General features: G+C 67.3%; 204 protein-coding genes, 2 tRNA genes and 3 pseudogenes (2 of these 209 running past the window's edge). 117 read left to right on the forward strand and 92 right to left on the reverse strand.

Annotation, left to right across the window (positions count from 1 at the left end; genetic code table 11):
* The 4 genes in view from LGY53_RS10555 to LGY53_RS10570 are tightly spaced (at most 48 nt apart) and all read left to right on the forward strand, a layout consistent with a single transcriptional unit that may run on beyond the window.
* Positions 1-5,567: the 3' portion of a type I polyketide synthase gene (locus LGY53_RS10555; protein ID WP_225726472.1), read on the forward strand. It extends 4,432 nt beyond the left edge of the window; the window shows 5,567 of its 9,999 coding nt (coding positions 4,433-9,999); its start codon lies beyond the left edge, outside the window; the stop codon is at positions 5,565-5,567.
* A gap of 35 nt (positions 5,568-5,602) precedes the next feature.
* Positions 5,603-16,027, forward strand: coding sequence for a type I polyketide synthase (locus tag LGY53_RS10560; RefSeq protein ID WP_225726473.1), 10,425 nt, complete (start codon positions 5,603-5,605; stop codon positions 16,025-16,027).
* Complete coding sequence (locus tag LGY53_RS10565) at positions 16,024-19,497, forward strand: type I polyketide synthase (RefSeq protein WP_225726474.1); 3,474 nt, start codon at positions 16,024-16,026, stop codon at positions 19,495-19,497. The genes LGY53_RS10560 and LGY53_RS10565 overlap by 4 nt, the downstream gene beginning before the upstream one ends.
* 48 nt (positions 19,498-19,545) lie before the next feature.
* The gene (locus LGY53_RS10570; RefSeq protein WP_225726475.1) at positions 19,546-22,116 is read left to right on the forward strand and encodes a type I polyketide synthase; all 2,571 of its coding nucleotides are present in this window, start codon (positions 19,546-19,548) and stop codon (positions 22,114-22,116) included.
* Between the two features lie 117 nt (positions 22,117-22,233).
* Here the strand turns inward: LGY53_RS10570 and LGY53_RS10575 are convergent, their stop codons facing one another.
* Together LGY53_RS10575 and LGY53_RS10580 are read right to left on the reverse strand one after the other, a co-directional pair.
* Positions 22,234-23,163 (reverse strand): hypothetical protein, encoded by a 930-nt coding sequence (locus tag LGY53_RS10575; RefSeq protein ID WP_225726476.1) that lies wholly within the window; start codon positions 23,161-23,163, stop codon positions 22,234-22,236.
* Between the two features lie 70 nt (positions 23,164-23,233).
* The gene (locus tag LGY53_RS10580) at positions 23,234-24,304 is read right to left on the reverse strand and encodes a glycosyltransferase family 4 protein (protein WP_225726477.1); all 1,071 of its coding nucleotides are present in this window, start codon (positions 24,302-24,304) and stop codon (positions 23,234-23,236) included.
* 389 nt (positions 24,305-24,693) lie between these two features.
* Between LGY53_RS10580 and hemA the strand changes: the two genes are divergently transcribed.
* From hemA to LGY53_RS10605, 5 genes are all read left to right on the forward strand, one after another.
* Complete coding sequence (gene hemA, locus LGY53_RS10585) at positions 24,694-25,908, forward strand: 5-aminolevulinate synthase (RefSeq protein ID WP_225726478.1); 1,215 nt, start codon at positions 24,694-24,696, stop codon at positions 25,906-25,908.
* A gap of 9 nt (positions 25,909-25,917) precedes the next feature.
* On the forward strand, positions 25,918-27,468 hold the full coding sequence (locus LGY53_RS10590) for a long-chain fatty acid--CoA ligase (RefSeq protein ID WP_225726479.1): 1,551 nt from the start codon (positions 25,918-25,920) through the stop codon (positions 27,466-27,468).
* A gap of 131 nt (positions 27,469-27,599) precedes the next feature.
* Complete coding sequence (locus LGY53_RS44385; protein ID WP_225732613.1) at positions 27,600-27,809, forward strand: DUF5988 family protein; 210 nt, start codon at positions 27,600-27,602, stop codon at positions 27,807-27,809.
* Between the two features lie 21 nt (positions 27,810-27,830).
* Positions 27,831-28,604, forward strand: a complete 774-nt coding sequence (locus LGY53_RS10600) for a thioesterase II family protein (RefSeq protein WP_225726480.1) — start codon at positions 27,831-27,833, stop codon at positions 28,602-28,604.
* A gap of 20 nt (positions 28,605-28,624) precedes the next feature.
* Positions 28,625-30,277: an MDR family MFS transporter gene (locus LGY53_RS10605; protein WP_225726481.1), complete on the forward strand. Its 1,653-nt coding sequence runs from the start codon at positions 28,625-28,627 to the stop codon at positions 30,275-30,277.
* Between the two features lie 19 nt (positions 30,278-30,296).
* Here LGY53_RS10605 and gntA read toward each other — a convergent pair whose 3' ends face one another.
* The 3 genes from gntA to LGY53_RS10620 form a co-directional block, all read right to left on the reverse strand.
* Positions 30,297-30,962, reverse strand: coding sequence for a guanitoxin biosynthesis heme-dependent pre-guanitoxin N-hydroxylase GntA (gene gntA, locus LGY53_RS10610; protein WP_225726482.1), 666 nt, complete (start codon positions 30,960-30,962; stop codon positions 30,297-30,299).
* Positions 30,963-31,134: 172 nt separating this feature from the next.
* The gene (locus LGY53_RS10615; RefSeq protein WP_225726483.1) at positions 31,135-32,334 is read right to left on the reverse strand and encodes a DUF418 domain-containing protein; all 1,200 of its coding nucleotides are present in this window, start codon (positions 32,332-32,334) and stop codon (positions 31,135-31,137) included.
* Positions 32,335-32,586: 252 nt separating this feature from the next.
* Positions 32,587-32,889: a hypothetical protein gene (locus LGY53_RS10620; RefSeq protein WP_225726484.1), complete on the reverse strand. Its 303-nt coding sequence runs from the start codon at positions 32,887-32,889 to the stop codon at positions 32,587-32,589.
* A gap of 10 nt (positions 32,890-32,899) precedes the next feature.
* Between LGY53_RS10620 and LGY53_RS10625 the strand changes: the two genes are divergently transcribed.
* The 4 genes from LGY53_RS10625 (at position 32,900) to LGY53_RS10640 (ending at position 40,834) form a co-directional block, all read left to right on the forward strand.
* The gene (locus LGY53_RS10625) at positions 32,900-36,556 is read left to right on the forward strand and encodes a WD40 repeat domain-containing protein (RefSeq protein ID WP_225726485.1); all 3,657 of its coding nucleotides are present in this window, start codon (positions 32,900-32,902) and stop codon (positions 36,554-36,556) included.
* Between the two features lie 273 nt (positions 36,557-36,829).
* Positions 36,830-39,007: an MMPL family transporter gene (locus tag LGY53_RS10630; RefSeq protein ID WP_225726486.1), complete on the forward strand. Its 2,178-nt coding sequence runs from the start codon at positions 36,830-36,832 to the stop codon at positions 39,005-39,007.
* A 5-nt stretch (positions 39,008-39,012) separates the two neighbouring features.
* The gene (locus LGY53_RS10635) at positions 39,013-40,179 is read left to right on the forward strand and encodes a sensor histidine kinase (RefSeq protein ID WP_225726487.1); all 1,167 of its coding nucleotides are present in this window, start codon (positions 39,013-39,015) and stop codon (positions 40,177-40,179) included.
* Between the two features lies 1 nt (position 40,180).
* Entirely contained in the window at positions 40,181-40,834 is a 654-nt protein-coding gene (locus tag LGY53_RS10640; RefSeq protein ID WP_225726488.1) for a response regulator transcription factor, read from the forward strand.
* Positions 40,835-40,958: 124 nt separating this feature from the next.
* Here the strand turns inward: LGY53_RS10640 and LGY53_RS10645 are convergent, their stop codons facing one another.
* A complete protein-coding gene (locus LGY53_RS10645; RefSeq protein WP_255663818.1) occupies positions 40,959-41,504 on the reverse strand; it encodes a GGDEF domain-containing protein in 546 nt (181 codons plus the stop codon).
* A 386-nt stretch (positions 41,505-41,890) separates the two neighbouring features.
* On the opposite strand from LGY53_RS10645, the gene LGY53_RS10650 reads away from it, so the two are divergent.
* From LGY53_RS10650 to LGY53_RS44120, 5 genes are read left to right on the forward strand one after another with little or no spacing between them, the layout of a single operon-like run.
* Positions 41,891-43,222, forward strand: a complete 1,332-nt coding sequence (locus tag LGY53_RS10650) for a cytosine permease (RefSeq protein ID WP_225726490.1) — start codon at positions 41,891-41,893, stop codon at positions 43,220-43,222.
* Positions 43,223-43,270: 48 nt separating this feature from the next.
* Complete coding sequence (locus LGY53_RS10655) at positions 43,271-44,836, forward strand: hydantoinase/oxoprolinase family protein (protein ID WP_225726491.1); 1,566 nt, start codon at positions 43,271-43,273, stop codon at positions 44,834-44,836.
* Positions 44,826-45,920, forward strand: coding sequence for a DUF917 domain-containing protein (locus tag LGY53_RS10660; RefSeq protein ID WP_225726492.1), 1,095 nt, complete (start codon positions 44,826-44,828; stop codon positions 45,918-45,920). Before LGY53_RS10655 ends, LGY53_RS10660 begins: the two co-directional genes overlap by 11 nt.
* Positions 45,917-47,044 carry a DUF917 domain-containing protein gene (locus LGY53_RS10665; protein ID WP_225726493.1) on the forward strand — a complete coding sequence of 376 codons (1,128 nt, stop codon included), beginning with the start codon at positions 45,917-45,919 and terminating at the stop codon, positions 47,042-47,044. The genes LGY53_RS10660 and LGY53_RS10665 overlap by 4 nt, the downstream gene beginning before the upstream one ends.
* Positions 47,041-48,612 (forward strand): helix-turn-helix domain-containing protein, encoded by a 1,572-nt coding sequence (locus tag LGY53_RS44120; protein ID WP_225726494.1) that lies wholly within the window; start codon positions 47,041-47,043, stop codon positions 48,610-48,612. The genes LGY53_RS10665 and LGY53_RS44120 overlap by 4 nt, the downstream gene beginning before the upstream one ends.
* 181 nt (positions 48,613-48,793) lie before the next feature.
* Here the strand turns inward: LGY53_RS44120 and LGY53_RS10675 are convergent, their stop codons facing one another.
* Positions 48,794-49,657, reverse strand: coding sequence for an ABC transporter permease (locus LGY53_RS10675; RefSeq protein WP_225726495.1), 864 nt, complete (start codon positions 49,655-49,657; stop codon positions 48,794-48,796).
* Positions 49,650-50,648: an ATP-binding cassette domain-containing protein gene (locus LGY53_RS10680; RefSeq protein ID WP_225726496.1), complete on the reverse strand. Its 999-nt coding sequence runs from the start codon at positions 50,646-50,648 to the stop codon at positions 49,650-49,652. The genes LGY53_RS10675 and LGY53_RS10680 overlap by 8 nt, the downstream gene beginning before the upstream one ends.
* 132 nt (positions 50,649-50,780) lie before the next feature.
* Between LGY53_RS10680 and LGY53_RS10685 the strand changes: the two genes are divergently transcribed.
* Positions 50,781-51,527 carry a TetR/AcrR family transcriptional regulator gene (locus tag LGY53_RS10685; RefSeq protein ID WP_225726497.1) on the forward strand — a complete coding sequence of 249 codons (747 nt, stop codon included), beginning with the start codon at positions 50,781-50,783 and terminating at the stop codon, positions 51,525-51,527.
* Between the two features lie 262 nt (positions 51,528-51,789).
* Positions 51,790-53,256 (forward strand): GMC family oxidoreductase, encoded by a 1,467-nt coding sequence (locus LGY53_RS10690; RefSeq protein WP_225726498.1) that lies wholly within the window; start codon positions 51,790-51,792, stop codon positions 53,254-53,256.
* Between the two features lie 53 nt (positions 53,257-53,309).
* On the opposite strand, the gene LGY53_RS10695 is transcribed toward LGY53_RS10690, so the two are convergent.
* From LGY53_RS10695 to LGY53_RS10705, 3 genes are all read right to left on the reverse strand, one after another.
* Positions 53,310-53,383: transfer RNA gene (locus LGY53_RS10695), tRNA-Leu, on the reverse strand.
* A gap of 76 nt (positions 53,384-53,459) precedes the next feature.
* Positions 53,460-53,532 (reverse strand) — tRNA-Trp (locus LGY53_RS10700).
* Between the two features lie 315 nt (positions 53,533-53,847).
* On the reverse strand, positions 53,848-54,672 hold the full coding sequence (locus LGY53_RS10705) for a bifunctional 2-polyprenyl-6-hydroxyphenol methylase/3-demethylubiquinol 3-O-methyltransferase UbiG (RefSeq protein ID WP_225726499.1): 825 nt from the start codon (positions 54,670-54,672) through the stop codon (positions 53,848-53,850).
* A gap of 104 nt (positions 54,673-54,776) precedes the next feature.
* Between LGY53_RS10705 and LGY53_RS10710 the strand changes: the two genes are divergently transcribed.
* Positions 54,777-55,754: a TerC family protein gene (locus tag LGY53_RS10710; protein ID WP_225726500.1), complete on the forward strand. Its 978-nt coding sequence runs from the start codon at positions 54,777-54,779 to the stop codon at positions 55,752-55,754.
* Here the strand turns inward: LGY53_RS10710 and LGY53_RS10715 are convergent.
* The 3 genes from LGY53_RS10715 to LGY53_RS10725 all read right to left on the reverse strand — a co-directional run bounded on the left by LGY53_RS10715 (position 55,748) and on the right by LGY53_RS10725 (position 57,222).
* Entirely contained in the window at positions 55,748-56,287 is a 540-nt protein-coding gene (locus LGY53_RS10715; protein WP_225726501.1) for a hypothetical protein, read from the reverse strand. The two genes, LGY53_RS10710 and LGY53_RS10715, sit on opposite strands and share 7 nt — an antisense overlap.
* A gap of 79 nt (positions 56,288-56,366) precedes the next feature.
* Positions 56,367-56,651, reverse strand: a complete 285-nt coding sequence (locus tag LGY53_RS10720) for a YciI family protein (RefSeq protein WP_167476604.1) — start codon at positions 56,649-56,651, stop codon at positions 56,367-56,369.
* 16 nt (positions 56,652-56,667) lie between these two features.
* A complete protein-coding gene (locus tag LGY53_RS10725; protein WP_225726502.1) occupies positions 56,668-57,222 on the reverse strand; it encodes an amino-acid N-acetyltransferase in 555 nt (184 codons plus the stop codon).
* A 262-nt stretch (positions 57,223-57,484) separates the two neighbouring features.
* Here LGY53_RS10725 and pgsA point away from each other — a divergent pair, with 262 nt between their 5' ends.
* From pgsA to LGY53_RS10750, 5 genes are all read left to right on the forward strand, one after another.
* Complete coding sequence (gene pgsA, locus LGY53_RS10730) at positions 57,485-58,141, forward strand: CDP-diacylglycerol--glycerol-3-phosphate 3-phosphatidyltransferase (protein WP_225726503.1); 657 nt, start codon at positions 57,485-57,487, stop codon at positions 58,139-58,141.
* Positions 58,138-58,632: a CinA family protein gene (locus tag LGY53_RS10735; protein ID WP_225726504.1), complete on the forward strand. Its 495-nt coding sequence runs from the start codon at positions 58,138-58,140 to the stop codon at positions 58,630-58,632. The genes pgsA and LGY53_RS10735 overlap by 4 nt, the downstream gene beginning before the upstream one ends.
* Before the next feature lie 119 nt (positions 58,633-58,751).
* Positions 58,752-59,210, forward strand: a complete 459-nt coding sequence (locus LGY53_RS10740) for a helix-turn-helix domain-containing protein (protein WP_225726505.1) — start codon at positions 58,752-58,754, stop codon at positions 59,208-59,210.
* A gap of 197 nt (positions 59,211-59,407) precedes the next feature.
* The gene (locus LGY53_RS10745; protein ID WP_225726506.1) at positions 59,408-60,232 is read left to right on the forward strand and encodes a PspA/IM30 family protein; all 825 of its coding nucleotides are present in this window, start codon (positions 59,408-59,410) and stop codon (positions 60,230-60,232) included.
* Positions 60,233-60,416: 184 nt separating this feature from the next.
* Entirely contained in the window at positions 60,417-61,247 is an 831-nt protein-coding gene (locus LGY53_RS10750) for a hypothetical protein (RefSeq protein ID WP_225726507.1), read from the forward strand.
* 34 nt (positions 61,248-61,281) lie between these two features.
* On the opposite strand, the gene LGY53_RS10755 is transcribed toward LGY53_RS10750, so the two are convergent.
* Positions 61,282-61,491 (reverse strand): hypothetical protein, encoded by a 210-nt coding sequence (locus LGY53_RS10755; RefSeq protein ID WP_225726508.1) that lies wholly within the window; start codon positions 61,489-61,491, stop codon positions 61,282-61,284.
* Positions 61,492-61,595: 104 nt separating this feature from the next.
* On the opposite strand from LGY53_RS10755, the gene LGY53_RS10760 reads away from it, so the two are divergent.
* Entirely contained in the window at positions 61,596-61,871 is a 276-nt protein-coding gene (locus LGY53_RS10760) for a Clp protease N-terminal domain-containing protein (protein ID WP_225726509.1), read from the forward strand.
* 107 nt (positions 61,872-61,978) lie between these two features.
* Positions 61,979-62,428, forward strand: coding sequence for a putative glycolipid-binding domain-containing protein (locus tag LGY53_RS10765; protein WP_225726510.1), 450 nt, complete (start codon positions 61,979-61,981; stop codon positions 62,426-62,428).
* 74 nt (positions 62,429-62,502) lie between these two features.
* On the opposite strand, the gene LGY53_RS10770 is transcribed toward LGY53_RS10765, so the two are convergent.
* Positions 62,503-62,943 carry a MerR family transcriptional regulator gene (locus LGY53_RS10770; RefSeq protein ID WP_225726511.1) on the reverse strand — a complete coding sequence of 147 codons (441 nt, stop codon included), beginning with the start codon at positions 62,941-62,943 and terminating at the stop codon, positions 62,503-62,505.
* Between the two features lie 28 nt (positions 62,944-62,971).
* Between LGY53_RS10770 and LGY53_RS10775 the strand changes: the two genes are divergently transcribed.
* Entirely contained in the window at positions 62,972-63,661 is a 690-nt protein-coding gene (locus tag LGY53_RS10775; RefSeq protein WP_225726512.1) for a methyltransferase domain-containing protein, read from the forward strand.
* Between the two features lie 74 nt (positions 63,662-63,735).
* On the opposite strand, the gene LGY53_RS10780 is transcribed toward LGY53_RS10775, so the two are convergent.
* Genes LGY53_RS10780 through LGY53_RS10790 form a run of 3 tightly spaced genes read right to left on the reverse strand, consistent with a single transcriptional unit; the run spans position 63,736 to position 66,876 of the window.
* Positions 63,736-65,328, reverse strand: coding sequence for an ABC transporter permease (locus tag LGY53_RS10780; protein WP_225726513.1), 1,593 nt, complete (start codon positions 65,326-65,328; stop codon positions 63,736-63,738).
* Positions 65,328-66,221, reverse strand: a complete 894-nt coding sequence (locus LGY53_RS10785) for an ABC transporter ATP-binding protein (RefSeq protein WP_225726514.1) — start codon at positions 66,219-66,221, stop codon at positions 65,328-65,330. The genes LGY53_RS10780 and LGY53_RS10785 overlap by 1 nt, the downstream gene beginning before the upstream one ends.
* Positions 66,222-66,249: 28 nt before the next feature.
* Positions 66,250-66,876, reverse strand: a complete 627-nt coding sequence (locus LGY53_RS10790) for a TetR/AcrR family transcriptional regulator (protein WP_225726515.1) — start codon at positions 66,874-66,876, stop codon at positions 66,250-66,252.
* Between the two features lie 186 nt (positions 66,877-67,062).
* On the opposite strand from LGY53_RS10790, the gene LGY53_RS10795 reads away from it, so the two are divergent.
* Positions 67,063-68,496, forward strand: a complete 1,434-nt coding sequence (locus tag LGY53_RS10795; protein WP_374111162.1) for a cellulase family glycosylhydrolase — start codon at positions 67,063-67,065, stop codon at positions 68,494-68,496.
* Between the two features lie 286 nt (positions 68,497-68,782).
* On the forward strand, positions 68,783-69,391 hold the full coding sequence (locus tag LGY53_RS10800; RefSeq protein ID WP_225726516.1) for a LamG domain-containing protein: 609 nt from the start codon (positions 68,783-68,785) through the stop codon (positions 69,389-69,391).
* Between the two features lie 11 nt (positions 69,392-69,402).
* Here the strand turns inward: LGY53_RS10800 and LGY53_RS10805 are convergent, their stop codons facing one another.
* The gene (locus tag LGY53_RS10805; protein ID WP_225726517.1) at positions 69,403-69,663 is read right to left on the reverse strand and encodes a hypothetical protein; all 261 of its coding nucleotides are present in this window, start codon (positions 69,661-69,663) and stop codon (positions 69,403-69,405) included.
* A 148-nt stretch (positions 69,664-69,811) separates the two neighbouring features.
* Here LGY53_RS10805 and LGY53_RS10810 point away from each other — a divergent pair, with 148 nt between their 5' ends.
* Together LGY53_RS10810 and LGY53_RS10815 are read left to right on the forward strand one after the other, a co-directional pair.
* On the forward strand, positions 69,812-70,279 hold the full coding sequence (locus LGY53_RS10810; RefSeq protein WP_225726518.1) for a flavodoxin family protein: 468 nt from the start codon (positions 69,812-69,814) through the stop codon (positions 70,277-70,279).
* A 152-nt stretch (positions 70,280-70,431) separates the two neighbouring features.
* Positions 70,432-70,551 (forward strand): annotated as a pseudogene (locus LGY53_RS10815) (RNA polymerase subunit sigma-70); the annotation flags it as partial.
* Positions 70,552-70,614: 63 nt separating this feature from the next.
* Here LGY53_RS10815 and LGY53_RS10820 read toward each other — a convergent pair.
* Positions 70,615-71,310, reverse strand: coding sequence for a class I SAM-dependent methyltransferase (locus LGY53_RS10820; protein WP_225726519.1), 696 nt, complete (start codon positions 71,308-71,310; stop codon positions 70,615-70,617).
* A gap of 222 nt (positions 71,311-71,532) precedes the next feature.
* Here LGY53_RS10820 and LGY53_RS10825 point away from each other — a divergent pair, with 222 nt between their 5' ends.
* Positions 71,533-73,755 (forward strand): TIM-barrel domain-containing protein, encoded by a 2,223-nt coding sequence (locus tag LGY53_RS10825; RefSeq protein ID WP_225726520.1) that lies wholly within the window; start codon positions 71,533-71,535, stop codon positions 73,753-73,755.
* Here LGY53_RS10825 and LGY53_RS10830 read toward each other — a convergent pair.
* The 7 genes from LGY53_RS10830 to LGY53_RS10860 form a co-directional block, all read right to left on the reverse strand.
* Positions 73,730-75,628 (reverse strand): beta-galactosidase, encoded by a 1,899-nt coding sequence (locus tag LGY53_RS10830; protein ID WP_225726521.1) that lies wholly within the window; start codon positions 75,626-75,628, stop codon positions 73,730-73,732. The two genes, LGY53_RS10825 and LGY53_RS10830, sit on opposite strands and share 26 nt — an antisense overlap.
* Positions 75,629-75,721: 93 nt before the next feature.
* Positions 75,722-76,651 carry an ADP-ribosylglycohydrolase family protein gene (locus LGY53_RS10835; RefSeq protein WP_225726522.1) on the reverse strand — a complete coding sequence of 310 codons (930 nt, stop codon included), beginning with the start codon at positions 76,649-76,651 and terminating at the stop codon, positions 75,722-75,724.
* A gap of 97 nt (positions 76,652-76,748) precedes the next feature.
* Positions 76,749-77,624 carry an NAD-dependent epimerase/dehydratase family protein gene (locus LGY53_RS10840; protein WP_225726523.1) on the reverse strand — a complete coding sequence of 292 codons (876 nt, stop codon included), beginning with the start codon at positions 77,622-77,624 and terminating at the stop codon, positions 76,749-76,751.
* Between the two features lie 64 nt (positions 77,625-77,688).
* Positions 77,689-78,882 (reverse strand): MFS transporter, encoded by a 1,194-nt coding sequence (locus tag LGY53_RS10845; protein WP_225726524.1) that lies wholly within the window; start codon positions 78,880-78,882, stop codon positions 77,689-77,691.
* On the reverse strand, positions 78,879-79,958 hold the full coding sequence (locus tag LGY53_RS10850; RefSeq protein ID WP_225726525.1) for an alpha/beta hydrolase: 1,080 nt from the start codon (positions 79,956-79,958) through the stop codon (positions 78,879-78,881). The genes LGY53_RS10845 and LGY53_RS10850 overlap by 4 nt, the downstream gene beginning before the upstream one ends.
* Positions 79,959-80,014: 56 nt before the next feature.
* Positions 80,015-83,212: a BTAD domain-containing putative transcriptional regulator gene (locus tag LGY53_RS10855; protein WP_225726526.1), complete on the reverse strand. Its 3,198-nt coding sequence runs from the start codon at positions 83,210-83,212 to the stop codon at positions 80,015-80,017.
* Between the two features lie 97 nt (positions 83,213-83,309).
* On the reverse strand, positions 83,310-84,836 hold the full coding sequence (locus LGY53_RS10860) for an aldehyde dehydrogenase (RefSeq protein ID WP_225726527.1): 1,527 nt from the start codon (positions 84,834-84,836) through the stop codon (positions 83,310-83,312).
* 83 nt (positions 84,837-84,919) lie between these two features.
* On the opposite strand from LGY53_RS10860, the gene LGY53_RS10865 reads away from it, so the two are divergent.
* From LGY53_RS10865 to LGY53_RS10875, 3 genes are read left to right on the forward strand one after another with little or no spacing between them, the layout of a single operon-like run.
* The gene (locus LGY53_RS10865) at positions 84,920-86,218 is read left to right on the forward strand and encodes an MFS transporter (RefSeq protein ID WP_225726528.1); all 1,299 of its coding nucleotides are present in this window, start codon (positions 84,920-84,922) and stop codon (positions 86,216-86,218) included.
* Positions 86,219-86,249: 31 nt separating this feature from the next.
* On the forward strand, positions 86,250-86,411 hold the full coding sequence (locus LGY53_RS10870; RefSeq protein ID WP_225726529.1) for a hypothetical protein: 162 nt from the start codon (positions 86,250-86,252) through the stop codon (positions 86,409-86,411).
* Between the two features lie 6 nt (positions 86,412-86,417).
* Positions 86,418-89,630 (forward strand): BTAD domain-containing putative transcriptional regulator, encoded by a 3,213-nt coding sequence (locus LGY53_RS10875; RefSeq protein WP_225726530.1) that lies wholly within the window; start codon positions 86,418-86,420, stop codon positions 89,628-89,630.
* Between the two features lie 23 nt (positions 89,631-89,653).
* On the opposite strand, the gene LGY53_RS10880 is transcribed toward LGY53_RS10875, so the two are convergent.
* On the reverse strand, positions 89,654-90,040 hold the full coding sequence (locus LGY53_RS10880; protein WP_225726531.1) for a nuclear transport factor 2 family protein: 387 nt from the start codon (positions 90,038-90,040) through the stop codon (positions 89,654-89,656).
* Positions 90,041-90,121: 81 nt separating this feature from the next.
* Between LGY53_RS10880 and LGY53_RS10885 the strand changes: the two genes are divergently transcribed.
* A complete protein-coding gene (locus tag LGY53_RS10885; RefSeq protein ID WP_225726532.1) occupies positions 90,122-90,487 on the forward strand; it encodes a helix-turn-helix transcriptional regulator in 366 nt (121 codons plus the stop codon).
* Here the strand turns inward: LGY53_RS10885 and LGY53_RS10890 are convergent.
* From LGY53_RS10890 to LGY53_RS10900, 3 genes are all read right to left on the reverse strand, one after another.
* The gene (locus tag LGY53_RS10890) at positions 90,454-91,059 is read right to left on the reverse strand and encodes a DUF4232 domain-containing protein (protein WP_225726533.1); all 606 of its coding nucleotides are present in this window, start codon (positions 91,057-91,059) and stop codon (positions 90,454-90,456) included. The genes LGY53_RS10885 and LGY53_RS10890 overlap by 34 nt on opposite strands.
* Positions 91,060-91,246: 187 nt before the next feature.
* Positions 91,247-91,642 (reverse strand): hypothetical protein, encoded by a 396-nt coding sequence (locus tag LGY53_RS10895; RefSeq protein ID WP_225726534.1) that lies wholly within the window; start codon positions 91,640-91,642, stop codon positions 91,247-91,249.
* 279 nt (positions 91,643-91,921) lie between these two features.
* On the reverse strand, positions 91,922-92,239 hold the full coding sequence (locus LGY53_RS10900) for a hypothetical protein (protein WP_225726535.1): 318 nt from the start codon (positions 92,237-92,239) through the stop codon (positions 91,922-91,924).
* A 138-nt stretch (positions 92,240-92,377) separates the two neighbouring features.
* On the opposite strand from LGY53_RS10900, the gene LGY53_RS10905 reads away from it, so the two are divergent.
* The 4 genes from LGY53_RS10905 to LGY53_RS10920 all read left to right on the forward strand — a co-directional run bounded on the left by LGY53_RS10905 (position 92,378) and on the right by LGY53_RS10920 (position 95,433).
* The gene (locus LGY53_RS10905; RefSeq protein ID WP_225726536.1) at positions 92,378-93,043 is read left to right on the forward strand and encodes a DUF6193 family natural product biosynthesis protein; all 666 of its coding nucleotides are present in this window, start codon (positions 92,378-92,380) and stop codon (positions 93,041-93,043) included.
* Entirely contained in the window at positions 93,034-93,531 is a 498-nt protein-coding gene (locus LGY53_RS10910; protein WP_225726537.1) for an aldo/keto reductase, read from the forward strand. Before LGY53_RS10905 ends, LGY53_RS10910 begins: the two co-directional genes overlap by 10 nt.
* A gap of 290 nt (positions 93,532-93,821) precedes the next feature.
* Complete coding sequence (locus LGY53_RS10915) at positions 93,822-94,943, forward strand: serine hydrolase (RefSeq protein WP_225726538.1); 1,122 nt, start codon at positions 93,822-93,824, stop codon at positions 94,941-94,943.
* Positions 94,944-95,097: 154 nt separating this feature from the next.
* Entirely contained in the window at positions 95,098-95,433 is a 336-nt protein-coding gene (locus tag LGY53_RS10920) for a hypothetical protein (RefSeq protein ID WP_225726539.1), read from the forward strand.
* Between the two features lie 84 nt (positions 95,434-95,517).
* Here the strand turns inward: LGY53_RS10920 and LGY53_RS10925 are convergent, their stop codons facing one another.
* The gene (locus LGY53_RS10925; RefSeq protein ID WP_225726540.1) at positions 95,518-96,678 is read right to left on the reverse strand and encodes a hypothetical protein; all 1,161 of its coding nucleotides are present in this window, start codon (positions 96,676-96,678) and stop codon (positions 95,518-95,520) included.
* Positions 96,679-96,878: 200 nt separating this feature from the next.
* Here LGY53_RS10925 and LGY53_RS10930 point away from each other — a divergent pair, with 200 nt between their 5' ends.
* A complete protein-coding gene (locus tag LGY53_RS10930; RefSeq protein WP_225726541.1) occupies positions 96,879-97,052 on the forward strand; it encodes a hypothetical protein in 174 nt (57 codons plus the stop codon).
* 111 nt (positions 97,053-97,163) lie between these two features.
* Complete coding sequence (locus tag LGY53_RS10935; RefSeq protein WP_225726542.1) at positions 97,164-97,874, forward strand: PIG-L deacetylase family protein; 711 nt, start codon at positions 97,164-97,166, stop codon at positions 97,872-97,874.
* Here the strand turns inward: LGY53_RS10935 and LGY53_RS10940 are convergent.
* Complete coding sequence (locus tag LGY53_RS10940; protein ID WP_225726543.1) at positions 97,859-98,413, reverse strand: HD domain-containing protein; 555 nt, start codon at positions 98,411-98,413, stop codon at positions 97,859-97,861. The two genes, LGY53_RS10935 and LGY53_RS10940, sit on opposite strands and share 16 nt — an antisense overlap.
* Before the next feature lie 117 nt (positions 98,414-98,530).
* Between LGY53_RS10940 and LGY53_RS10945 the strand changes: the two genes are divergently transcribed.
* From LGY53_RS10945 to LGY53_RS10955, 3 genes are all read left to right on the forward strand, one after another.
* Positions 98,531-99,694, forward strand: a complete 1,164-nt coding sequence (locus tag LGY53_RS10945; RefSeq protein ID WP_225726544.1) for a glycosyltransferase — start codon at positions 98,531-98,533, stop codon at positions 99,692-99,694.
* Positions 99,695-99,880: 186 nt separating this feature from the next.
* Positions 99,881-100,075, forward strand: a complete 195-nt coding sequence (locus tag LGY53_RS10950; RefSeq protein ID WP_167476376.1) for a DUF3046 domain-containing protein — start codon at positions 99,881-99,883, stop codon at positions 100,073-100,075.
* 16 nt (positions 100,076-100,091) lie between these two features.
* Positions 100,092-100,808 carry an aminoglycoside 3'-phosphotransferase gene (locus tag LGY53_RS10955; RefSeq protein WP_225726545.1) on the forward strand — a complete coding sequence of 239 codons (717 nt, stop codon included), beginning with the start codon at positions 100,092-100,094 and terminating at the stop codon, positions 100,806-100,808.
* On the opposite strand, the gene LGY53_RS10960 is transcribed toward LGY53_RS10955, so the two are convergent.
* Entirely contained in the window at positions 100,781-101,326 is a 546-nt protein-coding gene (locus tag LGY53_RS10960; RefSeq protein WP_225726546.1) for a CGNR zinc finger domain-containing protein, read from the reverse strand. The two genes, LGY53_RS10955 and LGY53_RS10960, sit on opposite strands and share 28 nt — an antisense overlap.
* A 137-nt stretch (positions 101,327-101,463) precedes the next feature.
* Between LGY53_RS10960 and LGY53_RS10965 the strand changes: the two genes are divergently transcribed.
* Genes LGY53_RS10965 through LGY53_RS10975 form a run of 3 tightly spaced genes read left to right on the forward strand, consistent with a single transcriptional unit; the run spans position 101,464 to position 103,312 of the window.
* Positions 101,464-101,916, forward strand: a complete 453-nt coding sequence (locus LGY53_RS10965; RefSeq protein ID WP_225726547.1) for a VOC family protein — start codon at positions 101,464-101,466, stop codon at positions 101,914-101,916.
* A 58-nt stretch (positions 101,917-101,974) separates the two neighbouring features.
* On the forward strand, positions 101,975-102,859 hold the full coding sequence (locus LGY53_RS10970) for a pyridoxamine 5'-phosphate oxidase family protein (protein WP_225726548.1): 885 nt from the start codon (positions 101,975-101,977) through the stop codon (positions 102,857-102,859).
* Positions 102,860-102,868: 9 nt separating this feature from the next.
* Positions 102,869-103,312 carry a nuclear transport factor 2 family protein gene (locus LGY53_RS10975; RefSeq protein WP_225726549.1) on the forward strand — a complete coding sequence of 148 codons (444 nt, stop codon included), beginning with the start codon at positions 102,869-102,871 and terminating at the stop codon, positions 103,310-103,312.
* Positions 103,313-103,371: 59 nt separating this feature from the next.
* Here LGY53_RS10975 and LGY53_RS10980 read toward each other — a convergent pair whose 3' ends face one another.
* Positions 103,372-104,778, reverse strand: coding sequence for an MFS transporter (locus LGY53_RS10980; RefSeq protein WP_225726550.1), 1,407 nt, complete (start codon positions 104,776-104,778; stop codon positions 103,372-103,374).
* Positions 104,779-104,878: 100 nt separating this feature from the next.
* On the opposite strand from LGY53_RS10980, the gene LGY53_RS10985 reads away from it, so the two are divergent.
* A complete protein-coding gene (locus tag LGY53_RS10985) occupies positions 104,879-105,901 on the forward strand; it encodes an Lrp/AsnC family transcriptional regulator (protein ID WP_225726551.1) in 1,023 nt (340 codons plus the stop codon).
* A gap of 76 nt (positions 105,902-105,977) precedes the next feature.
* Here LGY53_RS10985 and LGY53_RS10990 read toward each other — a convergent pair whose 3' ends face one another.
* The gene (locus LGY53_RS10990) at positions 105,978-106,862 is read right to left on the reverse strand and encodes an SDR family oxidoreductase (protein ID WP_225726552.1); all 885 of its coding nucleotides are present in this window, start codon (positions 106,860-106,862) and stop codon (positions 105,978-105,980) included.
* Between the two features lie 84 nt (positions 106,863-106,946).
* On the opposite strand from LGY53_RS10990, the gene LGY53_RS10995 reads away from it, so the two are divergent.
* From LGY53_RS10995 to recX, 3 genes are all read left to right on the forward strand, one after another.
* Complete coding sequence (locus LGY53_RS10995) at positions 106,947-107,519, forward strand: TetR/AcrR family transcriptional regulator (protein WP_225726553.1); 573 nt, start codon at positions 106,947-106,949, stop codon at positions 107,517-107,519.
* A 208-nt stretch (positions 107,520-107,727) separates the two neighbouring features.
* Positions 107,728-108,771: a recombinase RecA gene (gene recA, locus LGY53_RS11000; RefSeq protein ID WP_167476367.1), complete on the forward strand. Its 1,044-nt coding sequence runs from the start codon at positions 107,728-107,730 to the stop codon at positions 108,769-108,771.
* A gap of 331 nt (positions 108,772-109,102) precedes the next feature.
* Positions 109,103-109,624: a recombination regulator RecX gene (recX, locus tag LGY53_RS11005; protein WP_225726554.1), complete on the forward strand. Its 522-nt coding sequence runs from the start codon at positions 109,103-109,105 to the stop codon at positions 109,622-109,624.
* Between the two features lie 182 nt (positions 109,625-109,806).
* Here the strand turns inward: recX and LGY53_RS11010 are convergent, their stop codons facing one another.
* Entirely contained in the window at positions 109,807-110,067 is a 261-nt protein-coding gene (locus LGY53_RS11010) for a hypothetical protein (RefSeq protein ID WP_225726555.1), read from the reverse strand.
* A gap of 46 nt (positions 110,068-110,113) precedes the next feature.
* Here LGY53_RS11010 and LGY53_RS11015 point away from each other — a divergent pair, with 46 nt between their 5' ends.
* Entirely contained in the window at positions 110,114-110,257 is a 144-nt protein-coding gene (locus LGY53_RS11015) for a hypothetical protein (RefSeq protein ID WP_225726556.1), read from the forward strand.
* Between the two features lie 310 nt (positions 110,258-110,567).
* Here LGY53_RS11015 and LGY53_RS11020 read toward each other — a convergent pair whose 3' ends face one another.
* Complete coding sequence (locus tag LGY53_RS11020) at positions 110,568-111,041, reverse strand: VOC family protein (protein WP_225726557.1); 474 nt, start codon at positions 111,039-111,041, stop codon at positions 110,568-110,570.
* Positions 111,042-111,112: 71 nt separating this feature from the next.
* On the reverse strand, positions 111,113-111,877 hold the full coding sequence (locus tag LGY53_RS11025; protein WP_225726558.1) for a helix-turn-helix domain-containing protein: 765 nt from the start codon (positions 111,875-111,877) through the stop codon (positions 111,113-111,115).
* A gap of 151 nt (positions 111,878-112,028) precedes the next feature.
* On the opposite strand from LGY53_RS11025, the gene LGY53_RS11030 reads away from it, so the two are divergent.
* From LGY53_RS11030 to LGY53_RS11045, 4 genes are read left to right on the forward strand one after another with little or no spacing between them, the layout of a single operon-like run.
* Positions 112,029-112,340 carry a hypothetical protein gene (locus LGY53_RS11030; RefSeq protein WP_225726559.1) on the forward strand — a complete coding sequence of 104 codons (312 nt, stop codon included), beginning with the start codon at positions 112,029-112,031 and terminating at the stop codon, positions 112,338-112,340.
* A complete protein-coding gene (locus tag LGY53_RS11035) occupies positions 112,337-113,635 on the forward strand; it encodes a hypothetical protein (protein WP_225726560.1) in 1,299 nt (432 codons plus the stop codon). The genes LGY53_RS11030 and LGY53_RS11035 overlap by 4 nt, the downstream gene beginning before the upstream one ends.
* A complete protein-coding gene (locus tag LGY53_RS11040) occupies positions 113,632-114,111 on the forward strand; it encodes a hypothetical protein (protein WP_225726561.1) in 480 nt (159 codons plus the stop codon). Before LGY53_RS11035 ends, LGY53_RS11040 begins: the two co-directional genes overlap by 4 nt.
* An 18-nt stretch (positions 114,112-114,129) precedes the next feature.
* Entirely contained in the window at positions 114,130-114,486 is a 357-nt protein-coding gene (locus LGY53_RS11045) for a hypothetical protein (protein ID WP_225726562.1), read from the forward strand.
* Between the two features lie 158 nt (positions 114,487-114,644).
* Here LGY53_RS11045 and LGY53_RS11050 read toward each other — a convergent pair whose 3' ends face one another.
* From LGY53_RS11050 to LGY53_RS11065, 4 genes are all read right to left on the reverse strand, one after another.
* Complete coding sequence (locus LGY53_RS11050; RefSeq protein ID WP_225726563.1) at positions 114,645-115,547, reverse strand: amino acid ABC transporter permease; 903 nt, start codon at positions 115,545-115,547, stop codon at positions 114,645-114,647.
* Complete coding sequence (locus tag LGY53_RS11055) at positions 115,544-116,215, reverse strand: amino acid ABC transporter permease (protein ID WP_167476361.1); 672 nt, start codon at positions 116,213-116,215, stop codon at positions 115,544-115,546. Before LGY53_RS11055 ends, LGY53_RS11050 begins: the two co-directional genes overlap by 4 nt.
* 124 nt (positions 116,216-116,339) lie before the next feature.
* A complete protein-coding gene (locus tag LGY53_RS11060) occupies positions 116,340-117,176 on the reverse strand; it encodes a glutamate ABC transporter substrate-binding protein (protein WP_225726564.1) in 837 nt (278 codons plus the stop codon).
* 62 nt (positions 117,177-117,238) lie between these two features.
* Positions 117,239-117,967: an amino acid ABC transporter ATP-binding protein gene (locus tag LGY53_RS11065; protein WP_225726783.1), complete on the reverse strand. Its 729-nt coding sequence runs from the start codon at positions 117,965-117,967 to the stop codon at positions 117,239-117,241.
* Positions 117,968-118,345: 378 nt separating this feature from the next.
* Between LGY53_RS11065 and miaB the strand changes: the two genes are divergently transcribed.
* Both miaB and LGY53_RS11075 read left to right on the forward strand, forming a co-directional pair.
* Positions 118,346-119,914 (forward strand): tRNA (N6-isopentenyl adenosine(37)-C2)-methylthiotransferase MiaB, encoded by a 1,569-nt coding sequence (miaB, locus tag LGY53_RS11070; RefSeq protein WP_225726565.1) that lies wholly within the window; start codon positions 118,346-118,348, stop codon positions 119,912-119,914.
* A gap of 334 nt (positions 119,915-120,248) precedes the next feature.
* Complete coding sequence (locus LGY53_RS11075) at positions 120,249-120,827, forward strand: hypothetical protein (protein WP_225726566.1); 579 nt, start codon at positions 120,249-120,251, stop codon at positions 120,825-120,827.
* 3 nt (positions 120,828-120,830) lie between these two features.
* On the opposite strand, the gene LGY53_RS11080 is transcribed toward LGY53_RS11075, so the two are convergent.
* From LGY53_RS11080 to LGY53_RS11090, 3 genes are all read right to left on the reverse strand, one after another.
* Positions 120,831-122,165, reverse strand: a complete 1,335-nt coding sequence (locus tag LGY53_RS11080; protein WP_225726567.1) for an NAD(P)/FAD-dependent oxidoreductase — start codon at positions 122,163-122,165, stop codon at positions 120,831-120,833.
* Between the two features lie 81 nt (positions 122,166-122,246).
* On the reverse strand, positions 122,247-122,873 hold the full coding sequence (locus LGY53_RS11085) for a TetR/AcrR family transcriptional regulator (protein ID WP_225726568.1): 627 nt from the start codon (positions 122,871-122,873) through the stop codon (positions 122,247-122,249).
* 10 nt (positions 122,874-122,883) lie between these two features.
* Complete coding sequence (locus LGY53_RS11090; RefSeq protein ID WP_225726569.1) at positions 122,884-124,263, reverse strand: DUF349 domain-containing protein; 1,380 nt, start codon at positions 124,261-124,263, stop codon at positions 122,884-122,886.
* A gap of 295 nt (positions 124,264-124,558) precedes the next feature.
* Between LGY53_RS11090 and LGY53_RS11095 the strand changes: the two genes are divergently transcribed.
* The 6 genes from LGY53_RS11095 to LGY53_RS11120 all read left to right on the forward strand — a co-directional run bounded on the left by LGY53_RS11095 (position 124,559) and on the right by LGY53_RS11120 (position 131,337).
* Positions 124,559-125,332 (forward strand): hypothetical protein, encoded by a 774-nt coding sequence (locus tag LGY53_RS11095; protein ID WP_308102859.1) that lies wholly within the window; start codon positions 124,559-124,561, stop codon positions 125,330-125,332.
* Entirely contained in the window at positions 125,329-126,282 is a 954-nt protein-coding gene (miaA, locus tag LGY53_RS11100; RefSeq protein WP_225726570.1) for a tRNA (adenosine(37)-N6)-dimethylallyltransferase MiaA, read from the forward strand. The genes LGY53_RS11095 and miaA overlap by 4 nt, the downstream gene beginning before the upstream one ends.
* On the forward strand, positions 126,279-127,115 hold the full coding sequence (locus LGY53_RS11105; protein ID WP_225726571.1) for an RNA methyltransferase: 837 nt from the start codon (positions 126,279-126,281) through the stop codon (positions 127,113-127,115). Before miaA ends, LGY53_RS11105 begins: the two co-directional genes overlap by 4 nt.
* A complete protein-coding gene (dapF, locus tag LGY53_RS11110; protein ID WP_225726572.1) occupies positions 127,112-128,050 on the forward strand; it encodes a diaminopimelate epimerase in 939 nt (312 codons plus the stop codon). The genes LGY53_RS11105 and dapF overlap by 4 nt, the downstream gene beginning before the upstream one ends.
* A gap of 381 nt (positions 128,051-128,431) precedes the next feature.
* A complete protein-coding gene (gene hflX / locus LGY53_RS11115) occupies positions 128,432-129,859 on the forward strand; it encodes a GTPase HflX (protein WP_225726785.1) in 1,428 nt (475 codons plus the stop codon).
* Between the two features lie 593 nt (positions 129,860-130,452).
* A complete protein-coding gene (locus LGY53_RS11120; RefSeq protein WP_225726573.1) occupies positions 130,453-131,337 on the forward strand; it encodes a lysophospholipid acyltransferase family protein in 885 nt (294 codons plus the stop codon).
* A gap of 349 nt (positions 131,338-131,686) precedes the next feature.
* On the opposite strand, the gene LGY53_RS11125 is transcribed toward LGY53_RS11120, so the two are convergent.
* Positions 131,687-132,559, reverse strand: coding sequence for an alpha/beta fold hydrolase (locus LGY53_RS11125; protein WP_225726574.1), 873 nt, complete (start codon positions 132,557-132,559; stop codon positions 131,687-131,689).
* Between the two features lie 233 nt (positions 132,560-132,792).
* Here LGY53_RS11125 and LGY53_RS11130 point away from each other — a divergent pair, with 233 nt between their 5' ends.
* Positions 132,793-133,809, forward strand: coding sequence for an alpha/beta hydrolase family protein (locus LGY53_RS11130; RefSeq protein ID WP_225726575.1), 1,017 nt, complete (start codon positions 132,793-132,795; stop codon positions 133,807-133,809).
* A 176-nt stretch (positions 133,810-133,985) separates the two neighbouring features.
* Positions 133,986-135,131: an acyl-CoA dehydrogenase family protein gene (locus tag LGY53_RS11135; RefSeq protein WP_225726576.1), complete on the forward strand. Its 1,146-nt coding sequence runs from the start codon at positions 133,986-133,988 to the stop codon at positions 135,129-135,131.
* Positions 135,132-135,165: 34 nt separating this feature from the next.
* On the opposite strand, the gene LGY53_RS11140 is transcribed toward LGY53_RS11135, so the two are convergent.
* Positions 135,166-135,828: a Crp/Fnr family transcriptional regulator gene (locus LGY53_RS11140; protein WP_225726577.1), complete on the reverse strand. Its 663-nt coding sequence runs from the start codon at positions 135,826-135,828 to the stop codon at positions 135,166-135,168.
* Positions 135,825-137,459 carry an adenylate/guanylate cyclase domain-containing protein gene (locus LGY53_RS44125; RefSeq protein WP_225726578.1) on the reverse strand — a complete coding sequence of 545 codons (1,635 nt, stop codon included), beginning with the start codon at positions 137,457-137,459 and terminating at the stop codon, positions 135,825-135,827. The genes LGY53_RS11140 and LGY53_RS44125 overlap by 4 nt, the downstream gene beginning before the upstream one ends.
* A 132-nt stretch (positions 137,460-137,591) precedes the next feature.
* On the opposite strand from LGY53_RS44125, the gene LGY53_RS11150 reads away from it, so the two are divergent.
* The gene (locus tag LGY53_RS11150; protein WP_225726579.1) at positions 137,592-138,131 is read left to right on the forward strand and encodes a hypothetical protein; all 540 of its coding nucleotides are present in this window, start codon (positions 137,592-137,594) and stop codon (positions 138,129-138,131) included.
* A 65-nt stretch (positions 138,132-138,196) separates the two neighbouring features.
* Here the strand turns inward: LGY53_RS11150 and LGY53_RS11155 are convergent, their stop codons facing one another.
* From LGY53_RS11155 to LGY53_RS11170, 4 genes are all read right to left on the reverse strand, one after another.
* Positions 138,197-138,973, reverse strand: a complete 777-nt coding sequence (locus tag LGY53_RS11155; protein WP_225726580.1) for a helix-turn-helix domain-containing protein — start codon at positions 138,971-138,973, stop codon at positions 138,197-138,199.
* A 10-nt stretch (positions 138,974-138,983) separates the two neighbouring features.
* Positions 138,984-139,847, reverse strand: coding sequence for an SDR family oxidoreductase (locus tag LGY53_RS11160; protein ID WP_225726581.1), 864 nt, complete (start codon positions 139,845-139,847; stop codon positions 138,984-138,986).
* A 235-nt stretch (positions 139,848-140,082) separates the two neighbouring features.
* The gene (locus tag LGY53_RS11165; RefSeq protein WP_225726582.1) at positions 140,083-140,682 is read right to left on the reverse strand and encodes a histidine phosphatase family protein; all 600 of its coding nucleotides are present in this window, start codon (positions 140,680-140,682) and stop codon (positions 140,083-140,085) included.
* A gap of 12 nt (positions 140,683-140,694) precedes the next feature.
* On the reverse strand, positions 140,695-141,342 hold the full coding sequence (locus LGY53_RS11170) for a hypothetical protein (protein ID WP_225726583.1): 648 nt from the start codon (positions 141,340-141,342) through the stop codon (positions 140,695-140,697).
* 80 nt (positions 141,343-141,422) lie between these two features.
* Here LGY53_RS11170 and LGY53_RS11175 point away from each other — a divergent pair, with 80 nt between their 5' ends.
* From LGY53_RS11175 to sph, 10 genes are all read left to right on the forward strand, one after another.
* Entirely contained in the window at positions 141,423-142,640 is a 1,218-nt protein-coding gene (locus tag LGY53_RS11175) for a PEP/pyruvate-binding domain-containing protein (RefSeq protein ID WP_225726584.1), read from the forward strand.
* A 214-nt stretch (positions 142,641-142,854) separates the two neighbouring features.
* Positions 142,855-143,430: a uridine kinase gene (locus LGY53_RS11180; RefSeq protein WP_225726585.1), complete on the forward strand. Its 576-nt coding sequence runs from the start codon at positions 142,855-142,857 to the stop codon at positions 143,428-143,430.
* 365 nt (positions 143,431-143,795) lie between these two features.
* Positions 143,796-145,301, forward strand: coding sequence for an MFS transporter (locus LGY53_RS11185; RefSeq protein ID WP_225726586.1), 1,506 nt, complete (start codon positions 143,796-143,798; stop codon positions 145,299-145,301).
* 141 nt (positions 145,302-145,442) lie between these two features.
* Positions 145,443-146,573 (forward strand): transaldolase family protein, encoded by a 1,131-nt coding sequence (locus LGY53_RS11190; RefSeq protein WP_225726587.1) that lies wholly within the window; start codon positions 145,443-145,445, stop codon positions 146,571-146,573.
* Positions 146,574-146,586: 13 nt separating this feature from the next.
* The gene (locus LGY53_RS11195; RefSeq protein WP_225726588.1) at positions 146,587-147,711 is read left to right on the forward strand and encodes a hypothetical protein; all 1,125 of its coding nucleotides are present in this window, start codon (positions 146,587-146,589) and stop codon (positions 147,709-147,711) included.
* A gap of 31 nt (positions 147,712-147,742) precedes the next feature.
* Positions 147,743-148,666, forward strand: coding sequence for a family 3 encapsulin nanocompartment shell protein (locus tag LGY53_RS11200; RefSeq protein WP_225726589.1), 924 nt, complete (start codon positions 147,743-147,745; stop codon positions 148,664-148,666).
* Positions 148,666-149,544: a sulfotransferase gene (locus LGY53_RS11205; RefSeq protein ID WP_225726590.1), complete on the forward strand. Its 879-nt coding sequence runs from the start codon at positions 148,666-148,668 to the stop codon at positions 149,542-149,544. Before LGY53_RS11200 ends, LGY53_RS11205 begins: the two co-directional genes overlap by 1 nt.
* A complete protein-coding gene (gene cysD, locus LGY53_RS11210) occupies positions 149,541-150,455 on the forward strand; it encodes a sulfate adenylyltransferase subunit CysD (protein ID WP_225726591.1) in 915 nt (304 codons plus the stop codon). Before LGY53_RS11205 ends, cysD begins: the two co-directional genes overlap by 4 nt.
* Complete coding sequence (cysC, locus tag LGY53_RS11215) at positions 150,455-152,305, forward strand: adenylyl-sulfate kinase (protein WP_374111163.1); 1,851 nt, start codon at positions 150,455-150,457, stop codon at positions 152,303-152,305. The genes cysD and cysC overlap by 1 nt, the downstream gene beginning before the upstream one ends.
* Positions 152,306-152,434: 129 nt before the next feature.
* Complete coding sequence (gene sph / locus LGY53_RS11220) at positions 152,435-153,415, forward strand: sphingomyelin phosphodiesterase (protein ID WP_225726593.1); 981 nt, start codon at positions 152,435-152,437, stop codon at positions 153,413-153,415.
* Between the two features lie 53 nt (positions 153,416-153,468).
* Here sph and LGY53_RS11225 read toward each other — a convergent pair whose 3' ends face one another.
* A complete protein-coding gene (locus tag LGY53_RS11225) occupies positions 153,469-153,612 on the reverse strand; it encodes a hypothetical protein (RefSeq protein WP_225726594.1) in 144 nt (47 codons plus the stop codon).
* A gap of 345 nt (positions 153,613-153,957) precedes the next feature.
* Here LGY53_RS11225 and LGY53_RS11230 point away from each other — a divergent pair, with 345 nt between their 5' ends.
* The gene (locus tag LGY53_RS11230; RefSeq protein WP_225726595.1) at positions 153,958-155,094 is read left to right on the forward strand and encodes a lipase family protein; all 1,137 of its coding nucleotides are present in this window, start codon (positions 153,958-153,960) and stop codon (positions 155,092-155,094) included.
* 12 nt (positions 155,095-155,106) lie between these two features.
* Here LGY53_RS11230 and LGY53_RS11235 read toward each other — a convergent pair whose 3' ends face one another.
* Positions 155,107-155,841: a GntR family transcriptional regulator gene (locus tag LGY53_RS11235; protein WP_225726596.1), complete on the reverse strand. Its 735-nt coding sequence runs from the start codon at positions 155,839-155,841 to the stop codon at positions 155,107-155,109.
* Positions 155,810-156,373, reverse strand: a complete 564-nt coding sequence (locus tag LGY53_RS11240) for a cysteine hydrolase family protein (RefSeq protein WP_225726597.1) — start codon at positions 156,371-156,373, stop codon at positions 155,810-155,812. Before LGY53_RS11240 ends, LGY53_RS11235 begins: the two co-directional genes overlap by 32 nt.
* A gap of 316 nt (positions 156,374-156,689) precedes the next feature.
* Here LGY53_RS11240 and LGY53_RS11245 point away from each other — a divergent pair, with 316 nt between their 5' ends.
* On the forward strand, positions 156,690-156,845 hold the full coding sequence (locus LGY53_RS11245; RefSeq protein ID WP_225726598.1) for an alpha/beta fold hydrolase: 156 nt from the start codon (positions 156,690-156,692) through the stop codon (positions 156,843-156,845).
* Positions 156,846-157,021: 176 nt separating this feature from the next.
* On the opposite strand, the gene LGY53_RS11250 is transcribed toward LGY53_RS11245, so the two are convergent.
* Positions 157,022-158,980 (reverse strand): hypothetical protein, encoded by a 1,959-nt coding sequence (locus tag LGY53_RS11250; RefSeq protein WP_225726599.1) that lies wholly within the window; start codon positions 158,978-158,980, stop codon positions 157,022-157,024.
* Between the two features lie 383 nt (positions 158,981-159,363).
* Positions 159,364-160,794: an alpha/beta fold hydrolase gene (locus LGY53_RS11255; RefSeq protein ID WP_225726600.1), complete on the reverse strand. Its 1,431-nt coding sequence runs from the start codon at positions 160,792-160,794 to the stop codon at positions 159,364-159,366.
* Between the two features lie 341 nt (positions 160,795-161,135).
* Here LGY53_RS11255 and LGY53_RS11260 point away from each other — a divergent pair, with 341 nt between their 5' ends.
* The 3 genes from LGY53_RS11260 to LGY53_RS11270 all read left to right on the forward strand — a co-directional run bounded on the left by LGY53_RS11260 (position 161,136) and on the right by LGY53_RS11270 (position 164,110).
* The gene (locus tag LGY53_RS11260; protein WP_225726601.1) at positions 161,136-161,864 is read left to right on the forward strand and encodes an LppP/LprE family lipoprotein; all 729 of its coding nucleotides are present in this window, start codon (positions 161,136-161,138) and stop codon (positions 161,862-161,864) included.
* 216 nt (positions 161,865-162,080) lie between these two features.
* Positions 162,081-163,124 carry a fused (3R)-hydroxyacyl-ACP dehydratase subunits HadA/HadB gene (locus tag LGY53_RS11265; RefSeq protein WP_225726602.1) on the forward strand — a complete coding sequence of 348 codons (1,044 nt, stop codon included), beginning with the start codon at positions 162,081-162,083 and terminating at the stop codon, positions 163,122-163,124.
* Positions 163,125-163,231: 107 nt separating this feature from the next.
* Complete coding sequence (locus tag LGY53_RS11270) at positions 163,232-164,110, forward strand: cyclopropane mycolic acid synthase family methyltransferase (protein ID WP_225726603.1); 879 nt, start codon at positions 163,232-163,234, stop codon at positions 164,108-164,110.
* Positions 164,111-164,126: 16 nt separating this feature from the next.
* Here LGY53_RS11270 and LGY53_RS11275 read toward each other — a convergent pair whose 3' ends face one another.
* Positions 164,127-164,750, reverse strand: a complete 624-nt coding sequence (locus LGY53_RS11275) for a LysE family translocator (RefSeq protein WP_225726604.1) — start codon at positions 164,748-164,750, stop codon at positions 164,127-164,129.
* A 118-nt stretch (positions 164,751-164,868) separates the two neighbouring features.
* Between LGY53_RS11275 and LGY53_RS11280 the strand changes: the two genes are divergently transcribed.
* Entirely contained in the window at positions 164,869-165,780 is a 912-nt protein-coding gene (locus LGY53_RS11280) for an alpha/beta hydrolase (RefSeq protein WP_225726605.1), read from the forward strand.
* Positions 165,781-165,824: 44 nt separating this feature from the next.
* Here LGY53_RS11280 and LGY53_RS11285 read toward each other — a convergent pair whose 3' ends face one another.
* A complete protein-coding gene (locus LGY53_RS11285; RefSeq protein WP_225726606.1) occupies positions 165,825-166,652 on the reverse strand; it encodes an AraC family transcriptional regulator in 828 nt (275 codons plus the stop codon).
* A 120-nt stretch (positions 166,653-166,772) separates the two neighbouring features.
* On the opposite strand from LGY53_RS11285, the gene LGY53_RS11290 reads away from it, so the two are divergent.
* Positions 166,773-167,450 (forward strand): septum formation family protein, encoded by a 678-nt coding sequence (locus LGY53_RS11290; RefSeq protein WP_225726607.1) that lies wholly within the window; start codon positions 166,773-166,775, stop codon positions 167,448-167,450.
* A gap of 29 nt (positions 167,451-167,479) precedes the next feature.
* On the opposite strand, the gene LGY53_RS11295 is transcribed toward LGY53_RS11290, so the two are convergent.
* Entirely contained in the window at positions 167,480-167,899 is a 420-nt protein-coding gene (locus tag LGY53_RS11295; RefSeq protein WP_225726608.1) for a pyridoxamine 5'-phosphate oxidase family protein, read from the reverse strand.
* 167 nt (positions 167,900-168,066) lie between these two features.
* Here LGY53_RS11295 and LGY53_RS11300 point away from each other — a divergent pair, with 167 nt between their 5' ends.
* Entirely contained in the window at positions 168,067-169,116 is a 1,050-nt protein-coding gene (locus LGY53_RS11300; protein WP_225726609.1) for an esterase family protein, read from the forward strand.
* A 66-nt stretch (positions 169,117-169,182) separates the two neighbouring features.
* On the opposite strand, the gene LGY53_RS11305 is transcribed toward LGY53_RS11300, so the two are convergent.
* Entirely contained in the window at positions 169,183-171,240 is a 2,058-nt protein-coding gene (locus LGY53_RS11305) for an ArnT family glycosyltransferase (protein WP_374111164.1), read from the reverse strand.
* Positions 171,241-171,372: 132 nt separating this feature from the next.
* Positions 171,373-172,104: a transcriptional repressor LexA gene (gene lexA, locus LGY53_RS11310; RefSeq protein ID WP_167476319.1), complete on the reverse strand. Its 732-nt coding sequence runs from the start codon at positions 172,102-172,104 to the stop codon at positions 171,373-171,375.
* A gap of 261 nt (positions 172,105-172,365) precedes the next feature.
* On the opposite strand from lexA, the gene LGY53_RS11315 reads away from it, so the two are divergent.
* The 3 genes from LGY53_RS11315 (at position 172,366) to nrdR (ending at position 174,858) form a co-directional block, all read left to right on the forward strand.
* Positions 172,366-172,791, forward strand: a complete 426-nt coding sequence (locus tag LGY53_RS11315; RefSeq protein WP_225726610.1) for a hypothetical protein — start codon at positions 172,366-172,368, stop codon at positions 172,789-172,791.
* Positions 172,792-172,977: 186 nt separating this feature from the next.
* A complete protein-coding gene (locus LGY53_RS11320; protein ID WP_225726611.1) occupies positions 172,978-174,243 on the forward strand; it encodes a hypothetical protein in 1,266 nt (421 codons plus the stop codon).
* A 144-nt stretch (positions 174,244-174,387) separates the two neighbouring features.
* Positions 174,388-174,858, forward strand: a complete 471-nt coding sequence (nrdR, locus tag LGY53_RS11325; RefSeq protein WP_225726612.1) for a transcriptional regulator NrdR — start codon at positions 174,388-174,390, stop codon at positions 174,856-174,858.
* Positions 174,859-174,863: 5 nt separating this feature from the next.
* On the opposite strand, the gene hrpA is transcribed toward nrdR, so the two are convergent.
* Positions 174,864-178,976 carry an ATP-dependent RNA helicase HrpA gene (gene hrpA, locus LGY53_RS11330; RefSeq protein ID WP_225726613.1) on the reverse strand — a complete coding sequence of 1,371 codons (4,113 nt, stop codon included), beginning with the start codon at positions 178,974-178,976 and terminating at the stop codon, positions 174,864-174,866.
* A gap of 87 nt (positions 178,977-179,063) precedes the next feature.
* Complete coding sequence (locus LGY53_RS11335) at positions 179,064-179,678, reverse strand: PadR family transcriptional regulator (RefSeq protein ID WP_225726614.1); 615 nt, start codon at positions 179,676-179,678, stop codon at positions 179,064-179,066.
* A gap of 65 nt (positions 179,679-179,743) precedes the next feature.
* Here LGY53_RS11335 and LGY53_RS11340 point away from each other — a divergent pair, with 65 nt between their 5' ends.
* From LGY53_RS11340 to LGY53_RS11350, 3 genes are read left to right on the forward strand one after another with little or no spacing between them, the layout of a single operon-like run.
* The gene (locus LGY53_RS11340; protein ID WP_225726615.1) at positions 179,744-180,943 is read left to right on the forward strand and encodes an NAD(P)/FAD-dependent oxidoreductase; all 1,200 of its coding nucleotides are present in this window, start codon (positions 179,744-179,746) and stop codon (positions 180,941-180,943) included.
* Positions 180,944-180,999: 56 nt separating this feature from the next.
* A complete protein-coding gene (locus tag LGY53_RS11345) occupies positions 181,000-181,644 on the forward strand; it encodes a Pr6Pr family membrane protein (protein ID WP_225726616.1) in 645 nt (214 codons plus the stop codon).
* A gap of 10 nt (positions 181,645-181,654) precedes the next feature.
* The gene (locus LGY53_RS11350; RefSeq protein ID WP_225726617.1) at positions 181,655-182,878 is read left to right on the forward strand and encodes an aspartate aminotransferase family protein; all 1,224 of its coding nucleotides are present in this window, start codon (positions 181,655-181,657) and stop codon (positions 182,876-182,878) included.
* A 30-nt stretch (positions 182,879-182,908) separates the two neighbouring features.
* Here LGY53_RS11350 and LGY53_RS11355 read toward each other — a convergent pair whose 3' ends face one another.
* Positions 182,909-183,391 carry a GNAT family N-acetyltransferase gene (locus LGY53_RS11355; protein ID WP_225726618.1) on the reverse strand — a complete coding sequence of 161 codons (483 nt, stop codon included), beginning with the start codon at positions 183,389-183,391 and terminating at the stop codon, positions 182,909-182,911.
* Between the two features lie 176 nt (positions 183,392-183,567).
* Here LGY53_RS11355 and LGY53_RS11360 point away from each other — a divergent pair, with 176 nt between their 5' ends.
* Positions 183,568-185,199: an acyl-CoA synthetase gene (locus tag LGY53_RS11360; protein WP_225726619.1), complete on the forward strand. Its 1,632-nt coding sequence runs from the start codon at positions 183,568-183,570 to the stop codon at positions 185,197-185,199.
* Positions 185,200-185,305: 106 nt separating this feature from the next.
* Here LGY53_RS11360 and LGY53_RS11365 read toward each other — a convergent pair whose 3' ends face one another.
* The gene (locus tag LGY53_RS11365) at positions 185,306-186,040 is read right to left on the reverse strand and encodes an SDR family NAD(P)-dependent oxidoreductase (RefSeq protein WP_225726620.1); all 735 of its coding nucleotides are present in this window, start codon (positions 186,038-186,040) and stop codon (positions 185,306-185,308) included.
* Positions 186,041-186,237: 197 nt separating this feature from the next.
* On the opposite strand from LGY53_RS11365, the gene LGY53_RS11370 reads away from it, so the two are divergent.
* Entirely contained in the window at positions 186,238-187,263 is a 1,026-nt protein-coding gene (locus LGY53_RS11370; protein ID WP_225726621.1) for an AraC family transcriptional regulator, read from the forward strand.
* A gap of 80 nt (positions 187,264-187,343) precedes the next feature.
* Positions 187,344-187,940, forward strand: coding sequence for a DUF5134 domain-containing protein (locus LGY53_RS11375; RefSeq protein ID WP_225726622.1), 597 nt, complete (start codon positions 187,344-187,346; stop codon positions 187,938-187,940).
* Position 187,941: 1 nt separating this feature from the next.
* On the opposite strand, the gene LGY53_RS11380 is transcribed toward LGY53_RS11375, so the two are convergent.
* Entirely contained in the window at positions 187,942-188,589 is a 648-nt protein-coding gene (locus tag LGY53_RS11380; protein WP_225726623.1) for a hypothetical protein, read from the reverse strand.
* 403 nt (positions 188,590-188,992) lie between these two features.
* Between LGY53_RS11380 and LGY53_RS11385 the strand changes: the two genes are divergently transcribed.
* Together LGY53_RS11385 and LGY53_RS11390 are read left to right on the forward strand one after the other, a co-directional pair.
* The gene (locus tag LGY53_RS11385; protein WP_225726624.1) at positions 188,993-189,283 is read left to right on the forward strand and encodes a sigma factor; all 291 of its coding nucleotides are present in this window, start codon (positions 188,993-188,995) and stop codon (positions 189,281-189,283) included.
* On the forward strand, positions 189,276-189,992 hold the full coding sequence (locus LGY53_RS11390) for an anti-sigma factor domain-containing protein (RefSeq protein WP_225726625.1): 717 nt from the start codon (positions 189,276-189,278) through the stop codon (positions 189,990-189,992). The genes LGY53_RS11385 and LGY53_RS11390 overlap by 8 nt, the downstream gene beginning before the upstream one ends.
* On the opposite strand, the gene LGY53_RS11395 is transcribed toward LGY53_RS11390, so the two are convergent.
* The 3 genes from LGY53_RS11395 to LGY53_RS11405 form a co-directional block, all read right to left on the reverse strand.
* A complete protein-coding gene (locus LGY53_RS11395; protein WP_225726626.1) occupies positions 189,993-190,667 on the reverse strand; it encodes a PhzF family phenazine biosynthesis protein in 675 nt (224 codons plus the stop codon).
* A 75-nt stretch (positions 190,668-190,742) separates the two neighbouring features.
* Positions 190,743-191,636 (reverse strand): NADP-dependent oxidoreductase, encoded by an 894-nt coding sequence (locus LGY53_RS11400; RefSeq protein ID WP_225726627.1) that lies wholly within the window; start codon positions 191,634-191,636, stop codon positions 190,743-190,745.
* A gap of 19 nt (positions 191,637-191,655) precedes the next feature.
* Entirely contained in the window at positions 191,656-192,765 is a 1,110-nt protein-coding gene (locus tag LGY53_RS11405; RefSeq protein WP_225726628.1) for an NAD(P)/FAD-dependent oxidoreductase, read from the reverse strand.
* Between the two features lie 70 nt (positions 192,766-192,835).
* Here LGY53_RS11405 and LGY53_RS11410 point away from each other — a divergent pair, with 70 nt between their 5' ends.
* Positions 192,836-193,423 (forward strand): TetR/AcrR family transcriptional regulator, encoded by a 588-nt coding sequence (locus tag LGY53_RS11410; RefSeq protein WP_225726629.1) that lies wholly within the window; start codon positions 192,836-192,838, stop codon positions 193,421-193,423.
* 112 nt (positions 193,424-193,535) lie between these two features.
* Here LGY53_RS11410 and LGY53_RS11415 read toward each other — a convergent pair whose 3' ends face one another.
* From LGY53_RS11415 to LGY53_RS11430, 4 genes are read right to left on the reverse strand one after another with little or no spacing between them, the layout of a single operon-like run.
* The gene (locus tag LGY53_RS11415) at positions 193,536-193,907 is read right to left on the reverse strand and encodes a hypothetical protein (protein WP_225726630.1); all 372 of its coding nucleotides are present in this window, start codon (positions 193,905-193,907) and stop codon (positions 193,536-193,538) included.
* 2 nt (positions 193,908-193,909) lie between these two features.
* Complete coding sequence (locus LGY53_RS11420) at positions 193,910-194,362, reverse strand: roadblock/LC7 domain-containing protein (protein ID WP_203217376.1); 453 nt, start codon at positions 194,360-194,362, stop codon at positions 193,910-193,912.
* A 26-nt stretch (positions 194,363-194,388) separates the two neighbouring features.
* Positions 194,389-195,171, reverse strand: coding sequence for a hypothetical protein (locus LGY53_RS11425; RefSeq protein WP_225726631.1), 783 nt, complete (start codon positions 195,169-195,171; stop codon positions 194,389-194,391).
* On the reverse strand, positions 195,168-195,554 hold the full coding sequence (locus LGY53_RS11430; RefSeq protein WP_225726632.1) for a hypothetical protein: 387 nt from the start codon (positions 195,552-195,554) through the stop codon (positions 195,168-195,170). The genes LGY53_RS11425 and LGY53_RS11430 overlap by 4 nt, the downstream gene beginning before the upstream one ends.
* A gap of 203 nt (positions 195,555-195,757) precedes the next feature.
* Between LGY53_RS11430 and LGY53_RS11435 the strand changes: the two genes are divergently transcribed.
* Complete coding sequence (locus tag LGY53_RS11435) at positions 195,758-196,036, forward strand: hypothetical protein (RefSeq protein WP_225726633.1); 279 nt, start codon at positions 195,758-195,760, stop codon at positions 196,034-196,036.
* Between the two features lie 3 nt (positions 196,037-196,039).
* Here LGY53_RS11435 and LGY53_RS11440 read toward each other — a convergent pair whose 3' ends face one another.
* The 4 genes from LGY53_RS11440 to LGY53_RS11455 are packed head-to-tail and all read right to left on the reverse strand — an operon-like array spanning position 196,040 to position 199,638.
* Positions 196,040-197,026: a glycine betaine ABC transporter substrate-binding protein gene (locus tag LGY53_RS11440; protein ID WP_225726634.1), complete on the reverse strand. Its 987-nt coding sequence runs from the start codon at positions 197,024-197,026 to the stop codon at positions 196,040-196,042.
* A complete protein-coding gene (locus tag LGY53_RS11445; RefSeq protein ID WP_225726787.1) occupies positions 197,023-197,787 on the reverse strand; it encodes an ABC transporter permease in 765 nt (254 codons plus the stop codon). Before LGY53_RS11445 ends, LGY53_RS11440 begins: the two co-directional genes overlap by 4 nt.
* Entirely contained in the window at positions 197,787-198,995 is a 1,209-nt protein-coding gene (locus LGY53_RS11450) for an ABC transporter ATP-binding protein (protein ID WP_225726635.1), read from the reverse strand. Before LGY53_RS11450 ends, LGY53_RS11445 begins: the two co-directional genes overlap by 1 nt.
* Positions 198,988-199,638 carry an ABC transporter permease gene (locus LGY53_RS11455; RefSeq protein WP_225726788.1) on the reverse strand — a complete coding sequence of 217 codons (651 nt, stop codon included), beginning with the start codon at positions 199,636-199,638 and terminating at the stop codon, positions 198,988-198,990. The genes LGY53_RS11450 and LGY53_RS11455 overlap by 8 nt, the downstream gene beginning before the upstream one ends.
* Before the next feature lie 142 nt (positions 199,639-199,780).
* Between LGY53_RS11455 and LGY53_RS11460 the strand changes: the two genes are divergently transcribed.
* A complete protein-coding gene (locus LGY53_RS11460; RefSeq protein WP_225726636.1) occupies positions 199,781-200,386 on the forward strand; it encodes a TetR/AcrR family transcriptional regulator in 606 nt (201 codons plus the stop codon).
* Positions 200,383-200,871, forward strand: a complete 489-nt coding sequence (locus LGY53_RS11465; protein WP_225726637.1) for an FBP domain-containing protein — start codon at positions 200,383-200,385, stop codon at positions 200,869-200,871. The genes LGY53_RS11460 and LGY53_RS11465 overlap by 4 nt, the downstream gene beginning before the upstream one ends.
* On the opposite strand, the gene LGY53_RS11470 is transcribed toward LGY53_RS11465, so the two are convergent.
* From LGY53_RS11470 to LGY53_RS11480, 3 genes are all read right to left on the reverse strand, one after another.
* Entirely contained in the window at positions 200,862-202,001 is a 1,140-nt protein-coding gene (locus LGY53_RS11470) for a hypothetical protein (RefSeq protein WP_225726638.1), read from the reverse strand. The two genes, LGY53_RS11465 and LGY53_RS11470, sit on opposite strands and share 10 nt — an antisense overlap.
* 137 nt (positions 202,002-202,138) lie before the next feature.
* Entirely contained in the window at positions 202,139-202,678 is a 540-nt protein-coding gene (locus LGY53_RS11475) for a carboxymuconolactone decarboxylase family protein (RefSeq protein ID WP_167476293.1), read from the reverse strand.
* 48 nt (positions 202,679-202,726) lie between these two features.
* Complete coding sequence (locus LGY53_RS11480; RefSeq protein WP_225726639.1) at positions 202,727-203,314, reverse strand: peroxiredoxin; 588 nt, start codon at positions 203,312-203,314, stop codon at positions 202,727-202,729.
* Positions 203,315-203,426: 112 nt separating this feature from the next.
* Between LGY53_RS11480 and LGY53_RS11485 the strand changes: the two are divergent.
* From LGY53_RS11485 to LGY53_RS11500, 4 genes and pseudogenes are all read left to right on the forward strand, one after another.
* Positions 203,427-204,344, forward strand: a pseudogene (locus LGY53_RS11485) (hydrogen peroxide-inducible genes activator).
* The gene (locus LGY53_RS11490; protein WP_225726640.1) at positions 204,341-204,760 is read left to right on the forward strand and encodes a gamma-glutamylcyclotransferase family protein; all 420 of its coding nucleotides are present in this window, start codon (positions 204,341-204,343) and stop codon (positions 204,758-204,760) included. Before LGY53_RS11485 ends, LGY53_RS11490 begins: the two are co-directional and overlap by 4 nt.
* A gap of 32 nt (positions 204,761-204,792) precedes the next feature.
* Complete coding sequence (locus LGY53_RS11495; protein WP_225726641.1) at positions 204,793-205,128, forward strand: HEAT repeat domain-containing protein; 336 nt, start codon at positions 204,793-204,795, stop codon at positions 205,126-205,128.
* 103 nt (positions 205,129-205,231) lie between these two features.
* Complete coding sequence (locus LGY53_RS11500; RefSeq protein ID WP_225726642.1) at positions 205,232-205,522, forward strand: hypothetical protein; 291 nt, start codon at positions 205,232-205,234, stop codon at positions 205,520-205,522.
* A gap of 14 nt (positions 205,523-205,536) precedes the next feature.
* Here the strand turns inward: LGY53_RS11500 and LGY53_RS11505 are convergent.
* Together LGY53_RS11505 and LGY53_RS43565 are read right to left on the reverse strand one after the other, a co-directional pair.
* A pseudogene (locus LGY53_RS11505) lies at positions 205,537-205,697 on the reverse strand (DoxX family protein); the annotation flags it as partial.
* A gap of 242 nt (positions 205,698-205,939) precedes the next feature.
* Positions 205,940-209,788, reverse strand: a complete 3,849-nt coding sequence (locus LGY53_RS43565; RefSeq protein ID WP_255663814.1) for a BTAD domain-containing putative transcriptional regulator — start codon at positions 209,786-209,788, stop codon at positions 205,940-205,942.
* Positions 209,789-210,075: 287 nt separating this feature from the next.
* On the opposite strand from LGY53_RS43565, the gene LGY53_RS11520 reads away from it, so the two are divergent.
* Positions 210,076-210,954, forward strand: coding sequence for an alpha/beta fold hydrolase (locus LGY53_RS11520; protein WP_225726643.1), 879 nt, complete (start codon positions 210,076-210,078; stop codon positions 210,952-210,954).
* Between the two features lie 16 nt (positions 210,955-210,970).
* Here LGY53_RS11520 and LGY53_RS11525 read toward each other — a convergent pair whose 3' ends face one another.
* Complete coding sequence (locus LGY53_RS11525) at positions 210,971-212,230, reverse strand: MFS transporter (RefSeq protein WP_225726644.1); 1,260 nt, start codon at positions 212,228-212,230, stop codon at positions 210,971-210,973.
* Between the two features lie 104 nt (positions 212,231-212,334).
* On the opposite strand from LGY53_RS11525, the gene LGY53_RS11530 reads away from it, so the two are divergent.
* From LGY53_RS11530 to LGY53_RS11540, 3 genes are all read left to right on the forward strand, one after another.
* The gene (locus tag LGY53_RS11530) at positions 212,335-212,925 is read left to right on the forward strand and encodes a TetR family transcriptional regulator C-terminal domain-containing protein (protein ID WP_225726645.1); all 591 of its coding nucleotides are present in this window, start codon (positions 212,335-212,337) and stop codon (positions 212,923-212,925) included.
* Between the two features lie 84 nt (positions 212,926-213,009).
* Complete coding sequence (locus LGY53_RS11535; RefSeq protein WP_225726646.1) at positions 213,010-213,747, forward strand: SDR family NAD(P)-dependent oxidoreductase; 738 nt, start codon at positions 213,010-213,012, stop codon at positions 213,745-213,747.
* 243 nt (positions 213,748-213,990) lie between these two features.
* Positions 213,991-215,343: a cation:proton antiporter gene (locus LGY53_RS11540; RefSeq protein ID WP_225726647.1), complete on the forward strand. Its 1,353-nt coding sequence runs from the start codon at positions 213,991-213,993 to the stop codon at positions 215,341-215,343.
* A gap of 66 nt (positions 215,344-215,409) precedes the next feature.
* On the opposite strand, the gene speD is transcribed toward LGY53_RS11540, so the two are convergent.
* The 4 genes from speD to LGY53_RS11560 form a co-directional block, all read right to left on the reverse strand.
* On the reverse strand, positions 215,410-216,612 hold the full coding sequence (speD, locus tag LGY53_RS11545; protein WP_225726648.1) for an adenosylmethionine decarboxylase: 1,203 nt from the start codon (positions 216,610-216,612) through the stop codon (positions 215,410-215,412).
* Positions 216,613-216,620: 8 nt separating this feature from the next.
* Positions 216,621-217,721, reverse strand: coding sequence for a type III PLP-dependent enzyme (locus tag LGY53_RS11550; RefSeq protein WP_225726649.1), 1,101 nt, complete (start codon positions 217,719-217,721; stop codon positions 216,621-216,623).
* A gap of 163 nt (positions 217,722-217,884) precedes the next feature.
* Entirely contained in the window at positions 217,885-220,383 is a 2,499-nt protein-coding gene (locus LGY53_RS11555) for an RNA helicase (protein WP_225726650.1), read from the reverse strand.
* A 65-nt stretch (positions 220,384-220,448) separates the two neighbouring features.
* Entirely contained in the window at positions 220,449-221,393 is a 945-nt protein-coding gene (locus LGY53_RS11560) for a proteasome assembly chaperone family protein (protein ID WP_167476278.1), read from the reverse strand.
* Between the two features lie 271 nt (positions 221,394-221,664).
* On the opposite strand from LGY53_RS11560, the gene LGY53_RS11565 reads away from it, so the two are divergent.
* Together LGY53_RS11565 and LGY53_RS11570 are read left to right on the forward strand one after the other, a co-directional pair.
* The gene (locus LGY53_RS11565) at positions 221,665-222,381 is read left to right on the forward strand and encodes a sensor domain-containing protein (protein WP_225726651.1); all 717 of its coding nucleotides are present in this window, start codon (positions 221,665-221,667) and stop codon (positions 222,379-222,381) included.
* Between the two features lie 156 nt (positions 222,382-222,537).
* The gene (locus LGY53_RS11570) at positions 222,538-224,067 is read left to right on the forward strand and encodes a DUF4192 domain-containing protein (protein WP_225726652.1); all 1,530 of its coding nucleotides are present in this window, start codon (positions 222,538-222,540) and stop codon (positions 224,065-224,067) included.
* Between the two features lie 23 nt (positions 224,068-224,090).
* Here the strand turns inward: LGY53_RS11570 and galE are convergent, their stop codons facing one another.
* Positions 224,091-225,074 (reverse strand): UDP-glucose 4-epimerase GalE, encoded by a 984-nt coding sequence (gene galE, locus LGY53_RS11575; protein ID WP_225726653.1) that lies wholly within the window; start codon positions 225,072-225,074, stop codon positions 224,091-224,093.
* Positions 225,075-225,077: 3 nt separating this feature from the next.
* On the reverse strand, positions 225,078-225,764 hold the full coding sequence (locus tag LGY53_RS11580; RefSeq protein ID WP_225726654.1) for a metal-dependent transcriptional regulator: 687 nt from the start codon (positions 225,762-225,764) through the stop codon (positions 225,078-225,080).
* Positions 225,765-226,017: 253 nt separating this feature from the next.
* Between LGY53_RS11580 and LGY53_RS11585 the strand changes: the two genes are divergently transcribed.
* The 4 genes from LGY53_RS11585 to LGY53_RS11600 all read left to right on the forward strand — a co-directional run.
* Positions 226,018-227,250, forward strand: a complete 1,233-nt coding sequence (locus LGY53_RS11585) for an acetoin utilization protein AcuC (RefSeq protein WP_225726655.1) — start codon at positions 226,018-226,020, stop codon at positions 227,248-227,250.
* On the forward strand, positions 227,243-229,927 hold the full coding sequence (locus LGY53_RS11590; protein WP_225726656.1) for a bifunctional GNAT family N-acetyltransferase/acetate--CoA ligase family protein: 2,685 nt from the start codon (positions 227,243-227,245) through the stop codon (positions 229,925-229,927). The genes LGY53_RS11585 and LGY53_RS11590 overlap by 8 nt, the downstream gene beginning before the upstream one ends.
* A 104-nt stretch (positions 229,928-230,031) precedes the next feature.
* Positions 230,032-230,400: a VOC family protein gene (locus LGY53_RS11595; protein WP_225726657.1), complete on the forward strand. Its 369-nt coding sequence runs from the start codon at positions 230,032-230,034 to the stop codon at positions 230,398-230,400.
* Positions 230,397-230,686 carry the 5' end (the start) of an ABC transporter ATP-binding protein gene (locus tag LGY53_RS11600; protein ID WP_225726658.1) on the forward strand. Its footprint extends 670 nt past the window's final position, so 290 of the gene's 960 nt are visible here — the first part of the coding sequence; the start codon lies at positions 230,397-230,399; the stop codon falls past the right edge of the window. The genes LGY53_RS11595 and LGY53_RS11600 overlap by 4 nt, the downstream gene beginning before the upstream one ends.

The following is a 230,686-nucleotide window of genomic DNA, read 5'->3' on the forward strand; positions in this document are numbered from 1 at the left end:
GCCACGAGGGCGCGGCGACGATCGCGCCGGACCGTGCGTTCCGGGACGTCGGCTTCGATTCGCTGATGGCGGTGGATATGCGCAACCGGCTCGGTGCCGAGACCGGGCTCGCGCTGCCCGCCACCGTCGTCTTCGACTACCCGACCCCGCAGGCGCTGGCCGACCATCTGCTGGCCGAGACGCGGCTCACCGAGCCGGACGGGCAGCAGACACCGGTCGAGGCGGCGGTGGGCACCGACGAACCGATCGCGATCGTCGCGATGAGCTGCCGGTTCCCGGGCGGCGTCGGCGGGCCGGAACAGTTATGGGATCTCATCGCGTCCGGGACCGACGCGATCGGCGAATTCCCCGACGACCGCGGCTGGGACGTCGAGTCGTTGTACGACCCGCAGCCGGGCAAGCCGGGCAAGACGTACACCCGCGCCGGCGGCTTCCTGCGCGGCGCGGCGGATTTCGACGCCGAACTCTTCGGTATCTCACCCCGGGAGGCACTGGCCATGGACCCGCAGCAGCGGCAGCTGCTCGAGGTCGCGTGGGAGCTGTTCGAGCGCGCCGGGATCAATCCGGAATCGTTGCGGGGCAGCAGAACCGGCGTTTTCATCGGTGCGTCGGCGCAGAACTACGGCGGCGATCCGCAGCAGGCCCCCGAGGGTGCGGAGGGCTACTTCCTCACCGGCAACGCCACCGCGGTGATCTCCGGGCGCATCTCCTACACCTTCGGTCTGGAAGGGCCCGCGGTAACCGTGGACACCGCGTGCTCGTCCGCGCTGGTGGCGCTGCATCAGGCCGCGCAGACGCTGCGCGGCGGCGAATGCGATCTCGCCGTGGCCGGCGGCGTCGCGGTGCTGGCCACACCGGAAACCTTCCTGGAATTCAGCCGTCAGCGCGGGCTGGCCGCGGACGGGCGGTGCAAGCCGTTCGCCGACGCGGCCGACGGCACCGGTTGGGGTGAAGGCGTCGGCCTCGTGCTGGTCGAGCGGCTCTCGGACGCGCGCCGCAACGGTCACGAAATCCTTGCGGTGCTGCGTGGTTCGGCGATCAACCAGGATGGCGCCTCCAACGGGTTGACCGCGCCGAACGGACCCTCGCAGCAGCGGGTCATCCGGGCCGCGCTGGCCAATGCCGGACTCGGCCCGGCCGAGGTGGATGCCGTCGAGGCGCACGGCACCGGCACGGTGCTCGGCGATCCGATCGAGGCACAGGCCTTGCTCGCGACATACGGTCGGGACCGGCCCGCGGATCGCCCGCTGTGGCTCGGCGCGATCAAGTCGAATATCGGGCATACGCAGTCCGCGGCGGGTATCGCCGGGGTGATCAAGATGGTGCTGGCGTTGCGGCACGCGGAGCTCCCGCAGACTCTGCATCTGGATCGCCCTACCTCGCAAGTGGATTGGTCGGCCGGGCAGGTCCGCCTGCTGGCCGAGCGCATGCCGTGGCCCGCGCTGGATCGTCCGCGCCGGGCCGGGGTTTCGGCATTCGGGATCAGCGGCACGAACGCGCATGTGATCTTGGAGCAGGCGCCCGATCCGGAACCGCGGGACCAGCCGGCCGTTCCCGCCGATCGCCCGCCGGTCTGGGTGCTGTCCGCGCACAATTCCGCCGCACTGGCCGAGTCGGCCGGGCGGCTGGCGGAGCGGGTGACCGACGACGACGCGGACCCGTGGCGGGTGGCCCGGTCCCTGGTGTCCGGTCGCGCTTCGCTGCCGGAGCGCGCCGTCGTATTCGGTGACACCCGTGACGAATTGGTCGCCGGACTCCGCACGTTGGCGGGCAACGGCTCCTCCGACGATCTGGTGCGCGGTACCGCGCGACAGGGCGGTACCGCCGTGGTGTTCGGCGGCCAGGGCGGTCAGCGTCTCGGTATGGGCCGCGAAATGTACGGAGCCTTCCCGGTTTTCGCCCGCGCCTTCGACGAGGTATGTGCCGAGCTGGACCGGTGGACCGAGCGGCCGGTGGCCGATGTGATGTGGGGCGAGGACGCGGAACTGTTGAACCGCACCGGTTTTGCCCAACCCGCGCTATTCGCGGTGGAGGTGGCCCTGTTCCGGTTGTGGGAGTCCTGGGGCGTGGTGCCCGATGTCATGATCGGGCATTCGGTGGGGGAGATCGCCGCGGCTCACGTGGCGGGGGTGCTGTCGCTATCCGATGCCGCGGTGTTGGTGGCCGCGCGGGCGCGGTTGATGCAGCGAATGCCCGAGGGCGGGGCGATGGCGGCGTTGCAGGCCACCGAGGACGAGGTGGCCGCGCTGCTCGCGACGGACGGCGACGATCCGGTGGTCGTCTCGGTGGTGAACGCGCCCGACCAGCTGGTGGTCTCCGGTTCGGTCGATGCGGTGCGGCGGATGGCGGCCGAACTCGCCGAGCGCGGTCGGCGAACCCGGCTGCTCCAGGTCAGCCACGCCTTCCACTCTCCGAGAATGGATCCGGTCGCGGCCGAATTCGCTTCGGCCATCGCAGGATTGACCTACGCCGCACCCGAGATACCGGTGCTGCCCACCGTGGCCGGCGCCACCGCGGCGGATTGGGCGACGCCCGACTACTGGGTGAACCAGGTGCGCGAGCCGGTGCGGTTCGCCGATGCGGTGGCGGCCGCGGCCGAGTCGGGCGCCACCCGCTTCCTGGAGCTCTCGGGTGACGGCGCACTTGTCGGCGCGATGGCGGGCACCCTCGCGGAGCGATCGGATACGACGACCATCGTCACCGCCTTGCGCGCCGGTCACGGTGAGTCCCGCACGGCACTCGCCGCCGCCGCGCGGCTGTATTCCGTTGGGGGACCGATTGATTGGACGCGGATCCTGCCTCCCGTGCCGGAATTGCCACTGCCGACCTATCCCTTCCAACACCGGCGGTACTGGTTGGCCGGTGCGTCGGCCTCGGATGGCGCGGGGCCAGGACAGGAGCCGGTGGACCATCCGCTGCTGCGCACCGCGTTGCGCTCGCCCGCATCCGGCGAGACGGTGCTCACCGGGCGGATCTCGCTGACCAGCCACCCGTGGCTGGCGCAGCACGCGGTGCACGGCACGGTGCTGCTGCCGGGCACCGCATTCGTCGACGCCGTCCTGTACGCGGGAGCCCGGGTCGGCTGCCCCGCGGTGGCGGAGCTGACTATCGAAGCGCCACTGGTGATTTCCGAATCCCCGGTCACGATGCTGGTCACGGTCGGTGCGCCGGACGAGTCGGGGCAGTGCCCCTGCACCGTCCACAGCGGAACCGGGGACGACGACCAGCCGTGGCGACGGCACGCCACCGGCCTGCTCGCCGCGTTACCCGCCGAAGCAGTGCGACCGGCGCAAGGATGGCCGCCCGCCGCCGCGGAACCCTTGCCGCTCAACGGCTTCTACGATCGGCTGCACGAGCTCGGCTTCGACTACGGTCCGCTGTTCACGGGATTGGTGTCCGCCTGGCGGTCCGGTCCGGACGTGCTGGCCGAGGTCGAACTGGCCGAAATCACCGACGAGCGAAGGTCTTTCGGCTTGCACCCGGCGCTACTGGATGCCGCGTTGCACGCGGCGTCCCTGCTCGACGAGACCGACGAGGTGACCAGGCTGCCGTTCAGCTGGCGGGGCGTCTCGCTGTTCGCGACCGGCGCGACCGCGCTGCGGGTGCGGATTTCGGCGGCGGGCGAGGACACCATCCGGCTCTCGCTCACCGACCGGCAAGGCGTTCCGGTGGCCGAAGTGGACGGTATCCAGTTCAAGCAGATGCGGGCCGATCACTTCGGCGCGGTCACCGCGAATTCGCTGTTCCAGGTGCAGTGGCGGGAGATTCCCGTCGGCGCGGCCGCATCGCGTCGGCCGGCCGTGCTCGGCGCCGCGGATCTCGCCATCGACTGCGATCGGTACGCCGACCTCGCGCAACTGCGGGCCGCGCTGGACGGTGGCGCGCCCGCACCGGAGGTGGTGCTCGCGCCCGCGCCCGCGACCGGCGCGGACCCGGCGGATGTACACGCGGCGGCGCACCGGCTGCTCGGGTTGTTACAGGACTGGATCGCCGAATCCCGGCTCGCCGAAACCGAATTGGTTGTGCTGACCCGCTCGGCGGTGGCCGTCCGGGACGCCGCCGAACTCACCGATCTCGGCCAGGCCGCGCTGCGCGGCATGGTGCGCTCCGCGCAGGCGGAACATCCGGGCCGGTTCCGGCTGGTGGATCTCGACGCCGAGTCCCAGCTCTCGGCCGCGCTGGCTACCGCCGAGCCGGAAGTTGCGCTGCGACAATGGAATTCGTACGTGCCGCGGCTCGTCGCCGCACCGGCCGTCGAGCGACCGGCCGAATTCGACCCGTCCGGCGTCGCACTCATCACCGGCGGCACCGGGGCGCTGGGCGCACACCTGGCCCGGCACCTGGTCACCGAACACTGCGTGCGTCACCTGGTGCTCACCAGCCGCCGCGGCGCCGACGCACCCGGGGCCGAAGACCTGGCCGCGGAGCTCACCGAGTTGGGCGCGGCCGTCACCGTGGCGGCCTGCGATGTCGCCGATCCAGCGGCGCTGGCCGAACTGCTATCCGGCATTCCGGAGCCGCTCACCACCGTGATACACGCCGCGGGCGTCCTGGACGACGGCGTGCTGGAATCTCTCACGCCGGACCGGCTGGACGCGGTGCTGCGCCCCAAGGTGGACGCCGCGGCCAATCTGCACCGGCTCACCGAGTCTCTCCCGATGTGTCGCCTCGTGCTGTTCTCTTCGGCGGCAGCACTTTTCGGCACACCCGGGCAGGCCAACTACGCGGCGGCCAACGCCTACCTGGACGCGTTGGCCGAATATCGCACGGCGCTCGGCCTGCCGACGACCGCGCTGGCCTGGGGCATGTGGTCCGGCACCGGTATGGCGGGCGAACTCGGCGGACGCGACCGGGGCCGGCTCGGTACCGGACTGTCCACACCGGAGGGCATGGCCCTGTTCGATGCCGCGCTCGGCACCGGCAGGCCGCTGCTCGCGCCGCTGCGCCTGGACCGAACGGCGCTGCGCGCCATAGGTTCTGCGGAACTTCCCGCCATGCTGCGCGACCTCGTACCTGTCGCGCTGGGTGGGTCCACGGCGGATGACGGCACCATGCTGCCCGCCCTGCTGGCCGGGCTGGACGGCGCCGAACGCGACAAAGCGCTGCTGAACTTCGTGCGGGAGCAAGTGGCCGTCGTACTCGGCTACCCGTCGGCGGAGTCGATCGTCGCCGACCGCGGGTTCCTCGAACTCGGGCTGGACTCGCTGACCGCGGTGGAATTGCGCAACCGGCTCGGCCGCCGCAGCGGACTGCGATTGCCCTCGACGGTGGTGTTCGACTACCCGAATACGGCCGAGCTGGCCGGATTCATCGGCGCCGAGCTGCCGCGGGACGGGGTGGCCGATGTCGACTCGGTGCACGCGGAACTGGACCGGTTGGAGTCCCTGCTGCGCACCGCGGAACCGGATCCCGGCGACCGGGAAAGCGTGACCGGACGGCTGCGCGCCCTGCTCGCGACCTGGACGGCCGCGGGTGAGCAGGAGCCCGCCGCCCGATCGGACGACTTGGCCGACGCCAGCGCGGACGAATTGTTCGCCCTGCTGGACGACGAGCTCGGCACGGCATGACCCATATTTTCATCGGGCGAGGAGAGTGACTTTCGGTGGCGGACGAGGCGAAGACGCTCGATTACCTGAAGCGGGCGACCGCGGATTTGCGGGAAACCCGGCGTCGGCTGCGCGAAATGGAGGAGCGCGCGGGCGAGCCCATTGCGATTGTGGGGATGGCTTGTCGCTTTCCGGGCGAGGTGTCGTCGCCGGAGGGTTTGTGGGAGTTGGTGGTCGAGGGTCGGGAAGGTATTTCGGAATTTCCGGTTGATCGTGGCTGGGACGTCGAGTCGATTTACGACCCGGTGCCGGGTAAGCCGGGGCACAGTTACACGCGACGCGGCGGGTTCCTGCACGAGGCGGCCGGTTTCGATGCGGAGTTCTTCCGGATTTCGCCGCGGGAGGCGTTGGCGATGGATCCGCAGCAGCGGCTGTTGCTGGAGACGTCGTGGGAGGTGTTCGAGCGGGCGGGGATCGCTCCGGAGTCGTTGCGCGGCAGTCGAACCGGTGTCTTCGCCGGTGTGATGTATCACGACTACGCTTCGCGGTTGACCGTGGTTCCCGAAGGCGTCGAAGGTTATCTGGGTGTCGGCAATTCGGGCAGTGTGATTTCCGGCCGGTTGGCATACACGTTCGGTTTGGTCGGGCCTGCCGTCACGGTGGATACCGCGTGTTCGTCCTCGTTGGTGGCGTTGCACTTGGCCGCGCAATCGCTGCGTGACGGCGAATGCGATTTGGCGTTGGCCGGCGGGGTGACGGTGATGAGCACCCCGGATACGTTCGTCGATTTTTCGCGGCAGCGTGGATTGGCGGCGGATGGTCGGTGTAAGTCGTTCTCCGATGATGCGGATGGCACGGCGTGGTCGGAGGGCGCCGGATTGCTGTTGGTGGAGCGATTGTCGGATGCGCGGCGGCTCGGCCATCCGATTGTCGCCGTGGTGCGGGGTTCGGCCATCAATCAAGACGGTGCCAGCAGTGGCCTCAGCGCGCCCAATGGTCCTGCCCAGCAGCGCGTGATCCGGCAGGCACTGGCCAACGCGCGGCTCTCGTCCGGCGAAATCGACGCCGTGGAGGGGCACGGGACCGGGACGACGTTGGGTGATCCGATCGAGGCGCAGGCCTTGCTGGCGACTTATGGACGGGAACGAAGCGCCGATCGACCGTTGTGGTTGGGGTCGTTGAAATCCAATATCGGCCATGCTCAGGCTGCGGCCGGTGTTGGCGGCGTTATCAAGATGGTTCAGGCGATGCGGTTTGGGGTGTTGCCGAAGACGTTGCATGTGGATTCGCCGTCCTCGCATGTGGATTGGTCGTCGGGTGCGGTGTCGTTGTTGACCGAGGCGCGGGCGTGGCCGGAGACGAATCGTCCACGGCGAGCGGCTGTTTCGTCATTCGGCGTCAGCGGCACGAACGCACACGTGATCTTGGAGCAGGCCCCCGAACCGGAATCTGTCGAGCCGGTGCCGCTGGAGCGCCCGGTGCCGGTGGTGCTGTCCGCGGGTTCGGACGCCGCGCTCACCGCGCTGGCTGTTCGGCTCCGGGACCGCCTCATCGCCGACCCCGAGGTGTCGGTGGCGGATACGGCGCATTCATTGCTGACCACCCGGACATCACTGTCCCACCGCGGCACCGTGGTCGCACTGGAGCGCGACGAATTGCTGTCCGGGCTGGACACTTTGGTCTCGGGCGGTCGTGACGCGCGCGTGGTACGCGGGATCAGCCGTTCCGTCGGCAAGACAGCCTTCTTGTTCACCGGTCAGGGTAGTCAGCGTGTGGGGATGGGCCGTGAACTGTCCGAGGCGTTTCCGGTTTTCGCCCAGGCCTTCGATGAGGTATGCGCCGAATTCGACAAGCACTTGGATCGCCCATTGCGGGAGGTGATCGATTCCGATCCAGAAGCTTTGGGGCGTACGGAGTTTGCGCAGTGTGCGATTTTCGCGGTCGAGGTGGCGTTGTTCGAGTTGTTGGGGTCGTGGGGGATTGCGGCGGATGTGGTGGTCGGGCATTCGATCGGGGAGTTCGCTGCGGCGTACGCGGCCCGGGTGTTGTCGTTGTCGGATGCGGTGGCTTTGGTTGCTGCGCGGGGTCGGTTGATGCAGCGGCTTGCTGAGGGCGGGGCGATGGTGGCGATCCAGGCTGCCGAGTCGGAGGTGTCGCCGCTGTTGGAGGCGGGTGTGTCTCTTGCGGCGGTGAATTCTCCTGCGGGAGTGGTGGTTTCCGGTGATGAGGAGCCGGTGAATCGGATCGCGGCTGTGTTCGCTGAGCAAGGTTGCCGGACCAAGGCCCTCGCGGTGAGTCATGCGTTTCATTCGGCGCGGATGGAGCCGATGTTGGAGTCGTTCGCTGAGGTGGCCGAGTCGCTGGTGTTCGCTGAGCCGCGGATTCGGTTCGTGTCCACGGTGACTGGTGATGATTCGGCTGAGGTGGCTGATCCTGGTTATTGGGTGGGGCAGGTTCGGGAGCCGGTGCGTTTCGCTGATGCGGTACGCGAGGCCGAAAAGCTCGGTGTGACAAGGTTTGTCGAGCTGGGGCCGGATGCGGTGTTGAGTGCCCTTGCGGCCGACTGTGTTTCGAGTCAGAACGCGGTGATGGTGCCGGTGCTGCGGGCCGATCGCGACGAAACTGTGACGGCGATATCGGCGGCCACGGCCTTGTGGGCCGATGGCACCGAACTCGATATGCAGGCATTGGTGCCCACCGCGCGGCGGATCGACCTGCCGACATATCCGTTCCAGCACACCCGTTTCTGGCTCGAGGGTGTTTCCGGCGGCGGCGATCCCGCTTGGCTGGGCCAGTGCCCGGCCGAGCATCCATTGCTGGGTGCGCAGCTGGTGCTGCCGGGCAGCGGCGAGACGGTGTTCACCGGCCGGTTGTCACCGAGCACGCAGCCGTGGCTGGCCCAGCATGCCGTGCACGGCACCGCAGTGCTGCCGGGCACCGCATTCGTCGAACTCGCACTCCATGCCGGAGGGCGGCTCGGCTGCCCGGCGGTGGGCGAGCTGACGGTGGAGGCGCCGGTGGTATTGCCGGAGCAGGGCGGTCGGCAACTGCAGATCGTGGTGGGAGTGCCGGAAGCGGACGGCGCCCGGCCCATCGCCTTCTATTCCCGCGCGGAATCCGAAGATGACGAGTGGTTCCGGCACGCCACCGGTCGACTCGATCCGGCGATCCAGCGGCCCGCCATCGGGCCCACGACTTGGCCCCCGCAGGATGCCACCCAACTCCCCACGGACGACCTGTACGCCGAACTCGCGGCTTCCGGCCTGGATTACGGTCCGGTTTTCCGCGGCGTGACGGCTGTATGGCGCAGTGACGCAGAGCTTTTCGCGGAGGTCGAACTCGACGAAGGTACGGATGCCGGTGCATTCGGCGTGCATCCGGCCCTGCTGGACGCCGCACTGCACCCGATGTCGCTGCTCGTCGCCGACGAGCAGATCCGGTTGCCGTTCTCCTGGACGGCGGTGGCCGTGCACACGGCCGGCGTGCGCGCCGCCCGGGTACGGCTGCGCCCGCACGGCGAAAATGCCTTGGCGGTGGACCTTTTCGATGCGGACGGTGCGCCCGTGGCATCGGTTGGCGCGCTGGCGGTGCGGCCCGTGGCGGCCGACCAGTTCACCCGCGCCCAGGACGCGCTCTACCGGGTGGAGTGGATCCGGTTGCCGAGTACCGATGGGGCGCCGTCGGATGCCGTGGAGTGCACCGGGCTGGATCGGCTGACCGGTGCGGTACCGGCCGCGGTGGGTGTTCGGTGCCCGTCGGGTCCGGTGCAGGTGGTCACCGGACAAGTCCTGGCTTGGGTTCGAGAGTGGTTGGCGCGCAAGGAGTTCGCCGATTCCCGGCTGGTGGTGCTGACCGAAGGCGCGGTATCGGTCGACGGTGCGGACGTCGATCCGGCGCAGGCCGCGGTGTGGGGTCTGGTGCGGTCGGCGGAGTCGGAGCATCCCGGCCGATTCGTGCTGGTCGACGGTGCCGGGGCGGGCGAGTGGCAGCATTTGATCGGGCTCGGCGAAACGGAACTCGCCGCGCGTGACGGCATGGTGTGGGTGCCGCGGTTGGCCAGGGTGCGCGCCGTCGCGACCGCCGAGACGGCACCGCTCGACGGCACGGTCGTGATCACCGGTGGCACCGGTGCGCTGGGCGCGCACGTGGCCGAACATCTGGTCACCGCGCACGGCGCCCGGCGATTGCTGCTACTGTCCCGCCGCGGTGACCGAGCGCCGGGGGCAAAGGAATTGGCCGCTCGATTGACCGCCCTCGGTGCGGAGGTGCGCCTGGTCGCCTGCGATGTGGCCGACCGGGACGCTTTGGACCGAGCGATCGCTGGGGAGTCCGTGACCACCGTGGTGCATGCGGCCGGTGTGCTGGACGACGGTGTGGTCGAGTCGATGTCGCCGGAGCGGCTGGACTCGGTGCTGCGGGCAAAAGCGGTGGCGGCGTGGCACCTGCACGAGTTGTGCCCGCAGGCCGGATTTGTGCTGTTCTCCTCGGCGGCAGGCACTTTGGGTAGTCCAGGACAGGCGAACTATGCGGCGGCCAACGCGTTTCTGGACGGTTTGGCACAGCATCGCCGCGCCCATGAACTGCCCGCGGTGTCGCTGGCATGGGGATTGTGGGAAACCGAAACCGGTATGGGCGCGGACGGCCACCAGTCCGGTGTGGCCGCGCTGTCCGTCGACGAGGGGCTGCGCCTGCTGGACACGGTGTTGAATTCCGGTATGGCCGTGGCACTTCCGGTGAAGTTGGAGCTGCCGGTGCTGCGGTCGAGGTTCGGCGATCTGGTGCCGCCGCTGTTTCGTGGCCTGATTCCGGCGTCGTCGCGCCGGACCGCCGCCGGATCCGGTGGTGCGGGTCGGCTGCGCGGACGGATCGCCGCGGCCGACGAGACCGAGGCACTGCGGATCGTGCTGGACCTGGTGTGCGGGCAGGTCGCCGGAGTGCTGGGGCATGCGGCGGCGGTGGCCGCGGATCGCAGCTTCCAGGAACTCGGATTCGATTCGCTGGCCGCGCTGGAACTGCGCACCGCGCTGCAGACCGGAACCGGGCTGCGGCTGCCCTCGACCCTGGTATTCGACTATCCGACCCCGGCGGACCTGGCTCGCCATTTATTGGCGGAATTGCGGGAGACCGCTCGACCCACGGCGGTGACCACTACGACCGCGGTATCGGACGAGCCTATTGCGATTGTGGGTATGGGTTGTCGATTTCCGGGCGGTGTGTGGTCGCCGGAGGGTCTGTGGAATTTGGTGTCGGAGGAGCGGGAAGGTATCTCGGAATTTCCGGTTGATCGCGGATGGGATGTGGCGGGGCTGTTCGATCCGGTGCCGGGCAGGCCGGGGCGGAGTTATACGCGGCATGGCGGATTCTTGGACCAGGCCGCCGGTTTCGACGCGGAGTTCTTTCGGGTCTCGCCGCGGGAGGCGTTGGCGATGGATCCGCAGCAGCGGTTGCTGCTGGAGGTTTCGTGGGAGACGTTCGAGCGAGCCGGGTTGGATCCAACCTCGTTGCGGGGCAGCCGAACCGGCGTATTCGCCGGGGTGATGTATCACGATTACGCGTCGCGGTTGGGTGCGGTTCCGGAGGATGTGGAGGGTTATTTGGGGGTGGGCAATTCGGGGAGTGTTGTATCGGGCCGGTTGGCGTATGTGTTCGGGTTGGAGGGGCCGGCGGTGACGGTGGATACGGCGTGTTCGTCGTCATTGGTGGGGTTGCATTTGGCGGTGCAGTCATTGCGTAGCGGTGAGTGTGATTTGGCGTTGGCGGGTGGGGTTACCGTGATGGCGACGCCGGATACGTTCGTCGATTTTTCGCGGCAGCGTGGGTTGGCGGCGGATGGTCGGTGCAAGTCGTTTTCCGACGATGCGGACGGGACTTCATGGGCCGAGGGCGTTGGCATGCTTTTGGTCGAGCGGCTATCGGACGCGCGCGCGAATGGTCACCCGATATTGGCGGTGGTGCGTGGTTCGGCGGTGAATCAGGATGGTGCGTCGAATGGTTTGACTGCGCCGAATGGTCCGTCGCAGCAGCGGGTGATCCGGGCGGCGTTGGCTGCGGCTGGTTTGGCGGCGTCGGATGTGGATGCGGTTGAAGGGCATGGCACCGGAACGTCTTTGGGCGATCCGATCGAGGCACAGGCTCTACTGGCCACCTATGGAAAGGACCGGAATCCCGATCGTCCATTGTGGTTGGGGTCGTTGAAGTCGAATATCGGCCATGCTCAGGCTGCGGCGGGTGTCGGCGGCATCATCAAGATGGTGCAGGCGATGCGGCACGGGGTGTTGCCGAAGACGTTGCACGTGGATTCGCCGTCCTCGCATGTGGATTGGTCGGCCGGTGCGGTGTCGTTGTTGACCGAGGCGCAACCGTGGCCGGAGACGAATCGTCCACGGCGAGCGGGTGTTTCGTCATTCGGGATCAGTGGGACGAACGCACATGTGATCTTGGAGCAGGCTCCCGAACCGGAACCGGCTCCCGAATCGGTACAACCAACCGGCGGCGCCGATCGGGTGTTGCCGTGGCTGGTGTCGGGTCGGTCGGCCGCGGCGGTGGCGGCGCAGGCAGCTCGGTTGCGAGATTGGTTGATGGCCGAGCCGGAGATATCGGCGGCGCAGGTGGCATGGTCGTTGGCGACCACGCGCACGGCATTCGGCTGGCGTGCGGCGGTAGTCGGCACCGAAACGCAACTGCGCGAGGGTATTTCGGCAGTCGCCGACGGCACGATTCCGGCACGTTCGACCGGTTCGGACGGCAAGCTGGCGTTTCTCTTCACCGGTCAGGGTAGTCAGCGTGTGGGGATGGGCCGTGAACTGTCCGAGGCGTTTCCGGTTTTCGCCCAGGCCTTCGATGAGGTATGCGCCGAATTCGACAAGCACTTGGATCGCCCATTGCGGGAGGTGATCGATTCCGATCCAGAAGCTTTGGGGCGTACGGAGTTTGCGCAGTGTGCGATTTTCGCGGTCGAGGTGGCGTTGTTCGAGTTGTTGGGGTCGTGGGGGATTGCGGCGGATGTGGTGGTCGGGCATTCGATCGGGGAGTTCGCTGCGGCGTACGCGGCCCGGGTGTTGTCGTTGTCGGATGCGGTGGCTTTGGTTGCTGCGCGGGGTCGGTTGATGCAGCGGCTTGCTGAGGGCGGGGCGATGGTGGCGATCCAGGCTGCCGAGTCGGAGGTGTCGCCGCTGTTGGAGGCGGGTGTATCGCTTGCGGCAGTTAATTCTCCTGCGGGAGTGGTGGTCTCCGGTGATGAGGAGCCGGTGAATCGGATCGCGGCAGTGTTCGCCGAGCAAGGTCGCCGGACCAAGGCCCTCGCAGTTAGTCATGCGTTCCACTCGGCGCGGATGGAGCCGATGCTGGAGTCGTTCGCTGAGGTGGCCGAGTCGCTGGTGTTCGCTGAGCCGCGGATTCGGTTCGTGTCCACGGTGACTGGTGATGATTCGGCTGAGGTGGCTGATCCTCGCTATTGGGTGGGGCAGGTTCGGGAGCCGGTGCGTTTCGCCGATGCGGTACGCGAGGCCGAAAACCTCGGTGTGACAAGGTTTGTCGAACTCGGTCCGGACGCCGTGCTGACCGCCCTTGCCGCAGAAAGTGTTTCGGATGCGAACGCGGTATCGGTACCGGTGCTGCGGGCCGACCGCGACGAGGTGGTAACAGCGATTACGGCGGCCACGGCACTCTGGACAGATGGCGTCGACGTCGATATGTCGGCGATTATCGGCGGCGACCGGACACAAACCGTGGAACTCCCGACATACGCCTTCCAACACACCCGCTATTGGCTCGAAAGTGTCTCCGCCGGCGGCGATCCCGCCGGATTCGGTCAGCGCGCGGCCGGGCATCCACTGCTGGGTGCGCAGCTGGTGCTGCCGGACAGCGGCGAGACGGTATTCACCGGCCGACTGTCGTTGCGCACCCATTCGTGGCTGGCCGAGCATGCCGTGCACGGCACCGTACTGCTCCCCGGCACCGCATTCATCGAGCTCGCCCGCCATGCCGGAGCGCAGGTTGGTTGCCCGGTGATTGCCGGACTCACTCTGGAACTGCCGCTGGTGCTCGGTGACGACCCGGTCGACGTGCACGTCACCGTGGCGACGCCGGATGCGGACGGGCGGCGGCAGGTGCTGGTGCACAGCAGATCCGACGGCGCGGATGCGGACGAGCCGCAATCGTGGCTACAGCACGCGAGCGGAGTGCTCGCCCCGGAATCGATCGAACCTGCTCCGGCGCCGTCGTGGCACACCGATACCGCCGAACCGCTCGATCTCGCGGATCTCTACACCGCGCTCGCGGCGACCGGCCTGGAGTACGGGCCGCTGTTCCAGTGCCTGCGCGCGGCATGGCGCGCCGGTTCGGATGTGCTGGCCGAGCTCGCGCTGCCCGAAAATTCTGAGGGCGCAACGGGATTCGGTATGCATCCCGCGCTGGTCGATTCGGCGCTGCACGCCGTCGCGCTCGGGGGATTCATGGAGGCCGCGACGGATGCGGTGCGGCTGCCGTTCGCCTGGTCGGGTGTTCGCCTACACGCCGCCGGCGCCACCCGGGCCCGGCTGCGGATCACACCGGCCGGGCCGGACGCGGTATCCATGAACCTGTTCGACGACAACGGAAGCCCGCTACTCGAAATCGGCATGCTCGAATTCCGCGCGGTCAGCGCCGACCAACTCGCCCGCGCCGACGGCGGCCACAGGTCGATGTTCGCACTGGAATGGGTGCCCGTGCCGACCGGACCGGCGGGTCCGACACCCACGTGGGCCGTGGTCGGACCGGATGAATCGGCACTGCTCCCCGCTGCGGGCGAGCGCCATGCCACGCTGTCGGAGCTCGCGGAGTCCGGCGTGGTCCCGGAGGTTGTACTCGTCTCGTGTCGACCCGAATCCAATGTGCCGCACGCCGATTGCGTACACCGGGCACTCGAGCTGGTGCGCACCTGGCTGGCCGACGATCGGTTCGCCGACAGCAGGATGGTGCTGGTCACCCAGGGTGCGGTGGCCGTCGAATCGCCCGATCCGGCGCAGGCCGCGGTATGGGGTCTGGTCCGCTCCGCCCAATCGGAGCATCCCGGCCGCTTCGTCCTGGCCGATATCACCGACATGTCCATGCTGCCAACGGCATTGGCGAGCGACGAACCCGAACTCGCGCTCCGCGACGGTATCGTGTCGGCGCCACGGTTGACGCGGGCGCGAGTCCGCGCGACCGGGTCCGGTCTGCGAGCCGAGGGCACGGTACTGGTGACGGGCGCCACCGGCACCTTGGGTGCCGCGGTGGCGCGGCATCTGATCACGGCGCACGGTGCCCGATCGCTGGTGCTGGCGAGCCGCCGAGGTCCGGACGCGCCGGGCGCCGAACAATTGCGGACGGAGCTCGCCGAACTGGGCGCCGAGGTGACGATGGCCGCCTGTGACGTGGCCGATCGGGACGCGCTCGCCGGTCTGCTGGCCGACCACGAGATCACCGCCGTCGTACACACCGCGGGCGTACTCGACGACTGCACCGTCATACAGCTGACCGCGCAACGGCTCGACCGCGTGCTCCGGCCCAAGGTCGATGCGGTGCTGAACCTCGACGAGCTCGTCGACGAAGGCACGCAGCTCGTGCTGTTCTCTTCCGCCGCAGGCACATTCGGCAATCCCGGCCAGGCGAACTACGCCGCGGCCAACGCCTTCCTGGACGCCTTCGCGCAGCGCAGGCACGCCGCGGGCCGACCGACCCTTTCGCTGGCCTGGGGCCTGTGGGAGGCGGGTCTCGGCGCAGAGCTCGACGAGCGGGCACAGGCCAGGATGAGTGCGTCCGGCGTCCGCGCACTGTCCGATGCGGACGGTTTGGAGCTGCTCGACCTGGCGCTGTCCGGTGCTGAACCGCTGCTGCTCCCGGTCGGCCTGAATATCGGCGCCGTACTCGCCGCGGCCGGGCCGGGCGGAATCCCGCCGCTGCTGCGCGGGCTGGTTCGCGCGCCGATCTCGCATGCGCGAGCCGGGCAGGCGGAGTTGCGGCAGCGACTGGCCGAGGCCGGCGACGAGGAACGCGCGACGATCATGCTCGAATTCGTCCGGGCGCGGGTCGCCGCCGTGCTCGGGCATGCGGCCGCCGCGAATATCGGACCGGAGCAGGCGTTCACCGAGCTCGGCTTCGACTCGCTCGCCGCGGTCGAACTGCGCAACCAGCTCGTCGCCGCCGCCGGAGTGCCGTTGCCGACCACTTTGGTCTTCGACTATCCGAATTCGGCCGCCGTCGCGGACTTCCTGATCGGGGAGTTGGCCACGGAACCGGACGAGGTCGGCGGCGTGCTCGCCGACATGGAGCGGCTGATCGCGCAGCTGTCCGCGAATCGACCGGACGCCGAAACCGCCGGACAACTCCGCAAGCAGCTGCAGCACGCGCTGTCGATATTGGTATCCGACGCGGATGACGCGGAAAACCTCGGGCAACGCCTGGATTCCGCCTCCGACGAGGAGATGTTCGAGTTCATTGGCAAGGAGCTGGGAATCTCATGACCGAACAGAAAACCGAGCGGGGCGCGGGCAACGAAGAAAAGCTCAGATATTTCCTGAAGCAGGTGACCGCCGATCTGCACCGGACCCGGCAGCAGTTGCGCGATGTGGAGGCGAAGAGCACCGAGCCGATCGCCATCGTGGCCATGGGCTGTCGCTACCCGGGCGGCGTGCGCTCGCCAGAAGACCTGTGGCAGTTGGTATCCGAGGGCCGCGACGCCATTTCCAGATTCCCCGACGATCGTGACGCCGATCTGTCCGGACTTTTCGAAGGCGATCTACCGGAGGGCGCCGAATCGCCGCTCGGCGGATTCCTCGACGGCGTAGCCGATTTCGACGCGGGCGCGTTCGGAATCTCGCCGCGTGAAGCGTTGGCGATGGATCCGCAGCAGCGGTTGCTGCTGGAGACGGCGTGGGAGGTGTTCGAGCGGGCCGGGTTGGATCCAACTTCCTTGCGGGGCAGTCGAACCGGTGTGTTCGCCGGGCTGATGTATCACGACTATGTCTCCGGAGCGGACAAGATCCCCGCCGAGATCAGCGGTTACTTGAGCACCGGGACGTCGGGGAGCGTGGCCTCGGGCCGGATTTCCTATGTGTTCGGGTTGGAGGGTCCGGCGGTCACGGTCGATACCGCGTGTTCGTCGTCGCTGGTGACATTGCATATGGCCGTGCAGGCATTGCGCAACGGGGAATGCGATCTGGCCCTGGCCGGGGGCGTGGCGGTCATGTTCAGCCCGGTCGCATTCGTCGAATTCGCAAGGCAGGGTGGCACTGCGCCCGACGGCCGATGCAAGGCGTTCGCGGATGCGGCGGACGGTACGACGTGGGCCGAGGGCGTCGGGTTGCTCTTGGTGGAGCGGTTGTCGGATGCGCAGCGGCTCGGTCATCCGGTGTTGGCGGTGGTGCGTGGTTCGGCGGTGAATCAGGATGGTGCGTCGAATGGTTTGACCGCGCCGAATGGTCCGTCGCAGCAGCGGGTGATCCGGGCGGCGTTGGCTGCGGCCGGTCTTGGTCCGTCGGAAGTGGATGCGGTCGAAGGGCACGGCACCGGAACGTCTTTGGGTGATCCGATCGAGGCGCAAGCGTTGCTGGCCACCTATGGCAGGGAACGGGATCCGAGTCGCCCGTTGTGGTTGGGATCGTTGAAATCCAATATCGGCCACACCCAGGCTGCGGCGGGCGCGGGCGGCATCATCAAAATGGTGCAGGCCATGCGGTTTGGGGTGCTGCCGCAGACGTTGCATGTGGATTCGCCGTCCTCGCATGTGGATTGGTCGTCGGGTGCGGTGTCGCTGTTGACCGAGGCGCGACCGTGGCCGGAGACGGATCATCCACGGCGAGTGGGTATTTCGTCGTTCGGGATCAGTGGTACCAATGCGCACGTGATCTTGGAGCAGGCACCTGACCCGGAGCCCGGGTCGGAGCTTGTTCCGGAGCCGGTCTGCGACAGCGGGCTGGTGGTGCGGTCGTCGGTGGTGCCGTGGCCGGTGTCGGCTCGTGGTGCGGTGGCGTTGCGGGGTCAGTTGGCTGTGCTGGCGCGGTGGAGTGCCGAGCAGGGCGGATTGGATGCGGCGGCGGTGGCGTGGGCTTTGTTGCGTCGTGCCGGGTTGGATTCGCGTGCGGTGGCTTTGGTTCCCGTTGATGGTGATGTCGTTGTCGATGGGGTGAATTCGGTGTTGGCTGAGCCTGTTTCGGGTTCGGTGGTGTCGGGTCGTGTGGTGTGGGTGTTTGCGGGGCAGGGGAGTCAGTGGGTCGGGATGGGTCGTGAGCTGCTGGAGACCTGCCCGGTGTTCGCCGACACCATCGCCGAATGTGACGGGTTGTTGCGGGAGTGGCGCGGTGTCACTGTGTCCGAGGCGCTGACCGATGACGCGTTGTTGGATCGGGTCGATGTGGTGCAGCCGGTGTTGTTCGCGGTGATGGTGGGTTTGGCGCGGACCTGGCAAGCCGTTGGTGTGAATCCTGATGTGGTGGTGGGGCATTCGCAGGGTGAGATCGCGGCTGCGCATGTGGCGGGGATGTTGAGTTTGCGGGATGGGTTCTGGTTGGTGGTTGCCCGGAGCCGGGTGATCGCTGAGGAGTTGTCGAACCGTGGTGGGATGGTGTCGATCGCGGCCGGGGCGCAGCGTGTGCAGGATCTGACCGCACGGTGGTCGGATCGGGTGTCGGTGGCGGTGGTCAACGGCCCCGGTGCGACGGTGGTTTCGGGTGATCGGGATGCGTTGGCGGAGTTGGTGGTTGCGGCTGAGACCGATGGTCTGCGGACTCGCTGGCTGCCAGTGGATTACGCCTCGCATTCTCCGCAGGTGGATACGATCCGGGACCGACTACTCACAGATCTCGCCGGGATTACCGCTAGCGAGGGCGAAATCCCGATGTGGTCTACGGTCACCGATGATTGGGTGACCGGTGCGAAGCTGGATGCCGCCTACTGGGTGGACAATCTCCGATCCACCGTGCGGTTCCACGACGCTGTTCACTCTCTGGTGAGCCAGGGTTTCACCCGTTTCGTGGAGATCACCCCGCACCCGGTGCTCACCACCGCGATCATCGACACTCTCGAGGCCGAGCAAATCGCCGGTGTGGCGATCGAAACCCTCCGTCGCGACCAACACAGCGCCGCCAGCTTCGTGCGATCGGCAGCACAGGCATGGACACACGGCCTCCCGGTCCAATGGGACACGCTGATCCCCGAGGCCGAACCGATCCCAGCGCACATCCTGCCCACCTACGCCTTCGACCGCCGCCGCTACTGGGTGCAGCGCGGCAATACCGGCGGCGATGTGCGCCAGGTCGGACAGCAGACGCTGACCCATCCGGTATTGGGTGCCGTAGTGGAAGTGCCCGGCACACTTCCGATCACGGTATTGACCGGACAGCTGCACCTGGCTAGACAGCCGTGGTGGTCGGACCACATCGTGGCTGGCTCGGCAGTGATCCCCGGCACCGGACTGCTCGAATGGGTAATGACCGCGTCCCGGCAGCTGGGCTGGAATGTGTTGTCGGAGTTGACGTTACAGCTTCCCGTGATTGTGCCCGCCGATGCGCCGTTGGACGTCCGGGTCGTCATCGGCCAGGACCCGGACGAATCCGCCACGGCCGAGGCCGAATTGATCGAAGCCGACTCGGCTGTGGTGGCGATACACACCCGCCCTGCCGGTGACGACGGTGATTGGACCACCCACGCCACCGGTACGTTGACAACCGGCACAGGCATGTCCGATGGTGTCGACACCGCATGGGAACAGTGGCCGCCATCTGGAGCCGAGGCGGTGGATGTCGTTGATCTGTATGACAGTTTCGCTGCTGCGGGTCTGGAATACGGTCCTGTCTTCCAGGGCGTGCGCGCCGCCTGGCGGCACGACGACCAGGTCTGGGTCGAAGTCGGCCTACCCGACGGCATCGAGACCGGCGGGTTCACCGCTCATCCGGCTCTGCTGGATGCGATCTTGCACGGCATAGCCTTCGGCTAATTCACCGCCACCTCCGCACAACCGCATCTGCCATTCGCCTGGAATGGTGTGCGGCTGAACGCAACTCAGGCGGCCAGCCTACGTTGCCGGATCAGCCCGGCGGGCGAAAACGCCGTATCCATCACCGCGACAGACGAATACAACCACCCCGTACTCTCCGTCGAACGGCTTGCGCTACGCGCGGTGGACACCGGGGCGATCACCCGCGGCCAGCTGTTCCGGATCGACTGGGCCCCGGTCCGCATCGGACCGCCCGTCGATGACTTCGTTGTGCTAGGCGCAGATCTGTTCGGTCTCGGCGGCCGATCCGTTGACACCATGGAAGACATTGGCGCGCAAGATATTCCGGCCAATGTGCTGGTGGCCTGCGATACCGTCGGCACCGTGCGTGCCGTGCTCGGCTCGCTGCTCGACCGCCTCCGCGCCTGGCTGGCCGACGACCGGCTCGCCAATTCTCGCCTGGTGCTGGTCTTCCGCGACGAAAACGGCGACGACCCGGTGACCGCCGCCGCCTGCGCCCTACTGCGTTCGGTGCAGGCCGAACATCCGGGCCGATTCCTGGTGCTGACGCTCGGCGAGAGCGTGCCCGACAACCTGTCCGCGGCGCTCACCACCGACGAGGAGCAGCTCTGGTTCCGCGACAGTGCCCCGCACGCCGCTCGATTGGCCAGGGTATCCGGCCGGTCCGCCGAGCCGGTCTCCCTGCGCGGTGCCGCGGCGGCCGGTTGGCTGCTGGTCACGGGTGCGTTCGGCGTGGTCGGCGCCGCGACCGCACGACATCTGGCAGCCGAGTACGGCGCCCGCCGAGTGCTGCTCGTTTCGCGCCGGGGTGCGCAGGCCGAGGGAGCCGACGCTCTGGTGGCCGAGCTCACCGAACTCGGCGCGACGGTGCACGCGGTCGCCTGCGACGTCGCCGATCGTGCGGCACTGTCGGAACTGTTGTCCGAATACCCCGTCGCGGCGGTGGTGCACGCGGCCGCCGCGCTGCGCGACGGCACGGTGGAAACCGTCACCGCGGAGCATTTGGACACCACGCTCGCCGCCAAGGTGGATGGCCTGGTGCACCTGGACGAGCTGCTGCCGGGCACGGTGCCGCTGATCGCATACTCTTCGGCGGCAGGGATTTTCGGTAATCCGGGCCAGTCCGCGTATGCCGCCGCGAACGGATTCGTCGACGGCCTGATCCGCACTCGCCGCGCCCGGGGCGGGCAGGGTGTGTCCATCGCATGGGGCCTATGGGCCCAGACCAGCGAGATGACCCGGAACGCGGATGTCGGTGCGCTCGCGGCCTCGGGCATGACCGCGCTGTCCGGCGCGGAGGCCATGGCACTGTTCGACGCCGCACTGGACAGCGGTGTGGACATCCCGGTGGCGATGCGGCTCGACCTCGCCCGCCTGCGCAAGGTGCTCGGCGCCGACCCGGACGCGCCGATTCCACCGCTGTTGCGCGGGCTGATCCGGCGGCAGGCCTCCGCACCCGCGAGCGATTCGGCGGGCGTGCGTGCCCGGCTCGCCGCACTGCCCGCACCGGACCGTGGCAAGGCACTGCTCGACCTGGTCACCACCCAACTCGCCGCGGTGCTCGGGCACGCCGACAACGGTGCGATCGGCCGCGACACAGTGATATTCGAGCTCGGTGTCGATTCGCTTGCCGCATTGGACCTGCGCAACCGGCTGCACCGGGCCACCGGCATCCGGCTGGGCAGCACGGCGGTATTCGATAATCCGACCGTCGCCGCGCTGGCCGCACACCTGGGCGCGGAGCTGGACCGCGCCATCGGCGGCCCGGCGGACGCGCCCGCCGAGCGCGGCTCCTCAGGTACATTCGCCCCGCTGTTCGCCAAGGCCGCCGAGCTCGGCGCGGTGGCCGAACTGGTCGCTTCGATCACCGCCGCCGCGCGCTTCCGGCCGTCGTTCGATATCGCGGCCGCGGCGCGGCAGCGTCCGGAGATCGTCCGAATGACGCGCGGCGACCAAGGGCCGAGCGTGGTCTGTGTGCCATCCATGCTCGCGATGTCCGGTCCGCGGGATTACACCCGATTCGCCGCCGCATTCCGCGACCACCAGAACGTATCGTCGCTGACGCTTCCCGGATTCGCGGCCGACGATGCCCTGCCGGAAAGCGTTGCCGCGCTGGTCGAAGCCCTCGTCGGCCCGTTGCTGGAACTGGCCGCCGAAGCACCGCCGGTGCTGTTGGCGCACTCCTCGGGCGGGCCGGTGGCACACGAACTCGCCGCACGCATGGAGCGCGATGGCAACCCGGTGTTCGCGCTGGTCCTGCTGGACACCTATCCGATGAACGCCGCCTCGTTCTCCGGTATCGAGGGCAGGCTGGGCGACGCGATGTCCGACGGGGACGGCCGCTTCGGCCTGATCACCGACGAGCGATTGATGGCGATGACCACCTACTTCCGGCTCTTCGACGATTGGCGGCCGACCGCGATACAGGCACCGACCCTGCTGGTGCGGGCGAGCGAATCACTGCCGGGCATGGCGGAGCGGGCGAGCTGGCCGCTGCCGCACAGCGTGCTGGACACGCCCGGCGACCACTTCAGCATGCTCGGCAGGCATGCGCACAGCACCGCGGAACTCGTCAGGGACTGGCTCGCCCGCGGCTGATACGGTGACAGTGCCGGGCACCGAAAATGGCTGCCCGGCACCGCATCTGGCATTGCGCAGCCGAATCACCCCGCAGTACACCGCGATTCGATGAGACGTGGTCGGGTGCGGGACGCCCTAGGCCCGCGGTCGCAGCGGCGTCGTGACGTCGATATGCGTGACGTCGAACGCCTTGCGCACACAGTCGACCCGGTGGAAAAGCTTGTCCGGCCCCAGAAAGTACAGGCTGCGCACGTCCTGCTCGGCCAACGCGCCGACCACCTTCGGCCAATTGATGGGTTGGTCGAAACCGTCCAGCAGCATGGTGTGCGCGGCCGCCGTGGTCTGCACCGTTGCGCCGTCCTGATCGGCGAGCACCGGCAGTCGCGGGGCGGACAGCTCGAAATCGGCCAGCACGGCGCTCACGCGGTGCCGCAGCTCGGTAAAGGATCTGGCGTGCACGGCCGGGCGCATCGTGCCCATCGAATACCCGCCCGCGGCGCGCACCCGGTCCACCAACCAGGGCAGGTCCGGCTCACGCACCGATATGAAGTAGAACCCCTCGTCCACGATGGCCGAGAGCTCGGACCACTTCCCGGCCGCCGTCAGCTCGGCGAGCGCCTGCCGCCAGCCGTCCTCGGGAACGCGGACGAAACAATGGGTGACCGCGTCGGTATACGACTTCGCGAAATAATCCTGCTCGGCCCGGGCCAATTCGGCCGTGAGCCGCACCGCTTCCGGAAACGGCAGAATTTCGGCATATGCGGTCAATGCCCGCTGTCCGAAACTCGGCCCCACACACGTCACCGGATCGATACCGGACGTTTCCGAAATCCAGTCGGCGAGCGCGACGCAGGCGACCATGAATGCCAATTGCGCGGCCTCGGAATGGTCGTCGTCCTCGCTGTACCGGTTCAATATCCGATAGCCGACCACCTCGTCGGCGACGGCGAGTCTGCGCCGAGCCATCGGATCGAGCAGCAGGAATTTCCGGATATCCCGGTAAGGGACAATTCCCTTGCCCGGAAAAATGAATGCGGATTTGCCCGTCATTGTCTTGCCCATCATCGGCGTGGACCCAGCGGTTCACCCCCGACGCTACTTACCGTATCGGTGCCGTGGACACCCCTACCGTCCCTTACGGTGTCGTGCGATTCCGGCGCAGCGTGGCGCGATACAGCCCGGCCGCGCGTTCGGCGACCGCGCGCCAGCTGAATTCGGCTTCCAGCCTGGCTCTGGCCGCCTTGGCGTGTTCCTCCGCCAGCGCCGGATCGTCGAGTTCCGCACACACCGCATCGGACAGCTCGGTGACACTGCCCGGCCCGAACAGCCGCCCGGTGCGTCCGTCGACGACCACCTCGGCCAGCGCGCCGGAGCGGGCCGCGACCAGCGGCGTGCCGACCGCGGCCGCCCACAGCGCCGCCGATCCGGCCGGGTCGGGCGATCCGGGCAGCACGATGACGTCCGCGGCGCCGATGGCGGCCCGCAGGTCGGGCAGATTGAGGTCGCCGACGAAGGTTGTCACCGCCGCGAGACCGCTCCGCCGCACCTGCTCGGATAATATTTCCCGGTAGCTGCCGTCGCCCGCGACCACCAGCCGGGTGCCCGGATGCGCGTTGCGGATCAGCGGCAGTGCGGATAGGAGATCCCGGACGCCGGTCGTCTGCTCCAGCGTGTCGAAGGTGAGCAGCAGTGGGGAGTTGTCCGGGTTGTACAGCTGCCGGGCCCATTCGGACGCCACCGGCATCTTGTGCCAGACCCGCACGTCCACACCGTCGGGGAGGACCTCGATCGCGGCCGGATCCAGCCGATAGGCTGCGGCGATTTGCTGCCGCTCGGCATATGAGCACGCGATCAGCAGGTCGGCGCGGTGCGCGAGCGCGCGCCGCATCGGGTCGACGGCGCCGGACGATCCGGTGTGCTCGTCTGCCGCGGGCACGCTGACCACCAGCGGGACACCGGCCGCGTCCGCGAGCCGCACGGCTGTCGGGCCGATCCGCATATCCAGCGCGTGCACCAGATCGGGTGGCCACCGGCCCGTGAAAAGGGCACCCGTCGGCTGCGCGTACGGGTCGGCGGCGGTCACATCGCCCGGCAGCACGGCGACTTCGTGCCCCAGCCTGCGCAACTCCGTCGCCAGTGCGTGTACGGGCGTGCCGAGTCCTTCATCGTCGAGGGTGCATTCCCGGGACAACGTGAGGATACGCATTGCGTTCTCTGCTCCTCGGAATGGAACACATCGTCGGTGATCGAACGGTCCATCGACGGTACTTCGGGATGGCGCGGTGGAACATCGGTCGATGGACTCATCCATGGATGATTATCACGACTCGAGCAGAAAATGAATTTCCCCTACCCGCTACAACCACGGGTTGACAAAGATTTCCGTCCTGATTACAACCACGGGTTGATGACCGGCGGTTGGATGTCACCCAACCGCGTGCGATGCGGCACATTTGCGCTCGTTAGGGGCGGCTAGGGGTTGTCGGTCCACTTCGTGGCTTCATACGTTTATTCAACGATTTGGGTGTGATCAAATCCCCGGCGGATTGTCGGTCGCGTAAGGCCGCCGCCAACGCAGAGAGCGAGTTTATTCGAATGACCGAGAACACGGAATTGTTGACACGCAATCCCCTGGATTCCGAAATCCGGGAGCGGGAGTTCTTGGAGATCGGTCGTCGCGCCGGTCGTTTTCCGGCGGCCAATACCTACGGTCGGTACGGCCATCTCGGCGAAGTAAGTGTGTGGTGTAGCAATGACTATCTCGCAATGGGACAGAACCCGGCCGTACTCGCGGCGATGAAGCATGCGGTCGACGAATTCGGCGCCGGTGCGGGCGGCTCGCGCAATATCGCCGGAACCAACCGCAATCACGTGCTGCTGGAACAGGAACTCGCCGAACTGCACGGCAAGGAAGAGGCGCTGCTGTTCACCTCCGGATACACCGCCAACGACGGTGCGCTCACCGTGCTTGCCGGGCGGCTGGACAACGGCATCGTCTTCTCCGACGAGAAGAACCACGCGTCCATCATCGACGGCCTCCGGCACAGCGGCGCCGAGAAGCGCGTCTTCCGGCACAACGACGCGCGGCACCTGGCCGAGCTGCTCGCCGCGGCGCCGGCCGATCGGCCCAAGCTGATCGTCTTCGAATCGGTCTACTCGATGAACGGCGATGTCGCGCCGCTCGCCGAGCTGGCCGACCTCGCCGATCGGTACAACGCCATCACCTACATCGACGAGGTGCACGCGGTCGGGATGTACGGCCCCGAGGGCGCCGGAATCGCTGCGCGGGAAGGCATCGCCGATCGGTTCACCATGGTGATGGGCACTCTGGCCAAGGGTTTCGGTACGGTGGGCGGCTATGTCGCGGGTCCGGCCGATCTGATCGGTTCGATCCGCACGCACTCGCGGCCGTTCATCTTCACGACGGCACTGCCTCCGGCGGTCGCCGCGGCGGGTCTGGCCGCCGTGCGGCACCTGCGGTCGTCGGATACCGAGCGCACCGCGCTGGCCGCCAACGCGCGGCTGCTGCACGGCCTGCTCACCGAATGCGGTATCCCGTATCTGTCCGATCAGTCGCATATCGTATCGGTGCTGGTCGGCGACGACGAGAAGTGCCGCAAGCTGTCGCAGATCCTGCTCGAGCAGCACGGCATCTACATCCAGGCGATCAACGCGCCCAGCGTGCGGGTCGGCGAGGAGATACTGCGCATCGCACCGTCGGCGGTGCATATGTCGAACGATGTGCGGAAGATGGTCGAGGCGCTCGACCAGGCGTGGCGGGATCTGAACCTGACCCGGCTGCACGACTAGGCCGTCACCATGTTCATTTCGGTCGCTGCCATACTCGCCGATTCGGCCGCCCGGCGCCCGGATCACCCCGCGGTGATCTTCGAGGGCGCCCGGGTCACCTACGGTGAGCTCTGGGACGAGGCGCGCCGGTATGCTGCGGCGTTGCGGGACCGCGGCATCCAACCGGGTGATCGGGTCGCGCTGCTGCTGCCGAATTCGCCGCGGTTCCCGATGATCTACTTCGGGGCCTTGGCCGCCGGGGCGGTGCTGGTGCCGGTGCACGGGCTGTCCAGCGGCGACGATATCGAGTACGTGCTCCGCGACGCGGCGGTCCGACTCCTGATTTGCGACGCGGCGATGCTCGACGCCGGGTCGACAGGCGCGCGGCTCGCCGGGGTCGAGCTGTTGATCACGGGCGAATCCGCGGACACCGGTCATCCGCGGCTGGACGTGCTCGCCCGCGGCGCGCGACCCATACCGGATTACCTACCGCGCCGCCCGGACGATCTGGCGCTCGTGCTGTACACCTCGGGCACCACCGGGCGGCCGAAGGGCGCGATGATCACCCAGCTCAATGTGGTGATGAACGTCAGCACCACCATGCTCGCGCCATTCGATTTCGATGCCGACGACGTGTTGCTCGGCTGCCTGCCGCTGTTCCACACGTTCGGCCAGATCTGCGGTATGAACACCTGTTTCCGGGCCGGCGCGACCATGGTGCTGATGCCGAAATTCGAGGCCGGGGCCGCGCTGGAGCTCATGGTCACCGAGCGGTGCACGGTCTTCATGGGGGTGCCGACGATGTACTACACCCTGCTCGAGGCGGTGACGACCGGTGTGCCGGTGCCCCGGCTCGACCGCGCCTTCTCCGGCGGCGCCGCACTTCCGGTGGCCGTATTGGACGCATTCCAGCAAACCTTCGGCTGTCCCGTCTATGAGGGTTACGGCCTCACCGAGGCATCGCCCGTGGTCGCGTACAACCAGCGGTCCTGGCCGGTGAAACCCGGTACCGTCGGTCGGCCGATCTGGGGTGTGCAGGTGGAGATCGCCGAGGCCGAGGTGGCCGACCGGATCGAGCTGGTGCCGGCCGGGGTGGTGGGGGAGATCGTGATCCGCGGTCACAACATCATGGCCGGTTACCTGAATCGTCCGTCCGCCACCGCCGAGGTGCTGGTCGACGGTTGGTTCCGCTCGGGTGATCTCGGCGTCAAGGATGCCGACGGTTATCTGTCGATCGTCGATCGCAAGAAGGACATGCTGGTGCGCGGCGGATACAACGTCTATCCGCGCGAGGTCGAAGAGGTCCTGGTCCGCCATCCCGCGGTGGGGCAGGTCGCGGTGATCGGCATCCCCGACGACCGGCTCGGCGAGGAGGTCTGCGCCGTGGTGTGCTGCGCGCGCGGCCGGCAGCCGGACGAGGAACTGGCCGAGCAGATCGTGTCGTGGAGCCGGGCCCGGCTGGCCGGTCACAAATATCCGCGTCTGGTGAAATTCGTCGACGCTTTTCCGATGGGTCCGAGTGGGAAGGTGCTCAAACGTGAACTCGTCAACCTTTTCGCTCGACCCGTCCACGCGAGGTGAGCATAATGTCTCGTGCGCGATGTAATTCTATCCGGAATTTTCATCGTTTACCGTCGCGTAAATCGAGAATTATGGGACAATACTGTGAGAGCGCGGAATATGGCGCGATATCACAGAAGGGGTGGGAGACTATGCAACCCACAAAAGTCATGTTGGTAGGCGGACCTGCGAAATTTCCCGACCGGGAGCGAATCCGAGAGGTCGATGATCCGACCGACAAGATCAAAGTTCAGTTCGGCGGTGGGTACGAGCATTTCGTGAACAGCGGCGAATTCGCCACGCACGAAATCGGTTCGTTGCCCGTGTTCAAATGGTGTGGCCGCACCAAGTTCGCGGAGTAGGTGGTGTGATGGAGCCGGATAATGCGGGATGAGCCGACCGTTGATTCGTGGGTCCGCCGGTACCATCCGGCGCCCGCCGCCGAGGTGCGGCTCGCCTGTCTGCCGCATGCCGGTGGTTCGGCGAGTTTCTATTTCCCGATGTCCAAGGCATTGGGACCGGCGGTCGAGGTGTTGGCGGTGCAATATCCGGGTCGCCAGGATCGGCGGAAAGAAGCCTGCATCGAAGACATAGCCGAATTGGCCGATCTCGTCGCCGAACGGTTACGGCCGTGGGCGGCGGACCGGCCGCTGGCGATATTCGGGCACAGCATGGGGGCGACGCTGGGCTTCGAGGTCGCACAGCGATTCCAGCACGACGGCGCGCCGCCGCCGGTGCTGTTCGTTTCCGGGCGGCGGGCGCCGTCGCGGCACCGGGCGGAGACCGTCCACCTGCGCGACGACGACGGCCTGCTGGCCGAGATCCGCGCGCTCAGCGGCACCGACCGGCAACTGCTCGACGACGACGAACTGCTGCGCGGCATGCTGCCCGCCATCCGCGCCGACTACCGGGCCATCGAGCTCTATCGCTACCAACCGCGGCCGCCGCTGTCCGTCTCGATTCATGCGCTGGTCGGTACCAGCGATCCCCGGGTCGATATCGAGGATGCCCGCGCCTGGCGGGAACACACCACGGGCCAATTCGACCTGCACACCTTTCCGGGTGGCCACTTCTATCTGAACGCACAGGCGGCGCAGGTCATCGACCTGGTGGCCGCCGAGCTGTCCACACTTTCCCGCACCGCGCGACCCTGCTGATCATCCAGAAAAGGCTGTCCATGAGCATCTCGGAACCGCGGGCGGATGACGCGCGCAACCACCGACTCGTACTCGCGGTGCTGCCGGGACTCATGGCCGGGATATTCCTGTCCGCGCTGGACGTGACCGTGATGAGCACCTCGCTCAAAACGATCGCCGACGGCCTGGGCGGACTCGACCTGCTGGCCTGGGCGACCACCGCCTTCCTGGTCACCGAAACCGTATCGGGGCCGATCTACGGCAGGCTCGCCGATATCTACGGCCGCAAATCGCTCTACCTGATCGCGATCGTCCTATTTCTGATCGGCTCGTTGACCTGCGCTTTCGCCCAGTCGATGTATCAGCTCGCGGCCTTCAGGGCGATCCAGGGTCTCGGCGCGGGCGGACTGGTCACCCTGCCGTACACGATCAGCGCGGACATCATGGCGCCGCGGGATCGCGCCCGGTACCAGGGCTATTTCCTGGCGGTGTGGGTGTCGGCGAGCGTGCTCGGCCCGGCCGTCGGCGGTCTGTTCGCCGGGGCCTCCAGCTTTCTGGGCATCGCGGGCTGGCGCTGGATCTTCCTGGTCAACCTACCGATCGGGCTCGTCGCGCTGGCCGTGATCGTCAAGGCGCTCAACGTAAAGCACTATCGTCAGACCACCAAGGTCGATTACTGGGGTGGTGTGACGATCCTGGTCGCCGTCGCGCCGATACTGATGTTGTTCGAGAGCGGACGCGATTGGGGTTGGGGCTCACCGCTTTTCGTGGCCTGCCTGGTGATCGGTCTGCTCGGATTGTCGATATTCCTCGTGGTGCAGCGGCGGGCCGGCGATGCGGCGCTGATCCCGCTGCGCCTGTTCCGGGTGCAGACCTATCGGATCTCGGTCCTGATCGCCGCGACGGTCGGCGTCGGCATGTTCGGCGCGATATCCCTTGTGCCGCTTTATCTTCAGCTGGTGCGCGGGGCCAAGCCGATCCTGTCCGGCCTGATCATGCTGCCGATGATGCTCGGCGTCATCATCGCCACGATCGCCTCCGGGGCGATCATCTCGCGCCGCGGGCGCTACAAGATGCTGCCGGTGGTCGGCGCCGCGGTCACCACGGTCGGCATGGTCGGCTTCGGATTCGTCGGCGTCGACACGCCGATGTGGGTGCCGGTTCTGCTCGTCGTGCTGTTCGGCATCGGCGTCGGCAGCTGTACCCAGGCGATCACCATGGCCGCGCAGAATGCGGTGCCCGCCCGGGACACCAGTGCGGCCACCGCCTCACTGACCTTCATCAGGCAGATGGCCAGCGCCCTCGGTGTCGCGCTGTTCCTGTCGCTGATGTTCGGGACATTGCACGGCAGTATCGCGTCCGCATTGCGGCGGGCCACCACCGATCAGGACTTCGCCGCCGCGATACACGATCCGGCGGTGGCCGAGACGCCGTCCAACGCACCGCTTTTCGACTTCCTGAACGGCGCGCGGCGGATCCCGTCGGATTCGTCGTTCCTCGACGCCATGGATCAGGCGCTGGCCAGGCCGTTCCGCGAGGGCTTCGCCTCGTCCATCAACCTGGTCTTCCTGCTCGGCGCGGGCATCATGGTGCTGACCTGTGCGCTGGCATTGCGCATGAAAGAGGTCCCGCTGCGGGACCGGAGCGTGTCGCAGCTGCTCGCCGAGGAGGCCGGGGACGCGGAGCGGGCCTGAACCCGCCGGCCCGGCCGGATCAGCCGCGCGGCTCGAACGGGCATTTCCAGTCCTGTTCGGTGAACCGACCCGAGAAATGCCGTGCGGGTTGCGTGTACTCGTAGGTGGTGAAGCTCGGGTTGACCGAACCGTTGTTGGTCACTTCCCGGCCCCGGATCTTCTCCTGCATACGGTCGAATGTTTCGCCCATCAGGACGAACTGAACATTCGAATTGAACGCGGCCGCGATTCTGGTGAAACGCCTGCTGGCCCGCGACGAACCCGGATGCAGGCCGACGACGAAAAATGCGTGCCCGGCCGTCGGGAATCCGAAGGTCGCCTCGGCGGGATCGCTGGAGAATCGCGTATCCGGGGTGTGTTCCTGGATATCGATATCGTGGACCAGCTGCAGATGCTGCCAGAGCAGTCGCTCGAACTCCGGTTCGCTCAGCAGACCGGGTGCGTCGAAGGTCGCCACGAATGTCTTGAAGCTCTTGTCGGACAGCGTGCCCGGCAGACCGCGCGCGTATTCGGCGAGATCGCGGTGGTGTTCCCGCGCCGATTCCGCGTCGCCGAGTTCCCGATAATGCCCGTGCGTTATCGTGTCGCGCTTGAGCGCCGCACGTGCGCCGAGACAGCTGAACGGCTTACTTTGAATGAACTCGTCCAGTTCGGCACGGGCCTGGGCTTTGGTCGCAGATTCCATGCTGCTGCCTTCCGGTATTTCGCGAATTGCGGACGAGTCGATTTCGATTTTTCGGTGGTGCGGGGAGTGCTTCAACCCCTACCGGCCCCAAGGAATGGAAATGGCCGGGGCGCGATATGACAAACCCGGCGACCATGAGGCCGCCGGGTTGTCGTTGTCTACCGGGTCGGTGCTACTGCTCGCGAGCCAGGGCGCGATAGCTGCGGTTCCACAACCATTCGACCGGACCGCGCTCGAACCGGCGCAGCCAGAAGTGCGCGGAGGTGGCGATGATCAGCGCGACCAGCAGGAAGATGCCGACCGTGAACGGCACGCGGGCATCGTCCGATACGTCCTTGGCGAGTCCGAGTCCCCAGCCGTAGCACAGGAACGATGCGATCAGGTTCTGCAGGATGTAGCAGCTCAACGCGGTCCGCCCGATCTCGGTGAGCCTGCGGCCGGCGAACCCGAGCCGGGTACGCCGCACATAGAACTCCGCCACCAGCGCGAGGATGCCGAACGAGACGAATGCTGCGGTGCCGTAGCGGCAGAAGACGAACATATCGCCGCTGCCGAGTATGCCGATGAGCAGGTCGATCGGTGCGGCGATGCCGAAACCGACGATCATCAGCCGCTTACGCAGCCGCGCGCCCTCGGGCAGGAAGACCCCCGCACGGTACAGCAGTGCACCGGTCAGGAACAGCGCGAGCGACATCGCGGAGATGAATATCGGTTCGAACCGGAACGAATCGATGTGCTGCACCCGGAATACGACGAGATCCCAGAACGAACCGGTCGCATAGGGATTCGGATTCAGCGGCTTGTGGCCCCCGGAGTCCAGGTTGAGCGCGAAGATCATCCCGAGCGCCATCACGGTCAGCAGCGCGAAGTGGACGGCCGCCGCGGTGATCAGCCAACGCCGTTGTGCGCGTTCACTTGTCGCGAGGATGAAGGAGACGATCAGGCCGGTCACCGCATAGCCCATCAGCACGTCGTATTCGGCGACGAACAGGAAGTTGAGCAGGCCGTCGAGGAGCAGCAGGCCGGCGCGCCACGGGTAGCTCCCGGGCCAGCGCCGTCCGGCACGCTGTGCGGAGCGCTGTTGGATGGCCAGCCCGATGCCGAACATTATGGTGAGCAGGCCGAGGTATTTGCCCTGCACGAATTGCTGCAGCACCCGCTCGAGCCACAGCCAGCCGTGTGCGGGCTGCTGCAGCTCGTGGATGTATCCCAGCATCCCTTCTCGATGGGTGACGATCCAGATGTTGGTGCCGAGGGTGCCGAGAATCGCGATGCCGCGCAGCACGTCGAGCGCCACCACCCGTCGCGCGGTCGGCCGGGTCGGTTGGTTGTCGGTGGTGTTCGGTCCCGCAGTGGCGATCGAATCGGTCATGCACCCGACTATTCCGACGTCGGTCGCCGGACCGTATCCTTCGGAAGTACTACTCCTGGTTTGACATTCCATCCGCTGCTGTCCATCCACCCGAACCGGACGTGCACGGGTCACCGAACCCAAATGCCAAGGGGCCCTGGACAATCCGAGACGTTTCGGCCCGCGCGGATCGGAGGTGGCTGCTACTATCGGTACCGACCGACCAGTTCGGCCGAATGCCGAGGCCAGTGTTGTTCTCGCGCTGACGTAGTTTCACGGTTCGGCGAGCCGGGGGCAAATCGGCTCGATATGGGGGCTTTCTGCATTGGACGGGTTAAGGGAGGCATCGCCGAGAAAGCTTTTCGCACAGAAATTCACGGAGCTGTTCTCGGCGGCGGGCGATCCTTCGATGAGGCGCGTGGCCATAATGGCCAATGCGCTGGTAGAGCAAACCAGCGGTAAACAGAAGAACAACAAGGGTCGGGCGATCACGCTGTCGTCGCAGCGGATCAGCGACTGGGCGGCAGGCCGGAACGTCCCCGCTCGATTCGAATCGCTCGCACCGGTGCTGGCCACATTGATAAATATGGCCAGAAGGCAGGGGTACACGGCGGAAGATTCGCTGCTCGATATGCGGCAGTGGCGCGATCTGTGGCTCGATTCGAATACCGTGGCCCCCAAGCCGGTCAAGAACAGTGTGGCCACACCGTATCTGGGCCTGCAATCGTATCGGCGCGAGGATTCCGAATTGTATTTCGGCCGCAACCGCGCGACGGAGGCGTTGCTGGGGCTGGTGGCGGAAATCGCCCTCGGTGCGGACCGCTCCGGGCTCATCGTGCTGGTGGGTGCGTCGGGTGCGGGAAAATCATCGCTGTTGGCGGCGGGTCTGATTCCGGCCCTCGCCGAATCCGCGAACGAATGGGCGATAGCGACCATGCGGCCGGGCGGAAAACCGTTGGCCGCGTTGCGAACGGCGCTCGGCCGCGACGACGAATCGGCCCCGCCGGTGTGCGAGGATTCGGCCTCGGCGGAATTGGACGAATGGGCGCCCGATCGGCGGCGACTGCTGATCGTGGATCAGTTCGAAGAGCTGTTCACCGCCTGCGACGACGACGATGAGCGCGACGCATTTCTCGCTGCCCTCGAACGCGCCGTGATCGGCCGGCCGGACCACGCATCCATCGCGATCATCGCGGTCCGGGCCGACTTCTATGCGCGCTGCCTCGACTATCCGATGCTGGCGGGTGCGCTGAATCGGCACAGCTATGTGCTCGATTCGATGCGACTGGACGAACTGCGCGATGCGATCGCCGGCCCGGCGGAATTGGCCGGGCTGGTACTCGAACCCGGTCTGCAGGAATTGGTGATCAGCGAGCTCTGCGGAATCGGCGCCCATCGGTCCGGAACGGTCGCCGGCGCGGGCACATTACCGCTGTTATCGCATGTCATGGAGGCGGTTTGGCAGAAGCGCGAGGGCAAGCGGCTGACCGTGGACGGATATCGCCGCTCCGGCGGTGTGATGGGCTCGGTGGCGACGACGGCCGAAAATGCCTGGGATATCTTGACCGAATCGCAGCAGGGAATCGCCAAACAAATCCTGCTGAGTCTGGTGACGGTCGGGCGCAATTCCCGCGATACCCGGCGGATCGTCGCCCGCGCGGAATTGTTGAACTCCGTCGAAAATGTCGCCGTGGCGGAGGCTGTCCTGGAAACGCTGACCGGGGCGCGGTTGATCACCATCGACGGCGATTCGGTATGCCTGGCCCATGAGATCGTATTGGACGCCTGGCCGCGACTGCGGCAGTGGATCGACGAGGACCGGGCCGGATACCTGGTCCGGCGGCAGCTGGAAACCGATGCGGCGCAATGGGTCGCGACAAATCACGACGAGTCGTTGCTCTACCGTGGCGTCCGGCTCGAATCGGCGCAGGAGCATTCCGACTGCCTGGTATCCGACATCGGCAAGCAGTTCCTGCGGGCATCCCGCGCGGAGCGGCTCAAAGCGGAGCACCGGGCGCGGGTCACCAAATCGCTGATGGCGATACTCGGGGTTTTCCTGCTGGTGGTGACCGTAGGTTTCTTCGACAGGAGCCGGACCGCGGAAATTCAGCGCACCGAGGCCATTTTCCAGGAGGTGCTGGCCAAGGCGGACAGTCTGCAGGATGTCGATCCGTCGCTGTCGGCTCAGCTGAATCTGGTCGCGTACCGGCTCCGGCCCGGCGATCCGGACGTCACGGCGCGGCTGCTGAGCACGCAAACCGTGGCCCTCGCGACCCCGCTGCTCGGCCCCGACAGTCCGGTGCTGAATGCCGCGTTCTCCTCGCGCGGGCTGCTGGCGGCGGCCTATGCGAATGGCACCGTCCATCTGTGGAATACCCGAGATCCACGAAATCCCGCACCGACTTGCGGCCCCATCACCGGAATTCGAGGTTTCGCATCCGCGGCGCAATTCAGCCCGGACGGCAGAATACTCGCCATCGGCGGGGAGGACCACCTGGTCCGGTTGTGGAATGTGGACGATCCGGCGCGGCCTCAATTATTGGCCGACCCGATGTCCGGCGGAAACGGCGCGATATACAACGTGGTTTTCAGCCCGGACGGTCGTACGCTCGCGGCCGCCAACGACGACCACACGGTGGCGCTGTGGAATATCGCCGATCCGGACCATCCGGTCCTGGTGCACCGGATATCCAAACAAGACGGCTCGATCCGATCGGCGGCCTTCAGCCCGGACGGCCGGGTGTTGGCGACCGCCAGCGACGATCGGACGGTGCGATTATGGAATGTCATCGACCCGGCCGATCCGGTGCCGATGGGTCCGCCACTCGGTGGCTTCACCGCGATACCGCACTCCGTCGCATTCAGCCCGGACGGCCGAAAACTGGCGGCCGGTAGCGATGACGGGGTCGTGGCGATATGGGATACGACCGATCCCGCGTCGCCCCGCCCGAGCCTGGCGCCATTGGTGGCGCACAACGGGAAAATATGGTCACTGGTCTTCGGTCCGGGCGGGAAAACTCTGATTACCGGTGGCACCGACGGCACTGCGAAATTGTGGAATGTCGCGGATGCGCGTGTCCAAATAATAGGCAGCCCCTTGGCGGGCCGGCGGGGCGGCGTCTTCGCCGTCGCGATCAGTCCGGATCAGCGGACGGTCGCCACCGGAAGTCAGGACGGGGTCGTCCGTTTGTGGTCATTGCCCGGAGCTCCGTTCAGTCCGGCCGGTGCGGTCGACACCTCGACATTCGATCCGCAGACCAAGGTTCTGGTCACCACATCGAGTAAGGGAAAGGTGCAGACCTGGGATATCCACGACCCACACGCGACGCGCCGGCTGGGCGAATTCCACACCGGCACGCGAATAATAGACAGCGCAGTCGATCCGCGCGGTCGGATGTTCGTCGTCCTCAACCAGAACCCGTTCGAATTCCGGTTGTACGATATATCCGATCCGACGAAGCTACAGTTGATCAGCACGATACCGCTGTTCAGTCATTTCGATTCCAAGGCGGTATTCAGTCCGAAAATGCCGCTGCTGGTCACCAGCCACGACGAGCATTCGATCCAGGTCTGGAATATCGCCGATCCCAAGGCTCCGGTACCGGTGGGAGCTCCCCGCCAGGTGTCGTCGGGCTGGATCACCAGTATGCGATTCTGTCCCGACGGCAGGATGCTCTATACCGCGGACAGCATCGGTGCGGTGAAGATGTGGGATATGTCGGAGCCCGGCCGACCCCGCCAAGTAGGCGACACTCTGCAGGCAGGCACCGGTTCGATCGAAAGTCTCGCGCTGAGTCCCGACGGGCTGACATTGGTCTCCGCGGGCGCGGACAAAACCGCCCGGATATGGGATGTCAGCAAACCTGACGAGCCGGTCGCCGTCGGCGACCAGCTCACCGGTTACAACTCGGCAATCGACTCACTCGATTTCAGCCCCGACGGGAACCGGCTGGCATCGGGCTCCTTCGACGGGGAAGTCCGATTGTGGGACTTTTCCGATCGCACCCATCCATCGGTGATAGTGCTGTCGAGTGTCCGATCGATCGGACCGAGAAGGCAGGTGGCATTCGACTCGACGGGCAACTATTTGGCGGTCAGCGGGTACGACGAGGGATTACTCGTCTGGGACCTGGATGTCGACCACGAGATCCAACGGATCTGCTCCGTCACTCGGATGGTGCTCGACCGCAACACATGGGAACAGGCCCTGCCCGGATTGCCCTACAAACCGCCGTGCCACTGAGTCGCACGGCTACGCATCGCAAGTTTCTGCGCCGGTGACGATCGGCGCAGGCGCGTTGAGCCACCGCCGTCGCTGCAGTGGATCGGCGTGGGCTATTTCTCTCGCGACGCCTGCCATCTGGTGATCTCCCACAGCACCTCGGCTCGGCGTCGCGCGAGCATTTCACCATCAGCGCCTTGTCGGCCATGCAGTGATGGTCCACCGAACGGTGGACTCGGCATTCCATCGGTCGAGGCTGTCGGCGGCACCGGCGCGACAACGAACATTCATGGCATGCGTGATCGCCCGGTAGGTTTGGCTCGCTGGAGCATTCGTCACCCGTGGCTGGCAATCGCGGGCTGGCTGCTGTTCGTGGTGCTGTGTATCGGTATCGGTACCGCAGTGGGCGGAAAGGCCGCGGGCACCGAGGATTTCCGGATCGGCGAGGCAGGCCGTGGCGAGGCGATGGCGGCCCGGGGTGGACTGCAGCAGCGGCCGGTGGAGCGGGTACTCATCACCGCGGGGCCCCGCGGTGACCGGCTGGATCCGGCCGCTGCCGCTGCCGCGGCGCGCGAGATCGGCGACCGGATGCGGAGGCTGCCCGAGGTCGAATTCGTTGCCGCACCGGTGTATTCGGCCGACGGTGCGGCGGTCCGGGTCGACATCACCATGACCGGCGCCGAGCTCGATGGCAAGAAGCAGGTCCTGCCGCTGCGCGCGGAAACCGCGCAAGAGCAAGCCGCCCATCCGGATCTGCGGATCGAGCAGACCGGCGGTCCCTCGATCAGCCGCGAGGTCGACGAACTACGCGACCGAGACCTGTCGCGTACCGAACTGATCGCGCTGCCGATCACCCTGATCACCTTGCTGGTGGTCTTCCGCTCCGTCGCGATGGCGCTGGTGCCGCTGCTGCTGGCGATTTCCGCGATCGTGGCAGCCATCGGACTGTCGATGCCGGCCTCACACCTGGTCCCCGACAATGGCGTCGGCGTCAACATCATCTTGTTGATCGGCATGGCGGTCGGCGTCGACTACACCCTGTTCTATCTGAAGCGGGAGCGCGAAGAGCGGGCACGCGCGTGCGGCGCACTCGATGCGCAGGCCATGGTGAGCCTGGCCGCCGCCACCTCCGGCCGGGCCGTCGTGGTCTCCGGGCTCGCGGTCGCCATCTCCAGCGCGACAATGTATCTCGCCGACGATGTCATCTTCTCCTCGATCGCCACCGCCGCAATCCTGGTCACCATGGTTGCCGTACTCGGCTCGCTGACCGCCCTGCCCGCGCTGCTCACCGTGCTCGGCAGACGGGCCGACCGCCGCGACGCGATCGTCGCGCGGCACAACGCAATCGATCGGCGCAAAGCCGGGCCGGGCCGGATTACCGCGGCGCTGCTGCGGCTGGCCGCGAAACACCCCGCGGTCACTCTCGCCGCCGCGATCCTCGCCATGCTTGCCGCCGCGACCCCGCTGCTCGGACTCGACTTGACCGATATGGGCAAGGAGACCCACCCGCGCATCATCGCGGCCATGCGGACCTTCGACCGACTGAATCAGGCCTTCCCGGAACTGAAGTCGATGCATCAAGTGGTCGTGGTCGCCGAACCCGGTCGCGCGGACGAAGTAGCCGCCGCCCTGGGCGAACTCGCCCGGCGCGCACACACGGATCCGGCGCTGGCGGGCACGGCAACGCTGCGCACCTCACCCGACCGCCAGGTCAGCCTGCTGGAACTGGCGGTGCCCCACTATGTGAGCGACACAGCGGCTCGCGCGTCCCTCGGCCGGCTTCGCGGCGAATATCTGCCTGCCACCGTCGGCGTGCTACCCGGCGTCGAATTCGCGGTAACCGGTGACGTAGCCCGGTACGCCGACTATCCCGAACATCAGAAACATGAGCTGCCATTGATCATCGGTGCGCTATTGCTGGTTACGTTTCTATTGACAGTGCTGGCCTTCCGGTCCGTCGTCCTCGGCCTCGTCGGCGTGCTACTCAACCTGCTCTCGGCGAGTTCCGCGCTCGGCTTGCTGACGCTGACCTTCCAACACTCCTGGGCGGAGCGTCTGCTCGACTTTCATTCGACCGGCACAATCGGTTCCCGGGTACCGCTGCTGCTGTTGGTGATCCTGTTCGGGCTATCGATGGATTACCAGGTATTCGTGATCAGCCGGATCAGGGAAGCCGCGCGGCGCGGCGTGCCCACCCGGCGGGCCGTGCTCGACGGCATCGGCGGTTCGGCGAGCGTGGTCAGCAGCGCCGCCTTCGTGATGATGACGGTCTTCGCCGCCTTCATTCCGCTGCACATCTTGGAGATGAAGCAGATGGGCTTCGCCCTCGCGGTTGCCGTTCTGCTCGACGCGTTCGTCATCCGGGTCCTGATCCTGCCCGCACTCCTGCTGGTGCTCGGCGACCGCACCTGGTGGCCGTCGCGCACACCACGTCTCGCCGCCGTCGACCGCACGCTGGAAACCGTAGGCTGAGCGGAATGAATCGACGGCCGCAGCCCAACGACCGATTCCGGCTACAGGTACTCCATCGGTGGTACACCGCTCTGTGGGTGCTGTTCGGTCTGATCCCACCGGTGCTCGCCGTGCTGCATCGAGGCCCCGCAACCAAATACGTGACGATGGCGCTGGTGATCGTGCTCGTGGTCGGCTGGGCGATGGCGAGCTCGCGTGATCCGGTGCTGCGTCCTGCCGTCTTCCTCGGTCTGCTCGTTCTGGTGCTCGGCGCGATGTCCTATCTGCTGAAAGGCGGCGCCGCGTTATTCATTGTGTCGTTGCCTCAGTTCTGGATCTACGCATCGAATACGCGGCGTGCGGTCACTTTCACCAGTGCCGCTGCTGCGGCCAGTCTCACCGGTGCCCTCATCCGGCAGGAGTTCTTCACCGGCAATGTCGTTTTCACCGTGCTCGGCTACGCGGGCGGCACCCTGATCGGGCTGTGGCTGCACCGAGTTCTCCAGCACGGTGACGAGCAGGCCCGCCGACTGGGGGCAGAGTTGGCACACACCCAAGCCCAGCTGGCCGAGGCGAACCAGCGTCAGGGCGCCGCGGACGAACGCGAGCGGATCGCCCGCGAAATCCACGACACCCTGGCGCAGGGTTTCGCCTCCATCATCGTGCTGGCACAAGCGGCACGAACTGGTCTCGGCGCCGACCAGGACACGGCCGCCAAACATCTGCTCTCGATCGAGCGCACGGCGCGCGAGAACCTCACCGAGGCGCGCATTCTCGTCAGTGCCGACTCGCACAGCGGCGTTGCTTCGATAGCACTCGCGGATATCCTGCGCCGCACCCTTGACCGATTCAGCGAAGACACCGGGCTCCGCGTCACTGCCGAACTACCGGACCTGAACTGCGATCAGCCGATACGGATTGCCCTGCTGCGTTGCACCCAGGAGTCATTGGCCAACATCCGCAAACACGCCACTGCCAAGACGGTCGGCGTAGTCCTCGCCCGGCACCCGAACGGTATCGAACTCGAAATCACCGATGACGGCCGCGGTTTCGCGCCCGCAGATGCCCGAGGGTTCGGCCTCGACGGCATGCGCAAGCGCCTCGCCGAACTCGGTGGCGAACTCACCGTGACCAGTTCTCTCGGCGACGGCACTCGTGTGCTGGCCACCGTTCCCTCGAATTGCCCGGTGTGACATGACCGAAAATCCACTCCGTATCGTCATCGCCGACGATCACGCGATGCTGCGTGCGGGCGTCGTCGCACTACTCGCCGCAGCGCCGACCATCGAGATCGTCGGTGAGGCGGACAACGGCCGCGCCGCAATCGAACTCGTCGAGCACCTCACCCCCGACGTGGCACTGCTCGATCTGCGGATGCCCGTCCTCGACGGCGTGGCCGCCACCACCGAGATCGTCGCTCGGACCACGACCCGGGTACTGATCCTCACCACCTTCGACACCGATTCCGAGATCGAGCGCGCGGTCGAAGCCGGAGCCATCGGCTACCTGCTCAAAGACACCTCACGCGATCACCTCGTCCAAGCTGTCCACGCTGCCGCCCGCGGCGAGACCGTGCTTGCGCCACGGGTCGCCGAAAAACTGGTTGCTCGCATGCGCAGGCCAACCCCGATTGCGCTGACCGTACGCGAGAAAGAAGTGCTCACGGCGGTAGCCGACGGCCTGTCCAACGCCGAGATCGGCAAACGGCTCGTCATCGCGGAAGCCACGGTGAAGACCCACCTCCTACGAGTGTTCGCCAAGCTGGACGTCAGCGACCGAACCCACGCCGTAGTCGTCGCCCTCGACCGCGGCCTGTTGACACGCGAGGCGCTACGGACCGATTCCTGAGCGGCACTCACCCCGTGATCTCAATGAGTCGGCGCCACACTGGGTTTGCCCTGGCGAGAAGATCAACTAGAAAACCCGCGGCATGCATGTCGTTATGTGCGCGCTCAGCTGTCGGCGAGCAGGATCAGCCGGCGCGCAGGGCGAAAGGGCGGACCGCCCTGTCGAAGGTCCAGTCGCGGCCGCCTCGGATACAGCTCTGGGCGCGGCCGTTGCGTTTCGCCGCCAGCAGCGCCGCGTCCGCGGCCAGCAGCAGGTCCTCGAGTCCGGTGCCGGTGCGGTAGGTGGCCAGCCCGACGGATGCCGAGAGGCCGGTCAGGATGATCTCGCCCTGGCGGGCGCTGAGCGTGGGTAGTCGCGCGGCGTTGAGCTCGAGGTTGAGGCGGCGGGCCACCGCGCGCGCGTCGTCGGCGTCGGTGTCCGGCATCAGCACCAGGAATTCGTCGCCGCCGTAGCGGGCGACCAGGTCGGTGTGCCGGGTGACCGCACGCAGGATGCCCGCGACCTGGCGCAGGGCGTCGTCCCCGGCAAGATGGCCGTGTTCGTCGTTGATGATCTTGAAACGGTCGAGGTCGGCGATGAGCAGGGTGACGGGTTCGCGGCGGGCGACGCCTTCGGTCAGCACCATATCGGCGTGGTGGTGCCAGGCGCCGCGGTCGAGCAGACCGGTCAACCAGTCCCGGCCCAGGTGATCCAGCGGACGACCACAGGTCGGACAGAGTGGAGGGTCGGTGTGGGCACACCGTTCGCGATAATCGGCCTTTGCGTGACGTGCGCGACGACTGCGGAGCAGACCAGTGAACACGTTGTCCCCCTTCCCGATACGTGAAATGCGACCCACCGTTGACTGACCGTAGGTATCTCCAGGGCAACCGTCCATGTGCGGACTGCATAGACGACCGGTATGGATCGAGCGGCTGGCACATTCGGCCACTCGATCCGGGCGTGCTGCATATTTCGGTCAGGCCGGATGTGCAGATCGCACATGGGGTGTTTGTCCGGCTCTCGGTACTATGCGAATCCCATTACGCTACAGCGGAATTCAGAGGGGGAACGTCGATGGCCGCCCGGCTTGGGCACGACGACTACGCGCTGACCCGTGTCCCGCGACGGGCACGCTATCCCTGGCTGTCGGTGGCTACGCAGCGATTCGGCCAGATCTCCGGGCTCAGTCAGTTCTTGCTGGGCGCGACGCTGGGTTTCGGCCTGCCGTTCTGGCAGGCATTTCTGGCGTTCACCCTGGGCGCCGTGCTGCTCGAGCTGGTGGTCATCGGGGTCGGCATTATCGGTCAGCGCGAAGGACTTTCGACATCGGTGCTCAGCCGCTGGACCGGATTCGGCCAGGGCGGCGCGGCGGTGGTCGGGCTGGTCATCGGGCTGAGCGCGGTCGGCTGGTTCGGTGTGCAATCGCAGCTGGCGGGCAGCAGTCTGGAGAAGATTCTCGGGCTGCTGCCGGTGTGGGGCTGGTCGCTGCTGTTCGGCCTGCTGGTCACCGTGATCGTGACCTACGGATTCCGGTGGATGGCCTGGACGGCCTACCTCACCGTGCCCGCCTTCTTCATCCTGGCGACCGTGTCGGTGGTGGTCGAACTGCGCCGCCACGACCTGGGGCACCTGCTGACCGACCCCGCGCCCGGCCCGCATCTGAGCCTGGTGCAGGCCGTCACGCTGGTCGCGGGCCAGTTCATGGTCGGCGCGGTGATCTCCCCGGATATGACCCGCTTCAACCGCACGCCCGCCGACGTGGTCAAGCAGACGATCGTCGGAATCACGCTGGGCGAGTGGGTGATCGGATCGGTGGGTGTGCTGCTCGCCCATGCGCTGCAGAGCAAGAACGTCGTCGTGATCGTCACCTCGTCGGTCGGCTGGGTCGGCGTGCTGGTGATCGTCGCCGCCGCCATCAAGGTCAACGACTGGAACCTCTATGTGTCCTCGCTCGGCGTGACCAATCTCGTCGAGGCGGTATCGGGTCGCCGCGTCGACCGGGCGTGGGTGTCGATCACGCTCGGAATAGCAGGCAGTGTGCTCGGTGCGGCCGGAATCCTTTCGCACTACACCGATTTCCTCAATCTGCTCGCGGTGGCCTTCCCGCCGATACCGGCGATCATGATCGCCGAATACTTCGTTGTGCGCCGCTGGCGATCGCAACTCGCCTCGTCGGACACCACTTTGCCGATGAGCTCGCCCATGTGGGTGCCCGCAACGCTCGTGATCTGGCTGCTGGCTTCACTTTTCGGCAAGTACGTGAAATTCGGCCTGCCCAGCCTCAACGCTCTGGTTGCTGCCTTCGCGCTCTACCTCGTCGCGGACCGGATCGGGCTGCTGCGCGGGTTCGGATCCCGCGATACGGACCCTGCTGCGGTCAAACCGGCTCTGCGGCAGTCGATTTGACTTGGCTATTAACCAGAACGAAGCGCCCGGTTACCGTAGGGTGATCGCATGCGCATTGGCATCGATGTCGGTGGCACGAACACCGATGCGGTCCTCATGGACGGCGCGCGGGTAGTTTCCGCAATCAAGACGCCGACCACCGAGGACGTCACGTCCGGAATCGTCACGGCGCTCGCCGATCTCGCCGCGAGCTCCGGCGTGCACCCCGCGGACGTGCGGGCGGTCATGATCGGCACCACGCATTTCATCAACGCGCTCGTCGAGGCGAACCGGCTCGCGCCCACGGCGGCGCTGCGCCTGGGTCTGCCCGCGACGGCCGCACTGCCGCCCATGGTCGACTGGCCGGAGTCGCTGGTGCGGGCCGTCGCGGGTCGGCCGTACCTGTGCCACGGCGGTTTCGAGTACGACGGTCAGCTGATCTCGGACCTGGACGAGGACGAGATCCGGGCGGCCGCGCACGACATGCTCGACCACGGTGTGCGCAGCGTCGCGATCTCCTCGGTGTTCTCGCCGGTCAGCGCGGAGCACGAAATGCGGGCGGCGCAGATCGTCGCGGCCGAGGCGCCCGAGATGTCGATCAGCCTGTCCCACGAGATCGGCAGGCTCGGCCTGCTGCAGCGGGAGAACGCCACGATCATCAATGCCGCGCTCGGCGAGATGGCCGCGCAGATCGTGGATGGGCTGATCAACGCGGTGCGCGGCGCGGGCATCGGCGCGCCGCTGTACCTCAGCCAGAACGACGGCACGCTGATGGAAATCCATTACGCCAGACAGTATCCCGTCGCGACCTTCGCCTCCGGTCCGACCAATTCGATGCGCGGCGCGGCGTTCCTCTCGGGGCTCGGTGACTGCGTCGTCGTCGATGTCGGCGGCACTACGACCGATGTCGGCGTGCTGCGCCGGGGTTTCCCGCGGGAGGCGGCGACGGAGGTGATCGTCGCCGGTGTCCGCACGAATTTCCGTATGCCGGACGTGATTTCGATCGGGCTCGGCGGCGGCTCGCTGGTGCGCGAATCCGCCTCGGACGGAATCGATGTCGGGCCGGACAGCGTCGGCTATCGGCTCACCGGCCGGGCGATGGTGTTCGGCGGTGATGTCCTCACCGCGACCGATATCGGCGTTGCCGCGGGAATTCTCGATATCGGCGATCGGGGCCGGGTCCGGCAGTTGTCCGACGACTTCGTCAAGCGGGCGCTGGACACGGTCGAGGCGAAGATCAGCCAGGTGATCGACCGGATGCGCACCTCGCGTGAACTGCTGCCGGTGGTTGTCGTGGGCGGCGGTGAATTCCTGGTGCCGGACCAGCTCGGCGGCGTCGGAAGTGTGCACCGCACAGAGCATTTCGCGGTCGCCAACGCGATCGGCGCGGCGATCGCGCAGATCGGCGGTGAAGTGGATCGCATCTACTCGGTGGAGCCCGGACGGCGCGATGCCGTGCTGGACGCCGCCAAACAGGAGGCCGTCGATCGCGCGATCGCCGGTGGCGCCGATCCGGATCACGTCGATATCGTCGACGTGGACGAAGTCCCGATCGCCTACTTGCCCGGAAACGCCACGCGCGTAAGGGTCAAGGCGGTCGGCGACCTGCTGTTGGCGAGCCGCCATGGGGCATGAGCTGCGTGCGGAGGATCTGCCGGACCTCGCCCGGGGCGCCGCGCTACTCGGCACCGGCGGCGGAGGCGATCCCTACCTGGGCTGGATGATGGTGCGGGAGGAGTACCGGCGCGGGCGCACCGTCGAATTGGTCGACCCGGCGGAGATCGCGGGTGACACGCTGGTGATTCCGACCGCGGGCATGGGCGCGCCGACCGTGCGGATCGAGAAGCTGCCGCGCGGCACCGAGGCGGCCGCGGCCCTGCGCGCACTGGAGCGCCACCTCGGCCGACGCGCCGACGCCACCATGCCGATCGAGTCCGGCGGTTCCAATTCGATGGTTCCGCTGCTGGTCGGCGCGCAACTCGGGCTGCCGGTGGTGGACGCGGACGGTATGGGCCGGGCCTTTCCGGAATTGCAGATGGTGACGTTCGCCGTGTACGGAATTCCCGGTTCCCCCATGGCATTCAGCGGTGCGCACGACGAACACGGCATCATCGACACCGGCGTCGATAACCGCAGGCTCGAGCGGCTCGCACGGGCCGTCACGGTGCGGATGGGCGGTACGGCCAATATCGCGCACTATTCGATGAGCGGTGCGCAGGTGCGGCGCACCGCGATCCGCAACACCCTCACCCTGGCCCTGCGGGTCGGCCGCTGCCTGCGCGAGAGCCGCGACCGGCATCGAGATCCGTTGCAGGAGTTGACGGCACTGTTCAAGGAGACCGACTATGGTTATGCCGCACCGATTTTCACCGGTCGCATCATTGATGTGGAGCGCGCGACCGTCGGGGGATTCGCCCGCGGTAAGGCGCTGATCAAGTCGTTCGGCGGTGATTCGGTGCTGGAGTTGACTTTTCAGAACGAGCACCTTCTTGCCCGCATCGATGGCCGGGTGAGAGTTGTTGTGCCGGATCTCATTACGGTGCTCAACGCAGAGACAGCGGAGCCGATCACTACCGAGTCGCTGCGCTTCGGCCAGCGGGTGACGATCTACGCGATCTCCGCACCGCCGATCATGCGTACACCCGCCGCGCTGGCCGTATTCGGCCCGCGCGCATTCGGATTCGAGCTCGACTTCCGATCGGTCGAGGAACTGACGTGATCACCGGCAAGCTCGGTCTCGACGATGTGGACGCATTGCAGCGCGGGGCGAGCCTGCTCGGCTCCGGTGGTGGAGGCGATTCCCACCTGAGCGCGCTGTGGTTGAGCACCGAGCTCGCTTCCGGGGCCGAGGCCAGGTTGATCGGCATCGACGAACTCGAACAGGGCTGGGTCCTCGTGCTGTGCGCATTCGGGTCGACCGCGTCGGTGGCCATCGAAAAGCTGCCCGCCGGAGACGAATTGCGCCGCTGCGTCAGCACCGCTGAGCGGCAACTCGGCGTCGAGGTGGACGCCATCGGCGTGGTCGAGATCGGCGGTAGCAACGCGCTGGTTCCGTTCATCGCCGCCGCGCAAACCGGTAAGCCGGTGGTCGACGGCGATCTGATGGGCCGGGCGTTTTCCCGGCTCGACCAAACCGTATTCACCGCAGCCGAACTCACCGGTGCGTGGGTGAGTGCCGAGGCGCACGGCGCGGCCGTCATCGTCGACGGAGTGGACGCCCGGACCGCTGAGCGGGTTATGCGCGGTGCGCTCACCGGGTTGGGCGGGTGGGCGGTGCTGGCCTATCCGCCGATACCCGCGCAGATATACCGGGATGTCGCGCTGCCGGGCACAGTGGCCGAGGTCATCGGGCTCGGTCGTCGGCACCGGGAAGGCGAGGCCGTGGGCGACGACGGAAATGCGTTGGCGGAGCGGCTCGGCGGCAATTTCCTGGGCCAGGGCACTGTGCTCGAGGTCTACCGTTACGAGGGGCGCGCCTTCGCCAGCGGCAGCGTCGCGGTGCAGACCGTTGACGAGCATGTGCTCACCCGCCCTCTCGGCTCCGCCTCCGATCATCCCCCGGTACTGCGCGTCGAAATGCAGAACGAATACTCGATGGTCCTGCGGGACGGCGAGGTGGTCGTGACCACTCCGGACGTGATCTGCGTGCTCGACGCGCACACGCTGCGCCCGATCCAGACCGGGCAGGTGCGGCGCGGGCACGAGGTGGCGGTGCTGACCCTGCCGGTGCCCGATCGGCTTTGGCAACAAGACATTTTGGCTCGCATCGGACCACGCGCCCACGGCGTCGACGTGGATCCGGTTCGGGCGCAGGTGAGCCCACCCAGGAGGCCTACACGGTGAAGACAACGCCCGGCCCAGTATCGCTGGCGCAACTCGTGGCCCATCCGGAACTCGCAGCCGCGCGCGTTGTCGGCGGCCCCGTCACCGATACCGTGGTGCGCCGGGTGAACGTGCGCGCGGGCGTCGATGCCGCCGGGCTCGGCGTCGGCGACCTGATCGTGGTCACCGGGCTCGGCGATTCGACAGGGTGGCAGGTCGAGGCGGGTATCCGCCGGTGCGCGCTGGCCGGTGTCGCCGGTCTGGTGCTGCCGGGCGGGCCGCACGGTCCGCTCGCCACCAGCGTGCTGCTCGCGGAGCGGCTCGGCCTGCCACTCATCCTGCTGCCCGAGCCGGCCCGTGCGCACGACGTGGCTTTGCGTCTGGCGCAACTGGTTTCGACGCCCGAGGTGGTGCGGGCCGAGCACATACTGCGCTTCCTGCGCCGGATCCACGGGCGGGCCGACGACCTGAGCTCGGTGATCAAGGCCGCATCGGAGGTGCTGCGCGCCCCGGTCAGCGCGCTGAGCCCGGATGGTGAACTCGTGCACGGCGACCATGCGCCCGCGCAGTTCCGGCGCGATCTCACGCTGCCACAGGTCGTCGTGGAGGATGCGATCACCTATGTGCTGCACCCTGTCAGCACCGGTTCGGCGCCGCTGTGGACGACCGCGGCGCTGTCGCGGCCCGCGCAGGCGATGGTCGAGATCGCGCAGGCGGTGCTGGCCACCGCGGAACCGTGGGTGCTGGCGTGGCTGGCCACCCAGCGCCTCGACGCCGAGCGCGATGCCCGCGCCCGCACCACACTGCTGGCCGACCTGCTGCGATTGCGCGAGGACGCGGGCCCGGTACCCAGACACCGTGCCGCGATCCTGGGTTGGCGACTCGACGGCTGGCACACCGGTATCTACCTGCGCCGCCTCAACGAATCCGCGCACGACAACCTCGCCGACCGCGACGAGATGCTGCGCGCGCTCGACGACAACGAAATCAGCGGCCCCCTCGTCGAACAGTCCGACGGCTGGGTCGCCTGGCATACCGCCAAGGACGAACCGTCGCCCCAGACCGTCAACGGACTGCTCACCGCGGTGCGCCGGGCCCTGCTCCGCCTCGGCTCCCGCATCGAGATCGCCGCCGGTATCGGCCGCAGCCACCCCGGCATCGGCGGCCTCGGCCGCACCGTCGACGAGGCCCGCGAGGCCGCCCTCTCCATCGATCCCACCACCCCGGATCTCGTCCAGGACACCGGAACCCGCGTCGCCCACATCGACACCCTCGGCGTCGGCCGCCTGGTCCGCGCCTGGACCCGCTCCCGCCCCGCCCGCGCCCTGGCCAACACCCTGCTCGCCCCCCTCGTCGACCAGGAACTCCTCCTCACCACCCTCGACGTCTACCTGGAACACGAGTCCTCGGTAGTAGCCACCGCCAGCGCCCTCGGCCTGCACCGCAACACCGTCGCCGACCGCATCACCCGCACCCAGCGCCTCCTCGGCGTCAACCTCCGCGACCCCGACGACCGCCTGGCCGTCGAGCTGGCCTGCCGCACTTTGCGTCCCAACGTCCGCAAAACCCAACAACCATCGACCGTTTGAACCTGCCGCGTTTCAGCCGGTCGAACCACAGCGCGTGAGTGCCGCCGACTGCCAGCGCGTGCCGCACAGCCGCCCGGTGTCGGTGCCGGTCCGTCACTCGCCGCTGCCCGGCTATCTGACGCTGTTCGATCGATTCTGCCCGAGACCGCTCCCTTCCACAGTCGTTGGGGCCGTTGCGGATTCAGTGGCTCGTCGCGTTGCGGTAGCGCCAGACGGTGAGTGGGACGAACACCACGAGAAGCACGATCGACCACCCCACGAACGCCGCCACCGGATGGTGTAACGGCCAGGCGGCGTCCGGCGGGATCGGGTCGGGATTTCCGAAGAGTTGGCGGCACGCCGCGGCCGCCGCGCTGATCGGACTCCAGCACGTTGCGGTGCGCAGCCAGCCGGGCAGGCCGCCGATGGGGATGAACGTGTTGGCGACGAACGTCAGCGGAATCAGGATCGCCATGGTGACGCCGGTCGCCGCCTCCGGGGTTCGCACCATCAGCCCGATGAAGGTCGTCATCCAGCTCGAGCCGAAGGAGAACAGCAGGAGTAGTCCGAATGCCGCTGCCGCAGAAGCGAATCCGTTGTGCACCCGCCAACCGACGAGGAAACCGCAGACCGTCATGACGGCCAGGCTCAGCGTCGTGTCGAACAGATCGGCGACCGTGCGGCCGACGACCACCGCCGAGCGGGCGACGGGCAGCGACCGGAACCGGTCGATGATTCCCCGCGCCATATCGACCGCGACGTCGACCGCACTGCCCGCCGCCGCGAAGAAAATGCTCTGCACGAAAATGCCCGGGATGAGGTATTCGCGGTAGTTGCCACTGCCTTCGAGGTGGATGGCACTGCCGAGGACATAGGCGAACAACAGCACCAGCACGATCGGCTGCATCGTGACATCGAGCAGCTTCTCCGGCACGCGGCGGATATGCGATAAATTGCGCCACGTCATGGTGACGGCGTCCGCGATGGTCCATCGGATACGCGCGACGACATCCGCCGGCGGCGCCGCCATATGCGGCATGGTGAATCCGTTCATGGGGTCACTCATCGTGCGACCCCTGTCCGACCGGCTCGCGCTCGTCGACGGTGCGGCCGGTGAGTTGCAGAAAGACCTCGTCCATGGTGGGGCGGCGAAGTCCGATGTCTTCGAGTTCGATATCGGCCGCGTCGAGTTCACGGACCGCCTCCACCAGGGAGGTGGCCCCGTTCGCGACCGGGACGGTGACGCGGCGGGCGTGGCGGTCGACCGCCGGTGCTCCGGAGCCGATCGACACCAGTGCCTGCCGGACCCGTTCCAACCGCGATTCGTCGCGCACCACGACATCGACCCGCACCCCACCGACCTCGGCCTTCAGCTCGGACGGGGTGCCCGCGGCGATCAACCGGCCGGAGTCGATCACCACGATCCGGTCCGCGAGCCGGTCGGCCTCCTCCAGGTACTGCGTGGTGAGTAGCAGGGTCGTTCCGGATTCGACGAGATCGGCGATCACCTCCCACATGCCGTTGCGGCTGCGGGGGTCCAGGCCCGTGGTGGGTTCGTCGAGGAAGAGCACCGCGGGTGCGACGACGAGGCTGGCGGCCAGATCCAGCCGGCGGCGCATCCCGCCCGAGTACGTGCGCACGGGTCGATCGGCCGCATCGGTGAGCCCGAAGCATTCCAATAGTTCCGTGCCGCGCTGCTTGGCCGCCTTCCACGTGAGGTGGTAGAGGCGGCCCACCATCTCCAGGTTGTTGCGGCCGGTCAACAGCTCGTCGACGGCCGCGTGCTGTCCGGCGAGGCCGATCCGGTAGCGCAGTCGTTCGGCCTCGTGGATCACGTCGAATCCGGCGACTCGCGCGGTCCCCGAATCGGGACGCAACAGCGTGGTCAGTATTCGTACCAGCGTGGTCTTGCCGGCTCCGTTCGGTCCGAGCAGTCCGCACACCGTGCCCTGTTCGATCGCGAGGTCGACATCCTTCAGTGCCACGGTCTTTCCGAACCGCTTGGTCAGCCCCTCGGCGAGGATTGCGAGCTCGCTGTCGCGGCTTGTCGGTTGCATAAACGCCCCCTTCTGTTGTCCACCGTCGTTGAGCGCTGTATACGTTGTATACAACAGCGTACGGCTATCAATAACAGATTACGGTGTATACATCGATTACACTGTACGCAGGCCAGTGGGAATGGAGATTCGATGGAAGCGAAGTCCGGGAAGACGGCGGAAGCTCGCCCGCCCGAGCTGATCTGGGACCGGATGATCCAGCAGAACCGGGAGCCGCGGCAGGCGCTCAGCCGCGAGCAGATCGTCCGGGTGGCCCTCGACATCGCCGACAGTGAGGGTCTCCAGGCGGTATCGATGCGCCGGATCGCCGCCAAGCTCGGCACCACCGCGATGTCCCTCTACCGGCACGTGTCGGACAAGGAGGACCTGCTCGATCTGCTGGTGGACGAGGTATACGGCGAAACCGAACTGCCCGAGCGGCCCTCGTCCGACTGGCGGGCCGACCTGCGGCTGTTCGCCCGCCGGACCAGGACGGTGCTGCTGCGCCACACCTGGTTCGCATCCGTGGCCGCGACGCGTCCGCCGTTGGGCCCCAACGCATTACGGCACCTGGAGTTCTCGCTCTCGGTCATCGACGGTCTGGGTCCGGACATCGGCAGACTGGCGGGGGTGCTCGCCGCGATCAACAGTTACGTCATGGGGTTCGTACTCGGTGAGCTGGCCGAGGAGGAGACCCGGCGCCGGGGCGGGTTGAGCGAGGAGCAGTGGCGGGCCACGGTCGGCCCATACGTCGAACGCGTCGTCGCCAGCGGTCGCTACCCGACCTTCAACCGTTTCGTCACCGAAGCCGGCGACCTCAACGGCACGGAAAATTTCGAGTTCGGACTCGACTGCCTGCTGGACGGGATAGCGGCCCGCCTGCACACACCGGGTGCCTGAGGGGTGCGGCGTGCGCGGGATCCGGATCGGCGCGCTGGGTGCGGGCCTACGTCGCGCGGCATCCCGGCCGCCCGGAGTCGGATGTGCATAGACGTTGCGCCGCAATTGATCTCACCTGGAAAGCGCCCCGCCCAACGGAAGTGGGCTCGACCGCTCGATGGGGGGCGCGCCGACCGGATCTGGAGTGAGGGATTCCTTGACGTCAGGTCCGGGTACCCCACTCGACTGATGTACCAACACATCCTCGAGAAAGGAGGCCGTAATGACGCCGGGGTACGACGTGATCATCATCGGCGCCGGTTCGGCGGGCGGAGTGCTGGCCGATCGCCTCTCCGAGAATCTGGACCGCTCGGTGCTGCTGTTGGAGGCGGGCCCGGATTTCGGCTCGACAGCGAGCGAGTTGCCCATCGAGCTCACCGACATCACCGATCTCACCGAAACTCCTTACGACTGGGGGTATCTCAGCGAACCCGACTTATCCGACAGGCGCATCCCGCTCGCCGCGGGGCGGGTGGTGGGCGGTAGTTCGGCGACGAACAACGCGATGGCGTTGCGCGGAAGCCCCTCCGACTACGACTCGTGGGCCGAATTCGGCAATCCCGGTTTCGGTTTCGCCGACGTGCTGCCGTATTTCCGTGCGGTGGAACGCGATCTGGACTTCGCCGACGAGTGGCACGGCGGCAGGGGCGCGGTGACGATCACCCGCCCCGGCCGGGACGAGTGGACGCCGATCCAGCGCGCCTTCGCCGACGCCTGCGTGGCCGCCGGATACCCCGCGATCGACGACCACAACGCCCCGCACGCGCAGGGCGTCGGGCCGATTCCGTTCAACCAGCTCGACGGCGTCCGTCAATCCACCGCGCTGACCTATCTCGCGGCCGCGCGCACGCGATCCAATCTCACCGTCCGCAGCGGTGTCCGAGTGGAGCGAATCCTGCTGGACGGCACCCGCGCCACCGGCGTGCGGTTGGCCGAAGCCGAAGAGTCCCTGTACGCGGACCTGATCGTGCTGGCCGCTGGTGCGTACGGATCGCCGCTGCTGTTGTTGCGCTCGGGCATCGGTCCCGTCGCCGAGCTCGGCGAGTCCGGAATCGAGACGGTCGTCGACCTGCCCGGGGTCGGGCGCAATCTGCAGGATCATCCGCTGCTGCGGTTGCCCTTCACGACCACCCTGGCCGATGCGACGCCGCCCCTGCAGAACCTGCTCACCTGCGCGGTGCACGATCGGGATCCGGAACTGCAGGTCTTTCCCGCTGGACCGGCGACCCTGGACGGAAAGTCGTTGTGTCACATGGTGATCGGGTTGATCGCCCCGCGTTCCCGCGGCACGGTGCGGGTGCGGGCGGGCGGGCCCGCCATCACGCCCTGCCTACTCGATCATCCCGACGACCTGGACCGCATGATGACCGGTGTGCGGCTCGCGCGCGAGATCGCGGCAACCGAGCCGCTGGCGCGGATGCTGACCCCCTGCGCGACGGACGGCGACCTCGAGACCACGGTGCGTGCCGAGACCGCCTCCTACCAGCACCCGGTCGGCACCTGCCGGATGGGCCCGGACGACGACCCGTTCGCCGTGACCGACGCTCGCGGCGCGGTGCGCGGGATCGACGGACTACACGTGGTGGACGCGTCGACCATGCCGGCCATTCCGCGGGCCAACACCAATCTCACGACGCTCATGCTGGCCGAAAAGTTCGCCGCCACATTGGCATACGCAACATCCGGCTGACTACCACAACCAAAACACGCCGCCTGATCGGCGCGTATACCTGACCGGCTCAGTTCCCTCGGCGAGATTCGAACTCGCAACAACCGCATCCTGAGTACGGCGCCTCTGCCAATTGGGCTACGAGGGATGGTGTTTCGATACTTTTGTGTCGAAACATCGGTGGCAGCAATGTATTGCCATTTGATCGCTATTCGGTTTTTTCGCGCGGACGGAGGGACTCGAACCCCCAACTCGCAACTTTGGAGATTGCCGCTCTACCGGTTGAACTACGTCCGCAGGGTATGAAAAAGGGGCCACTCCTTGGCATTTCGCCGCCGGAGTGACCCCATCAGGTCTGCTCGTGATCGAGAACCTAAGGGCCGCTCCGGATGCGGGCGGATTGCCCGACTAGCAGCGCGGAAGCCGACTGGACGCGCGGGTACCAGGCACCATCTAGCGACCGGAGTCGCTGCTGGATCGTGCTGGTCATGATGCTCGCCTTTCGGGGTTTGTCGGACCGGTTGGTTGCCTGGATATAGACGGTAACATCCGGATCTCGCTGTGCGAAACAGATTTACCGGTGTTGTCTGGATATGTCCGCGTTCAGCGCCGTCAAAGTTTGCTGGCCTGCAATGTATAGCTCAGCGGAAGACGTTCCGGCCGGTCGGTGAGATACCATTCTCCGTCGGCCGTTCGCGCCATTTGTCCGGGTATTGCGTCATGCGGGACGCTGCGGTGTTCGGTGAGCCCGGTGACGGTCATTCCGGCGGACAGTACCGCGCCGACGATTTCGCCGAGCCCGTGATTCCACTGGTGCGTGGTGCTCGGGGCGAGTTCGGTATCGGTCTCGACATAGGTGCCGCCCTCGGTGAACACCATCGGTTCCGGAGTTTCGAAGTACGGATAGCCGAGTACCAGCCCGTCGGTACGGGTTTCGTCGATCGCCCAAAGGACCGGATGTCCTTCTCTGATGAACAGCCTGCCGCCCGGGCGCAGCAGTCCCGCCACGGTTCGGGCCCAGCGTTCGATGCTCGGCAGCCAGCACAGCGCGCCGATGCCGGTGTAGACCAGGTCGAATTGTGCCGAGCCGAGCACGGATTCGGCATCGTAGACATTCGCCTCGACGAAATCGACTGCGCTGCCGGTCTTTTCGGCGAGCAGCCGGGCCTGCTGCAGCGAGGCCGGCGAGAAGTCCAGTCCGGTCATGGTGGCGCCGAGGCGGGCCAGTGAGATCGTGTCGGTGCCGATGTGGCACTGCAGGTGTACACCGCGCAGGCCGCGAATATCGCCGAGCAGCGGTTCGTCGAATCGGACGACTCCGCTGCGGAATTCCGGGTCGTCGAGGAAGCGGTCGACGTCGTAATCGCGCGACGCCGCGTGCACCGGGGCGCGCCCATCCCAGTTGGACTTGTTGAGTAGGAGATAGTCGTCCGTCACGCCGGCCACTCTGGCACGGGGTGCGGGCGTCGCGCATGTGAAATTATGGTCGGCAACCATCCCGCAAGCGGCCAGGAACGGACAAATCGGGCATGATTGCCGATATGCAGGTGACCGCACTCGAATGGACGATCACCGTCGTGGTGATCCTCGGACTGTTCGTCTTCGACTTCTTCGCCCACGTCCGCACCCCGCACGAGCCGACATTCCGGGAATCGGCGATGTGGTCGGCGGTGTACATCGGGCTCGCGCTCTGCTTCGGCGGCGTCGTCGCGTGGAAATGGGGCGCCACCTTCGCGGGGGAGTACTACGCGGGCTTCGTCACCGAGAAGGCGCTCTCGGTGGACAACCTGTTCGTCTTCCTGATCATCATGTCCACCTTCGCCGTTCCGCGGATCTACCAGCAGAAGGCGCTGCTGATCGGCATCGTGGTCGCCCTGGTGATGCGCGGGATATTCATCGCCGTCGGCGCGGCCGCGATCAGTGCGTTCAGTTGGGTGTTCTACCTTTTCGGGCTGTTCCTGATCTACACGGCGGTGAAACTGCTCCGGGAGAGCGGGCACGAGGTCGAGCAGGAGGAGAAGCGGGACAGCCGCGTCGTCGCGTTGGCCAAGCGGATATTGCCCACCAGCGACAGCTACGACGGCGACCGGCTGATCACCCGCGTCGACGGCCGCCGCGCGGTGACGCCGCTACTGCTCGCCCTCCTGGCGATCGGCTTCGCCGACCTGTTGTTCGCGCTCGACTCGATCCCGGCGATCTACGGCCTCACCGAACAGCCGTACCTGGTGTTCACCGCGAACGCGTTCGCGCTCATGGGATTGCGGCAGCTGTACTTCCTGATCGGCGGGCTGCTGGAGCGGTTGGTGTACCTGTCCTACGGGCTGGCGGCGATCCTGGCCTTCATCGGTGTGAAGCTGGTACTGCATGCGCTGCACGAGAATTCGCTGCCGTTCGTGAACGGCGGTGCGCCGGTTCGGGTTCCGGAGATCGGTACGCCGGTCTCGCTCGGCGTCATCCTCGGCGTGCTCGTCGTCGCGACGGTGGCCAGTTTGTTGAAGACCCGCGAGCGGGCTCAGTAGACCCGGTTGAAGCCGGGCGCCATATCGAAGCCGCGGCCGTTGGCGTCGTTGCGGCAGCTGACGCCGATGGGTTCGGCGCGGCAGGTGAATCCGTGCACGCTCAGGCTGGATCCGGCGGGCAATACCGGCCCACCGCCTCGATCCGCGGCGTCCTCGGCCGGCGGCCCGACGAACAGCCCTCGGTTAACGCAGAGATAGCTGGCGGATTCGCCGACCGCTAGCGCCGCCGCGACCGGATCGCTGGCCCAGCAGGCGGTCATCTCCGGTGGCGCCGGCGTCGCACCCTGGCAGCCCGCCGAATGCCGGGACTGGTCGACCGCCTCGTCGAGGATGGCGCAGAAGATCTCACCGCTGTGGAAGAAGTAGCCGCCGGAGTTCCTGTAGTGCGCGGGATCGACCGGACCCGGGCCGGTCGGCGCGGTCGCCGCAGGGTAGCCCGCCGCGGCGGGGTGATCCGCCGAACGGCCGGAGCATCCGGTCAACAGCAGGCCCACGGCCGCCGCCGACGCGAGAATCGCTGCGGATCTGCGCACAGCGCCGAGTCTGCTCGCTGACGCGCGCGGGCGGCGGCAACCGAGTCCGGTGTGTCGCTAAATGTTTGCTGACTACTCGTCAGGCGCCGGTCCAGCCGATCGTGGGAACCCACTCGACCACCTGAACATCATCGATCACGTTCGCCTTGGCGAACGGATCCTCGGCGAGCAGCGCGCGCAGCGCCGCCTCGTCCTCGGCCCGGAAGATCAGCAGGGCGCCCGAACCATCCGGGTACGGGCCGCTGGTCAGCAGGCTGCCGGGCTCGACCAGACCGGCGAGCCAGGCCCGATGCTCGGGGCGATGGGCGTCCCGGCCCGGAATCGTCGCGTCGGAGTAGACATAGTGCACGGCGAAAATCGGCATGGCGGATCGCTTTCGGTCAGAGGTTCAGCAGCATTCGAGTATTGCCGAGGGTGTTCGGCTTCACGTAGCTCAGGTCGAGAAATTCCGCGACACCGGTGTCGTAGGACCGGCACATCTCCGCATACACCTCGGCGGTCACCGGGGTGCCCTCGATCTCCACGAAGCCGTGCCCGCCGAAGAAATCCACCTCGAAGGTCAGCACGAAAACCCGCTTCAGCTCCAATTCCCTGGCCACCGCGACGAGTTGGCGCACGATCAACTTGCCGACGCCCTTGCCCTTGACGTCCGGATGCACGGCCACCGTGCGCACCTCGCCGAGATCGGCCCACAGCACGTGCAGCGCGCCGCAGCCGACCACCCGGCCGTCCAATTCGGCCACCCAGAACTCCTGCACCGCCTCGTACAGCGTGACCAGGTTCTTCTCCAGCAGGATCCGGCCGGCGTACACGTCGATGAGTCGCTTGATCTCGGGGACGTCCGAGGTTCGCGCGCGTCGTACCACCGGAGCCGAACTGGGTTGCGCCGGATGGGTGTCGCGTGTCGAACCGCCTAACGGTCCCCTATTGGTCATGCGAGCACATTAGTCGGCGCGGCGGCCGCGCTCACCAGGCGGACCTGCGGCCGCGCGCGGGTCCGTCGGCGACTGCCATCCGGTGAGTGCCCCACACCTGAGCTCGGCCCGGCGCGGGCTGCGAACAGGTCCGCCTATTACGCTGATCGTGTGCCGCACATCCAGTCGTTCCGCTCACCGCATCGCGCCGGGCAGCGCGACTGGATTCAGGGGCGGACATGAATCCGATCGTTACCGGACTGCATGCCAGCGAGGGGGAGGGATGAGCGTGCAGCCGGAGGAGATCGATCGGCCGTGGACCGAAACCGCTTCCGCGCATTCGGCATTCGTGCCGACCGCACAGCCGGAGCCGACGGTCCCGCTGCTGAATATCGCCAACGTCCTGACGATGCTGCGCATCGCGATCGTGCCGCTGTTCGTGCTCGCGCTGTTCGCGGGCGGCGGACATCAGACCGGTTGGCGGATCGCCGCGGCCGCGCTGTTCGGGCTGGCCGCCATCACCGACCGCTTCGACGGGCAATTGGCGCGCAAGTACGGTCTGGTCACCGATTTCGGCAAACTCGCCGATCCGATCGCGGACAAGGCGCTGATCGGCGCCGCGCTGATCGGGCTCTCGATGCTCGGCGATGTCGCCTGGTGGATCACCCTGGTGATCTGCGGTAGGGAGATCGGCATCACCCTGCTGCGCCTGGCCGTCGTGCGGCGCGGGGTGATTCCGGCCGGGCGCGGCGGCAAACTCAAAACGTTGGTGCAGTCGCTGGCCATCGCGGTGCTCCTGTTGCCGTTGACGGGCGGATTCGCAACGGCCGGAATGGTTTTGATGTACGTTGCGGTGGTGCTCACCGTGCTCACCGGCCTCGACTACATCGGTCAGGCGGTGCGGGTCTGGCTGGCCGGACCACGGCGGCGCCGGATATGACCGATCCGCTCACCGCCGCCGCGCCCGCCGCCGAACTGGTGCGCGCGCTGGCCGCGGCCCGGCAGACGGTGGCCACCGCCGAATCGCTGACCGCGGGGCTGGTTTCGGCGACCATCGCGGGCGTGCCCGGCGCCAGCGCGGTGCTGCGCGGCGGACTTGTGGTGTACGCCACGGATCTCAAACACAGTCTGGCCGGTGTCGGCGACGACGTGCTCCGGACGGAGGGTCCGGTGGCGGCGAGCACCGCCGAACAGCTCGCGGTCGGCGCGCGCACCCGGTGCGCCGCGGACTGGGGTGTCGCGCTGACCGGTGTCGCCGGGCCGGATCCACAGGACGGTCATCCGCCGGGCACGGTCTACCTCGGTCTCGCCGGTCCCGGCCACAGCGAGGTCATGCGGTTGAAACTGGCGGGGGACCGGTGGACGATCAGAATCGGCGCGACGAATTCCGCGGTACGGGAATTGCTGCGTTGCGTGCGGGATATGCGATAGGTGCGTCGGCTCGTCCGGGAACCATCCGGCCCGCGCCCGACGTTGTGCCAGAAAGGACGGCGTGCACGGTGTTGGCAGACACCGCGCGGGCCCGGTGAGTGGGAGCGAAGGAGAACGAGATGACGCTGCTGCGAGAGGCGATCGGGGACAGTCTGCGGCGTGCTCGTCTCGCCCAGAGCCGGACGCTGCGCGAGGTCTCGACCTCGGCGCGGGTCAGCCTCGGTTATCTGTCGGAGGTGGAGCGGGGTCGCAAGGAGGCATCCAGCGAACTGCTCGCCGCGATCTGCGAGGCGTTGGACGTGCCGCTGTCGCGGGTGCTCTGGGATGTGAGCACCATCATGGCGGGCGCCGACGGACTGCCGGTCCAGGACGAGCGCGCGGCCGCCGCACTGCCGGAATCCGCCGAGGCGAACGAGTCCGAGGCGGCCGCGGCGGAGTCGGCCGATGCCGCTGCGGCCCCGGCCACGGCGACCATGTCGGCGGCGGACGCGGCCCCGCTGCCGCGCATCGCCGGTGACACCAGGATCGTCATCCCGGCGCCGAAGAGCGACATGCTGGTTCTGGTCCGGAACAACTGAGGTCGCCGGAGCGGTGGCGGCCCGGGCCAACGCTGCGGACCGCCACCGAAAACGGCTAGATTCTCACTAGGCGTCTGTTGGGCCGGGTTCGCCCGGACCGGGTGCCACATGGTGGAGGATAGGCACATACGCGGGTGCGTGACGGTCGCGCACCCCGGCCGCGAACGCGGCACAGCAGATGGAGGCGGGATCAATCGATGGCTAATCCGTTCGTCAAGGCCTGGAAATACCTGATGGCCCTCTTCGATGCGAAGATCGAGGAGCACGCGGATCCGAAGGTTCAGATTCAGCAGGCTATCGAAGAAGCCCAGCGCCAGCATCAGGCCCTGTCGCAGCAGGCCGCTTCGGTCATCGGTAACCAGCGTCAGCTGGAGATGAAGCTGAACCGGCAGCTCGACGAGGTCGAGAAGCTGAATGCCAATGCGCGCCAGGCGGTCATGCTCGCCGATCAGGCCGCCGCGGCCAACGACACCGAGAAGGCGATCCAGTACACCAATGCCGCCGAGGCCTTCGCGGCGCAGCTGGTCACCGCCGAGCAGGCGGTCGAGGATCTAAAGGTGCTGCACGACCAGTCGCTGCAGGCGGCGGCGCAGGCGAAGAAGGCGGTCGAGCAGAACGCCATGCTGCTGCAGCAGAAGGTGGCCGAGCGCACCAAGCTGCTCAGCCAGCTGGAGCAGGCCAAGATGCAGGAGCAGGTTTCCGCGTCGCTGCAGCAGATGGATTCGACGCTGTCGGCGCCCGGTACCACGCCGAGCCTGGACGCGGTGCGGGAGAAGATCGAGCGCCGCTATGCGAATGCCCTCGGCTCCGCCGAACTCGCGCAGAACTCGGTGCAGGGTCGCATGCTCGAGGTGCAGCAGGCCAGCATTCAAATGGCCGGGCACAACAAGCTGGAGCAGATCCGCGCCTCCATGCGCGGCGACGCGCTGCCCGCGGGCGGTGGGCAGCCTTCGATCAACCCGGCGCAGGCGAACCCGGCCGGCGCGCCGCAACTGAACAAGGGTCAGGCCGCTCAGCAGTAGCGTTTCGCGTTCGGCGTGAATTTGTCGGTGGTGGCTGGTTCACTGGACGGCATTACTTCGCGGACCCCGGCGGGCCGGCCGTCGGCCACGCCGGGGTCCGGGACGCCCGAGCCACGCGCTACCGGTGGGAGATGAAGGCATGACCGACAGGCAGTCGCGGGGTCGTCGCAAAGGATCGGCGCTCGTGCGTGCACAGGCCGCGCTCGCCCAGCAGCCGGGCACCCTGCCCGAAAGTCTGTTGGAGATGGGCGAACACGCCCTCGTCGCGGTGCGCAAGTGGGCCGATCCGCGGGAGCGCGAACTGCGCAGGCGGCGGCGGGCCCGCCGCCGCAGCTTCCAACTCGGCACCGCCTCCGGCATCACCACCGTGGGAACCGTTGGGCTGATGATCGTTTCGGCCCCGGCCTGGGCGGTGGTCGTGGTCGGCGGCGGCGCGGTCGCGCTGGTCACCGGCACCGCGCTGAGCGCCCGCCGCTATCTGCAGTTACGCAGTTCGCCGCTGCCGCAGGCCGCGTTCATACCGCGCAAACGACCGCCGCTGCGTTCGAGGGCGCGCGGTTCGATCGATCGGCTGTTGCGCGCGGAGCGGGCGCTGTATGGGTTGAGCACCCAGATCGCCCGGTCGCGTCGCCTGCCCGTCGAGGAACTCACCGAGATGGTGGAGACCGCCGCCTCCGGCGCCAACGCTTTGCACGCGCTGGCCGCCGATATCGCCGCGATGGAACAGGCGCTCGGCATGGTCGGCCGCACCAACGCCGACGCGGCCGCCGCCCTCACCGGCAACGTCCGGCTCACGGTCACCCGCCTGGACGCGGGCGTCACCGAATACGAGCAGGTGGTCGCCGCCGCAAGCCGGATCCTCGCCGTCCCCGAAAGTGCCGTGCTGGCACATCAATTCGACGGAATCGTAGCCGAACTCCGGCACGCCGCGGACCGCCTGGACGGTTGGGCCCAAGCCCTCACCGAGATCGCAGACCGCCCGGCACACGCCCAGATCCCGTTGCGGGAGCATTAGTTCCGGGCTCCGAGGCGTACTGCTTCGGCGAAAACTAGACCAACTCGACCTCGTCGAATCCGACCGTCAGCCGGTGCCTCCGTTCGCGCAGGGCGTTTCCCTCGCGGTGGACGGTGCCCTCGGCGAAGTCGATGCGCAGCTCGGCATTACGGGTATCGACCTCCCGTACCACCGCGCAGATACCGTTGAACGGCCCGTCCGGGAAATAGACGACATCGCCTGGTCCGTACTCCGTAAACTCCACGCCGCCACAGTAATTCATCTACAGCTGGGTCGGCGGGCACCACCTGCTTGCGCGGCCATGGATGATCGATTACGTCACGATCTAACCAAAGGGGAGTTGGCGTAATGACCGAAGACCAGGAACCTCTGTTCAAGCCGAACGTTCGGTACACCCCACGCCTACGGGCGATTCTGCGGGCAGCCGAAACCGAGGCCGCGAACCGCGGCTACGACTTCGTCGGTGTAGAACACGTGCAGCTGGCAATCCTCGCCGACCCGTGGGCCATCCCGACCCAGGTGATCGCCCGAGAAGAGGGCCGGGTCGACAGGATCGCCGCGGATCTGCGCGGAGTCCTGGATTCCGATTCATACAAGGGCATCAAGCCCACCCCGGAGAGTTGACCCGGCCACTCGGCCACAGGCCGCGGTAACACTCGCCGTTCGGGACGGATGAACGTTCGCAATCCGATTGCGGCGGCGATCGATTGGGCTGGGCGTTAGTCTCGGGCGTGCGAACATTCGTGTGGCAGGGGATCGACGAGCCGCGGATGGAGATCGTTCAGGTGGAAAGCCTGGATCGTGCCCACGGAACACAGATCGGGTTGGTGTATGAATTGCGGTGGGAGCTCTCCGGTTCGGAACTGACCGTCGACATCGGTGCCGGGCCGGTGCAGCATCGGCTCGATGGGGCCGACTTCTTCGATCTGCAGCATTCGGCGTTCTTCAACTCGCTGCCCGTGATACGCGACGGACTGCTGTCGAACGTCGTGGCACGGGACTACACCATGCGTTACGTCTCCGTCCCGGATCTGACGTCCTGCCTGAACCCGCAGCGCTACGATCCGCGCGGCAACGGCGTAGTCGGCTACGTTTCGGGTGATTACCGTGCCGAGATCGAATTCGACCGGGACGGTTTCGTCACCACTTATCGGGACTATTTGCGGCGGCTGCATCCGTGATCCAAGACTGATCCCTGGTGAATGGTGGAACCTGCGCGGGCACGGAAACCGTGCCCCGGCCAACCGGTTCACCGCTATATCCAGTTGGTCCGGGGTCCTTCGACATTCGCGTCGGTGCGACCCGAACCCGTTGCGGCGGGCGGCTGTAGCCGGGCGGCCAGGAGGCTCTGGAAATGCGGGCACGTCATGATGTCCTCGTGCGGGCACGGGCCGCCTGCGATCATGTCGAGTGCGGCTTGGGCGCGGGCGATTCGAGCCAGCAGCTTCTCGCGGTGGCGGGTTATGAGCTCATGGCGGGCCCGCGAAGAATCGGCGGCCAGCATCGTGCGGATATCCGCGAGTCCGAAGCCCGCCTCCTTCGAGATCAGGATCGCCGCTATCCGGTGCAGGTCCGCATCGGTATAGCGGCGGCGCTCACCTGCGCGGGCGGGCGACAGCAGTCCTTGCGACTCCCAATGGCGCAGCACGTGTGTCGGCAACCCGAACCGAGCCGCCACCTCGCCGATTGACTTCATGTCGCCATTAAGTCGCAGAATTGCGGCCATGTCCACGTTGCTCACCCTTCTCGACGCGCTCGACGATCTACCGCAGGCTCGTAAGCTGCGCGAACGCACCTATGATGCCCTCGGCGAAATCGTTGTCGACGTCGGCTGCGGCAGCGGGCGCGCCGTCGGCGAGCTGGCCGCCCGAGGGGCGCGCGCCATCGGCGTCGACCTGGATCCGACAATGCTCGAGATCGCCGTAGCACGTTGGCCCGCAAGTGAATTCCACCTCGCCGACGCCACCGCGCTGCCGCTCGCCGACGGCTCGGTCACCGGCTATCGCGCCGACAAGGTGCTGCACGCCGTCGCCGAGCCCGAACGGGCCGTCGCCGAGGCGCACCGGGTGCTGGCCGGAAATGGCCGCGCGGTGCTCGTCGGCCAGGACTGGGACACCTTCGTGATCGACTCCGACGATCCCGAACTCACCCGCGCGCTCGTCCACGCCCGCGTGGACCGTATGCCGAACCCGCGTGTCGCCCGCCGATACCGAAACCTCCTGCTGGACAACGGATTCACCGATGTCACCGTCGAGGTGCACACGATCGTGTGGACCGACGCCACCGGCTTGCCGACGCTTGCGAATATCGGCGGCGAAGGTCCCTGGCTGGACGACCAAGCCGTCAGGGCGCGTAATGACCGACTGTTCCTCGCCATCCCGACGTTCGTCGCCTCCGGCACCCGCGCCGACTGAATATCGGCCACGTCGAGTCGAATTCCATCTTGGGGCAATCGAAGTCATAGCCGGTCCGTGAATCACGCCGGCGTTCAGCCGAAGTCGCGGCGGCGCAATCCGATCAGACCCGCGCCCACCAGCAGTGCGGTGCAGGCCAGCGGCACCAGCAACGGCAGTGGCTGCCACGCCGCACCCGAGGAGATGTCGGGAATGTAGTGGAACGGCTCGAAAACCGTTCCGTGCCAGAGGCCATACAGCGGTCCGACGATGCGGCCGAGCGCGACGACGGCGATCCAGGTGATCCAGCCGATGGGCACGCACGACCGCGGCGCGAGACCGTAGGCGCAGGCGCAGATCGCGCCGACCAGGAGTGCGGCGGGGATGGCGGCCAGCGATTCACCGGCGATATCCGGCAGTTCGGTGCGCGGCTCGCCCACCACGGCGGCGAAGATCGCGCCGAACACCAATCCGGAGACCGTGAGCAGCACCGCGGTTCCCGCCGCGGTGACGGCGAGATGGCCTGCGGCCCAACGGAGGCGGGTCATCGGAGTGCCCTGGAGCAGTTCCGCGGTGCCCGCGGTCTCGGCGCGCCGCATGCGCTGCACCATCAGCACCGGGTAGAGCGCGACGACGTAGCCGAAGATGAGCACGATGGGCGTCGGTGCGGTTCGCAACACAGAAGTCGACGAGGCGCCGAATGCGTCCAGCAGCCGGGTGATCGAGGGAGACGGTGCATTCGCCAACTGGTTCGCGAGGGTGCTCGCCGCGCCCGCGCCCACCGCGAAGATCGTCATGCCGACCGCCCACCGCACAAGCGAGCCGCGATGCAGCCGCCACGACAGGCTGATGGGGCCGCGTAGTGCGGGAGCGCGTGCGGGGCCACGGCTTTCGGGGACGAGACCCGCGCCGAGATCTCGTTGTCCGGCGAGACGATAGGCGAGCGCCGTCAGCGCGGCGGCGGCAGCCAGTGACAGTGTGAGCGCCCACCACCGGTCGGCGCGATACGGGTCGACCAGATGACTCCAGCCGATGGGGGATACGTATTTCAGCCACAGCTGACCCGTGGCGTCACCGGCGTAGCGCAGGCCATAAGCGAGTCCGAGTGCCGAAAGCGCGATAGTCCTTGCGGTATGGGCGGTTTGCGCCAGCTGGGCGGTGACGGCTCCGAGCGCGCCGAAGACCAACCCGGCCGCCGCGATCGCCGCGCCATATGCGAGCGAACCGATGGCCGGCATGCTGCGGGCGACCAGAACGAGGGTGGTCGCCGTACCGCCGAGCAGCGCGACACCATCCGAAACCAGCAGTGCTGCGGTCAAATTCGCGAAGCGCCCGATCGGACCGGAGCGCAGCAGCTCGGTCTGGCCGGAATCCTCGGCGGCTCGGGTGTGCCGGATGACGGTCGTCGCCGCGGCCAAACCGCTTGCCAAATAGAGGAATCCACCGCTGCGCCAGGCGGCGAGCATGGGCAGATCCGGTTCGACGGTGCCGCCGCCGAGCGCGCGGAAGAATGCGTTGTGGTTGATCATCGTGGTGTAGGTGAGTTTCAGCTCCGCCGTGCCCATATTCCGGTTGATATAACCGATCATCACCAGAGCGCTGCCCGCGATGAGCAGGATCCACCAGGGCGCGATCCGGCCTTCTCGGCGCAGCGCCACCCGCAACAGGATCGATGTTCCGGCGTTCATCAGCGCACCGCCCGCGACGAGTAGTACCGCAGGAACAGCTCTTCCAACGTCGGCGGCCTGCTCACCAGGCTACGGACGCCGATCGCGGCGAGCGTGCGCAATACGGGATCGAGCAGTTCGGTGTCGACCTCGAAGCAGACCCGATCGCCGACGGCGCGCAGTTCGTGCACGCCCGGTAGCTCAGCGAGTTCGCTTGCGGGGCCGGTCAATTCGGCCTCGATGGCGGTACGCGAGAGGTGTCGCAGCTCGGCGAGTGTTCCGCTATCGACGGTGCGGCCGTCGCGGATGAGCGTCAACCGATCGCACAGCGCCTCCACCTCGGCGAGGATGTGGCTGGACAACAGCACGGTGCGGCCGCGTGCCCGCTCCTCGTCGACGGTTTCGCGGAATGCGGACTCCATCAAGGGATCCAGGCCGGAGGTCGGTTCGTCGAGGATCAGCAGTTCGACATCGGCGGCCAGCGCCGCGATCAACGCGACCTTCTGTCGGTTGCCCTTCGAATAGGCGCGGGTCCTGGTGCGCGGATCGAGGTCGAAACGTTCGATGAGTTCTTGTCGCCGAACGAGATTCGCACCGCCGCGCAGTCGCAGCAGCAGATCTGTCATCTCGCCGCCGGACAGCGATGGCGGCAGCGCGACATCGCCCGGGACGTACGCGAGCCTGCGGTGCAGGGCGGTGGCGTCACGCCACGGGTCGCCGCCGAGCAGCCGCGCCTCGCCCCCGTCCGCACGGAGCAGTCCGAGCAGGATCCGCAGGGTGGTGCTCTTACCCGCGCCGTTCGGGCCGAGGAAGCCGTGCACCTCGCCGGTGCGGACTCGCAGGTCCAGTCCGTCGAGGGCGCGGGTGTGGCCGAATGACTTGACCAAACCGCTGACCGTAATCGCGTCAGTCATGGTGACCTTCTCGAATTATGTTGTGAATTCAGGCCTTTGGTAAACGGTCGCGAATGGCGGCCGCCTCGTCGACGCTGAGGTACGGGTGCGAGTAGAGATCGAGCAGTACCCGCGCGAGCAGATCGCTGCCCTCGCGGCTGGTGAGGTCGACGCCGAGTGCGCGCTGCACGTGCTCGCGCAGCACGGTGACCGACAGCGCCATGGCCGCGCCCACCGCCGCGCGTGCGGTGGCCGACACTTCGGGTGCGTCCGTGCGTTTCTTGTCGAGTTCGACGAGCCAGCGCTCGGCGAGTTCGACGAGTTTGTCGTAGAGCGGTGCGGCACGCCCTTCGACGAGTGCCCGCGCCAGGTAGCGCTGGTAGGGCCCGAAGGTCGCCGTGCCGACCGCGACGTAGTTGACCTCGCCCGGTGCCGGGTCGGCGCCGACCCGATCGTTGATCTGCTCCAGTGACCTGGCCAGGTGCGCGTCGCACGCGTCGCGTAACGCCTCCTTGGAGCCGAAGTGGTGCCGAATCAAACCCGATGAGACGCCCGCGGTTTCGGCGATGCCCCGGATGGTCGCCGCGTCGAAGCCGTACTCGCCGAAGTGATGGAATGCGGCGTCCCGGATGCGGGCGCGCGCGGTGAGGTCCTCGGGAGCCGTGGGTGGTGCCATTTTGTCGCCTATCCGTGTGTATACCTTGCTACACACACGGATACTTTACTACACAGACGTGTAGTGCGCCATGGTCTTTGCGGTTGCGCGGCCGTCCGTTCCCCAGTTGTCTTTCGGCCCAGAATATTTCGATTCCACTGCCGGTTCGGGAGACACTCTTTGTCTCGGACGACCAAAGGGAATCTCGTGAAGATATTGCGGCGAATGTTCATCGTGCCGGTATTGGTGGTGTTGTCGCTCTGCTCGAGCTTCATCGCCGGTGTCGAGGCCGCACCCGCGTCGATCGGTGCGCTGCATGTCGAGGGCAATGCGCTGATCGATGAATTCGGGCGAACGGTGCTGTTGCACGGTGTGAACAACGTGCACAAGGAGGCGCCGTTCGTGCGGCTCGGCGACGGATTCACCGTCGGCGAAAAGGATGCGGAGTTGTTGGCGCGGCACGGTTTCAACACCGTGCGGCTCGGCGTCGGCTTCGAGGCGTTGATGCCGACGCGCGGCGTTGTCGACGGCGAATTCCTGGACCGGGTCGCGGCGGTGGTCGATATGCTGGCCGCGCACGGCATCTACACCCTGCTCGACAACCATCAGGACGGTTTGTCGAAGATATGGGGCGGCAACGGATTTCCGGAATGGGCGATCGAGGCGCGTCCGGATCCGTGGGAGCCGAATCCCGGATTCCCGCTGTATTACCTGATGCCGAGCATGAACAGCGGCTGGGACGAGGTCTGGAACAACACGCACGGGGTATTGGATTATCTCGGCACCGCGTTGGGCGCGCTGGCCGCGAAGATGAACGGCCATCCAGGGGTGCTCGGCATCGAGCTGATGAACGAGCCGTGGCCCGGTTCGGCATTCACGGCGTGCTTTCCCGACGGCTGCCCGGATTTCGACGCGAAATATCAGGCGGCTATGCAGCGGCTCACCGATGCGGCGCGCACATCCAACGCGACGATCCCGCTGTTCTGGGAGCCGAATGTGACCTGGAACGAGACGATGCCGACCAACCTTGGCAAGAATCCGCCCATCACCGCACCGAATATCGTCTTCGCACCGCACGACTATTGCATCCCGAGCCAGCTCGCCATCTATCTCGGCCTGCCCGAGGAGTTGCGCGGGCTGTGCCCGGTCCAGCAAGACAAGACCTGGTCGAATATCGACTCCTTCACCCAGCGCACCGGAATCCCAACGCTGGTCACCGAATTCGGCGACGGTGATGTCACCGTCCTGCACAACACGCTCACCCACGCCGACGAACACTTCATCGGCTGGCAGTACTGGCACTATCAGTCGATCTTCGGGGATGGCGATAAACCAGACCCGTTCTCCGGCGATCTCGGCGCCCAGCTGGTTCGCACATATCCCCAGGCGACCGCAGGCACCCCACAGCGAATGTCCTACGACCCGTCCAACGGAAACTTCACGTACACCTACACCCCGCGACCATCCACCAAACCAACCGAAATCTACATCTCCGACCTGGCCTATCCGAACGGATACGAAATAAGTGCCGACCACGGAACCGTCACATCGCCGCCGGATGCACGCACAGCCACAATCGAGGCGAGCGGCACCGCCCCCGTCACCGTGCACATCAACCGCCCCGGTTCATCCACTCCGTAACCGCCTGGCAGACAGTCGTGATCACGCCCTACGCTGGTGATCAGTCTGCTTATGACGATCGAAAACCGGTGCGGTACAAGCAGGTAGGACCTCACGGATGGAAGTCAGCACGAATTGGCCGATGCCCCCGGTAGCGTTCTGGGACTTCCGCCAGGATGGCCCGGAGTTCCCGCCGACTATCGGACGCGGCGATATCGGACCGTTACGGGTGCACGGCGGCGCACCGACCAGAGTCGTCGGCGGACCGTTCGGCCACGCCATCAGGTTCGACGGACGCGCCGACGCATTGGGCATCGACGCCGATCGGGTCGGTGCGCTCAATGTCGGAGCGGGCGGCGACAGCGTTTCGGTGTTCGCCTGGATCAGGCGTGCGCCGAGTCCGGAATGTCATTTCGTCGCGGGCATTTGGGTGGAGGACGACCATGCGCCTAAACGTCAGTACGGTCTGTTCGTAGACCTACCGCTGTATGGTGGGGCCGATCGCGTGTGCGGCCATGTCTCACGCACCGGTGGACGGTCGCCGGGCCTGCCCTTTTCGCGTGACTATTCCGCATCGGATCGTGTTGTGCCGTTTCAGCAATGGCAGTTCATCGGATTCACCTACGACGGTGATGCGATCACCTCTTACCTCGATGGGATTGCCGATTCTTACCGGGGGTTCACCGAACCGGCTCCACCAGACGGTCTGGGACTCACCTATGCGAAGAATCCGTACCGGATACCGGATGGTCAGGGTTCGGCCGGAATGAATGATGCGCCTGCCGAATTCACCGTTGGGGCGGTCCGCTTGACCCGGGGGCCGGGTAATCACTTCGCCGGGGAGATCGGTGGCATCGCGGTTTTCGATGCAGCGTTGACGGGGGAGCAGGTGCGTAGTCTTGCCCGCGCGGGGTGAGGGCCGTTGGGTCAGCGGCGGGTGCGGAAGGCGCGGGTGAGTTGGTCGCGCTCGGTGGTGATTTGGGCGCGGCGGTTGGACATGGTTGCGGCGGGGTCGCGGTTGGTGCGGATGGCGTGGGTGAGGGCGGCGGCGTCTTCGATGGCCTCGCGGGCGCCTCTCGCCGCGGCGGGGGTTATCGCGTGATCGGCGTCGCCGCAGAGGATTACGGGAAGTTGCGGGGACGGGCGTCGGCGAAGGGGACGTTGACACCGCGACCCGGAATCCGGCACCGATGTGATCGTAACCACATTCCACTGGTGTCACGGTCCGTGCTCGGGTGGTGTCTTGGAGATATGCGGCCGATCCGGCCGGGGGTGGAGGAAGCTCTCGGACGGATCGGGCCGACGCAATACCGGAACCGATGAATGGAGCATCGTCATGAAGGCATTGATCGTGTGCGTCTCCGTGTCGCACGGCAACACACGGAAGGTCGCCGACGTTATGGGGCAGGTGCTGCAGGCCCGCGTCGTCGAACCCGAGCAGGTCGATATCGCCGAACTCGCCGACTACGACCTCATCGGATTCGGTTCCGGCATCTTCTTCCAGGCATTCCATCCGCGGCTGCGCCAGTTCGTCCGTTCACTTCCCGAGGCCGAGCGCGGCCGGGCGTTCGTCTTCACCACCAGCGGGTTCCCGCCGGTGTTCCGTCCATTCGTGCGGCTGGTCGAGCGGAAGGGCTTCGAGGTCGCCGACACGTTCTCCTGCCGCGCACTCGACACCATGCCGCCGTTCAAACTCGTCGGCGGCGTCAACAAGGACCGGCCGAACGCCGACGATCTGGCGGCGGCGCGCGCATTCGCCGAGGGGTTGCGCGCCCGAACCGAAACCGCAGCCCGGTCGAGCTGAAACCGCGGATTCCGGAAAATGGGCGCACGGCGGCCGCCCAGTTCTTTCGTCGGCTGGTAGCCATATAGGGAGAACTATGGAAAGAAGGTGACGGTGGATTCGACGATGCGAGCCGAAGACGCATTCCGAGAGTCGACCGAGCCATACCTCTGCTGACACCCGACGCGCGCTACGAGCGGATCGAGGCCATCTCCTTGGCGTTCGTGACCGCCCCGCAGGTGCTGCCGCCGCGCCAGGTCGCCGTGCTCATCCTGCGCGATGTACTCGAATTTCCGGCGGCACATCCGAGGACTGTGTGGAAATACCTCGGCCCCCGGCGTGAGACCTACACACCGCTATTCGGTTCGCTGGAATCGGCACAGCCAGCTGGGGATATCGGCGGCTTCCTTCGAGAAGGGCAGTATTACGCGCATTGCCGAGCGGTGGATGTTCTGCTCGGTCCAGCCGTCGGCGAAACCGGCCCGCAGGGTGTCGAGTCGCAGTGCTGGCACGGCGGGGAGGTCGGGGGGTTTGCCGGTTGTTTTCGCGATCGCTGCACCGACTTGTTTTTCCGCCAACTGAACTCCGTCCTCGCTCAGGCCGAGTATGTGGACGATTGCGGTCTTTCGGCACATTCGATGTAATGTCGCCGCGTATCGGCGCAGCTCGTCGAGCTCGAACAGGTGGGCCAGTCCGATATCGATGACGGTGTCGAAGTGGTCTTCGTATCCCTTCGCGTCCAGTAGGTCGGCCACTTCGAAGACGGCGCGCACGCCGCGTTCCTCCGCTTTGCGCCGAGCGTGGGAAATCGCCGTCGCGGACAGGTCGAGCCCCGTGACGGAGTATCCCCTCTCGGCCAGGTACAGGGCGTTCTCACCGGTGCCGCAACCACTGTCGAGGACAACGCCGTTGACGAGCCCGGCCCGTTCGATCTCGGCGCAGCTGGGCTGTGCCGTTCCGATATCCCATGGCGCATACTCGCCGAATTCGCTTTCGCCGCGGTACACGGCGTCGAAGTCGGCTGCGGCGGCCCGATTCTCGGATTCTGTCATCCTTCCATGGTCTTCGCGCCGCCGCGGCCGCACAAGGTGCTTCGGAGTTCGGCGACCGGACCGTCGAGTCGTTGCGGGAATCCCTGGCGCCCAGTCGATTTCCCCAGTGCAGGGGTGGGTGTTCGGGTGATACATGTAGGCGCGTCGTGCTTGATCGGGTGAAAGTCCTGTGAGGTTCCTGTGTGGAGAGTCGCGCGTCTTGTTCTTGGTTTGTTGTTGGCGATGGCGGGCACTTTGGTCGCCGTGCCTACGGCCGACGCCGATTCGGCGGGCCAACTCGGCGATCTCACCGATGTCGCCGTGGATGGGTCGATGACGACGCTGTCCGCGGGTTCGGCCGCCGTGCGGGTGAGTTTTCCGAATTCCGGTGCGGTGCGGGTGCATTTGGCTCCGGACGGGCAGTTCACGGATCCGGCGGGCGACAAGATCGTGCTGCCGACCGGGGCCGCGCCCGCGGTTCCGAATAGGGTTGACAGGGGCGACTATTGGGCATTGTCGACGGACAAGTTGACCTTGCGCGCCTACAAACATCCGCTGCGTTTCGCGCTGTACGACGCCGCCGACACCCGGCAGATCTGGGCCGAGACGGCCCCGCTGTCCTGGACCCAGGACAGCGCCACGCAGAGTCTCGGTCGCGGCGAGCAGGAACAGTTCTTCGGCGGCGGCGAACAGAACGGCCGATTCAGCCATCGCGATCAGACCATCAAGATCTTCGCCGACGACAACTGGAACGACGGCGGCGCACCGAATTCGCAGCCGTTCTACCTGTCCAGCAACGGATATGGCGTGCTGCGCAACACCTTCGCGCCCGGCGAATACACCTTCGCGGATCCGGTGCGCACCACACACAAGGAGCGCCGCTTCGACGCGATATACGTCGTCGGCGACCGCCCCGAGCAGGTGATCTCCGCTTACACCGCGCTGGTGGGCCGCCCCTTCCTGCCGCCGATCTACGGATTGGAGATGGGCGATTCCGACTGCTATCTGCACAATGCGAACCGCGGTGAACGCCACACGATGGATGCGGTGAAAGTCGCGGATGGTTATGTGCAGAACCAGATTCCGAACGGCTGGATGCTCGTCAACGACGGATACGGTTGCGGCTACGAGAATTTGCGGCAGGTCGGCGAGGGTCTGCGCAACGACGGCATGCAGCTGGGCCTGTGGACCGAGAACGGACTGCCGCATCAGGACGAGGAGGTCAAGGCCGGGGTGCGGGTGCGCAAACTGGATGTGGCCTGGGTCGGTCCCGGCTATCAGTTCGCCCTCGACGGCTGCGATACCGCCCATCGCGGTATCGAAGACAACAGCGATGCACGCGGATTCGTCTGGACACCGGTGAGTTGGGCCGGGGCGCAACGGTGTGCGGTGCTGTGGAGCGGTGATCAGTCCGGCTCCTATGACTACATCCGCTGGCAGATCCCGACCTACGCCGGTTCGGCGATGTCCGGAATCGCCTACAACACCGGCGATGTCGACGGGATCTTCGGCGGCAGCCCGCAGACCTACACCAGGGATCTGCAGTGGAAGGCCTTCCTGCCGACCATCATGTCGATGGACGGTTGGGCGCCCGCCGACAAACAACCGTGGCGCTACGGCGAACCGTACACCTCGATCAACCGAAAATATTTGCAGCTCAAGGAAAGACTGCTGCCGTACAGCTACAGTTACGCCGTCGAGGCGAACCGGACCGGCGTCGGCCAGATCCGGCCGCTCGCGCTGGAGTATCCGGACGATCCCGCGACCTGGGGTGATCAGGCGCGTTACGAATTCCTCTGCGGCAAGGACTTTCTCGTCGCGCCGGTGTACAGCGATACCGAGGTGCGGGACGGGATCTACCTACCCGAGGGCACCTGGATCGACTACTGGACGGGTCGCACCTGGACCGGCCCGACCACGGTCGACGGCTACAACGCTCCGCTGGACACCCTGCCGCTGTTCGTCCGCGCCGGGGCGGTGGTGCCGATGTGGCCCGACGGCACCCGATCGTGGCGGACCCGGGACACCGGCGTACTCGACCTGGACATCTATCCGCAGGCCGAAGGCGCCTTCACGCTCACCGAGGACGACGGGGTGACCCGCGCCTATCAGCAGGGACAGCAGGCCACCCAGGACTTCACCGTGCGAACGCCCGATTCCGGGGTGGAGGTGACGATCGGGGCGAATGTCGGTTCGTATCAGGGGAAACCGGCCGCACGGCGTTATGAGCTCGCGGTGCACACCGGTGTCGCCCCGGATGCGGTGCGCACCGATGCGGGCGCGTTGACCCAGCGGGCCGGCAAGGCCGATCTCGACAGCGCGCCCAACGGCTGGTGGTATGACGAAAACGACCGTGGCGGAATCGTTTACGTCAAAACCGACCCGGTGGATGCGGCCGCGAGCGGGACGGTGTGGCTGACCGGCGGATCGGACAGCGGTTTCAGGACAGGGTCGGCGCGAAGGTGATCGGCTTCGCCTCGGTTCGATGCAGGTCGAAGACGATGATCCGGTTCTCGCCCTCGCGCAGCCATGGTCCGGGGCAGAACAGCCGCCGCTGCGGGCCGACGGTCCAGTAACGACCCAGATTCCGGTCGTTGACGTAGACGAAACCCTTTGTCCAGCCGGACATGTCGAGGTAGGTGTCGGCGACGGTGGTGAGCGGGACGGTGGCCGAGAAGAACATTCCGGGCCTGCCCGGATCGGACACCGTCGGCGTGAGGCCCGCGATGTAGGGCTCGTCCATCGGCAGCAGGAAGACCTGCCAGCCGGTGAGCGGCCCGCCGTTGCGCAGCGAAACGGTTTCCAGGATGCCCTTCCTGTCGACCATCGCGTGCCCGAAGTTGGTGCGCCCCATGCCTTCTACCAGAATGTCGAGCACCGGTTCGGAACCGGTCGATCCGGGGTCGGGCAGCGTGAGCGGGTCGTTGTTGTTGGTGACGTTCAGGCCGACGGAGAGTTCGTCGGGGATCCGGGCGCGGGAGAAGCCGCCTGCGTATGTGTCGTTCAGGAATACCGTCGCGTAGTCGTGCACCCACCTGATATCGAGCGCCGCACCGGTATAGCCGGTCAACGGTTTGCGGTAGAGCGCGAAACCGAAGTTCTGGCCGTACATTTCGAACGGCCGCGGATCGTCGGTCTGGTCGGCGGGGAGGGCGGCGGGCAGGTTGTCCCAGACCGAGGCGTACGGCTCCGGGGTGAATGTGTCGGCCGGGAGCGTCGGAATCGGTTCGGGAATATCGGGTAGCGGGGTGGTGAGATGGCTGCCGATGAGGTTCCGATAGGTGCGATAGCGGTCGGTCGCCACCCCTTGTTCGGTGATCGGCGCGCAGTAGTCGTAGCTGGTGATATCGGGCTGGTAGTTGCCGGATGAATTGTCGGCGTTGGCGCCGGCGAAGAAGCCGAAGCTGGTGCCGCCGTGAATCACATAGATATTGAAGGACAGGCCCTGTTCCATGAAGGCCTTCAGATCTGCCGAGATATCGCTGTCGGCGCCCTGGAATGTGGGATCGCCCCAGTGGGTGAGCCAGCCGGGATACACCTCACCGGCCATTGCGGGTACCGCCGGAAAAGCCTTGCGCGCCTCGGCGATAGCCGATGCGCTCCCGCCGCTCAGCGCGATCGCGCCGCCGGGGACATTGCTGTGGTTGGACCGCACCTGATCGAGGCCGTCCTCGGTGTAGAACGGCCCGTCGATGCCGCCGTCCACCCAGAGTTGCCTTATTTCCGCCGGATATTCCGGATCGTTCCCGTACGACCCGTACTCGTTCTCGATCTGGATCATCAGGATCGGGCCGCCATTGCCGATCATCAGCGGCCGCACCCGGGGGATGAGTTGATCGAAATAACGGCGTACCGCGGCCAGGTAATGCGGATCGTCCGCCGATTTCACCCGCAGCTTGATATCCGCATTGCGCAGCAGATAGGAGGGAATGCCGCCCAGATCCCACTCACCGCAGACATACGGCCCCGGCCGGAGCAGCACCCACATGTCCTCTTGTTGGCACAACCTGATGAAACTCTCGAAATCCCTTCTGTCCGTGGTGAAGTCGAAGACGCCCTCTTGCTCCTCCAGGTAGTTCCACATGATATAGAGCGCGATCGTATTCATTCCCATGGCCTTGGCCATCCGAATTCGATGCCGCCAGTATTCCACTGGAATGCGGGCCGGATGCATTTCGCCGCTGCGTATCTGAAAGGGTTTGCCGTCCAGCAGGAATGCGCTCCCATCCGCCGCGAACCCGAACGAGTGTTCCGCCGCTCGCGCCGGGATGGTCCCGGTGACGGCCATGGCGGCGAGCGGGCTCAGCGCGCTGATCGCAAGAAAACGGCGTCTGTTCACCCATCGGATGATGACACCGATGCACCGCTCCCGTATTCCCCAGTGGGTTGGGGAATCGCTGAAAAGAATTCGGTTACAAGGAAATTGGTGACGTCAGGGCAGCCATCTCCGAATGAATCCGGAGTTCTTCCGCCGTCGGGCGCGGACCGGATCGAGCCAGCCGGGCAACGGTTCTCGCGCGGCGAGCCATGCCGGTGGTGCGCCGGTGTGTGCGGCGACGATGCCGCCGACGATGGCGCTGGTGGTGTCGATATCACCGTCCGCGGCAATGCAGGTGGCGACGGCCGTCGGGTAGTCGTTCAGATGCGTTGCCGCTACCCACAGCGTGAAGGGCACCGTGTTCTGCGCGGTTACCTGGGATCCGTTGCCGAGTTCGGCCGCGGCCTCCTCGAATGACGAGCCGAGCAGGGCGCGGGCGCGACGAATCAGTCGGCTCGTCTCGCCGTCGTCGAGCCGGTCGAGGATGGCGGTGATGAATTCCGCTGGGGCGGGCCGAATCCCGCTCAGGCGAGCATGGGCGGCCTGACCGGCCGCGAGTGCGACCGCGACCGCGCCGGCGACGCCTTCCGGATGCATATGCGTCACCTGCGCCGAGCGAATCGCCTCGGCGGCAATCTTTTTCGGGTCACCCGCGAAGTAGGCGCCCAGCGGCGCCACTCGCATGGCCGCACCGTTACCGCAGGAACCCTGATGATCGAATGCGGCTCCGGCCGCCGTCCGCCAGTGCACACCATCACGGATGCGCCGCAAGGTGTCCGCCGCCAGGAAACCGTAGTCGCGGCTGCGGTCGAACCGCCTCGCGAAGGCGCCGGCCAGCCGGTCCTGATCGATCCCGCCATGCCCGAGGAGTTCTGCGACCACGCTGCAGGCCATTTCGGTGTCGTCCGTCCACCGCCACGGCCCGCCCGGCAGGTCACCGGCCCGAAGATCCGGAATCGACCGCCGCATGATCGGAAACTCCGCGCCGAGCGCGTCCCCCACGGACAGTCCATCCAGTGAATCGAACATCAAATCGACATGCATCACGACCGATGGTATCCGGAGCGCCGGATCATGGTGTTTCGGGCGACGAATCCGAAAAAGCAGACCCCGAGCGGGCACGGCGGCGGGATCGGCCGCGTCAGCGGTAGGAGCCCTCCTGGATATCGGAGACCGCGCTGGGGCCCTTGGGTTCCCAGGACAGCAGGTCGCGGGTGGACTCGGCGCTGACGGACTGGTCGAGGGCCAGGGCATCGGCGAAGAGCGCGCCCAATTCGGCGCGGGCCTGGTCGATGGGCCAGGTCTGTGGGGCGGCCGTCACACCCGCCGCTCGGCCCGCGGCGGACGCCAATTCGCGGACGGGGACGGCGGATTCGGTCACGCCGTGCCAGATCTTCCCGGCGGGCGCCCGTTCGACGACCTTGGCGAACAGGTCGGCGAGATCGTCGATGTGCACCATCGGCCAGCGCACCGAATCGTCGGCGACGATCAGCGGCGCCTCGTGTTTGCGGGCCAAATCGACGAGCAGCGCGGGGATTCCACCGCCGCGACCGTGAATGATTCCGGGTCGGACGACGGCCGTCCGGACACCTGCCTGGGCGAGGGCGAGCACCTGGTCCTCGATCAGGGGCCGATAGCCGACGATCGGGATCGGGTTGGTCGCGGAACGCTCGTCGGCGGTGCCGCCCGCGGTGGCGCCGAGCACCCAGACACCACTGGTGTAGACGAAGACCCGGTCGGTGCCGCGCAGCGGCCGGGTCAGCGCGTCGATGGCCGCGGCATCGGTGTCGGCATCACCGCTCGGTGTCGCCGCGTCGATGACGGCGTCGATATCCGGAGTCACCGCGGCCGCAAGGGAATCCGGATCGGTCAGGTCGCCGATTCGGCGTTCGTAGCCGTCGGGCAGCCTCGTTTCGCCGGAACGGACCAGGGCGACGATCTCGTGGCCGAGCTCCGATAGTTGTTGTGCGACAACCGTTCCCAGGTAACCGGTGGCGCCGGCGATGAGAATTCGCATGATATTTCGCTCCTCCAGAACAGATGATTCAGTGGTTGATGTGACAAGTACGGCGATGCCGCGTTTATCGCCGCCGACCGCCGAGCGCGACGGCGACGATGGCCACGGCGCCGAAAACCGCCCCGGTGATCAGCACCCCGCCAACGGATGTCGCGTCGACGATGATGCCGCCGAGCAGCGCACCGAGCGCGACGGCGAGGTTGTATAGCGAGGTGTTGAGCGCCGTTGCCGCCTCGGCGTTATCGGGTGCGGCCCGCAGAATCCAGGACTGCACGCCGACCGGGATCGCGCCGAAGGCAACACCCCATACGAGTAGGACCGCGATACCGCCCACGGGCGTGCTGCCGACAATGCCGAACAGCGCCAATGCGGCGGTCAGAAGGGCTGCTGCCCAGATGAGAGCGCGGCGGGGGTCGCGGGCCGCGGCCGATCCGCCCGCGAAGGTGCCGAGCACACCGGCGACGCCGAATCCCAGCTGGGCCGGTCCGATGGCGGCGGCACTCAGGCCCGAAAGATCTTGCAGCGCCGGGCGGATGAAGGTGTAGGCCGCCCAATGCCCACCGACGAGCAGGAATGTCGCGATCACGCCCGCACGGACGGCCGGAATACGCAACTGCCGCAACAGCTCTCGCAGGGACACCGCGGTTTCGGCGGATAGTCGCGGCAGCAGCGCACCGAGTGTGACCGCCACCACGACACCGAATCCGGCGACGACGAGGAAGGCCACCCGCCAGCCGCTCAGATTGCCGATGAGCGTCGCGGCCGGAACGCCGAGCACATTCGCCACCGTCGCCCCGCCGAAGGCCAGCGAGGTTGCCCTCGGAATGTGGTGCGGCGGAACCAGTCTGATCGCGCAGGAGGCCGCGAGCGCCCAGAATCCGCCGATGGCGACGCCCACAACCGCGCGCGCCGCGAGCAGGACGGCGAAGCCGGGGGCCGCGGCCGAGACCAGAGTGGCGGCCAGCATCAGTCCCAGCAGGCCGAGCAGCACCAGCCGCCGGTCGAGCCGTCCGATCGCGACGGGCAGCACCGGCGCGGCGACCGAGGCCACCAGCCCGGGCAGGGTGACGGTCAGCGCCACCGCGCCCGCCGAGACGTCGAAGGTGCGGCCGATGGGCGTCAACAGCCCCACCGGCATCGCCTCGACGGTGACCATCGCGAAGGTAGCCGTCGCCACCGCGGCCACCGCCAGCCAGTTCCGGAAGGTGGCGGGCGAATGACGCAGAACCTGGTCCGGCACAGCGGAATCGGCGGTCATCGCCGCGAATCCTGTTCCGCAACAGCGGATTCGCCCCCGAGATACCGGTCCAGCCAGCGCAGTGCATGGCCCGCGGCGACGCTGACGTACGGATCCTGGTCGTATAGCTCGATGTGATTGTGGGTGTCGAGCCAGACGAGTTCTTTCGCGCCCTGTGCGGCGTCGTACACCTGCTGTGCGTATTCGGGCAGCAGCGCGGTGTCGGTGGTGCCGTGGATGATCTGCAGCGGGGTCGGTGCGACGAGCGGGGCGTGTACCACCGAGTTGTAGCCGAAGTACGGCTCGAGCGAATCGGCGGTCAGCTTGGGTGACCAGTTCGGCGCGTCGTCGTGGTCATAGTAGCTGTACGCTTCCGGATTCGGCATGGCCGCCACCGGAATTCGGTCCGTGAGACCCTCGGCGATGGTGGGAATATAGGCGATCTCACCGGTTTCGTACTGCCGCCGAACCAGATCGTTGACCTGTCGGACATAGGCGGCGAAGCCCTCGACGCCGAAGAACTGCTGGAAAGTGCCGCCGATGTCGTAACCGCCCGCGATGGAAACCACGGCGGCGAGCCGCTTGTCGCGCGCGCCGAGCGACACCGCGTACCCGCCGCCCATGCATACGCCGACGGCCGCGACGCGCTCCGGATCGATATCCGGCCGCGTGCGCAGATAGCGCACCGCGTCGGCGTAATCGGCGATGACCTGGTTCGGGTCGTAGCGGAAGCGCGGTTCCCCTTCGCTTTCACCGAAATTGCGTGGATCGAAGGTCAGCACCGTGTACCCCGCCGCACTGAATCGCTCGGCGTAATGCGGCAGCGTCTGCTCCTTGACGCTGCTGATCGGACCGCACATCACCACACCGGGTGTCGGCTCACCCGCGGCGGTGGGCGGGCGGTACAGGTGGCCCGCGAGGGTGACTGCGCCGCCGCGGAAGGTCACCGGCTCGCGCCGCGCCGGATCGGCGCGCAGCAGATTCGCGGGGTTCGCGGGCAGGTAGTACCGGCTCGGGTCGGCGATCTCGCCTATGGCGACGGTCGTCGGCCGGATGCGGATCGACGGCGTCGCGGACGTGGGCTGCTCGGATCTCATGGCTTCCTTTCAGACGGACGCGGCCAAGGATGGCCGCGTCCGCTGATACCGCCCTGTCAGCGACTGCCAGCGGGCTGCCCGAGATCGTCGAGCAGCGTATGCAGCCGGTCGGCGGGCACGCTTCGGCCCGCGGCCAGCGCGGCTTCGAACCGGCCGCGCCCGAGCACGGTGCGCGCCACCGTATATGCGCGGTACGCATCCGGATTGCGTTGGGCGTCGGCGGCTTCGAGACCGCCGAGTAGCCGTGCGGCCCGCTCCGGCTCCCCGCTGGCGAGCAGCGCCAGCGCGTAGCCGACCAGCACCGTCGGCAGGAGCATCGGTGCGCCGGCGGCGGCCAGCTCACGGGCGCGCCGGAGTTGCCTTCTCGCGGTATCGATCCGATCGATGTCGAGCAACGCGATCGCGTAGTTCGTTCGCCCGCAGATCTCCTCGACGACGAGGTTGGCCGCCGGTTCGTCCGCACCCTCGTCGAGGGATTGCCGATACAGCTCGACGGCGGTGTTCGGATCACCTTGCCGCAGTGCCGAATCGGCCTCCGCCACGCGCAGCCACCGCAGTGTGTGCTCCGGCACCCGAGCGTTCACCCGTTCCCGCGCGCGTGCGAGATAGGTTGTGCCGCGGTCGATGTCGTTCTGCTGCAGATGTAACTGGGCGGCCCGGCGCAGCACGCCGATCACCTCGTCGGCGCCGAGTTGCTCGGTCAATAATCCGGTCGCGCGCGTGATCAGCGGTGTCGCCGCGGCGAGACCGTCGGTCCGGATACGAAAGAACGCCAGCAGCAACAGCGCTCGGCTCAATCCGCGCGGCTCACCGAGCCGATCGAGACCTGCCACCGCGGCCTCGAGATCGGCGACCGCGTGCGCGACGGAGCAGGCGTCGCCACGCATCCGCTCGAGCGCCGACATGACGAGGGCATTGCCCCGCAGCCAGTCATCGTCGGCGGCGATGCAGCCGGACATGGGTTCGGCATTGCCGCGTTGGTATTCGCGCAGGGCCGCGAGCAGCACGAATACCGGGTGCGGCCGATGCGTCTCGGTCAGGGCGGTGGCGACCAGGCGATCGAATTCGCCTGACGGATCCGGGATCTGGTCACACCGCAGCAGGTCGTGATACGGGGGCAGGAAATGCGCGTAGGCGAGCGCGAGATAGTCAGCGGTGGCGCCCGGCGGCACCCGGCCGCCGACGAGCGCGTGGATGCGGGACCGCCAGGCCTCGGCCTCGTTGCGCAGCCCGCACAGCAGCCAGTGCCAGACCAGGCTGCCGTACAGGCGAATCGCGCGTGCGCCGTCGCCTGCGTGCACCGCCCAGCGCAGTGCGGCAACGCAATTGGCGTATTCGCCCGCCAGTTGCCCTGCCGCCGCGTTCTGGTCCGCGCCCAGCAGCCGCCCCGCGAAGGTTCTGGCGAATCCGATGAAGTAGTCCGCGTGCGCGGCCGCCAGCGCGTCGGCCTCCCCGGCGGCCACGAGTTCCGTTGTGGCATAGGCGCGGATCGTCTCGGCCATCCGGTATCGGACACCGTCGAACTCCACCAGTGATTTGGCGACCAGTGCGGCCAGATTGTCGGTGGTGTCCATATCGCCGCCGCAGACCCCGATTACGGCGTCGAGGGTGGCGCCGCCCGCGAATACGGCCAGCCTGCGCGCCACCGCGAGTTCGCCGTCGTCGAGCAGATCCCAGCTCCACGACACCGCCGCACGCAGGTTGCGGTGCCGGTGCCGTTCATCGCGAGTGGTCGAGCCCAGAAACCAGAATCTGTCGTCCAGCCGGTACGCCACCTGGCTGATGGGCAGTGTGTGCATGCGTGCGGCGGCGAGTTCGAGCGCCAGGGGCATGCCGTCGAGCCGCCGGACGATGGTGGCGACATGGGCCCGATTGGCTTCGGTCAGCACGAATTCGGGTCGCACGGCGCGAGCGCGATCCATGAACAGCCGCACCGCTGGTGCGTCGGCGGTGCGGGCGAGCGACGCGTCCGGCTCCGGAACCGCCAGGCTGCGAACCGGATACAGCGTTTCACCCTCGATGCCGAGTGGTTCCCGGCTGGTGGCCAGCACGGTGAGGTCCGGGGCCCGCCGCAGCAGCTCGGCGGTGAGCTCGGCGGCCGCGGTGACGACATGTTCGCAGTTGTCGAGAACCAGCAACATACGGCGCGGCGCCAGCACCCGGTCCAGCACCGCATCCAAGTCGGTGCCCGGCTCGACGGCGCCGAGTGCCGAGATCAGCGCCGCCGCGACGGCCGTCGACGGCGAGCCGCCGGTGTGTTCCGGCGCGACGCCCGCGAGCTCGACGAACAGGCATCCGTCCGGCCATTCCGTTGCGGTGGCGGCGATTTCGGAGGCGAGCCGGGTTTTGCCGACGCCACCGGCGCCGGTGAGGGTGACCAGCGGGGTGCCGATGAGCAGTCGCGTCACCCGCATCATGTCGGCCTCGCGGTCGATGAAACTCGTCCGGTGTCGCGGGGCTACGGCGGGACGGTCCGGGATACGCACCGCAGGTGCCGGATCGGCTCGGCGGGGCTGCCGCATCGGTGTCCGGGTGTGCGCGGCGGTCAGCGCGTCGCGCAACTCCCGGGATGGTGCGGCGCCCAGTTCGGCGTGCAGCAGGGTTCGCGTCGACCGGTAGACGCGGTGGGCTTCGGCCTGATGCCCGGCCGCCCGCAGCGCCGCGATGCGGCGGGCGGCCAGTGTTTCCCGGAGCGGGTGTGCCGCGCATTCGGCGGCCAGGTCGGCGACGATCTCATCGCCCTTGCCGAGCGCGAGGTACAGATCGGCGCGACGTTCGATGGCGAGCAGTCGCTGTTCGGCCGATCGTGTTGCCAGCGTCCGTATTTCGGTCGTATCGCAAACGTCGGCGAAGGCCTGCGCGCGCCACAGTCCCAGCGCCAGATCCAGACTGCGCGCCGCCCGGTCCCGGCGCCCGGACTTTTCCCAGTCGCGGCTTTCGTCCAGGAGCAGACCGAAGCGGTGGATGTCCACCGCATCGGGTTCGATAGCCAGCTGATATCCCTGTTCCCGCCGCACGAGCAGCTGCGGTCCTATCGCGGCGCGCAGGCGGCTGACCAGTGCTTGCAGCGCATTATCGGCCTTCGCCGGCGGCCGCTCGTCCCAGATACCGTCGATCAGCCGGGGTGCCGGGACCACCTCGCCCGCGCGAATCGCCAACAGCACCAACAGGGTTCGCAATCGAGATCCCTCGATCGCGATCTCGTGGCCGTCCTCGACGAAAGCCGACACCGGGCCCAGCATCCTCACCTGCACGAATCCTCCTCGACCCGAACATGATTACCGGATTCGCCGTCCGGTGTCGATCGGGGTCGCTTCGCGCGGGCAGGCCGCCGGGTCCGGATGCTTCGGCTCAGCCTCGGGTTTCCAGCATCACGGTCTTGAGTTCCGTGTACGCCTCGAGCGCCGTGCGGCCGCCCTCCCGGCCGAGTCCGGAGGTCTTGTAACCGCCGATGGGGGAGTTGGGCATGAAGGTGTAGCCGTTGACGCCGATCGCGCCCGCGCGGATCCGGCGGGCCAGGCGGAAGGCGCGGCCGAGGTCGGCGGTGTAAATCCCGGCGGCCAAACCGTATTCGGTGTCGTTGGCGATGCGAACGGCCTCGTCCTCATCGGTGAAGGGGATCACCGCGAGCACCGGACCGAAGATCTCCTCCTGCGCCAGGCGGATGCGATTGTCGACCTGGGTGAAGATGGTCGGGTTCACGAAATTGCCCGCGCTGAGCGCACCGCCGGGACGATCGCCGCCCAACAGCAGATGTGCCCCGTCGCGGGTGCCGCTTTCGATGTAGTCCAGTACGGTGACGAGCTGACGCTTGTTGACCAGCGGTGCCGCATTCGTCTCCGGGTCGAAGGGGTTGCCGAAGCGCACCGAGGCCGCGACTTCCTTTGCGCCGTCGAGAAATTCCTCATAGCAGTCGGCATGCACCAGCGCGCGCGTCTGCGCGGTGCACTGCTGGCCGGACATGCCGAGCGCGATCATGCTCATCACCGTCTTGCCGACCGCACGGACGTCGGGTGCGTCGGGGAAGACCAGGCTGGGGCTCTTGCCGCCGAGTTCCAGGGTGACCCGCTTGATATTGCCCGCGCTGGCCGTGAGGATGCGCCCGCCGACGCCGCGGCTGCCGGTGAAGCTGACCTTGTCGACGCCGGGGTGGGTGATCAGCGCCTCACCGGACTGTGCGCCCACGCCGGTGACGAGATTGAAAACCCCTGGCGGCAAATCCAATTCGTCGATCAGCTCGGCTATCGCGAGACTGCTCAAGCTGGCGTACTCGGAGGGTTTGAGCACCACCGTGCAGCCCGCGGCCAACGCCGGTGCGACCTTGTTGGCCAGCTGCAGCACCGGCGCGTTCCACGGCACGATCGCCGCGACGACGCCGACCGGCTCGCGGAAACTCAAGTACTGCAGGTCGCTTCGGTCGGTGTACTGCGGATACGTCTCGCCGGACAGCTTATCGATCCAGCCCGCGTGGTAATCGAAGATGTCGGCGGCGAATTCGGCCGAGAGCCGATACTGAGTGGTGAAACCGACCGGCATACCGTTCTCCAGCGACTGGATGCGGCTCAGCCGAGGCGTCGCCTCGCGCAGCAGTCGCACCAGCGGCTCGATCATCCGCTTGCGCTCCCGTGCCCGCAGCCGAGGCCACGGCCCCTCGTCGAATGCCCTGCGGGCGGCCGCGACCGCGCGGTCCACATCCGTCGCCGAGGCGTCGGCGATCGTGGTCACCTCCTCGTTCGTCGCCGGGTTCAGGTGATGCCAGCGCCCGTCGGAGACCGAGTCGACCCATTGGCCGTCGATATAGAGGCGGCCGGGCGTGATCCCCAACTCGTCGCGATAGGGCAGGACGGACAGCTCGGTCGAATTGTCGAAAGTCGTCATGGCGCAACCCTGTCCGGCCGTGCGGACGCGGGGCTGACAGCTTTTGTCAGCGCGGTATCAGCATGCGCGTTCAGGCTTCCGGCATGGTGAACAACACGATCCGGCACGTGCCCGTTGCCGCACGGCTGCGCATGCCGCCGACCGCGGCGTTCTGGTTGCTGGTGGTGGCATTGGCCCTGATGCTGTTCGCGTCGTCGGCGCCGTCGCCGCTGTATCCGGTTTATCAACGGCTGTGGCACTATTCGGCGCTCACCTCGACCGCGGTCTACGCGATCAATGTGCTGGCGCTGCTGGCGACCCTGCTGGTCACCGGATCCCTGTCCGACCACGTCGGCAGGCGACCGGTGCTGCTCACCGCCGCCTCGGCGGCCTTGGCGGGCACCGTGGTGTTCGCCGAAGCGCATTCGGTCACATGGCTTTTCGCCGGACGCGCCATTCAGGGTGTTGCGGCGGGTCTGTCGACGGGCGCGATCAGCGCGGCGCTCATCGATCTGCAGCCGCCGGGCACCCGCCTGGGCGTGCTGATGTCCAGCGTCGCGGCCGGCGCCGGGTCGGCGGCCGGAGCATTGTGCTCCGGCCTGCTCGTCGCCTTCGCGCCCGCACCGACCAGCCTGGTGTTCTGGCTGCTCGCCGCGGGATTCGCGGTGATCGTCATCGGCGTGTTCGCGATGCCGGAGACCGTGGTCGCCGACGGCCGCCACCTCGACTCGCTGATCCCGAAAGTATCTGTGCCGCCGCAGGTTCGGTCGGCCTTCCGCACGCTGCTGCCCTCGATCGTCGCCACCTGGTCGATCGGGGGACTGTATCTCTCGCTGGGAAGTTCGCTCATGCGCGCGCAATTTCACCTGAACAGCCCGCTGGCCGGTGGTTTGGTGGTGGTCGCGGCCCAGGCGCCCTCCGTGATCGCCGCCGTGGCGACCAGGGATTGGACCATCGAGCGAGCGCTGCGACGCGGTCCGGTCTTCTTGCTCACCGGGGTAGCGGTCGCTTTGCTCGGCGTCGGGACGCACACTGTATGGGTGTTTCTGGCGGGATGCGGTATCGGCGGACTCGGTTCCGGACCGACCTTCAACGGCGTGTTGCGCATGCTCGTCGGAATGACGGACGCCGATCGGCGCGCGGAGGTGGTCACCGCCGCCTATGTCGCGGCGTACCTGGCGCTGAGCCTGCCGGCGGTACTGGCCGGACTGTGCCTGAGCCGATTCGACCTGTCCGTCACCGCCTTCGGCTACGGCGTGGTGGTGATCATGCTGGAACTCCTGGCCCTGTTCAGCAGCCGCCGTCATCGCGCGGCACTGGCCGAGCTCGCGGCGCCGCCCTGTCCGACACCGTGCCCCGGCACCGTCGCGCCGAACCCTCGGGTGGTCGCGGCCCATGCATGAATCATTTACCGCAGCAGGAGAATACGTCACTATGTCAGCGACCCTGGATCGACTGAACATCATCGAGACCTGCACCCGCATGGCCTGGTACGCCGATCACCGGGAATGGGAGCGGCTCGGCGAGATATGGCGGATCCGGGCCGTCGTCATGACCGCGACCTGGGGCGACGGCAACCAGGATCTCGTCGGTTAGCCGCTGATGCAGGTACAGCTACTCGGGCCGGTCGCGATCATCGGCGATGACGGGAATACGGTGGCCATCGGCGGGCCGCGGCTCCGAACGCTGTTGGCGCTGCTGGCACTTCGAGTCGGCGAGGTCGTCCCCACCGAGCGGCTGATCGACGGCATCTGGGGCGAACGACCGCCCGCGGATGCCGGAAATGCCTTGCAGACGTTGATCAAACGGCTGCGCGCCGCCATCGGCGCGGACCGGGTGGTGCGGCGTATGCCCGGGTACCTGCTCGCGCTCGAGCCCGACGCGGTCGACACCTTTCGTTTCACCCGAATGCTCGCGGAAGGAGCCCGGCTGCGGACCGCGGGCGATGCGTGGGCGGCCGCCGCCGCCTTCGACGACGCGCTCGCGCCGTGGCGTGGCCGGGCCGCCATCGCCGGTGTGGTCGAGTCCGCTGAAATCGCCGCGGCCACAGCGATTCTGGCGGATCAACGGTTGACCGCCATCGAGTCGAGGGCCGATGCGTATCTCGCGCTGGGGCGGGGCAGCGAAGTACTGCGTGAGTTGTTCGAAGAAGCCGCGGCACATCCTGTCCGGGAGCCGCTGGCCGCGCGGCTGATCGGCGTTCTGACCGCCGCCGGACGGAAAACCGAAGCGCTACAAGCATTTCAGCGCATCGAGGATGCGTTGCGTGCGGAACTCGGCGTCGAGCCGTCCGCACTGCTGCGGCAATCGATCGTCGGCCTGGTCGAACTCCCATCGGCTTCCGCTCGGCGCGAAACCACCGCGCCGCCGCGCCGGCTCACCAGTTTCGTCGGCCGCGGCGCCGACGTCGACGAGGTCGCATCGATGCTGCGCCGCGGGCGGCTGGTGACGCTCATCGGCGCGGGCGGTGTCGGCAAGACCCGGCTGGCGACCGAATTACTGCGAGCACACGGATCCGAGTGGCCGGACGGCTACCTGTTCGTCGAGGCCGCGGCGGTGGCGCCGGAACGCCCGGGATCCAGTAGATACACCGCGCTGGGGGCCGCACTACTCGCGGCGGCCGGAGTGGTGGAGGGCGACCAACCCGGCGAGGATTGGATACCGGGCCTGGTGCGTGCGCTCTGGGCGCGCAGGATGCTCTTGATCATCGACAACTGTGAACACGTCCTGCGGGCGGCGGCGGAGACCATAGAGCAACTGCTGCAACGACTTCCGCTGCTCACGCTGCTTACCACCAGCCGGGAGCCGCTGGGCGCCGCCGAGGAACGCCGTTATGTGGTGCGGCCCTTGGGATTACCCGGCGATACCGATACGGCCGAACATGCGGTGGACAGTGCTGCGGTGCGGCTGTTCATCGATCGAGCCACTTCGGTACGGCCGGATTTCGCGGTCACCGAGGAGAATTACCCCGACGTGCGCGCGATCGTGCGCCGGCTCGACGGTCTGCCGCTGGCCATCGAACTGGCGGCCGCCCGGTTACAGGGCCTCCCGCTGTGCGAGGTGGCGACTCGACTCGACGATCGGTTCCGCTTGCTGACCAACGGAACCCGGCTCGCGGCCGCCCGGCATCGAAGCCTGCACGCGGCGGTCGCGTGGAGCTGGGACCTGCTCAGCGAGCCGGAGGGCGAATTGGCCCGCAGGATGGCGATTTTCGCGGGCGGGGCGACCCCGGAACACCTGATGCGGGTGTGCGGCGACGGGTTCGAGGTACCACGTTCCGATATCGCCGAGGCGGCGAAATCGCTTGCGGCGAAGTCGTTGATCGAGTTCGACGGCGAGCGCTACCGGATGGTGGAGACGATCCGCGCCTACGCGGCGGCGGAAGCGCAGCGGACAGGCGAGGCCGAACGGTCGGCTCGCGCCCACGCAGACTGCTTCGTCGAATTCGCGGAAACGGGCGCACCCGGTCTGCGCGGCACAACCCAGCGCGAATGGTTGCGCCGGTTCGCGGCCGAGCAGGGCAACTGCCGAGCCGCACTGCAATGGGCGGTCGACAACGCCGACCGCGAGCGATCGGTGTGCCTGTTCGGAAACCTGTTCTGGTACTGGCATTCCAGTGGGCAGTGGGGTGAAATCCGAACCTGGCAGCCGGCGGTGCTCGCGGTGGTCGGCGACAGCGCGCCACCGGGTTGCACGGGACCGTACCTGGTATGCCGCTACGGCCGGTACGTGCCCCCGTACGTTTCTCTCTTTTGGGTGGTCGAGATCCCCCACGACACAGGCGAATTCGAGCGATCGGTCCGCGCGGCGACGACGGAGGGCCGGGCGCCGCATCCGATGTTCGTATTGATCCTCGCGCGACGGGAGTACGAGCGCGGTCGCCCGCGATTACTGACCGACTGCGCCACCGCCGACGACGCCTGGCTGCGTGGTCATGCGCTGCAGATGAGGGCCGTGGAGGAAATCGACTTCGATTCGCTGCCAAGGGCTCTGGCGGATCTGGAGGCGGCCGTCGGCTGTCTCGGCGAATCCGCCGACCCGGGAGCGCTGGTTCGGGCGCTGTTGATTCTCGCCCACGTCCGCGTCAGGTACTTCGGGATCGGCTCGGCCGCCCCATTGCTGGCGCGGGCCACCGGAGAGCTCATCGCCGATTTCAGTCCGAACGATCGGGTGGTCGCGATGTGCGTCGCGGCGTGGCTGCATCTGGTCGGCAGCGATATCGGTGGTGCTGCAACCTATCTCGCATGCGCCGAGGAACACGATGACGGGCGGCTGATCGAGAAAGCGCTGCGGCCGCTGCGTGCGAACCAGGCGCGCCTGGCGTCGCGACAGGGACGGCACCAACGGGCGATCGAGCTGTTCGGCCGTTTGTTCGGTGGTCCCGATGCGCCGCGGGCGCCGCTGCCCGGCCGCCGTGGGCTGGGTCCGCTGGTCGAAGAGATCTACTGTCGTGTCGACTTCGCGATCGCCCTGAGCGATGCCGGTCGACTGAATTCCGCACGGTGGCAACTGGAGATCGCTCGCGAACTCGGTGCGGCGGCATCCCCGATCATCGTGCCCGACATCGCCGTCGGCTACGCGCACGCGGCCATTGCCACCGGCGATGTCGAGCGCGCCGCACGCATTCTCGGCGCCGTCGTCCGGCAATACCGTCGCATGGGTCGGCGCGTACTCGGCCCCGACGTAGAACGAGTCATGGCGCGGGTTCGCGCGAACCTGCCCGAGGCCCGCTGCACCGAACTCGCCGACGAAGGTGCGGCAATGGACCTCGGCGAACTGCTCGCCGACACCGGAGCCGAGGCGTCTGTCGCCTGAACGACGCTGTCCCACACCGGCGTTCAGACGGCGAAGAAGCGCTCCATCATCGGCACATCGGAAATGTGGGTATCGATCGTCGTGATGCGGCCGTCCCGGCAGGTGAAGACGATGGCCAGCCACTCGTCGAGTTCGGCGTCGGCGCGGCGGGCCGTGTTGTGCACCGTGACCGCGATGCTGCGGTAGCCCAGGTGCAGATGTTGCGGTTCGATCGTCACGTTTGCCGAGGTGATGGTCCGCGCCCGGTCGAGCACCGCGGACGGGCCGTGCGCCTCGCCGGAGATCGGGCCGGTGCCGGGCAGCGTCCACACCACGTCCTCGTTCAGCGTTGCCCGCGCGGCGGGCCAATCCTGCGCGCTGACCGCGCGGAGGAATTCCTGTACTACGGCGGCATCGGGCGAAACGGTCACCGGTCGACTCTCCAGTTCGATAGTTCGAATTTATGGAACTATCGAACTGTAACTGTTCGTGGGTTCGAATACAATCGAACAGTGCCATCACTCCCACACCCCGACCGCGCGCAGTTGCAATTGGCGGATGTCCTTGCGGCTCTGGGGCATCCGCTGCGATTGCGGATCGTTCGAGCGCTGGCCACGGGCGAGGAACGCAGCTGCGGAACAGTGCTGCCGGACGGTGCGAGCGTGCCGAAATCCAGCGCCAGCCACCATTGGCGAATACTGCGCGAGGGCGGTGTCGTGCGCCAGCGCCGAGACGGCCGCTACCTGATGGTGTCGCTGCGTCGCGACGATCTGGCGGCGCGGTTCCCCGGGTTGTTGGATGTCGTTGTCGCGGTTGATACCTCGGAGGCCAGCGCGGCGGGTGATCAGTTGCCGCCGACGCCGACCGGGAATACGTAGGGACGTGCGTGCGTCGAGCCGAAGAGATCGACGACCTTACGGCCGGGCCAAGGCCAGGGGAAGCTGACGGTTGTCGAGGTGTTCGGCGGCGTCACGAGCAGACGGGCCGGGTCGATGGTCAACGATGTGGCGTTCGCGTCGGGATGCTCGGGGTCGAAGACGCCGAGTCCACCGGAGGTCTTCGCCGAGACGGTCTGGCCCGCCGAGACCGTCACGGGTACAGGCGGTTTGAACTGTTCGCGGTCGAAATCGTTCGTCTGCCCCGCTGTGTCGACCAAGGCCACGCCCGGAAATCCGTTGAGCGTGCATGCGCGACCGGAAACGTTGGTGAAGTCGATTTCGGCGACGACCGCGCTCGGTACGGGCTGCTTCGCATCCCAACCGGGAATGCCGACCTTCAAATCCGAAGCCGCGCATGGGATATCGCCGTTCGACTGCTGCCGCGAGTCGACGCCGGAGGGTAGCGCGACGGATGCGGTGGTGGTCGGGGCCGCTTTGTCGGTCGATCCCGAACATCCCGCCAGAGCCAGCACGGCGGATCCGATCACCGCTGCCCACATGGGATGTCGCATGTCCGTCTCCCGCATCGTCATGAGATGGCTGCTGGCCCACCTCCGTCTGCCGGGGGACAGTAGGGTCGAGGTGCTGGCGCGTCAATCCGGCGCGCCGGACTCGGACCGAGTCACACGGTCGCCCGCGGATCCGAGCGTTCCCAGGAACGGATCGCCACATCGAGTGTTGCCGACGGCGGCGAACGATCTATCCGTCCTCGATATCGGAGATGAGTTTGGTGGACAGATCGCTCTGTACCGCCAGCCGCGTGTGCCCGGCATCCGGTCCGGTGCCCCAGGTCAAGGTGACGGTTGTGAACAGATGCCCCGCACCGGAGTCGTGATAGTTGGCCTCCCAACGGGTCGGGACGTCCTGCGCCCGCAGCACACCGTCGGCATGATTGGCCTCCTCCCATGCGGCGAGGCGTTGGCGCAGATCTTCGGTCAGGTAGTGAGCGCGCAGCTCATCTCCCAGGTCGTCGGTGCCGTCGCTGACCGCATCGATATAGGCCGCATAGAAATCGGCGACCCGATCCACCGCGAAATCGGGGCTGCCCGCACGAATAACACTGCCCTGCGCCGTATTCGACTGAATTTCTGACATCAAAGCCCCCTTCGATCACAAAGTAACCGACGGATACCCGTGTCGACACTGGTCACGAGCTTGCCGATGCGCCGCGCGGATGGCGGCACATCAATGGTCGCACGCGTAACGCGGTGTCCGAAGGGAATCGGCCGCGCGCCAGAAACATTCACTCCGGATGTGCGGACGGTGTGTTCCCCGAGGCCGAGATGATCTCGGCGCGTTGATCTTCCAGTGCTTGCCGAAGGTCATTCGGTGAAGGCGGCTGGCGACGATCACCAGCCGCCTTCCGCTGACCACCTACCGGGCCGCCGATGCCGACCAACCGTAATAAGTGGCTGAAGTGCCCGGAGCCACAACCGAAGTGGGTTCACCCGTGCAGTTGTTGGACGCGTACACGAAGAAGCTACGCGTGCTGCGGTTGTCGAAGCGGATATCGCGCGGGAAGCCGCTGGCCCAGCACGAGTCCAGGTTGCTCAGCTCGAGCGTGTTGTCGACGATGACCACTTCTCGGCGGTCTCCGCCCCCGAAAGAGCCGGTCGGGATGGCCGATGCGGCCGGAGCCGCCACCGAAATCGCAGCGACAGCACCCACAAAAGAGAGAATTCCGAGTTTCACACAGCGATGGTACGTGGACCGATCCGCGAAGCTTCCTAATAGTGGGAGCATGATCCGCGACGCGATAGTGCTCGCGCACCGGTGGTTTCGCCAAGACGCAGTCCGCTTGTGACCGGCGCGACGGGTACCTTGGGCGGCATGGGGGAATCGCTATATCAGGACCTGGTCGACGCGGGTGGCCTCGAGGCCGTACTTCGAACCGCATGTCTCGACTGCGATATCGATATGCGCGACGCTCCGGGCGCCTTCGGTGGCTTCCTGGCCACGGTCAGTAAGCACGACCGCGCCGTGTACATCCTGCCGTTCGTGGACAAACGGCTGTTCCGCGTGCGGCACAAGGTGCGGGCGACGTATCTGAGCTGGCTCGCCACGACCGAGCTGGCGGAGGTCACCGGATCTGCCGCGGCCTGGCTCGGTGGTGCAACCGCGCGGGAGCTGGCGGCCGCGTGGCCGTTCGCCGACTTCGTCGATATTGCCGACGCATACGACAGTGGCGACCGGATCGAGTTCCAGTGGCAGATATACCGCGCATACGAGCGGGACGGCCTGGGCGAGTTCATCGAGGCAGCGCTGCGGGAGCCGCGGCTGCGGCGGATGTATCCATTCAGGTCGATGTTCTGGATGTCGTTTCGACCGACCGCGGACGAGTACCGGGCGCCCGGACCGTGGGTGCGGTCGGCCGGCGACGGACGGTACACGGTCGTCGCGAATCGGCGGGTGGAACCCGACATCACCTACGATGCCGCTGAGGCGGTCCGGGTGTGCCTGGCCGAGATGAACCGCCTCGGCGTCGAATGTCCTTGATCTGGAGCGTACTCCACGGCAACGGCACCTCCGAAGAGATTGTCGGACGTGCCCTGCGCGAATACGCCCGTCGCGACGACATCGTGCTGGCGACCAAACTGGGCCTGCCGATGCACTCGGGACCGGGCGGGTCCGGCCTGAGCCCGCTCGCCGGTGGCCGCGCCACCAAGCCGTGGGGCGACCGTTCGACCCGGCGCGCCGAAACCAATCGCGATGTCGACTTCGACGGCCGCCCACTGATTTTCGATACCGACAAGGCGATCGTCGACGCGATCGAGCGAATTGCCCAGCAGCGCGGGATGTCCATGGCTCAGGTCGCCCTGGCGTGGGTACTGAAGAACCCGGTCGTCGATGCCCCGGTCGTCGGCGCCACCACGCCGCACCACCTCGCCGAGGCAGTCGCCGCGCTCGACATCCGCCTCACCGACACCGAGATCCGCTCCCTCGAAGAACCCTATGTCACCCGCACACCGACATATTTCGGATAGTTCGATTATCTTGTGCGGCAACGACACTGGGCTGCGGTACCAGACTGCCGGTGCGAGGGGATCAACACCACCGAGGCGCAAGCAGGCGACGTCGTCCCGGGTCTAGGCGAGAACTGCGTGTCCTGACATACCACGTAGGATGGCCGCAGCGTCAGGGATCGTGGTCTGTGCCGGATGATAATTCGTCCGCACCAGCTGCTGCCGTGTCCAAGCGACTGATACTCGAGTTCGAGGTGCGGCAGTACCACAGTCCAATGTGGTTGCGGGCCTTGGGTTCCTACCGTCGGATCATGCGTTTACAAGCCTTTACCGTCCCGGTCTGCGCGGCAGCGGTGCTGATGTCCGCCTGCACCGCGAGCCCGGTCGAGCCCTCCGCGATACCGTCAGCGGCCGTCGACAGGGTGCGCGGCGATCTCGACGCGTTGATCCGCTCCGGCGCGGTCGGGGCGGTGGCCACGCTCTCCGAAAACGGCGTGAACATCGTCGTCGCTTCCGGTGTCGCCGATATCGCCGCAGGGTCGCCGATCCCTACCGATATTCCCGAACATGTCAGGGCCGGCAGCATTACCAAGACGTTCACCGCCGCCATCGCGCTGCAACTGGTGGCCGAACGCCGGGTCGACCTCGACCGGTCGATCGACACCTATCTGCCCGGCCTGCTCATCGGCGACGGTGTCGATGGGCGCGCGATCACCGTCCGTCAGATCCTGGGGCATCGAAGTGGGCTGCCTGCAGCGACCGAATCCCCGGAGACCGACGAGTACGACGCGGCACGGGACGGCCGCACCTTCAATCCCGGCCAGGAGATCGCCCTGGCGTTGCGGCGTCCCGCACAGTTCGTCCCCGGCACCCGATTCCAATACACCAATACCAACTACATCGTCGCCGGCATGTTGATCGAGGCGGTGACCGGACGCCGCTACACCGATGAACTGCGCGACCGCATTCTCACTCCGCTGGGCCTGTCCGACACCTACTTACCTGCCACCGGCGAAACCGGTCTGCGCGACCCGCATCCGACCGGCTACGCCACCATCAACGGCACCGTCACCGATGTGACGCGCATCGAGCCGTCACAGCCGTGGACGTCGGGTGCGTTGGTCAGCACCGGCGCCGACCTGAACCGCTTCTACACCGCACTGCTGGCCGGGCAGGTGGTACCGCAGGCCCAGCTACAGCAGATGCTCAACGGGGTCGATATGGGCAACGGTGACGGCATGTCCTACGGTCTCGGCCTCGCATACACCCAACTACCTTGCGGCACAAAGGTTTTCGGCCATGTAGGTGGCGTCCGAGGGTTCTCCGCCGTCTCCTTCGCCACCACGGCCGGGCGCGCGGTCACCTTCTCCTACACCGGCACACCCACCACCCGGGACGTCCCCGGTTTGCTCACCCACGCATTGTGCGGGTGATCCGCTTGACGAATTCGACCATCGGACAACGTATTCGAGCGCCGTTGCTTGTTCGGGCCGCCCGAACAGGCGCTCCACCACTAGCATCACCAATGTGGACGACCGGGACCAGCCGAGCGAGCGGGTTGTCGAGCAGCGGCTGCGAAACCGAGCGATGGAGGCGCTGGAAATCCTCGCCGAAGGAGACGAAGGTGTTCGTACCTGGGGGAACGCGGAGTACGTCAACGAGTTCTTCGACACGATCGACGACGACGCGCCATGGCGATGGCGCGAATCGTCAACGTTCACACCGGCAGAGGTGACTGTGCTCGACAGGGTTCAGCGAGTACTCCTCGATGCCTGCGCCGCGACGCCGCGGATCTGCTCCGATGCGGAGTTCATCGCTTCGGGCTGGCCCGGCCGGATCAAACCGGTCGCGGTCGCGGCGCTGGAACTGATGCGGGCGAGAGGCCGTTTCCGCGAGGAAGACGAGCCTTCGAGTACAAGCTGATACTCGCGAGATCAACTGCGGCCCAACGGTTGTGCTCACTCGTACGCCCGCGTTATGTGCGAGGTGAGTGCCGACTTGGGTCGATCAGGTGATGCTCCAGCTGATCGGCTTGTTCAGATCCCGCAAGGCCCTGTCGTATTGCTTGCGTTTGAACCGGAACGGGCCGAACGCGGTGTAGTCACGTGCCGGACGATAGGGCTGTTCTATACGATCCCAGATGACGAAGTCGTCGGTCACGGTGATCTCGGCCAGCAGCGGCCAGCAGCCCCATTCGCCGCATTCGCACACGAGCACGGGTATCTTCGATCCCATTGCCATGGTGGACATTCCGTGGAAGTGGGCATCCATCCGCAGCGACCGCGCGTACGCGGGGACGAGGCCACCGTATGCTCCGCCTGCGGGCCGCATGCCCGCGTCGAGCTCGAACCTGTCGATCAGATCGGTGAGCGGCACACCGTCGACCCGTGGGATGACCCGGTCACGTCGCATGATCGGAAGGCTGCCCGCGCGGGCCCAGTGGCGTGGGCGGGGGAATTGGAATTGCCTGTCGAACTGGATCTTGTTGATGGGGATGGTGCGGTCGGTTCTCGCCGGTGTGCCGTGGCGAAATTCGGTATCGCCGGTGTATCCATAGGCGGCTGCGGCTTCTCCCAGCTCGCCGATGACGATGCGGCCGGGGTAGTAGCGGCGCGGGTAGCGGTTTCGGTAGTAGCGGTTCCAGTAGCTGGTTACGCGTTGGCTGGTCAGGTGGAGGAATTCGGGATTGGCGGCCGCGAACCGTCCGTAAGCCTCGTGCTGGGCGGTCTCGACTGTAACGACATCGGTGAGCCCGTCTTTGATGTCGAGGACAATGTCGAGCACATATTCGCCGACAAGTTCGACGACGTAGGGGACGATCCACGGGTCGGTGGCGTTGATGATCTGTCTGAGATGGCGTTGGCGCACATAGCCGTCGCTGTGGCGGCTGTAGAGGCAATGCAGAATCTTGGTCTGCGTCGCCGACAGCCGACGTGAAATGTGCTCGGCTGGTTCAGGATTGCAAACGCGGTACGGAATGTTCAGGTGCTCACCACCGACCCAGACACTGCAACCATTCTCAATCAACGGCAAGTGGCCGACCGGCAACATCTGCGCGACGACGCACACGTCATCGGCAAGGGCCGCAGGAAATGCGGCGAGCAGCGTGGTGAGAAGAGTGGCCTGGTCATCGGTTCCGTCGGAAACCGGCCACTTTCCGGGCCTCACCGGTACGGGTGCACAGCACCCTTTCCATAGGAGAAGATCACGACCCAATCGTATACGGCCTCACCCGAATCTCAGGGACAACCCTGATTTCCACCCGGATATCGGCTCTCACCTGGTGATTTCTCGGCCGATGCCTGCCAGCATGGAGTTGTCGGATCGCCACGGCGGCGGTTGTCGGAGCAAGCCTTCGGAGGCACGAAATGTTGTGGAAGATCATCGGTATCGTCGCGGTCGTCTGGATCGCGCTGGCCATTCTGGGTGCGCTGATCAAGGGACTGTTCCCGATTCTGGTGATCAGCGCCATCGTCTTCGGGCTGTACCTGCTGTACAAGGCGGTGTCGGGCTCGAACAACAACACGGTCAGCAAGCTTTAGCGCCGGGTGGCGGATGCCGGGAATCATCCGCTGTCGGTGTGCGTATGAGGCCGCGCGCTCGCTCTGCCCGCGAGCGCGCGGCCTTCCTCGTATCGGGTTGAATATCGTTTCGTGGAACAGATTCCGGAGGACTGGGAGCGCGCGCTGGTCATCGTCGCGCATCCCGATGACATCGAATACGGTCCGGCGGCCGCGGTGGCGCGCTGGACCGGGCAGGGCAAGGATGTCCGCTATGTGCTGGTGACCAGCGGTGAGGCGGGTATCGCCGGACTGCCGCCCGCCGAATCGGGTCCGTTGCGTGAGGCGGAGGAGATCGCGTCGGCCAAGGCGGTCGGCGTGGACGAGGTGGAATTCCTCGGCTATCCGGATGGCCGGGTGCAGGAAAGTTTGGAGCTGCGGCGCGATCTGGCGCGGGCGATCCGGCGGCATCGACCGGAACTGGTGGTGCTGGCCAACTTCGGTGATACCTGGCGGCAGGGTTATGCGAACAGCGCCGATCATCGGGCTGTCGGCCGGGCCGGGCTCGACGCCATTTCGGATGCGGGCAACGAGTGGATCTTCCCGGAGCTCGCGGAGCTCGCGCCGTGGTCGGTGCGCTGGGCGGCGGTGGCGAGTCCGACGGTGACGCATGCGGTGGATGTCACCGAAACTGTCGGCAAGGCAATCGAATCGCTGTCCGAGCATCGCCGCTACCTCGAGGTGTTGAGCCCGGAACCGGTCGCGGATCAGGTGCGCGCCATCGTCGATCGATCGACCGCTCCGATCGATGGTTTCCCGGCCGAGCGCGCCGTCGGCTTCGAGCTGTATTACTTCGCGGGCTGAATCGCCTGCGCCGCAACGCGTTCGACGACCGCGCGCCACGATTTCAGCGGCGTGACGGCCAGTCCGACCACCTTGCCCGCGTCGTCGGCGCGGCGCAGGGTGACGGCGGCCGCGAAATCCGGGTCGGCGCGGAACTTTTCGGCCTCGGCCGGATCCATCGGACCGCCCTGCGCGATCAGTGTGCGCCGGCTGGACGGGGAGAGGGTGTGCGCGATGTCGGTGGCGGCGAGGTATCGCTTTGCGACGACGTGCAATTCGACGAGCCGCGCCACCCGCGCGCCGAGCAGCGCGTGTACGGCTGCGGCGCCGTTGCGGCCGTGTCCCGCATCGTCGCCCGGCGCCAGTTTGTGCCCGATATCGTGGACCAACCCGGCGACCTGAAGTTCCTCATCGTCGGGTTGCCATTGCCGCAGCAGTTCGGCGCATTGCAGATCGTGGTCGAGGATGTCGACGGGGTCGCCGCCGCGGTCGGGCATATCCCAGGTGTCGGCGCAGTCGGCCAGCAGGGCGAACAATTCGTCGACGGTGGATATCCGCATCGGTACTCCCAGCTCGGAACGTATTGGTCTAGACCGTAGGCGGCGTAGGTGAAATGCGGGTGAAGTCTCGGCGTAGCGGTGCGATCATGCCGACGACGGGTGTGGCACGCTAGGCGGATGCGAGTAGCCGTCGTCGCGGGGCCCGATCCCGGGCATGCCTTCCCCGCGATCGCGCTGTGCCTGCGCTTCCTGGCCGCGGGCGACGAACCGGTGCTGTTCACCGGCCCGCGCTGGTTCGAGCAGGCCAAGGCGGCGGGCATCGCGGTGCGCAGGCTGAAGGGTTTGGCACCGCGCCCGAACGAGGACGACGCCGATGCGGGCAGGCGCATTCACGAACGGGCGGCGCATATTTCGACCGAGATCCTGCCCGACCTCGGCGCCATGCTGCCGGAACTCGTGGTCTCCGATGTGCTGACCGCGGGCGGTGGTATGGCCGCCGAACGGCTCGGCGTGCCGTGGGTCGAGCTGTCCCCGCATCCGCTGTACCTGCCGTCGAAGGCGTTGCCGCCCATCGGAAGTGGGCTCGCGGCGGGTGTCGGCGTGCGCGGCCGGATGCGCGACCGGCTGCTGCGCGCGCTCAGCGCCCGTGCGGTGCGCCGCGGCGAACTGCAGCGCGCGCAGGCGCGTCGCGGAATCGGCCTGCCGGCAACGGATCCCGGCCCGGCCGCCCGACTGGTGGCCACCCTGCCCGCGTTGGAGGTCCCGCGCCCGGATTGGCCGGAGCGCGCACACGTGATCGGCCCGCTGTTCTGGGAGCCGACCGAGGCCGTCCTGCCCGCGCCGCCGGGCGACGGTCCGCTGGTGATGGTGGCCCCGTCCACGGCGCACACGGGTGTCACGGGCATGGTCGAGACGGTGCTGCGGGCACTGGCCGGAACCGGTGTGCGAGCGGCCGTTTCCACGCTCGACACGCCACCCACCGACCTACCGTCCTGGGCCACAGCGGGTTTGGGGCGGCAGGACGAACTGCTCCGGCAGGCAGCCGTGGTGGTCGGCGGCGGTGGGCACGGTCTGCTCGCCAAATCGCTGTCGGCCGGTGTGCCGATCGTCACCGTTCCGGGTGGCGGCGATCAGTGGGAGTTGGCCAACCGCGCTGTGCGACAAGGTAGTTCGCTACTCGTTCGGCCGTTGACCGCCGAAGCGCTCCGCGCCGCCGTCGAGCGCGTGCTCGCGGAGCCCGGCTTCACGACCGCCGCGCGCCGGGCCGCGGCGGGCGCTACGGACGTCGCCGACCCGATCCGGATCTGTCACGAAGTGCTCGACACCGTGCGCATGCCGTAGCAAGCCTCCCAGGGCCCCTCGCTGTCTGGCCGCATTGTCGTCGTCGCCGATACAACCCCGGTATCGGCTCCTTCTCCACCTGATGAGAGGGGTCCATCGGGGCACGCTCATAACCTTGCCAGGCGACGAGCTGGACCGCGAAGGTGTCCGGCCGGACTCCGAGGACAGGCCTGTATCTTGGGCACGGTGCGGTTGACGGAGTTCCAGGAGCTGTTGCATACCGAATTCGGTGTGGCCCGCGGCGACGCGCTGCTGGCCGATCACGTGATCCCCGCGCTCGGCGGGCGGACCGGATCGGCCGCCATCGAGGCCGGGGTCGATCCGCGCGAGGTCTGGCGGGCGTTGTGCTCGGAATTCGACGTACCGCGAAATCGCTGGTAATCGAGGGATTTCACGGATGGATACCACCGGGCTGCCGCGGGCGGTGGCCGAGGTGCTCGGCGCGGCGCCGACCGTTTCCACCGCGCATGAGGGTATGAGCGGCGGGGTCGTCCTCGTCGACGGGCGGTACTGGGTCAAGCGCGGTCCGCATGCGATCGACGAGCATGCCCGGCTGCGCTGGCTGGCCGAGCACGGGATCGCGGTGCCCGAGGTGGTGGTCTTCGACCGGGATGTGTTGGTGCTCGCCGATGCCGGGGCGCCGAGCCTGGCCCGGCATCCGGCTCCCGGCGCGCTGCTGGGGGAGGCGTTGCGCGGGCTGCACCGGTTGCCGATCGAGACCTGCCCGTTCGACGGGCGGTTGGACGCCGTGCTGGCGCGGGCCGCCGAACGAGTGGCGGCCGGATCGGTGGATCCCGCGGACTACGACTTCGACCACCACGGCCTCGCACCCGAGCAGATTCTGGCGCGGTTGCGCGACGAGCGCCCGGCGGAGCTGGAACTTGTTGTCGCGCACGGTGATTACACGCCATCGAATGTGCTCCTCGGCGGTATTGTGATCGACGTCGGCGCGCTCGGCGTCGCCGATCGCTACCGTGATCTGGCGCTGGCCGTGCGAGACCTGCGCGACGATTTCGGTGCGGGCGAGGTCGAAAGATTCTTCGCGGCATACGGTTTGGCCGAGCCGGACGAGCGGCGGCTGGAGTACTACCGGTTGCTCGACGAATTGTTCTGAGCCTCCGGCTTTTTGGCGTAGTGCCTGGCCGCCTTGGTGCGGTTGCCGCAGGTCGCCATCGAATGCCAGCGCCGGGTGCCGTTCTTGGAGGTGTCGTAGAAGAACAGGACGCACTCCGGGTGGGCGCACTGGCGGATGCGGCCCGGTGCGGTGGCGAGCAGCTGTAGCAGGCTGTCGGCGGCGAGCCAGGCCGGTACCCAAGCGGGATCCGGGATATCGGGGATATCGACGGGGCCCGAGTCGGTGAGGGTGCGCCTGATCCGGCCGCGTTCGAGGATGTCGTTGAGCGCGGTGTGGTTCGCATGCCGCACCGTGTCGTAGATGGCGGTGCGCGCGGCCAGCACCGCGTCCAGGGTGCGCGCGTCCGCGGTGGCCTGGCCGTCGAGTCCGGTGGAGCGCAGCCAGATGGTGAGGCCGTCGACGCCGGTGAGCAGGTCCTGCGGGCCGTCACCGATCCACCGCGTATTCAGCAGGTCCAGTGCCAGCGGTTCGCCGAGATGTGGGCGTGGATCGCGCATGACTGAGGGTATCGACCTCCTCCGATAGGCCGGATGACTAACCATCTATTACTAAATCACCGGTTGACGCGGCTGTGGCCGCCGGTTAGCGTACTAACCACTAAAGCAATATTAACGGTTAGTTTCTGGGAGGGTTCATGACCACCGCGCAGCTCACCACCGGACATATCGGGCTCAATGTGTCCGATCTCGAGCGATCGGTCGAGTTCTACCGGCGGGCATTGGGTTTCGAGCAATTGCGGGCGGGCGGTGCGGCCGGACGCCGCTTCGCGTTCCTCGGCTTCGGCGGTGCGCCGATGTTGACGCTGTGGCAGCAGAGCACCGGCGATTTCGCTACGGAAACACCCGGCCTGCACCATCTTTCGTTCCAGGTCGAGTCCATGGACCAAGTGCGCGAGATCGAGTCGGCGCTGCGCGAGCTGTCGGTGCGGTTCGCCTACGACGGTGTGGTCGCGCACAGCGAGGGTGCGGCGTCGGGCGGCATCTTCTTCGCCGACCCGGACGGCATCCGGCTGGAGGTGTACGCGCCCGCCGGCGCCGAGACCGCACCCGCGCCGAGCGGCGACGCGCCGACGTGCGGATTTTTCTGAGCCGCAGCGTTGTTGCTCCGAGAGCATGCCGAATGCCCGGCCCGACAAGAGGTTTGCCATGACACCCTTTCACTCCGGTGAACTCGCGGTCCAACGGCGCATGGGTCAGGCGGATACGGCGACGCGGGTCGGCCGGATCATCTCGGCCGAAATCCCGCCCGTCGCCGCGCTTTTCCTGGCGGAGCAGCGGTTGGTCGTGCTCGCCGCCGCCGATGCGGACGGCCGGATGTGGGCGAGTCAGCTCACCGGCGCGCCAGGTTTCGTGCGAGCCGTCGACACCGGGACGATCGGTATCGCGGCCCGGCCCGTGCCGGGAGATCCGTTGCGGGCGGCCCTCGCTCGGCCGACCCACGTCGGCATGATCGCGCTGCAACCGCAGCGGCGCAGGCGAATGCGGGCCAACGGCACCGCCGAACCCGCGGACTACGGGCTGCGCATCGTCACCGATCAGGTGTACTCGAACTGCCCGAAATACATATCGATCCGGGATATCGAATCCCGGCTGCCCGCCGCCCAGCCGCCGAGTTCGGTGCGCGGCACCGAACTCGACGCCCGCCAGCGGGAGGCGATCGGCGCCGCCGACACCTTCTTCGTCGCCACCGCCGACGCGGAAGGCAATGCCGACGCCTCGCACCGCGGCGGGAATCCCGGCTTCCTGCAGGTGCTTTCGCCCACCCGGCTGCGCTGGCCGGACTACCGGGGTAACTCGATGTTCATGACGTTGGGCAATATCGCCGACGATCCGCGCTGCGGACTGCTGATCCCGGACTGGTCCGGCGGCGCACTACAGCTCACCGGAACCGCCGAACTAATCTGGGATCCGGACACTTTCGCGGCGGGAGCGCAGTGCTCGATCGACTTCACGATCAGCGAGGTGGTGGAGTTGCGCGACGCCTACCCATTGCGCTGGACTCGGCCGGAATTGTCACCCGTCAATCCTTGAAGGGAAATCATGCGACCCCCATTCGACCTCGAATCGGCCAAGGCGAAGGTCCGTGCCGCCGAAAATGCCTGGAACACCCGCGATCCCGAGCGGGTCGCGGACGCGTACACCGCGGATTCGGTGTGGCGCAACCGCGACGAATTCTTCACCGGCCGCGCCGCGATCGTCGAATTCCTGACCAGGAAGTGGGCCAAGGAGAACGGTTACGCGCTGCGGAAGGATCTGTGGGCGTTCGAGGGCAACCGGATCGCGGTGCGATTCCAATACGAATGGCACGACGAGTCCGGGCGGTGGTGGCGCAGCTACGGCAACGAACAGTGGGAATTCGCACCGGACGGCCTGATGTCGCGCCGCGAGGCCAGCATCAACGATGTGCCGATCGCCGAGGCCGATCGGCGGATCTTCGGATCGCGCGGCCCGGACGAGGCGGATGCCGTACTGCCGCAGTGGTAATCGCCTCGCGCGCAACGGCGATGGCACCGTTGCGGGGTGGTGCCATCGCCGGATCCGGCTCAGCCGACGAGGACTTCGTCCGGCGCGGTATCCATCTCCGGTGCGGGTTTCCTCGAGAACAGCCCGAATGCGATGAGCCCCAGCACAATACCCACCGCCGCGGCCACCGCGACCGCCCAGTCGAGTCCGGCCGCGAAGTCCGAGCGCACCGTCGGGTGCTCCGCACCGGCGACCTCACGGAACACCGTCCCGAGCACCGCGACACCGAGCGCGAGCCCGAGCTGGCGTGCGGTGTTCACCGCGCCCGCCGCCATACCGCTCTGCTGCGGCGCCACCGCGGCCATGCCGACCGCCACCAGCGACGGCGCGATGACGCCGATCCCGATCCCGGTGACCACATAACCGAGAATCAGTGCGGTCCAGGATGATTCGCCGTCGATAACGGTCAACAGCCCGGTTCCGGCGCCCGTCACGACCAACCCGCCGCCGATCGTCCACTTAGGGCCGACATCGTGCAGCAACCTGCCGAACACGCCGGACACCAGGAATGACGTCGCGGCCATCGGAAGCATCGACAGCCCGGCATGCAGCGCACTGAGCCGCAGCGGCTGCTGCAACCAGAGCGATACCAGCGGACTGCACGCGAACGCGGCGAAGTTCATGCCCGCCGCGGCGAGCAGGGTGGCCGTGAACTCCCGATTGCGCAGCAGTGAGAGTGGGAACATCGGTGTGGTGGAACGGGATTCGACGATAACAAACAGTACGATCGCGGCCATGCCGACGCCCAGCCCGGCGAGTGCGATGCCGTCGGCCCAGCCGTATTCACCGCCGCGGATGATGCCGAAGGTCAGCGCGGTGGCGAATACCGCGAAGGTGAGCATGCCCGCCAGGTCGACCCGCCGGTCCCGTCGTCGGGTGGACGGCCGGAAAACGATGGCGGACAAGGCGATCGCCACGGCCGCGATCGGCAGGTTCACGAAGAAGATCCAGCGCCACGAGAGCGCGTCGATGAGTACGCCGCCGAGTACGACGCCGACACCGGCGGCCGCACCCGACACCGCACCCCACGCGCCGAACGCGACGCCGCGGTCGCGCCCGGTGTACGTCGCATGCAGCAGCGACAGCGTCGTCGCGAACATCGCCGCACCGCCGATGCCCTGAAGTGCCCGCGCCGCAACGAGAATCGCCGCGGATTCGGCGATGCCACAGACGAGTGAGGCGACCGCGAATACGACGAGCCCCGCCAGATAGACGTGTTTGGCGCCGAATCTATCGGCGAGCGAACCGAATACGAGCAGCAGCGCCGCGAGGGCCAGTGCGTATCCGTCGACCACCCAGGCCAGTCCGGATAGGCCCGTGCCGAGATCGGCGGCGATATCGGGCAGCGCGACGTTCACGATCGTGACGTCGATGAGCAGCATCAGCGTGCCGAGACACGCGGCGAACAGCGGCAGCCATTTCCGCACGGTGGCCTCCAAGATCGAGTGAGGAATATCGACGCCAAGCGTGCGGCATGCTTGAATATCCACCTAGCCGTCCGTCGATTCGTATTGGATTCCGCCTAATATGACCGAGACTCAGTTCGAATCCTCCGTATTGGATCTACTCGATCGACAGATCGTGCACGCCCTGGTGACCGACCCGCGCATCGCCTTCGCACGGCTCGGATCGATCCTGGGCGTCTCCGAACAGACCGTCGCCCGGCGCTATCGGTCGTTGCGGCAGCGCGGCATGCTGCACATCTGCGGCATGGTCAACGCGGTGCCGCTCGGCAGCACCCGGTGGTTGCTGCGCCTGCAGTCCACCCCGGACAAGGCGCTGCGGCTGGCCGAGGCGCTGGCGCGGCTGCCCGATGTGAGCTGGGTGGCGTTGCTGTCCACCGGTTCCGAGGTGACGTGTGTGATCCGGCCACGCACCACCGAACAGCGAGACCGGTTGCTGCTCAACACACTTCCCAAGGCCAGCCAGGTGACCGGACTGCGGGCGTACGAGATGATGCACCGGTTCGAGATGGACGAGGAATGGCCGCGCTTCGGGCATCTACTCACCCCGGATCAGTTGCGGGCGTTGGGACCTCGGCGCGCGCCCCGCGACGACACCGGCCCCGACGCGCCGGTCGAACTGTCGGCGAGCGACGAGGTGATGCTCGCCGCGCTGGCCCGCGACGGCCGTGCCTCCTACGCCCAGCTTGCGGCCGAAACCGGTTGGAGCCCAACCAGAGTCGCGCGCCGCATGGCCGAATTGCAGAAGGCCGGGGTGCTGTACTTCGATATCGATTTCGCCGCCGAGCGCATGGGATACACGGTGCGGGCGACGATCTGGCTGCACGTGCGCCCCGCCCTGCTCGACGCGGTGGGCCGGGCCGTCACGACCCATCCGGAGGTGGCGTTCGTCGCGGCGACCACCGGTCCGTCCAATCTGACGGCGTCGATCGTCTGCCGGGACACCGCGCACCTCTACCGGTACGTCACCGAGCGGCTCGGCCCGCTCGACGGCATCGCCGACGTGGAGGTCACCCCCACTTTGCGGCTGCTGAAACAGCAGCAGGCACTCATGCGCACCGACCGCATCGCGCTCGTTCCGCAGTGAGCGCGGATTCGCCGAATACGGACAGCGCTCGCGAGCCGCATACCGCGGGCGAGGACTGTCCGTCGGCAGATGCGCGTCAGGGCTGGATGTTCTCCAAGTCGTCGAGCAGGCTCGGATGCTCGGGACGCCAGCCGAAGGTCTCCCGGGTAAGGGCGCTCGAGGAGGGCTGGTCGGTGGCGAAGATCGTGCCGAGCGGGCCGAACATCTCTTGCGGCACGGATTCCACGGGGAGCCCGAGCCTGCGACCGATGACCGCGGCGATATCCCGTACGGCGTCACCCTCGTCGGCCACAGCGTGCCACGCGGTCCCGGCCTGCGCCTTTTCCAGGACCAGCCGGAAGAGCACGGCCGCGTCGAGTGCGTGCACGGCCGGCCAACGCTGGGTGCCGTCGCCCGGATAACCGGCCACGCCGTTGCGGCGCGCGGCGTCGGTCAGCACGCCGGCGAATCCGCCTTTGCCCTCGTTGTGCACGGTGCGCGGCATGCGGACCGTCGCGCTCCGGACGCCCTGCGTGGCCAGCTCGAGCACCGCCGTGACAGAGCGGCTGCGGCCCCCGACAAGTCCGTCGGTCGACAGTGGATCGGCCTCGGTGGAGACGCGACCCGGCACCGGCGGCGTACCCGAGACCGTGACGAACGGGCGGTCGCTGCCGACGAGTTCCGCGCCGATGGCCGCCAGCGCGGCGCTCTCCTCGGCGATCGCCGCCGCGACGGCGTCCTGGGAGCTGAAGCCTTCGTGACGGAAGGCCAGGTGGATCACCCCGTCGGCCTTGGCGGCGGCCGCGCGGAGGGTGGGCAGATCGGCGAGGTCGCCGCGGACGGGTTCGGCGCCCGCGGTCCGCAGTGCCGCCGCGGACGAGTCGGTGCGGGCGAGCGCGAGGACGGTGTGGCCGTTGCCGAGCAGTTCGGCGATGACGGCCGAGCCGATCAGGCCGGAGCCGCCGGTGATGAAGACGTGCATATCGCTCCTAGGAAGTGATGGGACTCTTGTCTCATCACACTAGCAGAGTGATAGGACAAGAGTCCCATCATTTACGATGATCGCATGGCGCGGTGGGAACCTGGAGCACGTGAGCGGCTCGTATTGGCTGCGGTGGACCTGTTCACCGAACAGGGATACGACGCGACGACTGTCACGCAGATCGCCGAGCGCGCCGGGGTCACCAAGAGCACCTTCTTCCGATACTTCCCCGACAAGCGCGACCTGTTGATGGCCGGGCAGCAGACGCTGAGTCGGTTGCTGACCGAGGGAATCGCCGCGGCGCCCGACGGCGCCACCCCCCTGGAAGCGGTTGCGGCCGGTCTGGAGCGCGCGGCGGGCGCGATGGGGCCGATGAACCGCGAACTCGCTCCCCGTCTGCGGGCCGCGATCGCCGCCAATGTCGAACTCCAGGAGCGCGACGCACTCAAGAGCGTCGGTCTCGCGGCGGCGACAGCCGACGCACTCACCGCCCGAGGCGTGCCGGAACCCACCGCGCAGCTCGTGGGTGAGCTGGGCATCCTCGCGTTCAAACGGGGTTACGCCCAGTGGATGGAAGCCCATGACGATGCCGCGCTGGCGCCCTATGTCCTCGCGGCATTGGCTGAGCTGCGAGCGGCCGGCCAGTCCCTCGACTGAGCGAGTCGATCTTGTTGAACCCGAGCGGTTTCGTGGCGGGTAGCGCGTCGATTGCCGGGTGTCGCGAACTCGTTTGCGTGTCGCCGGGCGCGTCGCTTGACTCGAACACCTGTTCGTCTAGGCTGGTCGCCGGAACTTGTCGGTGCCGCCCTCTAGTGTGAGCGCCAACCACAACGAGAGACTTACCCGTCGAAAAGGGGATCAGCACATGGCACCACAGGCGTACGACCGCGACAAGGCGCTCGAACTCGCACTGGCGCAGGTGGAGAAGAGCTTCGGCAAGGGCGCCGTGATGCGACTCGGCGAGGAGGCCCGCCAGCCCATCTCGGTCATCCCGACCGGTTCCATCGCGCTGGACGTCGCGCTCGGCATCGGCGGCCTGCCGCGCGGCCGCATCGTGGAGATCTACGGCCCGGAATCCTCGGGTAAGACCACCGTCGCGCTGCACGCGGTGGCCAATGCGCAGGCCGCGGGCGGTGTCGCCGCCTTCATCGACGCCGAGCACGCGCTCGATCCCGATTACGCCCGCAAGCTCGGCGTCGATACCGACGCCCTGCTCGTCTCCCAGCCCGACACCGGTGAGCAGGCCCTGGAAATCGCCGATATGCTGGTCCGCTCCGGCGCGATCGACATCATCGTCATCGACTCGGTGGCCGCGCTGGTACCGCGCGCCGAAATCGAGGGCGAGATGGGCGACAGCCACGTCGGTCTGCAGGCCCGCCTGATGAGCCAGGCGCTGCGCAAGATGACCAGCGCGCTCAACAACTCCGGCACCACCGCCATCTTCATCAACCAGCTGCGCGAGAAGATCGGCGTGATGTTCGGTTCGCCGGAGACCACCACCGGTGGTAAGGCACTGAAGTTCTACGCCTCGGTGCGCCTCGACGTGCGCCGCATCGAAACCCTCAAGGACGGCAGCGACGCGGTCGGCAACCGCACCCGGGTCAAGGTCGTCAAGAACAAGGTGTCGCCGCCGTTCAAGCAGGCCGAGTTCGACATCCTGTACGGGCAGGGCATCTCCAAGGAGGGCTCGATCATCGATATGGGTGTCGAGCAGGGCTTCATCCGCAAGTCCGGCTCCTGGTACACCTACGAGGGCGACCAGCTGGGTCAGGGCAAGGAGAACGCCCGAAAGTTCCTGCTGGAGAACACCGACGTCCGCGACGAGATCGAGAAGAAGATCAAGGAGAAGCTCGGCATCGGCGCCGATGTGACCGCATCCGACGCCGCCGAGGTTCCCGCCGATTTCTGACCCGATGCACAGTCGGCGTTCCCCCGATCCGCGTCCCGCCGCCGAGCGGTCCGACGAGATCGGGCGGATGCAACGTCGGCTAGATGAAATCCTTTCCACCGCGGGCCGTCTCGATAACCTCGGGAAACGGCCGGGTGGGCGGGATCCGGAACGAGTCCGGTCGGCCGAAGGTGGTTCGGCCGAACCGGGCATCATGGGAATTCGGTCGAGCGCATCCGATCCGCAGCGGGCGCGCTCGACCGGTTCCCGGCGAGGTCGCCGAAACGAGGCGCGCAACCCTGACTCCCAGTCGGCCGACTCCGAACCTTCCGACGGTCGATGGGCGGATCCGGTGGCGGCCGGATCCGGAGGCGGGACGGTCGAGCAGGCAAAGGAGGCGTGCCTGCGCCTGCTCGCCGTCCGCGCCCGCAGCCGCGCCGAACTCGCACAACGCTTGAGCGCCAAGGGATTCCAACCCGAGGTGATCGAGGCGGCACTCGACCGGATGACCGAGGTCGGACTCGTCGACGACGCCGCCTTCGCCGAACAGTGGGTGCATTCCCGACACACCTTCTCCGGCAAGGGTAAACAGGCGCTGGCCCGCGAACTCCGCATCAAGGGCGTCACCCCCGCCGACGCCGCCGCGGCCCTCGCCGCCATCACCACCGACGACGAATCCGCCCGCGCCACCGAACTGGTCCGCCGCAAACTGCGCACCCTGCCCCGCGACCTCGACCGCGACAAAACCATCCGCCGCCTCGTCGGCATGCTCGCCCGCCGCGGCTTCAACCAGTCGTTGGCATACACGATCGTGAAGGCCGAACTCGCCCAGATCGATTGCGATATGCCCGAACCCGAATCCGACCTGGACTGAATCTGCTGGGCCGATTCGTGTCATCGGCCCGGCGCCGACTCGTAATTGCCCGTGCGCAAAGTTGCGTGCGTCCAATGGGGCCGATGGGTACGTACGGCGGCAATCCGCACTCCAGCGCCGGCCGCGCATCGGCGTCTGTAATCGACGACCAATCCTGTTGCGGTCCAACAGGAATCAGTCGACTACTTCGCCAAGAGCAGATCGAGGCGGCGGGGATAGAGACAGAAGGCGCCGCGGTGCGGGATGCGGATGGTGCCGCGGCGGCCGGTGCAGGTCCAATCCAGTTCGAGGCGCCAGTCGGTCTCGTATTCGGTGGCGTGCGGCTCGAATACGAGGATTTCCGGATCGTCCGGGCGGATCTCGAAGGGGAAATCGATATCCCGCGCGGTGATCCGGGGAACCGCCGGATCCAGGTCGACGATGAACGGGCGCATCGGCAACATCGAAAGGATGCTGGCGGTCGCCAATGGTGGCCGAGCATCACGGCGTGTGAGTACCACAGCGCGCCCGCGCCGCAGTACGACGGCTTCTCCGCTCAATGTCTCCAGCAGCACCCTGATGGCGTGGCTGCCGCTCACCGGAATCGAGACGCCCCTGCCGAAGGGCTCGCAGCGCACCTCGAAGGTGCTGTGAAACTCGACGGTCGTCCCGACCGGTTCGTCGACGAGCGCGGACGAGCGGCGCATACCGATATCGCCGCGGATCTGCGACGTTCGAGCCGCCGCACGGTCGGATTCGCTGCGCACGGATGTGTCGGGTTGCCGATCGACGGTCCGGCGTCGCCACCAAGGCCATCGACCAGGCCGACTCGTGGCCACCGACCCTCCCACCGCTCGCTGAACCATCAAGTATCCACAGCGAACTCGGTCACCGCACAGGTTCTCCGGCATGTCACGGCCGTGTCGTCGACGAACTCCGTGCTCGGCCGCCGGGTCGTGCCCCCTCAGTTGGCGCGAAACCCACCTGAGATCGCCGCGCGGAAGCGGTCCTCGATTTCGGTGACGGTGAGATCCTCGGTTCGGGTGGTGAGCAGCCAGCGGTGTCCGAAGGGGCAGACCACCAGGCCGTGGCGGCCGCCGCTGAAATCGGCGCGGACCGGGAATCGGGAAGCGGCTCCTGCGGCAACGGCTTTGGCGTAGGCGGCATCGGCGTCGGGGCAGGACAGGGTGATGGAGAACGGTGCGCCGCCGTAGTGGCCGGGTGAGAGGAGCGCCACCTCGGGCATTTCATCGACCACCACGATGGGGGCGCCGTACACGCGGATCGCCGAATGCATGATCCGGCCGTCGGGACCGTCCAGTCGGATCAGGAGTTCGGCATCGAAGGCGGCGCGGTAGAACTCCAGCGCGGCGGCGGCATTGTCGACGGCGATGAGCGGGGTGCCGCTGGGGTAGTGCGGCCGGATCTCGGTTGGCATGTGCCGCAACGTATCCGGCCGCGGCATCGGATGGCTTGAACGAATGCGACATACGGCCGGTCCGGCATCGGTTACCGGTCGACGTAACCGGTTTCGATGTCGGCGATCCGGGCGCGGTCGGCGGCGAGCAGGCTCGGCGGGCAGTCGGCGAAGGCGCGGACCTCACGGGCGAAATGGGATTGGTCGCTGTAGCCCGCCGCCGCGGCGACCGTGGCCATATCGGCGCGGGCGGTGAGCAGGCGGACGGCGCGGTCGAAGCGGAGCACCCGGGCCGCGGTCTTCGGCGGTAGGCCGATCTGGTGGTTGAACTTTCTTTCGAGTGTTCTCGTGCTCCATCCGAGTTCGGCGGCCAGTAGCGAAATACGGGTGCCGGGAACGGATTTCAGCCGTCGCCAGGCCCAGGCGATCGCGGGATCCGGCACCGGCCCCGCGGCGGCGAGCCTCGCCAGCGCCGCATCGAGCAGGGTGAAACGCGTTGCCCAATCGGGTGTTTCGGCCAACTGTTCGGTGAGCCGGGGACCCGCTGGACCGAGTACCGCGGTGGAATCGACGAGGCGATTGCTGAGCAGATGCATCGGCATGCCGAATACCGCATGCGCGCGCAGGGGGTCGAGGCAGACCGCGATACCGTGCTGTGTTCCGTGATGGCCGGTCCAGGCGGTCCGTTCCCGCAATGCCGCGACCACACCGGTGCTGTATCGGGCGTGCTCGATGCGGACCGGATCGCCGAATCCGAAGAGCAGCACCACTTTTCCAGACGGCAGTTCACGGTGCCGCACCGGGTTGTCCAGTTGCTCATGGAATCCGGTGTATTCGCCGAGCGGAGCGTCGCCCACACGCATACCCCAGCCTATCGACGGCAGGTATCCAGCGCGAAGCCGCTTCGAAAGGATTGCTCCCCAATGTATTCGGGGGTTACCCCGGCAAACCGGACATTGATATGTTGACGAGCTGGTGGAGGACCTCTTTCGGAGAAAGCGGGGGATTGTGGGTGAGATCCTGCAGGTCGATGCGGCGGCGCTGCGCGACCTGGGCGGCACGCTGACCGGGCATGCGAGCGATATCGCGGATATCAAGGTGGATGCGACGGTGACGATGCCGAATTCGCCGATCGGCGATGCGACGGCGGCGGTCGGCCCCGCCGCGTTGGCCGCATTCGGCGCGCTGGGCAACAACATTCAGCAGATGGCCGGGGTGGCGACGTCGGGCGCCACCTCGTACCAGGATGTCGAGCACGCGTTCGCCGACGAGTTCCAGCGGCTGGCCGCGCAACGACCGGTCGGACGGCGCGCCGAATGACGGCAACGATCGGCCATGTCCGCGGCTGCACCCCGTCGACGATGGTCACCTACGGAACGCAATTGGCCGCATCCAACGAAAGTTTCGTCGGATCGGTGGACAAGATGCGCCGCGACGTCGAGGGGATGGCCAAGGGCTGGCGCGGTGACGGTGCCGCGGCGGCCTCGGCTCGCGCTGTGGGAGAACGGCTTTCGGCCACCTACATCGACGACGTCGCGAGCCGGATCGCGGCGTACTACAAGGCGTACGGCACCCAACTGGATCTGACCAGAACCGCGATCATGACCATCGTGGACAACGAGGCGCCCGCCGCGGGCATGCGGGTGGCCGACGACGGCACAGTCACCGCACCGAAATACCCTGGCGGCAACGGTCTTTCCGGGCTGCTGCTGCAGGCGCGACTCGATGCGCAGGCCCAGGATCTGCAGTCCAGGATCCAGGATCTGCTGAAAAGCTTCGACGACGACGAACACGCGGCCGCGGGAGCCATCAAGCAGGGCACGGAAGGTTTGCAGGCGCTGGCCAAGGCGCCGGTCGGGCCGATGCCGAAGCTGGCGGCGGTGGAGGTGCTGAAATCGGCCGACGGCCGCTACCACATCGGTGATCCGGCGGAGCCGAGCATCCCGCACGACGACACGTTCATCTACAACTCCAAGGAGTCCGATATCGGCGACCTCGCGTCCGCTGCCGAGTGGAAGACGAAATTGCTCGGCGCCGAGGCGATTCGGCCGGACCTCGACGACGCGACCCGGCTCTACCGGCACTACTGGGACAACAACGGTGAGCCGATGGAATTCGACTACAGCAAGGCGTACAAGGACGATCCGAACATCCATCACGCGGTCGACTACGAGGTTTCAAAGGCCGCGGCCGCCGCGGATCAGATGGTGCGAGCCGGGCAGACGAATTTCAAGATGACCGGTAAGCCGCTCACCGTCGGCGGCGCCGACCCGAACCTGCCGTACCCGGCGACCGAGGACTGGCAGAAGGCGGTCGGCGGATATCAGCAGTGGAGCCATTCGAATGTCCGGGTGGAAGGCAACCGGGTCGTCATGGACGTCACGGTCGAGGCCAAGGACTACTACAACTTCGACAAGGGCAAGGCGGATGTCGCGACCGGGACGAACGATTCGGAGAACGGGCGCTTCACCGAGATCGGCTGGGCCAAACCGTTCGATACCCACGGCCGCATGACCCAGACCGTGTCGTGGGAGGTGGGCAAACCGCCGTCGACGGCAACGGTGGACAGCACCTCCGAACCCGGGCGGGGCAGGCGCACCGGAGGCGGCCGTTGACCGCGCGCGCCGGTCTGCTGGCCCTCGCGGTCGCCGCATTGGTCGCGGGCGGCTGCGGGGCACCGTCGAATCCAACTCCGCACGAAAGGACCGGCCAGGTGTCAGAGGATATCCGGCACGACATCGACCCGCTGACAAAGTATTTCCCGCTCATCGGGAATCCGGTCGCGGCGTCCTGGCTCGGCTGGAGCAACGCGTCCGGCGCGGCACCGGGGCCGTCGATGTATTGGATCGATGCGGTCGTCGAGCTCCGGCCGGAGACCGCCGCCGCGTTGCGCGCCCGGTACGCGCCCGCCGAACCGGCCGCGCCCGCGGTGAAAGATGCGTTGCGCCAAGCGGTTCCGGACGGGCCGTATCTCACAGGACGCGAGTTCGATATCGCGCTCGGCGGGTCGAAGCAGTGGGGCGGTAACGCGCGCGGCTACCTGCATCACGACCGGCCACTGCTGGTCTTCCAGGCGATCTCCGGTGGCTGACGGAACAGAGGGGTGAAAATGCCGGAATACCAAGCCGATCGCGAAGAGCTGGGGCTGAAAGTACAACGCGCCCAACACGAGTTGGCGCAGATCCGGGGGATAGGCGTGGTGGACGGCGTCACCGTGGAGGTCGACGCCGAGAACCGGTTGCTCGCGGTCAGCGTCCCCAACTGCGCCGCCGTGCTTGCGGCGTACGCGGCGGCGATACAGGACAAGGAGCCGAAGGTGGCGCACGCGATGCGCGACCTGACCACCGACCCCCGAGTCCAATCGGTGCGAATATTCGTCGACGCCAACGCATCCCAGCCACCCGCCGAGGACGACCTGGACACCTCGGTATGGGCCGGAAGCGCGGCCGTCGAGCGGGTCTGGTGAGTCGGCGCTGACCTGAAGCGTCTCGCGACACACACAGATCGACCCCGGTTCGAACGACGGCGTGCTCCGGATATCTGCGAATCCGTAGGTCACGCAACCGGTTCCGTAGCTGGTACGGAACCGGGTCGTTCGAACCGGGGTCGAATCGTGTTCGGCGGCTAGGCCTTTGCCCCTGCGAGGTCGACGCCGGGGGCGGCGTCGGTGAGGACGGAGTCGGCCGCGATGACCGTGCCGCCGCGGGTTCTGCGGCGGGCCCGCAACCACTTCTCCAGTTTGGTCGCCACCAGGGTCAGCGCGCTGTTCAAGGCGATCATGATGATGGCGATGACGATCAGCGACGGAATCGTATTCTGCTGGGCCGCACCGAGTTGCTGACCGGAGCGGACGACCTCGGTGTAGGTGATCTGGTAGCCGAGGGCCGAATCCTTCAGCGCGACAACCATTTGCGAGACCAGCGCGGGCAGCATCGAGGTAATGGCCTGCGGCAGCAGGATAAGTCGCATCAGCTGGCCCTTGCGCAGGCCGAGCGCGACCGCCGCCTCGGTCTGGCCCTTCGGCAGCGACCGGATGCCCGCCCGCACGATCTCGGCCATGACCGACCCGTTGTAGATGGTCAGCGCGATGACGACCGCGGCGAGCGCCAGATCCTCCGGCTGGAAGGTGGCGTTCTTCGAGAAGGAGGCGAACAGGAAGATCATCAGGATCAGCACCGGAATCGCCCGTGCCACTTCGACGATCGCGCCCGCGATCCAGCGCACCGCCCGATGGTCGGACAACCGCAGCACACCGAAGATCATGCCGAGCACCAGCGCGAACACGATGGCCAGCAGCGCGGCGACGATCGTGCCCTTCAGGCCGGGCAGCAGGTATGTGGTCCAGATGTCGGCCTCGAGGAACGGCTTCCACTTCTCCGCGTCGAACTGGCCCTTCGCCGCGAAGCCGCGGTAGAACACCCAGCCGACGCCGAGGAGGACGAGCACGACGAGTACGGAGTAGAGCTGGTTGCGGACGCGCGCGCGGGGGCCCGGCGCATCGAACAGAACTGATGCGCCGCCGCTCATCGCGCCACCTCGAATCGTTTGGCGAGCCAGCCGAACAGGATTCCGGTCGGCAGGGTCAGGATGATGAAGCCGAGCGCGAAGATGGCGCCGATGGCCAGCAGCGCCGCCTCGTTCTCGTTCATCTTCGCCATCAGGAAGGCGGCCTCGGCGACGCCGATGGCGGAGGCGATGGTGGTGTTCTTGGTGAGTGCGATCAACACGCTGCCCAGCGGTGCGATGACCGCGCGAAATGCCTGGGGCAGCACGATGAGCCGGAGATTCTGCGAGAACGAGAGTCCGAGCGAGCGGCCCGCCTCGGACTGGCCCATCGGCACCGTGTTGATGCCCGCGCGCAGCGACTCACAGACGAATGCGCCCGTGTAGATGCTGAAGCCGACGACGGCGTAACGGAAGTTGTTGGTGGCCAACGAATCTCCGCCGAGCTTCCAACCCATCGTCGCATAGAGACCCAGCGACATGAACACGATGATCAGCGTCAGCGGGGTGTTGCGGAAGATGGTCACGTAGGCCGTGCCCAGCCAGCGGGCAACAGGTACGGGCGACACACGCAGCGCGGCGACAATGGTGCCGAGTATCAGCGCACCGACCGCGGATAGCACGGTCAGTTGAATGGTCACCCAGAAGGCATCCAGGATTTGCTTGTGGTACCTGGAGATCAGGTCGAACACGGCGGACGCGTCCCTCCGATCGCGAGTCGAGCTGCCGGGAAAGCAATGAAGGCTGTGGCGGGTGATCCGACCCGGCAGACCCGGATCACCCGCTCGGCGCACCGCCGCGGCGGCATGCCGTCGATCAGTAGCGGTCCACCTTCGGCGGCGTCGGCGCCTGGTAGCCGGAGGCGCCGACGGTGTCGTCGAACGCCTTCTTCCACGAACCGTCCGCGATGATCGCCTCGATGGCGTCGTTGACCTTGTTCCGGAGCTCCTTATCGCCCTTCTTCAGGCCGATGCCGTAGTTCTCCGTGGTGAACGGCTTGCCGACGACCTTGTAAGAACCGGCGCTCTGCGCGGCGTAGCCGGCCAGGATGATGTCATCGGTGGTGATCGCGTCGTACGAACCCGCCTTCAGACCCTCGAGGCACAGCGAGTACGTGTCCGGCGCCTGCAACTGGGTGTCGGGGAAGTTCTTCTCGATGTTCTGGGCCGGGGTGGAGCCCTTCACCGAGCAGACCTTCTTGCCCTTCAGATCCTCCGGGCCGTTGATCGAGGTGTTGTCCTTGCGGACCAGCAGCGACTGACCCGCGACGTAGTACGGGCCCGCGAAGTCGACCTTCTGCTTGCGGCTGTCGCTGATCGAGTAGGTGGCCACGATGTAGTCGACCTGGCCGTTCTCGATGAGCGTCTCGCGCTGCGGGGACGGCGCCTCCTTGAAGGTGATGCCCTCCGGCTTCACGCCGAGCTTGCCCGCCACCAATTTGGCGATCTCGACGTCGAAGCCGCTATAGGAGCCGTCCTTGTTGCGCAGGCCGAGGCCCGGCTGGTCGAACTTGATGCCGATGGTGAGTTTGCCGTCCTTGGCGTGGTCGAGCGCGGATTTGTTCGAGCTCCCGCCGCAGCCCGCGGTGGTGGCGGCTGCGACAGCCAGGGCGGTGACCCCGATACCCAGCCGAATCGCACGGTTGATCCTCATCGAGTTTTCTCTCCCTCTCGTGGATTATTAAGGCGAGCTACAGCTCGGTAACACAGCTGAGCTCAGTGGCTCAATATCTTGCCGAGGAAGTCCTTGGCACGATCGGATTTCGGGGCGGTGAAGAAGGTTTCCGGGTGGGTGTCCTCGACGATCTGGCCGTCGGCCATGAAGAGCACCCGGTTGCCCGCGCGGCGCGCGAAGCCCATCTCGTGGGTGACCACGAGCATGGTCATACCCTCCTTGGCCAGCGAGACCATGACCTCGAGCACCTCGTTGACCATCTCCGGGTCCAGCGCCGAGGTGGGCTCGTCGAACAGCATCACCTTCGGGTTCATCGCCAGCGCGCGGGCGATGGCGACACGCTGCTGCTGACCACCGGACAGCTGGGCCGGATACTTCTCCGCCTGGTTGGCGATGCCGACGCGGTCGAGCAGTTCCATCGCCCGCTTGCGCGCGTCCTCCTTCTTCGTCTTGCGCACCTTCATCGGCGCCAGCATGACGTTCTCGACGATGGTCTTGTGCGCGAAGAGGTTGAACGACTGGAACACCATGCCGACGTCGGCGCGCAGCGCGGCGAGGGCGCGGCCCTCCTCCGGCAGCGGAACGCCGTCGACGGTGATCTCACCGGAATTGATCGGCTCGAGTCGGTTGATGGTGCGGCACAGCGTCGACTTCCCGGAACCCGATGGGCCGAGGACGATCACCACCTGTCCCTTGGGGACCTCGAGGTTGATGTCACGCAGTACATGCAGGTCGCCGAAGTGTTTGTCCACGTTGCGCATCGAAATCATCGGCGCGCTCGTGGCGGCGCTTGCGTCCCCGGTGGTGGCGATCCCGGTCTTGGCGGGCGCGGCGGCGTCGTCGGTCATGGTCCAAGACCTTAAGGGGTAAAACCGGTTTTGCCCGAGTTTCGACGACACACCTGGATCACGGAGGACGTCACCAGTCGATCACATCCGTCATTGATTCGTCACCGAACGCGGTGAACGTCACACGCCCGTAACCTGCCGTACTAGTTTGTATGCGGGCCGGACCTGGGCTTATGTACGTTCCCGGCGGGCCGTGGCCGACGCGCGGGAGCGATCGATCACATCGGAGGGCCGTCCCGTAGCCCAAAGTTTTGGCGGCACGCCGCGATCTTCCCACTCTCGGGCGGCCGATGCGGCGCAATGGCGCGCGACGCTCCCCCGTACCCTGTACGGGTGGTGGATTCGAGCGGAACCGCGGTGGCGGAGGTACGCAGTTACGAGGTCCGCACCTTCGGTTGCCAGATGAACGTGCACGATTCCGAGCGCTTGTCCGGCCTGCTCGAGGATGCGGGCTATGTGAAGGCCGCGCCGGGCGCGACGGCCGACCTGGTCGTCTTCAACACCTGTGCGGTGCGCGAGAACGCCGACAACAAGTTGTACGGCACTCTCGGTCACCTCGCGCCGGTGAAGGCCGGGCGCCCCGGTATGCAGATCGCGGTCGGCGGCTGTCTGGCGCAGAAGGATCGCGACACCGTGGTGCGCAAGGCGCCGTGGGTGGATGTGGTGTTCGGCACACACAACATCGGCTCGCTGCCGGTGCTGCTGGAACGTGCGCGGCACAATGCCGAGGCGCAGGTGGAGATCCTGGAATCGCTGGAGGCGTTCCCGTCGACGCTGCCCGCCAAGCGGGAGTCCGCGTACGCGGGCTGGGTGTCGATTTCGGTGGGCTGCAACAACACCTGCACGTTCTGCATCGTGCCGTCGCTGCGCGGCAAGGAGGTAGACCGCAGGCCCGGTGACATCCTCGCCGAGGTGCAGGCGCTGGTCGACCAGGGCGTCGTCGAGGTGACGCTGCTCGGGCAGAACGTGAACTCCTACGGGGTGTCCTTCGCCGATCCCACCGAGGAACGCGACCGCGGCGCCTTCGCGAAACTGTTGCGCGCCTGCGGGAATATCGACGGGCTGGAGCGGGTCCGGTTCACCTCGCCGCATCCGGCCGAATTCACCGACGACGTCATCGAGGCGATGGCGCAGACGCCGAACATCTGCCCGCAGCTACATATGCCGCTGCAGTCCGGATCCGATCGGGTGCTCAAGGCGATGCGCCGCTCGTACCGTAAGTCGCGGTATCTGGGCATCATCGAAAAGGTAAGGGCCGCAATGCCGCACGCGGCCATCACCACCGACATCATCGTCGGGTTCCCGGGCGAGACCGAGGCCGATTTCCAGGAGACCCTGGATGTGGTCCGGCAGGCGCGGTTCACCAGCGCGTACACCTTCCAGTACTCCAAGCGGCCCGGCACCCCGGCCGCCGAAATGCCCGACCAGCTGCCCAAAGAGGTGGTGCAGGAACGGTACGACCGGCTGATCGCGCTGCAGGAGGAGATCTCGCTCGACGCCAATCGCGCGCTGATCGGCAGCGAGGTGGAGCTTCTGGTCGCCGAGGGCGCGGGCAAGAAGAACGCGGCCACCGCGCGGATGAGCGGCCGGGCGCGCGACGGCAGGCTGGTGCACTTCCGGCCCGGCGGCACCGCCGAGCCGATCCGGCCCGGCGATGTGATCACCGTCGACATCACCGATGCCGCACCGCATCACCTGATCGCGGATTCGGTCGTCAAAACGCATCGGCGCACCAGGGCCGGTGACGCGCACGAGGCCGGTGTCACGCCGAAGACCGCGCCGATCGGTGTCGGACTCGGGCTGCCGCGCATCGGCGCGCCCGCCCCGGAACCGGCCGCCGCGGGCTGCTCGACGGGGTGCGACATCTGATCGGGTTCCGTTGTGTGCCACCGACTTCGGGTCGGCCGATCGGATCGGTGACCGAGCGGACTACGCTGGCCGGGAGATCCGCCCGGTAGGCGGAAATGGTCGAGCCGCCGTGCGGGAATCGCACGACACAGGAGGTGACGCGATGGCCGACGGTACGAATCCGACACCCGACGATCGCGCGGCAGATCCGGAATCCGATCCGGCGGCCGGTGCTACTACTGGTCGTAGTGGGTCGGATGCGGCGGCGGATAGTGCGGATGGCACAGTGGCTGATGCCCCCGCGGACGGGGGTCAGTCCGCCAATGACGATCCAGCCGAACGAAACGAGGGCTCCGTGAACTCGGTCGAGCACAGCAACGACTTCGAGCGCTTCCGCCAGGAGATCGACGATGTCGAGCGCCGCATCGCCGGTGAGATCGATCCCGGCGCGCGCGCCATGGTGGTGGCGGGCGCGGTGTTCGTGCTGCTGGTCTCGCTGGTGTTGCCGCACGCGGGTGCGGCCCGCGGCTTCGATGTGCTGCTCAATACCGATGCGGCGCACGCCGAGCACATCGGACTGCCGTCGAAGGTCTTCGTCTGGTTCACCACGATTTTCGCGATCGGCTTCTCGCTGCTGGCGCTGATGACCCGGCGCTGGGTGCTGGCCTGGATCGCGGTCGCGGGGTCGTCGATCGCGAGCGTATTCGGCGTGCTGTCCATTTGGCATCGGCAGACGCCGGGTATCAACAACTATCACGGCGCCGGGCCGGGGATCGGTCTGATCCTGGGCGCCATCGCCGTCATCGTGCTGACCTTCCACTGGGTCCGCGTGGTGTGGAGCCGCACGATGCTGCAGCTGGAGGCGGAGGAGCAGCGCAGAATCGCGGCGGCGCAGGCCGAGGAGCGGGACCGCCGCCGACTCTCCGGCGAGTGAACTTCAGCGCGGTCGGGGCTGGACCCGGCGCAATCGGTGCCGCAACTTTGCGGCCGCGTCGAAGACCGCCGAGCCGATCCGAGCCGGAATATACGGGCTGAAAGGGACGTAGGGGACCGCCTCGAATCGCGGGTTCTCGTGTTGCGCAACCCAATTGCGGGCCGCCGCGACGCGCGCCCGACCCATGAGGTGGTTCCACACCGGCCTGCGCTGCTTGGCCCAGGGCTCGAAGACGGTGGCGGCGAGATGACCGGGCATGGGGTGGGCGCGGCGCAGGTACGCACCGAGTCGTGAGCCGAGTCGCTCGGCATCCTCGATCGCCAGGCTGGCGCCCATCCCGATGGTCGGCAGGAAGGCGTGGCACGAGTCGCCGAGCAGCACGAGATTGCGGTCCTCGACGTACGGGTGCGGCAGCGGGTTGCTGTCGCGCATCGGCCACAGGTAGACCCGTGGGTCGTCCCAGTCGTCGATCAGTTCCAGCGACTGTGTCAGCAGCCCGCCGTGGATCGGCGTGTTCTCGGCGAGCGTCCGGGCGAGCGCGTACTTGGTCGCCGCGGGGATCGCGGTCCACGGTGTGTCCGGTGCTAGTTCGTGCTCATCGAACAGCCGGGCCCTGGTCGAATGGTCGAAGCCGAGCGCGATGGCCAGCCGATGTCTGCCGAGCGGAAAGTACGCGTTGGTGGCGAATCCGCCCTTGGTGAATTGGACGGTGCCGCCGTTGGCTATCGCCGGAAAGGTCACGGGTGTGCGCGGATCGGCTGGATAGCCCTCGGCGAGCAGATAGATGATCGAGAAGCCGCGGTCCATCGGTTCGGCCTCCGGAAAGAAGGTGGTGCGGGCGACCGAGTGGATGCCGTCGCACGCGATGACGATGTCGAATTCGCGTGGCCGCGGCGCGGTGCCGTTCCTGGATCCGAAGCGGAGCAGGACGCGGCCGTGCTCATGCGAATCGATTCCGCTCACCTCGTGTTCGCGGAGAATCTCGGTGCGGCGCAACAGTTTCGAGAGATTTTCCAGGAACTCGGGCCGGTACACGCTGTAGGTCTTGTTCGGGTTGACCCGGATTCGCCGTTGGTCCGCCGGGGCTCCCGCCACATCCAGTACGAGGCGGCTGCCCGGATGTCCGACGGTCAGCGCGGATTCCTTCCAGCCCAACCGATTCAGCGCGTGGCAGGCCCTGGGCTGAATGCCGTATTCGACACCGGGATAGTCCGTCATGCTGCGGTTGCGGTCGAGAATCGTGAGCTGGGTATCGGTCGATTCGGTGGTCTTCTCCAGGGCGAGCGCGACTGTCAGGCCGGCCGGGCCTGCGCCGATTATTCCTATCCGTACGGTCATAGGGGCTCCCAATCGGTTCGTATGCGGGCGCCAAATAGTAAACCGATGGGTGCAATAATTGGAAGACCCCGTCGCCAGGGGTCAGTGCGGGTCGTACATGCGCAGAAATCCGGTCAACCCGTGCCGCACCCGATCGCGGATCTCCTGCTCGGACGGGCTCTGGCACAGGCCGAGCGCGATCTCCTCGCGCCACGTCCCGCCCAGCCAGAGCGCCAACAGATCGTCGGCGGCTCGCTCGACGTCATCGGTTCGGATGATTCCGAGCTCGGCGGTCCGTCCGACGAGGCGAATCACCATGGTTCGGCCACGTTGCGGCCCCGCGGCGAAGAACCGGCGGACCAGGTCGCTGCCCCGGTACGGCTCGAACGCGAAAATCCGGTCGAAGGCCAGAATGTCGGGACTCACCAGCAGCGCGATCAGCGCCTCGCCGCACCGCGTGAGCTGGGCGACCGGATCGGGCAGGTCGTCGGCGCCGAGCACGGCATGTTCGAGCCTGCCCGCCTCAGCGTCGACGATGGCCTCCAGCAAGGACACCTTGTCGCCGAAATGGCCGAACACCGTCCGCTTGGAAACTCCGGCACCCGCGGCGACGGCGTCCATGGTCGCGCGCTCGAAACCCTTGTCGAGGAATTCGACTCGCGCCGCGGCCAGGATCGCGTCGCGCTTGGCGAGATCGACCGGCCGGCCCGGACCTCGATGCGTCGACATGCGCGGTGGGTCAGCGGTTGCTGACGGCCCCCTCCGCCGCCTCCGCCCATTCACGCCACTGCTTGGCCTGCTCGAGCGCCTTCTCCGCATCCCGCTTATTGCCCGCCGCTTGGGCTTTCGCGGCCTGCTCCTCGAATTGCGCCACCCGCTCGCGGAATTGGGCCGCGCGGGCCACCGCCTCCGGATCGGTGCGCCGCCACTGCGCGTCGACCGCGTCGCGGACCCGCTTCTCGATTGCGCGCAGCTTGCTCTCGAGTTCCTGCATGCGCTCGCGCGGCACCTTGCCGATCGCATCCCACCGGTCCTGCAGCTCGCGCAGCTGGGCGCGGGCGGTGTCCAGATCGGCGGACGGGTCGATGTTCTCGTACGCGCGCAGCAGTTCTTCCTTGGCCGTCGCGTTGTGCTCGAATTCGGCGTCGCGTTCGGATACCGCGGCGTTGCGCGCCGCGAAGAACACGTCCTGCGCGCTCTTGAACCGCCGCCACAGCGCCTCGTCGGCCTCGCGCGGGGCCCGGCCCGCCGCCTTCCACTCCGCGAGCAGATCGCGGAAGACGCCCGCGGTGCCGACCCAGTCGGTGGAACCGGACAGCTCCTCCGCGCGGGCGCACAGCTCCTCCTTGCGCGTCTTCGCGGCCGCGCGCTCCCGGTCCAGCTCGGCGAAATGCGCGCCGCGCCTGCGGTTGAACGCCTCACGGGCCTTGGAGTACCGCTTCCACAGCGCGTCGTCCACCTTGCGGTCGACGCCGCGAATGGATTTCCACTCGTCCAGGATTTCGCGCAGCCGATCGCCCGCGGCCTTCCACTGGGTGGATTCTGCGGCGATCTTCTCCGCCTCGGCGGCCAGCGCCTCCTTGCGCTCGGTGTGCTCGTGGCGGGTCCGCTCCTTCTCCTCCTTGGCGTGCGCGGCCGCCTCCTCGGAGTGTTCGGCGATCGCGGCCAGCCGCTGGGCCAGCCCGTCGATATCGCCGATGACGGCGGCGGTCGGCAGGGATTCGGCGAGTTGGGTGGCGGCGGCCCTGGTCTTGCGGGCATCGGCGCCCGCGGCCAGCCGCGCCTCCAGCAGGGCGACCTCGGTGGCCAGATCGTCGAAGCGGCGGCCGAAATGCGCGAGACCCTCGGCGGCGTCACCGGCCTGCCAGGATCCGACAACACGTTCGCCATCGGCCGTTTTCACCCACGCGGTACCGTCCTCGTCGACCCGGCCCCACAGGCTCGGATCGCTGACCGTCGGGACGACCACCGGATGTGGATGCGGCTGCGCCGGGCCCGGCGTCGGTTTCGCCGCATGCGGTTTGGGCGGGCGGGGTGTCGAGCCACCGGGCTTCGGCGCGCCGGACGGTCGCGGTGCCGTGCCGGGGGTGGCCTTCGCGGTTCCGTTGCTGTCGGTCATAGCTCCTCGTCCCTGCCGCGCGTCACGGCTGCCTGGTTACGCCCTAGCTCATCCCATTGAACCCGGTTTGAGCCCTACAAACCATCGATCGACGCCCTCCCAGAGCGGATACTTACACAACTCGACCCGCGATGACCTGGGATGTAGCACTTCGAACACTATCAATGTCGGCCGAGTTTGCGGCATAGACACTCGAACCCCGCAGGTCCGGGCGGTATGCGCGGCGGGCCGGGTGCGCGGCGTGCGACCGCGGCGGGCCGGATGCGGCCGGGTACCAGTGGCGCGTATCACCGTCGTGGCAAACGACTACGGTTACGGCGTGTTCTCCGTTGCCGCCCTGGTCCCGTCGCCGCCGATACTGGTACCCGAGCTCTGCGGCGCGGCCTGCGAGACGGACGGTCCGGCCCGGCTGCGCGCCGCGGCGCTCACCGCGGTGGGGGCGCTCGCCGGGCTGCGGGAGTGGACGGCCATCGGCGTCGGCGCGGCCGATCAGGTGCTCGGACCGGATGCGCTCGGCACGTTTCGCGGCTTCGGCGCGGATGTGCGGGCCGGACTGTCGGCTCGGGCCCTCGGCGCGACGCCGGATCCGGAGCTACCGCTGCCCGCGTTGATAACGGGGTGGTTGCGCGGTGTTGTCGCGCCGGATGCGACCGTGACGGTGCGGATCATCGCCGCCGATACCGAGGCCGCGCGCTGCGCGTCGATCGGTAGCGCGCTGCGTGCCGAACTCGATCGCGCGCCCGAGCCATCGGGGGTGCTCGTACTCGGCGACGGCGCGGCGACCCTGTCGTTGAAGGCGCCCGGCTATCTGGACGAACGAGCGGCCGCGGCGCAGGCGGCGCTCGACCGGGCCTTGGCCATCGGCGATCTCGATGCGCTCGCGACGCTCGATCCCGTGCTCTGCGACGAATTGATGCTGTCCGGCCGGGCCGCGTACCAGGTGCTCGCCGGACTGTTCGCCGCCGACGTGCGGCCGCCCGCGATCGAAACCCTCTACCAGGATGCGCCTTTCGGCGTCGGCTACGACGTCGCGGTCTGGCGTCCCGATGCGGAAGGCGGGGCGGTATGACGAATCCTGTTCCCGCGCAACGATCATCCGCGATCCGGCCGGTCGCCGTCGTCGGGCCCACCGCGACCGGCAAATCGGAGCTAGGGCTCGCGCTGGCCGAACGGCTCGACGGCGAAATCGTGAATATCGATGCGATGCAGCTGTATCGCGGGATGGACGTCGGCACCGCGAAACTCACGGTGGCCGAACGTCGCGGCATTCCGCACCACCAGCTCGACGTGCTCGAGGTGACCGAAACCGCCAGCGTCGCCGCCTATCAGGCGGCCGCCGCCGCGGACGTCACCGACATCATGGCCCGCGGGCGCACGCCGGTCATCGTCGGTGGTTCGATGATGTATGTGCAAGCGCTGCTGGATGATTGGGAGTTCCCGGCGACCGATCCGCGGGTGCGGGCGCGCTGGGAGGCGGTGCTCGCCGACGGCGGCGTCGCCGCGGTGCACGAGGCGCTGCGCGCCGCGGATCCCGTTGCCGCGGCCACGATTCTGCCCACCGACGGCCGCCGGATGGTGCGCGCGCTGGAGGTGGTCGAGATCACCGGTGAGCCGTTCGCCGCGTCGGCGCCGACGATCGGCGAACCACGGTGGGGGACAAGGATTATCGGCGTAGACCGGGATACCTCGGAGCTGGACGCCAGGATCGGGCTGCGCACCGCGGCGATGTTCGACGGCGGACTGGTCGAGGAGGTGCGCGGGCTGCTGGCGCACGGCCTGCGCGACGGGCAGACCGCACGGCGCGCCATCGGCTACGCACAAGTCCTTGCCTACCTGGACAACGAATACGACCTGAGTCATGCGCAGGAACGCACCCTGATCGGCACCCGGCGCTATGTCCGGCGGCAGCGCTCGTGGTTCCGCCGGGATCCGCGGGTGCGCTGGGTGGACGGCGCCGACCCTCGGCTGGTGGACGCGGCGCTGCAAATGCTCGACGAGATGGAACGGACCCCACAGTGACCAGACGTGTCAGCACTCGTAACGCATCGGTCCAGGTGTGGCAGGCCTATCTGAACAATCGCGGCAAACGCCACCGCGACGGCCGCTTCCTGGTGCAGGGCGTGCGTCCGATCAACCAGGCGGTCGCCAACGGCTGGCCGCTGGAGACGCTGCTGTATCGGCTCGGTGCGCCCGATCTATCCGGCTGGGCCCGCGAACTGCTCGACAGCAGCGGTGTTCCCGCCGTCGGCCTGGTGCCCGAGCTGATGGCCGAACTCGGCGAAAAGGCAACGGGCGCACCGGAATTGGTGGCCGTCGCGATGACGCGGGATCCGGCGCTGGAGACCTTCGAACCGGGGGAGCCGGGCGAGGACGCGCCGGTGATCGTCGTATTCGACCGGCCCAACTCGCCGGGCAACCTCGGCACCCTGATCCGGTCCGCCGACGCGTTCGGGGCCTGCGGGGTGATCGTCACCGGGCACGGCGCCGACCAGTACGACCCGCAGGCGGTGCGCGCCTCGACCGGATCGCTGTTCGCGGTGCCGGTGCTGCGGGCCGCGGGTCCGGCGCAGGTGCTCGAATTCCGGGATCGCCAGGTCGCGCGCGGCATCCCGACGCGCATCGTAGGCACCGATGAAAAGGGTGCGCGGGCGATCTACGACCACGACCTCACCGAGGCGACCATCCTGGTCATCGGCAACGAGACCAGCGGAATGAGCGCGGCCTGGCTGCAGGCCTGCGACGATACGGTGCACATTCCGATGGGCGGCACCGCGAGCTCACTGGGCGCGCCGTCCGCTGCCGCCGCCGCGCTCTACGAAATTTCCCGGCAGCGCCGGACGTTTGCCAGATGAACCCGGGCGCGGCGCGGGCGCGAATCGACTGGGAGGATGCAGGCGTGCTGGATATCGAGTTCACCAAAGGCCATGGCACCCAGAACGACTTCGTGGTGCTGCCCGACGAGGACCTGCGGCTGGAGCTGACGCCGGAGCGGGTCGCCGCGCTGTGCGACCGGCAGCGCGGCCTCGGCGCCGACGGTGTGCTGCGGGTGGCGCGCGCCGGTGCGTTGCTGGAAGCCGGTGTGCTGGACGCGATCCCGGCCGGTATCGGCGCGGACGACTGGTTCATGGATTACCGTAACGCCGACGGTTCGATCGCGGAGATGTGCGGTAACGGGGTCCGGGTGTTCGCGCACTATTTGGCCGCCACCGGGCGCGAAACCCGGAACGAATACGTGGTAGGCAGCCGCGGGGGCGCGCGTCCGGTCACCGTGCACGCGGCCGACGCGGTGAACGGTGAGGTCACCGTCGGGATGGGGCGGGTCGGCGAACTCGGGAAATCCACCGCCACCATCGGGGGCTGGGGATACCCGGGCATCGGGATCGATGTCGGCAATCCACATCTGGCCTGCGTGGATCCGGGAATGTCCGCCGAAGGGCTGGCCAAACTGGATCTGACCGTCGCGCCCGGATTCGATCCGGATCTGTTCCCCAACGGGGTGAACGTCGAAATTCTCACCGCGCTCGACGCGGACGGGGGCGTCGATATGCGGGTGTACGAGCGGGGCGTCGGTGAAACGCGTTCCTGTGGGACGGGGACGGTCGCCGCGGCCGCGGCGGCGCTGGCACACGAGGGATTCCGGATCGGCGAGGGCACCGGGGAGGTCACCGTTCGCGTGCCAGGTGGTCGGCTGCGGGTGCGGCTCGCGAACGGGGAGGCGTGGATGCGCGGCCCGTCGGTGCTGGTCGCCAGCGGTCGCCTCGCTGCGGGCTGGTGGTCCGCGCAGTAGGTACGCGCGGTTTCGCGTGTTTCGGGGTTGTCGAGCTGTCACTCGGGCGGCCCACGCACCGGTCGCTGGCGGCGACGGCCTGTTCTCCACGTCCGACTTCGAGGACAGGCCCTGGCTGGAAGCAGGAACCGGCGGCCGCCGGTCGTTCGTTGTTCTGATGCGAGCAGGTCGTCGCCAGATGACGGTCGCCGCGCCGGGGCGGATATCCGGATGCGACGAATGGCTGCCGCGTGGCAGCATTGAGGACGTATGAGGAAATCAGAGACGTATGACATTACTTCGGCGGACGCGAGCGAAATCGACGTGACCGCCGATGACGCCGTATTCGACGGCGACACCGTGCTCGACGACACCGATGTGGTGGCGGCGCACAAGGCGCGGATGGCCCGCAACGGCTGGAGCGCCGAGCCCACCGCGGGCGAGCTGCAGCTCGAGGAGCGCACATCGCTGCGCCGAGTGGCGGGGCTGTCCACCGAACTCGCCGACGTCACCGAGGTCGAGTACCGGCAGCTGCGTCTGGAACGCGTTGTGCTGGTTGGTGTTTGGACCACGGGCACGGCCACCCAGGCGGATGCGAGCATGACCGAGCTGGCGCTGCTCGCCGAGACCGCGGGTTCGCAGGTGCTGGAGGGTCTGATCCAGCGCCGGGATAAGCCGGACCCGGCCACCTACATCGGTTCCGGCAAGGCCGAGGAACTGCGGGCGGTGGTGCTGGAAACCGGTGCGGACACCGTCATCTGCGACGGTGAGCTGACCCCGGCGCAGTTGACCGCGCTGGAAAAGGTGGTCAAGGTCAAGGTGATCGACCGGACCGCGCTGATCCTGGACATCTTCGCCCAGCACGCCACCTCCCGTGAGGGCAAGGCGCAGGTCGCGCTGGCACAGATGGAGTACATGCTGCCGCGGCTGCGCGGTTGGGGTGAGTCCATGTCCCGGCAGGCCGGTGGCCGTGCGGGCAGCAACGGCGGCGTCGGTCTGCGTGGTCCCGGTGAGACCAAGATCGAAACCGATCGTCGGCGCATTCGGGAGCGAATGGCCAAGCTGCGCCGCGAGATCCGGGAGATGAAAACCGCGCGCGACACGATGCGTTCGCGCCGCAACTCCAGCGGCATCCCGTCGGTGGCCATCGTCGGCTACACCAATGCGGGCAAATCGAGCCTGATGAACGCGCTCACCGGATCCGGTGTGCTGGTGCAGGACGCGCTGTTCGCCACCCTGGACCCGACCACCCGCCGGGCCGCCCTGGACGACGGCCGCGAGGTGGTGTTCACCGACACCGTCGGATTCGTGCGACACCTGCCGACCCAGCTCGTCGAGGCGTTCCGCTCCACCCTGGAGGAGGTGACCGGCGCCGACCTGCTGCTGCACGTGGTCGACGGATCCGATCCGCTGCCCGCCGAACAGATCAAGGCGGTCCGCGAGGTCATCACCGACGTCATCAAGCAGTCGAAGCTGCCGGCACCGCCGGAACTGTTGGTGGTCAACAAGATCGACGCGATCGCCCCGATGGAGCTGACCAGGCTGCGGGCCCAGCTCCCGGACGCCGCCTTCGTTTCCGCGCACACCGGCGCGGGCATCGATGCACTGCGCGCCCGGCTCGGCGACCTACTCGGCGGACTCGACGTGGAGATCAGCGTGCTGCTCCCGTACAGCCGCGGCGACCTGCTCGCCCGTATCCACGCCGACGGGCGCATCGTGAGCTCGACGCATGAGGAAGGCGGTGCCCGGGTGCACGCGCGGGTGCCGCATTCGCTGGCGGCGGCGCTGGCGGAGTACGCGCACGCGGGTGGCGCTGCGGCGCAAGCGTGAATCTGTTGGTGTGATCGGTGCGTTCGGCGGTGGGTTGCGCCGCTACGACGACGGAATCGCCCGAGGTGGGCGCGGGGTTGCGTTGGCGAGCGGTGCGGCGGTTACGCAGCACGGATGGCGTTGTGGCGCAGGCGTGAATCTGCCGGTGTGATCGGTGCGTTCGGCGTGATCGGTACGTTCGGTGGTGGGTTGCGCCGTTACGACGGCTGAATCGCCCCAGGTAGGCGCGGGGTGCGCTGGCAAGCGGTGGTGCGGTTTCGCATCCGGAGTGAGGCCGAGCATCCGGCCTGAACGGACAAAACCAGACGACTTCCGCGGGATTTCCGCATATCCCAGCTGATTTTGTCCGCCTAGGCCGACTGACTCGGCACCCGCCCTGCTTTTACCTTTGATCCAGTAGGGATAGGACACACCGATCGCCCGGCGGACCCGGAAACGCTCAATGTGATTCGAACCACCTCGCCGGGCGCGAAGTCCGTGCTCGGTCCCCCGCACACTGGAATGTCACCGGCATTTAACGTGTTCCAGCTCACATGCGATGCGGCGCAGTCGATTTCGTTACGCTATCGTCGGATCGACAGCAGGAGGGTGTCATGTCGCACGATCACTCCGTGGCCGATCCGCGGCCCGGCCATGCCGAACCATCGCTGAGTGATGGTGCGCCGCTTTCGGTTTCGCTCACCGAGGGCGATATCCGTTTCATCGAAACCCTGCTGGCGCCGCTGCGCGCGTGGACCAGTCCGCGGTTCTACGGGATCGAGAACATTCCGGTCGACGGTCCGGTGCTGCTGGTCGGAAATCACAATCTGATGGGCGGCATCGACGCACCCTTGCTCTGGCCGGAGGTATTGCGCAGGCGCGGCAGGCTGATTCGCGGACTCGCGGAGAACGTGCTGATCGCGACGCCCGGTGTGCGGCACCTGCTGCACCGCTTCGGTTCGGTGCGCGGTAACCGCCGCAACTGCATGGCGCTGCTGCGGCAGGGCGAGGCGGTGCTGGTCTTCCCCGGCGGCGGCCGGGAGGCGGTGCGGCGCAAGAACGAGAAGTACGCGCTCAAATGGGAGGGGCGAACGGGCTTCGCGCACATGGCGATCGAGGCGGGTGCGCCGATCGTGCCGGTCGCCATGATCGGCGTCGACGACGCGTACGACATCGTGGTCGACGGCGACCACCCGGTGCTGCGGCCGCTGCGCTGGACCGTCGAGGCGATGGGTCTGCGGCGTGAACTCACCCCGCCGCTCATTCGCGGGCTCGGCCCGACCCTCATCCCGCGCCCGGAGCGCTTCTACTTCTCCTTCGGCGCGCCGATCGATCCGGCGCCGTGGCGCGACGCCGACGATATGCACAAGGCCGCAACGGAATTGCGCGATGTGGTGCGCAAGGAGTTGGAGGAGGAACTGCGTTTCCTCTTCGCCGAGCGCGAGCGGGATGCTGGGCGCACGCTGGCGGGCCGTCTGCGCGAGTTGCTGCCGCGCTGAGCGGATCCGCCGGATCCGGCGGCTCTACTCACTGAGCACCGCAGTCCGTGCGACCCGGGCAAGGAGCACTCCACGCCGAGCGCGCTGCAACTGTCAATCGCTGGCGCGCAACGGATCCGGTGCCCGGTATCAACAAGTGGAAGGCGTCCTTCACCGCGGAATTGCCGCCGCTGATCGATGTCGCGGCCCGGCAGCGATAAGCGCAATCCTATCGCGGGTAGTCCGTGCAACCGAGACGCCGATGATGTCGTCCAACTCTGAGTGACATCCTTCGGGTCGAAACAGCTTGTCGCTCAGAGTCGGACATCACGCACTACTCCAGATCGGTTGCCGCTGCGGCGATGGGAGCTCAGTGCTCCGCGTCGAGCACCTCACGCAGCCGGTGCGCGAAAGCTTCGGGCTGGCCTGGGTATCCCTGGTCGCCGCCGAGGAAGCCGCCGTGATGACTCGGGAAAACCGTCACCTGTTGGCCGAGCAGTTCGGCGGTCGCGGCCGCGGTGCGGCCGGTGATCACGTTCGCGGACTCCTCACCGACCGCTATCACCACCCGGGTGGGCGCGGCGGCCAACGCGGCGGGGTCGGGCAGGTACGCGGTTACCGCGGCGGACGTGCCGGACAGCAACGGGTCGTTGCGCGATCCGTCGTCCTCGGTCGGCATGCCGAACTGGGCGGGATCGGGCAGCGGCTGTTCGAAATATGCCTCGGTGAATTCGCCCTGCCACATGGTCATCGCGATGAACGCGGCCATACCCGCGCCGAAACCCTTTGCCGCGTAAGCCTCGCCGACGGCGTTCGAGGCGCGTTCGGCCGCGGCGGCGTCGGGCAGCACGCCGAAGATCGGCGGTTCGTGCGCGACAAGCGTTGTCACATCGCCGGGATGGGCCGTGACGAGTGCGAGCGCGGTGACCGCGCCACCGCTGCTCGCGAACATCTCGACCGGTCCGGCGCCGAGCGCCTCGATGATGGCGTGCACATCCTCGGCCTGCACGGTGGGCGTGTTGTCCGTCCGGCCGTCGCTGCGGGTACTGCGGCCGAGGCCGCGCGGGTCGTAGGTGATCACGGTGCGATCGGGAAGGTACGAGATGAGGGCGGCGAAACCGTCCGCGCACATGGGTTGGCCGATCATGAACAGCGGCGGGCGGCCGTCGGCGGTGGGGAGCGGGCCGTGGATGTCGTAGGCGAGTTCGGCCTCTGCGGTCCGGAGGGTGTGCGTTGTAGTCATATTCGTGTCGACGATCTCCGATTCGAAAATTCATCGGTCATCGGCGGTTTGCCCGGTTCGGTGCGGAAGCAGAGACGATGCGAGCCGCCCGGCCGTGGCGATCCCGCTTGCGTCCGAACGGCTTTCGGGCAACCTGAGCGGCCACTGAATATTAGCTGGCAAATTCTCAGTTACATCTGGCTACCGTGGTTTGCGTGCGAGTGCGGCGAAAGATAGCGGCAGTATCCGGTGCGATGGCGGTCCTCGTGACCGGTGCGGCGGCGACGGGCGGCGCGGCGAGCGCGGCCGCACCGGACGACCCGGTCATCGCCTCCGGCGCGCCGCTCGCCGATCCGCGATCCGCCGACGGGTCACGCATCGCCGACTTCACCGTCGTCAACGATCGCACCGTCCGACTACAGGTGTATTCGGCGGCGATGAATAAGAACGTGCGGGTCGACGTGCAGCGCCCCGCAGATGCCTCGGTGCCGCGGCCGGCGCTGTACCTGCTGTCCGGCGCCGGCGGCGGAGAGGATTCGGCGACCTGGCAGAAGCAGACCTCCGTACTGCAATTCCTGGCGGGCAAGGACGTCAATGTCGTGCAGCCGGTGGGCGGGGCGTGGAGTTACTACACCGACTGGCGCGCAACGGATCCGGTGCTCGGCGTCAACAAATGGAAGACGTTCTTCACCGAGGAATTGCCGCCGCTGATCGATGGCGCATTCGGCACCGATGGGCGCAATGCCATCGCGGGGCTGTCCATGGCGGGCACCTCGGTGCTGCAACTGCCCATCGCCAAACCCGGACTGTTCAAGGCGGCCGCGGCCTACAGCGGCTGCGCGCAGATCAGCGATCCGGTCGGCTACAACTTCGTCAATGCCGTGGTGGCCACCGGCGGCGGCAACTCCGTGAATATGTATGGGCCGCAAGGGGATCCGATGTGGGCGGCGAACGATCCCTATGTGCACGCCGATCAGCTGCGCGGCGTCGACCTGTTCATCTCCAACGGCACCGGGCTGCCGGGCCAATACGACACGCTGAACGGGAAATACGCGCTGCCCGGCCCCGGCGGACTGGTCAATCAGCTGGCCGTGGGCGGCGTCCTCGAATACGCGGCCGACTACTGCGCGCACAACCTGCAGACCAAGCTGAACCAGCTCGGCATTGCGGCCACCTACGATTTCCAGCCCACCGGCACCCACTCGTGGGGTTACTGGCAGGACGCTCTGGTGGCCTCGTGGCCGGTGCTGGCCCGCGGGCTGGGACTGTAGGTTACCGAACGGTCACCTGAGCCGGGAATCTCGATCGGGTCACGCACCCCACGCCGCCGATCCAGGTGAGACAATGAATCGCCGACCAGAAGTGAACTGTCATTCTCATTCCGGGTACCGTATGTGGCAACGACGGGTCGGTGGGTACCGGCCACGGTTGGCACTAGGAGGTAGGCGTGGAGCGCACCCTGTTCGAACCCGAGCATCTGCTGTTCCGGGAATCGTTCCGCAAGTTTCTCGATCAGCATGTCGCGCCCAATCACGCGCAGTGGGAGGAGCAGGGCATCGTCGACCGCGACGTCTGGCTGGAGGCAGGTAAACAAGGGTTCCTCGGCATGGCCGTTCCGGAGGAGTTCGGCGGCGGCGGTGTCGAGGACTTCCGCTACAACGCGATCGTCGCCGAGGAGTCGGTGCGCGGCCAATACTCCGGGCTCGGTTTCGCGCTGCACAACGATGTCATCGCGCCGTATCTGCTCGGACTGTGCAATGAGGAACAGAAGCAGCGTTGGCTGCCCGGTTTCTGCTCCGGTGAGATCATCACCGCGATCGCGATGACCGAACCCGGCACCGGCTCGGATCTGCAGGGCATCAAGACCCGCGCGGTCAAGGACGGCGACGACTGGATCCTCAACGGCGCCAAGACCTTCATCACCAACGGCATCAACTCCGACATCGTTATCGTTGTCGCGCAAACCGATCCGGAAAAGGGTGCGATGGGCTTCAGCCTGCTCGTCGTCGAGCGCGGGATGCCCGGCTTCGAACGCGGCCGCAACCTCGACAAACTCGGGCTGAAGGCGCAGGACACCGCCGAACTCAGCTTCACCGACGTCCGGGTGCCCGGTAAGAACCTGCTCGGCACCGAGGGTATGGGCTTCGTCCACCTGATGAACAACCTTCCGCAGGAACGGCTTTCGATCGCCGTCATGGCCGCAGCCGCCATGGAGGCCTGCCTCGACATGACCGTCCGATACGTGCGCGACCGCAAAGCCTTCGGCAAACCCATTGGCGCACTGCAGAACACACGTTTCGTGCTGGCCGAGCTCGCCACCAAGACCACCGCGGTGCGCGTGCTCGTCGACCGCTTCATCGAGGACCTCAACGCGGGCAAACTGTCCGTCGAGGACGCCGCCATGGCCAAATGGTGGAGCACCGAGGAACAACTCGACCTCATCGACCGCTGCCTGCAACTGCACGGCGGCTACGGATACATGAAGGAATACCCGATCGCCAAGGCCTACATGGACGCCCGCGTCCAAACCATCTACGGCGGCACCACCGAAATCATGAAGGAGATCATCGGCCGCTCCCTGAAACTCTCCTGACAGAAGGCTTTCGGGTTGGGTGGCGAGTTCTGGTTCACGGGGTAGCGGCGGCGGTTGCCAGGCGGGGGCGGTCGGTGATGATGATACGGCCGCGGCGCAGGGTGAGGATGCCGCGTTGTTCGAGGTCGCGCAGGACTCGGTTGGCGGTGGCTCGGGTGGTGCCCGCCATCGACGCGAGATCGTCTTGGTTTAGGCGGATTTCGGTGATGGGGTCGGGGCCGGCGTAGACGCGGGCGAGGTTGGCCAGCCGGCGGATCACGCGAGCTTCCACCGGAAGATAGAGCGCCTCCAGCACGGTTGCCGACAGGCGGCGGATCTGCTCGACCAGTGTCGCGGTGAGCATTTGGTCGATGCCGGGATTGGCGGCGCGCAGGGATGAGAGCTGAGATCGGCTCAGCGTCAAGGTTTCCGCGTTCTCGGCCGCTTCGACGGTCGCGGTGCGGCGGGCGTCGGGGCTGAGCACGGCCAGTTCGCCGAACGAGTCGCCGGGGCCGATCACGGTCAGGGTGGCGGTGAACCCGAGCGGCGTCGTCACCCGGATCAGGAGCAGACCGGATTTGACCAGATGCAGGGTGTCGCCGAGATCGCCTTCGTGGCAGACGATTTCGCGGCGCTTGAACCTGCGCGGAATACAGGAGGCGAGTACGCGGCGGCGCTCCTCCGGATCGAGACTGTGCAGCAGTGCGTATTCGGTCATCGCACATCCCGTAATACGAAGCAGTTCACCGGTTCTTGACGCCCTTTCACCACGATCGCGTCGAGCGGCCGCGCCACGGCGTGTTGGCCCAGCTGCGCGCGGGTGAGCGGTCCGATCACCACCTCGCCCGGCCGTGCCACACCCTGGAGCCGGGCGGCGAGGTTGGTGGTGTCGCCGATCGCGGTGTAGTTGCGCATCTGCGCGGCGCCGATATTGCCGACCAGGGCAGGACCGGTGTTGACCCCGACCCGGAACCGCGGCCAATCCGGTTGTGCGGCAGCGATTCCGGCGACCGCCCGCTGCAGCATCAGCCCGGCCCGGGCGGCACGCAGCGCGTGATCGGGTTGCGCGATGGGTGCGTTGAACACGGCCATCACCGCGTCGCCGACGAACTGCACGACGACACCGCCCTCGTCGAGGATCACCGGGACGATCGCGCCGTAATAGGTGTTGAGCATGGTGACCACCGCGGCCGGGTCGGTGTGCTCGGCGAACGGGGTGAACCCGCTCAGGTCGGCCATGAGCACGCTGACCTCGGCAATGCGTCCGCCCAGATCGGCCTGCGCGGGATTGGCCAGCAGCGCCGTCGCCACCTGCGGTGACATATACGAGCGGAACAGCTGATCCAACTGCCGGTAGAGCCGGGCGTTCTGCTCGAGCACGGCGAGCTGACGTTCGGTGAGCCCGAACCGCTTCGACAGTTCCACCCCGGCCGCACCGAGCGGTTCGTCCACCGCGACACCGACATCCTCGCGCCGGCGCAGCACCTCCACCATCTCGTTCAACGCGCGGGTGTAGTCGCGTTCGAGTGTGGCCATGGTCTGATTCAGCGTCACGCTGTCGAACAAGCCCAGTGCGGAGCCTTCCCGGCGGAATTGCACGTGGCTGCTCACCGCGATCAGCGCGAACGCGGCCACCATCAGCACATGCCATTCCCACCAGGACGCCTGCCAACTGCGCCCGTATCCGACGGCCAGGAGCGCCTCGATCAGCAGCACGAACGCGGAAAGCACACTGAGCAACAGCAATCCGCGCCGTCGAGCGAACTGCCTGGCGTAGACCACGGCCGCGATCAAATAGCACAACGACCCCGCGTAGGCGAGCAATATCAGCGAATGCGAGGTCTCCGTCGCGCTCGGCATGCCATCGAACGGCGGAGATCCGGTGAGCGAGAACATCGCCCAGGCCACCGCCGCGATAGCGGGCAGCGACGACAGCAGCCACATCAGCCGATTCATCCGCGCCGCGGCGACCGGACCGTAGTCGAAAGCCGAAGCCAGGGCGGCGAATCCACCGAGTGTCAGGCCCACCGGCACCGCGTAGACGAATCCCGCATTCGGCATCGCGACGATGACACCGGGCGTCGCGATCGCGTGCAATCCGAGAAAGCCCGCCGCGAACTGGAACATCAACGACACCAGGACGAGCCGGAGATCATGACGGGCGCGAGCGGCCCGGAACAGGACGACTCCCAGCCCCAGCGCCAGGGCCGCCGCGGCCAGCACCAGCCAGAAGTGCTGTGGGTGATGCTCATAGTGGGCATCCAGTTCCGGATGCGAGATCAGCAACCACAGCCCCGCCACCGGGAGACCTACGGCGGCCGCCCAGGTGAGGACGCCAACTTTCGACACCGGTGAACCCTACCGGCGAATGCTTCGCTATGTCGGCGCGAACACACAACAGCCGTGTCGGCGCCGACAGACCGGACTGCCGTTCTTCCGCAGAATTGTGTTCGAGGACAACACAATCCACCGGAGGAATCCATGCCGAAGTTCACCACCCTGCTCGCCGCCGTCGCCGCCGCGGCGGCCATCGCCCTGCCCGCGGCGCCCGCCGCCTTCGCCCAGCCCGCCGCGCCGTCGGTCTCGGCTGCCGCGCCTGCGAAAACCCAAGGCTGGCTGAGCATTTACCGTGGCGTCGCCCCGCAGGGCGTCAACGCGGTGCAGTTGCGGGTCGTGACCGATCCGCCGGTCGGGCCGCGCGTCGTGGACCGCGACGGCCGCTCGCTCTATCGCTTCGACAAGGACACAGCCAATCCGTCCCGGTCGAACTGCAACGACGCCTGCACAACCACTTGGCCGCCGTTGCTGGTGAGCCGCGGCCAGGCGCTCTACGTCGACGGCGTGGATCCGGCCCTGACCGGATTCGTCGAACGCGCCGACGGCTCCTGCCAGATCACCGTCGCCGGCTGGCCGGTCTACTACTTCTCCAAGGACAACAAGCCCGGCGACCTCAACGGCCAGGGCGTCGGCGGCACCTGGTTCGCGGTCGCCCCGACCGGCGGCAAGGCACTCGCGAAGTAGCTCGTATGCGCCACCCTCAGTGCGGCTGACTGCTCAGGACATCCGCGCCGAGGGTGGTCTCGACATCAACTCTGGTGGGTCAGCGGCAACCACAAGTAGTCCCACCGGCGAGGCGGGTATTTCGGTGTTACCGCAACTACTTTGCGTTCCTCGAACTGCATCGTGTCCGGGTTGCGCAGAATCAGTGTCTGGTCGTTGATTTCGGCGTCGGTGGCTCGGACCTTACTCCACCGCTGATAGTTCTTCGAACCTTGCAGCACCGAGTCGATCTCCTTGATCCGTTCCCACGAAATGCGGCCGGGCGCAACGGTTCTGAAAGCATCGACCATGACACCACCCCGGTGGTCGTGATTTCGGCACACTTCTTCGGCCATCGGATGGGTCGCGATGTATTCGAGCAGGTTCGGGCGTCTGTGCTGATCAGGAGTGGGACGGCGCAGTCCCGGCCACACCCGCCACCACGCCTCGTTCGCGTAATACAGGTCGAATGCGGCGTCGTGCAGCGCCATTGGGTCGAGTACCCGATCCACCTGTAGTTTCTCGTCGGGAGTAACCTCGGTCGGCAAGGCCCAACGCAGATCCGACAGTATCGGGTTGACCAAATCAACGGCCTTCGGCCAACGCCACATCTCGCCCAAAGTCCCTTTGAGCCAGGCGAGCAATGTCTGGTCCGACGGCTTATGCGTTTTGCCTTTCTGCTCCCACAGGTACAGCAGGTGTTTGGACACCTTGGCTCGAGCGGCCAACGTCTCCCGCGAAAGTCCCTCGGCCTCACGCTGATAGCGCATCCAGAACGCCAGATCGGGTACCCGGCTCGATTCGTCATCGGGTTTCTGTATCACCGTGGCCCACTTATGCGTCGACGAAGAGGTGCAGCGACAACTCGGTGCCGGGGGTGACGCTGTACCGGTCGAAATCGGTGACACCGTGCGCGGCGAGCACCGGCTCGTCGAGTAAACATTGACCGGTCAATTCGGGGCTGGTCAGGATCATCATCGCGGCGTCGGTACATATATCGGTGGTCCGTGCGGTCGCCGCCATTTCCGGGCCGCCGCCGACGTTGCGTACCAACGCCGTATCGATGCTCGTCCGCGGCCACAACGAATTGACCGCGATTCCGTAGTCGCGGAGGTCGGCGGCCATCCCTATTGTCGCCAACGAGGCGGCGTATTTGCTGATCGCATACCCCAAGGACGCGGCGATCCGATCCGGGTTCATATTGATCGGCGGCGAAAAGTTCAAGATGTGCGGATTGCGCCCCGCCTGCGCCGACACCGTCAGAGCGGGCAGGCACAGCGTCGACATCAACACCACGCCACGGGAATTGATGTCGGCCATGTAGTCGTATTCGAGCATCCGCGTCCGACGGGCCGGGGTCTGGTAGATGACGGCGGCGGCGTTCACCAGGATGTCGATACCGCCGAACCGGTCGACGGCTTGTTCCACCACCTCGGTCATCTCTTTGTCGTCGCGCACATCGCCGATCAGCGGTAGGACGCCCTGGACATAACTCGCGAACGCGGCCTGCACCTGCGCGGCCACCGTATGGATTGTGCCGGGAACCTTCGGATCCGGCTGATCGGTCCGCGCCACCAGCACCACATTCGCACCCTCCGCGCCACACCGCACCGCGATCGCCCTACCGATTCCGCGGCTCGCGCCGGTCACGAGCACGGTTTTACCTGCCAGCAGCTGACTCGGTCCATTCAGACGCATAACATGCCCCCATCACATCCGGTGCCGACGATCTCTGATCGCAGACTATCGGCTGCGTCGGCGCCCGACCCCCGCCTCGGGTCTTAAAGATATTAAGACCCAACGCAATTGACTTCCCGACAAGCGAAAAACAATGCTGGGCAGCGGGTCGGGCCGATGGTTCGTCGGCCGGACAGGAGGAGGGGACCGACGAACCGCGCCCACCAAGGTGGTCGGCGTTGGGGCGCAGCGGCTTTCATGGGTGTAGGGCGTTGCGGAAACCGGTCCAGCGCAGGGGTGGGGGGAGGTGGGTCATATCGTTGTACATGACCAGGGTCGGGGGGAGGTGGGGGCGGTATTCGATGACGGTGAGTGCGGTGTTGGCGCTTTCGAGGCCGAGCCAGCGGGATGGGGGTGCGTCGAGGGCGTGGCGGATCAGCCAGGCGATCGGGTAGGCGTGGGTGATGAGGATTTCGTGGATATCGTTGGGGGAGTTGGGGACTGATGCGAAGCGAGCGATGAGGGCCTCGGCGAGCCGTCGGCCGGAAGCGGCTTCGGCCTCGTCGTAGCCGTCGAAGAATCCTCGCCAGGAGGGCGGTGTTTCGGCGGCGGTGGGGACGTAGGGGATGTGGTCGATCAGTTCGGCCGCTTCGGCGACGGGCACATTCGGTAGGTGGCGGGCCAGCTCGTGTGCGGTGGCGGCGGCGCGGGGTAGTGGGGAGTGCCACACGGCGTCGGCGGGGATTTCGGCGAGGCGGCGGCCGAGCAGTCCCGCCTGTCGGCGGCCCGGTTCGGTGAGCTGACCGAAGGCGTCGGCCGCGCCGTGGCGTGCGAGATAGAGATGTCGAATTGCCATGGGGGAGTTGACCTATCGCGGTTCCGTCGCCGCGCCGCGGGAGATCCCGAGCGTGGAGAGCAGGTCTTCGTGCAACTGCATCCAGACGACGTGGCAGGAATCGATGCCGATACCGGCGACCCACCGTCCGTCACCGGCGCGGGCTCGTTCCAGGGCCGCACCGAAACGCCGGTCGTAGCCGGCGAATCGGGCCAATTCACCGGAAAGCTCGGCGATGAGTTGTTTCGAATAGTCGGCGACTGCTGACAATTCGTCCAGGACATGGGCATCCCAATCCGGATCCGAATGGTCGTTGGCCGCGAGCCTGCCGCCCGCGCCCGGCCGGAGCTGCCAGTCGGTGCAGGCCCGCAGCAGCCGGGCGTTGGGTGCGTCGAATTCCCGGTGCGCCGCCTCCAGCGCGGGACGGGCTCCCGCCTTGTCCAGTTCTTCGACGAGCCGCCGGGTGTCCTCGGCGCGGCCGCGGTCGGTGAGGGTCCAGCCGCCTGCGCCCGCGAATTGGGCACGCGTCACCCAGCCGTACGCCTCATAGTCGCCCAGCAGTTCGGATACCTCGTCCAGGCCGACGCCCGTGTGCTCGGCGATGGTGGCTTCATCGGCCATGCCGATCAGCCGCACGGTGTGCAGGACCAATAGCTCCGGCGATGAGTTGGCGCGCGTCATGGGACCGACAATTCAGGCGAATTCCCCTCGCGTCAACGCGGTTTCGCGCCAAGCGTACGAAATCGCGGATGCTGGTGGGCATGGTGCTCAGCAACGATGCCGCGATATTGATCGACCTGGCGGACGCCGCCGATGCCGCCGTCTCCGGTGGCAAGGCCGCCCCGCTGGCCCGACTGCTGCGGGCTGGGTGGTCGGTGCCGCCCGGGTTCGTAGTACCGGTCCGCGCGTATACCGACGCGGTCGCCGGGCTCGATCCACGCCGGGATCCCGATGCGGCCCGTGCGTTGCTCGAGCGGGCCGAACTCCCGTCCACGCTGGTCGGCGCGATCGCCCGCGAGCTGGTCCGGATCGGCGGCCCGTCCGGTTACGTCGCGGTGCGATCCTCGGCGACCAGCGAGGACGGGGCCGACGCCGCGGCGGGGCAGCACGACACCTTCCTCGGCGTCCGCGGTGCGGACGCGGTCGCCGACGCGGTGCGCCGCTGCTGGGCTTCACTGTGGTCCGAGCGGGCCGTTCGATACCGGCGCGCACGTGCCGCCGACCTCGAACCGCCCGCGACCGCGGTGCTGGTGCAGCGGCTGATCGATGCCGAGGTCGCCGGTGTCATGTTCACCGGGACCGACATCCGGATCGAGGCGTCGTTCGGGCTGGGCGCGGGTGTGGTCGGGGGCGAGGTCACCCCGGACTCATGGCTGGTGTCCGGCGGAGCCGTTGTCGACCGGCGGCTCGGAGCCAAGGACCGGCGGACCGACCGACTGCATGGGCAGGTCGTCACCCGCGCGATACCCGATTCCGGCCGCTTCTGCCTCACCGACGAGATGGTGTCGCGCCTCGCGCGATTGGGCCGCGAGGTCGAGGAATTATTCGGCGGCACAAGGGATATCGAGTGGGCGATCGCGGACGACCGGATATGGCTGCTGCAGGCCCGGCCCGTCACCGCAGCCCCTCCACCCGCGCGCTCAGGCGGAGCCGGATCGCTGACCGGTACACCCGGAAGCGTCGGACAGGCCGCCGGACCGGTGCGCGTAGTGCGGGGTCCGAGCGATTTCGTCGAGGTGCGCCCCGGTGACGTACTCGTCTGCCGCACCACCGAACCGGCGTGGACGCCGCTGTTCGGCGTCGTCGCCGCGGTGGTCACCGAGATCGGCGGTTTGCTCTCGCACGCCGCGATCGTCGCGCGTGAACAAGGCATACCCGCCGTGCTCGCCGTGCCGGACGCGACAACGGTTCTGCCCGAGGGTGCGATGGTGCACGTGGACGGCGATACCGGCCGCGTCACACTGACGGACGAGCGGTGATCGGGCAAACAACGGTGCCGAGCAGCGCAAGGTTCGAGGTCGCACCGATCTGTAGGTCGAGTATCCGTGCGCCGCAACGGAACCGGCGATTTCACGAACTGGGAAGGCGCACAACGACATGGCTGACGCGGCTCGGCGGCGACGAATGTGGGTCCGGATGAGGCACCGACACGGCCCGCGCAGTCTATGGGCTCCGACCTGGCAGGATGGGCGAGTGCCGATCGTCGACCTATCCGCGCTGGCCGGAAAGCTGGCCGAATTGCCGCCCTCGTGTGGGCCGGTGCGGGTGGTGGCGGTGGATGGGCCGAGTGGGGCGGGGAAGTCCACGTTCGCGCGGCGGCTGGGGGCCGTGCTGGAGGCGCCGGTGGTCGGGTCGGATCAGTTCCGGGTGCCGTGGGAGAGCGAGAGCCCGCTGGTGTGGTGGGAACCGTTCGCTGAACAGGTGCTGGCGCCGTTGGCGGCGGGGCGGGCCGGTGGGTTCCGGCCGTTCAGTTGGCGGCGCGGCGGTTACCGGGATTGGTTGGAGATTCCGGTGACGCCGGTGCTGATCGTCGAGGGAGTCGGCGCGGCGTGGCGGGAATCGCCTGCGGCATACCGAATTTGGTTGGACGCGCCACGAAAGTTACGGCGCGCGAGGGTGATCGGGCGCGACGGTGGCGAGCTCGGGCCGCAGTGGGATCGCTGGAGTGACCGGGAGACAGCGCATTTCGCGGCCGACCGTACCGCGGAACGAGCCGACCTGCGGATCGACGGAGTATCCGGCGCGGTGATCGGCGAACGTCTTCCCTGAGCCTGCCGAATTATGTGGGAAGCATTGAACTCTCGGTACGCGTGGCTGCCGGGATCTCGATTTCATGAGGTCGCGCAATGAGTTCCGGATTCAACCCCACTGAACGCATCGCGATCGCGCAGGAATCGACTTCGCGCGGGGCCGCCGCGAAATCCAGGTTTTCGCTGGGTGCCGCGTCTTCGCGAAAATAAACCCATTTCGGCGATGTCGGATGATCCGTTCATTTCCTTGACACTCGACTGTGGAGGGGCCGATAGTGGAGCCGTACGCCAGACCGGACGACCAGGATCGCGCAGCTCATCGCCTCCGTCGGCCGACTACCCGGTGCGCTGTCGCCCCACTCCCGGGGCGCGTACAGCCGCCGGATGGATGCGTCAGTTGACCGAGGCGGCCAGAGCAGCCGGCGCCGACCCCGCCCGTCGTTGAAAACAAGTGGCCGACAAGGGTTTCGCACCTCAGGATCCGGTTCATCCGGTTACCGGGGAGGAGTACGTCCTAACCGGAAATCAGACCGCCGAGAACAACCGATCTCACGGGAGGCGCGAGTGTTCACGTTTTCTTCGTCGGGCCGCGATCGAGGCCGTCCCACGGGCGGAGGTGACCGCGCAGGCGCACTCGCTCGACCAGCGGAGGCGCCGCGGGAATCGCCGTCCGAGGCACGGGCCGTCGCCGCCCCCAGAGGCGCATGGATCGCGGCCGCCATGGCGGTGGCCGGGGTCGGTTGGGGCGCAAACCAATTCGCGCCGCTACTGCTGATGTACCGCTCGGACCTGCCCGCCTCGTCGGCGACGGTACAGGCCACCTACGGTCTGTACGCGATCGGGCTGATCCCGGGTCTACTGGTCGCGGGGCCGCTGTCCGACCGATTCGGCCGTAGGCGAATCCTGTTGCCCTGCTTGATTATTTCCTTCATCGGATCGTCGGTGCTGATGGCCGCCGCCGCCGGCACGGCCTGGCTGTTCATCGGGCGCCTGATCGCGGGCGTCGCCAGCGGAACGGCGTTCAGCGCGGGCACCGCGTGGATCAAGGAGCTCTCGCGCGACGAGCCGGCCGCCGGTGCGCGCCGCGCGACGATAGCGATGACCGTCGGTTTCGCCGTCGGGCCGCTCGTCGCCGGGTTGATCGCCCGCTGGGTGCCCTCGCCGATGCTCACCTCGTACATACCGCACCTGGTGATCACCTTGATCGCCATCGTGCTGGTGGTGCTGACGCCGACGGATCCACCGAGCGATCCGTCGGCGCGGGTCGTCGCGCCGCTCGAGCTGAGCGGAGCGCGCCGGTCGCGCTTCCTCGCGATCGTTGTGCCATTGGCGCCGTGGGTATTCGGCTCATCCTCGATCGCACTGGCATACCTGCCCGAACAGGTGCGCACCGGCCTCGGCGACAACGCGCTGACCTTCGGCGCGATATCGACCTGCCTGACGATGATGGCGGGTATCGCGATCCAGCCATTGGCCAAGCGGGTCGACGTGTCCCGGCTGGCGGCGGTGTCGCTCGGCATCGTCACGGCGGGTCTTGTCGTCGCGGCGGTGGCGACCGCGCTCGGCGACAGCGCGGTGCTCATCTTCCTGAGCACCTTAGTGCTCGGTGCGGGCTACGGCTGCTGCCTGGTCTGCGGGCTGGGCGAGGTGCACCGCATCGCGGCGCCGACGAATCTGGGGCGGGTCACCGCCGTCTTCCAGGCCGTCGCGTACACGGGCTTCGCCGCGCCGTATCTGCTCGCCCTGCTGGAACGGGCGGTCGGCGTGCCGGTCCTCATGGCGGTCACCGCGGTGCTCTGTGTCGGCACCCTGATCTGGATCGTCAACGTCGGCAACCGAATGGAGGTGATTGCGGCTCCGGATCGAGCCGATGCGCGAACCGACAATTGATCGACCGAACAGAATTACGGCTCAACGGGATTGATAATTTTGTCTGTCATTGTTAGCGAACGAAAGAGAACCGACCGAACAACGATATTGGATAGAATTCAGGGCACCCACCCGGAACTGGAGTTGTGGTGGGATTCCCCATTGACCGAATACGAACTGTGGCGCCGCGACTACCTGGGCGCGGCACCCGGTGCGAGTGAGCGGGCCGACCGCAGGAATGCGCTGGACCGATTCTTCGATCCGAAGACCGGCAACGGCCTATTGCGCGGCGTGACGACCAATCCATCGCTGGTCGCCAACAGTGTGCTGGCGCATCCGGCGCACTGGCGGGACCGTATCTGCCGATTCGTGCACGAGACCGGCGCCACCGACCCCGAAGAGGTGCTGCGGCTGGTGCAGCGCGCGGTGGTCGCGGAGACCGCGGAAATCCTGCACCCGCTGTGGCGGCGCAGCGGCGGGAAATACGGTTGGGTCAGCGCCCAGACCGACCCCCGGCACACGCTCGACGCAGACGCGATGATCGAGCACGCGAGATATCTCGCGGATATCTCCCCGAACGTCATGGTGAAGATTCCGGGGAGTAAGGCCGGCTACGAGGCGATGAGCCATCTTGTCGCACAAGGTATTTCGATCAACAACACGCTCGCGTATACCGTGCCGCAATTCACCAGGCTCGCCGAAATCGTCCGGCGGACCAGGGGCGGCGGCGCCGACGATCAGCCGTGGCGCGCCGTCATCACACATATGATCGGCCGCTACGGTGCACCCGGCGCGCTCGGCGAACAGGCGAAGCGGCGCGGACTCCCGCTCGATCTCGCCGATATCCGCTGGGCCGAGGTGGCGATCGTCAAGAATATCCAGAACACCATCAGGCCGCTCGGGCCCGAGATGAAGATGCTGCTGTCGAGCCTGCAGGTGGATATCGATCCGGAAACCGGGCGCGCCCTGTGTCCGCACATCACCGAGACATGCGGTTGCGGCATCGTGTACACGCTGAAGCCGGACGTGCTGAAGAGCCTGGTGAATACCGAATACCAGCGCATGGACTTCCCCGAGAACGCCATGTCCGAGCCGATTCCGACCGATGTGTTCAACCGGCTGATGAAACTACCGTACTTCCGGACCGCGGTGGATCCGGACGGATTGGACGAAAAGGAGTTCGAAACCCATCCGTCGTTCGTCGACACCTATGCCGAGATCCTGCAGAACCATTCCCGGCTGAAGGATTTCGTCGAACACATCGTCGAGAACTCGCACTGCGGCGCGATCTGAAGGGTGGGCAACAATGGATTCGAATATCCTGGTCGTCGGCACCGGCGACCTCTCGTTCAAGGTCGTCTGCCAACTGGCACAGCGGTATCCGGATATCCGGTTGACGCTGGCGGGTCGCGATGACGACCGCACCATACGGTTGGCGAACCTGATCCGCTTCACCGCCGACAATCTCGGGCAGCCGGTCGATATCGCGACCCGGATACTGGATCTCGGCGATATCGATCGCACGGCCGAAACGATCGACGCCATCGAGCCGGACATCGTTTTCATGGGCGCCTCGCTGCAATCGTGGCGGCGGCTCACCGAGCTGCCCAAGCATCTGTACGAAGAACTCGATCAGGCCCAGTTCGGGCCGTGGCTGCCCATGCATTTGAGTTTGAACGTCAAGCTCATGCAGGCCGTCCGGGCGAGCGGCCGATCGCCGGTGACCGTCAATGCCGCGTTCCCGGACGCCGTCGGCCCGGTGCTGCGCACCCAGGGGCTCGCGCCGTCCATCGGAATCGGCAATGTCGCGAATATCATTCCCGCACTTACCAGGGCGGTGGCCGCGGAACTCGGCGAAAGCCCGGAGCGCATCGAATTGCGCCTGGTGGCTCAACACTATTTCAGCCACTATGTGCCACGTTTCGGCACTGCCGGGGACAGCGCATACGCGCTGTCGGTCGAATACGCCGACGCCCCGGCGCCGGAACAGCCGGACGATTCGCGAGTATTCGCGCATCTCACCGATGACCTGCGCCGAAAAGGCGGTCTCGACGGTCAGATGCTCACCGCGTCGTCTGCCGTCGCGGTGCTGTCCGAATTGCTGACCCGATCGGGACGTCTGGTGCACGCGCCCGCGCCGTTCGGGCTGCCCGGCGGCTACCCGGTCCGGATAACCGATGCCGGAGTCGAGCTCGACCTGCCGACGGATCTGACCCTCGACCAGGCCGTTGCCATCAACGAGAAATGCCAGCAGGCCGACGGAATCGACGGCATCGATGCCGACGGCACGGTGACGTTCACCGCGGAAACCATGCGGTTCATGCACGCGATGCTCGGCTACGAATGCAAATCAATGGCGCTGCCCGAGGTCGACGCGGTCGCCGACGAATTGGGACGTAGTTACCAGGCATTCGCCGCAAGCAATTCCTAGATTTTCACAGAAAGGGTTCCAGGGGATACCCATGCCCGTTTACACCTCGAACGAGCCGTATCCGATCGGCAGCGACAGCCGTATCGTCGGCGACGATACGCGCGGCTCGGACATATCGCCCGCCAAGGATTTCGCCACGCATGCGACCGCGGGCGCCGCCGGTAATTCCGGATATCGAAGATCATATTCGACCTATCTGCCCGACTATTTCCCATTGCTCGGCACCCGCCGCCGGTTCATGGTGCGGCACCTGATCAAGATGGTCCGGGTCGATTCCGGCCACGACGGCTACTACCTGCGGGAACCGCTGTCCCGCGAGGAGCGCGAGCCGATCGGGATCGGTCGTTCCGGAACCTCGTATCAGAGCACGCCCGAGGCGGCGTTCGGCGCGGTCGCCGAGCGCACCGGATTCTCCCGCGTCGCGGTATCGCTTCCGGTTCCGGCCGATATAACCCGTCATGTCGCGGAATTGGAGCAATTCATCTCCTATCGCATGTTCGTCCGTATGTGGACGCGGGAGAACGAATTGCTGCTCTACGGTGACACCGACGCGGGACTGCCGGGGCTGCTCACCACCGAGGGGCTGCGCGAGGCCCGCACCGCCGATCTCGTCAGCGGATTGTTCGCCACCGCCGCGGTGGTGGAGGAGACCGGCGGATCCTGCGACGGAATCGTGTTGCATACCGAAACCTATTGGCAGGCAAGTGAATCCAATTATCTCGACCGGCTGAGGGACGCCGGGGTCACCGTGTCGCGCACCAGGATGATTCCCCGCGATCAGGCGCTGCTCGGCGATTTCCGTGCCGGGGCGACCATTTACGATCCGGGGGATTCGGCGATAGCCCTTTCCGCGGCCGATCCGGCGGGGCGGACCCGGGACCTGACCGTGGTGAGTCGAGTCGGCCTGGCCGTCCACGTGCCGCAGCATTTCGTGCTGCTGAAGCAAGAGGGCTGATGATGGCCGCGGTTCTCTATATCACCGGAATGATGCGCTGCGGCAGCACTTTCCTTGGCAATATTCTGCACGAGTTGCCCGGGGTGACCCACCTCGGGGAACGATATTTCCTCTACAAGAACGCGCTCGCCGGCGACGGCACCAACAACCTGTGCGGCTGCGGTGCGCCGCTGACCGAATGCGATATCTGGAAATCACTGCTGGCGCGCCGGGGTGCCGACGCGGAGGCCATCTGGCGATACCAGCGATCCCACCATCGGACGCGGCATACGCCGCAACGGTTGCTGCGGCCGCGGCCAGGGAATATCGCCACCGATGCGGCCGTCGAGGTATACGAGCACGCCGGTGCCGGTCGACGGCTGCTGATCGACAGTTCGAAGGCGCCCGGCGAAGTACCCGACCTGGCCCGCCGCGACGACATCGACCTGTATCTGCTGCACCTGGTGCGTGATCCGCGTGCCGCGGTGGCGTCCTATTCGAATCCGAAATCCTATTTGGAGCCGATGCCGTGGTGGCGCACCGTGGGCTATTGGACGGCGTTCAACTCGGCGTCCGAATTGCTGCGTGCGGCCGTTCCGCGCGATCGGTTCCTGCAGTTCAAATACGAATGGTTCACGGCACAACCGAGGGAGGCGCTGCGGACCGTGCTCGACTTCGTCGGCGTCGACGCCGACGTCACGGGCCTGGTTTCGGAATCCGGGATGGTCCGGATGGGCGGGAATCACACGGTGACCGGTAATCCGGACCGCCTGCGCACCGGCGAGGTGCCGATCCGCGACGGCGAACGCTGGCGAACCATGGACCGCGGCACCCGGCTGGCCACGGAGCTGTCCGCGCAACCGGTCATGACACGATACGGATATTGGGCAAAAATATGATTTCGGACGCAACCGTATACGACGTTTCGCACCTTTCGGCACTCGAATCGGAATCGGTGCATATCCTCCGCGAGGTCGCCGCCACCTTCGAGCGGCCCGCGCTGATGTTCTCCGGCGGTAAGGATTCCGCTGTCGTGCTGCATCTGGCGCGGAAGGCGTTCTGGCCGGCGTCGCCGCCTTTCCCGCTGCTGCACGTGGATACCGGACACAATTTCGACGAGGTGCTCGAATTCCGGGACCGGGCGTGTGCCGACGTGCGCTTGGTCGTCGCGCGAGTGCAGGACGACATCGATGTGGGCCGCGTCGTCGAGGACACCGGAATCGGCGCGTCGCGCAACAGATTACAGAGCACCACACTGCTGCGCGCCATTCAGGAGAACCGCTTCGACGCGGTATTCGGTGGCGCCCGCCGCGACGAGGAGAAGGCGCGCGCGAAGGAGCGCGTATTCAGCCTGCGCGACGAATTCGGCGCCTGGAATCCGCGAAACCAGCGGCCCGAGGTGTGGAGTCTGTACAACGGGAGGCATACGAGGGGTGAGCATGTCCGGGTCTTCCCGCTGAGCAATTGGACCGAGCTGGACATCTGGCAGTACATCGAATCCGAGGGCATCGAACTGCCGAGTATCTATTTCGCCCATCGGCGCGAGGTGGTCGAGCGGGACGGCATGCTGCTGGCCCGCACCCGCTTCCTGCCGATGCGGCCGGGGGAACGCGGATACCCGGAGACGGTGCGTTTCCGGACCGTCGGCGACGCCACCTGCACGGGTTGCGTGCCGAGCGAGGCGGCGTCGGTGGCCGAGGTCATCGCGGAGGTCGCCGCGACCCGATTGACCGAGCGCGGGGCGACCCGTGCCGACGATCGAATCTCCGAATCGGGGATGGAGGACCGGAAAAAGGAAGGTTATTTCTGATGCTTGGCCCCGTGAAACCACGTAAGGAGCTGTTGCGGCTGGCCACTGCGGGCAGTGTCGACGACGGAAAATCGACGCTGATCGGTCGATTGCTGTACGACTCCAAATCGATCTTCGAGGATCAGCTCGAATCGGTCGAACGGGCGAGCCGTGAACTCGGCGCGGCCGAGCCGAATCTGGCGTTGCTCACCGACGGGTTGCGGGCCGAGCGCGAACAGGGCATCACGATCGATGTCGCGTACCGGTATTTCGCGACGCCGCGCCGCAAATTCATCATCGCCGACACCCCCGGGCACGTGCAGTACACCAGGAATATGGTGACCGGCGCCTCGCGGGCGGATCTCGCGCTGATTCTGCTCGATGCCCGCAAGGGCGTGCTCGAACAAACCCGCAGGCATGCGTTCCTGGCCACGCTGCTCGGCGTTCCGCACCTGGTGCTGTGCGTCAACAAAATGGATCTGGTGGACTGGTCGCGGGAACGCTTCGCCGAAATCCGGGACGAATTCGGTTCTTTCGCGAGCAAACTCGACGTGCACGATCTGACCTTCGTGCCGGTTTCGGCGCTCTCCGGTGACAATATCGTCGAGCGGTCCGAGAATATGCCCTGGTATCGGGGCGCCTCGCTGCTGCGCCACTTGGAGGACGTGCACATAGCCTCGGACCGGAACCTGGTCGACGCGCGGCTGCCGGTGCAGTACGTGATCCGGCCGCGGCACGGCGAGGGAACCGATCACCGCGGCTATGCGGGAACCGTCGCGGGCGGTACCTTCCGGCCCGGTGACGAGGTGGTCGCGTTGCCGGGCGGGCGCACCACCCGGATCGAGCAGATCTGGGGGCCCGGCGGCGCGAAGGCGACCGAGGCGTTCGCGCCGATGGCGGTGTCGGTATCGCTGGCCGACGATATCGATCTGGCCCGCGGCGACATGCTGGCCCGTCCGAACAACCGCCCCGTCGTCGGACGCGAATTCGACGCCACCGTCTGCTGGTTCGACGATGCGACGGAGCTGCGCCGCGACAGCGCATACGTCATCCTGCACGGCAGCCGCGAAGCACGGGTGGCGGTGACCGGGGTGAACTACCGCATCAATGTCGAGACGCTGCACCGGGACGAGGATGCGGAATCGTTGCGGCTCAACGATATCGGCAGATTGACGCTGCGCGCCCAGAGCCCGCTGGCCTTCGACCCGTACCGCCGCAACCGGGATACCGGCAGCTTCATCCTGATCGATCCCGCGACGAACCGGACGGTGGCCGCGGGCACCATCAACGGCGCGGTCACCGAATCGAAAAACGTTGTCTGGCATGAGCATGCCGACACCGAGCGAGTACACGAGGGTGCGACGATCTGGCTGACGGGGCTGTCCGGATCCGGAAAGTCGTGTCTCGGTGTGGAATTGGAGCGGCTGCTCACCGAGCGCGGCCGCCCCGCCTACCTGCTGGACGGTGACAATCTGCGGCACGGGTTGAATTCCGATCTCGGGTTCTCCGAGCAAGACCGGCGGGAGAACATCCGCAGGGTCGCCGAGGTCGCCGCGCTGCTCGCCGATTCGGGCAGCGTCGCGATCGCCACGCTGATCAGCCCATTCGCCGAAGAACGCAAGCGGGCCAGGGAAATTCACCGAGCTCGCGGGCTGAAGTTCTACGAGGTGTTCGTCGACACGCCCCTCGAGGAGTGCGAACTGCGCGACCCCAAGGGACTGTACCGCCGGGCCAGGTCGGGTGAGATCCCGGATTTCACCGGCATCGGTTCGCCGTACGAGCGGCCCACTGCACCGGATGTCACGGTATCGCCCTCGGACGGTATGCCGCCCGAGGTCGCCGAATCCATTCGTCGCGATCTGGGACTCTAGGATCGGCATTCGCCACCGTATCGGCATCGATACGTCACTCGGTGGTCGTATCGGTGTAAACACGGCGCACTTTCATCGACGGGCCCGTCCGCGATCCGGACCGGGCTCGTCGAATCGAAGGAGAAGTAGATGCCGCTCGCCGGATACAAATCCGCGAGAGTTCTGGCCGCCTGCGCCGCCGCCACGCTGGCTGGATTGCTGCCGCAGGTGCCCGCACAGGCCGTTCCGGCGACCCCGGGGCTGAAGGTGTTGACCTACAACGTCTTTCTGATGAGCAAATCTCTGTACCCGAATTGGGGACAGGACCATCGGGCGAAGGCGATCGTGGCCGCCGATTTCTTCCGCGGCAACGACGTCGTGGTCTTACAGGAGGCATTCGACAACGGCGTCTCCGCCGCGATGAAAGCCGATGCGGCACAGCACTATCCACATCAGACGCCGGTGGTCGGCCGCAGTCGGGACGGCTGGGATGCGACGGGCGGCAAGTACTCCGATTTCACCGCCGAGGACGGCGGAGTGACGGTATTGAGCAAGTGGCCGATCATCCGGAAGGAACAGGTGCTGTTCCAGAACGGCTGCGGTGCGGACTGGACGGCGAACAAGGGTTTCGCCTATGTGGTGCTGGACGTGAACGGGACCAAAGCGCATGTGGTCGCGACGCATACCCAGTCGACGGACAGCATGTGCCGTGCGGGGGAGGCCGTCTCGGATCGTGCGAAACAGTTCCGGCAGATCGGAGAGTTCTTGGATGCCAAGAAGATTCCGGTCACCGAGCAGGTTCTGGTAGCGGGCGACCTGAACGTCGACTCGCACGGCGACGAGTACGCGACGATGCTGGAGAATGCCGGATTGGCGCCCGCCGACGCGCGCACCGGCCATCCGTACTCCTTCGATACGAGGGAGAATTCGATTGCCGCGTACCGTTATCCGAGCGACGGCCGCGAGGATCTGGACTATGTACTGCACCGAAAGGGGCACGCCCGGCCGGCGAGGTGGCGCAACACCGTGATCAAGGAGCAGACCGCGCCATGGACCGTCACCAGTTGGGGTAAGGATTACACGTACACGAACCTGTCGGATCATTATCCCGTTGTCGCGGAACCCAACTGACGGTCGGCGCTGATCGTGCGCGCACCCCGGAGCTTCGGCCGGGTGCGCGGCGATCACGGCTGAGCCCTGCGCCAGGGTTGCAGGGATCGGTAGAAGCGCTCGTAGGCGTCGGTGATCGGATCGGTCCAGGCGATCAGGCGTTGCCAGAGCGCGGTGAGCCGGGACGGGAAACGGTATCGATCGATTTCCGGGTTCATGTGATTCCTCTTGTTCGGCGGTGGGTTTCGCCGGGGGACCGACGTGGTGCCGCGAATATCGTCGGCGGGCTCTTTCAGGGTGATACCCGGCGTGCGACCGATAACACTGCCAAGATCGGGGGCGCTGATCATCGCGTAGCCGCTGACCGGTCCCGAGCCCCAAAGCATTTCGGGGCTTGTCGAATTCGGATCCTCGTGCCCATTTGATAAGTTCCCTTATCAGGCGAGTATTCCGGTGTCGCAACGCATTCTAGTCGAATTGTAGTTGTCATCACATACCGATGTGATGACACCGGACAGCCGGTTAGATTTCGATCGGGCCGGGTTTCGTTGAGTTGAGGTTTGATGAGGCGTAAGAGAGTGCGGGTCGTACATTTCGCCGGGTCGGCGGCGTTGCTCGCCGCGATGGTCATGGGGACCGTCGCGGTCCCGGTGGCGACCGCGCAGCCCGATGGGGTAGGTGCGTTCGCCGGGGTCGTATCCGACGGTTGGGGCGGCGTCGCCGGCGCCCGCTCCATTCGGTACACCACCGAAAGTCCCACCGGCGCAACGACCATCGCCACCGGAATCGTGGCGGTGCCGAGTGGGCAGCCTCCCGCGGGCGGTTGGCCGATCGTGTCGTGGGAGCACGGCAGCCGCGGCCTCGCCAATCAGTGTGGGCTCACCAGCCTTCCCGGTCCGGACGCCGATATCGTGCGGCGATTCGTCGACACCGGCTACGCGGTGGTGGCTCCCGACTTCCTCGGTTTGGGTCCGGGCACCCAAGCGCCGCATCCGTATCAGCATTCCCGCACCGAGGCGACCGCGACGGTGGATCTCGTGCGCGCCGCCCGCAACGCCGATCCGCGGCTGTCGAAAGCTTGGGCGGTCACCGGTGTTTCGCAGGGTGGTCACGCCGCGCTCAACACCGGGAATATCGCCTCGAGTTACGCGCCGGAGCTGGATTTCCGCGGCACTGTCGCGATGGCGCCCGGCTCGAATATCGAGACCATTCTGCCGCTGATCGGCCCGCAGATGCCCGCGCTGCCCGGCACCGGCGAGGCGGTCGGTGTGCTCGCCGCCGTGCTGGCCGGAATGCGCTCCGGCGCACCGGATTTCGATCTCGGCCCGTACCTGACCCCGGCGGGCTCCGACCTGCTCGACCGGCTGAGCACCTCGTGTGTGCTCGACTTCGGTAAGCAGGTGGGTTCGGCATCCTTCGGATCCCTACTGGCACAACCGCTCTCGTCCGGACCGTTCCCGGATCGGCTGCGGCGCTACACCGCCGTACCCACTACGGGGTACCGGCAGCCGATCCTGCTGGCGCACGGCATCGCCGACGTCTCGGTCCCGCTGCCCGCGACCCTCGCGCTGGCGGCCGGATTCCGGGCCGGCGGTGTCGATTTCGAGCTGCGGACCTACGATGCCGACCATCAAACCATCGTCGATGTCGCCTGGCCGGATACTCGGGCCTTCCTCGGCCGTATCCTGCCGCCGCGCTGAACCTTTCGAGCGCTACGGCACCGGGATCGCGGTTGTGGTCACGGCCGGGCTTATCAGCAGGGTTCGCAGGATTTCGTCACGGGCGGAAACGGTGCGCACGCGCATGGCGGCCCTGGCTTCGATCGGATTGCCTTGGCGGACAGCCTCGGTCACGGCGATCCGCTGTCGTGTTCGTTCGGGCGGCAGGGTCGGCGTCAGCCGGGCGACCAGCCGCGCGACCCGTTCGATCTCGTCGAGCACGGTGACCACAGCCATCGCCAGCCGGTCGTTTCCGGAACCGTTCGCGATGATCGCCTCGTACTCGTAGTTGGCGCGCAGCCGGTCCTCGAAACCGGTTTCGCCCGTGTACTTTTCATCGTCATCGATGGACAGCTCGTCGAGTCGGCGGGTCGATTCGGCGTCGAGCCGGCGTGTCGCGCACAGTCCGGCGGCTTCGGTCTGGAGCAGGGTGCGCATATCGCACAGGTTCGCGACATCCGCGAGGGTGATGGCGGAAACGACGTATCCGGAGCGGGGCAGCGGTGCGACGAGGCCGTCGCGGTGCAGTCTGGCGAGCGCCTCGCGGACAGGTGTTTTACTCAGCCCGAGTGTCCGGGCGATTTCCTGCTCGGTGAATCGCGCGCCCGGCGGCCGGTCCAGTTCGATGATCGCGCGTTTCACCGTGCGGTACGCCCGTTCCATCATGGTGACCGGCTCCGGGTGCCGGAGCAGCAGATCAGGCTGGTGTCGCACCGGAACCCCAGGCATCGGCGGTGACGATATCCACGCCGCGGGCGGGAAATACCTTGTCGACGAAGAATTCGTGCACCTGCGGGTCGGGATCCGCGCAGGCATCGCGCACCACCGTGACGCGATAGTCGCGGTCGAGCGCGTCGTAGACGGTGGCGGCGACCATCGCGCTGGTGGCCACCCCGGCCACCACCACCGACGTCACCGCCTGCGCGCGCAGGATCAGGTCCAGATCTGTTCCGGCGAACGCGCTCGCTCGATGTTTGACGACCACCGCGTCGTCCTCGGTGGCGCCGAGGCCGGGATCGAGTTCGGTGCCGGGCGAACCCTGGCGGTATTCGGGCAGGGCATGCAGCGCGGCGATCAGCGAGTTGGCGGGTGCGACATCGAAGCCGTTGTCGCGCAGTTCAATTCGGACGAAGATGATGATCGTGCCGGTTTCGCGCGCCCGGGATACCAGCGCGGCGACCGTCGGAACCAGATCGCGCGCGAACGCATGGGCGCCGGTGATACCCGCTTGGAGATCGCCGACGATGAGCGCGGTCGTCATCTCGTACCTCACTTCTTCGAACCTGTTTCCGCCAACGCTGAGATACTAACAAGCCGATCTGATATCTTAGAATTGCCGAGTTCGCCTAACGCTCGTCGCCGACCACGTCCGCGAATATCTGGCCCTGTTCTACCCCCAGGTCTCCTTCGGCGGCACCTCCATCCGCTCCCCGTTCACCGCCCCCGAAATCGACGAGTACGCAAGGACTTACCGCCGCCCCGAGATCCTCTCCGGCGGCTTCGACCTCTATCGCACCCTCGACAAAGACGTCCGAGACACGTCGGCGGCAACACCGACCCAGGTCCCGACCCTGCTCATGACCGCCCAGGGCCAACTCGACCCGATCCGCGCCACCGTGGCCCCGCGCATCACCAATATCGTGCGCGCGGTGGACGTCCCACACGCAGGCCACTGGCTCACCGAGGAAAACCCCCAGTTCGTCACCGCAGAGCTGTTGCGCTTTCTCGAGTGACTGCGGTCGTGTCTCCGGCCTGGCCGGACAATCTCGGACTCCGCGAAGGCTTTTCGCCCGGATTCGCCCCGAAATTGTCCGCTCAGGCCGACTCGATGCACCGCCCGCAGCAAGCAGTGTCACTCATCCTCGCCCTGTTCCGACATGGCCCGTGCCCCGAAGGATGACCGAATTGGTCACCGGCCCGTGTTCTGGATGATCCAGTCGACCATGGCCTGGCTGCCGATTTCGGGTTTGCCGTCGTTTTGTTTTTCGGCGGCGGCCACTACGTCGAAGTGGTGGCGGCCGGGGGCGTAGACGGTGTTTTGCGGGATCAGGGGGCCGGGGACGGGGAACAGGGCGGTGAGTGGGTTGAGGGCGTGTATGCCGTCGTTGATCTCACCGATCGAGCCGAGGGTGGTCAGCATCGGCCGGTGGTAGACGTCGTCGCGGTGCGGTGCGTCGGCGTATTCCCACCATTTCATGTTGGCCATGAACAGGTTTCCGGGGCCGTCGACGTACGGCAGGTAGATCTCGATGTAGTTGCTCGGCCCCTCGAACCAGGTGCGGGCGAAATCGTGGAGGTCCACCACCTGAGCGGATTTCGCGACGTATGGCGCGCCGTCGGCCACCGGCGCCGGATCCTCGTCGTAATTGCGCCAGGTGCAAAGGATATTCGGATCGACGGGTGCGACTCGCCGTGCGCCGGGCGCGATTTCGTGCGAGATCAGGTCGCCGATATCGGGGAACTGCGCGAACAGCGGGATCTTTCGCAACTCATCGAGGAACGGCAGATGCAGGTCGGCGAGTTGGTTGGGCACCGGGAAGTCTTTGTCGGCGACCGGGCAGTCGCCATAGGAGCCCATGCTGTTGCTGAGGATCGAAACCGGCGAGCCCTGGCTGCCGAGCACCGCGCCGAACAGCGCCGCGTTGGTGTAGCGGAAGCTCCAGACGTCCGGTGTGTCGGTGATGGCCTGCTGGTAGGTGCGGGACAGGAAGAGCCGTAGCGTGGCCTCGGTATTGAGGGTGTGCGGCAGGATCCGCAGCAGGTCGGTTTCTTGGTTCGGCTCGAAATACGCTGCCATGGCGATGATTTCGATGAGGTAATAGGTTTCGGGCGTCAGTACGAGGCTCGTGTCGAGATAGGGATACAGCGAGGAAAAGCCGCCGACGACGCCGGGAATGCCGCGGTTGTAGGTGTAGAGGAGCCCGGCGGCCATATCGACCAGACTGCCCAGGACGGGCATGTTGCCTGCTCCGGCTGGGTCGGGGGTGACCAGGGTATCGTCGGCGAAGAATCCCGCGCATTGCGCGTAGCCTGGTCCGTCGTGCGGCACACTGGCCTGGTCGAGGTCGAAATCCCATGCGCTGTACAGGCCCGCGATCAAGCCACCGTAGGAATGCCCGCCGCAGAACACCTTTCGGCCGCGCGCCGCCGCGTCCGGAATCGCCTCTGCCATGATCTGGTGCCAGTCGCGATTGTCCTGCTCTTGGCGCATATCACGCAGCCAGGACGCACTGCCGTGCGGCGAACCCGGAACATTCCACCAATCGAGGGTGCCCCCGTATCGGCGGCCGTCGACGGTAGCTCCGTGGAAGTAGTAGTCCACCGCGACGTGGTAATCGTGCGCCGCCGTCGCCGCATCGATTCCGGTGCGGTCGACCAGGCAGGTCGGGCGGCGCTCGACGGCCCAGAATTCGACGTGCTTGCCTTGTGCCGCAGCCTTTTTCACGACCTGACGGGCCTTGATGTCATAGCTGCTCGCACCGCCCTGGAATCCGGCCTGCGCGCTCACGACGGCATCGGCGTCGGTCGAATCCCGCGGGCCGTTCTTGTCCCGGTAACGCATATAGTGGATCCAGTCGCACTCGGGCGGATGCGCGTCGAATCCGGTGGTGAGTGGCGAATACAAACTCACCCAAGAGATTTCGACCGCCGGATCCGGATTCAGCGAATTCACCACCTGCTCGGTGCGAGTGTTGTACGCGGGGTCGCCGTGTGCGAGCGGTGCGGTTGCCAGCGTGGCGAAGGTCGCGGTGATCAGCACGCCGCCGATGCTGCCGGTCGTGCGTGCCGCGCGCCGCAACCGCCGGGACACCGCGGTCGGCGGCCGGGTCGAGCGGGCGACAATGCGACGCTGTACCTGGTTTGACATGATCCGGCCCCTTTGCCGACGACCGCGACGAACAGCGCTTCGATCCACTCTCGGCCCTGACCGCCCGATAATTGAAAATTTGGATTACCGAAAAATAGGCTCGTGCTCACAGTCTGTCAACGGTTTGCCTCGTAATAGCCGTTCAGCAGGTTCTCGGCGAGTCGCGGCACGGCATCATTCCGGCCTGGCGGCGAGTAGCGGTTCCGGTACCGGCTCGACAGCCTGCCGTATCGGCGTTCGCGTCGGATCGCGCTGATTGCCCGTACCTCATCGATGAGGTGAACCGCCCCCAGCATTTCGACCTCGACCCGGCCGAACCCGGCTTCGTCAACGTGCCGACCGGGCTGGTAGGGCGACCCAGTAGCCCAGGCCCGCGAATGCCCTTACGCCGGTGCGTAATTCGGGTCAGGCTGACAGGTGATATCGGTGTCCGGCAACACCCCGTCGGCGAAGTAACGGTTGACCGCGGCGATGAGGCAGGGGCTCAGTGCGGGGCGGAAGGTACCGTGAATCCGGGTGTCGGACAGCGTGATCAGGCGGGAGGCGGTCAGATCGCGGTGCAGCGCAAGGCCTTCGGCGTAGGCGGTGCGGGTGTCGCGCTCGGCCTGCAGCATGAGGACGGGGACCGCGTTGTGGACCTCGGTGGGCGGTTCGACGGGGTCGGGCCAGTATGCGCAGGCGGTGATGTTGTTGGCGAACGCGCCGAAAACCGGTTCGGTGGCCCTGGTGCGTTCGATATTCGCGTAGTACCAGGCGGGATCGCGTGGCGCGGCCCGGTCGCCGCACAGCACCGCGGCCATACCCGCGGTCTCCAGCGGGACGGCGGCGGTGATCTTGGCCTTCAACCGGTCCATATCGATGGGCAGGCCGGAGACGCCGTCGGAGATCAACCGCACCACGGCGGCGAGGTCGGGATTCGCCCTCGGGTTCGTCAGCAGCGCGAGCAGCATCAGCGGGACGGTGTGTTCGTCGATGAGGTACCCGCTGCCGATCACCGGATGTGCCGCGGCCCGGTGGATCATCTCCTCGACGAAGGCGCGTACCGCGGATGCGGTTGTGCCGAAATGATATTCGTCGTCGTGGCGGGCGGCCCAGCCCGCCCAGTCGTCCAGGCCCGCCTCGTTGATCGGACCCATGTCCTGGAACATTCCGATCCAGTACCGATCCGGATCGACGTTGCTGTCGAGCACGATCCGCCCCGCGTGGTCCGGGAAGAGTTGGGTGTACACCGAGCCGAGATAGGTTCCGTACGAGGCGCCGAAGTAGTTGAGTTTCGCGTCGCCGAACGCGCTGCGGACGATATCCATATCGCGGGCGGTATTGCGGGTGGTGATGTATCGCGCCTTCTCCGGATCCGGTGCGACGCAGGCGGCGGCCAGCGCGGCGGCGAGCGCGGTGTCGCGCGCGTAACCGAAGATGTCGAATCCGGCCGAGAACATCATGGTCGGCAGCGGCAGCGCGCAGTTCATCTTGTCGGAGCGGCCGATTCCGCGCGGGTCCATGCCGATCAGATCGTATTGCGCGCGCACATCGGGTGACAGCGTCTGCCCGACGTTGAGCATCATCTTCAGCCCGGGACCGCCGGGGCCGCCCGGATTCGACAGCAGGAAACCGCGTCGCCGCGCCGGATCGGTGGCCGGTATCCGCGACAGCGCGACGGATATGGTGCGGTCCTGCGGGCGGCCGTAGTCGAGCGGCACCGTGACGCTCGCGCAGTCGGCGTGTGCGGCGTCGAGATCCGGGTCGCCACAAGGTTTCCAGTCCAGGGTCTGGTGGTAGAACCGGGCCGGGCTCGCGTCCTCGGGTGCAGCCATGGCGGGGCATGCGCTCGCGAGGCCCACGAGCACCGCGACTCCCACTGTCAGCCGTCGAGCCCACCGTGCAGGCATCGTCTCTCCCGTCCGAACCCGTCCAGTCGCCGCACAGGCTACCGTCTCGCGAATCCGGGCCGCGGCCGGGGTTCGCGGCGATAGCCAAAGAATTTGGGGCACAGAGAGTTTGGTCCCATCCCCCGGTAACATCCGGCAAACCGGACCGATATTTCATATGTCTTCCGACTCCATGGGTCGATAGTCCGGCAGATCCACTGGGGCGGAAGGCAATCCACATTCATCGCAGGTGTAACTCCGACGGGGGAACCATGAGAAGCAAGTCAATGGCGGCAGTCGTACTGGCCGCGGTCACCGCGATCGGCCTCGCCGGATGCGGTTCCGCGACCAGCTCGCAGAGCGCGCCGACGACCAAGCCGGGCAATGTCACCACTCAGCCGAATCCAGCTGTGTCGCAACCTAATACGGTCGAGCCGACGAACGGCCGACCGGCGCCGGATGCGACGGTGGTCGACGACAACGGGCCGACCCCGGGTGCGACGACGGTCCGCGACGATCAGCCCGCGCCGCCGGTGACGACGGTCAAGAACGATAATCCCGCGCCGCCCGTGACCACGGCCAAGAACGATCCGGCCGGACCGTACGGCAGCGGACACGGCCTGTGTTTCGATCTGAACTCCCAGCTCGCGGCCGATGCGACGGCCCGCCTGGCCGTGCCCGCGGTCGGCAGCTGGCAGAACCCCTACGCGAGCGACGACCCGATCTCCGCGGGTTGTGACGGCGTACTGTCCTGGATGACGGTGGAATCGGGCAATATTCACCCGTACGTGCACGTGCTGTTCTTCACCGGCGGCACCTATCTCGGCACCGCGACCCTGAAGCCGCACGGCTACACCCAGGTGATCGGCAAAACCCGGAATACCGTTACGGTGCAATACAAGTGGGCGAAAGACAAGGACGCGCTGTGCTGCCCCACCGGCGGTCCGACCGAGGTGACGTTCACCCTGAAGGGCCGGTCGGTCAGCGCGAAGGGTGAATTCCCGCCGGACAACTGAACGGCGCTCAGGAAGGTATCCCGCGGCGCGGAACGCACATAGCCGTGGAATTGCCGGTAGTCGCGGCCCGCGGCGCGACATATCTTGCCGGACAAGGGATGCCGTACCGCGGGGCCTGGCCGGCTGCTGTCCGGTTGCCGTCGGGTGGTCGACGATTGTTGCCGACATGCCGGTCCGCTGGCCGCCTCCGCATCGATGCGGTGATAGCTTTCCGGCATGTCTGCTGGTGACACCCTGGTTGATACTGGTCGGTATGCGGCTGCGGAGCCGTTGCTGGGACGAGGCGTTCGACTACACGACACCTACATCGTCGGCCGCGAGAAGATCCGCGAATACGCGCGCGCCGTGCAGGACTTCCATCCGGTGCACTGGGATGAGACGGCCGCGCGACATGCCGGCTACGCCGATGTGGTGGCCCCGCTGACCTTCCTGTCCCTGATCGGGATCCAGACCTTCGAAATGCTGCTCGCCGAGGTCCTGGTCGACTACGACCCGAGCGGCATCATCCAGACCGATCAGATCCTGACCTACCACCGGCCGGTCACCGTCGGCGACCGGCTGATGTCGGACAGTCACGTGCATTCGCTGCGCCACGCGGCGGGCGGCGACCTGATCACCACCAAGAACACCGTCTTCGATCATCTCGGACGGCCCGTGCTCACCGGCTTCACCGGTGTGATGGCTCGCTCGCCGCAGGCATCGGCGCCCGCCGACTCCGGTTTCGTGGACGCGCTGAAAACCGTGCTGCGCTACGACATTCGCAACCGTGTCACCCCGCCGCGCGGCCCGGCCGACGACCTGGCCGCCCCGGAGATGTCCGGCTATGCCCAGCGCACCGGTCTGCCCGCGTACGCGGTGTCCGCCGGTATGGAGCTGCCGCCACGCACCATCGAACTCACCCTCGGCGATCTGGTGAATTACGCTGGAGTTTCCGGTGATTCGAATCCGATCCACTGGAGCGTGGAAACCGCGCGGCTCGCCGGGCTGGAAAAGGGCGTCGTCGCGCACGGCATGCTGCTGATGGGCGCGGGCGCCGGATTCGTCACCTCGTGGCTCGGCGATCCCGGCGCCGTCCGCGATTACAGCGTGCGCATGACGAGTCCGGTATATGTGCGACACGACCGGCCCGGCGTCGTCGAATTCGCCGGTAGGGTCAAATCCGTCGATATCGTCGACCGCACCGCGGTCATCGCCATTACCGCCACCCACGACGGTAAGAAGATATTCGGCCGCGCGATCGCGACAGTGCAACTCTCCTGAGCCACTGCGTATTCCTTGTGTCCGCTGCTGAACGACCGTTGGTCCAACTGTGTACCGAGATCGATCGCTGCCCTGATCGTCCGATCCAGCCGATGGGAGATGTTCCGATGAGCCGATACGCGCCCTTCTACGCGGACGTGCAGTCCCACTACGACCTGTCGGACGATTTTTTCGCGCTATTCCTGGATCCGAGCCGGACATACAGCTGCGCGTATTTCGAAAAAGACGACTACACACTGGAACAGGCGCAGCTGGCGAAGGTGGATCTGTCCCTCGGCAAGCTCGGCCTGCGTCCCGGCATGACGCTGCTCGACATCGGCTGCGGCTGGGGTTCGACCATGCTGCGGGCCCTCGACCATTACGGAGTCGACGTCATCGGGTTGACGCTGAGTGAGCATCAGCATGCCTATATCCGGTCGCTGCTGGCGGCGCATCCGAAGCGTGCGCACGCCGAGGTGCGGCTGCAGGGCTGGGAGGAATTCGACGGCAAGGTCGACCGGATCGTGAGTATCGGCGCGTTCGAGCATTTCCGGCACGAGCGGCACGCCGACTTCTTCGATTTCGCCTATCGGGCACTGCCGGAGGATGGTCGAATGCTGTTGCACACCATCGTCATCCACGGCCTGGACTATATGCGCGAACGTGGCCTCAGGTACGAGCGCGACGATATCGCCTTCATGCGTTTCGTTCGCGGTGTCATCTTCCCGGGCGGTCAGCTGCCGTTCGCGACCGGCAGCGAAAAACTGCCCGGCGTCAAGGAATTCGCGGAGCGCGCCGGGTTCACGGTCGAGCACATGCAGCCGCTGCAATCGCACTACGCCAGGACGCTCGATTGCTGGGCGGCTTCCCTGGAAGCGCACCGCGACGAGGCGATCACGCTGTGCGGGCGGGAAACCTATGACACCTATATGCACTATCTGACCGGATGTGCGCACCACTTCCGTGCCGGACATCTGGATGTGGTGCAGTTCACCTGTGTCAAGTAGCGAACCGTGGTTCGGCTCAATTGGATTCGGCGGCCAGTCGCAGGCCGAACGCGATGAGCACGGTCGCGCTCAGCCGGTCCAGCCAGCGCCGAACCCGGTCCCGCAGCAGATAGGTGCGCAGCTTCGCGGCCATGGACAGCAGCGTGCTCATCCAGATCAGCCCGATGCCGACGTGGATCGCGACGAGCGCCGCACCCCACGCGATGGCGCCCGCGGGCAGGAACTGCGGCAGCAGGCTCATATAGAACACGCCGACCTTGGGATTCAGCAGGTTGGTGGTGAGCCCGGCACGCAGCGCGGCCGACGGACGCGCCACGCGCACCTCCGGTGCGTCCTCGGGGGATCGGTTGCGGCGCATGCTCTTCCACAGCGCGGACGCACCGAGCCAGCACAGGTAGCAGGCGCCGGCCACTCGCACCGCGTCGTAGGCGAGCTGCGAGGCCCGCAAGACCGCGGTCAATCCGGCGACGCTCGCGGTGCCCCACACCGCGCAGCCGAGGCTGATGCCGATCAGCGAAAGGAATCCGGCCCGCCAACCACCCATGACGGCGTAGCGCAGCATCAGCATGGTGTCGAGTCCGGGTGTCAACACCGCCAACAGGGCGACTACCACGAAACCGAGCAGCATTCCACTGGACATCGCCGCATTCCAGCACATTCGGGCGGCGCGTGCCACCGCTGATTCCTGGGTCTGGGCGGAATACTGTGTGGCGGCGCACTGTTGGCCAGCGTGTATCGACGTTGAGGAGTGTTCGACGATGCCGAGTCCGGAAATGCAAGCGGTGATCGAGGCCTTTCGAGAGCGCAGGAAGGTCCGAGCCGGACAGGCGCCGCCGCCGCTGCCGCAGGTGCGGGCGGCATTCGCGCCCGCGATGCGGCGCCATCCGATTCCGGACGACGTGCGGGTCACTGAGGTGACCGCCGGAGGCGTTGCCGCACACTGGCTTTCGGCACCTGGTGTGGATTCCGATCGGGTGCTGATGTTCGTGCACGGCGGCGGCTACTCGATCGGATCGCTCGGCAGCCACGGCGAATTGGCGGCGCGGCTGGGCCGCGCGGCCGGTATGCGGGTGCTGTTCCCGGAATACCGGCTGGCGCCGGAACATCCGTTCCCGGCCGCACCCGAGGATATTTTCGCCGTCTGGCGCTGGCTGCGCACCGACGCGGGTGTGGCGGCGAAAAACATCGTGCTGGCCGGTGATTCGGCCGGTGGCGGGTTGATCGCCGGACTGCTGTTGCGGCTGCGCGACGCGGGTGCGGAGCTACCCGCCGCCGCGGCGCTGATCTCGCCCGTGCTCGATCTCACCGTCTCGGGCGCATCGGTCGTGGAACGCGTCGACGACGACCCCGTTTTCACCCCGAATATGCTGCGCGGTATCGCCACGGTTTATCTGGCCGGAGCCAATCCGCATGTGCCGCTTGCCTCGCCGCTGTTCGCCGACCTGTCGGGGCTGCCGCCGCTGCTGATTCAGGTGGGCGGCGCCGAACTGCTGCTCAGCGATGCGGAACGGTTCGCCGCGGCGGCCGCCGCCGCGGGCGTGGCCGTCACACTGGAGGTCGGCGCCGGGCTACCGCACGTCTACCAGGCGGCGCTCGGCACACCGGAGGCCGCCGCGGCGACCGAACAGGTCGCTGAATTCATCACCGCGCGTATTCCCGTGTCGCATTAGCGATTTCGGTCGGTGCTAGCGAACAGCCTTGTGCCGCAGCGGGATCATTCCGCGCCCATGCAGCCGCAGCGCTCCGCCCGCGCCCGATAGCGCGCCGGGGTGACGCCCGCGAGTTCGTGGAAGTCACGATGCAGATGCGCCTGGTCGCTGTAACCGGATTCGGCCGCGACCTCACCCCAGTGCACCCGCTGCGGGCCGTTGATCCGCCGCAGCAACGACTGGAACCGGATGAGCCGCGCCATCGTTTTCGGTGTCGTGCCGAGGTGCTGTTTGAACCGGCGGATCAGATGGTTGTGGCTCCAGCCGATCGCGGCGGCTATATCGGCGATCGGCATCCGGCCCGCGGTGTCCAGGATGAGCCGCCACGCCTGAACGATCTGCGGTGTCGGCAGCACCGCGTGACTCAGCCGCGTCACCAGGAAGTCGTTGAGCACCGCGCCGCGTTCGGCATTGTTCGCGGCCGCGCCGATCCGCTCGCCGAGCCTGCGGCCGAAGCCGCCGAACAGATCGGTGAGCGAAACCGTCTCGGTCTCGAATTCGCCTGCGGCCGGGCCGAACAGCCGATAGGCCGCGAGCGGTGTCAGGCAGACGGCGGTGGAAACCGGCGGCGCGGTGACGAGATACGGGCGCGTCTCCCGTTTGACGAAACCGGTGAGCCTGCCGTCGACGGGTTCGTGCAGCACCGTGAGCAGCACCGTCGGATGGGCGGGCACCCGCCAGGAGGCGAAACAATTGTGCTGGCGGCCGTGCCGGTAATCCCCGACCACCAGGCCGCGCAGCGCGGCGTGCGGCGCGGTGTGTTCGGTGTAGCCGCGGCAGGAGAAGTCGGCGGGCGCCAGTCCGAGCGCATCCGGCTCGAGAGCCGACAGCATGGCACCACCTCGCTCGTCGATCACGGTTCGGCCACGTATTTTAGCTGGACGAAGTGGCGGCGCCGTTGCGGCGGGCGCGGCTACTGTGGTCGATAGCCGTTCGCCGTGGGGGAGGGCACCATGGCCGAGCCGCACCGGCCCACCGAGTATTCGCGCAGACCAGCCGCGCCTCGGTCGTGCGCGTACGGCGGAGTCGACGGGTTCGCCGTCGCCGCGCTGATCTTTGGGTTGCTCGGCGGCTGCCTGCTCGCGGTTCCGTTCGCGGTCGTCGCGCTGGCCCGACTCGGCGCCAGGGGTGGGCGCGGGCGTCGGCTCGCGATCGGCGGGCTGGTCGCCTCGGCGGTTTGGGCGGTGATCGTCGCCGTCGCGATCGCCGCGGGCTGGCTGCGCGGGCCCATCGCGGGTCGGCCCGTCGCCGCCCCGCTGCCGAGTTCGGTGCACGGAAATGCGATCGCCAGCAACGATCTTCGCGTCGGTGACTGCGTCGACGGTGTGCATATCGGGCATATCGACACGGTGACGGTGCTGTCCTGCACCGACCCGCACGACGCCGAGGTGATCGGTGACCCGGAACTGCCCGACGCGCCGTGGCCCGGCGCCGACGTGGTGGCGGAGCAGGCCCATCAGGTCTGCCGCGCCGAACTCGACGACATCCTGCGCACCAGCCCGCGCGTCGCCGGATATTCGCTGATCACACTGTCACCCGACAGCGAAATCGGCTGGTTGCAGAGCAGGCGCACCGTCTGCGCGGTACACGACCCGGCCGGTGGCAAGCTCACCGGCCCACTGCCGCGCTGAACGCACCGACGGCGGTCGCGGGGAGCTGGTCACTCCTTCGAGTAGTCCGTGCTCAGCCACCGCTCCGGGCGCATCCGGATGATGATCGAATTGGCGCCGAGATTCTTCTCGACGAAATCCGCGCCCTCCTGCTCGCCGAAGTAGCGGACCGCGATCGGCCGCACCGCATCGGCGGTGGCCGGTTCGGTGCCGGTGACGGAACCCTCCGCGGTGACGTAGCGGTACGGCGGCTGTTCCACCTGGGCGGTGATCGAGAAGCGGCCCGCCGCGCTGATCAGCTTCTCCTTCACCGACCCGATTTCGGTCCAGATGACGACCTCGCCACCCGGTTCGTACGCGTACCAGATCGGCACCGAAAGCGGCGCCCGGTCCGGTCGCTCGACGGCGATCACACCTACATGGAGGTCGGCCAGGAACGCCTCGCGCTCCGCCTCGGTCATCTTGGCCATCGAACGGTCCTTTCGGCTCGGCGATAGGTCACACGTTTACCAACCATACGGTTCGCCGGACTATTTCCGGTGGACCGGCGCCGCGCGAACGTTCGTGCGCGATGGAAAGCACTGTCCAGCAGTCGATTTCGCATAATCCTGGGATGTTTATCCGTATTGTCGGGGGAATGACGGATTTCGAACTCTCCGGACGACTGGAGCAGCACACCTTCTCCAGCGCGCTGCTGCGCGGCAACCCGCTCGGTGATCCGCACGAGCGCCCGCTGTGGGTGTATCTGCCGCCCGGTTACGACGCCCGGGAAACCGAGCGCTACCCGGTGGTCTATGTCATTCAGGGCTATACCGGCCGACTGCCGATGTGGGGATATCGGCATCCCTTCAAGGCCCCGTTCGTGGAACTGGTCGACCGGATGTTCGCCGCCGAGGAGGCGCCGCGGGCGATCGTCGTCTACGTCGACGCGTGGACGAAATACGGCGGCAGCCAATTCGTGGATTCACCGGGCACCGGACGCTACCACTCCTATCTGTGCGAGGAGATCGTGCCGTGGGTCGACCGCAACTATCGAACGATCGCGGATCGCGAATTCCGTGCGATCCAGGGCAAATCCAGCGGCGGATTCGGCGCGATGATCACCCCGATGCTGCGCCCCGACCTGTTCGCGAATTTTGCCACGCACGCCGGCGACGCTCTCTACGAGTACTCGTACATCATGGAATTCGGGAAGGGTGTCCGGCGGCTACGCGAATACGACGGCGATATCTGGGCATTCTGGCGTGATTTCAGCGAGCGCATGGCCCGCGGCGGTCCACTGAAGGACACCGACACCCTGCTCGCCATGTTGCTCGGTCTCTCCGCGTGTTATTCCGCGGGCGAGGACGGCGTCCCGGAACTTCCGTTCGATCCGGTCACCGGCGTTCTGCGGGAGATCCCCTGGCAGCGTTGGCTCGACTGGGATCCCGTGCGCATGGTGCCGAAATACGCCGAGGCGATGCGCTCCATGCGCTCGATCTGGATCGACGGCGGCACCCGCGACGAGTGGTTCCTCGATATCGGCGCCCAGGCCTTCCGAGATGCCCTGCGCGCCAACGATGTCGCCGACGACATCATCCACTTCGAACATTTCGACGACGGCCACATGGGCATCGACTACCGCTACGCTCCCGCCCTCGGCTGGTTGACCCGGCGCATGCCGACGAAACCCCCTGCCGCTGGCTGATTCTCGCGCGGTTATTCCCGAAAGTCAGGTCGGTGCGGATGTTTCCGCACCGACCTCTGGAACGACTCAGTTGGGCGCCACCGTCAGGTCGTATACGGCGATATTGCCGATGCGGGTCGGCGTGTAGTGCGCGCTCACCCAGTCCGCGATGTCCTTGTGCCCCACCGGACGCCACCAACCCTGGTCGGCGGGCGGTTGTGCGTTCGGGCTCGGCCGGCCCGCGGTCGGCACCCGCCAGGAATCCGGGAGCTTGACCTCCTGCGCGAGGTAGTAGGTGACCTGGTGGTCGCGGACCATGCGCTGGAATTCGTCCAGTGTCGGCACCGGGTCGTCGGAGGTGAAGCCGCCGATTGCGATGACCGGTGTGCGGCTGGCCAGCTCGAGACCGGCCGCGGTGGACGAACGATCCACCGCCGCAGACCATTTCGTCGACGTGTCGCGCAACAGGTCCACCAGCTTCGGGTCGTAGCCGCCGTCGCCCATGAATATGCTCATCTGCTTGCGCATTTCGGCGGCCGGACCGGAATCGTCCCGATGCCGGGCCGGGCCGACCGACGGGCCGCCGCCGGTGTGCGGCTGCGGCAGGGTCGCCACCGCGTACGCCGTCGAACCGGCCAGTGCCGCAAGGATTCCCGCCACCGCGAGCACCGTCACCGCCCTGGCCCGCAACCGCGCGGCCGCGGGCAGCGAGACGAGCACCAGCCCGGCGGCGGCGAGCGCCGCGACGACAAGGATGGTCCAGCGCAGCCACGGAAGCCAATCCGCATTGCGTTGCAGCACAACGAATCCCCAAATGCCGCCGGTGAGAATCAGTGCCGCCGAACCGATCCGGCCGAAGTTATCGGCGCGCCGCCGCCACAGCTCGTGCACCCCGATCGCGAACATGCCCGCGATGGCCGGTGCGACGGCGAGTGTGTAGTAGGCGTGCATTCCGCCCTTCATCTCGGTGAAGGCGACCCCGTCGATAAGCAGCCACAACCCGAAAACCAGTGCGGCGCCGCGCAATACATCGGTGCGCGGGGCCCGCCGGCGCAGCGCGAGCACCAGCGCGAAGGCCAGCAGCGCCGCGGGCAGCAGCCACGAGATCTCGAAGCCGATCTCACCGGTGAAGAGTTTGTCCGGTCCGGTACCGCCGCCGAAGGCGCCGAACCCGCCACGGCCGCCCGGAAAATGCGGTATCTCGTAGCCCTCGGGCAGCGCCATCCGGTTGCCGCCGCCGCGGTGGTTCTGGCCGAGATAGCGGGCGAAACCGTTGTAGCCCAATACCAGATCCATGAAGGTGTTGTCGGTGGACCCGGCCAGATACGGGCGCGACGAGGCGGGCCACAGCATCGTCAGCAGCACATACCAACCCGACGACACCACCAGCGCGGCAGCGGCGGCGAGCAAGTGCCCCAACCGGTTACGCAACGACGTCGGCGCCACGATCAGGTACGCCAGCGCCAGCGCGGGCAGCACCATCAGGCCCTCCAGCATCTTGGCCAGGAAGGCGAAGCCGAGCGCGACACCGGCCAGCAGCAGCCAACGCAGGCTCGCCCGCGGCAGCGCCCGGATGGTGCAGTAGGCGCCCGCGGTCATCAGCAGCACCATCACCGCATCCGGATTGTTGAACCGGAACATCATGGCCACCACCGGCGTGAGCGCCAGTACGGCGCCGGCCAGCAGTCCGGCGCCGCGGCTCAGGGTGACCCGGGCGACCGCGCCGTACATCAGCGCCACCGCCGCCACCGCCATCAACGCCTGCGGCGCGAGCATGCTGGCACTGCCGAACCCGAACAACTGCCCGGACAGCCCCATCACCCACTGCGATACCGGCGGCTTGTCGACGGTGATGAAATTGCCCGGATCCAGCGAACCGAACAGCAGCGCCTTCCAGTTCAGCGAACCCGACCAGGCGGAGGCGGCGTAGAAGCCGTTCCCCATTCCGTTGACGGTGATATTCCACAGGTAGGCCGCCGCGGTGCCGAGCAGCAGCGCGGCCAGACCCAGACGTTCCCAGCGGCGTGCGGGCGGCAGGGTGGCCGCGGCGGCCCCGGCCGCGTCGGGCGTGGGCGGACCGGGGGTCTCCGTTTCGTCGTTCGAGGCAGCATCGGTCGCATCGGGCACGGCGCTGGTTGCAGTCACTCGCGACAGTTTGGCAACCCGAGGGGTGAAGTCGCTGGATGTTTCCTGTCAATCCGCTGTGAGCAGGGCGGATCGGGAGCCCGAAAACGGACGGCCGCACGGAACTCCGTGCGGCCGTTCATCCTTCGTCGGTCAGATCTTGCGGATGACCGTGACGACCTTGCCGAGAATCCGGGCGTCGTTACCCGGGATGGGTTCGAACAGCGGGTTGTGCGGCATCAGCCAGACGTCCTTGCCGGTGCGCTTGAACGTCTTGACCGTCGCTTCGCCATCGATCATGGCCGCGACGATCTCACCGTTGTCGGCCACGTTCTGCTGACGCACCACCACCCAGTCGCCGTCGCAGATCGCCGCGTCGACCATCGACTGGCCGACGACCTTGAGCAGGAACAGCGAACCGTCGCCGACCAGCTCCCGCGGCAGCGGGAACACATCCTCCACCGCCTGCTCGGCCAGGATCGGGCCACCGGCGGCGATGCGGCCGAGCACCGGGACGAAGGTCGGCACCGGGCGGTTCGGATCGGCGGCGTCGGCCTCCTCGATGCTCGCGCCGACCGTCTGCAGGCTGGTGACCGCGCGGACCGCCTCATCGAGCCCGCGGACATCCACCGCGCGCGGCCGGTTCGGGTCGCGGCGCAGATAGCCCTTGCGCTCGAGTGCCCGTAGCTGATGCGCCACCGAGGAGGTGGAGGTCAACCCGACGGCATCGCCGATCTCCCGGATGCTCGGCGGGTACCCACGCTCGCTGACCGAGGTGCGGATGACCTCCAGCACCTTGCGCTGACGCACGGTGAGCTCCGCTCCGGTCCCCGACGGGTCGGCGCCGACGTCGCTCTCATCACCCGTGTCGTCTGTGTGGCTCACCGCAACCGCCCTTCCTATGTTCGATTCGCGGCATGCGCGGGCCCCGCGTGCGCCCGCCGGAGCTCATGCCGCAGTCGTGTTTTTCGTCTCTCGAATCTAGTCCGGTCACGGCGATGTTTCAAACATCTGTTCGAGGTATGTCGGGCGTTTCTGCTGACTTTGTCGGTGACGCGTGGTAGAAATCGAACACAGTTTTCTTCGAACACGTGATCGAACGACATCTCCACTCATATCCCACGGCCGCAACCGGAGGTCTGTCCGATGAGCACTGCGATCAGCGAAATCACCACCACTCCCGGCGTCGAGGACGACCTGGGCTTCGACACCGTCCCGCGGGTTCGCACCGTCCATCCGCCGGTGCTGCGGACCCGCACCGCCACCGCGCTATACCGTCCCGCGGCGGACCGTCGTCCGCGTGGCGCGCGCCCGCGCGCCGCGGTCGTCGCCTACGACGCTCGCCCGCTGACTCCGCGGCAGTCGCGCAGCGTGTATCCGATGCAGCGGGTCGAGGAGGCGAAGGTCGGCTTCGCGGCGCTGGCGGTGTCGGCGCTGCTCAGCGCGCTGGTGGTGACGGCGCTGATCGGGTTGGGGCATTGGCGTGCGGGCACTTTCGACCACGGCACCCCCGCGCCGACGCCGATGATCGTCGACGGTTCGACGCCCCAGGACGGGGTCGCGCCGCGCTAGAACTCGGCGCGGCGAGGGTGGGCCCGGTTGGGGTCCAAGGGGATTCGGGGCCGAACAAGGTGACCGAATTTGTTGATCGGCGACAAGAACGTGTTGCTAATGTGCGGAAAACCTGTGATCAGGGCAACACGTTGGCTTCGGCTTCCGGCGTCCACCGGAATTCGCGAACGGGGTTGCCGCGCAACGATGTCGGGACCGAACCCCATGATCAACCTCGCCACCGCCGCACGCTCGATCATCCGAGTAGTCGGCGTGCTCACCTGCCTGCTACTGGGATTCGGCGCCGCACCCGTCGTCGCCGCGGCGCCCGGCTATGCGGAATACCTGGATCTGCCATCGCTCAACGGCGCGGGCGAACGTGGCGGCGGACTGAATCCGGCGCTGCCCCTCGACGAATCGGCCCTGCGCGCGGCACTGGACGCGGCGCGGGCCGACGGCATCGATCCGAAACGCTATGCCACCCTGCTGCATCAGTACTGGATGGTGGTCGCCACCGATAGCGCGGGTATCGACATCACCGGATGGGATCCCACCCGCGGGGTTCGCGCGAACGAGGCCACCTTCAACCAGGTCTACGTCAACTACCTGCGGCTGGCCACCCAGCACCCGGACTTCTGGTGGGCGGGCCTGGCCGGACTTGCCGGCGGCTCGTTCGCCTCGGGTTTCTTCGATATGCGCGATGTCGGCGTGCTGATCGACCTGACCGGCATCCACCAGCTCGGTGACGCGGTGGCCGATCTGTTGCGCGGCACCCCGCCGGAACTGACGGCGCTGCTGCCCGACGACGTCCGCTTGCTCGCCACCGAAGGCTCCCGCCTGACCGGTGCCGACCTCAGCTGGTACCAGACCAGGCTGATGATCATGCAGCGGCACATCTTCACCGACCTGGTGCCGATGCACGAGGCGTACGCGGCCGATGGCATGCGGGCCATCGACGAACTGTTCGCCGCCGGTGTGATCGACGAAAGTCTGCACACCGCATGGCAATCCATCGCATCCGGCACCCAGGCCGGTTACGTGGACGCGCTGATCAGGATGACCGACCGGGAGCAGAACCACGTGATCGCCGACCAGTGGGACGCCACCTCGGCGGGTCGCGCGCCGATCAGCCGTGCGCTCACCTACGTGAGCACGCTGGCCGGTAAGGCCGCGGTGCCGGGAGTTCGCGCGCCGGGTGTGTTCGCGCCGATCACCGTGCGCGCCGAGGTCGGCGGTCGCACCGTGACGCTGCGGGCGCCGCTACCCGACTTCAACTGGGCCGATCGCGACACGCGGTGGACATACATCATGGGTGACCTGGTGCCGCGTCACATTGATATGGAATCGAACACGCCGTTCGCGGCGACCGTGCTCGGGGAGCCGTTCTGGAACAAATTGGCCAACGGACGCCTCGTCGCGCGGCTGCCCGACCTGATCGGTGATCTCACCAGTGAGTGGTCGCTGACCGAATGAATCGATAGTCCGGGTATCCTCGAAGTGCTATGAAGGTATACCGCATGTCAACAGGGGTATACCTGCTACCGGGTTCAGGCCCCTGTACATGAGCTCGCCGGACCGACCGGTCGCGAGCGCGCGCATCGACGAAGGATCTCTCGGATGCATTGCCCGTACTGCCGTCACCCCGACTCCCGGGTGGTCGACTCGCGCGAGACCGAGGAAGGCACGGCCATCCGCAGGCGACGCTCCTGCCCGCAGTGTGGGCGGCGCTTCACCACGGTCGAGACCGCGATCCTTTCCGTGGTCAAACGCAGTGGTGTCACCGAACCGTTCAGCCGCGAGAAGGTAATTCGCGGCGTGCGCCGCGCCTGCCAGGGGCGCGAGGTCGACGACGACGCGCTGAACCTGCTGGCCCAGCAGGTGGAGGATACGGTGCGGGCCAAGGGTTCGCCGGAGGTGCCGAGCCACGAGGTCGGTTTGGCGATCCTCGGGCCGCTGCGCGATCTGGACGAGGTGGCCTATCTGCGCTTCGCCTCGGTCTACCGATCCTTCAGCTCGGCAGAGGATTTCGAACGCGAGATCCAGGAGATGCGCCGGGCCCGCGCCGCCGCGACCGCCGCCGCCAAGTAGGGCGGTCAGCGGACGGCGGCGATCGCCCGCTCGATTCGCTTGGCCGACACCGGATATGGCGTGCCGAGCCGCTGCGCGAACAGGCTCACCCGGAATTCCTCGATCATCCACCAGATCTCGCTGATCGCGGGCGAATTCCGGCGCGGCTCCGGCAGATTCGCGACCAGCCGGTCGTAGGCGGCCAGCACCCGGTCGAGTTCGGCCATGCCCTGCCGGTCGCGCACCGCCGAACCGGGCAGCGACTCCAGCCGGATCAGCGCGGCCTGCAGGTAGCGGGGCAGCTCGCGCAGGCGTGCGGTACCCCATTCGGAGATGAATCCGGGGAACACCAGATCCGCGAGCTGGTGGCGCACGTCATCGGCTATGTCCTGTTCGGCGGTCCGCGTCAGCGCACTCGAAACCTGGTGTGCCGCGGCCAATACCGGCACCGCGAGGCGCACGATGGCGGCCACGGCCGAGGTGAGCTCGGGGCGGATCCGCACGACCAGCGCGTCGAACCGCTCCGGATCGCGCACCGGCCCGCCCGCCGCGGCGATCAGCTCGTCGGCGGCCGCGGCCCGGCAGTCCTCGACCAGCGCGTCCAGCGAACCGTACGGATTCTGGCTCAACGCAAGGCGATCCGTCGGCGGCAGACCGGCGGTGACGGTGCGCGTCGAGGTGGGAATCGCATGCAGCACCAGGGCCCTGGTGCCCGCGCGCATCGCATTCGCCTGTGCCGCAGGCGAACTCAGCACCCGCACGGCCACGCCGTCACCCTCCGGCACCAGCGCCGGATAGCCGGTGACGGTCTGGCCGCCCGCCTCGCGGCGGACCGTCTCGTCGAGGCGGCCGAGGGATTCGGTGGTCCACACGGTGGCGGGCGCCCGTTCGGCGCCGGCGGTCGCCCGCGCGACCGAGGCGGAAACCTGCTCGGCCAGCTGGGTTTTCAGGTGGGTAAGGCTCTTGCTCCGAGCGACGACGGCGCCCGAGGCGTCGGTGGCGGCGAAGGTCATCCGCAGATGGTCCGGCAGTGCGGCCGGATCCAGATCGTTCGCCGTGATGGTCACCGAGCCCAGCCGGGACAGCTCCCGCGCCAGACCGGTGCGCAGCGGTTCGGCCCGCGGGGTGAGCGCGGCCAGCGCCGCGGCGGCGAAGTCGGGCGCGGGAACCACGCTGCGGCGCAGCGTCTTCGGCAAGGTCTTGATCAGCGCCGCGGCGAGCTCCTCGCGCATCCCCGGCACCAGCCAGTCGAAGCCGACCGCCCGCACGTGTGCCAGCTGCGCGATCGGAATGTGCACGGTCACACCGTCGTCGGCATTGCCGGGCTCGAACTGGTAGGTGAGCGGGAAGCTGAGCTCACCCTGCCGCCAGGCATCGGGGAAGTCCGCCGGATCCAGCGTCGCCGCGCCCTCGTTGACCACCGTATCGGTCGAGAAGTCCAGCAGCGCGGGATTTTTGCGTCGCGCGGTGCGCCACCAGCTGTCGAAGTGCCGCACCGAGACGATCTCGGGCGGAAGCCGCCGGTCGTAGAACTCGAACAGCACCTCGTCGTCGACCAGGATGTCGCGGCGGCGGGCGCGATGCTCCAGATCCGCGACATCGTCCAGCAATTCGCGATTGCGATGGAAGAATTCGTGTCTGGTCTGCCATTCGCCCTGCACCAGCGCATGCCGGATGAACAGTTCACGGGACAGTTCCGCATCGATGCGGCCGTAATCCACCGGCCTGCCGGTCACCAACGGTACGCCGTAGAGGGTCACCCGTTCGTAGGCGCGGGCCGCACCGCGCTTTGCCGACCAATGCGGTTCGGAATAGGTGCGTTTGACGAGATCACCCGCGAGCCGCTCGGCCCATTCCGGTTCGACCCTGGCCGCCATCCGGCCCCACAGCCGCGAGGTCTCCACCAGTTCGGCGGCCATCACCCAGCGCGGGGGTTTCTTGGCCAGCGCCGAACCCGGGAAGATCATGAACTTGGCGTTGCGCGCGCCGAGGAATTCCCTGGACTCGGCCTCACGAACGCCGATATGCGACAGCATGCCGGATAGCAGCGCCTGATGGATGGACGTCGCATCCCAGGGCAGGTCGGCCGAATCGGCTGTGCCGCCGTCGGATTCGCGGTTGTCGGCGCGGGACGGCCGACGGCCCCGCCCGGCGCGGTCCGGCGTTTTCGCCGATCGGCCCGCGGAATCCTTTGCCCGGCGGTCGGTTTCGTCGTCCGGACCCTGGATCGTCCAGCCGAGACCCCTGGTGATGGTGCGCAGCTGGCCGTGCAGGTCCTGCCATTCGCGGATGCGCAGGTAGTGCAGGAACTCGTCCCGGCACATGCGCCGGAATTGATTGGACGACAGCGATTTCCGCTGTTCGGTCAGATAGTCCCACAGCCGCAGGTAGGCCAGGAAATCGGAATTCTCGACGGTGAATCGGGCGTGTTTGGCGTCGGCGGCCTGCTGGAATTCCGCCGGACGTTCCCGCACGTCCTGGATGGATAGCGCGGCCACGATGATCAGCACCTCGGCCAGGCAGCCCGCGCGATTCGCCTCGACCAGCATCCGCGCCATCCGCGGATCCACCGGCAGTTGCGCCATTTCCCGGCCGATCGGGGTCAGCGTCAGCCCGCCCGCCGCGTCATCGGGTCGCGGCTCGGGCTCCGAATCGGTTGCCGGGGCGCGTTTTCCGGAACCCTGCCGGGCCAGCGCGCCCAATTCCTCCAGCAGCGCGATACCGTCGCGGATCGCTCGCCGGTCCGGCGCCTCGACGAACGGGAAACCCTCGATATCGCCGAGCCCGAGCGCGGTCATCTGGAGGATGACGGCGGCGAGGTTGGTGCGCAGGATCTCCGGTTCGGTGAATGCGGGCCTGGCCTCGAAATCGTCCTCGGCGTAGAGGCGGATCGCGATACCGTCGGCGACGCGCCCGCAGCGGCCCGAGCGCTGCCGGGCCGAGGCCTGCGAGATCGGCTCGATCGGCAGCCGCTGCACCTTGGTGCGCATCGAATAGCGTGATATGCGGGCGGTACCGGGATCGATGACGTACCGGATGCCGGGAACGGTGAGCGAGGTCTCGGCGACGTTGGTGGCCAGCACCACGCGACGTCCGGTGTGCGACTGGAACACTCGGTGCTGTTCGGCGGCCGAGAGCCGGGCGTACAGCGGCAGGATCTCGGTGCGCGGCAGCTTCAGATCGCGCAAAGCGTCCGCGGTGTCCCGGATTTCGCGTTCGCCGGAGAGGAACACCAGCACATCGCCGTCGCCCTCGGCGAACAGTTCGGCCACCGCGTCACCGATGGCGTCGGTCGGATCGCGGTCGACGACGCGGGTGTCCTCGTCGTCCGGATCGTCGGTGGCGGGCAACTCCAACGACAGTGGGCGGTAACGGATTTCGACCGGATACGACCGCCCCGATACCTCGACGATGGGCGCGGGCGTACCGTCCTCGGCGGCGAAATGCCTGGCGAACAGCTCGGGATCGATGGTCGCCGAGGTGATGATCACCTTGAGATCCGGCCTGCGCGGCAGCAGTTGTTTGAGGTAGCCGAGCAGGAAGTCGATATTGAGGCTGCGCTCGTGCGCCTCGTCGATGATGATCGTGTCGTAGCGGCGCAGCAGCCGGTCGCGCTGGATCTCGGCGAGCAGGATGCCGTCGGTCATCAGTTTGATCAGCGTGTGCTCGGAGGCCTGATCGGTGAAGCGGACGGTGTAGCCGACGATATCGCCGAGTTCGGTGCCCAATTCCTCGGCGATGCGTTCGGCGACGGTGCGGGCGGCCAGCCTGCGCGGCTGGGTGTGGCCGATGGTGCCGCGGATGCCGCGCCCGAGTTCGAGACAGATCTTCGGGATCTGGGTGGTCTTACCGGAGCCGGTCTCGCCCGCGACGATCACCACCTGGTGTTCGCTGATGGCCGCGGCGATATCGTCCCGGCGCGCCGAGACGGGTAGCTGTTCCGGATAACGGATTTCGGGTACCGCTGCTCGGCGGGCCTCGATCCGCTGCTCGGCGGCCGCGATCTCCGCCGCGATACCGGTGAGGTCGCCGCCGCGGGCGCGGTCCAGGCGTCGGCGCAACCGGTGTTCGTCGCGCAGGGATACGGCGGCCAGGCGGGTACGAAGCTCGCGGAGACTCGCGTCGGCTGTCCTGGTCATTGCGTCAACCAGCCTAATAGGCGCTATCGGCGTAGCCGTCTTCAGCCTGCGCATGGCCGAAACGAAGGTGGAGGTGCGTGGCTTGGATCACTCGCTCGATGCGGCTTTCCTGGATTGTTCGGCGGCCGCGATGATTTCCGGCATCGTCCAGCTCAGCGTCCCCGAACGGAGTTCGGCGGCAATCGATTCCGTCCACGCCAATTCGGCCCGGACCATCGCGGCCCGGTACTCCTCCTCGACCATCGAGATCCGCGGCAGACCGTAATCGGGTTGTGCCGCCAGCCGATCGAGCTCCGCGGTAAGCGCGGCCGCACGAGTCTCCAGCAGCGGCAGCACATCCGCGGGGGTGCGCAACATCGCGACGCTGAGCGCGGCGGGAAACTCCGGGTATTCACGTCGGGGCTCGGCCAGCATCGAGTCCAGCCATCCGTACAGCGCGCTCCGTCCGTCCTCGGTCAGGCGGTAGGCGGCACGCTCCGGCTTGCCTGGGGTGCGCTGGTGCTCGTGATGAGTGATGAGTCCGGCCCGTTCCAGCCGGTCGATGGTCTGGTAGACGCTCGCGCTGCGCGCGACGTTCACTACCGTGTCCTTGCCGCGCTGCCTGATCAGCTGCTGCATCAGATACGGGTGCATCGGCGCCTCGGCCAGCAATGCCAACACCAGCAGCGCCAGCGGTGAGCGCTGATCGGCGCGACGGGCCATCGTCTCGGCCTCCTATCTCGGAAAGTTCGACACCATTTTATAGCTATCCATGTTATGGTTATCGCATGCGACACGCGCTGATCATCGGGGCGGGAATCGCCGGGCCTGCGGCCGCACTGGCCTTGCGGCGGGCGGGGATTCGGGCCACCGTCTACGAATCTCATTCCACGAGCGCGGAATCCGTCGGCGGGTTCCTCACGGTCGCGGTCAACGGCCGCAATGCCCTGCGCGCACTGGATTGTGCCGACTGCCTGCGCGACGGTATCCCCACCCCGCGCATGTCCATCTACAGCGGTACCGGAAAACGCCTGGCCGCCTTCGACTATGGGCCCACGCTCGCGGACGGTGACAGCTGCCGGACGATGAATCGCACGGACCTGTACGCGGCGTTGCGGGCGGCAGCGCTGGCCCGCGATATCGAGATCGTGCACGGCAAGCGGCTCGTCGAGGTGGAGTCGGGCCAGGCCGGGGTGCGCGCCGAATTCGCCGACGGTTCGGTCGCCGACGGTGACCTGCTCATCGGTGCGGATGGATTGCGTTCGCGCACAAGGACGCTCATCGATCCGGCCGCACCGCCCGCCCGATACACCGGGCTGCTCAATACCGGTGGTTACGCGCACGGCGCGGAAGTCGATGTGCCGGTTGGCGAAATGACCTTCGTCTTCGGCCGCCGGGCCTTCTTCGGTTATGTCCGGCATCCGGACGGCGCGGTCTGGTGGTTCGCAAATTTGGGCGCGGCCGCCGAACCTCGGCCCGACGAGTTGGCGGCCATGGATGTCCGTGCGCGCCTGAACGATCTTTTCGCCGGGGACAATTCGCCCGCGCTAGACCTCATCGCGCATACCGAGCAGTTGATCGCGCCATTCGGCACCTACGACTTTCCCTCGGTGCCCACCTGGTATCGCGACCGGATGATCATCATCGGTGATGCCGCGCACGCGGCGTCACCGGCATCGGGACAGGGTGCGTCGATGGCGCTGGAGGATGCGGTGGTGTTGGGTAAGGCGTTGCGCGACGAAGCGTCCGTCGAATCCGCGTTCGCGAGCTATGAGCGGCAGCGCCGCGCGCGGGTCGAACGCGTTGTGGCATGGGGAAAGAAGCGGGGCGACCGGAAGGCGCCCGGCTACCTGGGCAGGCTGTTGCGTGATCACGTGATCTTCCCGCTATTCGTTGCGCGCGGGGCGGGTGCGACCGATCCCAATGTGTGGATGTACGAATTCCCCGCCGAATGGGGTGCCGATTCCGTCCGGGGAGGGCAGCTGTAGCAATCCGCAGGCAACTGTTAGCGGGCGCGGATGGTGACCTGTGCAACAATCGCCCGGTGCACGCCGTCGAGGTGTCTCCGTGGTGGGTTCGGGTATTGCGGGTCGGGTTCGCAGTGCTCGGTGTTGTGGCCCTGATCGCGGGTCCGATCTATGAATCGAGGTCACCCGGCTATTCGGTGGCCAACCATTTCAGCTATTTCACCATCCAGTCCAATGCGTTGGCGGCTTTGGTGCTGCTGGTCGGCGGGCTCGTCGATCCGGGCGGCAGGCGCTGGCAGGTGCTGCGCTGCGCGGCGACGATGTATCTGGTGATCACCGGCATCGTGTACGCGGTGCTGCTCGCGCATCTCGGGATCGGCGACGAACCGCCGTGGATCAACGATGTGCTGCACCGGGTGCAGCCGGTGGTCATGGTGGTCGACTGGGTGCTGGTCCCGGCCGGACTCGGCGTCACCGGATGGCTCGTCGCCGGATTGCTGGTCTATCCCGTGTTGTACGGCATCTATACGCTCGGCCGCGGGCCGATCGTGGGCTGGTATCCATATCCGTTCATTGATCCGCGCAACCAGGGCTATGTGTCGATGGCCATCGGCCTCGTCGAGCTCGTCATCGGATTCGCCCTGATCGCGGTCGCGATCGTGGCGCTCGGACAGCTCTGCGGGCGCTGGCGCGGTTCGACCTACGACCATGTTCTGCGGTAAGGGTGGTGTCATGACTTCGCTTTGGCATGGGTTCGCCGATATGGGCGCCGTCGAGCGCGACGGCGCGTTCGTGGTGGCACGCGGCGACGGCGCGTACGTCTACGACGCGGCGGGCACCCGGTATCTGGACGCGACCGCCGGGCTGTGGTTCACCAACGTCGGGCACGGTCGCGGCGAGATCGCCGACGCGGTCGCCGCGCAGCTGCGCCAGGTCGCGCACTACTCCAATTTCGGCGACCTCACCTCCCCGGTCACCCAGGCGCTCGCGGAGCGGCTGAGCGCCATCGCGCCGGTGCCGGGCAGCAAGATCTTCTTCACCTCCGGCGGCTCGGATTCGGTGGACACCGCGGCCAAGCTGGCCCGCAGGTACTGGCACGAGCTGGGCCGCCCGGACAAGTCCATCGTGGTCGGCAGGCGCCTGGCCTATCACGGAATGCACGTCGCCGGAACGGCTTTGGCGGGTATCCCGGTGAACCGGGAGGGTTACGGCGAGCTGATGCCCGATACCCGCACGGTGGAATGGGACGATCCGAAGGCGCTGCTCGCGCTGATCGAGGAGCTCGGCGCCGAGCGCATCGCCGCCTTCTTCTGCGAGCCGGTCATCGGCGCGGGCGGCATCCTGCTGCCGCCGGAGGGCTACCTGACCGAGGTGCGGCGCATCTGCCGGGACAACGACATCCTGTTCGTCGCCGACGAGGTGGTCACCGGATTCGGCCGGATCGGCGGATCCTGGTTCGCCTCTTCGCGTTTCGGGCTCGAACCCGACCTGATGACCACCGCCAAGGGCCTCACCTCCGGCTATGTCCCGATGGGCGCGGTGTTCGTCGCGCCGCGGATCGCCGAACCGTTCTTCGCCGGTGGCGTCTGGTGGCGGCACGGCTACACCTACGGCGGCCACGCGGGCGCCGCCGCGGCCGCCATGGCCAACCTGGACATCATCGAGCGCGAGGGCCTGCTGGACGAGGCGAAGCGGCTGGAGTCGACCCTGCACGACCGGCTCGCACCGCTGGCCGAGCATCCGCGCGTCGCCGAAATCCGCAGCGGTATCGGCGCCGTCGCCGCGGTGCAGCTGGCCGATCCGTCCGAGGGTCTACCTCTGGTGAAAACCCTTCGCCAGCACGGTGTTTCGGGTCGCGCCGCCGGGCAGGGCGCCATGCAGATCTCGCCGTCGTTCGTGATGACCGACGAGCAGGTCGGCGAGCTGGCCGAGGCCTTCGCCCGCGCGCTCGGCTGAAAGCTGTTGGGCTGAGCCCCTGCGCGAGGCCTACAGGGCCAGCGTCATGAAAACACTGTTCGGGTCGAGGGTGTAGTCGGCGAACGGCGGACATTCGGCGAAACCGTTGCGGGCGTAGAGGCGGCGGGCCGGGGCGAAGTAGGGCTGGGTTCCGGTTTCCAGGCTGAGCCGGGTGTAGCCGCGTTCGCGAGCCTGGTCGATCAAGTGGCGCAACAGGATCGAGGCGATGCCGCGGCCGCGGGCTGCGGTCGCGGTGCGCATCGACTTGAGTTCGCCGTGCGTCGGGTCGAGTTCCTTCAGCGCGCCGCAGCCGACCAGTTCGCTGCCCTCCCAAGCACTCCAGAAGGTGATCTCGGGTTTACGCAGCGCGTCCAGGTCCAGGGCGTGCACGCTTTCGGCGGGGGAGGTCGCGTACATATCGTCGAGATGCTGGGCCAGCAGCGCCGCGATCGCCGGACCGGACAGATCGTCGACGACGATAAGCGGCGCGGACTGGTCGGTATTGTTCGACATCGGGCCATCATGACCCGCACCGGCTCGACGCAAGCGTCTGGGACGGCTTAATCTGAAAGCAGCCGCCCGGCGCACAACGGCCTTGGTATCCGGCCCCGATCAAGGTGGACGACGATGTCTGAGTTCGGCAGATCCGCGCACCGCGCTTCCGCGTCACCGTCGCGGGCAGGACAGCCATGAAACTCACCGAGGTCGGCGCGCTGGCGACGGGGGTGGCACGGCGGGCCGCGGACGAAACCTATTACGCCACATTGGCGGTGCGTGCCGGACTGGCCGGACCGGAGCGCCCGGATCGCCTCGTCCGGATGGCCGCCGCGGTGCTGCGCTCCGGACTGCTCGGCGGTCTGGTGACGGTCGCCGCGCTGCGCTACCGCGACCGAGCCGCCATCCTCGACGAGCGCGGCCGCGTCAGCTTCCACGAATTGGACACGCGCAGTACGGCTTTGGCGAACGCGTGGCGGGCGCGCGGCCTACGCGACGGTGACGGCGTCGCGATCCTGGCGCGCAACCATCGCGGATTCCACTACGCCGTCTTCGCGGCGGCCAAGTGCGGCGCCAGAATCGTGCTGCTCAATACCGATTTCGCCGGGCCGCAGCTGGCCGAGGTGATCGACCGCGAGGGCGTCGACCTGCTGGTCTACGATCACGAATTCGGCCGCGTCGTAGGCGATCTGGTGCCCAAGCGCGGCAGGTACCGGGCCTGGGCGGACCGGCCCGGCGCGGACACACTGGACAACCTGATCGCGAGCGGCGCGCGCACGCCGCCGCGCCGCCCGGCCACCCAGGCCCGCATCGTCCTGCTCACCAGCGGCACCACCGGCACTCCCAAGGGCGCGCCGCGCGGCGAGCCGAATTCCCTCGCGCCGCTCGGCGCGATCCTCGGCAAGGTGCCGTTCCGGGCCCGCGAGATCACCGAATGCCCTGCGCCGCTGTATCACACGCTCGGATTCGCGCACGCGATCATGGCCGTCGGCTTCGGGTCGACGCTGGTGATCCGCCGCCGCTTCGATCCGCAGGCGGTGTTGGACAGCCTGGACCGGAACCGGGCCACCGCGCTGATCGCGGTGCCGGTGATGTTGCGCCGGATGGTGGAGCTGGGCCCGCAAGCCCGTGCCGGACACGATCTTTCGCACCTGCGCATCATCTTCGTCGCCGGATCGCAGCTGGGCGCCGAGCTGTGCCTGCGGGTGACCGAGGCGTTCGGCCCGGTGGTCTACAACGTGTACGGCTCGACCGAGGTCGCGTACGCGACGATCGCGACGCCGGACGAATTGGCCGCCGCGCCAGGCTGTGTCGGCACGCCCGCGCCGGGTGCGACGGTGAAGATCTTCGACGACAACGATATCGAGGTGCCGCGGGGCGGGACCGGACGCATCTTCGTCGGAAACGGCTATCAGTTCGAGGGTTACACCGGCGGCGGCGACAAGCCGAGGATCGGCCGCCTGATGGCCACCGGCGATGTCGGCCATTTCGACGGGGCGGGACGGCTTTTCATCGACGGCAGAGACGACGACATGATCGTCTCCGGCGGCGAGAACGTCTTTCCCGGCGAGGTGGAGGAACTGCTCGCCGCGCATCCGGCGATCGCCGAGGTGTGCGCCTTCGGCGTCGATGACGCGCAGTACGGACAGCGGTTGCGCACCGTCGTCGTTGTCCGGGAAGGGTTTTCACTCACCGAAGCCGAGGTCCGCGACTATGTGAAGGCACGGCTGGCCCGCTTCAAGGTGCCCCGTGACGTGCTCTTCGCCGACGAGCTGCCGCGCAACCCGACCGGCAAGGTGCTCAAGCGGGTGCTGCGCGACGGGTGATCGGGCCTGCCCGGTCGGCGCCGGGCTCACGTGGCGCGGGACGTGAGCCCGACGCGGACCGTGCGGCCCGATCGGTGCTACCCGTTGTGGCACAACCCGTTCCGGCTCAACGCACGCCGGATGGCACCGGTTCGCGGCCCAGTAGCCGCAGCAGCGCCTCGCGGAAGGTGGCCGGGCGGAGCCGGCGCGCCCGCGGCACGGTGATCAATCCGCCCAATCCCCGTGCCACACAGGCGACAACGGTGTCGGCGACGGCCTCGGTATCGGCGATCGACCCCGCGGCGACCGTACTCACCGTGACCCCGTGCGCGGCGAATTCCTGATCCAGCGCCGCACCCAATCCGACGACCCCGTGTTTGGTCGCGCTGTACACCGCGACGCCCAAGGCGGCGGGGACACCACCCGCGGTGCCGATATTCACGATCTGGCCGTACCCCTGTCGCACGAAACGCTCTGCGGCGAGCCGGGTTCCGGTGATCACCGCGCGCAGGTTGACATCGATCTGCCGGTCGGTCTCGGTCTCCGATTCGGCGAGGAACGGCCCGGCCGGCATGACGTCGGCCGCGTTCACCAGCACGTCCAGTCCGCCGAGTTTGCGTTCGGCACAGGCGAGGAAGCTCGCGAACCGGACGCTGTCGGTGACATCGAGGAGCAACCCGACGGCGGTGCCGCCGTGGATCCGGGTGAGCTGGTCGGCGATGGCGCGCACCGCGCCCGCATCGGCATCGCCGATCGCGATATCGGCGCCCTCGGCGAGGAACGCCAGCGCGGTTTCCCGTCCGACACCGTGCGCGCCACCGGTAATCGCGATGCGTTTGCCGGCAAGTGTCTTTCTGGACATATGCTTTCGCCTGCCTCCTGTCTACTAAGACGCTAGGCGGTCGCCCATGCCCGCTTCCATGCGATATCGGGCCAGGCTGTTGCGCATACCGGCCACCCTGGCAACCGTCCGGGCATCGAAAGCGGCGGTGCGGATGTCCTTGCGATGTCCGGCCAAAATCTTGCAGATTTCGGCCACCGGCGGGAAACCATGAACACGTGGCCGCATGGGAATGGCGTCGCTCGGTGACCAATGCCGCGATCTTGGTCGAGGTGGCCGAAGATCACGGACTCGCCCGTACCGACAGCCTGCGCGATACCGGGATAGATCCGGTCCTGTTGAAGACGCCTGGTGCGGAGATCGTTGCGGCCCAAGAGCTTTCGTTGGTCCGCAATATCGTCGACGCCTTCGGCGACCAATACGGGCTCGGCATCGAGGCCGGTTCGCGCACCCGCATCACCACGCACGGCATCTTCGCCCTCGCGGTGTTGAGCAGCCCGACCAAGCGCGCGGCCTTCGAGGTGGCGATGCGCTACTTCAGCCTGATGACCTCGTTCGCGCGCGCCTGGCACGACTTCGTCGGCGACGAGGTGCACCTCTACGTCGACGACAGCGATATTCCGGAGGATATTCGCGGATTCCTCTGCGAGCGGGATGTCGCTGCGCTGCTGATGAATTGGTTCCTGGTCTTCGGCAGTCCGCCGCCGGCCAAGCGCGGTGAGATCTCCGGCGGCCTGCGGGCCCGGCTGCTGCCGATCCTGGAGGATTTCGGGATCGAGAGCGTCGACGGCACCGGTCCGCACCTCGCGGTATTCGACGCCACCGAAATCGACGAGCCGATGCCGAACGCAAGCCCGCTGAACGCCGCGCTGTTCGACGAGCAGTGCGCCGAACTGCTCGACCGGCGCGGGATGCGGCAGGGCGTCTCCGGCGCGGTGCGTCAGGTGTTGATGCACCGCATGAACGGACGCATCAGCCAGGAGGATGTCGCCGCCGCCCTGCATATGAGCCTGCGCACCATGCGACGCAAGCTCGCCGACGAGGGCACCTCCTATCGGCAGCTGTGCGTCGAGACCTTCGGCAACCTCGCCGAGGAACTGCTCGCCACCGGGCTCACCGTCGAGGATGTCGCCTATCGCATGGGATATTCCGGCGCGCCGAGTTTCTCGAACGCCTTCAAACAGTGGCGGGGGATGTCACCGGGGCGATTCGCCCGCGCCGCCGCCGCCCGCGCCGTGCGCTGAATGCGGCCGCGACGATGCTTGGACTGTCGGTGCGGCATGCGAGCATGTAGGGACGGCGCGGTGACGAAAGGTGGTGCGGTGTGGCGGACTTCGTTCAGCACTACGGGGTGCTGCGCTGGTCGGTGGTCGCGGCATTCCTGGCCGCGGCCGCGATAGTGGTCGCGCGGCTGGTGCGGCCCGCGGTCCCGGCGGGCGCGGCCACCGCCGTGAATTCCGTTCCGGCGCAACAGGAATCCGATGCGGCCCATCTGCTGATGTGCCTGGTGATGCTCACCATGCTGATCTTCCCCGCGAGCGCGCACGCCATCGACGGCGTGCTGATCGCGATGACCGTCGTCTTCGGAATCCTGCTGGTGAGCCGGATTGCCGAGTGGCACAGCGCAGGCCGCGCGGATCCGGTCGATCGTATCCTCGCCATCGGGTATCACGTCGGTGCGGCGGCGGCCATGCTGTACGCGATGTCCGGGCACGGGCGGGGCGGCCCGGCACCGGCGCCCGCGCTCGGATTGGCGCTGGTTTTCGCGGCCGATGCCGTGGCCGTCCTCGCCGCCGCGCGCACCGGTCGGCACTGGCCCGGCCATCCCATTTCCGGATCGCCGGGCCGCTGGTCACAGGTGCCGCATCTGGTGATGGACGCCGGGACCGCCTACATGCTGATCGCCGCGGCGGTCGGCTGACTCACTGGCGCCAGAAGCCGATATCGCTCCAGGAGACGGTGATCGGGCCGGAACCGCTGCTGGTCTGGTACGCGCCGAACTTGTCGTAGAACTCGCCGCCGGGCGCGTTGTCGTCCTCGTAGCCGAGGGTGCCGTTGATGTACACGCGCAGAACATGTTTCGCGGTGTCGTGCACCGTATTCACCTGTACCGGCGTGCCGTCGGTCGCGGTGCCCGCCGGTGCGATGGTCGCCCCGCCCTCCACGTTGTAGAGCCTGCGATCGCGGTCGACGGCGAGCATGAAGTACGGGCCGTCGTCGCCGTTGAAGGTCTGCTTCAGCGAAATCCGTTCGCCGTCCATGCTTTTGATGGTGAACGTGCCCGCGAATTGGCGGATGCCGGTCGAATAGTTCTTACCGTCGCCCGCGTAGTCGTGATAGCGCCGCTCGGCTCGTTCGGCGCCGTTGCTACATGCGCCGCCGCCGCTGTCGCCCGGACTCGACGGCAGCGTGAACGTCAGTCCGTCGACGCTGCCGCCCGCGCATTGCTGAACGTCGAAGCCGGGTGAGTCCGGTGTCCAGTTTCCCGGCTCCACCGGATCGGCCGATGCGTTCGGCGCCGACAGGAGCGCGGCGAGAAACGCGCATACCAAAACAAACATCTTCTTCACGAGAGTGACCTTTCGCTGCCGAGCACCGGTGCCGCTGCCGGGAATCCGGTTCACGACTACGTCTCGCCGCTCGGCTCGGTCGCGGGCGAAGCCGCTGCGTCGATGCTCCGCTCGCGCACAAGTGGGCAGATGACCAAAGGGTAGGTGCGGGCGCACCGCCCGATGCGGCGTTCCGGGATGCCGAAGCGGTATCGCCCGATGCCGTGTTGGTCGGTTGGGGGAAACTCCGGGTTGTGACACGCCGGTCGATAGGGGATATGACCTCGTCAATGGGCGTACCTCCCCGTCGGATTCGGTCGTGCGCGAGGCGGTGCCGCTAGGGAATTCCGGACGAATCGGGTGGTAGGACCAATCCGGCCGGGGTCGGCCGCCGAACACCCCGTATGCGGGCATGGAATCGGCGATGAGAATCGAGCGACGGCTCGTGGTGGAACGGATCGCGGTGCCCGGGCCGGGTGACGCCGGTGCGGGTAAGCGGTTGCGGATGTTGCCGGCCGCGGCGGGCTCGGGCGAGCTCTGTCGGCCGACAAGCCCGCCGGTGTTCGGGCCGGCGGTGCGGATACTGCGCGATCGGGCGATGGCCGAAGTGGTGACGCAGGAGGTGTATCTGCGGGTGTGGTCGGCGGCGGAGCGGTATGAGAAGCGATGGTGTGGTGGCCCGATCGGCCTGGTCGGGGAGTGTGCGGATGCTTGACGGTGTTCGATCCGAATCGGATCTGCTCGAGCTGGCGTATCCGTACGCGCTCGACGCGGTCGCCGACATCGAGCGGCGGCATATCGAATCCCGGCTCGACGCGGCCGATCCCGAGATCCGGCAGGCGTTCGGCGATACGGTGCGCACGCTGCACGAGGTGCTCGCGCGGCTGGCGGTGCTCGACGAGCTGACCCCGCCCGCCCGGCTGGAGGCGCGCATCCTGGCGATGCTCGACGACCCGGCGGGCAGTGCGCGGACCCGGCGGCCTGGGCCGCCGGAGTGGCGGCGGCGGTTGGGTGCGGTGGCCCCGATAGCGGCCGCGGCGCTGCTGGTGCTCGGCGGCGGTATGGTCGCCGATCGGTTCGCCGGGCCGGATCCCGGCGCCGAGCAGCCGCGGCAGGTCACCGATATGCACAGCCTGCGGGTGCTCGGCGGCGGCACGATGACGGTCGACGTCATCCGGCCGGGGCTGGCCGCGGTGATGTTCGACGGGGTCGCACCGCCGCCCGACGGGCATATTCACCAGCTGTGGCTGGTCTCCGCGGGCGGGCGGCCGCGCTCGATCGGGATGCCGGCCGAATTGCCTTCGACGGCAAGACCATTCGTGACGAAATTCAAGGCGGGTGACACCATTGCCGTCACGGTGGAGCCCGCGGGCGGTTCGCAACTACCTACCACGTCACCGCTCGCGGGATTTGCCCTACCGTAGCTACACCTCGACGGGAGTGTCGGCGACCACCCGGCCGCCCAGCCGGACCCAGCCGTCGGAATCCCATTCGGTGAACAGCTGCGAACCCGCGCCCTGGGTGATCCGCACCCCGCGTTGCAACAGCGCGGTGAGCGCGACGGCGGCGGCGCCGGTCGCCTCGTCCTCGGCAACTCCCATGCCGGGGGCGAACATTCGCGATCGCAGCTCGCCGCGCGCCTCATCGATCCAGGCCCAGGCGTAGTGATTGCCCTCGGTGTAATCGTCCGGTGTCAGCGCGAGCACGTCGGCCGGATCCGCCAGCTGTGCGAAGGTGAACTTCGGCGCCCAGGAGCCGCGTGCCCTGACCCGGACGAGCCCGTCGGCGAATTCGACGGCGACCGGCCCGGCGGGTACGTCCAGCGTATGCACCACCTGGCCGCGATCGGCCAGCCACCACGCCGTGCCGACGGTCGGATGCCCGGCGAACGGCAGCTCGACGGCCGGTGTGTAGATGCGCACCCGCGCGATGCCGTCGACCGGATCCTGGACGAACACCGTCTCGCTGTACCCGAGCTGTTTCGCCAGGTCCTGCCGAGTGTCCTCGGCGAAATCCCCGGCCCGGGCCACCCCGAGCGCATTTCCGAATTGCCCGGCCGCGTCGGTGAATACGCGTACCACTTCGACCTGTGTGCCCATGATCGAGCAGCTTACCCGCGCTGACCGGCCCGGATGGTCGCGCGGAGCAGGCCGGTAGCCAAGTAGTGGACCCTTTCAGATGACCAGGACCCGGCGTCCGCGCGTGTGACCGGCCTGACTGTCGATATGCGCCGCCGCGGCCTCGGCGAGCGGGTACGACTTCTCGACCGGGATGCGGAGTTTCCCCCGCGCGATGAGGCGTGCGGCTTCGGTGACGGCCTCCTGCCAGTCCCCGGACTTGCCGGAGTATCGGACACCGAATTCCGGTGCACCGAGATCGGCGATGGAGACTACCTTCCCCGGGTCCCCGGTCAACTCGACGAGCTCGCGGATCACGCCCGAACCCGCCAGATCGAGCGCCGCGTCGACCCGGCCGAGCCGCCGCACCCGCTCGACCCAGCCGTCGCCGTAGGTCGTGGCGAGGGCGCCGAGGCCGCGCAGATAATCCTGGTTCGCGGCGCCCGCCGTGCCGATCACCGCGATGCCGCGGTCGCGCGCGATTTGCAGCACCGCCGATCCGACCCCGCCGGACGCGCCGCTGACCAGCAGCGTCTGCCCGGACCGCACCCCGACCTGGTCGATGATGCGTAGCGCGGTCTGCACGACGGAGGGGTAACCGGCGGCTTCTTCGAAGGACAGTCCATCGGGTATCCGGGCCCAGGCCGACAGCACGGCGAATTCGGCGTAGGTGTTCGCGCCGTAGCCGAATACCTCGTCGCCGAGCCGGACCCCTTCGACATCCGCGCCGATCTCGTCCACCACTCCGGCGGCGTCGTGCCCGACCCCGGCGGGCAGCTCGATCGGTCGGATCCGCTGGAGCTGTCCCGTGCGGATCCGCCAGTCGACGGGGTTGACACCCGCCGCCCGCACCGCGATTCGTATACGACCGCGGTCGGCGTGTGGTTCCTCGGCATCCAGGAGCCGCAATACGTCCGGCCCGCCGAACTCGGCGAAGCTCACTTTCTTCATATCTTCGGCCTTTCCAGGTTCACGGTCGCGGGGCGGTGGTGTGCATCCAGTGGCTGAACGCCGCGTAACGTTGCGCGGATTCCGCTGGGCCGTCGGCCTTTTCGACCTCGTCGGCCCATTCGCGCACCCGCTCGAAGCGCGGTATGCGCAGTTGTTCGTAGGCGCTGAGCGCCGCGCGCAGGGTCGGCGCGGTGTCCAGTGCGTCGCGGAGCACGCCGACGTCCTCGACGCCGAGGGTGCCGCCCGCGGCGATATGCGGCGAAATGCCATGTGCGGCATCGCCGATCAGCGCAATGCGGTGGCTCGTCCAGCGGGGTAGCGCGGGCACGACCATGATCTGGTTCTCCAGAATGTCCGCCTCGGGGGTGGCTGCGATCATGCGCAGCAGCTCTTCGTGCCAACCGCTTTCGGCAAGGTTGCGGGCGCGCTCGAGCGCACGGTCCCGCTTGCTCCCGGTGCGCGTCCCCGCCTCGAATTGGTTTATGAACCACATGGTTTCGCGCGCGGTGATGCGGGAGTACCCGCCGCGGGTGCGCTCGCGCCCGATGGTGAGCACGGTGCCTTCGGGCCGCTCGTCGCCTGTCGGGACGATGGCACGCCAGGCGATATTGCCCGCATGCGGTCGGGCCTCGGTGCCGGGCAATAGCTGGGCGCGCACCCGGGAGTGGACGCCGTCGGCGCCGATGAGCAGGTCCGCGCGCACGTCGTCCCCGTTGTCGAGGTGGACGACGAGCTCGTCGTCGGTCTCGGTGTAGCCGATCACCCGCGCGCCGAGGGTGATCCGGTCCCGGCCGACGGCATCGGCGAGCGCGGCGTTGAGTTCCGCGCGGGGGACGAGCAGATATCGGTAGGCGAGGTCGTCGTAGTCCGCGGATCGCAGCGCGCGGCCGGTGGGATCGAAGAACCAGGCGTCGACCTCGCGCCCCATCGCCCGGACCTCGGCGCCGATCCCGAGCCGGTCGAATTCGCGAAGTGCGTTGGGCCACAGGCCGATACCCGCCCCGGCGGCCCGGATCTCCGGGGCCTGTTCGAGGACAGTGACCTGATATCCGCTCCGGCGCAGCGACGCCGCGGCGGTAAGCCCGACCAGGCCGCCTCCGGCTATGGCGGCGCGTATCACTCTCGTCATGCCATCGACGTTAACACTAACGGTTAGTGTTTTGTAACTGGTGCGCTTTTGAACCTGGTAGGGTAAAAGGGTGACTGCGCCGACCGGTCGGCGGGAGCGTAAGAAGGCCGCGACCCGCCAGAAGATTGCCGATACCGCCCTGCGGTTGTTCCTGGAACGCGGCTACGAGGCGGTGGGCATCCGCGATGTCGCGGCCGCGGCCGATGTCGCCGTCACCACGCTGTTCTCCCATTTCGCCTCGAAAGAGGCTTTGGTTTTCGAGCAGGACCAAGACTTCGAACAACGCCTGACGCTGGCGGTCACCGCCCGGCCGTCAGCCGATCCGCTCATCCCCGCGCTGCGCCGGGAGATGCACGCCATAGTGCGACATTGCGCGGGCGAGGGCGCCGCCCCGATCCGGCGCATGATCGATGCGTCACCCGCCCTGCGCGAATACGAGGAATCCATGCGGCTGCGCCATGCCGAATCGCTGGCGGCGGCCATCGCCACCGACCTCGGCCTGTCGCACGCCACGACGGCCTGCCGGACCATCGCCAGATTCGTGATCGACGCCTTTTCGCTGGCCCGCCAGAGCGCTGATCCTCGAGCGGCAGTGGATGAGATCTTCGGAATGATCGAGGCGGCTTGGCAGGTCGCCAACCCCGGTCGACCCGCCTGAGTGCGTTGTGGCGCAGGGGAATTCGGCCGTATCCGGCGAAAACCGTTGGGCAGGAACCTGAACCGGCGCCCGGGCGTCTATCGGTCCGGGCGATCCAGCGGCCGAGGATATTTCACACTTCGAGATCTTCCTCTATGCCCTTGAGGCGGTGGCGGGCCAGGGCGAGGTTGGCGCGGCCTCGGTCGAGGGCGAGGTAGAGGAACAGGCCCTTGGATTTGCGGCCGGTCATCGGACGGATCAGGTGGTATTGGCCGGACAGGGAGATCAGGATGTCCTCGATTTCCTCGTTGAGGCCCAATTGATCGATGGTGCGCAGCTTGGCGCGCACCACTTCGGTATTGCCCGCGGCGGCCACTTGCAGGTCAAGGGATTTGGAGCTGCCGAGCATGCCGAGCGCCATACCGCTGTTGTAGTCGACGACGGCCGCGCCGAGCGCGCCGTCTATTACCATCATGTCTTTCAGCGCCAAATCCATATTGGACATATTCATTCCTCTCGATCTTTTTTCACTGCTTGATCTTTGGTGAGTCCGTTGCCGCCGGACGTCAGATGTTCGGCGATGGCGCGCACCGCGGGCCGCGCCTCCAGATGCAGCCGGCCGACGTTCACATCGGGCTCCGCGAGCACGGTCAACGCGGTCCAACCCGCCGCGTAGATCACCACATTGCCCCCGGTGCCGCGGACGACGACCTCGTGCAGGCCGCCGCCGTGCGCGGCATTGGCCAGTCGATGCGAGAGCGAAAGCTGCGAGGCGGATATCGCGGCCATGGTGTTGGGTTCGATATCGTGCGGCAGATCGTGGGCGACGAGCAGCCCATCGCTGGAGGCTACGAGCGCGCCGGTCAGCCGCGGTACGCGCTCGCGTAGCGCCTGTAATTCCGCGAGCACCGCCGCGTTCGGTTCGGGTCCGGACATGGCCACCTTCGTCAACCTTCCCATCAGTTCGCCGAATTTCCTTCGCACGATCAGGCGAGCCCCTCCAGTGCCGCCCGCAGGCGGATCAGTGTGTTGTGGTCGACCGGTGCCCACCGGTTCGGCACGGGATCCGGCGCGGCATGGCGGGCGTGGCGGCGCGGCAGCCTTTCGGTCTCGGGGCGGGCGGGCGGCGCCGGTTCGGTGATCGCGGCGGGCAGCGGCGGTTCGATCAGTCCGGCGGCGGTCAGCGCGCGCACCGCGAGCAGGCATCCGTAGGTGGTGCGGCCGAGTTCGCGGGCCAGGGCGGCGATAGTGCGCCGGGCGTCCGCCGCGGCGAGCACCTCGACCTGGCCGCCGGTCAGCACCAGGCGGCGGCGCCGGATCCGGTGGACCGGTACGACGGGTGCGCGATCGATCAGGTCCACCGGCCACGGCCCCGCCGCCGGATCGCCGCGCCGCGCGCACTCGCGTACCAGCGCGCGCGGCGGAATATGGCAGGCCGCGGCGAGCCAGTGCGGCGGCGCCGGCTGGAATTCGGGCGCCGACGGTGTGGCGAGCAGCAGATACGCCGCGTCGAAAACCGAAAGCAGCGCAAGGCTTTCCAACCGAGGTACGCCGGTCAACTCATGGGGCGAGCCGGTTCTGGCCCGGAGTAGATCGGCCGCGGACGCCACCCCGGCCGCGACTGCGAGCCGTTCCAGTCCCGGGGTGCGGCGGCAGTCGGCCGCCGCCACCATGCCGGATACCAGATGAAATGCGCCGTCGCCCGCCCGCAGAATTCCGGTGCACCGCTCCATTTCCAGCCGCTGCAGTTCCGCCGCGAGTTTGCTCAAGGACGATCCTCGGCAAATTCCGCGAGAATTCCGCGTATCCGGAAACGCGCCATCGCCAGATTTCCGGTTTCGTCGTCGAACAGGACATGTACGAAAAGCCGGCCGTCGAAGTCGCCGTGCACCAGATTCAGCAGGTGATATCCGCGGGCCGCGCAGACGATGATCTCCGCGACATCGTCGTCCGGGTTGCCGGTCGCCAGCGCGGGGCAGCCGAGTATGGCCCGCACCACATCCGTTGTGGTAGCGGCGTCTTCGTGCTGATCAACCAGTCCGTGCCGGCCCGAAGCGGCGATCGCGAGACCGCTCAGGCCGTCCACCAGGGTCACGCTGCGTGCACCGGGAATGTCCATGATGCGCTGCATGCAGCCATCGATACCGATCACCGTGTCACCAATTGTTATAAGTGCAAAGTTTTAACGCATCCAGACGCTACACACGATTGCCGAGCGGTGTCCAGCAAATGCGAGTCGAATTCCCGCCGATGCGCTATTTCCAGTGCAAACGAGATAAGAATACCCCGCAGTATTCAATACCATTCGGTATTCAATACTTTCCGGTTTCGGCATTCGGGTGCAGAATCGCACTGATGTGCGCGCCGGATGCGGGAGGTGGCCGGGTGGACCGGTACGAGGTCAGGAAGTTCCACAGCTGCGAATTCTGCGGCACCGAGGAGATCGTGCTCGGCGGCCCCTACCGCACCCGCGCCGAGGCCGAGGCGGCCGCCGAGGCCGACGCGTGCCGCACCCTGACCTGGACCTGGTTCCGCACGGCAGGGGAGTGGCCGCTGTGGTCGGATCCGGAGGACGGCACCTGGATCTACCACATCTACGGTCCCCCCGTGCCGAACGGTGAAGCGGCGCAGTGAAGTTCACCTCGCGGTGACGAAGCCCTTCGCGACCAGCCAGTCTCGGGCGACATCGGCGGGTTCGCGACCGTCGACGTCGACCTGCCGGTTGAGTTCGGTGGCGGTTTCGTTGGTGAGCAGCGCGGAGATCGGGGCCATGATGGCGGCGATGCGTGGGTGCGCGTCCGCGACCGCCTTCCGGATCACCAGCGCCGCATTGTATTTCGGGAAGAAGCCGCGATCGTCGCGCAGCGGTTGCAGGTCGAGGGCGCCGATGCGGCCGTCGGTGGTCGCCACCGAGCCGAACCGGCACTGGTTCGCATCGGCCACCGCCTGGTAGACGATCGGGTCCAGCACGATCTGCTTGCGCACCTTGCCGGGATCGATGCCGTACTTCTTCGCCATTCCGGGGAATCCGTCTTGGCGCACATTGAATTCCGTGCCGACGCAGGTGGTCGCCGCCGCGGGATCGGTGTCGATCAACCTGGCGTAGTCCGACAGCGTCGTGACACCGGTCTCGGCCGCGACCCGCTTGCTGGTGGCGATCGCGTAGGTGTTGTTCATCGGCGCGACATCCGCCCAGACAATGCCGTGTCGCGTGCGGTCGGCGTCGCGGACGGCCTCGAACTGTTGGGTCTCGTCCTGGATCGGCGACTCGTTGCCCAGATAGTTCATCCATCCGGTGCCGGTGTAGTCGTAGGCGATATCCACCTGGCCGTGTAATTCCGCGTCGCGCAGGCTGTTCGAGCCCTCGATATTGGTCAGGTCGCGGATGTTCGCGCCCGCGGCCGACAGTGCGAATTCGATCAGATAGCCGAGGATGTTCTGCTCGGTGAAATCCTTCGAGCCGACGGTGATCGGCACGCCCGCCAGATCCGGATCCGGCCGGATACTGCCCGGACCCACCTGCAGCGGCATCGCGCCGCCGGACTGCAGGCCGCAGCCCGCGACCAGCAGAATCGCTGTGGCGCAGGCGATTGCGCGCAACAGCCGGGCCGATTCGCGCCTCATCGCAGCCCCTTCGGTCCGATGAACCGCTCGGCCAGCGCGCCGAGCCAGTCGACGAGCAGTGCCAGCGCGACGGCCAGCACCGCGCCGAGCACCAGCGTGACATTGTCGCGCAGCTTGTAGCCGGTATCGATGAGTATGCCCAGACCGCCCGCGCTCACCAGGAACGAGAGTGTGGCCGTGCCGACCGCGAGCACCAGCGAGGTGCGCAGCCCGGCCAGGATGTAGGGCACAGCGAGCGGAAATTCGATGCGGCGCAACACCGTCGCGGCCGACATGCCCTGCCCCCGGCCCGCGGCGATCAGCGCCCGGTCCACCTGCTGATAGCCGAGGATGGTGTTGCGCAGCACCGGAAGCAGCGCGTAGAACGCGATCGGCGCGACGCCTACCCAGAAGCCGGTCGTACGGGTGGCCAGATAGGTCAGCACGATGAGACCGATCGCCGGGGCGGCCGCGCCGAGATTGGCGATCGCCACGAAAAACGGTGCGAGACGGCGGAATCGGGACCGGGTCAGCAGCGTGCCGAGCGGCACCGCGACCGCGAGCACGATCGCCGCGACGGTCGCGCTGATCACCACATGCTGCCAGGTCGTCGTCGCGATATTGCGGATGTTGACGCTGGCTCGCTGGGTGGCGGTGAGATCGCGGTCGAAGGCCCAGCCGAGCACGCCCGCGGTGAGCACGACGACCACCGCGGGCTGGGCGAGCATCCGCAGCCGCTCCGCGCGCCGGGAATCGGTTGCGGAGGTGGTGATCCGATCCATCACGGCGCGTCCTCGCTGGCACTCGTCGGTGCTGTGCCCATGGTTCCCGCGCTGTGCTCGGTCACGGTGCCCCCGGCGCCCCGCAACGCCGACAGCTCACCGACCAGCGTGTCGATGGTGACGATGCCCGCGTACTCGCCGTGGCCGCCGGTGACGACGGCGGTCGCGCACTGCTGGGTCAGCAGCGCGGCCAGCGCGTCCTGCAGCGTCGACCGCAACGAAAGTGGTTCGCCGATGGGCGATCCCACATCGCGCAGCGAGCTCACGCCGTCGAGGTGTTGGGCGGAGACCCAGCGCAGCGGTCGCCGCTGTCCGTCGAGGACGAGGCCCCACGGCCACTCGGCCGCGGCGAGTTCGGCGCGCAGCGGCTCGACCGGATCGTCCTGCGCCGCAACGGGACACCGGCCGAGCTCGACATCGCGCACCCGGATCAGCGTGAGCTGTTTGAGCGAGGCGTCCGCACCGGCGAATCCGGCCACCGTCTCGTCGGCCGGCGCGGCCAGGATCGCCGCGGGGGTGTCGTACTGCAGGATGCGGGATCGGTTGCCCAGCACCGCGATTCGGTCGCCGAGTTTCACCGCCTCGGTGAAGTCGTGTGTGACGAAGACGATCGTCTTGCCCAATTCCGCCTGCAGCCGCAGCAATTCGTCCTGCAGCAGCCCGCGGGTGATCGGATCCACCGCGCCGAACGGCTCATCCATCAGCAGCACCGGCGGATCGGCGGCGAGCGCGCGGGCCACCCCGACCCGCTGCTGCTGTCCGCCCGACAGCTGGCGCGGGTACCGGCCGCGGAACGTATCCGGTTGCAGGCCGACCAATTCCAGCATCTCATCGACCCGGTCGCGGATCCGTCGGCGCGGCCAGCCCAGCAGTTCGGGCACCGTTGCGACGTTCTTCGCGACGGTCATATGCGGGAAGAGTCCGGCCTGCTGAATGGAATAGCCGATGCCGCGGCGCAATTCGTTCGGATTCAGCGAGATGACGTCGCGACCGCCGACCGTGATGCCGCCCGAGGTCGGCTCGATCAGCCGGTTGATCATCCGCATGGTGGTGGTCTTGCCGCAGCCGGACGGACCGACCAGCACCACGATCTCACCGGCCGGGATCCGCATCGAGACCGATTCGACCGCTGGATCACGTTGTCCCGGATAGCGTTTGGTGACGGCGTCGAGCACGATCTCGACCCCGGACGTGACGGTGTCAGTCACGAATCCCCCTCGCGGTGGTGAAATGCCCGACGAGCACGTAGATCCCGTCGAGGAGCAGTGCCAGCAGCACCACCAGTACGGTGCCCGCCAGCGCCTGCGGTACCGCGTTCGGGCTGCCGAGCCGGGACAGTCCGGAGAAGATGAGATTGCCGAGGCCGGGCCCCTTGGCGTATGCGGCGATCGCGAGAATCCCCATGATCATCTGGGTGCTGATCCGCATACCGGTGAGAATCGACGGCCAGGCCAGCGGCAGCTCGATCCGGGCGAGCACCCGCAGCCGGTTCATGCCGACGCCGCGGGCCGCGTCGACGACGGCCGGATCCACCGCCGCGAGCCCGACCAGCGTATTGCGCAGAATCGGCAGCAGGGCGTATATCACCAGCGCGGTGACGGTCGGTGCGACGCCGAGGCCGAGCACCGGTATCAGCAGGCCGAGCAGTGCGAACGACGGGACGGTGAGGATGGCGCTGGCCGCCGCCGTCGCCAGCGCCGACCCGAGCGGGCTGCGGTAGACCAGCACGCCGAGCAGCACCGCGACGATGGTGGCCAGCAGCACCGATTGCACGACCGCGGAGACGTGCAGGTAGGAGTCGATGAGCAGCTGATGCCGCCGGTTGACGATGAACTTCCACAACGTGTCCAGGGTCGTAACCTCCCCGTCGCTCAATGCCTTTCGGAGACTAGCGCGAGCGATGGCGCCTCCGGTGCGAAACCGGGCGGTCCGTTAAATGACTTGTGCCTAGTTTTATCAGGACATAACCTAAATATCGTAGGAAGGAGGGTGGATGTCACCCAGGGCCGGTCTGACACCGGAACGCATCGTGCGCACCGCGGCCGAACTCGCCGACGAGATCGGCTTCGAGAAGCTCACGCTGTCGGCGGTCGCGCGCAAATTCGGGGTGAAGGATCCGAGCCTGTATGTGCACGTGCGGAACCTGCACGATCTGCGGATGCGGGTGGCGCTGCTCGCCGGCACGGAACTGAACGACCGGATCGGCGTCGCCATCGCCGGGCGGTCCGGCAAGGATGCGATGGTCGCCTTCGCCGACGCCTACCGGGCCTATGCACTCGAGCATCCGGGTCGGTACGCCGCGACGCAGATCCGGATGGATCCCGCCGAAATCGCCGATGAACCCGCGCTGCGGCGCAGCGTCGAGCTCACCGCGTCGATGCTGCGCGGCTACGAACTCGCCGAGGACGATGCCCTCGACGCGGCGCGCCTGCTGCGCAGCGCCTTTCACGGCTTCGCCACCCTGGAGGCGCAGGGCGGCTTCGCCCACTCCCGGCCTACCGACATCAGCTGGCGGCACATGCTCGACGCGTTGCATCTGACGCTGTCGCAGTGGCCGTCGGCATCCGATCAGACATCAGCCGTGAAAGAATCGTCATGAAACCCGTTACCGAACAAGATATTCGAGCGTCCTTCGTCAACTGCTCCAAGGGCGACGCCAAACGGCTGCCCATCCCGCGCGACCTCGCCGAAAAGCCTTGGGACGACCTGGATTTCCTCGGCTGGAACGACCAATCCATGCCGGGCCGCTCCTATCTCGTCGTCCCGCAGGCCGATCGGCTGCTCGGCGTGGCGATGCGCTACGAGACCGGCGGCCCCGGCCGCACCCAGATGTGCGCCATCTGCCTGACCACGCACACCGCGCACGGCGTCTCCCTGATGACCGCGGCCAAGGCAGGCGAATCCGGGCGGCTCGGCAACTCCGTCGGCACCTACATGTGCACGGATCTGGCGTGTTCGCTCTACGCGCGCAACAAGAAACGCCCCGCGCTCGGCGCGCGGTACCGCGAAGATCTCACACCCGAGGAGAAGGCCGAACGCGTGCGCACCAACCTCGACGGGTTCCTCACTCGGCTCTACAGCTGAGCCAGCTCCTCGCGCACGATCGCGGCCATCGCCTGTGGTAGCCAATCCACCACCGCCCGAGCGTATTCCGGGTCGTGGCGGATCCTGGTACGGAACAGGGCGTCGGTCTGTCCGCTGAGCGCGCCGTTGCCGAGCAGCCAGAACGCCCGGCGCGGGCGGAGTGCGACGACCTTCGCCAATGCCTCGTCGACGTGCTCGTCGCCCGCGAGGTGGGTCAGTTCGGCATCGCCTTCGTGTGTGTCGAGCTCGCGGAGCATCGTCACGATTTCCTTGCGTGCCTGGGCATCTCGGGTCCGTCGGTAGAGGGTGCCCAGGATCGGCGGGACGTCGAGGCCGAGGTTCACCCCGAGGCTGTACCGGATCCGCGGGTCGCCATCGATGATTCGTGGCGCGATCCGGTCCACCAGGGCATGCGCCAGATCGATGTCGCGGACGGACGTCAGCAGGCGTGCGGCCGCCAACTCGTCCGATACGGCCCAGCCGGTCAGCTCGATATCGGCGGCGACCCAATCCTGTTCCGTCGGAACGAGATACGAGGCGGCCAGCCGGGCGTGCGCGCTGCGGGTCCGGATCGCCGCCAAGCGGATTCGCGTCTCGGCGTACTCGTCGTCGGTGGCCGCGGCGAGCAGTTCCCGCAGCTCGCGGATATGTGGGTCGAGGACTTCGGTGGTTTCGAATATCGGCAGTGGAATCGGTGCTTCCTGATCGGGCGTGCCTACCTTGGCTTTTCGATGGTCCGTCAAGGTGAGTTCCGACAGCAGCGCCATGGTTTGAGCGGCGTACGGCAAGCCGTGGTTGGCGGCCAAGTAGTGGGCCAGACTCGGGGAAGTCGTCACCTGTGCCAGGAACAGCCCTGCCGCGGCGGCGGACTCGGGTCGTGCCGAGCCGGGATCGCGCAGGTAGGAGTCGGCGAGTTCGTAGAGTGTCGCGTCGTCGTCAGGGAACAGTTGCCGCAAGCAACCGAGTCGTTCGGGTAAATCCCCGAGCCATTCGGTGATTTCCGCGACCAGTTCGGCGATCACGGGGCGCTCCACTGCGGGACCGTGACCGCGAATCGGTGTGGCCAACTTCCACCATCCAGCGGGAACCGCTTCCGCCTCCGGCTCGCCCTGCAGATCATCGATGCTCATGGATTCCCCTCCCGTTGTCGGCGGTTCCCCAACCGCTCGACCGCGACAATAGTCCATGGATCCGGCAACCGGCCGAACAGCACACTGCCCCCATCCGAAACGGACGGGGGCAGTGTGGTTTTCGTGAACGTGCCGGATTAGACGGCGGCCCCGGCCAGCGCCTCGGTGGACTGCACCGCCTGGCCGACACCGGCGACGATGGCGGCCACCCGCAGCGCCTCGAAGATCACCTCGCGCGAGACGCCCGCCTCGCGCAGGGTGTGCTCGTGCGCCTCGAGGCAGTGCTGGCAGCCGTTGATCGAGGAGACCGCGAACGACCACAGCTCGAAATCGGCCTTGTCGGTGCCCGGGTTGCCGATGATGTTCATCCGCAGCCCGGCGCGCAGGTCGTCGTAGCGTCCACCGAGAAATGCCTTGCCCCGGTAGAACACATTGTTCATCCCCATGATCGAGGCGGCGCCGAGCGCGGCGTTGTACGCCTCCGCGGACAGGGTGTCCGCGGCCTCCTCGGCGATTTCGCGCAGCGTCGTCGCCGACCGGGTCGCGGCCGCCGACGCGAGCAGCGTGCCCCACAGCTGCTGCTCGTTCAGCACGGTGGTGCGTGCGATGGAGGACAGGTTGAGCTTGAGGTCCTTGGCGTACTCGGGCAGGGAGTTCTTCAGGTTCTCAATGCTCATGCTCGGCGATACCTCATCTCTGACTTGATATTTCGGTTGGTGGATCGATCAGACGCTGGCGGCGAGCAGCTCGCCCGCGTTGATGGTGGGGTCGCCCTTCTTCCAGTTGCAGGCGCACAGCTCGTCGGACTGCAGCGCGTCGAGCACCCGCAGCACCTCGTCGACGTTGCGGCCCACCGAACCGGCGGTGACCGAGACGAACTGGATCTCGTTGTTCGGGTCGACGATGAAGGTCGCCCGGTCGGCGACGCCGTCGGAGTTCAAAACGCCGGTGGCGGTGGTCAGTTCGCGCTTCAGATCCGAAACCATCGGGAAGGGGAGGGTTTTCAGATCCTCGTGCTGGGCGCGCCACTGGAAGTGCACGAACTCGTTGTCCACCGAGACGCCGAGCACCTGCGCGTCGCGGTCGGCGAATTCGTCGTTGAGCTTGCCGAACGCGGCGATCTCGGTCGGGCAGACGAAGGTGAAGTCCTTCGGCCAGAAGAAGACGATCCGCCACTTGCCCGCGTGATCGTCGCTGGTGACGGTGGTGAAGTAGTCGTCGGGCTGCTGAGCGTCGACCTTGGACAGGTCACCGCCGATCACCGCGGTGAGGTTGTAAGCCGGGAATTGGTCGCCGATGGTCAGCAGGGCCATGCGCATCTCCTCGTGGGTTGGTTTGCTAGCACTGTGCGGTAAAGCTCCCCATCGATCTTCGCCGAAGGGGTCACGAAAGGTAAAGGTGATCAGTCGCACTACACTGATAGGTGTGACTGATCAGACTTATCAGCCGACACTCTCACAGCTGCGTGCGTTCGTCGCGATCGCCGAATATCGCCACTTCGGTACGGCCGCCGCCCGCCTCAATGTGAGCCAACCCACGTTATCGCAGGCGCTCGCCGCCCTGGAGAACGGGTTGGGGCTGCAGCTGATCGAGCGCAGCACGCGCCGCGTTCTGGTCACCGCGGCGGGTAAACGGCTGCTGCCGCAGGCGATGGCGACGCTGGAGGCGGCCGATCGATTCGTCGCGACGGCCACCGGCGACGGGCTCAGCGGCGCCCTGCGCATGGGCATCATCCCGACGGTAGCCCCGTAGGTGCTGCCGACCCTGCTGCCCGAATTGCGGGCCAAGGTGCCCGCCCTGGTGCCGCAGGTGATCGAGGACCAGACCGCGCGGCTGCTCGACGGCCTGCGCACCGGCGTGCTGGACGTCGCGCTGCTCGCGATACCGACCGAAACGCCCGGTATCGTCGAAATCCCGCTGTACACAGAGGAATTCGTGCTGGTGACGCCGCGCGGGCACGAATTGGCCGGCCGCACCGACCTGGTGCCAGGCGTGCTCGACGCGCAGCCGCTGCTGCTGCTCGACGAGGGGCACTGCCTGCGCGATCAGACCCTGGACCTGTGCCGCTCCGCCGACGCGCATCCGGCCGCGGTCGGCGACACCCGCGCCGCATCGCTGGCCACCGTTGTGCAGTGCGTCGCGGGCGGTTTGGGCGTCACGCTCATCCCGGAGATGGCGGTGGCCGCCGAAACCGCCCGCGGCACACTGGATACCGCCCACTTCGCCGGGCCCGCCCCCGGCCGCACCCTCGGTCTGGCCTTCCGCGCCTCCACCGCGCGCAAGGAGGACTATCAGAAATTGGCCGACATCATCCGCGATCAGCGCTCGGTGGGCTCGGTATGAGAGTCGAACATGAACTCGGCGTGGCGGATTCGCTGTTCGCCTACGGCACCCTGCAATTCCCGCAGGTCTTGATCCACCTGCTCGACCGCTGCCCGCCGCTGGAGCCGGTTGCCGTATCCGGTTGGCGCGCGGCCGCATTGCCCGGCCGCGTGTACCCGGGCCTGGTCCCCGCAACGGATTCGGTGACCCCCGGCGTCCTGCTGACCGGTCTGACCGCCGCAGAATGGCGGATCCTCGACGCCTTCGAAGACGACGAATACGACCTGCGGACCGTCGAGGTGCATCCGGGCGCGCGTACCGCGATGACCTACGTCTGGACCGCTCCCGTCTCCGAGCAGACCTGGTATTCGGAAGAATTCGCCGCGGTCCACCTCGCCGCGTTCGTAACCCGCTGCGCCCGAAGCAAATACCGCTGACCTGCCGTTGGCCGTGGAGTACCGTTGCCTGGGTGCGGGACGTATTCGACGAGGCGATGCGGTTGATGCGCAGCCGGAACCCGCAAACGCAAGAGGACGGGTACCACCTGCTGCTGTCCCGTGCCGGCGATCATGTCGACGAGCTGATCGAGCAGTTCGAGAGCGAGACCGATCACGGATTGCGCTGCTGGCTACTGGAACTCGTCGGCGCGGCCCGAGCCGAGTCGGCACTGCCGTTGCTCGGCGCGCAACTCGGCAACCCGGACGACGCACTGCGCGATCAGGCGGTGCGGGGCCTGGTCCTGCTCGACACCCGCGAGGCCCGGCGGATGCTCTGGCGGGCGCGTGCCAACGGCATCATCGAGTAGGCCGATGCACGCGCTGCGTGAAAACGGCCGCGGTGGCTGTGCACGCGGGAACCGGCGGGGCAGAATCGGGTCCGCACTATCAGCGGAGAGGAGCGGTGGAATCATGAATCATGTTGTCGGACAATGGCTGCGGCAGCTCGCCGACCGGCTCGACCACGACGGCGCGCCGAAGAGCCTCGGCTGGACCTTCACCATCGAACCCGCCGGGCCGACATTACATCTCGACGGTCGCCGCGGCTGCCCACTACTCATACCCGACAATGCCTCGTACGGGCGCGCCCATCGGGATGCGCTACGCGGATCCGGAAGGGCCGCAACGTTATCGAGCGGTACGGGTTCGGTGCGCCGGAGCACGACACACCGGAACCGATACGGCGGCCCGCATCCGAGCTGATAAGCCGCTCGACCTCACCGGTTGTAGGGCTGCTCTTGCACCCAACTGAAGTCGCGCTCCAGCAGCGGGAAGGACTTCGGGTCGAGCTTGGTGACCGAGGTGTGGATGCGATGCCCGGCGTAGTCGGCGGCATCGATATTCATGCGTCCGGGCCCGGCCACCAATAACTGAGGCGTGCCGCCAGTTCTGCACGCCGGTCGCCGCGAGCAGGAGCAGACCACCACCAGTGCGATCCGATCGTCCCACGTGGAGCCGAACAGCGGAACCCGCTGGATCGCGGGCGCGGCGCGACCGGAGAACAGCATCACCAGTCGGTTGTCGCTCCCGGTTCACCGGAACTCCTCGCGATCGAGTGGGTGCGGCTCCGGATCTTCCTGTGGTAGCGGGGTGCCGGTAGAGATCGGGAATCGGCGGCCGCTACTCGACGGTCGAGTCCTGCGCGATCGAGTCGGTGAGCCGTCGGGCCTGCGCGCGGTGGTGCGCAGCCGCATCGTGATCGCCTCGGGCGGTGGCTATTTCGGACAGATAGTGTGCGACGGGCTCCAGTGTGACGAGACCGGTTGTCGCGCCGGCCAGTTCGGCGGACGCGGGTAGGAGTGCGGTGTAGGCGCGGTCGAGGACGGTGTGTTCGCCGAGGGACAGGGCCGCGCGGGTCATGAGGGCGTAGCGGAGTTCGGTGAGGAGGTCGCCTGGGGGTTCGGGCAAGGCGCGCAGCGCTTTTCGGGCGTTGTCGGGGTAACCGTGTTCGAGTAGGAGCAGCGGCTCGACCCAGGGTGCGTGCGTGCCGAAGTCGGTGTGATCGAGCGCTATCGGAAGTCCGTGCCGCAGGCGTACGCAGGTGAGGGCCAGCGGGAGCAGGCCCGCTTCGAGTCCGGGCATCGCCGCGCCGGGTAGGTGGGCCGCCGCGGTGCGATACGCGGCTTCCGCTGCGGCGGCGTCTACCGAAAGTGATTGCCGGAGTGCGGAATACCACTCCGTGAAGACGTCGACCAGCGGCAGATCGTAGCGTTCGCCGAGCGCGGCGGCGGCAGCGGCGTGCCGTGCGGCGGCGGCGAAATCGGCGAGCGCGCATCGCGATTGCACGGCGATGAGATGTCCGAGCACCTCGAAGCTCACCAGCTCGTTCGCGCGGGCGAGATCGATCAGGCCGGTCGCGATCTCGGCGCGTTCGGCGGCCAGGCCGGTGCGGTGGAAGGTCTGCATGAACCGGCCGTTGCGGGCGAAGGCCAGCAGGCGCGGGTCGCCGAGCCGTGCGGCGATTCGCTCCGCCTCGTCGGCGGCGGCCCGGCCGCGAGCGCCGTCGGTCGCGCGCACTTCGAGCGCCACCGTGGTGAGCAGCCTGGCCCGCAGTTCGGTATCGCCCGCCGGTAAGGCGGCCAGCGTTTCGTCCGCGACCCGCACGATACGCCGGGCCAGCGCCTCGTCGTCATTGGTCGTCCACAGCGCCGGGATGTCGAACGCGGTGAGAACCCGCGCGGTGAGCTTCGGGTCGCCGAGCGGCTCGACCGCCGAAAGCGCTTGGGCGCGTAGCTCTCTGGCCGCTCGCAGGTCTCCGGTGATCGCGAGCGCGCGCACCAGCCCCATCATCGCGTCCAGACGTTCGGGAGTGTCGCCCGTACCTCGTGCGGATTCCGGCTGCGCGGTGTTGTCGTACGCCCGCAACGTCATTCGCCACAGCCGCACGGCATCGTGCGGTGCGAACATCCGCTCGGCCGTGAGCGCCGCCGTACGCGCGTAACCCACGGCCCGGCGGGCGGCGGCGCGGGTGCCCGCGCACAGTAGATGATGTGCGAGCACGGCCGGATCGGCGTTGCCGGACCGCTCGAGTAGATCGGCGGCGCGCTCGTGCCAGACTGCGCGGCGCGGACCAGAGATGTCTTCGTACAGCACATCCCGCACCACATCGTGCTCGAAAGATATTCGAGCCGAAGGTGTTTCGTGCAGAAATCCGGCGCGCAACCCCGCTTCGAGCCCATCGAGCGCCAGCGCGGCGTCGCCGGTGAGCGCGGCGAGCAGTTCTCGATCGATATCGCCGCCGAGTACTGCCGCCTGACGCAGCACCGTCCGGTGCCGCTCGTCCAGGCGAGACAACCTGTGCCGCACCACATCCCGCACACCGGCGGGCACAGACGCTAGGCTTCCCTCGTCCAGGAACAGTCGGGCCAGCTCCCGGATGAAGAACGGATTTCCATTGCTGCGCACCTGAATTCGCCGCACCACCGGAACTGGCGGTCGGCCGCCGAGTACAGCGCCGATCAGCTCGGCGGTATCCGCCTCGGCGAGCCCGCCTAGATAGACCCGGGCCGGCTCGACCCGGGCGAGCCGGGACAGCGCCGCCGTGAGTCCGGTACCGATATCGCTGGTCCGGTAGGTGGCGACGAACAGCAGCGGCGCGTGCACCGCCGCGGTGGCGAGCGCGGTCAACAACTCGAGGGTGTCCGGCCCGGCCTGGTGCAGGTCGTCGAATACCACCAGCAGGGGAGTCCGCCGCGCGATCGACGACAATTGCTCCGCCGCCGAGCGATGCAGCTCGAACCGGCGCACTGCGGCGTCGCCATCCCCGGCGAGCGCGCTCGGCTCGATCCGATACCCGGCCGCCGCGAGATCGGCCACGATCCGCGTCCACGACCAATCCGGCGGAACGCCATCCCCCGCCGGACTCGGCCCCCACGCCACCGTCCACCCACGCCGCGCCAACTCGACCGAAAACGCTTCGGCAAGAGCGGTTTTCCCGGCGCCCTCACCACCCGCCACCAATACCAGCCCGCTTCGAAACCCGCCCGCACACGCCTCGGCCGTCGCGAACATCTGCGCCAGTTCGTTCGCCCGTCCCACGAAAACCCGCTCGGACACAACGGATTCGGATGTCCGTAGAGCGTCGGCGTTCGATAGCACGTCGCCGCCGACGGGCGGGGTAGCGCCGCCGACGGGCGGGGTAGCGCCGCCGACGGGCGGGGTAGCGCCGCTGGCCGGCGGAGTGGTGCTGCCGCCCGGCGGGGTGGTGCTGCCGCCCGGCGGGGTAGTGCTGCCGCCCGGCGGGGTAGCGCCGCCGACGGGCGGGGTAGCGCCGCTGACGGGCGGGGTAGCGCCGCTGACGGGCGGAGTGGTGCTGCCGCCGGGTGGGGTAGCGCTGCTGCCGGGTGGGGTAGCGCCGCCGACGGGCGGGGTAGCGCTGCTGACCGGCGGAGTAGTGCTGCTGCCGGGTGGGGTAGCGCCGCCGACGGGCACGGTGCTCGTCCGCGGCACGATGCTGCTCGGCGATACCAGGCGCGGGACTGGTGCGCTGGCCGCTGCGGAGGGTTCGCGCGCACGCCTGGTGTCGGTCGCCGGTCGCCCGGTGTCGACCGGCGGCGCGGTGCTGTTTCCCCGTAAAGGACCCGCAGCCGACGATGCGCTGTCGCTTGCGGCTGCGGTTGTATCGGCAGGTCGGGTGGGTCCACTTGCCGGTGTGGCGGGCGCGACCGGAGGAGCCGTCGAGCCGACCACTGATATGGTGGGCATGTCCAGTCGCTCCGACTGCGCGAGGATATCCGCTTCTACCGCACGAAGTTCCGGCCCGGGATCGACACCGAGTTCGTTGCGCAGCCGATCGCGCACCGTGCGCAGCGCGGCGAGCGCGTCGGCTTGGCGCCCGGCGCGGTAGAGCGCCAACGCGAACAATTGCCAGGCGTGCTCCCGCAACGGCAGCTCCTGGAGATGCGCCTCCAGCGCGATCACCGCGTCGGCCGCCCGGCCGGTGCGCAGCATGGCCTCGGCCCGCTGCTCGACGGCGCGCATGCGCAGTTCGGTGAGGCGTGCGATTTCGCCACGCGCCCAACCGGTTTCGGTGAACTCCGCATAGGGCGGTCCCTGCCACAGTGCGAGCGCCGCATCCGTCTCGCGCAGCGCCGCGGCGCCGTCACCGGCGGCGAGGAATCGACCGGCCCGATCGATGTGCGCCTCGAAACGCAGCGCGTCGACCTGATCGGGCTCGACGCGCAACGCGTATCCCGGTGCGACGGTGACCAATACGCTCGCGGGTTGCCTGGGCCGTCGATCCGGCTCCAGCACCTTGCGCAGTGCGGCGACGAATGTTTGCAGCGCGCCGACCGCGTCGTCGGGCGGTCGTTCCCACAGATCGTCGATCAACCGGCCGACCGGAACCACCCGCCCCCGCGCGACCAGCAGCCGGGCCAGCACCGCCCGATGCCGCGGCCCCTTGAGCGCAAGCCGCCCGCGCTCGTCCTGCGCCCACACCGGACCGAGGACGCCGAAGCTCAGGCCCATGGTCGCGCGAATCGGCTCATGATCAGCGATATTACCGAGCCTGCCGCGCAACCCGATCGGCTCGTCACTTGCTCGACTGCCGTGGGTCGCGCCCGGCTCATCGAGGTTGTCGCACGTGCTCGTCCGGTCATATCGGGTGGGACACCCTCGATGCCACCCTGGACAGCCTTCGGGAATGCTTCGAGTCCCCGGCGCTCAGTCGCCGCTGACTCGTTGCTGAGTGCGTCCCGGCAGGCTTGCCGATACCGCTGCCACCCGGCCGCGGTATCGGCAAGAGAGGAAGTTCCATGTCACCGCGTATCACCGGCTTCGACTATCAGCGCGTCACCGTCGCCGAGGGGGTCGCGCTCAATGTGGCGGTCGGTGGGTCGGGCAGCCCGGTCGTGCTGCTGCACGGTTTTCCGCAGACCCATCTGATGTGGCGGCACGTCGCGGCCGATCTCGCCGCCGACCACACCGTCATCTGCCCGGATCTGCGCGGTTACGGTGCCAGCGACAAACCGGCCGACAACGCGGGCGACGCCTACGCCAAGCGGGTGATGGCGGCCGATATCGTCGCGCTGGCAAAGGCTTTCGGGCACGACCGGTTCGCGCTCGCCGGACACGACCGCGGCGCCCTCGTCGCGGTCCGGGCCGCACTGGATCATCCGGCCGCGATCACCCATCTGGCCATGCTGGACGCCTTCCCGACCATCGACATGTGGGATGTCATGCACGGCGTCACCGCCGCGGTCGGATTCCACCTCTACCTGATGGCGCAGCCGCCCGGTCTGCCCGAACAGCTGATCGCCGCGAGCCCCGACGCCTTCTTCGGCCACTTCCTCGACATCTGGGCCGGGGACGCGACGGCCATCCCCGCCGATATCCGCGCCGCCTACCTGTCCGCCTCCCGCGCGGCGGTCACCTCGATCGTGGCCGACTTCCGAGCCTCCGCCGGTATCGATATCGATCACGACCGCGCCGATCGGGCCGCGGGCCGCACGCTGCCGATGCCGGTCACCGTCCTGCAACAGGATTGGGGCGCAGCCCTCGGCTTCCACGCCGAATCCATCTGGCGCACATGGTCTCCCGACGTCGATCACCACATCGTCGGCTGCGGCCATTTCATGGCCGAGGAGGCCCCGACCGAGGTGACAGCGGCCCTACGCCACCTCCTCGCGAGGTAACGAACAACTAGGTGGCTCAGTCGGATTCGAGTGCGCGCCGGCCGGTCAGCGGGCCCCATACCGCGATCAGCGCGGTCATTGCCGTCAGTGCCGCGGTGATGACCGCGAATACCGGTCCGGAGCCGTGGTTGTCCAGGAGCGGCAGGAGGAGGAACGGCAGCACTGCGGTGCTCACCTTCGACATGGAATATGTTGCGCCGGAGGCGGTTCCGCGCACCGCGGTGGGGAACGACTCGGGTAGGTAGGCGTGGATGGCGTCGGAGAACACATTGCTGGCCAGGGTGAAGCCGCCGCCCGCGACGAGGATGAGCGGCACGCTGGTCGCGTAGCCGAACAGCAGGCCGAACACCGCCATGAGCATGGCCGTCGCCATCACCAGAAATTTGCGTTCCACCCGCTCCATCAGCGGTACCGCGATGAGGGAGCCGAGCGGATATCCGAGATAGGTGACGGCCAGATAGCTGAGCGAGGTGACGATCGCGAAACCCTTGGCCTGCAAGACCAGAACGGCCAGCGTCCCGAAACCGTAGTAGCCGAACACCTGCAGGATCATCACCGCCGAGAACAGCGCGGTGCGGCCGAGATAGGGCGGGCGCACGATGGCGGCGAACGGCGCGGTGGCCCTGCGCTCGGCGCGCCGAGCCAGCCAGTGCGGCGATTCCGGCATCGCCCTGCGCGCGAACACCACGACGGCCGCGCCGAGACCGCCGATGACGAACAACCAGCGCCAGCCGTCGAAACCCAAGGGGTGCAACGGGACAAGCCATCGGGCGAGGAAGCCGACGGCGGGCACGGCGCAGAAGCCGATGGTGTAGGCGACGGCGATCATCCGGCCGCGCACCTGCGGCGGCATCACCTCCGAGAGATAGGTGTCGGATACGGTCATCTCCGCGCCGATGCCGAGCCCGGCGAGGAAGCGGGTGACCATCAGCACATGCACGGTCGGGCTGAACGCGCCGAGCAGGGTGAAACCCGAATACAGCGCGATATTGACCATGAACATCCGGCGCCGCCCGAAGACGTCGGAAAGCCGCCCGATGGTGAGCGCGCCGAGGAATTGTCCGGCGAAGGCGGCGGCCAGGATGCCGCTCAGCTGGAAGGACGACAGATGCAGCTCCTGCTTCAGCACACCCGTGATGGTGCCGGCCAGGAACAGCTCGTAGAGATCGAAGAACAGACCGAAGCCGACCAGCACGACGAGTTTGCGATGGATCGGGCGTATCGGCAGTTCGTCGAGCCGCAGCCCTTTGCTGCCGTGATCCACTGAGGTAGCCATCGGGTCATGCTGGATGATCGGGTGATCCGATAACAAGCCCCCGCGCTGGATTTGACCTGGACTTAAGATTTGGATTACAAGACGACCGGTCGTATATTAAAGGCATGGCACGGCCTCGGCGCAGCGATGACACTCGGCAACTCCTGGTGGAGGAGGGCGCCGCCGGATTCCTGGCGAACGGCTATCACGGCACCGGGATCAAGCAGGTACTCGACAAGGTCGGGGTGCCGAAGGGGTCGTTCTACAACTACTTCGACAGCAAGGAGACCTTCGGTCAGGCGGTGATCGAGTACCACTCGGACTGTGTGCAGCGAAATCTGGCCGCCGCCTTCGGAAGTGCGCCCGATCCGCTGACCGGCCTGCGCGCGTTCTTCGGCAGGTTGATGGACGAGTTCGTCGAATCCGATTACACCGGCGGCTGTTTGATCGCGAACCTCGGTGGCGAGCTGGAGGGCAGTGACGTGCTGCGGGAATCGCTGTCCGCCGCGTGGACGCGCTGGCGCGACGGTATCGCGGGTGCGCTGCGGGATGCGCAGGGGCGGGGCATGATTCGCGACGATATCGACGCGGCCGAGTTGGCCGATCTGCTGCTGCACTCGTGGGAGGGTGCGGTGATCAGGATGAAGGTCGACCGCACCCTGGACCCGCTGCGCCAGTGCCTGATTCGCCTGCTGGACGACTACTTCCGCCCCTGATCCGGCGAGTTCGGTGATCCGGGGCAGTTCTACCCATTTCAAGACGACCGGTCGTATCGACCGGGTCAACAGAGAGGAAAACCCATGACAGCGCAGACGGTCATCGTCACCGGCTCGTCCAGCGGCATCGGGCGCGATATCGCGCGAGCCTTCGTCGAGCGCGGCGACAATGTCGTGCTCAACGGCCGCGATCCGGACAAACTCGCGGCCGTCGCCGCCGAACTCGGTGCGCCGGAACGGGTTTCCACCGTCGCGGGCGATATCGGCACGCGGGCAACGGGTTCCGCGCTCGTCGCGGCCGCCGTCGACCGGTTCGGCCGGGTGGACGTGCTGGTGAACAACGCCGGAATCTTCGGTGTCACACCGTTTCTCGACGTCACCGAGGAGGAGCTGGACCGTTACCTGAACGGCAACCTCAAGGGCACCTACTTCACCACCCAGGCCGTGGTGCGGCAGCTGCGCGCGCAGGGTGGCGGCGGCAGCATCGTCAATATCGGCACCGTGCTGATCGATCACGCCCAGTCCGGGCTGCCCGCCTCCGCCGCGCTGGTGAGCAAGGGCGGCGTGCACGCGCTCACGGTGAGCCTGGCCGCCGAGCTCGCCGTCGATGGCATCCGGGTGAATGCCGTCGCGCCGGGCGTCATCCGGACTCCGCTCTTCGGCGACGGCGACGAAAAGGCGGCGGGCGGACTGGCTTTGCTGAACCGGGTCGGCGAGGTCTCCGAAACCAGCTCCGCCGTCCTGTATCTCGCCGACGCCACCTTCGTCACCGGCCACATCCTCCCGGTCGACGGCGGCTACGTTTCGGGACGAGCCGCCTGATCCGACCGTCGCGCGGAAGGCGCGACTGAAGCGGTGCGGCCGAGGGTGAAAAGTACTGGTCGGCAGGGTATTTCGGGAGCGTGAACGCCATCGGGCAACCGGTGGTCGGCAAGCGGGCCGCAAGATGGTTGTAAGGCGGCGGCCCTACCTTCCGAGTGACGAAGACGCGTTGCGGTCCACGCCGGTTCGGCGATCTTCCCATATCGGTACCCGGTTCAAGCTCGACGGAGGGGAGCTCGGCCAATGCCAACGCCGCTGGAAATATCCACCCATTTCTTTTTACAGATCGCGGTCATCCTGGTGACCTTCCGGCTGCTGTGGCCGCTGTTCCGGCGGCTGGGGCAGGTGCAGGTCGTCGCGGTGATGGTCGCCGGATTCCTGCTCGGTCCATCCGTACTCGGCTGGCTGTGGCCGCGCGCGCAGACCTGGCTGTTCCCGACGACTCTGAAGGTCGGCGGGACCAGCGTCGCGCATCCGAACCTCACCGTGATCTATGTGGTGGGCGAGGTCGGGCTGGTGCTGTACATGTTCCTGGTCGGCGCTTCGCTGAAACTCGACATCCTCGGCAGGCATCTGCGTTTCGCGGTGGCGCGGTCGGCGACCGGTGTGCTCGTTCCGATGTCGCTCGGTGCGGTGGTCGGTTGGTGGATGGTGGGGCAGGGCCGGTACTTCACCGGTATGGTCGCGAATTGGCAAGGGGCGCTTTTCATCGCGGCCGCGGTGGCGGTGACCGCGTTCCCGATCCTGGCCTGGATCATCTACGACTCGGGTCTGCTGAACACCCGCCTCGGCACCATGTCGCTGGCATCGGCCGCCTTCGACGACGCCTGCGCCTGGGTGCTGCTCGCCGTCGTGGTGGCCAGCACCAAATCCAGTCCGGCCGGGGTGGCCCTCGCCGCGGGCGGTGGCTTGGCGTACGTGCTGTTCATGTTGACGATCGGGCGGCGCTGGCTGGCGAAGCTGCCGAATTGGCAGCCGCGGCGCGGCGATTCCGAGCGGACCGGCGGGCTGCCGGTCGGTCAGGTGACGGTCGTGCTGCTGGTGGTGCTCGCGGCCGCGTGCTTCACCGATTTCGTCGGAATCCATTCCGTGCTCGGCGCTTTCGTCGCGGGCGTGGCGATGCCGCGTGGCGAACTGCTCGACAAGATCAAGAGCCGGTTCGAGCCGCTGGTGAGCTATCTGCTGCTGCCCGCCTTCTTCATCTACACCGGGCTCAACACCCTACTCGGCCTGATCTTGCGGCCCGCCGTGCTGCTGATGACCGGTGTGGTGCTGATCGTCTCGTTCGTCAGCAAATTCGGCGCGGTCGCGGCGGTCGCCCGCAAGCAGGGGATGGGCTGGCGCGAAGCGGGCGCGATGGGCGCACTGGCCAATGCGCGCGGAATGATGGAGCTGGTGCTGCTCAACGTCGGGCTCACCGCCGGGCTGATCACGCCGGAGACCTACACCATTCTGGCGTTGATGACCACGGTGACCACCTTCATCGCGACGCCGCTGCAGCGCATGTTCGAGCGCAGCGCGTGGAAGAACGGCATGGTGTTCGGACCGAACGGGGAGGAGCCGAAGGCGGCGGTGCCCGTCGAACAAGTGATATGAACACAGCGAAACGCACCGTCTCCCAACGGTTTCCCGTTGCGAAACGGTGCGTCTCGGTCGAATTCCCTAGACCCGCAGCGCGTGCGGCTCGATCGCTCCGCGCACCAGGGCGCGGTCGTCGATGGTCTCGGGACGGTAGGGCAGGGTGGCCAGGCGAGCGATCATGCCGGTCACCGGGTCGTCGATTTTCTCGTTGAGCCCGAACAGGAATGTCCACTCGTGCTCATCGCTGCCGTACTGGACGACGGTGCCGAACTGCTCATGGAACCGATTCCAGGACCGCTTCAGGGTTTCGTTGCGCCACATGGTCGCGCAACCGGCCTGCGCGCTCAGCACACCGCCGGGCGCGAGCAGGGCTCGACATCGGGACAGGAACTCCGACTCGTAGAGGCGGTTGTGCTGCGCCTCCTCGACCCGCTCATCGGGCAGGTCGATCACGATGACGTCGTACTTCGTACCCGCCTCGGCCGCTTTGGCCAGGAAATCCCAGCCGTCGGCGTAGTGCACGTGCACCGGGCCCTCACCCTTCACGGCCAACGCCAGCTCATCGCTGGTGTAGCCGTAGGGCAGATGCTCGGCGCACAGTTCGACCTCCAGCTGATCGATGTCGACGTGATCGACGAGCGTCGCGCCCGCCGCCACCGACATCTGGCTGGCAACGCCCTCACCGGAGCCGATGATGAGCACCTTGTCCAGCTTCTCGGCCAGCGCGAAGGCCGGAACCATCATGGCCTCGTGGTAGGTCAGCTGGGAGAACTCGGTCGACTGGCGATCGTCGTCGGAGAAGAGGCTGATGCCCTGCTCCGTCTTCGCGATCACCATGTGTTGGAACGGGGTGTTCGTGTCGACGATCACCTCGTGCAGATCCCAGATGCGGGTCAGCCCCGCGCCCACCGGTTCCTCGATCCGCGCGGAACCATGTCCGCGCTTGATCACCTGCATGCGAACATCCTTGGGGGACAAGGCATCTCGCAGTAGGTCGACGGCCTTCGTCGCGCCGGCACCGATGCTTCCGCAGGTGAAGACGTCGACGAAGATGTCGCCGGACTCCGGATAAGTGTGAATCGAGGCGTGGGACTCCGACAACAGCGCGAGGACGGTCACCCCCTGCGGATCGAACTTCTTGTGTACGACATCGCAGATGGTGACGCCTGCGCCGATCAGAGACTCACGCAACGCCGATTCGAGTCGTTCGAGATCGTCGCACAGGGCTGTGTCGACACCACCGAACTCGGCCAGCACGTGCCAGCCGGTGAATTCCGCCGTCATAGGCAAACTCACTCTCGCTCAGCGCCCGAGACATGAACGGTCAAGGGCGGAAAACCATTGAAGGACACCGACGAATAGCTCGCGGTATAAGCGCCGGTGTCGAGGATCTCGACTCGATCACCAGCTCGCAGCGTGGTCGGTAGAAGGACTTGCGTGCGTTGATACAGTACATCGTCTCCGTCGCAGGTCGGACCGGCCACCACTGCCTCGTCTACCGGATCTCCGTCACGATCGGTGACGAACCGGTAGGCGATGTATTCGTTCTCGGTCTCGGCCATGCCGTTGTAGCGGCCGATATCGAGATAAATCCAGCGCCGCCCGTCGGGCGCGCTGCGCACGCCGACCACTTCGGCGTGGATGGTGCCCGCCGATCCCACGAGCGCACGGCCGGGCTCGACGACGAGTCCGGCGGTCTCGGGCAGGAATTCGGCGGCGGCGTCGGCGACGACCGACGCGATGGCATCGAGCGACGGCGCCTGCTCGACGTACGAAATGGGAAGGCCCCCACCGATATTCACCGACGTGACCGGAATTTCCTTGTCCGCCAATGCTTTCACGATGTGAGCGGCCTGCTCGATGCCGATCCGCCAGGCGGCCGGATCGGTCTGCTGCGAGCCGACATGGAAGTACGGACCGGCGACCCGCAGGCCGAGATCGTTGGCGCGCACCAATAGTCGGAACGCCTCGGCGGGCGCGCAGCCGAATTTGGTGCCGAACGGGGTGGTCGACTGCGGGGCCGAGGACAGGAAGCGGCACTCGACCTCCGAACCCGGCGCGTGCTCCGCGATGCGCAGCAGATCGTCCTCGGTGTCGAAGGCGTAGCGGCGTACGCCGAGCGTGAAGGCGCGGGCGATGTCCTTGGCCTTCTTGATGGGGTTGCCGTAGCAGAGCCGCTCGGGGGCGACGCCGAGGCCGATGCACTGTTCGATCTCACCGATGCTGGCGACATCGAATTCCGCGCCGTGCGCGTCCAGCAGTTGAATGATCTCCGACACCGGACTTGCCTTGACCGCGAAGCGGATTCGTGCCGCGGGTAGCGCGGCGGCGAGTGCGGAGTAATTCTCACGCACTCGCATCAGGTCGATGACAAGGTACGGCGATTCGGGCATAGTTGATCTTTCGCGTGGGCAGCGGGGGAGAGAGTATCAGCGGCCCCTACCCAGATACGAATCCGTCAAACCTCGGATCCACCGGTGGGGCATCGGGTTGCGCGACCGCTCCGTCGGCAACCCCGTGACCTGGATTACCCCAGGTCGCGTCGGGCGGGAAACCTCAGCCCGCGGACACGGTGAAATCGTCGAAGACGATCTCGCCCGCGGCATCGGATTCGGCGAGGTCAACGACGGCGTCGATCGACCAACCATGGTCGCCTGCCGGATCGTCGAGCACCTGCCGTACCCGCCAGAAGCCGGGTCTTCGTTCGAGTTGGAACAGCTGGGGTCCGCGTGCGTCGGGACCGGTCCCGATCTTGTCGTATTCGGCGAAATAAGGCGAGAGTTCGGTGGCCCAATCGGGCCCGGGACTCGATTCGGACAGCTCGTCCCAGCGCTTGCGGGCCGCCAGATCCACCCGGCGGAACATCGCGTTGCGGACCATGACGCGGAAGGCGCGCTCGTTCGCGGTGATCGGGCGCACCGCCTCCGCGCCGAACGCCACCTGCTCGGTGTCGGATTCGGCGCCCGGGTTCGTGAGCTGTTCCCACTCGTCGAGCAGGCTCGAATCCACCTGTCGCACAAGCTCACCCAGCCACTCGGTGACGTCGTCGAGCTCCTCGGTGCGCGCGCTGTCGGGCACCGTGCGACGCAGCGCGCGGTAGGCGTCGGCCAGATAGCGCAGCACCACACCCTCCGAGCGGGCCAACTCGTAGAACGAGATGAGCTCGGCGAACGTCATCGACCGCTCGATCATGTCGCGCACCACCGATTTCGGCGACGGCATGAACTCCGACACCCACGGATGCCCGGCGCGATAGGTCTCATAGGCCGGCTCGATCAGCTCGGCCAGCGGCTTCGGCCAGGTCACCTCTTCGAGCAGTTCCATCCGCTCGTCGTATTCGATGCCGTCGGCCTTCATCTCCGCGATCGCCGCACCGCGCGCCTTGTGCTGCTGAGCCATCAGCAGCTGACGCGGATCCTCCAGCGTGGATTCGATGAGCGACACCACATCGAGGGTATAGGTCGGCGACTCTTTGTCCAGTAGTTCCAGCGCCGCCAGTGCGAATGGGGAAAGCGGTTGGTCCAGCGCGAAATCGCGCTGCAGGTCGACGGTCAACCTGGCCCGCCGGCCCTTCGAATCCGGCTCCGGAAGTTGTTGCACCACACCGGCATCGCGCAACGCGCGGTAGAGCCGGATGGCGCGCAGGATATGCCTGCGCTGCGCGGGACGCGGCTCGTGATTGTCCTCCAGCAGATGCCGCATCGCGTCGAAACAGTTTCCCGGCCTTGCGATCACGTTCAACAGCATGGAGTTCGTCACGTTGAACCGCGACACCATCGGCTCCGGCTGCGCGGCGACCAGCCGGTCGAAGGTCTCCTCGCTCCAGGAGACGAAACCCTCGGGCGGCTTGCGGCGCTGGATCTTCCGCTGTTTCTTCGGATCGTCACCGGCCTTGGCCAACAGGCGGGCGTTCTCCACCTCGTGCTCCGGGGCCTGCACTACGACGGTGCCCAGGGTGTCGAAGCCCGCGCGCCCGGCCCGGCCCGCGATCTGATGGAATTCGCGCGCCTTCAACCTGCGGGTGCGCACGCCGTCGAATTTGGTCAGCCCGGTCAGCAGCACGGTGCGGATCGGTACGTTGATGCCGACGCCGAGGGTGTCCGTGCCGCACACCACCTTGAGCAGACCGTCCTGCGCGAGCCGCTCCACGAGGCGGCGATATTTGGGCAGCATGCCCGCGTGATGTACGCCGATCCCGTGCCGGATCAGTCGCGACAGCGTCTTGCCGAATCCGGCGGCGAACCGGAAATCGCCGAGCGCCACCGCGATCGCGTCCTTCTCCGCGCGGGAGGCGAAGTTCACGCTCGTCAGCGCCTGCGCCCGCTCCAGCGCCGCCGCCTGTGTGAAATGCACGACGTACACCGGCGCAAGGCTGGTGGTGACCAGATCCTCCAACGTCTCGGTGATCGGGGTGCGCGCGTAGGAGAAGCTCAGCGGCACCGGACGTTCCGTGCCCGCGACGATCGCGGTCGGGCGGCCGGTGCGCCGCTCCAGATCCTGTTTGAAGAAATCGACCTCGCCGAGGGTGGCCGACATCAGCAGGAACTGGGCCCTCGGCAACTCCAGCAGCGGCACCTGCCAGGCCCAGCCGCGATCCGGATCGGCGTAGAAATGGAATTCGTCCATCACCACCTGGCCGACATCGGCGGCCGCGCCCTCGCGTAACGCCAGATTCGCCAGGATCTCCGCGGTCGCGCAGATGATCGGGGCGTCCGGGTTGACCGCCGCGTCACCGGTGACCATCCCGACCCGCTCCGCGCCGAATACCTCGCACAGGGCGAAGAATTTCTCGCTGACCAGCGCCTTGATCGGGGCCGTGTAATAGGTGCGCAGGCCGCGGGTCAGCGCGAACAGGTGCGCGCCCACCGCGACCAGCGATTTACCCGACCCGGTGGGCGTCGCCAGGATGACATTGGACCCCGACGCCAACTCCAGCAGCGCCTCGTCCTGCGCCGGATAGAGCGGCGTGCCCTGCTCGGCGGCCCACATGCCGAACGCCTCGTACAGCGCGTCGGCATCGGTCCCCGGAATCTCGAGCAGGTCGGTCAAATCCACTCGAATAAGCCTACGGCCTCCACGCCAGCGCATTTACGGCGCGTAGGCCTTCCGTAGCGGGAACCTTAACGACGTTCGTCGGATTCGCCGCCGCCGTAGCCGCCCTGTTCGGCCAGGAACCGCTCGAACTCCGCGCCCAATTCGTCGCCGCTGGGCAGCTCGCCGTCGCCGGCCAGCAGGCTCGACTGGCTCTCCTGCGCGGTGACGAAACTGTCGTATTGGCGTTCCAGGGCGTGCACCACCGTCTCCACCTCGGAGTTGCCCGCGATGTGCTCGTTGACCTGTTCGCGCACCCGCGCGGCCGCCTCGCCGAGCGCGGCGAGCGGCAATTCCAGGCCCGCGTTGTCGGCGACGTTCTCCAGCAGGGTCTGCGCGGCCTCCGGATACGCCGTCTGCGCCAGATAGTGCGGGACGTGCACCGAGAACCCGACCGATTCGTGCCCGTGCTGGGCCATCCGGAACTCCAGCAGCGACGACGCGCTGCCCGGCACCTGCAGCTCACCCGGCCAGCGCTGATGATCCGAGATCAGATCGCGGTCCGAGGAATGCGCGGTGACGCCGAGCGGGCGGGTGTGCGGAATGGCCATCGGGATGGCGCTCAGGCCGATCGTGCGGCGCACCCCCAACTGCTCGGCGAGCAGGCGGACAGCTGTGACGAACTTCTCCCACCGCAGATCCGGTTCCAGACCGGCCAGCAGCAGGAATGGCGTGCCGTCCGTATCGCGCAGCGCCCACAGGTTCAGCTCCGGCTCCGCGTAATCGGAGAAGTGGTCGGTCTTGAACGTCATCAGCGGACGTCGCGAGCGGTAGTCCAGCAGCTCGTCGACATCGAACGACGCGACCAGTTCGCTTTCCAGGCTTTCGCGCAGGTGCGTGGTGGCCAGGCGCACGGCGTGCCCGGCATCGGTGAACCCCTCCAGCCCGTGCACCAGCACCGGACCCGAGCCATCGGCGGACGACAGCTGTGGAGCGGGGAACTCCAGTTCGTACATTCGCGACTCGTAGTCCATCGCGTACTCCTTCCTGCGCGGTAACACCGAACCGCACCAGAGCGAGCGGTGCGGTGGTACCACCGTCCATTGTCCCCCATGGCGGCGACGTCTCGCGCATCGCTGGACATCGGCCACCCGTCGAGGCAACAGCCACGACACCACACACATTCCCGCAGCACGTATTTCCACACCTGGACCCTGACTCGAAATCGCCTTCGGCCGGACTCCGAGACAGCGCGCGACGGCGTGGCATCGCGGGCGGGCCTGGCGAGTTTGGCACAGTGGGGGCGTGACTGTGCCGTTTTCGCGCAGGGGGAACCCGGGGGCCGCGGTGGCGGGCGTCGCGCTGCTCACCGCGGGTGCGGCGCTGCTCGGCGGGTGCGCGTCCGAGGTGCCGGGTGATGCGGTCGCGGCGGCGCCCGCGGCGAATCGGCACATCAACGCCCAATTGGGTTCGCTGCTACCCGATCCGGGGCAATTCCCGGCACGTTATACGACGGTGGTGCTGCCGCCCGAGCAGGCGGCGCAGGCCGCGGCCGACCTCAACGGGGTGGGGCGCGGAGCGGCGGTGCAACCCGCGCAGTGCACACCGCCGGACCAGCCGGTCGGCGCCGACCGGACGGCCGTCACGGTCGGCACCGACAACGAGGCCCGCGCGACCATCACCGTCGAGCTGACCAGGACCGATAAACCGCTGTCCGGGTGGCGAAACCAGTTGCGGCAGTGCGGATCGGTGCGGGTCACCAAGGCGGGCGCCGCGACCACCGTCGCAACCACCCTCGACGCGCCGCCCCCGGTGGACGCCGACGACACCATGGCCTTCCATCGCACGATCACCCCCGACGTCGGCGGCGCCGGGCTGACCTCGGCCATGCAGACGCTGGCCGGGCAGCTCGGTGATGTGCGAATCATCGTGACCTACATGACATTCGGCGCGGGCAAAGTCGATACCGGCACGCTGGATTCGGTATTCACCGCGACCGTCATGAAGGTGCGGAAAGGTTGATCCCGCGCGGACTGTAGCAGTCCGGCCCGACACACCCCGCCCTCCGGCCCGGTCCCGGCCGGAAGTTGTCCACAACCCCGGAATTATCCACAGGGCAACCTGAATCCCCAGGTCAGCTCGATCTGCCGCCCAGGAGGGTCGGCGCACGCTCGACCCATGACGACCCACACGAACCCCATGCCCGCCGGCGACATTCCGGACACCGGCCCGCTACCCGCGCATCCCGTGCGGTGCCGCGGCGGTTCGCTCGGCTCACCCGGCGGCCTATCGAGCGGCGCCCACGTCAGCGTTTCATCGCGCGACCAGGCGCGCGCACCGGTGTGCGCCGAGAGCGCGCCGGACTATCGCGCCGAGAACGGCGCCCGCGCGACGGATACCGAGGCCGACCTCGGCAATCGCACGGGAACAGCGCCTGTCGAACAGTCCGGGGCATCGTCCGTCGGCCGGTTCCCGGCCGCAAGCTCTGCCGGTGCGGTCGAATGTGCGCAGGGCGCACCGTATTTCAGGACCGGCCGCTCGGCGAGGGAGTGGCGCGGCGCGGAATGCGGGGAGCGGCCGCCGCGGTCCCGGCCCCGCGCCGATCCGAACGCGGTGCGGATCGATGAGCCGGGCGATTTGATCGCGGCGGTGCCCGCGCTGGTGGGTTTTCCGCCGGAGCGCTCGCTGGTGGTCGCGGTGCTGTGCCCGACGCCGGTGCCGGGCGGGCCCGAATTGATCGACGCGGTGGCGCGATTCGATGTGGATCAGCGGGACGGCAGGCTGCGGGCCGAGACGGTCGCGCCCTATGTGGTGCGGATCTGTGCCGGGATGGGCGCGGCCAAGGTCATCGCCGTCTTCGTCGACGATCGGGCACGGGAATCATCCGGGCGGCGTGGGCGACGCCGGAACCGTTGCGGCGGAGGATATTTCGCGGCGATGGCGGCCGCACTGCGGCGCGAACTGGCGGCCGACGATATCGGACTCGACGCGGCGTGGGCGGTGCCCGAATGCGAACCGGGACGACGCTGGTGGAGTCTGCTCGGGCCGGAATGCGGTGGGTCGCTACCCGATCCGGCCGCATCGATGGTGGCCATGTCCCATGTGCTCGACGGCAGACCGCTGCGGCGCTCCCGGGCGGAGCTCACCGGGCTGGTGGCGGCCGATCCGATCCGCACCGCCGAGGTCGCCGCGCACCTGGACGACGCGGTCGCCGACGCCATGGATCGCTACCGGCGAGCGGTGCACCGTGGCGACCCGAACGGATACAGCAGGCAGGCGCTGCACCATGTGCTGTGGCAGATCGCGAATCTGGAATCCGGCGCGGGCCTCGATGCCGCCGAGCTCGCCGAACTCGTTGCGGCGCTGCGGGATCACGCGGTGCGCGACACCATGTTCGCACTCGCGATCGGCGACCACGCCGATGCGGCGGAACAGCTGTGGATCGCACTGGTCCAGGTGACCACCGGCCCGGACCGCGCGGAGATGGCGGCCCTGCTCGGCTACCACGCGTACACCCGGGGTGACGGCCCGCTGGCCGGTGTCGCACTGCAGGCCGCGCTCGAAGCCGATCCGATGCACCCCATGGCCCGTCTGTTGGAGACCTCGCTGTACATGGGTCTGCGGCCCGAGCACCTGCGCAAACTCGCCCACTGCGGTTTCGAAACCGCCACCGATCTGGGTGTCGACCTCGGTCCGGAGCCGCGATGACAGCCATCGCGGCCCGGCGCGGGTCAGGACTTGGCGGAATGTGCGCGCGGACCGAGCGCGCGCAGGAAATCCCATGCGTCGGAGACGATTTCGTCGAGCTCGGTGTGCTCGGGGCGCCAGCCGAGTTCGGTGACGGCCCGCTCGCTCGACGCGATCAGCACGGCGGGGTCGCCGGGCCTGCGTGGGGCCTCGACCGCGGGGATCGGCAGCCCGGTGACCCGCTCGCACGCCGAAATCACCTCGCGCACCGAGAATCCCGTGCCGCTGCCCAGATTGAAGATGCGGTGCGTACCCGGCGCCGCGGTGTCCAGCGCCAGCAGATGCGCCTGGGCGAGGTCGCGGATGTGGATGTAGTCGCGCACCGCGGTGCCGTCGGCGGTCGGCCAGTCGGTGCCGAAGATCGAGATCGCCTTGCGGTGCCCGGCGGCCACCTGCAGCACCAGCGGGATGAGATGGGTTTCCACGACCCGGTTTTCGCCGAGACCGGCGTACGCGCCCGCCACGTTGAAGTAGCGCAGGCTGGTCGCGGCGAGCCCGTGCGCGATCGCGTACGAGGTGATGGCATGGTCGATGGCGAGCTTCGACGCACCGTACGGATTCGTCGGCCGCGTCGGCGCGTCCTCGGTGATCGGCACCTGTTCGGGTTCGCCGTACACCGCCGCGGTGGAGGAGAACACCAGGCGGGGCGTGCCCGCGGCGCGCATCGCCTCCAGCAGCGTCAGCGTTTTCACCACATTGCCGTGCCAGTACTTCTCCGGCTGCTGCACCGATTCACCGACCAGCGACTGCGCGGCGAAATGCAGGACGCCGTCGAAGGATTCGGCGCCGATCAGCCGCGGCGCGGCCTCGGCGATATCGCCATCGACGAAGCGGGCGCCCTCGGGCACCCCGTCGGCATTTCCGGTGGACAGATCGTCGACCACGACGACCTCATGCCCTTGTTCCAGCAACACCTGGGCGCAGACGCCGCCGACGTAACCCGCGCCACCCGTGACAAGAAGTCGCACGCCTCAGACCAACTTCACCTGGACGGCATGGGCCATCTCGTCGGACAGTTCGAAACCCGAGTGACCGGGCACGGTGATGAGCACCGCACCGGGCTTGGTCTCGACGGTCACGCGGGCGTCGGGCACGACGCCCGCCTCCCGCAGCTGACCGATGACGTCGGGGTCGGTCTGGATGTGCTCGGCGAGCCTGCGCACCACCACGGCGTGCACCTGGCCGTGCGGCAGATCCGACAGCCGGACCAGGCTCTCCTCGGCGGTGGTCTGCGGCACGACACCCAGTTCGTCGAGGCCGGGGATGGGGTTGCCGTACGGGGAGGTGGTCGGGTGGTTCAGCACCTCGACGAGGCGCCGCTCCACATCCTCGCTCATCACGTGCTCCCAGCGGCACGCCTCGGCATGTACGTTCTGCCAATCCAATCCGATGATGTCGGCCAGCAGCCGCTCGGCCAGCCGGTGCTTGCGCATCACCGCGACCGCCATGCTGCGGCCCTTCTCGGTGAGCTCGAGATGACGATCACCGGCGACCAGCAGCAAACCGTCGCGCTCCATCCGCGCGACGGTCTGGCTCACCGTCGGACCGCTCTGCTCGAGCCGCTCGGCGATGCGAGCGCGCAGGGGCACCACGCCCTCCTCCTCGAGGTCGTAGATGGTACGGAGGTACATCTCCGTGGTGTCGACCAGATCCTTCACCTTTTACCCCTTCGTCGGGACGAATTCTACCTACGCACGCCGACACCACCGTGTGCCGGACCCGCAGGCATTGCGTCGCGCGCACTCTCATGCGCCGCGCTGCGCACGCCCTGGTTCACACCGCCGCATCCGAATCCGATGCCGTGCCGCGCGAGCCGTCGGCACACGGCAGGCCGCCGTGTTGGTACTGGGCTCTATTTCTACTGCATAGCAACGTCGCGTGGGGCCGGTAGCTTCCCGCTAGCGTTGCGGTATGGCTGTGTCGCGCAGTGCGGGAACGGTGGTGTGGACCGACCACTTCCTCGACTACACCTGGACCCCGGACCACCCGATGAAGCCGGTGCGCCTGAAGTTCACCATGGCGCTGGCCCGAAGTCTGGGATTGCTGGACGGTGTCGAGCCGTTGGCGCCGGATCCGGCCGGCCGCGCCGATCTGCTGCGCATCCACACCGCCGATTACATCGCGGCCGTCGAACACGCCCGGCAGCCCGCTGGTTCGCCGCAGTCGCCGCCCTATGGTCTCGGATCGCCGGACAATCCGGTCTTTCCGCATATGCACCAGGCCGCGTCGGTGATCGTCGGCGGAACGCTGGCGGCGGCGCGCGAGATCGCGGCGGGCCGCACCCGGCGCGCGGTAAGCATCGGCGGCGGCATGCACCACGCCATGCCCGGTCACGCGGCCGGTTTCTGCGTCTACAACGATGTGGCGGTGGCGATTTCGTGGCTGCTCGAACACGGTTACGACCGGATCGCCTACGTGGATGTCGACGTGCACCATGGCGATGGCGTGCAGCACGCGTTCTACGCGGATCCGCGGGTGCTGACGGTGTCCATCCATCAGCATCCGGCCACGCTGTGGCCCGGCACCGGTTGGCCCGAGGAGGCCGGATGCGATGCCGGAACAGGTACCGCGATCAACCTGCCGGTGCCGCCGGGGACCCGGGATGCCCAGTGGCTGCGCGGATTTCACGCGGTGGTGCCCGGCGCGCTGGCCGCCTTCCGGCCGCAGATCCTGATCAGCCAGTGCGGCGTGGACACCCATCGGGAGGATCCGCTGGCGGATCTGGAGCTGACCGTGGACGGGCAGCGCGCGGCCTTCCTGGCGATGCGGGAGCTGGCCGATCGCTACGCCGATGGCCGCTGGCTCGCCGTCGGCGGCGGTGGCTACGGCGTGGTCCGGGTGGTGCCGCGGGCCTGGACGCACCTGCTCGCCACCGCGCTGGACCGCGTCATCGATCCGGCCACCGAGATCCCGGGCGACTGGCTGGATCTGGTGCGCCGGGCCGCGCCGCGCACCGAGCCGCCGCACACCATGGGCGACGGTGGCGATACCGGATACCGTGCCTGGGATGGTCCCGGCGGCACGGGGGAGACTGGGGACGCGCGCACCGACCGCGCGCAGCGAGCCATCGATACGGCCATCTTGGCCACCCGCCGGGCCACCTTCGGGTTGCTGGGCCTGGACCCGGAGGACACCCGTGACTGATCAACCGCCCGTACCGGATTCGCCGGACACACCGGCCGTGCCGCCGCCACCGCCGCAGCACTGGTTCGCCGATGTGCTCGCCTCCGACGGCGGCGTCGTTCGGTTGCGCCCGATCACCCCGGACGACGCCGGACGGTTGCAGGAGTTCCATGCCGCGCTGTCCGACCGCACCAGGTATCTGCGCTATTTCGGTCCGTACCCGCGGATTTCGCCGAAGGACCTGTACCGCTCCACCCACGTCGACCATCGCGACCGGGTGGGGCTGGTGCTGGAACTCGGGGAATCGATCGTCGCGGTCGGCCGGTACGAACTGCTCGACCGCACCGGCCCGCGCTCGGCCGAGGTGGCGTTCGTGGTCGCCGACGAGCATCAGGGTCGCGGTCTCGGATCGGTGCTGCTGGAACATCTCGCGGGCGCGGCGGCCGAGAACAAGATCGAGACCTTCGTCGCGGAGGTGCTCGCCGAGAACACGGTGATGGTCACCGTGTTCCGCGACGCCGGCTACCAGGTGGAGCGCAGCAGGGACGGTTCGGTGCTGCATCTGGAGTTCGCCATCGATCCGACCGAAGCCCTGCTGTCCGTTCGGGATTCGCGCGAGCGGGCCTCCGAGGCGCGCAGCGTCGGCAACCTGTTGCGGCCGGGTTCGGTCGCGGTGATCGGCGCGACGGTCGGCGCGGGCCGGGTCGGCGGCTCGGTGCTGGCCAATCTGCTGTCGGGGGTGTTCCAGGGGCCGGTGTATCCGGTGAACCCGAACCGCAAATCGGTGCGCGGGGTGCGGGCCTATGCGACGGTCCGCGACATTCCGGACGAGGTGGACCTCGCGGTGGTCGCGGTGCCGCCGGAGGCGATCGCCTCGGTGCTCGACGACTGTATGGCCAAGGGCGTCAAGGGACTTGTCGTGCTCACCGCGGGGTTCAGCGAAACCGGTGTCGGCGGCGCCGCGGCCGAACGCGAATTGGTCGCCGCCGCACGGGGACACGGGATGCGGGTGGTCGGGCCGAGCGCGCTCGGCATCGCCAACACCGATCCGGCGGTCTCGTTGAACGCGACGCTGGCCTCGGTGCTGCCGGGGCGCGGCCGGATCGGTTTCTTCTGCCAGTCCGGCCCGCTCGGCGCGGCGATCCTGGGTGAGGCCGCGGCCCGCAACCTGGGCCTGTCGACCTTCGTATCGGCGGGTAACCGTGCCGACGTCTCCGGCAACGACCTGCTGCAGTACTGGGACACCGCGCCCGATACCGATGTGGTGCTGCTGTACCTGGAGAGTTTCGGTAATCCGCGCAAGTTCTCCCGGATCGCGCGGCGGGTGGCGCGCACCAAACCGATCGTCGCGGTGAGCAGCGGCCGGATGGCGGGTGGCGCGCGGTCCGATATGGACCGCTCGATCGTGCGAGATCTGTTCGCGCAGGCCGGAATCGTGCAGGTCGATTCGATCTCGGAGCTGTTCGACTGTGCCGCGCTGCTCGCATACCAGCCGCTGCCGTCCGGATCCCGGCTCGCGGTGATCGGCAACAGCACCGCGCTCGACTGGCTGGCGGTGGACGCGGCGCACGGTGAGGGGCTGGTGGTGGGCGAGCCGGTGAACCTGGGCCCGCAGGCGCGGCCCGGAGACTATTTCGACGCGGTGGCCGAGGCGTTGCGCGCCTCCGAAATCGATGCGCTGATAGTGGTTTTCGCGCCGCCGGTGCCGGTTTCGGTACCCGAGTTCGCCGACGCCATTCGCAGCGCCGCCGCGGCCGTGCCCGATGCGGCGAAACCGATTCTCACCACCTTCGTCGCCGAGCAGGGGATGCCGAATCTGCTCGCGGTGCGCGGGCCGGGCGCCAGCGTGATGCGCGGATCCATTCCGTCCTATCCGGATCCGGAGCGCGCCGCCCGTGCGCTGGCCCGGGTGCGCCGCTACGCGGAGTGGCGGAGCCGTCCGGTGTCCCCACGCGTCGCGCGACCCGACGGGATCGACGCGGATCGTGCCCGGCGGTTGGTCAGCGGATGGATGAGCGAGTCCGGGGGACGCTGGCTTTCGGATCTCGAGGCCGTCGAGTTGTTGTCCTGCTACGGAATTCGCGTGGTCGAATTCCGGGAGGTGCGCGACGCGGACGAGGCGGTGGCGGCGGCCGAGGAACTCGGCTATCCGGTGGCGGCGAAGGCGACCGGTGAAATGTGGCGTCGCAGGCCGGATCTCACCGGGGTGCGGCTGGATCTGTGGCGCCCGTCCGCGGTCCGTCAGGCATATACCGACCTGGTGGAGATCTGCGGCGATCCGGTGCTGCACGTGCAGAAGATGGCGACCAAGGGCGTCGGCTGTGTGCTGCGCGTCAAGGACGATCCGTCGTTCGGTTCGGTCATCGAATTCGGCCTGTCCGGCATGATCATCGAATTGCTCGGCGACCGCGCCTACCGCGCGCTGCCGCTCACCGGCGACGAGGCCGCGGCCCTCATCGACGCGCCCCGCGCGGCTCCGCTGCTCTCCGGAACCCCGGCCAGCCCGCGGGTCGACAAGGCCGCGCTCGCCGAACTGGCGCAACGCATTTCGGCCCTGTTCGACGATATTCCCGAAATGCGGGAGCTGTCCTTCGATCCGGTGCTGGCCTCGCCGACATCCGCCGAAATCCTCTATGCGCGAGGGCGAATCGGCCCGGAGCCCAGCCGCTTCGACACCGGCCCGCGCCGCCTGGGCTAGCCGCCGCCACCCCGGATACTCGCCGGTCCACGCGCTTCGAGCACATCGGGTAGGAAAAATCCTACGGTTGACAGGTAGGTTAATTCCTACCTATTGTCATCGCCATGACGATTTCGCAGATAGGGAAGATCACCGCCTTCGTCTCCGACCAGGACAGGGCCAAGGACTTCTACACCGGTGTGCTCGGCATGACCGTGCGCGCCGACAACACATTCGGCGACAACCGGTGGCTCGAGGTGGGCGCGGGCGAGACGGGCACCGGCATCATCCTGCACAAGCCGTTCCCGGGCGCGAGCGCGGGGAACCTCGCGGGCGTGATCGTGAACACCCCCGATATCGACGCCGTCGTCGAGAAGTTGCGCGCGGCGGGCGCCGATGTCGACGGACCCACCGACGAGCAGTGGGGGCGGCAGGCATCCTTCTCCGACCCGGACGGCAATTCGTACGTCCTGGTCGCCGATGGGGCACGGTGACAACCCTTTTCGAAGCGCACGGTGTCACCAAGCGGTTCGGTGACACCACCGCGCTCGACAATCTCGACCTGACGGCCGAACCCGGCAGCCTGCTCGCGGTGCTCGGCCGCAACGGTGCGGGCAAGACCACCCTGGTGCGCATGCTCGCCACGCTGACCGACCCCGACGCCGGAACCCTCCGGGTGCTCGGCCACGACACCGTGCGCGACCCGCGCCGAGTCCGCGGGCTCATCGGTCTGGCTGGTCAGCACGCTACCGTCGAACCGCTGTTGACCGGTGCGGAGAA

Origin of the sequence: Nocardia sp. JCM 34519.1 (assembly GCF_020361265.1) — a bacterium.
Classification (GTDB): domain Bacteria; phylum Actinomycetota; class Actinomycetes; order Mycobacteriales; family Mycobacteriaceae; genus Nocardia; species Nocardia arthritidis_A.

What these genes read in the sequence shown, in the direction of transcription:
- LGY53_RS10655 (WP_225726491.1), top strand. Translation starts at nt 43,271, where the DNA reads ATGCGCATTGGCATCGATGTCGGTGGCACGAACACCGATGCGGTCCTC.
- LGY53_RS10975 (WP_225726549.1), top strand. Translation starts at nt 102,869, where the DNA reads ATGCGACCCCCATTCGACCTCGAATCGGCCAAGGCGAAGGTCCGTGCC.
- LGY53_RS11585 (WP_225726655.1), top strand. Translation starts at nt 226,018, where the DNA reads ATGGCTGTGTCGCGCAGTGCGGGAACGGTGGTGTGGACCGACCACTTC.
- LGY53_RS10565 (WP_225726474.1), top strand. Translation starts at nt 16,024, where the DNA reads ATGACCGAACAGAAAACCGAGCGGGGCGCGGGCAACGAAGAAAAGCTC.
- LGY53_RS10675 (WP_225726495.1), bottom strand. Translation starts at nt 49,657, where the DNA reads ATGAGTGACCCCATGAACGGATTCACCATGCCGCATATGGCGGCGCCG.
- LGY53_RS10960 (WP_225726546.1), bottom strand. Translation starts at nt 101,326, where the DNA reads ATGCGCGATCCACGCCCACATCTCGGCGAACCGCTGGCACTGGACCTG.
- LGY53_RS11295 (WP_225726608.1), bottom strand. Translation starts at nt 167,899, where the DNA reads ATGGCCAAGATGACCGAGGCGGAGCGCGAGGCGTTCCTGGCCGACCTC.
- LGY53_RS10985 (WP_225726551.1), top strand. Translation starts at nt 104,879, where the DNA reads ATGACCGAGACTCAGTTCGAATCCTCCGTATTGGATCTACTCGATCGA.
- LGY53_RS10835 (WP_225726522.1), bottom strand. Translation starts at nt 76,651, where the DNA reads ATGCATGTCGATTTGATGTTCGATTCACTGGATGGACTGTCCGTGGGG.
- LGY53_RS44385 (WP_225732613.1), top strand. Translation starts at nt 27,600, where the DNA reads ATGCAACCCACAAAAGTCATGTTGGTAGGCGGACCTGCGAAATTTCCC.
- miaB (WP_225726565.1), top strand. Translation starts at nt 118,346, where the DNA reads ATGGCGCGCGACGCTCCCCCGTACCCTGTACGGGTGGTGGATTCGAGC.
- LGY53_RS11090 (WP_225726569.1), bottom strand. Translation starts at nt 124,263, where the DNA reads ATGACCGACAGCAACGGAACCGCGAAGGCCACCCCCGGCACGGCACCG.
- LGY53_RS11185 (WP_225726586.1), top strand. Translation starts at nt 143,796, where the DNA reads ATGGATGCGTCAGTTGACCGAGGCGGCCAGAGCAGCCGGCGCCGACCC.
- LGY53_RS10890 (WP_225726533.1), bottom strand. Translation starts at nt 91,059, where the DNA reads ATGCGACATCCCATGTGGGCAGCGGTGATCGGATCCGCCGTGCTGGCT.
- gntA (WP_225726482.1), bottom strand. Translation starts at nt 30,962, where the DNA reads ATGGAATCTGCGACCAAAGCCCAGGCCCGTGCCGAACTGGACGAGTTC.
- LGY53_RS10910 (WP_225726537.1), top strand. Translation starts at nt 93,034, where the DNA reads ATGTCCTTGATCTGGAGCGTACTCCACGGCAACGGCACCTCCGAAGAG.
- LGY53_RS11360 (WP_225726619.1), top strand. Translation starts at nt 183,568, where the DNA reads ATGAAACTCACCGAGGTCGGCGCGCTGGCGACGGGGGTGGCACGGCGG.
- LGY53_RS11175 (WP_225726584.1), top strand. Translation starts at nt 141,423, where the DNA reads ATGGTGCTCAGCAACGATGCCGCGATATTGATCGACCTGGCGGACGCC.
- LGY53_RS10840 (WP_225726523.1), bottom strand. Translation starts at nt 77,624, where the DNA reads ATGCGAATTCTCATCGCCGGCGCCACCGGTTACCTGGGAACGGTTGTC.
- LGY53_RS10740 (WP_225726505.1), top strand. Translation starts at nt 58,752, where the DNA reads ATGACGCTGCTGCGAGAGGCGATCGGGGACAGTCTGCGGCGTGCTCGT.
- LGY53_RS10965 (WP_225726547.1), top strand. Translation starts at nt 101,464, where the DNA reads ATGACCACCGCGCAGCTCACCACCGGACATATCGGGCTCAATGTGTCC.
- LGY53_RS11550 (WP_225726649.1), bottom strand. Translation starts at nt 217,721, where the DNA reads ATGCCCGAATCGCCGTACCTTGTCATCGACCTGATGCGAGTGCGTGAG.
- LGY53_RS10710 (WP_225726500.1), top strand. Translation starts at nt 54,777, where the DNA reads ATGCAGGTGACCGCACTCGAATGGACGATCACCGTCGTGGTGATCCTC.
- LGY53_RS10990 (WP_225726552.1), bottom strand. Translation starts at nt 106,862, where the DNA reads ATGCACGTCTTCATCACCGGCGGCTCCGGCCTGATCGGCTCGGCCGTC.
- LGY53_RS11560 (WP_167476278.1), bottom strand. Translation starts at nt 221,393, where the DNA reads ATGGACTACGAGTCGCGAATGTACGAACTGGAGTTCCCCGCTCCACAG.
- LGY53_RS11270 (WP_225726603.1), top strand. Translation starts at nt 163,232, where the DNA reads ATGAGCCGATACGCGCCCTTCTACGCGGACGTGCAGTCCCACTACGAC.
- LGY53_RS10775 (WP_225726512.1), top strand. Translation starts at nt 62,972, where the DNA reads ATGTCCACGTTGCTCACCCTTCTCGACGCGCTCGACGATCTACCGCAG.
- LGY53_RS11390 (WP_225726625.1), top strand. Translation starts at nt 189,276, where the DNA reads ATGCTTGACGGTGTTCGATCCGAATCGGATCTGCTCGAGCTGGCGTAT.
- LGY53_RS10690 (WP_225726498.1), top strand. Translation starts at nt 51,790, where the DNA reads ATGACGCCGGGGTACGACGTGATCATCATCGGCGCCGGTTCGGCGGGC.
- LGY53_RS10590 (WP_225726479.1), top strand. Translation starts at nt 25,918, where the DNA reads ATGTTCATTTCGGTCGCTGCCATACTCGCCGATTCGGCCGCCCGGCGC.
- LGY53_RS43565 (WP_255663814.1), bottom strand. Translation starts at nt 209,788, where the DNA reads ATGGGCCTGAGCTTCGGCGTCCTCGGTCCGGTGTGGGCGCAGGACGAG.
- LGY53_RS11085 (WP_225726568.1), bottom strand. Translation starts at nt 122,873, where the DNA reads ATGTCGACGCATCGAGGTCCGGGCCGGCCGGTCGATCTCGCCAAGCGC.
- LGY53_RS10930 (WP_225726541.1), top strand. Translation starts at nt 96,879, where the DNA reads ATGTTGTGGAAGATCATCGGTATCGTCGCGGTCGTCTGGATCGCGCTG.
- cysC (WP_374111163.1), top strand. Translation starts at nt 150,455, where the DNA reads ATGCTTGGCCCCGTGAAACCACGTAAGGAGCTGTTGCGGCTGGCCACT.
- LGY53_RS10635 (WP_225726487.1), top strand. Translation starts at nt 39,013, where the DNA reads ATGAATCGACGGCCGCAGCCCAACGACCGATTCCGGCTACAGGTACTC.
- LGY53_RS10820 (WP_225726519.1), bottom strand. Translation starts at nt 71,310, where the DNA reads ATGACAGAATCCGAGAATCGGGCCGCCGCAGCCGACTTCGACGCCGTG.
- LGY53_RS11500 (WP_225726642.1), top strand. Translation starts at nt 205,232, where the DNA reads ATGAATCATGTTGTCGGACAATGGCTGCGGCAGCTCGCCGACCGGCTC.
- recA (WP_167476367.1), top strand. Translation starts at nt 107,728, where the DNA reads ATGGCACCACAGGCGTACGACCGCGACAAGGCGCTCGAACTCGCACTG.
- LGY53_RS11435 (WP_225726633.1), top strand. Translation starts at nt 195,758, where the DNA reads ATGTGCGCGCCGGATGCGGGAGGTGGCCGGGTGGACCGGTACGAGGTC.
- LGY53_RS10870 (WP_225726529.1), top strand. Translation starts at nt 86,250, where the DNA reads ATGTCAGCGACCCTGGATCGACTGAACATCATCGAGACCTGCACCCGC.
- miaA (WP_225726570.1), top strand. Translation starts at nt 125,329, where the DNA reads ATGACGAATCCTGTTCCCGCGCAACGATCATCCGCGATCCGGCCGGTC.
- LGY53_RS10810 (WP_225726518.1), top strand. Translation starts at nt 69,812, where the DNA reads ATGAAGGCATTGATCGTGTGCGTCTCCGTGTCGCACGGCAACACACGG.
- LGY53_RS10845 (WP_225726524.1), bottom strand. Translation starts at nt 78,882, where the DNA reads ATGACCGCCGATTCCGCTGTGCCGGACCAGGTTCTGCGTCATTCGCCC.
- LGY53_RS10860 (WP_225726527.1), bottom strand. Translation starts at nt 84,836, where the DNA reads ATGACGACTTTCGACAATTCGACCGAGCTGTCCGTCCTGCCCTATCGC.
- LGY53_RS11260 (WP_225726601.1), top strand. Translation starts at nt 161,136, where the DNA reads ATGGCGGCAGTCGTACTGGCCGCGGTCACCGCGATCGGCCTCGCCGGA.
- LGY53_RS11205 (WP_225726590.1), top strand. Translation starts at nt 148,666, where the DNA reads ATGATGGCCGCGGTTCTCTATATCACCGGAATGATGCGCTGCGGCAGC.
- LGY53_RS11470 (WP_225726638.1), bottom strand. Translation starts at nt 202,001, where the DNA reads ATGAGCATCGATGATCTGCAGGGCGAGCCGGAGGCGGAAGCGGTTCCC.
- LGY53_RS10660 (WP_225726492.1), top strand. Translation starts at nt 44,826, where the DNA reads ATGGGGCATGAGCTGCGTGCGGAGGATCTGCCGGACCTCGCCCGGGGC.
- LGY53_RS10790 (WP_225726515.1), bottom strand. Translation starts at nt 66,876, where the DNA reads ATGGCACCACCCACGGCTCCCGAGGACCTCACCGCGCGCGCCCGCATC.
- LGY53_RS11530 (WP_225726645.1), top strand. Translation starts at nt 212,335, where the DNA reads ATGGCACGGCCTCGGCGCAGCGATGACACTCGGCAACTCCTGGTGGAG.
- LGY53_RS10825 (WP_225726520.1), top strand. Translation starts at nt 71,533, where the DNA reads ATGGCGGGCACTTTGGTCGCCGTGCCTACGGCCGACGCCGATTCGGCG.
- LGY53_RS11365 (WP_225726620.1), bottom strand. Translation starts at nt 186,040, where the DNA reads ATGTCCAGAAAGACACTTGCCGGCAAACGCATCGCGATTACCGGTGGC.
- LGY53_RS11080 (WP_225726567.1), bottom strand. Translation starts at nt 122,165, where the DNA reads ATGACCGTACGGATAGGAATAATCGGCGCAGGCCCGGCCGGCCTGACA.
- LGY53_RS11240 (WP_225726597.1), bottom strand. Translation starts at nt 156,373, where the DNA reads ATGACGACCGCGCTCATCGTCGGCGATCTCCAAGCGGGTATCACCGGC.
- LGY53_RS10970 (WP_225726548.1), top strand. Translation starts at nt 101,975, where the DNA reads ATGACACCCTTTCACTCCGGTGAACTCGCGGTCCAACGGCGCATGGGT.
- cysD (WP_225726591.1), top strand. Translation starts at nt 149,541, where the DNA reads ATGATTTCGGACGCAACCGTATACGACGTTTCGCACCTTTCGGCACTC.
- LGY53_RS11350 (WP_225726617.1), top strand. Translation starts at nt 181,655, where the DNA reads ATGACTTCGCTTTGGCATGGGTTCGCCGATATGGGCGCCGTCGAGCGC.
- LGY53_RS11415 (WP_225726630.1), bottom strand. Translation starts at nt 193,907, where the DNA reads ATGTCCAATATGGATTTGGCGCTGAAAGACATGATGGTAATAGACGGC.
- LGY53_RS11230 (WP_225726595.1), top strand. Translation starts at nt 153,958, where the DNA reads ATGAGGCGTAAGAGAGTGCGGGTCGTACATTTCGCCGGGTCGGCGGCG.
- LGY53_RS11140 (WP_225726577.1), bottom strand. Translation starts at nt 135,828, where the DNA reads ATGACCGAATACGCACTGCTGCACAGTCTCGATCCGGAGGAGCGCCGC.
- LGY53_RS11045 (WP_225726562.1), top strand. Translation starts at nt 114,130, where the DNA reads ATGCCGGAATACCAAGCCGATCGCGAAGAGCTGGGGCTGAAAGTACAA.
- LGY53_RS10725 (WP_225726502.1), bottom strand. Translation starts at nt 57,222, where the DNA reads ATGACCAATAGGGGACCGTTAGGCGGTTCGACACGCGACACCCATCCG.
- LGY53_RS10995 (WP_225726553.1), top strand. Translation starts at nt 106,947, where the DNA reads ATGGCGCGGTGGGAACCTGGAGCACGTGAGCGGCTCGTATTGGCTGCG.
- LGY53_RS11060 (WP_225726564.1), bottom strand. Translation starts at nt 117,176, where the DNA reads ATGAGGATCAACCGTGCGATTCGGCTGGGTATCGGGGTCACCGCCCTG.
- LGY53_RS10875 (WP_225726530.1), top strand. Translation starts at nt 86,418, where the DNA reads ATGCAGGTACAGCTACTCGGGCCGGTCGCGATCATCGGCGATGACGGG.
- LGY53_RS10760 (WP_225726509.1), top strand. Translation starts at nt 61,596, where the DNA reads ATGACCGAAGACCAGGAACCTCTGTTCAAGCCGAACGTTCGGTACACC.
- LGY53_RS11335 (WP_225726614.1), bottom strand. Translation starts at nt 179,678, where the DNA reads ATGGCCCGTCGCGCCGATCAGCGCTCACCGCTGGCGCTGCTGGTGTTG.
- LGY53_RS11355 (WP_225726618.1), bottom strand. Translation starts at nt 183,391, where the DNA reads ATGTCGAACAATACCGACCAGTCCGCGCCGCTTATCGTCGTCGACGAT.
- LGY53_RS11475 (WP_167476293.1), bottom strand. Translation starts at nt 202,678, where the DNA reads ATGAGCATTGAGAACCTGAAGAACTCCCTGCCCGAGTACGCCAAGGAC.
- LGY53_RS11395 (WP_225726626.1), bottom strand. Translation starts at nt 190,667, where the DNA reads ATGGGCACACAGGTCGAAGTGGTACGCGTATTCACCGACGCGGCCGGG.
- LGY53_RS10920 (WP_225726539.1), top strand. Translation starts at nt 95,098, where the DNA reads ATGGAGGCGCTGGAAATCCTCGCCGAAGGAGACGAAGGTGTTCGTACC.
- LGY53_RS11480 (WP_225726639.1), bottom strand. Translation starts at nt 203,314, where the DNA reads ATGGCCCTGCTGACCATCGGCGACCAATTCCCGGCTTACAACCTCACC.
- LGY53_RS11340 (WP_225726615.1), top strand. Translation starts at nt 179,744, where the DNA reads ATGCGACACGCGCTGATCATCGGGGCGGGAATCGCCGGGCCTGCGGCC.
- LGY53_RS10945 (WP_225726544.1), top strand. Translation starts at nt 98,531, where the DNA reads ATGCGAGTAGCCGTCGTCGCGGGGCCCGATCCCGGGCATGCCTTCCCC.
- LGY53_RS10850 (WP_225726525.1), bottom strand. Translation starts at nt 79,958, where the DNA reads ATGAGATCCGAGCAGCCCACGTCCGCGACGCCGTCGATCCGCATCCGG.
- LGY53_RS11250 (WP_225726599.1), bottom strand. Translation starts at nt 158,980, where the DNA reads ATGTCAAACCAGGTACAGCGTCGCATTGTCGCCCGCTCGACCCGGCCG.
- nrdR (WP_225726612.1), top strand. Translation starts at nt 174,388, where the DNA reads ATGCATTGCCCGTACTGCCGTCACCCCGACTCCCGGGTGGTCGACTCG.
- LGY53_RS10605 (WP_225726481.1), top strand. Translation starts at nt 28,625, where the DNA reads ATGAGCATCTCGGAACCGCGGGCGGATGACGCGCGCAACCACCGACTC.
- LGY53_RS11570 (WP_225726652.1), top strand. Translation starts at nt 222,538, where the DNA reads ATGACGACCCACACGAACCCCATGCCCGCCGGCGACATTCCGGACACC.
- LGY53_RS10720 (WP_167476604.1), bottom strand. Translation starts at nt 56,651, where the DNA reads ATGCCGATTTTCGCCGTGCACTATGTCTACTCCGACGCGACGATTCCG.
- LGY53_RS11540 (WP_225726647.1), top strand. Translation starts at nt 213,991, where the DNA reads ATGCCAACGCCGCTGGAAATATCCACCCATTTCTTTTTACAGATCGCG.
- LGY53_RS11440 (WP_225726634.1), bottom strand. Translation starts at nt 197,026, where the DNA reads ATGAGGCGCGAATCGGCCCGGCTGTTGCGCGCAATCGCCTGCGCCACA.
- LGY53_RS10770 (WP_225726511.1), bottom strand. Translation starts at nt 62,943, where the DNA reads ATGAAGTCAATCGGCGAGGTGGCGGCTCGGTTCGGGTTGCCGACACAC.
- LGY53_RS11315 (WP_225726610.1), top strand. Translation starts at nt 172,366, where the DNA reads ATGAGCACTGCGATCAGCGAAATCACCACCACTCCCGGCGTCGAGGAC.
- LGY53_RS11200 (WP_225726589.1), top strand. Translation starts at nt 147,743, where the DNA reads ATGCCCGTTTACACCTCGAACGAGCCGTATCCGATCGGCAGCGACAGC.
- LGY53_RS11520 (WP_225726643.1), top strand. Translation starts at nt 210,076, where the DNA reads ATGTCACCGCGTATCACCGGCTTCGACTATCAGCGCGTCACCGTCGCC.
- LGY53_RS11275 (WP_225726604.1), bottom strand. Translation starts at nt 164,750, where the DNA reads ATGTCCAGTGGAATGCTGCTCGGTTTCGTGGTAGTCGCCCTGTTGGCG.
- LGY53_RS11035 (WP_225726560.1), top strand. Translation starts at nt 112,337, where the DNA reads ATGACGGCAACGATCGGCCATGTCCGCGGCTGCACCCCGTCGACGATG.
- LGY53_RS11050 (WP_225726563.1), bottom strand. Translation starts at nt 115,547, where the DNA reads ATGAGCGGCGGCGCATCAGTTCTGTTCGATGCGCCGGGCCCCCGCGCG.
- LGY53_RS10685 (WP_225726497.1), top strand. Translation starts at nt 50,781, where the DNA reads ATGGAAGCGAAGTCCGGGAAGACGGCGGAAGCTCGCCCGCCCGAGCTG.
- LGY53_RS11235 (WP_225726596.1), bottom strand. Translation starts at nt 155,841, where the DNA reads ATGCCTGGGGTTCCGGTGCGACACCAGCCTGATCTGCTGCTCCGGCAC.
- LGY53_RS11120 (WP_225726573.1), top strand. Translation starts at nt 130,453, where the DNA reads ATGTCGCACGATCACTCCGTGGCCGATCCGCGGCCCGGCCATGCCGAA.
- LGY53_RS10640 (WP_225726488.1), top strand. Translation starts at nt 40,181, where the DNA reads ATGACCGAAAATCCACTCCGTATCGTCATCGCCGACGATCACGCGATG.
- hemA (WP_225726478.1), top strand. Translation starts at nt 24,694, where the DNA reads ATGACCGAGAACACGGAATTGTTGACACGCAATCCCCTGGATTCCGAA.
- LGY53_RS10575 (WP_225726476.1), bottom strand. Translation starts at nt 23,163, where the DNA reads ATGATGGGCAAGACAATGACGGGCAAATCCGCATTCATTTTTCCGGGC.
- LGY53_RS10625 (WP_225726485.1), top strand. Translation starts at nt 32,900, where the DNA reads ATGGCCAGAAGGCAGGGGTACACGGCGGAAGATTCGCTGCTCGATATG.
- LGY53_RS10780 (WP_225726513.1), bottom strand. Translation starts at nt 65,328, where the DNA reads ATGAACGCCGGAACATCGATCCTGTTGCGGGTGGCGCTGCGCCGAGAA.
- speD (WP_225726648.1), bottom strand. Translation starts at nt 216,612, where the DNA reads ATGACGGCGGAATTCACCGGCTGGCACGTGCTGGCCGAGTTCGGTGGT.
- LGY53_RS11245 (WP_225726598.1), top strand. Translation starts at nt 156,690, where the DNA reads ATGACCGCCCAGGGCCAACTCGACCCGATCCGCGCCACCGTGGCCCCG.
- LGY53_RS11195 (WP_225726588.1), top strand. Translation starts at nt 146,587, where the DNA reads ATGGATTCGAATATCCTGGTCGTCGGCACCGGCGACCTCTCGTTCAAG.
- LGY53_RS11535 (WP_225726646.1), top strand. Translation starts at nt 213,010, where the DNA reads ATGACAGCGCAGACGGTCATCGTCACCGGCTCGTCCAGCGGCATCGGG.
- LGY53_RS10745 (WP_225726506.1), top strand. Translation starts at nt 59,408, where the DNA reads ATGGCTAATCCGTTCGTCAAGGCCTGGAAATACCTGATGGCCCTCTTC.
- hflX (WP_225726785.1), top strand. Translation starts at nt 128,432, where the DNA reads ATGGCCCGCAACGGCTGGAGCGCCGAGCCCACCGCGGGCGAGCTGCAG.
- LGY53_RS10680 (WP_225726496.1), bottom strand. Translation starts at nt 50,648, where the DNA reads ATGCAACCGACAAGCCGCGACAGCGAGCTCGCAATCCTCGCCGAGGGG.
- LGY53_RS10895 (WP_225726534.1), bottom strand. Translation starts at nt 91,642, where the DNA reads ATGTCAGAAATTCAGTCGAATACGGCGCAGGGCAGTGTTATTCGTGCG.
- LGY53_RS11285 (WP_225726606.1), bottom strand. Translation starts at nt 166,652, where the DNA reads ATGCTGTCGGCTCTCGAGCCGGATGCGCTCGGACTGGCGCCCGCCGAC.
- LGY53_RS11150 (WP_225726579.1), top strand. Translation starts at nt 137,592, where the DNA reads ATGCCGAAGTTCACCACCCTGCTCGCCGCCGTCGCCGCCGCGGCGGCC.
- LGY53_RS10785 (WP_225726514.1), bottom strand. Translation starts at nt 66,221, where the DNA reads ATGACTGACGCGATTACGGTCAGCGGTTTGGTCAAGTCATTCGGCCAC.
- LGY53_RS11160 (WP_225726581.1), bottom strand. Translation starts at nt 139,847, where the DNA reads ATGCGTCTGAATGGACCGAGTCAGCTGCTGGCAGGTAAAACCGTGCTC.
- LGY53_RS11490 (WP_225726640.1), top strand. Translation starts at nt 204,341, where the DNA reads ATGAGAGTCGAACATGAACTCGGCGTGGCGGATTCGCTGTTCGCCTAC.
- LGY53_RS10630 (WP_225726486.1), top strand. Translation starts at nt 36,830, where the DNA reads ATGCGTGATCGCCCGGTAGGTTTGGCTCGCTGGAGCATTCGTCACCCG.
- LGY53_RS11405 (WP_225726628.1), bottom strand. Translation starts at nt 192,765, where the DNA reads ATGACGAGAGTGATACGCGCCGCCATAGCCGGAGGCGGCCTGGTCGGG.
- LGY53_RS11130 (WP_225726575.1), top strand. Translation starts at nt 132,793, where the DNA reads ATGGCGGTCCTCGTGACCGGTGCGGCGGCGACGGGCGGCGCGGCGAGC.
- LGY53_RS10915 (WP_225726538.1), top strand. Translation starts at nt 93,822, where the DNA reads ATGCGTTTACAAGCCTTTACCGTCCCGGTCTGCGCGGCAGCGGTGCTG.
- LGY53_RS11385 (WP_225726624.1), top strand. Translation starts at nt 188,993, where the DNA reads ATGAGAATCGAGCGACGGCTCGTGGTGGAACGGATCGCGGTGCCCGGG.
- LGY53_RS11265 (WP_225726602.1), top strand. Translation starts at nt 162,081, where the DNA reads ATGTCTGCTGGTGACACCCTGGTTGATACTGGTCGGTATGCGGCTGCG.
- dapF (WP_225726572.1), top strand. Translation starts at nt 127,112, where the DNA reads ATGAACCCGGGCGCGGCGCGGGCGCGAATCGACTGGGAGGATGCAGGC.
- LGY53_RS10735 (WP_225726504.1), top strand. Translation starts at nt 58,138, where the DNA reads ATGACCGATCCGCTCACCGCCGCCGCGCCCGCCGCCGAACTGGTGCGC.
- LGY53_RS11445 (WP_225726787.1), bottom strand. Translation starts at nt 197,787, where the DNA reads ATGGATCGGATCACCACCTCCGCAACCGATTCCCGGCGCGCGGAGCGG.
- LGY53_RS11460 (WP_225726636.1), top strand. Translation starts at nt 199,781, where the DNA reads ATGTCACCCAGGGCCGGTCTGACACCGGAACGCATCGTGCGCACCGCG.
- LGY53_RS10905 (WP_225726536.1), top strand. Translation starts at nt 92,378, where the DNA reads ATGGGGGAATCGCTATATCAGGACCTGGTCGACGCGGGTGGCCTCGAG.
- LGY53_RS10865 (WP_225726528.1), top strand. Translation starts at nt 84,920, where the DNA reads ATGGTGAACAACACGATCCGGCACGTGCCCGTTGCCGCACGGCTGCGC.
- LGY53_RS11125 (WP_225726574.1), bottom strand. Translation starts at nt 132,559, where the DNA reads ATGACTACAACGCACACCCTCCGGACCGCAGAGGCCGAACTCGCCTAC.
- LGY53_RS10580 (WP_225726477.1), bottom strand. Translation starts at nt 24,304, where the DNA reads ATGCGTATCCTCACGTTGTCCCGGGAATGCACCCTCGACGATGAAGGA.
- LGY53_RS11320 (WP_225726611.1), top strand. Translation starts at nt 172,978, where the DNA reads ATGTCGGGACCGAACCCCATGATCAACCTCGCCACCGCCGCACGCTCG.
- LGY53_RS11020 (WP_225726557.1), bottom strand. Translation starts at nt 111,041, where the DNA reads ATGCCAACCGAGATCCGGCCGCACTACCCCAGCGGCACCCCGCTCATC.
- LGY53_RS11225 (WP_225726594.1), bottom strand. Translation starts at nt 153,612, where the DNA reads ATGAACCCGGAAATCGATCGATACCGTTTCCCGTCCCGGCTCACCGCG.
- LGY53_RS11525 (WP_225726644.1), bottom strand. Translation starts at nt 212,230, where the DNA reads ATGGCTACCTCAGTGGATCACGGCAGCAAAGGGCTGCGGCTCGACGAA.
- LGY53_RS11420 (WP_203217376.1), bottom strand. Translation starts at nt 194,362, where the DNA reads ATGGGAAGGTTGACGAAGGTGGCCATGTCCGGACCCGAACCGAACGCG.
- LGY53_RS10650 (WP_225726490.1), top strand. Translation starts at nt 41,891, where the DNA reads ATGGCCGCCCGGCTTGGGCACGACGACTACGCGCTGACCCGTGTCCCG.
- LGY53_RS10955 (WP_225726545.1), top strand. Translation starts at nt 100,092, where the DNA reads ATGGATACCACCGGGCTGCCGCGGGCGGTGGCCGAGGTGCTCGGCGCG.
- LGY53_RS11400 (WP_225726627.1), bottom strand. Translation starts at nt 191,636, where the DNA reads ATGAAGAAAGTGAGCTTCGCCGAGTTCGGCGGGCCGGACGTATTGCGG.
- LGY53_RS11300 (WP_225726609.1), top strand. Translation starts at nt 168,067, where the DNA reads ATGACGGATTTCGAACTCTCCGGACGACTGGAGCAGCACACCTTCTCC.
- LGY53_RS11465 (WP_225726637.1), top strand. Translation starts at nt 200,383, where the DNA reads ATGAAACCCGTTACCGAACAAGATATTCGAGCGTCCTTCGTCAACTGC.
- LGY53_RS11595 (WP_225726657.1), top strand. Translation starts at nt 230,032, where the DNA reads ATGACGATTTCGCAGATAGGGAAGATCACCGCCTTCGTCTCCGACCAG.
- LGY53_RS11255 (WP_225726600.1), bottom strand. Translation starts at nt 160,794, where the DNA reads ATGGCTGCACCCGAGGACGCGAGCCCGGCCCGGTTCTACCACCAGACC.
- LGY53_RS11165 (WP_225726582.1), bottom strand. Translation starts at nt 140,682, where the DNA reads ATGGCAATTCGACATCTCTATCTCGCACGCCACGGCGCGGCCGACGCC.
- LGY53_RS11170 (WP_225726583.1), bottom strand. Translation starts at nt 141,342, where the DNA reads ATGACGCGCGCCAACTCATCGCCGGAGCTATTGGTCCTGCACACCGTG.
- hrpA (WP_225726613.1), bottom strand. Translation starts at nt 178,976, where the DNA reads ATGACCAGGACAGCCGACGCGAGTCTCCGCGAGCTTCGTACCCGCCTG.
- LGY53_RS10600 (WP_225726480.1), top strand. Translation starts at nt 27,831, where the DNA reads ATGCGGGATGAGCCGACCGTTGATTCGTGGGTCCGCCGGTACCATCCG.
- LGY53_RS10615 (WP_225726483.1), bottom strand. Translation starts at nt 32,334, where the DNA reads ATGACCGATTCGATCGCCACTGCGGGACCGAACACCACCGACAACCAA.
- LGY53_RS11065 (WP_225726783.1), bottom strand. Translation starts at nt 117,967, where the DNA reads ATGATTTCGATGCGCAACGTGGACAAACACTTCGGCGACCTGCATGTA.
- LGY53_RS10940 (WP_225726543.1), bottom strand. Translation starts at nt 98,413, where the DNA reads ATGCGGATATCCACCGTCGACGAATTGTTCGCCCTGCTGGCCGACTGC.
- LGY53_RS11010 (WP_225726555.1), bottom strand. Translation starts at nt 110,067, where the DNA reads ATGTTGCCGATGCGCCCGTTCATCGTCGACCTGGATCCGGCGGTTCCC.
- pgsA (WP_225726503.1), top strand. Translation starts at nt 57,485, where the DNA reads ATGAGCGTGCAGCCGGAGGAGATCGATCGGCCGTGGACCGAAACCGCT.
- LGY53_RS11290 (WP_225726607.1), top strand. Translation starts at nt 166,773, where the DNA reads ATGGCCGAGCCGCACCGGCCCACCGAGTATTCGCGCAGACCAGCCGCG.
- LGY53_RS11280 (WP_225726605.1), top strand. Translation starts at nt 164,869, where the DNA reads ATGCCGAGTCCGGAAATGCAAGCGGTGATCGAGGCCTTTCGAGAGCGC.
- sph (WP_225726593.1), top strand. Translation starts at nt 152,435, where the DNA reads ATGCCGCTCGCCGGATACAAATCCGCGAGAGTTCTGGCCGCCTGCGCC.